Source organism: Colwellia sp. SU-HH01217 (genome assembly GCF_057543495.1).
In genome coordinates this window covers 230,686-461,371 of record NZ_BAAJLX010000001.1, presented here as the reverse complement: position 1 = coordinate 461,371, position 230,686 = coordinate 230,686, and the positions used below count along the sequence as shown (strand labels likewise).

217 protein-coding genes, 1 tRNA gene and 1 pseudogene (1 of these 219 cut by a window edge) are annotated in these 230,686 nt (G+C 37.5%); 130 read left to right on the top strand and 89 right to left on the bottom strand.

Annotation, left to right across the window (positions count from 1 at the left end):
- Positions 1–1,046 carry the 3' end of an alkaline phosphatase D family protein gene (locus AC27G3_RS02020; protein ID WP_487118291.1) on the top strand. It extends 1,312 nt beyond the left edge of the window, so 1,046 of the gene's 2,358 nt are visible here — the last part of the coding sequence; its start codon lies beyond the left edge, outside the window; its stop codon occupies positions 1,044–1,046.
- A gap of 292 nt (positions 1,047–1,338) precedes the next feature.
- Here AC27G3_RS02020 and AC27G3_RS02015 read toward each other — a convergent pair whose 3' ends face one another.
- Positions 1,339–1,953, bottom strand: a complete 615-nt coding sequence (locus AC27G3_RS02015; protein WP_487118289.1) for a LysE family translocator — start codon at positions 1,951–1,953, stop codon at positions 1,339–1,341.
- An 18-nt stretch (positions 1,954–1,971) separates the two neighbouring features.
- Positions 1,972–2,859, bottom strand: coding sequence for a DNA ligase (locus AC27G3_RS02010; protein WP_487118287.1), 888 nt, complete (start codon positions 2,857–2,859; stop codon positions 1,972–1,974).
- A gap of 50 nt (positions 2,860–2,909) precedes the next feature.
- On the opposite strand from AC27G3_RS02010, the gene AC27G3_RS02005 reads away from it, so the two are divergent.
- Both AC27G3_RS02005 and AC27G3_RS02000 read left to right on the top strand, forming a co-directional pair.
- Entirely contained in the window at positions 2,910–3,467 is a 558-nt protein-coding gene (locus AC27G3_RS02005; protein WP_487118285.1) for a hypothetical protein, read from the top strand.
- Positions 3,468–3,619: 152 nt separating this feature from the next.
- A complete protein-coding gene (locus AC27G3_RS02000) occupies positions 3,620–3,862 on the top strand; it encodes a PGPGW domain-containing protein (protein WP_487118284.1) in 243 nt (80 codons plus the stop codon).
- A 48-nt stretch (positions 3,863–3,910) separates the two neighbouring features.
- Here AC27G3_RS02000 and AC27G3_RS01995 read toward each other — a convergent pair whose 3' ends face one another.
- On the bottom strand, positions 3,911–4,618 hold the full coding sequence (locus AC27G3_RS01995; RefSeq protein ID WP_487118282.1) for a DUF3581 family protein: 708 nt from the start codon (positions 4,616–4,618) through the stop codon (positions 3,911–3,913).
- A 148-nt stretch (positions 4,619–4,766) separates the two neighbouring features.
- Entirely contained in the window at positions 4,767–5,033 is a 267-nt protein-coding gene (locus AC27G3_RS01990) for a GIY-YIG nuclease family protein (protein ID WP_487118280.1), read from the bottom strand.
- A gap of 159 nt (positions 5,034–5,192) precedes the next feature.
- Here AC27G3_RS01990 and arfB point away from each other — a divergent pair, with 159 nt between their 5' ends.
- The 5 genes from arfB to AC27G3_RS01965 all read left to right on the top strand — a co-directional run bounded on the left by arfB (position 5,193) and on the right by AC27G3_RS01965 (position 9,333).
- A complete protein-coding gene (gene arfB / locus AC27G3_RS01985) occupies positions 5,193–5,603 on the top strand; it encodes an alternative ribosome rescue aminoacyl-tRNA hydrolase ArfB (protein WP_487118278.1) in 411 nt (136 codons plus the stop codon).
- A gap of 125 nt (positions 5,604–5,728) precedes the next feature.
- Entirely contained in the window at positions 5,729–6,556 is an 828-nt protein-coding gene (locus tag AC27G3_RS01980; RefSeq protein WP_487118276.1) for a DUF2797 domain-containing protein, read from the top strand.
- A gap of 76 nt (positions 6,557–6,632) precedes the next feature.
- Positions 6,633–7,490: an HDOD domain-containing protein gene (locus AC27G3_RS01975; RefSeq protein WP_487118678.1), complete on the top strand. Its 858-nt coding sequence runs from the start codon at positions 6,633–6,635 to the stop codon at positions 7,488–7,490.
- Positions 7,491–7,719: 229 nt separating this feature from the next.
- Complete coding sequence (gene glnK / locus AC27G3_RS01970) at positions 7,720–8,058, top strand: P-II family nitrogen regulator (RefSeq protein WP_487118274.1); 339 nt, start codon at positions 7,720–7,722, stop codon at positions 8,056–8,058.
- Between the two features lie 9 nt (positions 8,059–8,067).
- Positions 8,068–9,333, top strand: coding sequence for an ammonium transporter (locus AC27G3_RS01965; protein WP_487118273.1), 1,266 nt, complete (start codon positions 8,068–8,070; stop codon positions 9,331–9,333).
- Between the two features lie 179 nt (positions 9,334–9,512).
- Here the strand turns inward: AC27G3_RS01965 and AC27G3_RS01960 are convergent, their stop codons facing one another.
- Positions 9,513–11,807: a S9 family peptidase gene (locus AC27G3_RS01960; RefSeq protein ID WP_487118271.1), complete on the bottom strand. Its 2,295-nt coding sequence runs from the start codon at positions 11,805–11,807 to the stop codon at positions 9,513–9,515.
- Between the two features lie 299 nt (positions 11,808–12,106).
- Between AC27G3_RS01960 and AC27G3_RS01955 the strand changes: the two genes are divergently transcribed.
- The 4 genes from AC27G3_RS01955 to panP all read left to right on the top strand — a co-directional run bounded on the left by AC27G3_RS01955 (position 12,107) and on the right by panP (position 16,292).
- Positions 12,107–13,063, top strand: coding sequence for an ABC transporter ATP-binding protein (locus AC27G3_RS01955; protein WP_487118270.1), 957 nt, complete (start codon positions 12,107–12,109; stop codon positions 13,061–13,063).
- A 1-nt stretch (position 13,064) separates the two neighbouring features.
- Entirely contained in the window at positions 13,065–13,838 is a 774-nt protein-coding gene (locus AC27G3_RS01950) for an ABC transporter permease (protein WP_487118268.1), read from the top strand.
- Complete coding sequence (gene trmB, locus AC27G3_RS01945) at positions 13,838–14,560, top strand: tRNA (guanine(46)-N(7))-methyltransferase TrmB (protein ID WP_487118267.1); 723 nt, start codon at positions 13,838–13,840, stop codon at positions 14,558–14,560. The genes AC27G3_RS01950 and trmB overlap by 1 nt, the downstream gene beginning before the upstream one ends.
- A 106-nt stretch (positions 14,561–14,666) precedes the next feature.
- The gene (gene panP / locus AC27G3_RS01940) at positions 14,667–16,292 is read left to right on the top strand and encodes a pyridoxal-dependent aspartate 1-decarboxylase PanP (RefSeq protein WP_487118265.1); all 1,626 of its coding nucleotides are present in this window, start codon (positions 14,667–14,669) and stop codon (positions 16,290–16,292) included.
- Here panP and panC read toward each other — a convergent pair.
- From panC to sfsA, 8 genes are all read right to left on the bottom strand, one after another.
- Positions 16,287–17,132 (bottom strand): pantoate--beta-alanine ligase, encoded by an 846-nt coding sequence (gene panC, locus AC27G3_RS01935; RefSeq protein ID WP_487118263.1) that lies wholly within the window; start codon positions 17,130–17,132, stop codon positions 16,287–16,289. The two genes, panP and panC, sit on opposite strands and share 6 nt — an antisense overlap.
- Before the next feature lie 36 nt (positions 17,133–17,168).
- Positions 17,169–17,963 (bottom strand): 3-methyl-2-oxobutanoate hydroxymethyltransferase, encoded by a 795-nt coding sequence (gene panB, locus AC27G3_RS01930; protein WP_487118262.1) that lies wholly within the window; start codon positions 17,961–17,963, stop codon positions 17,169–17,171.
- 105 nt (positions 17,964–18,068) lie between these two features.
- Positions 18,069–18,575, bottom strand: coding sequence for a 2-amino-4-hydroxy-6-hydroxymethyldihydropteridine diphosphokinase (gene folK, locus AC27G3_RS01925; RefSeq protein WP_487118260.1), 507 nt, complete (start codon positions 18,573–18,575; stop codon positions 18,069–18,071).
- Between the two features lie 17 nt (positions 18,576–18,592).
- On the bottom strand, positions 18,593–20,011 hold the full coding sequence (gene pcnB / locus AC27G3_RS01920) for a polynucleotide adenylyltransferase PcnB (RefSeq protein WP_487118677.1): 1,419 nt from the start codon (positions 20,009–20,011) through the stop codon (positions 18,593–18,595).
- Between the two features lie 151 nt (positions 20,012–20,162).
- On the bottom strand, positions 20,163–21,074 hold the full coding sequence (gluQRS, locus tag AC27G3_RS01915) for a tRNA glutamyl-Q(34) synthetase GluQRS (protein WP_487118258.1): 912 nt from the start codon (positions 21,072–21,074) through the stop codon (positions 20,163–20,165).
- 21 nt (positions 21,075–21,095) lie between these two features.
- Positions 21,096–21,542 (bottom strand): RNA polymerase-binding protein DksA, encoded by a 447-nt coding sequence (gene dksA / locus AC27G3_RS01910; RefSeq protein WP_487118256.1) that lies wholly within the window; start codon positions 21,540–21,542, stop codon positions 21,096–21,098.
- Between the two features lie 423 nt (positions 21,543–21,965).
- A complete protein-coding gene (locus tag AC27G3_RS01905) occupies positions 21,966–22,223 on the bottom strand; it encodes a hypothetical protein (RefSeq protein ID WP_487118255.1) in 258 nt (85 codons plus the stop codon).
- Between the two features lie 140 nt (positions 22,224–22,363).
- The gene (sfsA, locus tag AC27G3_RS01900; RefSeq protein WP_487118253.1) at positions 22,364–23,074 is read right to left on the bottom strand and encodes a DNA/RNA nuclease SfsA; all 711 of its coding nucleotides are present in this window, start codon (positions 23,072–23,074) and stop codon (positions 22,364–22,366) included.
- Between the two features lie 113 nt (positions 23,075–23,187).
- Here sfsA and pepB point away from each other — a divergent pair, with 113 nt between their 5' ends.
- Positions 23,188–24,501: an aminopeptidase PepB gene (gene pepB, locus AC27G3_RS01895; RefSeq protein ID WP_487118251.1), complete on the top strand. Its 1,314-nt coding sequence runs from the start codon at positions 23,188–23,190 to the stop codon at positions 24,499–24,501.
- A 150-nt stretch (positions 24,502–24,651) separates the two neighbouring features.
- Here the strand turns inward: pepB and AC27G3_RS01890 are convergent, their stop codons facing one another.
- Complete coding sequence (locus tag AC27G3_RS01890; protein ID WP_487118249.1) at positions 24,652–25,104, bottom strand: hypothetical protein; 453 nt, start codon at positions 25,102–25,104, stop codon at positions 24,652–24,654.
- Positions 25,105–25,382: 278 nt separating this feature from the next.
- Between AC27G3_RS01890 and hrpB the strand changes: the two genes are divergently transcribed.
- A complete protein-coding gene (gene hrpB / locus AC27G3_RS01885) occupies positions 25,383–27,956 on the top strand; it encodes an ATP-dependent helicase HrpB (protein WP_487118248.1) in 2,574 nt (857 codons plus the stop codon).
- Positions 27,957–28,018: 62 nt separating this feature from the next.
- The gene (locus AC27G3_RS01880; protein ID WP_487118246.1) at positions 28,019–29,296 is read left to right on the top strand and encodes a hypothetical protein; all 1,278 of its coding nucleotides are present in this window, start codon (positions 28,019–28,021) and stop codon (positions 29,294–29,296) included.
- Between the two features lie 76 nt (positions 29,297–29,372).
- On the opposite strand, the gene AC27G3_RS01875 is transcribed toward AC27G3_RS01880, so the two are convergent.
- Genes AC27G3_RS01875 through AC27G3_RS01855 form a run of 5 tightly spaced genes read right to left on the bottom strand, consistent with a single transcriptional unit; the run spans position 29,373 to position 34,533 of the window.
- On the bottom strand, positions 29,373–30,608 hold the full coding sequence (locus AC27G3_RS01875) for an ABC transporter permease (protein ID WP_487118244.1): 1,236 nt from the start codon (positions 30,606–30,608) through the stop codon (positions 29,373–29,375).
- The gene (locus AC27G3_RS01870; RefSeq protein ID WP_487118242.1) at positions 30,608–31,822 is read right to left on the bottom strand and encodes an efflux RND transporter periplasmic adaptor subunit; all 1,215 of its coding nucleotides are present in this window, start codon (positions 31,820–31,822) and stop codon (positions 30,608–30,610) included. Before AC27G3_RS01870 ends, AC27G3_RS01875 begins: the two co-directional genes overlap by 1 nt.
- On the bottom strand, positions 31,819–32,901 hold the full coding sequence (locus tag AC27G3_RS01865) for an HlyD family secretion protein (RefSeq protein ID WP_487118240.1): 1,083 nt from the start codon (positions 32,899–32,901) through the stop codon (positions 31,819–31,821). Before AC27G3_RS01865 ends, AC27G3_RS01870 begins: the two co-directional genes overlap by 4 nt.
- Positions 32,891–33,865 carry an HlyD family secretion protein gene (locus AC27G3_RS01860; protein ID WP_487118238.1) on the bottom strand — a complete coding sequence of 325 codons (975 nt, stop codon included), beginning with the start codon at positions 33,863–33,865 and terminating at the stop codon, positions 32,891–32,893. The genes AC27G3_RS01865 and AC27G3_RS01860 overlap by 11 nt, the downstream gene beginning before the upstream one ends.
- Positions 33,850–34,533 carry an ABC transporter ATP-binding protein gene (locus AC27G3_RS01855; RefSeq protein ID WP_487118237.1) on the bottom strand — a complete coding sequence of 228 codons (684 nt, stop codon included), beginning with the start codon at positions 34,531–34,533 and terminating at the stop codon, positions 33,850–33,852. Before AC27G3_RS01855 ends, AC27G3_RS01860 begins: the two co-directional genes overlap by 16 nt.
- 170 nt (positions 34,534–34,703) lie before the next feature.
- Here AC27G3_RS01855 and mrcB point away from each other — a divergent pair, with 170 nt between their 5' ends.
- From mrcB to AC27G3_RS01840, 3 genes are all read left to right on the top strand, one after another.
- The gene (mrcB, locus tag AC27G3_RS01850) at positions 34,704–37,046 is read left to right on the top strand and encodes a penicillin-binding protein 1B (RefSeq protein ID WP_487118235.1); all 2,343 of its coding nucleotides are present in this window, start codon (positions 34,704–34,706) and stop codon (positions 37,044–37,046) included.
- 25 nt (positions 37,047–37,071) lie between these two features.
- Complete coding sequence (locus AC27G3_RS01845; RefSeq protein WP_487118233.1) at positions 37,072–37,947, top strand: ATP-grasp domain-containing protein; 876 nt, start codon at positions 37,072–37,074, stop codon at positions 37,945–37,947.
- Positions 37,948–38,105: 158 nt separating this feature from the next.
- A complete protein-coding gene (locus AC27G3_RS01840; protein WP_487118231.1) occupies positions 38,106–38,354 on the top strand; it encodes a DUF4282 domain-containing protein in 249 nt (82 codons plus the stop codon).
- Positions 38,355–38,450: 96 nt separating this feature from the next.
- Here AC27G3_RS01840 and AC27G3_RS01835 read toward each other — a convergent pair whose 3' ends face one another.
- Both AC27G3_RS01835 and AC27G3_RS01830 read right to left on the bottom strand, forming a co-directional pair.
- A complete protein-coding gene (locus AC27G3_RS01835) occupies positions 38,451–39,284 on the bottom strand; it encodes a CvfB family protein (protein WP_487118229.1) in 834 nt (277 codons plus the stop codon).
- Positions 39,285–39,490: 206 nt separating this feature from the next.
- Entirely contained in the window at positions 39,491–39,934 is a 444-nt protein-coding gene (locus AC27G3_RS01830; protein ID WP_487118227.1) for a tellurite resistance TerB family protein, read from the bottom strand.
- Positions 39,935–40,276: 342 nt separating this feature from the next.
- On the opposite strand from AC27G3_RS01830, the gene AC27G3_RS01825 reads away from it, so the two are divergent.
- Positions 40,277–41,002: a substrate-binding periplasmic protein gene (locus AC27G3_RS01825; protein WP_487118225.1), complete on the top strand. Its 726-nt coding sequence runs from the start codon at positions 40,277–40,279 to the stop codon at positions 41,000–41,002.
- A gap of 49 nt (positions 41,003–41,051) precedes the next feature.
- On the opposite strand, the gene AC27G3_RS01820 is transcribed toward AC27G3_RS01825, so the two are convergent.
- Positions 41,052–41,456 (bottom strand): hypothetical protein, encoded by a 405-nt coding sequence (locus AC27G3_RS01820; protein ID WP_487118224.1) that lies wholly within the window; start codon positions 41,454–41,456, stop codon positions 41,052–41,054.
- Between the two features lie 135 nt (positions 41,457–41,591).
- Here AC27G3_RS01820 and rnr point away from each other — a divergent pair, with 135 nt between their 5' ends.
- From rnr to rplI, 8 genes and pseudogenes are all read left to right on the top strand, one after another.
- Positions 41,592–44,057: a ribonuclease R gene (gene rnr / locus AC27G3_RS01815; RefSeq protein ID WP_487118222.1), complete on the top strand. Its 2,466-nt coding sequence runs from the start codon at positions 41,592–41,594 to the stop codon at positions 44,055–44,057.
- Positions 44,058–44,119: 62 nt separating this feature from the next.
- Entirely contained in the window at positions 44,120–44,875 is a 756-nt protein-coding gene (gene rlmB / locus AC27G3_RS01810) for a 23S rRNA (guanosine(2251)-2'-O)-methyltransferase RlmB (RefSeq protein WP_487118220.1), read from the top strand.
- 155 nt (positions 44,876–45,030) lie between these two features.
- Positions 45,031–46,317, top strand: coding sequence for a DUF945 family protein (locus AC27G3_RS01805; RefSeq protein WP_487118219.1), 1,287 nt, complete (start codon positions 45,031–45,033; stop codon positions 46,315–46,317).
- Between the two features lie 54 nt (positions 46,318–46,371).
- Positions 46,372–46,656 (top strand): annotated as a pseudogene (locus tag AC27G3_RS01800) (efflux RND transporter permease subunit); the annotation flags it as partial.
- A gap of 273 nt (positions 46,657–46,929) precedes the next feature.
- Positions 46,930–47,367, top strand: coding sequence for a 30S ribosomal protein S6 (gene rpsF / locus AC27G3_RS01795; RefSeq protein WP_487118217.1), 438 nt, complete (start codon positions 46,930–46,932; stop codon positions 47,365–47,367).
- A gap of 6 nt (positions 47,368–47,373) precedes the next feature.
- Positions 47,374–47,682: a primosomal replication protein N gene (gene priB, locus AC27G3_RS01790; protein ID WP_487118216.1), complete on the top strand. Its 309-nt coding sequence runs from the start codon at positions 47,374–47,376 to the stop codon at positions 47,680–47,682.
- Positions 47,683–47,723: 41 nt separating this feature from the next.
- On the top strand, positions 47,724–47,951 hold the full coding sequence (gene rpsR, locus AC27G3_RS01785; RefSeq protein WP_487118214.1) for a 30S ribosomal protein S18: 228 nt from the start codon (positions 47,724–47,726) through the stop codon (positions 47,949–47,951).
- A gap of 18 nt (positions 47,952–47,969) precedes the next feature.
- A complete protein-coding gene (rplI, locus tag AC27G3_RS01780) occupies positions 47,970–48,422 on the top strand; it encodes a 50S ribosomal protein L9 (protein WP_487118212.1) in 453 nt (150 codons plus the stop codon).
- An 80-nt stretch (positions 48,423–48,502) separates the two neighbouring features.
- Here the strand turns inward: rplI and AC27G3_RS01775 are convergent, their stop codons facing one another.
- Positions 48,503–49,495, bottom strand: a complete 993-nt coding sequence (locus AC27G3_RS01775) for a 1-aminocyclopropane-1-carboxylate deaminase/D-cysteine desulfhydrase (protein ID WP_487118210.1) — start codon at positions 49,493–49,495, stop codon at positions 48,503–48,505.
- Between the two features lie 134 nt (positions 49,496–49,629).
- On the opposite strand from AC27G3_RS01775, the gene AC27G3_RS01770 reads away from it, so the two are divergent.
- From AC27G3_RS01770 to tldD, 25 genes are all read left to right on the top strand, one after another.
- Entirely contained in the window at positions 49,630–50,586 is a 957-nt protein-coding gene (locus AC27G3_RS01770; protein ID WP_487118208.1) for an MSHA biogenesis protein MshI, read from the top strand.
- Entirely contained in the window at positions 50,576–51,178 is a 603-nt protein-coding gene (locus AC27G3_RS01765; RefSeq protein WP_487118206.1) for a PilN domain-containing protein, read from the top strand. Before AC27G3_RS01770 ends, AC27G3_RS01765 begins: the two co-directional genes overlap by 11 nt.
- Positions 51,178–51,888: a hypothetical protein gene (locus AC27G3_RS01760; protein ID WP_487118204.1), complete on the top strand. Its 711-nt coding sequence runs from the start codon at positions 51,178–51,180 to the stop codon at positions 51,886–51,888. The genes AC27G3_RS01765 and AC27G3_RS01760 overlap by 1 nt, the downstream gene beginning before the upstream one ends.
- 46 nt (positions 51,889–51,934) lie before the next feature.
- Entirely contained in the window at positions 51,935–52,312 is a 378-nt protein-coding gene (locus tag AC27G3_RS01755; RefSeq protein ID WP_487118202.1) for a hypothetical protein, read from the top strand.
- 42 nt (positions 52,313–52,354) lie between these two features.
- Positions 52,355–54,088: a pilus (MSHA type) biogenesis protein MshL gene (gene mshL, locus AC27G3_RS01750; protein ID WP_487118200.1), complete on the top strand. Its 1,734-nt coding sequence runs from the start codon at positions 52,355–52,357 to the stop codon at positions 54,086–54,088.
- 35 nt (positions 54,089–54,123) lie between these two features.
- Complete coding sequence (locus AC27G3_RS01745; RefSeq protein WP_487118199.1) at positions 54,124–55,050, top strand: ExeA family protein; 927 nt, start codon at positions 54,124–54,126, stop codon at positions 55,048–55,050.
- Positions 55,037–56,254, top strand: coding sequence for a tetratricopeptide repeat protein (locus AC27G3_RS01740; RefSeq protein ID WP_487118197.1), 1,218 nt, complete (start codon positions 55,037–55,039; stop codon positions 56,252–56,254). The genes AC27G3_RS01745 and AC27G3_RS01740 overlap by 14 nt, the downstream gene beginning before the upstream one ends.
- A 2-nt stretch (positions 56,255–56,256) precedes the next feature.
- Entirely contained in the window at positions 56,257–57,987 is a 1,731-nt protein-coding gene (locus AC27G3_RS01735; protein ID WP_487118195.1) for a GspE/PulE family protein, read from the top strand.
- Between the two features lie 4 nt (positions 57,988–57,991).
- The gene (locus AC27G3_RS01730; protein ID WP_487118194.1) at positions 57,992–59,233 is read left to right on the top strand and encodes a type II secretion system F family protein; all 1,242 of its coding nucleotides are present in this window, start codon (positions 57,992–57,994) and stop codon (positions 59,231–59,233) included.
- Between the two features lie 69 nt (positions 59,234–59,302).
- Complete coding sequence (locus AC27G3_RS01725; protein ID WP_487118192.1) at positions 59,303–59,788, top strand: hypothetical protein; 486 nt, start codon at positions 59,303–59,305, stop codon at positions 59,786–59,788.
- Positions 59,789–59,955: 167 nt separating this feature from the next.
- Positions 59,956–60,546, top strand: coding sequence for a pilus assembly FimT family protein (locus AC27G3_RS01720; protein ID WP_487118191.1), 591 nt, complete (start codon positions 59,956–59,958; stop codon positions 60,544–60,546).
- A 52-nt stretch (positions 60,547–60,598) separates the two neighbouring features.
- On the top strand, positions 60,599–61,096 hold the full coding sequence (locus AC27G3_RS01715) for a type II secretion system protein (protein WP_487118189.1): 498 nt from the start codon (positions 60,599–60,601) through the stop codon (positions 61,094–61,096).
- A gap of 92 nt (positions 61,097–61,188) precedes the next feature.
- Entirely contained in the window at positions 61,189–61,716 is a 528-nt protein-coding gene (locus AC27G3_RS01710) for a prepilin-type N-terminal cleavage/methylation domain-containing protein (protein ID WP_487118187.1), read from the top strand.
- Entirely contained in the window at positions 61,706–62,230 is a 525-nt protein-coding gene (locus AC27G3_RS01705; RefSeq protein WP_487118186.1) for a type IV pilus modification PilV family protein, read from the top strand. Before AC27G3_RS01710 ends, AC27G3_RS01705 begins: the two co-directional genes overlap by 11 nt.
- Positions 62,230–63,021 carry a PilW family protein gene (locus tag AC27G3_RS01700; protein WP_487118184.1) on the top strand — a complete coding sequence of 264 codons (792 nt, stop codon included), beginning with the start codon at positions 62,230–62,232 and terminating at the stop codon, positions 63,019–63,021. Before AC27G3_RS01705 ends, AC27G3_RS01700 begins: the two co-directional genes overlap by 1 nt.
- Complete coding sequence (locus AC27G3_RS01695; protein ID WP_487118182.1) at positions 63,011–63,424, top strand: pilus assembly PilX N-terminal domain-containing protein; 414 nt, start codon at positions 63,011–63,013, stop codon at positions 63,422–63,424. The genes AC27G3_RS01700 and AC27G3_RS01695 overlap by 11 nt, the downstream gene beginning before the upstream one ends.
- Positions 63,424–67,404, top strand: coding sequence for a DUF6701 domain-containing protein (locus tag AC27G3_RS01690; protein ID WP_487118180.1), 3,981 nt, complete (start codon positions 63,424–63,426; stop codon positions 67,402–67,404). The genes AC27G3_RS01695 and AC27G3_RS01690 overlap by 1 nt, the downstream gene beginning before the upstream one ends.
- A 208-nt stretch (positions 67,405–67,612) precedes the next feature.
- The gene (locus AC27G3_RS01685) at positions 67,613–68,656 is read left to right on the top strand and encodes a rod shape-determining protein (RefSeq protein ID WP_487118178.1); all 1,044 of its coding nucleotides are present in this window, start codon (positions 67,613–67,615) and stop codon (positions 68,654–68,656) included.
- A 26-nt stretch (positions 68,657–68,682) separates the two neighbouring features.
- A complete protein-coding gene (mreC, locus tag AC27G3_RS01680; RefSeq protein WP_487118176.1) occupies positions 68,683–69,573 on the top strand; it encodes a rod shape-determining protein MreC in 891 nt (296 codons plus the stop codon).
- Positions 69,560–70,039: a rod shape-determining protein MreD gene (gene mreD, locus AC27G3_RS01675; protein WP_487118174.1), complete on the top strand. Its 480-nt coding sequence runs from the start codon at positions 69,560–69,562 to the stop codon at positions 70,037–70,039. The genes mreC and mreD overlap by 14 nt, the downstream gene beginning before the upstream one ends.
- A 47-nt stretch (positions 70,040–70,086) precedes the next feature.
- On the top strand, positions 70,087–70,692 hold the full coding sequence (locus tag AC27G3_RS01670) for a Maf family protein (protein WP_487118172.1): 606 nt from the start codon (positions 70,087–70,089) through the stop codon (positions 70,690–70,692).
- Positions 70,693–70,702: 10 nt separating this feature from the next.
- Positions 70,703–72,199, top strand: coding sequence for a ribonuclease G (gene rng / locus AC27G3_RS01665; protein ID WP_487118170.1), 1,497 nt, complete (start codon positions 70,703–70,705; stop codon positions 72,197–72,199).
- 107 nt (positions 72,200–72,306) lie between these two features.
- A complete protein-coding gene (locus AC27G3_RS01660) occupies positions 72,307–76,440 on the top strand; it encodes a YhdP family protein (RefSeq protein WP_487118168.1) in 4,134 nt (1,377 codons plus the stop codon).
- Positions 76,433–77,275 (top strand): carbon-nitrogen hydrolase family protein, encoded by an 843-nt coding sequence (locus tag AC27G3_RS01655; RefSeq protein WP_487118166.1) that lies wholly within the window; start codon positions 76,433–76,435, stop codon positions 77,273–77,275. Before AC27G3_RS01660 ends, AC27G3_RS01655 begins: the two co-directional genes overlap by 8 nt.
- A 1-nt stretch (position 77,276) precedes the next feature.
- Positions 77,277–78,731 (top strand): metalloprotease TldD, encoded by a 1,455-nt coding sequence (tldD, locus tag AC27G3_RS01650; RefSeq protein ID WP_487118164.1) that lies wholly within the window; start codon positions 77,277–77,279, stop codon positions 78,729–78,731.
- A gap of 144 nt (positions 78,732–78,875) precedes the next feature.
- Here the strand turns inward: tldD and AC27G3_RS01645 are convergent, their stop codons facing one another.
- Both AC27G3_RS01645 and yjgA read right to left on the bottom strand, forming a co-directional pair.
- Entirely contained in the window at positions 78,876–79,226 is a 351-nt protein-coding gene (locus AC27G3_RS01645; protein ID WP_487118162.1) for a hypothetical protein, read from the bottom strand.
- Positions 79,227–79,300: 74 nt separating this feature from the next.
- Positions 79,301–79,822 (bottom strand): ribosome biogenesis factor YjgA, encoded by a 522-nt coding sequence (gene yjgA / locus AC27G3_RS01640; RefSeq protein ID WP_487118160.1) that lies wholly within the window; start codon positions 79,820–79,822, stop codon positions 79,301–79,303.
- 131 nt (positions 79,823–79,953) lie between these two features.
- On the opposite strand from yjgA, the gene pmbA reads away from it, so the two are divergent.
- Entirely contained in the window at positions 79,954–81,303 is a 1,350-nt protein-coding gene (pmbA, locus tag AC27G3_RS01635; protein ID WP_487118676.1) for a metalloprotease PmbA, read from the top strand.
- A gap of 202 nt (positions 81,304–81,505) precedes the next feature.
- Here pmbA and mgtE read toward each other — a convergent pair whose 3' ends face one another.
- The 12 genes from mgtE to AC27G3_RS01575 form a co-directional block, all read right to left on the bottom strand.
- Positions 81,506–82,861: a magnesium transporter gene (gene mgtE, locus AC27G3_RS01630; protein ID WP_487118158.1), complete on the bottom strand. Its 1,356-nt coding sequence runs from the start codon at positions 82,859–82,861 to the stop codon at positions 81,506–81,508.
- A gap of 306 nt (positions 82,862–83,167) precedes the next feature.
- The gene (locus AC27G3_RS01625) at positions 83,168–83,443 is read right to left on the bottom strand and encodes an HPr family phosphocarrier protein (protein WP_487118156.1); all 276 of its coding nucleotides are present in this window, start codon (positions 83,441–83,443) and stop codon (positions 83,168–83,170) included.
- A gap of 67 nt (positions 83,444–83,510) precedes the next feature.
- Entirely contained in the window at positions 83,511–84,365 is an 855-nt protein-coding gene (gene rapZ, locus AC27G3_RS01620) for an RNase adapter RapZ (protein ID WP_487118155.1), read from the bottom strand.
- Positions 84,366–84,405: 40 nt separating this feature from the next.
- Complete coding sequence (gene ptsN, locus AC27G3_RS01615) at positions 84,406–84,888, bottom strand: PTS IIA-like nitrogen regulatory protein PtsN (RefSeq protein WP_487118153.1); 483 nt, start codon at positions 84,886–84,888, stop codon at positions 84,406–84,408.
- A 72-nt stretch (positions 84,889–84,960) separates the two neighbouring features.
- Entirely contained in the window at positions 84,961–85,248 is a 288-nt protein-coding gene (gene hpf / locus AC27G3_RS01610) for a ribosome hibernation-promoting factor, HPF/YfiA family (protein ID WP_487118151.1), read from the bottom strand.
- Between the two features lie 37 nt (positions 85,249–85,285).
- Entirely contained in the window at positions 85,286–86,797 is a 1,512-nt protein-coding gene (locus tag AC27G3_RS01605; protein WP_487118149.1) for an RNA polymerase factor sigma-54, read from the bottom strand.
- A gap of 102 nt (positions 86,798–86,899) precedes the next feature.
- Entirely contained in the window at positions 86,900–87,628 is a 729-nt protein-coding gene (gene lptB, locus AC27G3_RS01600) for an LPS export ABC transporter ATP-binding protein (protein WP_487118147.1), read from the bottom strand.
- Between the two features lie 3 nt (positions 87,629–87,631).
- Entirely contained in the window at positions 87,632–88,090 is a 459-nt protein-coding gene (gene lptA, locus AC27G3_RS01595; protein WP_487118145.1) for a lipopolysaccharide transport periplasmic protein LptA, read from the bottom strand.
- A 22-nt stretch (positions 88,091–88,112) separates the two neighbouring features.
- Entirely contained in the window at positions 88,113–88,679 is a 567-nt protein-coding gene (gene lptC / locus AC27G3_RS01590) for an LPS export ABC transporter periplasmic protein LptC (RefSeq protein ID WP_487118143.1), read from the bottom strand.
- The gene (gene kdsC, locus AC27G3_RS01585; RefSeq protein WP_487118141.1) at positions 88,676–89,239 is read right to left on the bottom strand and encodes a 3-deoxy-manno-octulosonate-8-phosphatase KdsC; all 564 of its coding nucleotides are present in this window, start codon (positions 89,237–89,239) and stop codon (positions 88,676–88,678) included. The genes lptC and kdsC overlap by 4 nt, the downstream gene beginning before the upstream one ends.
- Complete coding sequence (locus AC27G3_RS01580; protein WP_487118139.1) at positions 89,239–90,204, bottom strand: KpsF/GutQ family sugar-phosphate isomerase; 966 nt, start codon at positions 90,202–90,204, stop codon at positions 89,239–89,241. Before AC27G3_RS01580 ends, kdsC begins: the two co-directional genes overlap by 1 nt.
- A gap of 25 nt (positions 90,205–90,229) precedes the next feature.
- A complete protein-coding gene (locus AC27G3_RS01575) occupies positions 90,230–91,201 on the bottom strand; it encodes a calcium/sodium antiporter (protein ID WP_487118137.1) in 972 nt (323 codons plus the stop codon).
- A gap of 423 nt (positions 91,202–91,624) precedes the next feature.
- On the opposite strand from AC27G3_RS01575, the gene mlaF reads away from it, so the two are divergent.
- From mlaF to murA, 7 genes are read left to right on the top strand one after another with little or no spacing between them, the layout of a single operon-like run.
- Positions 91,625–92,440 (top strand): phospholipid ABC transporter ATP-binding protein MlaF, encoded by an 816-nt coding sequence (gene mlaF, locus AC27G3_RS01570; protein WP_487118136.1) that lies wholly within the window; start codon positions 91,625–91,627, stop codon positions 92,438–92,440.
- Positions 92,440–93,228, top strand: a complete 789-nt coding sequence (gene mlaE, locus AC27G3_RS01565) for a lipid asymmetry maintenance ABC transporter permease subunit MlaE (protein WP_487118135.1) — start codon at positions 92,440–92,442, stop codon at positions 93,226–93,228. The genes mlaF and mlaE overlap by 1 nt, the downstream gene beginning before the upstream one ends.
- 22 nt (positions 93,229–93,250) lie before the next feature.
- Positions 93,251–93,721: an outer membrane lipid asymmetry maintenance protein MlaD gene (gene mlaD / locus AC27G3_RS01560; protein ID WP_487118133.1), complete on the top strand. Its 471-nt coding sequence runs from the start codon at positions 93,251–93,253 to the stop codon at positions 93,719–93,721.
- The gene (locus AC27G3_RS01555; RefSeq protein WP_487118131.1) at positions 93,721–94,431 is read left to right on the top strand and encodes an ABC transporter substrate-binding protein; all 711 of its coding nucleotides are present in this window, start codon (positions 93,721–93,723) and stop codon (positions 94,429–94,431) included. The genes mlaD and AC27G3_RS01555 overlap by 1 nt, the downstream gene beginning before the upstream one ends.
- A 3-nt stretch (positions 94,432–94,434) precedes the next feature.
- Positions 94,435–94,740 carry an STAS domain-containing protein gene (locus AC27G3_RS01550; protein ID WP_487118130.1) on the top strand — a complete coding sequence of 102 codons (306 nt, stop codon included), beginning with the start codon at positions 94,435–94,437 and terminating at the stop codon, positions 94,738–94,740.
- Positions 94,741–94,749: 9 nt separating this feature from the next.
- The gene (locus tag AC27G3_RS01545; RefSeq protein WP_487118128.1) at positions 94,750–95,007 is read left to right on the top strand and encodes a BolA family protein; all 258 of its coding nucleotides are present in this window, start codon (positions 94,750–94,752) and stop codon (positions 95,005–95,007) included.
- A 45-nt stretch (positions 95,008–95,052) separates the two neighbouring features.
- Positions 95,053–96,312 (top strand): UDP-N-acetylglucosamine 1-carboxyvinyltransferase, encoded by a 1,260-nt coding sequence (gene murA / locus AC27G3_RS01540; protein WP_487118126.1) that lies wholly within the window; start codon positions 95,053–95,055, stop codon positions 96,310–96,312.
- Positions 96,313–96,485: 173 nt separating this feature from the next.
- Here murA and AC27G3_RS01535 read toward each other — a convergent pair whose 3' ends face one another.
- The 3 genes from AC27G3_RS01535 to AC27G3_RS01525 all read right to left on the bottom strand — a co-directional run bounded on the left by AC27G3_RS01535 (position 96,486) and on the right by AC27G3_RS01525 (position 99,699).
- Positions 96,486–97,697, bottom strand: coding sequence for a trypsin-like peptidase domain-containing protein (locus tag AC27G3_RS01535; RefSeq protein ID WP_487118125.1), 1,212 nt, complete (start codon positions 97,695–97,697; stop codon positions 96,486–96,488).
- A gap of 121 nt (positions 97,698–97,818) precedes the next feature.
- Entirely contained in the window at positions 97,819–99,174 is a 1,356-nt protein-coding gene (locus tag AC27G3_RS01530; protein WP_487118123.1) for a Do family serine endopeptidase, read from the bottom strand.
- A gap of 72 nt (positions 99,175–99,246) precedes the next feature.
- Positions 99,247–99,699, bottom strand: coding sequence for a Z-ring associated ZapG family protein (locus AC27G3_RS01525; RefSeq protein ID WP_487118121.1), 453 nt, complete (start codon positions 99,697–99,699; stop codon positions 99,247–99,249).
- A gap of 200 nt (positions 99,700–99,899) precedes the next feature.
- Here AC27G3_RS01525 and zapE point away from each other — a divergent pair, with 200 nt between their 5' ends.
- The 8 genes from zapE (at position 99,900) to AC27G3_RS01485 (ending at position 106,590) form a co-directional block, all read left to right on the top strand.
- Positions 99,900–101,015 (top strand): cell division protein ZapE, encoded by a 1,116-nt coding sequence (gene zapE / locus AC27G3_RS01520; protein ID WP_487118119.1) that lies wholly within the window; start codon positions 99,900–99,902, stop codon positions 101,013–101,015.
- 280 nt (positions 101,016–101,295) lie between these two features.
- Positions 101,296–101,724 (top strand): 50S ribosomal protein L13, encoded by a 429-nt coding sequence (rplM, locus tag AC27G3_RS01515; protein WP_487118117.1) that lies wholly within the window; start codon positions 101,296–101,298, stop codon positions 101,722–101,724.
- A 3-nt stretch (positions 101,725–101,727) separates the two neighbouring features.
- A complete protein-coding gene (rpsI, locus tag AC27G3_RS01510; RefSeq protein WP_487118115.1) occupies positions 101,728–102,120 on the top strand; it encodes a 30S ribosomal protein S9 in 393 nt (130 codons plus the stop codon).
- Positions 102,121–102,746: 626 nt separating this feature from the next.
- Positions 102,747–103,337: a ubiquinol-cytochrome c reductase iron-sulfur subunit gene (gene petA / locus AC27G3_RS01505; protein WP_487118113.1), complete on the top strand. Its 591-nt coding sequence runs from the start codon at positions 102,747–102,749 to the stop codon at positions 103,335–103,337.
- Positions 103,337–104,614 carry a cytochrome b gene (locus tag AC27G3_RS01500; RefSeq protein ID WP_487118111.1) on the top strand — a complete coding sequence of 426 codons (1,278 nt, stop codon included), beginning with the start codon at positions 103,337–103,339 and terminating at the stop codon, positions 104,612–104,614. The genes petA and AC27G3_RS01500 overlap by 1 nt, the downstream gene beginning before the upstream one ends.
- Positions 104,614–105,315 carry a cytochrome c1 gene (locus AC27G3_RS01495; protein ID WP_487118109.1) on the top strand — a complete coding sequence of 234 codons (702 nt, stop codon included), beginning with the start codon at positions 104,614–104,616 and terminating at the stop codon, positions 105,313–105,315. The genes AC27G3_RS01500 and AC27G3_RS01495 overlap by 1 nt, the downstream gene beginning before the upstream one ends.
- A 145-nt stretch (positions 105,316–105,460) precedes the next feature.
- A complete protein-coding gene (gene sspA / locus AC27G3_RS01490) occupies positions 105,461–106,102 on the top strand; it encodes a stringent starvation protein SspA (protein ID WP_487118107.1) in 642 nt (213 codons plus the stop codon).
- An 11-nt stretch (positions 106,103–106,113) separates the two neighbouring features.
- A complete protein-coding gene (locus AC27G3_RS01485; RefSeq protein WP_487118105.1) occupies positions 106,114–106,590 on the top strand; it encodes a ClpXP protease specificity-enhancing factor in 477 nt (158 codons plus the stop codon).
- Between the two features lie 107 nt (positions 106,591–106,697).
- Here AC27G3_RS01485 and AC27G3_RS01480 read toward each other — a convergent pair whose 3' ends face one another.
- The 4 genes from AC27G3_RS01480 to AC27G3_RS01465 form a co-directional block, all read right to left on the bottom strand.
- Positions 106,698–107,276 carry a BON domain-containing protein gene (locus AC27G3_RS01480; protein ID WP_487118103.1) on the bottom strand — a complete coding sequence of 193 codons (579 nt, stop codon included), beginning with the start codon at positions 107,274–107,276 and terminating at the stop codon, positions 106,698–106,700.
- Between the two features lie 41 nt (positions 107,277–107,317).
- Complete coding sequence (locus AC27G3_RS01475) at positions 107,318–107,905, bottom strand: phosphoheptose isomerase (protein WP_487118101.1); 588 nt, start codon at positions 107,903–107,905, stop codon at positions 107,318–107,320.
- Positions 107,906–107,921: 16 nt separating this feature from the next.
- Positions 107,922–108,311: a YraN family protein gene (locus AC27G3_RS01470; RefSeq protein ID WP_487118099.1), complete on the bottom strand. Its 390-nt coding sequence runs from the start codon at positions 108,309–108,311 to the stop codon at positions 107,922–107,924.
- Between the two features lie 73 nt (positions 108,312–108,384).
- Positions 108,385–110,292, bottom strand: a complete 1,908-nt coding sequence (locus AC27G3_RS01465) for a penicillin-binding protein activator (RefSeq protein ID WP_487118097.1) — start codon at positions 110,290–110,292, stop codon at positions 108,385–108,387.
- Positions 110,293–110,378: 86 nt separating this feature from the next.
- Here AC27G3_RS01465 and rsmI point away from each other — a divergent pair, with 86 nt between their 5' ends.
- From rsmI to AC27G3_RS01435, 6 genes are all read left to right on the top strand, one after another.
- Positions 110,379–111,233 carry a 16S rRNA (cytidine(1402)-2'-O)-methyltransferase gene (rsmI, locus tag AC27G3_RS01460; protein WP_487118095.1) on the top strand — a complete coding sequence of 285 codons (855 nt, stop codon included), beginning with the start codon at positions 110,379–110,381 and terminating at the stop codon, positions 111,231–111,233.
- Positions 111,234–111,532: 299 nt separating this feature from the next.
- Positions 111,533–112,582 carry a 3-oxoacyl-ACP synthase III gene (locus AC27G3_RS01455; RefSeq protein WP_487118093.1) on the top strand — a complete coding sequence of 350 codons (1,050 nt, stop codon included), beginning with the start codon at positions 111,533–111,535 and terminating at the stop codon, positions 112,580–112,582.
- Positions 112,583–112,648: 66 nt separating this feature from the next.
- On the top strand, positions 112,649–113,551 hold the full coding sequence (locus AC27G3_RS01450; RefSeq protein ID WP_487118091.1) for an alpha/beta fold hydrolase: 903 nt from the start codon (positions 112,649–112,651) through the stop codon (positions 113,549–113,551).
- A gap of 2 nt (positions 113,552–113,553) precedes the next feature.
- On the top strand, positions 113,554–115,359 hold the full coding sequence (oleC, locus tag AC27G3_RS01445) for an olefin beta-lactone synthetase (protein ID WP_487118089.1): 1,806 nt from the start codon (positions 113,554–113,556) through the stop codon (positions 115,357–115,359).
- A gap of 11 nt (positions 115,360–115,370) precedes the next feature.
- Positions 115,371–116,435, top strand: a complete 1,065-nt coding sequence (gene oleD / locus AC27G3_RS01440) for a 2-alkyl-3-oxoalkanoate reductase (RefSeq protein WP_487118674.1) — start codon at positions 115,371–115,373, stop codon at positions 116,433–116,435.
- Positions 116,428–116,829 (top strand): thioesterase family protein, encoded by a 402-nt coding sequence (locus AC27G3_RS01435; RefSeq protein WP_487118087.1) that lies wholly within the window; start codon positions 116,428–116,430, stop codon positions 116,827–116,829. The genes oleD and AC27G3_RS01435 overlap by 8 nt, the downstream gene beginning before the upstream one ends.
- 61 nt (positions 116,830–116,890) lie before the next feature.
- On the opposite strand, the gene AC27G3_RS01430 is transcribed toward AC27G3_RS01435, so the two are convergent.
- Complete coding sequence (locus AC27G3_RS01430) at positions 116,891–117,430, bottom strand: hypothetical protein (RefSeq protein WP_487118085.1); 540 nt, start codon at positions 117,428–117,430, stop codon at positions 116,891–116,893.
- A 372-nt stretch (positions 117,431–117,802) separates the two neighbouring features.
- Between AC27G3_RS01430 and AC27G3_RS01425 the strand changes: the two genes are divergently transcribed.
- From AC27G3_RS01425 to AC27G3_RS01415, 3 genes are all read left to right on the top strand, one after another.
- Positions 117,803–118,546 carry a 1-acylglycerol-3-phosphate O-acyltransferase gene (locus AC27G3_RS01425; RefSeq protein WP_487118083.1) on the top strand — a complete coding sequence of 248 codons (744 nt, stop codon included), beginning with the start codon at positions 117,803–117,805 and terminating at the stop codon, positions 118,544–118,546.
- A 10-nt stretch (positions 118,547–118,556) separates the two neighbouring features.
- Complete coding sequence (gene rraB / locus AC27G3_RS01420) at positions 118,557–118,910, top strand: ribonuclease E inhibitor RraB (RefSeq protein WP_487118081.1); 354 nt, start codon at positions 118,557–118,559, stop codon at positions 118,908–118,910.
- 66 nt (positions 118,911–118,976) lie between these two features.
- The gene (locus AC27G3_RS01415; protein WP_487118079.1) at positions 118,977–119,135 is read left to right on the top strand and encodes a hypothetical protein; all 159 of its coding nucleotides are present in this window, start codon (positions 118,977–118,979) and stop codon (positions 119,133–119,135) included.
- Positions 119,136–119,213: 78 nt separating this feature from the next.
- On the opposite strand, the gene AC27G3_RS01410 is transcribed toward AC27G3_RS01415, so the two are convergent.
- Entirely contained in the window at positions 119,214–120,227 is a 1,014-nt protein-coding gene (locus tag AC27G3_RS01410) for a LacI family DNA-binding transcriptional regulator (protein ID WP_487118672.1), read from the bottom strand.
- Between the two features lie 260 nt (positions 120,228–120,487).
- Here AC27G3_RS01410 and pgi point away from each other — a divergent pair, with 260 nt between their 5' ends.
- Positions 120,488–122,149: a glucose-6-phosphate isomerase gene (gene pgi, locus AC27G3_RS01405; RefSeq protein ID WP_487118077.1), complete on the top strand. Its 1,662-nt coding sequence runs from the start codon at positions 120,488–120,490 to the stop codon at positions 122,147–122,149.
- A 498-nt stretch (positions 122,150–122,647) separates the two neighbouring features.
- On the top strand, positions 122,648–125,266 hold the full coding sequence (locus AC27G3_RS01400; RefSeq protein ID WP_487118075.1) for a TonB-dependent receptor: 2,619 nt from the start codon (positions 122,648–122,650) through the stop codon (positions 125,264–125,266).
- A gap of 158 nt (positions 125,267–125,424) precedes the next feature.
- Here the strand turns inward: AC27G3_RS01400 and AC27G3_RS01395 are convergent, their stop codons facing one another.
- Together AC27G3_RS01395 and AC27G3_RS01390 are read right to left on the bottom strand one after the other, a co-directional pair.
- Entirely contained in the window at positions 125,425–126,144 is a 720-nt protein-coding gene (locus AC27G3_RS01395) for a DUF6445 family protein (protein ID WP_487118073.1), read from the bottom strand.
- A gap of 53 nt (positions 126,145–126,197) precedes the next feature.
- Positions 126,198–126,917 carry a SapC family protein gene (locus tag AC27G3_RS01390; RefSeq protein WP_487118071.1) on the bottom strand — a complete coding sequence of 240 codons (720 nt, stop codon included), beginning with the start codon at positions 126,915–126,917 and terminating at the stop codon, positions 126,198–126,200.
- Positions 126,918–127,073: 156 nt separating this feature from the next.
- Here AC27G3_RS01390 and AC27G3_RS01385 point away from each other — a divergent pair, with 156 nt between their 5' ends.
- The 4 genes from AC27G3_RS01385 (at position 127,074) to nagP (ending at position 133,514) form a co-directional block, all read left to right on the top strand.
- Entirely contained in the window at positions 127,074–129,788 is a 2,715-nt protein-coding gene (locus tag AC27G3_RS01385; RefSeq protein WP_487118069.1) for a family 20 glycosylhydrolase, read from the top strand.
- 285 nt (positions 129,789–130,073) lie between these two features.
- On the top strand, positions 130,074–130,964 hold the full coding sequence (gene nagK / locus AC27G3_RS01380) for an N-acetylglucosamine kinase (RefSeq protein WP_487118067.1): 891 nt from the start codon (positions 130,074–130,076) through the stop codon (positions 130,962–130,964).
- Positions 130,965–130,998: 34 nt separating this feature from the next.
- On the top strand, positions 130,999–132,150 hold the full coding sequence (nagA, locus tag AC27G3_RS01375) for an N-acetylglucosamine-6-phosphate deacetylase (protein ID WP_487118065.1): 1,152 nt from the start codon (positions 130,999–131,001) through the stop codon (positions 132,148–132,150).
- Positions 132,151–132,209: 59 nt separating this feature from the next.
- Entirely contained in the window at positions 132,210–133,514 is a 1,305-nt protein-coding gene (gene nagP, locus AC27G3_RS01370; protein ID WP_487118063.1) for an N-acetylglucosamine MFS transporter NagP, read from the top strand.
- A 527-nt stretch (positions 133,515–134,041) separates the two neighbouring features.
- Here the strand turns inward: nagP and AC27G3_RS01365 are convergent.
- The 6 genes from AC27G3_RS01365 to ccmA form a co-directional block, all read right to left on the bottom strand.
- A complete protein-coding gene (locus AC27G3_RS01365; RefSeq protein WP_487118061.1) occupies positions 134,042–134,908 on the bottom strand; it encodes a hypothetical protein in 867 nt (288 codons plus the stop codon).
- A gap of 357 nt (positions 134,909–135,265) precedes the next feature.
- Positions 135,266–135,760 (bottom strand): cytochrome c maturation protein CcmE, encoded by a 495-nt coding sequence (gene ccmE, locus AC27G3_RS01360; RefSeq protein WP_487118059.1) that lies wholly within the window; start codon positions 135,758–135,760, stop codon positions 135,266–135,268.
- On the bottom strand, positions 135,757–136,026 hold the full coding sequence (gene ccmD, locus AC27G3_RS01355; protein ID WP_487118057.1) for a heme exporter protein CcmD: 270 nt from the start codon (positions 136,024–136,026) through the stop codon (positions 135,757–135,759). Before ccmD ends, ccmE begins: the two co-directional genes overlap by 4 nt.
- Positions 136,016–136,798 (bottom strand): heme ABC transporter permease, encoded by a 783-nt coding sequence (locus AC27G3_RS01350; RefSeq protein ID WP_487118055.1) that lies wholly within the window; start codon positions 136,796–136,798, stop codon positions 136,016–136,018. Before AC27G3_RS01350 ends, ccmD begins: the two co-directional genes overlap by 11 nt.
- Positions 136,799–136,800: 2 nt before the next feature.
- The gene (gene ccmB / locus AC27G3_RS01345; protein WP_487118053.1) at positions 136,801–137,493 is read right to left on the bottom strand and encodes a heme exporter protein CcmB; all 693 of its coding nucleotides are present in this window, start codon (positions 137,491–137,493) and stop codon (positions 136,801–136,803) included.
- 8 nt (positions 137,494–137,501) lie between these two features.
- Positions 137,502–138,149, bottom strand: a complete 648-nt coding sequence (gene ccmA / locus AC27G3_RS01340) for a cytochrome c biogenesis heme-transporting ATPase CcmA (protein ID WP_487118051.1) — start codon at positions 138,147–138,149, stop codon at positions 137,502–137,504.
- A gap of 288 nt (positions 138,150–138,437) precedes the next feature.
- Between ccmA and AC27G3_RS01335 the strand changes: the two genes are divergently transcribed.
- The 6 genes from AC27G3_RS01335 to AC27G3_RS01310 all read left to right on the top strand — a co-directional run bounded on the left by AC27G3_RS01335 (position 138,438) and on the right by AC27G3_RS01310 (position 146,022).
- Positions 138,438–140,414, top strand: a complete 1,977-nt coding sequence (locus AC27G3_RS01335; protein WP_487118049.1) for a heme lyase CcmF/NrfE family subunit — start codon at positions 138,438–138,440, stop codon at positions 140,412–140,414.
- Positions 140,415–140,432: 18 nt separating this feature from the next.
- Complete coding sequence (locus AC27G3_RS01330; RefSeq protein ID WP_487118047.1) at positions 140,433–141,020, top strand: DsbE family thiol:disulfide interchange protein; 588 nt, start codon at positions 140,433–140,435, stop codon at positions 141,018–141,020.
- A complete protein-coding gene (locus tag AC27G3_RS01325; protein ID WP_487118045.1) occupies positions 141,013–141,501 on the top strand; it encodes a cytochrome c-type biogenesis protein in 489 nt (162 codons plus the stop codon). Before AC27G3_RS01330 ends, AC27G3_RS01325 begins: the two co-directional genes overlap by 8 nt.
- 72 nt (positions 141,502–141,573) lie before the next feature.
- A complete protein-coding gene (ccmI, locus tag AC27G3_RS01320; RefSeq protein WP_487118043.1) occupies positions 141,574–142,857 on the top strand; it encodes a c-type cytochrome biogenesis protein CcmI in 1,284 nt (427 codons plus the stop codon).
- Positions 142,858–142,927: 70 nt separating this feature from the next.
- Positions 142,928–143,956: a ferrochelatase gene (gene hemH / locus AC27G3_RS01315; protein WP_487118041.1), complete on the top strand. Its 1,029-nt coding sequence runs from the start codon at positions 142,928–142,930 to the stop codon at positions 143,954–143,956.
- 89 nt (positions 143,957–144,045) lie between these two features.
- Positions 144,046–146,022, top strand: coding sequence for a GAF domain-containing sensor histidine kinase (locus tag AC27G3_RS01310; protein ID WP_487118039.1), 1,977 nt, complete (start codon positions 144,046–144,048; stop codon positions 146,020–146,022).
- Positions 146,023–146,071: 49 nt separating this feature from the next.
- Here AC27G3_RS01310 and AC27G3_RS01305 read toward each other — a convergent pair whose 3' ends face one another.
- From AC27G3_RS01305 to pepA, 5 genes are all read right to left on the bottom strand, one after another.
- The gene (locus AC27G3_RS01305) at positions 146,072–147,610 is read right to left on the bottom strand and encodes a DUF3369 domain-containing protein (protein WP_487118037.1); all 1,539 of its coding nucleotides are present in this window, start codon (positions 147,608–147,610) and stop codon (positions 146,072–146,074) included.
- A 300-nt stretch (positions 147,611–147,910) separates the two neighbouring features.
- Positions 147,911–148,120 carry a cold-shock protein gene (locus AC27G3_RS01300; RefSeq protein ID WP_487118035.1) on the bottom strand — a complete coding sequence of 70 codons (210 nt, stop codon included), beginning with the start codon at positions 148,118–148,120 and terminating at the stop codon, positions 147,911–147,913.
- Between the two features lie 328 nt (positions 148,121–148,448).
- Positions 148,449–151,334 (bottom strand): valine--tRNA ligase, encoded by a 2,886-nt coding sequence (locus AC27G3_RS01295; RefSeq protein ID WP_487118033.1) that lies wholly within the window; start codon positions 151,332–151,334, stop codon positions 148,449–148,451.
- A gap of 70 nt (positions 151,335–151,404) precedes the next feature.
- A complete protein-coding gene (locus tag AC27G3_RS01290) occupies positions 151,405–151,875 on the bottom strand; it encodes a DNA polymerase III subunit chi (RefSeq protein WP_487118032.1) in 471 nt (156 codons plus the stop codon).
- A gap of 63 nt (positions 151,876–151,938) precedes the next feature.
- Positions 151,939–153,447 (bottom strand): leucyl aminopeptidase, encoded by a 1,509-nt coding sequence (gene pepA / locus AC27G3_RS01285; RefSeq protein ID WP_487118030.1) that lies wholly within the window; start codon positions 153,445–153,447, stop codon positions 151,939–151,941.
- A 377-nt stretch (positions 153,448–153,824) separates the two neighbouring features.
- Between pepA and lptF the strand changes: the two genes are divergently transcribed.
- Positions 153,825–154,973: an LPS export ABC transporter permease LptF gene (gene lptF / locus AC27G3_RS01280; RefSeq protein ID WP_487118028.1), complete on the top strand. Its 1,149-nt coding sequence runs from the start codon at positions 153,825–153,827 to the stop codon at positions 154,971–154,973.
- Entirely contained in the window at positions 154,973–156,037 is a 1,065-nt protein-coding gene (lptG, locus tag AC27G3_RS01275) for an LPS export ABC transporter permease LptG (protein WP_487118026.1), read from the top strand. Before lptF ends, lptG begins: the two co-directional genes overlap by 1 nt.
- Positions 156,038–156,100: 63 nt before the next feature.
- On the opposite strand, the gene AC27G3_RS01270 is transcribed toward lptG, so the two are convergent.
- Positions 156,101–156,601 carry an RDD family protein gene (locus AC27G3_RS01270; RefSeq protein ID WP_487118024.1) on the bottom strand — a complete coding sequence of 167 codons (501 nt, stop codon included), beginning with the start codon at positions 156,599–156,601 and terminating at the stop codon, positions 156,101–156,103.
- A 318-nt stretch (positions 156,602–156,919) separates the two neighbouring features.
- Between AC27G3_RS01270 and AC27G3_RS01265 the strand changes: the two genes are divergently transcribed.
- From AC27G3_RS01265 to AC27G3_RS01250, 4 genes are all read left to right on the top strand, one after another.
- Positions 156,920–157,004: transfer RNA gene (locus AC27G3_RS01265), tRNA-Leu, on the top strand.
- Between the two features lie 185 nt (positions 157,005–157,189).
- Positions 157,190–157,588: a disulfide bond formation protein B gene (locus tag AC27G3_RS01260; protein WP_487118022.1), complete on the top strand. Its 399-nt coding sequence runs from the start codon at positions 157,190–157,192 to the stop codon at positions 157,586–157,588.
- A 109-nt stretch (positions 157,589–157,697) separates the two neighbouring features.
- Positions 157,698–158,429: a hypothetical protein gene (locus AC27G3_RS01255; RefSeq protein WP_487118020.1), complete on the top strand. Its 732-nt coding sequence runs from the start codon at positions 157,698–157,700 to the stop codon at positions 158,427–158,429.
- Positions 158,430–158,661: 232 nt separating this feature from the next.
- On the top strand, positions 158,662–159,618 hold the full coding sequence (locus AC27G3_RS01250) for a GGDEF domain-containing protein (RefSeq protein ID WP_487118019.1): 957 nt from the start codon (positions 158,662–158,664) through the stop codon (positions 159,616–159,618).
- Between the two features lie 61 nt (positions 159,619–159,679).
- Here the strand turns inward: AC27G3_RS01250 and AC27G3_RS01245 are convergent, their stop codons facing one another.
- The 3 genes from AC27G3_RS01245 to AC27G3_RS01235 all read right to left on the bottom strand — a co-directional run bounded on the left by AC27G3_RS01245 (position 159,680) and on the right by AC27G3_RS01235 (position 163,075).
- Positions 159,680–160,909, bottom strand: coding sequence for a hypothetical protein (locus AC27G3_RS01245; RefSeq protein WP_487118017.1), 1,230 nt, complete (start codon positions 160,907–160,909; stop codon positions 159,680–159,682).
- Positions 160,909–162,051 carry an MbnH family di-heme enzyme gene (locus tag AC27G3_RS01240; RefSeq protein ID WP_487118015.1) on the bottom strand — a complete coding sequence of 381 codons (1,143 nt, stop codon included), beginning with the start codon at positions 162,049–162,051 and terminating at the stop codon, positions 160,909–160,911. The genes AC27G3_RS01245 and AC27G3_RS01240 overlap by 1 nt, the downstream gene beginning before the upstream one ends.
- Before the next feature lie 85 nt (positions 162,052–162,136).
- Positions 162,137–163,075 (bottom strand): MbnP family copper-binding protein, encoded by a 939-nt coding sequence (locus AC27G3_RS01235; RefSeq protein WP_487118014.1) that lies wholly within the window; start codon positions 163,073–163,075, stop codon positions 162,137–162,139.
- 515 nt (positions 163,076–163,590) lie between these two features.
- Here AC27G3_RS01235 and AC27G3_RS01230 point away from each other — a divergent pair.
- The 7 genes from AC27G3_RS01230 to AC27G3_RS01200 all read left to right on the top strand — a co-directional run bounded on the left by AC27G3_RS01230 (position 163,591) and on the right by AC27G3_RS01200 (position 173,236).
- Positions 163,591–164,847 (top strand): efflux RND transporter periplasmic adaptor subunit, encoded by a 1,257-nt coding sequence (locus tag AC27G3_RS01230; RefSeq protein ID WP_487118012.1) that lies wholly within the window; start codon positions 163,591–163,593, stop codon positions 164,845–164,847.
- A 59-nt stretch (positions 164,848–164,906) separates the two neighbouring features.
- Positions 164,907–165,638: an ABC transporter ATP-binding protein gene (locus AC27G3_RS01225; protein WP_487118010.1), complete on the top strand. Its 732-nt coding sequence runs from the start codon at positions 164,907–164,909 to the stop codon at positions 165,636–165,638.
- 1 nt (position 165,639) lies between these two features.
- Positions 165,640–166,953, top strand: coding sequence for an ABC transporter permease (locus tag AC27G3_RS01220; RefSeq protein WP_487118008.1), 1,314 nt, complete (start codon positions 165,640–165,642; stop codon positions 166,951–166,953).
- 8 nt (positions 166,954–166,961) lie between these two features.
- Positions 166,962–168,167, top strand: a complete 1,206-nt coding sequence (locus AC27G3_RS01215) for an ABC transporter permease (RefSeq protein WP_487118006.1) — start codon at positions 166,962–166,964, stop codon at positions 168,165–168,167.
- Between the two features lie 99 nt (positions 168,168–168,266).
- Positions 168,267–169,613: a sigma-54-dependent transcriptional regulator gene (locus AC27G3_RS01210; RefSeq protein WP_487118004.1), complete on the top strand. Its 1,347-nt coding sequence runs from the start codon at positions 168,267–168,269 to the stop codon at positions 169,611–169,613.
- On the top strand, positions 169,613–170,908 hold the full coding sequence (locus tag AC27G3_RS01205; RefSeq protein ID WP_487118002.1) for a sensor histidine kinase: 1,296 nt from the start codon (positions 169,613–169,615) through the stop codon (positions 170,906–170,908). Before AC27G3_RS01210 ends, AC27G3_RS01205 begins: the two co-directional genes overlap by 1 nt.
- A gap of 498 nt (positions 170,909–171,406) precedes the next feature.
- Positions 171,407–173,236 carry an SLC13 family permease gene (locus AC27G3_RS01200; protein WP_487118000.1) on the top strand — a complete coding sequence of 610 codons (1,830 nt, stop codon included), beginning with the start codon at positions 171,407–171,409 and terminating at the stop codon, positions 173,234–173,236.
- 121 nt (positions 173,237–173,357) lie between these two features.
- Here AC27G3_RS01200 and AC27G3_RS01195 read toward each other — a convergent pair whose 3' ends face one another.
- Complete coding sequence (locus tag AC27G3_RS01195; RefSeq protein WP_487117998.1) at positions 173,358–174,029, bottom strand: mechanosensitive ion channel family protein; 672 nt, start codon at positions 174,027–174,029, stop codon at positions 173,358–173,360.
- Between the two features lie 416 nt (positions 174,030–174,445).
- The gene (locus AC27G3_RS01190; RefSeq protein WP_487117996.1) at positions 174,446–174,556 is read right to left on the bottom strand and encodes a hypothetical protein; all 111 of its coding nucleotides are present in this window, start codon (positions 174,554–174,556) and stop codon (positions 174,446–174,448) included.
- 258 nt (positions 174,557–174,814) lie between these two features.
- On the opposite strand from AC27G3_RS01190, the gene AC27G3_RS01185 reads away from it, so the two are divergent.
- The 3 genes from AC27G3_RS01185 (at position 174,815) to AC27G3_RS01175 (ending at position 176,574) form a co-directional block, all read left to right on the top strand.
- The gene (locus AC27G3_RS01185) at positions 174,815–175,786 is read left to right on the top strand and encodes a magnesium transporter CorA family protein (RefSeq protein ID WP_487117994.1); all 972 of its coding nucleotides are present in this window, start codon (positions 174,815–174,817) and stop codon (positions 175,784–175,786) included.
- A gap of 284 nt (positions 175,787–176,070) precedes the next feature.
- Positions 176,071–176,289 (top strand): hypothetical protein, encoded by a 219-nt coding sequence (locus AC27G3_RS01180; RefSeq protein WP_487117993.1) that lies wholly within the window; start codon positions 176,071–176,073, stop codon positions 176,287–176,289.
- 21 nt (positions 176,290–176,310) lie between these two features.
- Positions 176,311–176,574: a hypothetical protein gene (locus AC27G3_RS01175; protein WP_487117992.1), complete on the top strand. Its 264-nt coding sequence runs from the start codon at positions 176,311–176,313 to the stop codon at positions 176,572–176,574.
- 123 nt (positions 176,575–176,697) lie between these two features.
- Here AC27G3_RS01175 and AC27G3_RS01170 read toward each other — a convergent pair whose 3' ends face one another.
- A complete protein-coding gene (locus AC27G3_RS01170; protein ID WP_487117991.1) occupies positions 176,698–177,546 on the bottom strand; it encodes a LysR family transcriptional regulator in 849 nt (282 codons plus the stop codon).
- Between the two features lie 157 nt (positions 177,547–177,703).
- Between AC27G3_RS01170 and rimK the strand changes: the two genes are divergently transcribed.
- Genes rimK through AC27G3_RS01150 form a run of 4 tightly spaced genes read left to right on the top strand, consistent with a single transcriptional unit; the run spans position 177,704 to position 181,017 of the window.
- A complete protein-coding gene (gene rimK / locus AC27G3_RS01165) occupies positions 177,704–178,609 on the top strand; it encodes a 30S ribosomal protein S6--L-glutamate ligase (protein WP_487117990.1) in 906 nt (301 codons plus the stop codon).
- A gap of 14 nt (positions 178,610–178,623) precedes the next feature.
- Positions 178,624–179,646, top strand: coding sequence for a succinylglutamate desuccinylase/aspartoacylase family protein (locus AC27G3_RS01160; protein WP_487117989.1), 1,023 nt, complete (start codon positions 178,624–178,626; stop codon positions 179,644–179,646).
- A gap of 8 nt (positions 179,647–179,654) precedes the next feature.
- Complete coding sequence (locus AC27G3_RS01155) at positions 179,655–180,107, top strand: ATP-dependent zinc protease family protein (RefSeq protein WP_487117988.1); 453 nt, start codon at positions 179,655–179,657, stop codon at positions 180,105–180,107.
- A gap of 43 nt (positions 180,108–180,150) precedes the next feature.
- Positions 180,151–181,017, top strand: coding sequence for a mechanosensitive ion channel family protein (locus tag AC27G3_RS01150; RefSeq protein ID WP_487117987.1), 867 nt, complete (start codon positions 180,151–180,153; stop codon positions 181,015–181,017).
- A 53-nt stretch (positions 181,018–181,070) separates the two neighbouring features.
- Here AC27G3_RS01150 and AC27G3_RS01145 read toward each other — a convergent pair whose 3' ends face one another.
- Positions 181,071–181,682 carry a LysE family translocator gene (locus AC27G3_RS01145; protein WP_487117986.1) on the bottom strand — a complete coding sequence of 204 codons (612 nt, stop codon included), beginning with the start codon at positions 181,680–181,682 and terminating at the stop codon, positions 181,071–181,073.
- Between the two features lie 125 nt (positions 181,683–181,807).
- Between AC27G3_RS01145 and AC27G3_RS01140 the strand changes: the two genes are divergently transcribed.
- Positions 181,808–182,323, top strand: coding sequence for a type II secretion system protein (locus tag AC27G3_RS01140; RefSeq protein ID WP_487117985.1), 516 nt, complete (start codon positions 181,808–181,810; stop codon positions 182,321–182,323).
- 250 nt (positions 182,324–182,573) lie between these two features.
- On the opposite strand, the gene AC27G3_RS01135 is transcribed toward AC27G3_RS01140, so the two are convergent.
- The 5 genes from AC27G3_RS01135 to AC27G3_RS01115 all read right to left on the bottom strand — a co-directional run bounded on the left by AC27G3_RS01135 (position 182,574) and on the right by AC27G3_RS01115 (position 187,993).
- Positions 182,574–183,212 (bottom strand): hypothetical protein, encoded by a 639-nt coding sequence (locus AC27G3_RS01135; protein ID WP_487117984.1) that lies wholly within the window; start codon positions 183,210–183,212, stop codon positions 182,574–182,576.
- Between the two features lie 498 nt (positions 183,213–183,710).
- On the bottom strand, positions 183,711–184,529 hold the full coding sequence (locus tag AC27G3_RS01130) for a DUF4198 domain-containing protein (protein WP_487117983.1): 819 nt from the start codon (positions 184,527–184,529) through the stop codon (positions 183,711–183,713).
- Between the two features lie 87 nt (positions 184,530–184,616).
- Positions 184,617–185,150, bottom strand: a complete 534-nt coding sequence (locus AC27G3_RS01125) for a DUF2271 domain-containing protein (RefSeq protein ID WP_487117982.1) — start codon at positions 185,148–185,150, stop codon at positions 184,617–184,619.
- Positions 185,151–185,228: 78 nt separating this feature from the next.
- Positions 185,229–185,819 carry a PepSY-associated TM helix domain-containing protein gene (locus tag AC27G3_RS01120; protein ID WP_487117981.1) on the bottom strand — a complete coding sequence of 197 codons (591 nt, stop codon included), beginning with the start codon at positions 185,817–185,819 and terminating at the stop codon, positions 185,229–185,231.
- Positions 185,820–185,893: 74 nt separating this feature from the next.
- A complete protein-coding gene (locus AC27G3_RS01115; protein WP_487117980.1) occupies positions 185,894–187,993 on the bottom strand; it encodes a TonB-dependent siderophore receptor in 2,100 nt (699 codons plus the stop codon).
- A gap of 296 nt (positions 187,994–188,289) precedes the next feature.
- Here AC27G3_RS01115 and AC27G3_RS01110 point away from each other — a divergent pair, with 296 nt between their 5' ends.
- Both AC27G3_RS01110 and fadD read left to right on the top strand, forming a co-directional pair.
- Positions 188,290–189,057, top strand: a complete 768-nt coding sequence (locus tag AC27G3_RS01110) for a substrate-binding periplasmic protein (RefSeq protein WP_487117979.1) — start codon at positions 188,290–188,292, stop codon at positions 189,055–189,057.
- Positions 189,058–189,269: 212 nt separating this feature from the next.
- The gene (fadD, locus tag AC27G3_RS01105) at positions 189,270–190,925 is read left to right on the top strand and encodes a long-chain-fatty-acid--CoA ligase FadD (RefSeq protein ID WP_487117978.1); all 1,656 of its coding nucleotides are present in this window, start codon (positions 189,270–189,272) and stop codon (positions 190,923–190,925) included.
- A gap of 342 nt (positions 190,926–191,267) precedes the next feature.
- On the opposite strand, the gene AC27G3_RS01100 is transcribed toward fadD, so the two are convergent.
- The 4 genes from AC27G3_RS01100 to AC27G3_RS01085 all read right to left on the bottom strand — a co-directional run bounded on the left by AC27G3_RS01100 (position 191,268) and on the right by AC27G3_RS01085 (position 195,090).
- A complete protein-coding gene (locus tag AC27G3_RS01100; protein WP_487117977.1) occupies positions 191,268–192,626 on the bottom strand; it encodes a DUF3300 domain-containing protein in 1,359 nt (452 codons plus the stop codon).
- Positions 192,627–192,720: 94 nt separating this feature from the next.
- Positions 192,721–194,013 (bottom strand): ATP-binding protein, encoded by a 1,293-nt coding sequence (locus AC27G3_RS01095; RefSeq protein WP_487117976.1) that lies wholly within the window; start codon positions 194,011–194,013, stop codon positions 192,721–192,723.
- A 91-nt stretch (positions 194,014–194,104) separates the two neighbouring features.
- Positions 194,105–194,782, bottom strand: coding sequence for a response regulator transcription factor (locus tag AC27G3_RS01090; protein WP_487117975.1), 678 nt, complete (start codon positions 194,780–194,782; stop codon positions 194,105–194,107).
- 2 nt (positions 194,783–194,784) lie between these two features.
- Positions 194,785–195,090 (bottom strand): PepSY domain-containing protein, encoded by a 306-nt coding sequence (locus tag AC27G3_RS01085; RefSeq protein WP_487117974.1) that lies wholly within the window; start codon positions 195,088–195,090, stop codon positions 194,785–194,787.
- 307 nt (positions 195,091–195,397) lie between these two features.
- Between AC27G3_RS01085 and AC27G3_RS01080 the strand changes: the two genes are divergently transcribed.
- Complete coding sequence (locus AC27G3_RS01080; protein WP_487117973.1) at positions 195,398–196,258, top strand: choice-of-anchor H family protein; 861 nt, start codon at positions 195,398–195,400, stop codon at positions 196,256–196,258.
- 21 nt (positions 196,259–196,279) lie between these two features.
- Here the strand turns inward: AC27G3_RS01080 and AC27G3_RS01075 are convergent, their stop codons facing one another.
- Positions 196,280–196,900 carry a LysE family translocator gene (locus AC27G3_RS01075; RefSeq protein WP_487117972.1) on the bottom strand — a complete coding sequence of 207 codons (621 nt, stop codon included), beginning with the start codon at positions 196,898–196,900 and terminating at the stop codon, positions 196,280–196,282.
- Positions 196,901–196,968: 68 nt separating this feature from the next.
- Positions 196,969–197,787 carry an MBL fold metallo-hydrolase gene (locus AC27G3_RS01070; protein ID WP_487117971.1) on the bottom strand — a complete coding sequence of 273 codons (819 nt, stop codon included), beginning with the start codon at positions 197,785–197,787 and terminating at the stop codon, positions 196,969–196,971.
- Between the two features lie 215 nt (positions 197,788–198,002).
- Here AC27G3_RS01070 and AC27G3_RS01065 point away from each other — a divergent pair, with 215 nt between their 5' ends.
- Both AC27G3_RS01065 and AC27G3_RS01060 read left to right on the top strand, forming a co-directional pair.
- Positions 198,003–200,858 carry a TolB-like translocation protein gene (locus tag AC27G3_RS01065; RefSeq protein WP_487117970.1) on the top strand — a complete coding sequence of 952 codons (2,856 nt, stop codon included), beginning with the start codon at positions 198,003–198,005 and terminating at the stop codon, positions 200,856–200,858.
- Positions 200,859–200,995: 137 nt separating this feature from the next.
- Entirely contained in the window at positions 200,996–201,823 is an 828-nt protein-coding gene (locus AC27G3_RS01060) for a hypothetical protein (RefSeq protein ID WP_487117969.1), read from the top strand.
- 50 nt (positions 201,824–201,873) lie between these two features.
- On the opposite strand, the gene AC27G3_RS01055 is transcribed toward AC27G3_RS01060, so the two are convergent.
- The 3 genes from AC27G3_RS01055 to AC27G3_RS01045 are packed head-to-tail and all read right to left on the bottom strand — an operon-like array spanning position 201,874 to position 205,344.
- Positions 201,874–203,265, bottom strand: a complete 1,392-nt coding sequence (locus AC27G3_RS01055; RefSeq protein WP_487117968.1) for a sigma 54-interacting transcriptional regulator — start codon at positions 203,263–203,265, stop codon at positions 201,874–201,876.
- On the bottom strand, positions 203,255–203,836 hold the full coding sequence (locus AC27G3_RS01050; RefSeq protein ID WP_487117967.1) for a hypothetical protein: 582 nt from the start codon (positions 203,834–203,836) through the stop codon (positions 203,255–203,257). The genes AC27G3_RS01055 and AC27G3_RS01050 overlap by 11 nt, the downstream gene beginning before the upstream one ends.
- Positions 203,833–205,344 carry a sensor histidine kinase gene (locus AC27G3_RS01045; RefSeq protein WP_487117966.1) on the bottom strand — a complete coding sequence of 504 codons (1,512 nt, stop codon included), beginning with the start codon at positions 205,342–205,344 and terminating at the stop codon, positions 203,833–203,835. Before AC27G3_RS01045 ends, AC27G3_RS01050 begins: the two co-directional genes overlap by 4 nt.
- Positions 205,345–205,715: 371 nt before the next feature.
- On the opposite strand from AC27G3_RS01045, the gene AC27G3_RS01040 reads away from it, so the two are divergent.
- The 9 genes from AC27G3_RS01040 to AC27G3_RS01000 all read left to right on the top strand — a co-directional run bounded on the left by AC27G3_RS01040 (position 205,716) and on the right by AC27G3_RS01000 (position 213,841).
- A complete protein-coding gene (locus AC27G3_RS01040) occupies positions 205,716–206,081 on the top strand; it encodes a hypothetical protein (RefSeq protein ID WP_487117965.1) in 366 nt (121 codons plus the stop codon).
- A gap of 219 nt (positions 206,082–206,300) precedes the next feature.
- Positions 206,301–206,609 carry a hypothetical protein gene (locus tag AC27G3_RS01035; protein WP_487117964.1) on the top strand — a complete coding sequence of 103 codons (309 nt, stop codon included), beginning with the start codon at positions 206,301–206,303 and terminating at the stop codon, positions 206,607–206,609.
- A 326-nt stretch (positions 206,610–206,935) separates the two neighbouring features.
- On the top strand, positions 206,936–207,928 hold the full coding sequence (paaA, locus tag AC27G3_RS01030) for a 1,2-phenylacetyl-CoA epoxidase subunit PaaA (RefSeq protein WP_487117963.1): 993 nt from the start codon (positions 206,936–206,938) through the stop codon (positions 207,926–207,928).
- 2 nt (positions 207,929–207,930) lie between these two features.
- Positions 207,931–208,218: a 1,2-phenylacetyl-CoA epoxidase subunit PaaB gene (gene paaB, locus AC27G3_RS01025; RefSeq protein WP_487117962.1), complete on the top strand. Its 288-nt coding sequence runs from the start codon at positions 207,931–207,933 to the stop codon at positions 208,216–208,218.
- A gap of 14 nt (positions 208,219–208,232) precedes the next feature.
- On the top strand, positions 208,233–209,045 hold the full coding sequence (gene paaC / locus AC27G3_RS01020) for a 1,2-phenylacetyl-CoA epoxidase subunit PaaC (RefSeq protein WP_487117961.1): 813 nt from the start codon (positions 208,233–208,235) through the stop codon (positions 209,043–209,045).
- A 4-nt stretch (positions 209,046–209,049) separates the two neighbouring features.
- A complete protein-coding gene (paaD, locus tag AC27G3_RS01015) occupies positions 209,050–209,583 on the top strand; it encodes a 1,2-phenylacetyl-CoA epoxidase subunit PaaD (protein WP_487117960.1) in 534 nt (177 codons plus the stop codon).
- A gap of 63 nt (positions 209,584–209,646) precedes the next feature.
- Positions 209,647–210,732, top strand: coding sequence for a 2Fe-2S iron-sulfur cluster-binding protein (locus AC27G3_RS01010; protein ID WP_487117959.1), 1,086 nt, complete (start codon positions 209,647–209,649; stop codon positions 210,730–210,732).
- 12 nt (positions 210,733–210,744) lie between these two features.
- The gene (locus AC27G3_RS01005; RefSeq protein WP_487117958.1) at positions 210,745–211,695 is read left to right on the top strand and encodes a PaaX family transcriptional regulator; all 951 of its coding nucleotides are present in this window, start codon (positions 210,745–210,747) and stop codon (positions 211,693–211,695) included.
- A gap of 34 nt (positions 211,696–211,729) precedes the next feature.
- On the top strand, positions 211,730–213,841 hold the full coding sequence (locus AC27G3_RS01000) for a 3-hydroxyacyl-CoA dehydrogenase NAD-binding domain-containing protein (protein ID WP_487117957.1): 2,112 nt from the start codon (positions 211,730–211,732) through the stop codon (positions 213,839–213,841).
- Positions 213,842–213,965: 124 nt separating this feature from the next.
- Here the strand turns inward: AC27G3_RS01000 and AC27G3_RS00995 are convergent, their stop codons facing one another.
- The 5 genes from AC27G3_RS00995 to msrA form a co-directional block, all read right to left on the bottom strand.
- Positions 213,966–214,853, bottom strand: a complete 888-nt coding sequence (locus tag AC27G3_RS00995; protein ID WP_487117956.1) for a hypothetical protein — start codon at positions 214,851–214,853, stop codon at positions 213,966–213,968.
- A 297-nt stretch (positions 214,854–215,150) separates the two neighbouring features.
- Positions 215,151–215,696 (bottom strand): PEP-CTERM sorting domain-containing protein, encoded by a 546-nt coding sequence (locus tag AC27G3_RS00990; RefSeq protein WP_487117955.1) that lies wholly within the window; start codon positions 215,694–215,696, stop codon positions 215,151–215,153.
- A 34-nt stretch (positions 215,697–215,730) separates the two neighbouring features.
- Positions 215,731–219,429, bottom strand: a complete 3,699-nt coding sequence (locus AC27G3_RS00985) for a PKD domain-containing protein (protein WP_487117954.1) — start codon at positions 219,427–219,429, stop codon at positions 215,731–215,733.
- A 314-nt stretch (positions 219,430–219,743) separates the two neighbouring features.
- Positions 219,744–220,367 (bottom strand): peroxiredoxin-like family protein, encoded by a 624-nt coding sequence (locus tag AC27G3_RS00980; protein WP_487117953.1) that lies wholly within the window; start codon positions 220,365–220,367, stop codon positions 219,744–219,746.
- 119 nt (positions 220,368–220,486) lie between these two features.
- Positions 220,487–221,026, bottom strand: a complete 540-nt coding sequence (gene msrA, locus AC27G3_RS00975; RefSeq protein WP_487117952.1) for a peptide-methionine (S)-S-oxide reductase MsrA — start codon at positions 221,024–221,026, stop codon at positions 220,487–220,489.
- Positions 221,027–221,234: 208 nt separating this feature from the next.
- On the opposite strand from msrA, the gene AC27G3_RS00970 reads away from it, so the two are divergent.
- On the top strand, positions 221,235–222,530 hold the full coding sequence (locus AC27G3_RS00970) for a sensor histidine kinase (protein ID WP_487117951.1): 1,296 nt from the start codon (positions 221,235–221,237) through the stop codon (positions 222,528–222,530).
- 9 nt (positions 222,531–222,539) lie between these two features.
- Positions 222,540–223,100, top strand: a complete 561-nt coding sequence (locus tag AC27G3_RS00965) for a response regulator transcription factor (RefSeq protein ID WP_487117950.1) — start codon at positions 222,540–222,542, stop codon at positions 223,098–223,100.
- Between the two features lie 61 nt (positions 223,101–223,161).
- Here AC27G3_RS00965 and AC27G3_RS00960 read toward each other — a convergent pair whose 3' ends face one another.
- Complete coding sequence (locus AC27G3_RS00960; protein ID WP_487117949.1) at positions 223,162–224,280, bottom strand: DUF3083 family protein; 1,119 nt, start codon at positions 224,278–224,280, stop codon at positions 223,162–223,164.
- A gap of 133 nt (positions 224,281–224,413) precedes the next feature.
- Between AC27G3_RS00960 and AC27G3_RS00955 the strand changes: the two genes are divergently transcribed.
- The 4 genes from AC27G3_RS00955 (at position 224,414) to AC27G3_RS00940 (ending at position 228,954) form a co-directional block, all read left to right on the top strand.
- A complete protein-coding gene (locus AC27G3_RS00955) occupies positions 224,414–224,629 on the top strand; it encodes a DUF3820 family protein (RefSeq protein ID WP_487117948.1) in 216 nt (71 codons plus the stop codon).
- A gap of 193 nt (positions 224,630–224,822) precedes the next feature.
- Positions 224,823–225,770: an extracellular catalytic domain type 1 short-chain-length polyhydroxyalkanoate depolymerase gene (locus AC27G3_RS00950; RefSeq protein ID WP_487117947.1), complete on the top strand. Its 948-nt coding sequence runs from the start codon at positions 224,823–224,825 to the stop codon at positions 225,768–225,770.
- 116 nt (positions 225,771–225,886) lie between these two features.
- Entirely contained in the window at positions 225,887–228,139 is a 2,253-nt protein-coding gene (locus tag AC27G3_RS00945; protein ID WP_487117946.1) for a TonB-dependent receptor, read from the top strand.
- 128 nt (positions 228,140–228,267) lie between these two features.
- On the top strand, positions 228,268–228,954 hold the full coding sequence (locus AC27G3_RS00940) for a response regulator transcription factor (RefSeq protein ID WP_487117945.1): 687 nt from the start codon (positions 228,268–228,270) through the stop codon (positions 228,952–228,954).
- A gap of 79 nt (positions 228,955–229,033) precedes the next feature.
- On the opposite strand, the gene AC27G3_RS00935 is transcribed toward AC27G3_RS00940, so the two are convergent.
- Both AC27G3_RS00935 and AC27G3_RS00930 read right to left on the bottom strand, forming a co-directional pair.
- Positions 229,034–229,537 (bottom strand): PEP-CTERM sorting domain-containing protein, encoded by a 504-nt coding sequence (locus AC27G3_RS00935; RefSeq protein WP_487117944.1) that lies wholly within the window; start codon positions 229,535–229,537, stop codon positions 229,034–229,036.
- A 195-nt stretch (positions 229,538–229,732) separates the two neighbouring features.
- A complete protein-coding gene (locus tag AC27G3_RS00930; RefSeq protein WP_487117943.1) occupies positions 229,733–230,617 on the bottom strand; it encodes an MYG1 family protein in 885 nt (294 codons plus the stop codon).
- Positions 230,618–230,686: the final 69 nt, after the last annotated feature.

The following is a 230,686-nucleotide window of genomic DNA, read 5'->3' as shown; positions in this document are numbered from 1 at the left end:
CACAAGAACAAGCATTAGCTAAAGGGCAGCAGCGAGCTTTATCTGCAATACAAGGTAACCTTGCTACCAGTTATTTAAATCAAGTGTTGATAGAAGCACAGTCGAATTTACCTGATACACATCCAATTCAAGCACTTCCGGTTCTACCTGAATCGGGAATTGCACAAGGACTTGCTTTTTATACTATGGGGAAAACATCCCTGTTTGATTATATTGGAAGTCGATATTTTGTTATTAAAGATACTTATGATTTATATGCTGGCTACAAAGAGTATGTTGCTCAGTTGCAAGGCAGCTCTGTTCAAGGTGGTTTTGATGAATCACAGACAAATTGGATAGCGCAAACCTATGCAACATCAACAAGTACTTGGAAGTTACTCGGTAGTTCTGTCTCATTTTCTCCTTTGATTTTTGACTTCTCATCAAGTCGTGAGTCTACAGGGATAGTACCACTAGAGTTTGTCTTAGGCTCCGCATTAATACCTGAGGCATTAAAGCAGCGCTTTTATCTTGAAGCTGATCAATGGGATGGGTTTCCACAATATAAGTCAAATTTTGTTGAAAATGTCCTTAGTCAATTTGGTGTAATTACACTTGGTGGAGATGTTCATAGTGCTTATGTAACTGAACATAAAGCAAGTAGTATTAGTGGATTGAAATCTTATAACTTTACAACTTCTTCAATTTCTTCTGGAACATTTGGTTCCTTTTTGGAAAATGGTATGAATGGGATTCTATCTCAACTAGGAGATATACCTCCAGAAGTTTCACAATTACCTGTATTCTTTGACAGCTTAGTGAAAACGGCAACTCAGCGTTCAGACATTGAAGGTGATTTAGTCTTTTCTCGTATGGCAGAACATGGGGTGGTTATTGTGGAATTAAATGCTGATGAAATGTTCGTTAACTTTCACAATGTGCCCGCAGTTGTTGGGGAAGTAAATACAGCAACGACCAGTTTTTATAATGATTCAGAGACATTTCTTAATTTGGTTCGTCAATACAACTTTAAAGTGAAGGATAATCAGTTAACACGGTTGGCTTAATGGGTTATCACTTTTAGTTAACCTGAACTCGGTTTAAGAGATGGTTAACAGTTTGAAAAATAGGTAAATAATTATTTTACTCCACTCTAGCTTGATAGTTTTTCTTAATTCAAGGCAAATTTCGCGTCAATAGCTGGCCTATTGCAAGAAATTTAACGAAGAAGTAAGGAAAAATAGCTGCTAGAGAAATATTTGTTAAGCCGAGCGCAGGTGAGTTAAAAAGGGTTCGTTAATGAACCCTTTTTAATGCCGTTTTTTCATCAAAATTGAAATTTATTAAAGTGTAATATTTTTAGTTTATGACAACGCGGGCAGCTAGTAAAATGAGAAAACTACCAGCAACTTTATCTACAATATGACTATTAGCGCGTAATTTATCGATAACAGAACCGCGAGAAATACCAAAAGTTACTAAACAGTACCAAGCGGCATCAATAACACCTACTGTTGCCGTCATGATTAGGTTTTGTTGCCAGCTTGCATTTTCGTCGACAAATTGGCTGAACAAGGCAATAAAGAATATTGCTAATTTAGGGTTTAAAAAAGCCACCAAGAAACCATCTCGCCAGCCATTTACTTTGGCATAATCGCTATGATGTTCGCCAGACTCCGATATAGTGCTTTTTTTAGCTAAAAGAGATTTTACTCCCAAGTACAGCAAAAATAGCGCGCCTGCATATTGTATCAAGGTATAGATAATAGGGGATTGCGCAATAATGATGCCGATCCCTGTTGCAGTAATTGCCGCATAAAGTGCGACACCAATACCATGGCTAAGCGCCGTTGCATAGCCTTGCTTTTGACCACCCGTTAAGGTGTTTTTAATAACCAAGGCTAAACTAGGCCCTGGTGATAAAGCGCCTAAAATGCAGATGACGACCAAGGATAACCATAAGTGTAACTCCAAGATTTTATCCTTTAATTTTTATTGAGCTTTCAGTGAATTTATGTGTCTAATTCGCATAAAACTGGCAAATTTAGGTACACCTTTTTGGCTTTTGCCAAAATATTTAAACGTGATAATACACCCTATAGGGGGAGGAGTCATGCGTTGTTGATCATTAAAGCCTGTACCTATTTTAAAACGAACACCTTCTTTGGTTTGAACTAATAACGCACCCATTTTACCTTTATATTTGCCTTTACCTGCGAGGTGGGCAAGCACGGTAGCTTCGCTGTCATAGTGCCTTTTTAGCTTTAATAACTTATTACTCCGACCAAATTGATAAAATGCAGCTTGGTGATGCAACATTAATCCTTCACCTTTAGCATTAACCACTTTATCTAAACGTGCTGCTAATACCGACAAGTTTGCTACTCTGGTTTGTTCAACCATTTGTAAATAAGGAGAATTAACTTTAGCTATTATTGACTGCATTGCAGTAACTCGTTCACTAAAATTACCTTGGTGCTCTGGTAAATCGAACACCATAAAGCGTATGCTTTGCCAATCCTCTATTGTAGGGATTTTGCGCCGAGCAATGCCTGACACTTGTTCAAACTTATTGCGCCCTAGCCAAATTTCTCCATCAAGGACCACATTCGGCCAATGTTTAGTAAAAGTTACTGGGGCGTTAATTCGGTGACCTTGCCGGGTAATTAACTTGCTACCTGTCCACCTCCCTCTTATACCGTCAAGCTTTTCACTTACCCAATATTCTTGAATATCAAGATTGTTTTCAGCGCTATTTATAGAGTAAGTTTTTGCCAACTGTAACAGGGGCTTGTTCTTCGTTAATGTCTCAAAAGAAATTAGTGAGAAAATAACCAATAAATAGGGGGTAAAACGATGAGGCTTCTTGAAAATTTCCAATGTGAACGTCCTTGTTCAATGTTTATTGATAATTTGATTATAGGCAAAAAATGCAATTTTCAATATTTTGCTATACTGAAAAGTATGGAGCTTTCTACTTATCAAGGATTGATATGCGTACTTTCATGCTATGGCTTATTCTGTCTACACTTTCATTATTATTTTTACCTGCTGACGCGTGGAGTAAAGCTGCATGTAAAAAACATTTAACTAAATTACATAATATACAAGCAAAACAACGACAAGGGCATTCATTTAAGCGCAGTATTACCTTAAAAGAGCAAGAGAGTCGGGCAAGAAAAAAATGGTGGCAATGTGAAAAATCGCCCAAAGCATCAAAAGTTAAGCGAAAAAAAAAGAATAACAAAAAAATAAAAGCGGCCTCTTATCAAGTGAAAGTAATTGAGAAAACGCCTGTGTTTTCAGGTGGTGCTGTTTATTCTGTAAAAGCCGTATATCAAGGCAAAAAAAAATCTGCGTGGTTAGCGTTTTATCAACAACCCACTCAGTGCAAACGACCTAAAAAGTTGTCTGTTTTTGCGCTATGTGCTGAAGATAGATTGGCCCAACAGGTAAAATTTGATCAAAATTACCAAGAAAGTCAATAGACCTAACTATTAGCATTTTTGACTAACTTGTGATGGCTTAACTAACTAAGTGTTTTTTAAGTTATTGTTTATTAATGTATTTAATTTTAGGTTTGATTATTGCTCTATGGAGTTTATTCAATTTACTTAGTTGTATTAATCAAAGGTTATTCATGGAAAAAGTTATTAAAAAAATACTAATTACAATTGCAGGAAGCTTCTGCCTTTTAATCGGCGTGGTTTTTATCGTATTACCCGGACCGGCTGTTATATTTTTACCGTTAGGTCTCGCCTTATTAAGTCTAGAATATTCGTGGGCTAAAGTATGGTTAAGAAAAGTACAACGGTGGTTGAGAAAAAGTGCTGTTAAGGCGGATGAAATGATGGCTTGTATGAAAAGACGCTTTGTTAAGTAACTGTTATTAGGAGGAAGGCCTTTTTAGACCTTCCATTATAGCGGGCGATTAAGCGACGTAGTTTGCCTTAAAACTATTGTAGCGCTCAGAAAGTTCACTCATAGCCTGTGAGCAGTGCTCTCTTAAACCGCTCAGCAACATGTGTTTTTTCCCATGACCAATAACTTTACCAGAGGCTAACAAATCAAATGTTAAACAGGCATTACCACGTTTACCATTCAAGGTTAATTCTGTTTTAGATAACGCTAAAGTAATGTCACTAACATTTAAGCAGTCTAACTCAAGTGACATGCTTTCATACATGATCATTGGGCGTGCAGGGTTAATCATCACATTTTTCTCAGCCATTAGTTGGCCTAATAAATGTGGGAAAGTGTGTCCTGAAAAACCAACATATGCCTCGATAAGTGAGTTAATTAGTGCTTTGCTATTCGTTTGTTCTCCTGCAACACTAACATCCAAATACTCTTTATCTTTATCATCTTTAATGGTGCAGTTATCGTTAATAGTCGTGGGAAAATCTAACTCAGTTTCATCTGAGACCATACCAGAGAAGGTGAAAGTCATTTTCTGATGTAAACCAGACTTTGATAAAGCCACAGCAAATAATAAATCACCAGGAACGCAAAAACGTTTAGCATCTATATCGTGGAGTGGATTAAAATCATCGGCCACTTGTTTGGCAAAGTTACTGGCTTGTTGACGAGAAAAACTCACTTTATCATTTGAAATACGACAAAAATTTTCAATATTCATGTTTATTACTACTTACATACATTAGCTGAAACCGCGCGCATTCTAGCAGTAGTATCAGTAAAAATCGAAGAAAATTGTACTTTGTTACTACTAAGCAGACCAGAGGAAATGCAAGCTTCAGCGTACATTTGTACCATTGTTAGGTTTTTTAACTTGTTTGCGTATTAATCACTAAACGCTCTTTTTGAGCTTTACTGAGTTTTTTTAATTGGCATTCTTTACGGGTAGCTTCACTTCTTGAGCAAAACTCTTCTGAGTAAACTAATCGAACAGGTCGGCGAACACGTGTATATTTTGCGCCGAGTTTATTAGAATGGTTATGCTCATTTAATCGTCTTGATAAGTCTGTTGTGATACCTGCGTATAAGCTATTATCACTACAACGAAGAAAATAGACATACCATGTCGATGACATTTAGTTAACTCTGCTAGAAAAAAGAAGTTAATAGTAACAAAGGCCAGAATAAAAAAACAAAATATATGACAATACTTTTAATCCTCACTCGCGAATATATTCCTGTAATTTCTCGGCTAAATACGACTTTTGGATCTTATTTAAGCGTTAAGTATTCTAATGCTTGAAATATCTAACGCTGTCACCCTTAAAGCATGGGAAATCGAACTAAGTGCTATTCGCTCACAAGGTAGTGGTGGCCAACGTGTAAATAAAGTGGCGACGGCTATTCACTTAAGGTTTGATATAAATAAATCCACATTACCTGTCGCTTATAAAGAAAGGTTGTTGAAAGTCAGCGATAGCCGTATTTCTGCTGACGGCATTATTGTTATTAAAGCGCAATCTTTTAGAACACAAGATCAAAATAAAGAGGATGCCCTTAAACGGTTAAAAGAGATAATTGTATCAGCCATGGTCGTGCAAAGAGCCAGACGAGCTACTAAACCAACAAGAAGTTCACAAAGAAAACGCGTGGATAATAAAAAACAAAGAGCGAGTGTCAAAGCTTTACGAGGTAAAGTTAGGTAGGTTTTGTTTGAATTTTGACCGTACCTTCTGATTTTTTGTATACAAATTGGATAAAACGTTAGGTTGTCATGGTGTTGAGGAGGCTTTTTCCCTATGATGGGGAAAATAAATATTCAGAGCCAAGTATGTATCAAAGCGATATCGGACCATTACAAAAATTAACTGCGCAATTATCAGCAAATGGACAAATACAATACCAACTGCCTATCGGTGAGCAGCGTATTGAGCTCAATCCGTTACTAGGAAAAACGCTTTCGTTACATTTTCATGGCAATATTGCTTGCAAACATTGTGGACGTAAAACGAAAAAAAGCTATTCTCAAGGCTTTTGTTTTCCTTGTATGCAGAAACTGGCCCAGTGTGATATGTGCATTATGAAGCCAGAAACCTGCCATCATCATTTAGGTACTTGTCGAGAGCCTGAGTGGGGTACAAAAAACTGTATGATCCCACATTACGTCTATTTAGCTAATACCTCTGGATTAAAGGTAGGTATAACCAGACAAATTCCCACACGATGGATTGATCAAGGTGCAACGCAAGCATTGCCCATTTTTAAGGTGAGCACACGCTTACAATCTGGTTTGGTTGAAATTGCCTTAGCAGAATTTATCGCAGATAAAACCAATTGGCGCGCTATGTTAAAAGGCAACGCTGAGCCGATGGATTTAATTAGCAAAGCGGCAGAGTTAAAGCCATTAATTAATGATAAATTAGCAGATATTCGCTTAAAATTTGGCGCAGATGCAGTTGAAGAGCTAGATGAAAATATTGTTGATTTAGATTTCCCTGTCACGGAATTTTTAACCAAGATTAGTTCTTTTAATTTCGATAAAACGCCAACAGTAAGTGGCACCTTATTGGGCATAAAAGGACAATATTTAATTTTGGATAGCGGCGTTATAAATATGCGAAAATTCAGTTCTTATCATATAAGCGCTGAATTTGAATAAAAATACCGACAAAAAACAAAAAATTTAATTATTAAGTCTATAATTTATATAGACTCCTAGAAGAGGATTACTTGTTATTAATGCCCTGGATTACGCTGAGCAGGCCAGTGAAGTTTTCGTTTTATCAGACTCTTTTATAAGGATAAAAGAGTTAATTGATGATGAAGCATCTACGATCGACGATATTGCCGAAGTCATTATTATTGATCCTGCATTAGCTGGGACTATTTTAAAGTTAGCCAATAGTTCGCTTTTTAATTACCCAGGTAAAATTGATACAATTTCAAAAGCAGTGTTAGTGCTGGGCATTACTGAAGTGTATAACCTGGTAATTTCCTATTTTACCACTGAAGCGTTTAAGTCTTTAACGGCAAAATCTCAAGAAGACTTGGATTTCTTAGAAGAGTTTTGGGAGCAAAGTGTTGATTGCGCTTTATTAGTGAAGTATATCGGCTCTTATTTGAACTTTCCTAATGCTGAACGACTCTTTATTTTAGGTCTTTTACATAATTTAGGGGAACTAATCGTTAAGCAATTAACTTCTGAACGTATTAGCGAATGTCAAAGTAAGAGTATTGATGAATTGCCTTGGCAAAAGCAACAACAGGTATTGGGTTTTACCTTTGGTGAGTGTAGTGCTGAACTCTTAAAAGTTTGGCAACTGCCTTATAGTTTAATTGGTCCTATTAGAAATCAAGACGAAGAAAATTTTGCACTGACCAACGAAGAAACCCAGTTATTATATGTGGCCAAACGAATCATGATAAAAAATAGTTTGTTTAACAATGAGCCTTATTCTACTTTCCTCAACTCAGAGCAGCTCAAGACATTAAAAGTGGATGAAAAGCTCATGCAAAAAGCAATAAATTATTGCGATATGGAGCGTTTGGGTATTTTGTCAGTTTTAAAACCGAGTGCAGCAATGGTTTATTAAAATCGTTGCGTTGAAATAGCTATAACGGTAAACCGCTTTATTAAAAAACCAACATTTATTGTTGGTTTTTTTATGCCCTTAATTTGAACAGCGACCATATAGACTGCACAGTATTGGTGCGACATTATTGTTATTTTCTTTGTTTAATTGATAAGTCTTTGTTTTTTAATAAATAAAAATATTGGCACAGCACTTGTACTTATTAAGATAAATGACAAAGGGGATAATAATGAAAATAGTAAACGCAATAATAAAACCATTTAAATTAGATGATGTGCGTGAAGCCATCTCAGAAATTGGTGTTGAAGGCTTGACCGTGAGTGAAGTTAAGGGCTTTGGTCGTCAAAAAGGGCATACAGAACTTTATCGTGGTGCTGAATATCAAGTTGACTTTTTACCAAAAGTTAAATTAGAAATCGCTGTAAATGATGATGTAGTTGAACGTTTAGTTGAAGTGATCGCTAAATCTGCCTACACCGGAAAAATTGGTGACGGTAAGATTTTTGTTTATAACCTTGAGCAAGCTATCCGTATTCGTACGGGTGAGCAAAACGTTGAAGCATTATAGGAGTTGATCATGGAACAAAATATTTTTCATTTACAATATGCGATGGACACCTTCTACTTTTTGATTTGTGGCGCGCTTGTCATGTGGATGGCAGCTGGCTTCTCAATGTTAGAAGCTGGTCTTGTTCGAGCTAAAAATACCGCAGAAATTTTAACGAAAAACGTGGCGTTATATGCGATTTCTTGCATTATGTATTTAGCTATTGGTTATAACATCATGTACGGCGGTGGGATTTTCTTATCAGGTATTGAAGTGGTTGATCCTGCGAGCGTATTGAAAGATTTTTCAGCGCGTGACGGTGGTTTTACTGGCGGTGCTATATACTCTGCGGCGTCTGACTTCTTCTTCCAAGTGGTCTTTGTAGCAACGGCTATGTCGATTGTCTCAGGAGCAGTTGCTGAACGTATGAAACTATGGGCATTTTTAGCGTTTGCTGTAGTGATGACTGCTGTTATTTATCCTATGGAAGGCGCTTGGACTTGGGGTGGTCAAGCCGTATTTGGCTTATACACTTTAAGTGATTTAGGATTCTCTGATTTTGCTGGCTCTGGTATTGTTCATATGGCTGGTGCTGCTGCGGCATTATCTGGTGTCCTTTTATTAGGTGCTCGTAAGGGGAAATATACAAGCGATGGCAAAGTAAATGCGATTCCAGGCGCAAACTTACCATTAGCGACTTTAGGTACGTTTATTTTATGGATGGGTTGGTTTGGTTTTAATGGCGGTTCAGTATTAAAACTAGGCGATATTGCTAGTGCAAATTCAGTTGCTATGGTCTTTTTAAATACTAATGCCGCTGCCGCTGGTGGTGCTGTTGCAGCGCTTGTTTTAGCGAAAGTGTTATTTAAAAAAGCGGATTTAACCATGGCCTTAAATGGTGCGTTAGCAGGTCTTGTTATTATTACAGCTGAACCTTCTACGCCAACACCTTTACTAGCAACACTTTTTGGCGCACTAGGCGGACTAGTTGTTGTGTTATCAATCATTGGTTTAGATAAACTTAAGATTGATGATCCAGTGGGGGCTATTTCGGTTCATGGTGTGGTTGGTTTCTTAGGCTTAATGCTGGTTCCTGTTACCAATACAGGCTCAAGCTTTAGTGGTCAGTTAATTGGCGCGGCAACTATCTTTGTTTGGGTATTTGCTACGAGTACACTGGTATGGTTTGTACTTAAGAAACTCGTTGGTATACGTGTTAGCGATGAAGAAGAGTATGAAGGTGCGGATATCTCAGATTGTGGTATGGATGCATACCCAGAGTTTACTCGCGGCTAACCTGAACATACTTTAAATCACTCAGTATTAGCGACAATTGACCGAGTGAATGACAATAAAAATCCGTAATTAGGCAACTAATTACGGATTTTTTTATGGGCATATAGTTGTTTTAAACTCTATCTTTTAGCCCTTAACTGATTATGTACGTGATACACATATGCTAATTATTCGTTAGGTTAATGTGCTAAATGCGCATTGAAATAATTAGTCATCATCGTTTTAAGATGCAAGGTAGTACCTGCACCTTCTCTTAAGCTATGACTGCGATTGGGATAAGACATAAAGTCAAACTGTAAGTTATGTTTGACTAACTCGTTAATTAAACGTTCAGAGCCTTGATAATGCACATTGTCATCACCTGTGCCGTGTATAAGTAAAAGTTTACCTTTTAAGTTTTTAGCGTGAGTTATTGGTGAGCCTTGTTTATAGCCTTCTTCAAAATCTGCTAACAAACCAGAATAACGTTCTTGATAAATACTATCGTATAAACGTTGATCAGGAACGGGCGCTAACGAAATCCCCACTTTGTATTGTTCTGGGTATCTAAATAGCATGTTAAGCGTCATTGAACCTCCACCAGAATGTCCCCAAATTGCAACATTATCAGTATCAATATAACGCCAGCGTTCACTCATTGCTTTTAACGCATCAGATTGATCTCTTGATGACAATACGCCTACTGCGCCGTAAATTGATTTACGCCAAGCTTTACCTTTAGGTGCGCGAGTACCTCTATTGTCAATAGAGGCAACAATATATCCTTGTTGCGTTAGCATTTGATCCCACAGGTATGCATTACCTCGCCATTTATCTTGAACTGTTTGCCCCCAAGCTTCACCGTAAACGTAAAAAATAATTGGATATTTTTTAGTAGAATCGAAGTTAGCAGGGCGCATAATATAACCATCTAGTACAACACCATCTTGTGCGCTGACTTGAAAAAACTCGGTTGTTGCTTTGTTGATTGTAGCTAACTTACTCGTGAGCTCAGCATTGTCCATTAGCAGGTGTTTTACTTGATGGCCTTCCACTTTAACTAAGCGTTTTTGTGTTGGCTGCTCCGTACTTGAAAAAGTATGAATTGCCCATTGCCCGTTATCAGACATTTGATAGCTGTTAAAGCCGCTAAATTCTTCACTGGTAACTCGTTGATTGAGTAAACTACCGTCTAACTTACTGCGATATAAATAACGTTGTGCTACATTTTTAGGCGAAGCGATGAAATATAACCAACCATTTTCCTCATCAATGGCTTTCATTGCCGTTATATCAAATTGGCCATCGGTTAAATTAATCACCGACTTGCCATCTCGAGAAATGCGATAAAGGTGACGCCATCCGCTACGTTCACTTGTCCAAATAAAGCTTTTACCGTTATCTAACCATTTTGCATCATCAAAAAAATCAAGAAAAGTCGCTTCTTGCTCGGTCATAATTTTGCTGACGTTGCCGTTATTCGCATTACTTAAATAAAGCATATTGGTATCTTGTTTACGGTTAACGTGTTGAATAAGGACTTGCTCCGAATTGCCAGACCAATTCATGCGAGGAATATACATTTGACGAGAGTTGTTAGGGATTTTAGTCCAGACCGTTTTTTGATTATTTAAATGAACTATGCCTATTTTTGCTAAAGCATTGGTTTCGCCTACTTTCGGGTAGGGAAATTTGGTGAGTGTTGGATAAAGCGCATCAGTATTATTGATCATTATAAAGTCTTTACTACCGCTGGTGTCTAGTTGCCAATAAGCAATTTTTTTACCATCAGGGCTCCAACGAAAACCATCTTTGATAATAAATTCTTCCTCGTAAACCCAGTCGAATAAACCATTTATTATGCCATTACCAGCATCAGAGGTAAGTTGAATGATTTTATTGTTGGCTAAACTTTCAACATAAATATTGTTATTAACTACATAAGCTACTTTGGTGGCATCAGGCGAAAATTTTGCAAACATTAAGCTGCTAGCTGCCACTTGTGTACCGCCTAACTGTGTTAATGAATTGCTATTAATATCTAATAACCAATAATCTCCACGGCTATTTGAACGCCATACTTTTTGGCTATTCGTGTAAATTAACAGTTTTTTCCGATCTGCTGACCAAATATAATTATCTATCGTTAGTGGTTTATCAGCGTTAGTGGGGGTGAGTTGCGCAGCACTAATTAACACTTCTCTGTGTAATGTTTCAGGGTCGTAAACAACAATATCTTTTCCAATACTGACTGATTTACCTGTTTCGTCAGTATGAGTGGCTGCAGAGTTTTCAATCGAGGTGTAGCCACTGCCATCGGCTAACCAGCGAATTTGACCAATATGATCAGAACTAAATTCATTTTCTTGATAAATTTGTTTTAAGGTTAGCGATGGCGAATCTGCGTTATTTACCTTGTCAGTGCTTTGACATGCGACGACCGTTGTTAAAAGCACAGTGGTAAGTAAGCAGTTTTTAAGTCGTTTTATATTCATATAAAATCCAATCGTTTAATAGTAAGCTTTGTTGAGCTTTGTTGAGCATTGTTGGGCATAGTCAGGTTAACAATAACCGTAGAATAAGGTGCTTCAAACTCGAGAGTAAGTACGCAACTATAAATTGTATAAAATCATTAAACAACTAAACCGAGAGATAACCATTTACGAAGTTTTAGTGCGCTTTTGTTTAAAAGGGATACTTTTGAGTGCCACGATGATAAAAAATAATTTACTCAAACATTGAAAAATCGCTTAATGCCCCTTATTTATATAGCTCACTTGCTAGAGGTTTAGTTATGCAATACGCATTAGAAATTTCCAATTTAGAAAAAATTTACAAAGGCGGTTTTCAGGCCTTAAAAGGTATTAACTTAACCGTAGAGCAAGGCGACTTTTTTGCTTTGCTTGGCCCTAATGGCGCAGGGAAGTCAACTACCATTGGCGTCATTACCTCTTTGGTAAATAAAACCAAAGGACAGGTGAGTGTTTTCGGGTGCGATATAGATACGCAACTTGAACAAGCAAAAACTTTTTTAGGTTTAGTGCCACAAGAGTTTAATTTCAATCAATTTGAATCCTTGCAGACTATTCTTATTAATCAGGCAGGTTATTATGGCGTCAACCGTAAACTCGCTTTAACACGTGCAGAAAAATACCTTAAACAATTAGAGTTGTGGGATAAACGAAATGATAGTGCCAGAATGCTGTCAGGTGGCATGAAACGCCGCTTAATGATTGCCAGAGCTTTAATGCACGAGCCTAAAGTACTAATTTTAGATGAACCCACTGCCGGTGTAGATATTGAGTTGCGTCGTTCAATGTGGGATTTTTTGCGAGAGTTAAACCAACAAGGCATCACCATTATTTTAACGACTCATTACTTAGAAGAAGCAGAAATGCTGTGTCGTAATATTGCCATTATTGATGATGGCGTTATTGTCGAAAATACCAGTATGAAGTCATTACTTGCTACGTTAGATATTGAAACTGTCATTTTAGATGTAAAAAAAGGCAATGATAAAGTAACGCTCGACGGCTTTGAAATTAGAGAACTTGATGATCATACCTTAGAGGTTGATATAAAAATTTGCCAACACCTTAATGAAGTCTTTAGCCAATTAACCGAACAAGGCATTCAAGTTAACAGTATGCGTAATAAGAGTAATCGTTTAGAAGAGTTGTTTGTTCGCTTAGTCAACAAAGGTGATGCTAGCGTAAAAGATTCTACCCACAATACAATTGGAGGTGCTTAATATGCAGTCTGCTGTTAATCGTATCGCATTAAAAAGTATCTTACATAAAGAAATACATCGCTTTATGCGTATTTGGGTGCAAACCTTAGTTCCACCAGCAATAACGATTAGTCTGTACTTTGTTATTTTTGGCTCGTTAATTGGTTCTCGCATTGGTGAAATGGGCGGCTTCGATTATATGTCGTTTATTGTTCCAGGCTTAATTATGATGAGTGTTATCACAAACTCATACTCAAATGTTGCCTCTTCGTTTTTTAGTGCCAAATGGCAGCGCAATGTCGAAGAAATGCTCGTTGCTCCAGTGCCTAACTGGGTAATTGTTGCAGGTTATGTTGGAGGAGGGATGACTAGAGGCATGTTGGTCGGTTTAATCGTTACCTTAATCTCCTTGCTATTTGTTGACCTACAGATTCATAACGTTTGGATAATTATAGTTACCGTTTGTTTAACTTCTGCTGTGTTTTCTTTAGGCGGTTTAATTAATGCTATTTTTGCTAATAGCTTTGATGATATTTCTATTATCCCCACTTTTATCTTAACGCCATTAACTTATTTAGGTGGTGTGTTCTATTCAATAAGTTTGTTGCCTGAGTTTTGGCAAGGTGTATCACAAGCCAATCCGATAGTTTACATGGTAAATGCTTTTCGCTATGGCTTTTTAGGCATTAGTGATGTCAGTTTAACTGCTGCTTTCTCTGTTTTAGCGGCATTTATTATTGTGTTATTTACTATTGCAATGACGCTTATTTCAAAGGGTGTAGGACTTCGTAGCTAATGAAAGTAGAGCCAAATAAAGTAAAAGGTGATTCAAAGGTTATTGTGACGAATCAAAAAGGCATCCATGAAAAATTGGCTGATATTGTTGAAAAACACCTTAATCACCCTTTTCAAAAGCCTTTTCAAGTGCATACACAACAAGCTTTCGATGAAGTTAACAAACACGTTGTTGACTTCTTAGCTCAAAATCCTGGCGCAAAAGTGATCCTCGATTCATGCTGTGGTGTTGGTCAAAGTACGCGTTTATTGGCCCAGCGTAATCCTGATGCGCTTATTATTGGTGTTGATAAATCGGCAAATCGTATTGAGCGTAATGTGGAAGGCTTTGATGCATCATCTGGATACTCTGCTAATAATTATCACCTTGTCAGAGCTGATCTTAATGATTTTTATCGGTTAGTTAAGACGGCTAACTGGCCGGTATCGAAGCATTACATTTTGTACCCCAATCCTTGGCCAAAATCGAAACATATTAAGCGTCGATGGCATGGTAGCGCTGTATTTCCTACATTAATTACTATTGGCGAACAACTCATTCTAAGAAGCAATTGGCGATTATATTTAGAAGAGTTTCAATTGTCGGCAGATATTGCTGGATTTGTCGGTGAGATCTCCCTTGTTAAGGATAAAGAGCCTTTGACTCCTTTTGAAGCAAAGTATCATGCGAGTGAGCAAAAGTGCTGGCAGCTAGTTGTACAAACGCCATGTTACTCATCTTAATAGCTAAATAAGGCAAAGGATAATAAAGCTAATGCTTTGGACATTCTTGCTTCTTTTCATTAAAATTTAATGACAATAATGAGTGACACTTAAGAATTGATTAGATATGACGTCAACTAAACGTACCGCCCAAGCAACCTCGAAAGCTCTACATCGTATTTTTACCGTTGCTGAAGCCCCAGACTCTACATTAGGGCGTATTGAAAGTGAGATCTCTCAAAATTTGGCGGGCTTTTTAAATACTCATATTGCCGTAAAAGAAAAGCCCTTATCCGAAATAGAGAAAGACTTTACTGGTGCGCTTATTCCAGAAGAGCCGACCTTTGTTTCTGAACATATCCATCATTTACTCGATAAATTGGTCGCTCAATCAGTTCATACAGCTAGCCCTAGCTTTATTGGTCATATGACCTCTGCACTGCCATCTTTTATTCTGCCACTAGCTAAGTTGATGACAGGGCTTAACCAAAACTTAGTAAAAATAGAAACATCCAAAGCTTTTACGCCCCTTGAGCGTCAAGTACTTGGCATGATGCACCAGCTGGTTTATCAAGACGATACTTACTTTTATCAACAGTGGATGCACAGCGCTAATCATTCACTTGGTGCATTTTGTTCAGGCGGAACAGTAGCAAACATTACAGCACTTTGGGTGGCTAGAAATCATTTATTAAAACCTGATGGCGACTTTAAAGGCGTTGCCAAAGAAGGGTTATTTAAAGCGTATCAACATTATGGTTATGACGGTTTAGCTATCTTAGTGTCCTCGAGAGGACATTACTCCCTTAAAAAGTCAGCTGATATCTTAGGGGTTGGTCAGGAAAATGTAATCGCAATCGAAACCGATGAGTTTAACCGTATTGATTGTGAAAAGTTACGTGAGAAATGCCAACAATTAACCGCCAAGAACATTAAAGTACTAAGTATTATTGGCATAGCAGGTACAACGGAAACAGGAAACATTGATCCATTAGATGCTATGGCAGATATAGCTCAAGAAGTAGGGTGTCATTTTCATGTTGATGCCGCGTGGGGAGGAGCGACTTTATTATCAAATAAGTATCGCCCTTTATTGAAAGGCATTGAACGAGCCGATTCAGTGACTATAGATGCACACAAGCAAATGTACGTGCCAATGGGCGCTGGGCTGGTTGTCTTTAAAAACCCAGCATTAGTTGCTTCCATTGAACACCATGCAGAGTATATCTTAAGAAAAGGCTCTAAAGACTTGGGAAGTCATACACTAGAAGGTTCTCGTTCAGGAATGGCAATGCTTGTTTATTCAAGTTTGCATATTATTAGTCGACCGGGATATGAATTATTAATTAACCAAAGTATTGAAAAGGCGAAATTCTTTGCTGAGCTGATCGATAACGATGACAAGTTTGAGTTAGTCACTCGACCAGAGCTTTGTTTATTAACCTATCGTTATGTGCCTCAGTTAACGCAGCAAGTATTAATTAAAGCAGTACCTTCAAGCCAGAACACTATTAACCGCTTATTAGATGAATTAACGAAATTTATTCAAAAAAGACAGCGAGAAAATGGCCAGTCTTTTGTATCGCGTACTAAAATTGAAGTGGCTAAATATCAAGGAGATAAAGTCTTGGTATTTCGTGTGGTATTAGCCAATCCACTAACAACACACGACATTTTAAAAGATATTCTCGAAGAGCAAAAAATGATTGCACAAGAGAGCCAAACAATACTACCAAAATTGTTAGCGTTATAAGTTCACTTGAATATTATCGATTAATCGAGCTTTGCCACAAAAAGCAGAAGCAAGAATGACTAAATTTTTATCGTCAGTTGTTGCCGGCGCTAAGGTATAAGCATGGCAAAAATCGATATAATCGGTGGTTAAGCCTGCTTGATTAATTTTGTCACTCGCTTGCTGGCAAAGTAGCGCATAATCTTTATTGCTTTTTACTTGCTCGCTTAACCATTGCAGTGTTTGATAGAGAATAGGTGCATCAGCTTTTTGCTCTGCGGTTAAATAACCATTACGAGAACTCATCGCTAAACCAGAGGCTTCACGAATAATTTCCACAGGAATAATCTCAACAGGCATAGACAAATCGTCGACCATGGTCTGAATAATTTGTAATTGTTGATAATCTTTAGAACCAAAGCAAGCAACATCTGGCTGCACTAAATTAAAGAGTTTGCAGACAACAGTTGCTACTCCTCTAAAGTGACCTGGTCGGCTTTTTCCGCAATATAAGTCTGAAATATTAGGAACTTCAACAAACGTATTATCGATATAACCTTTTGGATAAATAATCTCAGAGGTTGGGATAAATAATAAATCGGTATCTACATCAACTAATCGTGATTTATCCTGATCAAGCGTTTTTGGGTAATTATCAATGTCTTCACTTAAGCCAAATTGCATCGGATTAATAAAGATGCTCACAATAACTTTATCTGCATGTTGATGAGCGGCTTTAACTAAAGCTAAGTGTCCATCATGTAGATTGCCCATGGTTGGGACAAAAGCAATTTTTAAATCTTGTAAACGCCACTCTTTTACTTGTTGGCGAAGTGATTGAATATCATTAACTATTTTCATGTTTTTAAAGGCTATTTTATTATTGTATTAGTGATTTTATTTAAAAATATGATCTTCACCAGGGAAATGACCATTACTGACTTCGCTGATATAAAGCTCAATCGCTTTTTTAATATCACCAGTGTCTTGTAAAAAATTCCGAGAAAATTTAGGCATATAGCTACAAGAAATTCCTAAAGCATCGTGCATCACTAATATTTGACCATCGGTGTCTTTACCGGCACCTATACCAATTGTTGGAATATTCACAGCTTCGGTAATCGCTTTACCTAAAGAAGCGGGTACACATTCTAAAACCAATAATTGAATGCCTGCTTGCTCAAGCTTTTTGGCTTCTTCAATCATTTCTTGAGCTTGTTCTTGTTGGCGACCTTGAACTTTAAAGCCACCGAAAACATTGACTGACTGAGGCGTTAATCCTAAATGACCACAAACAGGAATGCCACGTTCAGTGAGGCCTTTTATTGTATCTACTAACCAACTACCGCCTTCCATTTTAACCATGCTTGCACCAGCTTGCATGAGTTTACTGGCATTGATATAAGTTTGCTCTTTGGTTGCATAACTCATAAAAGGCATATCACTGATAATAAGCGTCTCTTCTACACCTTGTTTAACACAACGTGTATGGTACGCCATATCATTAACAGAGACAGGTAAAGTGTCATTTTCACCTTGCAAAACCATGCCAAGCGAATCGCCAATTAAAATCGCATGAATGCCGGCTTGATCAAATAGTTTTGCAAAGCTTGCATCATAAGCTGTAATAGTTGAAATCTTTTCACCTTGCTGCTTCATTTTTAATAAAGTTGCTGTGGTTATTTTTGCCATAATCGTCTCAATGGTATTGAATATCTGTTAATGAAAAATTTGAGTAAATACTCAGTGGGCGTACCTTCTCATAAATTGAAATACATCGCAATTATACAAGAACAGTTATTTAATCGGTAACTGTAAACTATAGTCGAAAATTTTTAGACCGTTTTGATTAATTGTATGGACTATTTCACTCAGAGCTACACCATCGGGGAATACTAAAGTGGGTGCAATTTCATAAAGTGGCGTTAATACAAATTCGCGTGTTTTCATACCATAATGAGGAATGGTTAACCGCGGAGAATCGATAATTTGATTATCAAAAAGTAGGATATCTAAATCGAGAATTCGCGCGCCCCAGCGATTATCTTTTCTCACTCGGCCGGCGTTGTTCTCTAGGGTTTGTAAGGCATCTAATAGCGCAATAGGGTTGCTAGATGTTGACAAGGATAAAACAGCGTTCATGTAATCTGGCTGATCTTTTGGTCCCATTGGTCGGCTAAAATACAGGGCAGAAATACGTTCAATTTTACAATTTTCTAGCGAAGATATAGCCAATACCGCCTGCTTAATTTGCATGGCGGGATCGGATAAGTTACTACCTAAACCTATATAAACAAGTGACATTTAAAAGTCGCCAATAGTTAGTTTGATTGTGTATTTGAAGTACGTGCTGTTTTAGGCTTTCTGCGTTTTCTTGCGCTTCTACGAGGACCACCTTTACTGTTGGGCGCACTCTTAATCATTTGTATGCGAGTGTCTGCAGAAGCATTTTGAAAATCAGTCCACCAGGTTGCCAATGTTTGTGCATGACCACCTTCAATTTCGCCTCTGATCAATAAAAAGTCGTAACCCGCTCTAAATTTAGGATGTTCAAAAGCGATCATGGCGCGTTTACCATCTCTTCGCTCTAGCCTTTCTTGTAAAATCCAAATATCTTTCATAACCGCTTGGAAGCGCTTAGGTATGGAAATACTGCGTTGCTGCTCAGACATTATTTCATTGAGTGCAGAGAAGAAAGCATCTTGAGGTGTTAGTTGTGTCTCAGACTTTAATCGCGTTATTTTAATTTGCATGGGGTACCAAAGAAATGCGGCAATTAAAAACGCGGGTGTGACTCTTTGATTATTGTTAATTCTATTGTCGGTATTATTCATCGCAAGCGTGATAAAAGCATAAAGATGAGGGTGCGAATCTTGAGTCAGAAGCTGCTCTAATGCCGGGAAAAAATATTGAAACAGCTTATAATCGCGTAACAATAAAAAGTTAGCTGTCGCTTTACCTGAGATAAACATTTTTAAGAATTCTTCAAACATTCGAGCGGCAGGAATATTATCAAGTAATGATGCTAATTCATGAATAGGCGCTTCAGTTTCTTGGCTAATCGCCATATCTAGTTTTGTTGAAAAACGAATGGCACGCAACATACGCACAGGATCTTCACGATAGCGAGTTTCAGGATCACCAATTAAACGAATTTTTTTATCAAAAACATCTTGTACGCCATTTGCAAAGTCGTACACTTTAAAGTCGATAGCTGAATAATAAAGGGCGTTAATGGTAAAATCACGGCGCTCAGCATCTTCTTCAATGCTACCGTAAATATTGTCTCGCAATAACATGCCTTCATCGCTTTGCTTAGATGTGGCTTTAGCGTTGTTTTCTTTTTTAGGTGCATTATCGTGATGACCTCTAAAAGTTGCCACTTCAATAATGTCACGACCGAAAACAATATGCGCTAAACGAAAACGACGACCGATTAAACGGCAATTTCTAAATAAGGCTTTAATTTGTTCGGGAGTTGCATTGGTGGCAATATCAAAATCTTTTGGTTCAAGCCCTAATAAAATATCTCTAACGCCACCGCCTACTAGGTAAGCTTGGTATCCACCAGAGTTTAAGCGATACAGAACTTTTAGTGCGTTAGCGCTAATTTGTTTACGAGATACGCTATGTTGATCGCGCGTTAATACAGTAGGGCCTGCAACGGGTGCTGAAGCATTTTTATTTCTAGATTTTTTACCTAAAACTTTTTTACATAAGTTGATAACGCGTTTGATAATTACAGACCCCGAATTTTGGAATGTTAAACAGATTAAGTACAGACTTGCTATGAACGCGCAATGATATAACAGCCCTTATAAAAAGAGAATGAAAAAACAGCAATAATCCTGCATTTGTTCGATTAATGGGAATTGTTAAGGTTAGTAAGTGCTACGAAAAGCAGATTTGATGTTTTTTGGGGATGCTATCCAAAGACCAATGTTCAATAGCCCATGTGATAATTGCCTCCGGAGTTAAATGAAGTAATGCCTGTGGTGGTTGTTGACCGAGAAAATCAAGCGCAGCAACTAAAGCAGGTTGTGGCTTATTAACATCAATGGCAGGGGCTTTGTTTTGTTTACTTAGTTTATAGCCGTCGGCAGTAACCGCTAAAGGTACATGACCAAATTGTGGAGGTGTTTTATTGAGGAGGTTGTAAAAACTGAGTTGTCTGGCAGTAGGCTCTAGTAAATCACAACCTCGAATAACGTGGCTAATATTTTGATATATATCATCAACGACTACTGCTAATTGATAAGCAAATAACCCGTCTTTTCTGACCAAGGTAAAGTCTTCTTGAGCAAGGACTGTGTTACACGACACCTTACCTTGAATTAAATCGGTATAGTGTGTTATTCCGTGGTCGTTACGTACTTTTGTCGATGCATTTTGCTTAGGATGATTTAAAGAGCGGCAATGGCCTTGGTAAATCCCTCCTATTTTTTTAATTTCGGCGCGAGTGCATCGGCAGTAATAACTGAGTTGTTGGGTCGCGAGGTGTTCGAGTACATCACGATAGACTTCACTTTGCTGAGATTGATAAAGAACTGACTCGTCCCAGTGTAAGCCAAAGGCGTCTAATGTGTTTAATATATTTTGGCTAGCGCCTGCTTGCTCTCTTGGTGGGTCAATATCTTCAATACGAACTAACCATGTGCCCTGATTACTTTTAGCGTCAAGAAAACTCGCCAATGCAGCGATTAAAGAGCCAAAGTGTAATAATCCGGAAGGGGAGGGAGCGAAACGACCACGATAAGTATTATGTGGTCGTTCTAAATGCTGCGAAAAAAAAGCAGATGACATGGTATAACAGGGACGGTAAAACTAGCCTGCCATTTGTCGTTCTTTAATTTCCGCTAAAGTTTTACATTCAATACAAAGATCAGCTGTCGGACGAGCTTCTAAACGTCGAATGCCAATTTCAATACCACATGAATTACAGAAGCCAAAATCTTCGTCTTCAATTAACTGTAGCGTTTTTTCAATTTTCTTAATAAGTTTACGTTCACGATCTCGAGTACGTAACTCTAAACTGAATTCTTCTTCTTGAGCAGCACGATCTACAGGATCTGGGAAATTTGCTGCTTCGTCTTGCATATGTGTAACCGTGCGGTCAACCTCTTGACGTAACTGTACTCGCCAAGCATCGAGTATCTTTTTAAAATGCTCTTCTTGCGCAGGGTTCATGTACTCTTCGCCCGCTTTTTCTTGGTATGGTTCAACCTCTGCTAAGGCTAAAATCCCTAATGCTTTCTGTTTACTCTTTGGCATGCTAATTCTCCTAAATGCTACTTACATAGACCTCAGTGCGTTTACTTTATCGCTATTTGTAAAGTAATTGACAAAAATTCACTGGGTTGCAATTGCCAATATTAAATAGACCTATTATTGCAGGTCTATATTGTGTCGCAGGGTAAAAAAATCAAGGTTAAACACTAAAAAAGATTTTTTTATAATTAATTCAATATGTTAAATTAATTTAATGGACTTTTCTATTATTGCCTTTTCCTGCAAGGAAGCACTTTTATCAAGTTTACCTATAGTTAGTCAATATTTTTTAAGTATTTTTAAATTTATCTTGGCTGTATTCTAGTTAAAAATGAGTGTTTATTGCGTATTTATGATTTGAAAATTGAATTCAGTTACCTCATTATTTTTTGGATAATAAAAGGTAAGCGTCTGATGTTAATTAGATTATCTAATGGCAATGGAGGGATTAGTGTCAACATCGCCTTCGACAGAGACGGTTGCGATACTTGAGCCGCATAGTAAAATGGCAGAGCTTCCTTTAACACCTTGGCGAATAAAGGCTAAATCGTAACCGAATTGATTTAAACTACTGGTTGAAAACTTTTGTGATAACGATAAGCGATCCCATAGTTCAGACTGTGCTATCGTGTTTTGTCTTCTTTCAAGTAATGTGTCGTTTTCTGCTGTCGATAAAGTTTGCATGTTATCTCCCTACTTACGATTGCAGTAATTAATTGCTCTATAAGTTGCGGCAAGTTGCGGCGAAGCAACGACTGTTATAGTAGTATATTTTTTAGACGATTACTATCACTGGTTGAACAGTTTTATCATTTTGATATGAATTACGGTAAAAAATTTATAGCGTGAGTGAGTTTTATTTCTTTTTCATTGAGATCGGCTCGGTAAACAAGCACTTCTACACCTGCTTGCTGCGCCTCTTTTAATAATGCGGCATAATTAGGATCTATGTGCTGAGCAACTTTAACTGAGTCGATGCCTGTGTGTAAAACAGCAAAAAATAAAACCGCTCGCTGGCCCGAATTAGCAATTGCGATAAGTTCGCGTAAATGCTTTTGTCCTCGGGTTGTTACTGCATCTGGGAAATAGCCTTGTTTATCGGTTAATAAGGTGACACTTTTAACTTCGACATAAGCATTAGGTAAGCCATTATGATGACCACTTAGGTGAATATCAATCCGACTATTTTCATCGCCATACTTCACTTCACGCTTTAACTTTGCGTATCCATTAAGTTCTGGAATAATAAGATTATTAATTGCTTCTTCTACTAAATTATTTGCTTTTATTGTATTAACGCAAATAAAGTGATTATTTTGGGTTTGAGTTAACTCCCAACTAAGAGGATATTTGCGTTTTGTATTGGTTGATGTGCTGTACCAAACACTATCGTTAGGTTCGGCACAGCCAGTCATAGCACCAGTATTAGCTACGTGTATCGTTGTCTCGCTGCCATCTGCTAAAATAATATCAGCAAGAAAGCGCTTATAGCGTTTAATTAGTGTGGCTTTTTCAAGTGGTTGGGTAAATTTCATTTAGGAGATCAGATTATTTGGCTTACACAGTTGCTTATATTTGAGCATATCAACATACTAATTGGTATAGAATACCTCTTATTATTCATTCAAATTACTTTATAGGAAAACACATGACACACACTGTTAAAATTTTGTTGGTTAATTCCCCTGAAAACGTACCTAGCAGTAATTGGCAAAGTAATAATTTAGTCCAATTTGTTGGTGATGAAATTCATATTTGCTTTAACAGTAGTGTAGATACTGACGAAGTTGGCTTGAGAAAAATTCAACAAGCAGCTCGTAAAATTGAAAGAGCAGGAGTGCATCAAGCGCAGTTATCAGGAAATGAATGGGCTGAAAACCAGCAATGGGCATTCGCTTTAGGTTTTACCTGTGTAGGTAAATTAACCCATGTAGAGTTTACCGGTCAGCCAGAATTAGTGAACCGTTTAACGACAAAGCTTAAGGTGTATGCGTGGAGTCGCGACTTAACTAATCAAACTCCCAGTCAACTGGTTCCTGAAAAATTAGGGCAACTTGCTAGTGATTATATTACTGCTCAAGCTCCTGATAGTGTCAGTGTTGAAGTGATTAAAGGTGAGGCTTTAAATGACGCTGGTTGGGTAGGTATTTACAATGTTGGTAAAGGCAGCTGTAACCCGCCCTGTTTAGTGACCATAGATTATAATCCAAGCCAAGATGTAAACGCGCCTGTTGCTGCTAGTTTAGTGGGGAAAGGTATTACCTTTGACAGTGGTGGCTATAGCATAAAATCGAGCGAAGGCATGTTTAGCATGAAGTGCGACATGGGAGGAGCAGCGGTTGTTTCTGGCGCTTTAGCGTTGGCTATTCAACAAGGTTTGGATAAGCGTGTTAAATTATTTTTGTGCTGTGCAGAAAACATGGTTAGCAGCAAAGCATTTAAATTAGGCGATATACTGACCTATAAAAACGGTGTTACGGTTGAAATTGCCAATACTGATGCTGAAGGGCGCTTAGTCTTAGCTGATGGCTTAATGGCGGCGGCAGAAACTGGTGCAGAAATGATTATTGATGCGGCAACGTTAACTGGTGCATCGGTTATGGCGACAGGTGCTGATTACACGGCATTATTTGGCTTAGATGCTAATATTGTAGAGCTAGCTAAACGTGCAGCTTCTGAGACGTGTGAGCCTGTTTGGCAATTACCTCTTGCGACTTGGCATCAAGATAAATGTACATCGGAATTTGCCGATACAGCAAATAGCCGAACGCAAAAAGGGGGTGGTGCCGGTGGTGCGAGTAATGCCGCAGGTTTTTTAGCTAGGTTTGTTCCTAACGAAGGAGTGGGATGGTTACATATGGACTTAGCTGCGGCCTACCACGGTAGCTCAACCAGCTTATATGGAGCAGGTGCTACCGGACAAGGTATTGCGACTATTGCTAAGTTACTGACTAGTGCTTAAAAGTTAGGCTTATTCATAAATTTTCAGGAGTAAAACCTTGAGTAGCTACTTAGCCTGATGTGACTCGGTTTAAAACATAGTTACCATTTGAAAAATGAGTAAGGAAAAATAGCTACTAGAGAAATAGTTGTTAAGCCGAGCTTAGGTTACCTACAGTGAAAATTGACAACGTGCTGCATAAGGTTTTGAAATCATTGCAGTGCGTTGGTCATCTAAAAAGTCAACGAGCCAGTCTTTGGCGCGCTCAACATCACTAAACACATGAAACAACACTCCCGCACTTTGGTAAACTCTGGTTAATTGCATTTGTTGTAAGTCGGCATGGTTGGAATTAATGATCACTGAAGCATTGACTAACATACCGTGTTTGACTCTATACTTAGTCACATCTATCAAGCAGGCTTCTGCTTCTGGGGTGAAAATACTATTGCCGTAATATGTAACCAAGGAAGCCCAAGGTTGGCCTTGCATTTGCTGACAAACCTCTTTCATATCTAAATGATATTGCGCTAAAGTGACTTCATTAAACGGACCTTTTGCATCAACTAAGAGAATATTTCCTTGTTGTTCAATACTGTAACTTCCATGTGCAGATAAATTCATTTTTTATTCTCAAAATTAATTGGGTTGTTATTAATACCAAGATTTTTTAAAGCTGCCAAGTAAGTCTATTTTTTTAATTTTTCAAGTTTTTGTTTACCTGTTAAAACAGTGATTTATCAATTTATTTTTTAAGGTAATTGAATGACGTTATTGAAATAAGGCAGCAAACGATAGCTTGTATAAAAATGTTTATTAAAGATGAGTAGAAGCAATAGCTTAATATTAAGTATAATAGAGAAAGTAACGTTAATCGTTAATTTAACTACAGAAAGTGAGTTATGAGCCAAGTAGTATTACCCGTAGAAGCGATCAAAGAAGATTTTCTTCAAGCAATGGACAGCCATGATACTGTCATTTTATCTGCGCCTCCTGGGGCAGGAAAATCAACCTGCTTACCTTTGTGGCTTTTAACGATTAACGCCCTCGCGAATAAAAAAATCTACCTGTTGCAACCAAGACGTATAGCAGCTAAAAATATTGCCTGTTTCCTTGCTAAACAACTGGGTGAGCCTGTTGGTCAACGAGTAGGATATCGTTTACGTAATGATAGTAAAGTTTCTAATGAAACACAGTTAGAGGTCATTACAGAAGGTATTTTAACGCAAATTATTCAACATGATCCTGAATTAGAAAACTGCGGCTTAATTGTTATTGATGAATTTCATGAACGTTCATTACATGCTGATTTAGCATTTGCCTTATCAAGAGATGTACAACAAGGGTTACGAGACGATTTAAAAATCGTGTTAATGTCAGCCACTTTAGCCAGCGATCAACTCACTTCTCAACTACCCGATGCCATTGCGTTAAACAGTAAGGGACGAAGCTTTCCTGTTGAGGTTACTTATCGTGCTCCTGCAAATATCAAAATATGGCGAGAGCACGCATTAAGTGTTGTTAAAGAGCAAGGAACATCACATCAAGGCTCCATTTTAGTTTTTTTACCGGGTGTTTCTGATATTCATTTTTTTATGAAAGGTTTAGTTAATCAACTGCCTGCTAACATGCTATTAAGCCCTTTGTACGGTGATTTATCTGTTAAGTCGCAACAACAAGCGATTGCTCCTTGCCCGTCGGGTCGTTATAAATTGGTGCTAGCGACCAATATTGCTGAAACAAGTTTAACCATTGAGGGGGTCGACTTAGTCATTGATTGTGGCCTTGAGAAGGTTGCTCTGTATCAACAACAAACGCTCACAAACCGTTTACATCAACAAGCGATATCTAAAGCTTCAGCCATTCAACGAGCTGGACGAGCTGGTCGCTTAATGCCAGGCAAGTGTATTCGTTTATATAGCCTTGAAGATTTTAATCGTCGGTCTGAGCACAATATCACTGAAATTATGCAAGCCGACATTCTACCTTTATTAATTGAATCGGCACGCTGGGGCGTTAGTCAACTAAGCGAATTGCCTTTATTAGAACTACCTCCAAACGTAAAAGAGAAGCTGGCATGGCAAGAGTTGCAATCACTTGAGATTGTTGATGATAAAAATCATTTAACTGCTCATGGCCATGAAGTGTCAAAAGTTGCGAGTCATCCGCGCTTTGCTCACATGATTGTTAAAGCTAAAAACTTGGAACAATCAACAGAGATACCACAGCTTGGTTTTTTAGCGTGCGTGTTAACGGCGTTATTAGAAGCAAAAGATATTATCAAAGGTGATCGTGCTCGCTATGACTGCGATATACGCCATAGAGTCAATGAATTATTAACATTATCGGATAAAAAAAATGTTCACCCTGCAATTAATCAAATTAAACAACAGGCCGTGCAACTAGCAAAACAAGTAAAAGTAAAAGGTTGTTCAAGTGATGATCTACCTGTGGCATTTTGTGGATCATTGCTAGCGCTAGCTTACCCAGAACGACTGGCAAAAAATAGAGGTCGTGTTGGTGATTTTATCGCAGGTAACGGGAAAGGCATTTCGGTAAATCATGAAGATGCACTAGCAGATGAACCTTATATTGTGGTAGCGAACTTGAGTCAATCTAATTATCAGTCAAATAATTTTCAATTGAAAAACCAACAGGTGTTACAAGTGCGGTTAGCTGCGCCTGTGGATTTGCATTGTTTAGTTAACTGGCAAGCTGTTCGCATACAATCAGTGGTTAACTTGGGGTATGATGCGAAAAATGATCGTCTGTTCGCGCACCAGCAAAATAAAGTAGGTGCAATTGTTATCGATGAAACTCCCAACCATGAACAGCTCACCCCTGAACAAGTTTCGCTGATGTGGTGTGATGTTATTAAAGCACAAGGCTTGGCTTTTATCCCTTTTACTGACAATAATTTAACCTTGCTAACCAGATGGCGGTGGCTTAATCAATATCAAGCACATTTAGGCTTACCTGAGGCAAGTGATGAAGCATTAGTTGACAAACTTTCAACTTGGTTTGTACCTTTTGTAGGGCAAATAAAGTCAAAAAGTCAGTTTAAGAAACTCGATATAAATGCCATGTTGTTAAGCTTGCTTGATTATCGTCAACAGCAACTACTCGCTCAATGCGCGCCAACCCATTTTATTGGCCCTACAGGGAGGCATTGCAAAATTCGCTATTCCACCGAGAAATCGCCAATGGTGTCCTTACCAATGCAAGAGCTGTATGGCGTGAATGAAACTCCGAGTGTTGGGGAGTTAGGTAACAAAAGTATTCCGCTAATTTTAGAAATATTGTCGCCAGCAAATAGGCCGATTCAAGTGACACAAGATTTAGTGATATTCTGGCAAGGCAGTTATAAAGCGGTACAAAAAGACATGAAAAGCCAATATCCGAAACATTACTGGCCAGATGATCCTGCTAATGCGCAAGCAACTAATAAAGTGAAGCGCTTGATAAAGAATACTTAATCTTTATTTTTTTATCTGTATAGTAGACTGATTAGTACAAACATTAAAAGAATAAATATTCAATGAAATCATCACTGTTACTTAAAGTTTGCGGCTTACTATTACTGATAACGTTAAGCTTTTATTTTTTTATACAATGGAAGTTTAAAGCCAATATTGATCAAGCAATTGCCAACAGCGGCGATAGTATTGATATAAGCTACGACAGTGCCAAGTTGAGTTTAAACGGCAATGCGCTTATTCAGGGAGGACGGCTTTATGTTCCTGCTTTGAATATTCAAATGACTTTCGATGAAGTTGAATATGGTGTTGGCAGTTTGTTTGAGCTTTTATTTCCTAAAGCTACAGACAATGACTTCGCACTTCCTGATCATCTCTATTTCAAATTAACCAATTTCAACTTACCGTTAACGACTTCATTAGTCAGTATGATCAAACAAACTGAGCAGCCTGATAATTTAAGTGCGCTACAAGCTTCTGGTTGTGGACAAAAAATGCAGTTAGGTATTGATGAGTATCTTGCTATGGGATACAGCAATATTAATTTTTCAGGCAGTTTTTCGTTAAACAAAGAGTCAGTTGTTGGCGATGTCATTAGTAAACTATCGGGTGAGTCGGACTTCGATGTCGATAATATGACCCGCTTCTCTTCGAGTTTTGAGCTGTCAAACATTGTTAGCGACTTAACTCAATATAGTGATTTAGCATTAGTACCAACGATCGATTCGGTTTCAATGGATATTACCGATTTGGGATATAATCAGCGAAAAAATGCTTATTGTGCAGCCCAAGAAGGCGTCAGTATTGATGATTATATCGATAATCATATTTTGCTTGTTGGTGATGCATTAAAAACAGCTAAGCTAAACATGACCGACGACATTAAGCGAACATATCGAGAGTTATTACAACCTGGTAGTACAGTGCATCTCTCGATGGATCCGCCACTGGGTTATAGTTTTGATAATATTGGTCATTACAATGAGAAAGATTTAAGAGAAGCGTTAGGGCTTAAAATTCAAGTGAATAATTTTGACCTGCCAACGATATTTGATGGCTGGCAGTTGAAAAAGTTCGATAAAGTGGTGGTGTTAACTCCTAAGCAAATCGAAAAGAAAAACCAAGTTAAAGTCTTTAAATATTATGCAAAACCTTTAGTAAATGCCAAAAGGTATATTAATAAAAAAGTAAAAGTTGTCACGACAGATAACGTGACCTTTGAAGGTGTACTTAAATCGGTTGATAAAAAAAGCTTAAGAGTGTCGGTATTACGCGACAGAGGAAGTTCTGAAGGCGCTATTTCGAAAAAGCGCATTAAAAGTTTTTATGCCTATTTATAATTAATCAATGCCCCAGTATAGAGTTTTTCGCCTAATAAAGGTAAATATTAGGCGAAAGTGATGCATCTTTGGTTAATTAGTCGCTTTGTAAAGCATCTATAGGGTTTAGTTTAGAGGCTTTTATCGCTGGATAGACACCAAAAATTAATCCAACTAATGCACAAATGCTAAAGGATAATAAAATCGCGTTAATCGACCATGATACTGACCATTGTGAGTACAGGGCGATAAGTTCAGATAAAACTAATCCAAATATAACACCTAAGATCCCACCCATAATAGAAATGGTAAAACTCTCTGAAATAAACTGTAGTTGAATATCTTTTTGTGTTGCGCCAATAGCGCGTAATAAACCAATTTCTTTGGTTCTTTCTAATACAGTGGCAAGCATGATGTTCATAATACCAATACCGCCGACAAGCAGTGAAATACCTGCGACGCATGACATAACAATATTAAATATTTGTTGGGTTTGCTTTTGTTGGGCTAACAAGGCAGCGGGAACAATTAAGTTATAATCATCAACATCATTGTGTCGACGATCTAATAAATGACTCACTGCTTTTGCTGCTGCAATAGGGTTAATATCATCACCTAGCTTCAATTTAATACTGCTGACTTCACTGCTTAAATGTTTACTTGGAAATTTATGGATAGCGGTTTTAAGTGGGACAAAAACTTGGTGTTGTTCACCGCCCAGTTTAATGCCTTGAAAGGCTTCTTTTTTTAAAAATGGCGCTTGTAATACGCCCACCACTTTAAACCATAAATGATTAATTTTTATATTTTGACCAACAGCATTACCTTGAGGAAATAATTGTTTTGCGGTTGAAGCTCCTAATAAGGTGACTTGTGAAAAATTTTTATCATCGCGTTCATTCAACGTTCGCCCTGTAGCTAAGTTAAATTGCGATAAATTAAAAAAACTCGGACTTACACCAACGGCTTCGCCATCACTCTTACCGTGTGCGCTGAAAATAATATAAGTTTCAATGAGTTTTTGCGCACTAAATGATTCCACAAAAGGCAGTGAACGTTCGCTTATTTCACCGTCTCTAATACTTAAACCTGAAGAGTGTTTTCGTTGTTCTTTTAACTCTTGTTCTTCAAAGGTTTTTGCTTCAATAATTAAATTATGTAAGCCCATAGTACTGATCATTTTCATGGCTTCTTTTTCAGCACCTTCGCCAATATTTAACATGGCTATAACGGCACCAACACCGAAAATCATTCCGAGTAAAGTTAATAGCGTACGAAGTTTGTGTTGAGCAAGCTCGCTAAAAGCATCAATAAAAAGCGCGATAATCTTCATTAGCTATGCCCCATGTCTGTTAATGCGATTTGTTGACCCGCTTTTAAACCAGCACTGACAGTGACATGACTTAAACTTACTTCACCGAGTTTTACAGGCGTTTGTGTATATGCACCGTTTTCATATAAATAAACAAACGATTGTTGTTCATTGGTGAATACACTCTGCAGTGGAATAATAATTTGCTTTTTTTGATGGGAAATCTTTATGGTTGCTTGTAGTTTTCTGCCGGGGACAAAAAGTTTAGCTTGTTGTTTTTCAAGGGTAACAATGACTTCGAAATATTTTTGAGGATCACCACGTTTTATCGATTGAGGAAATTGTGCAATCGATTCAATTTTACCGTTAAAAGTTAAATCTGAATAGGCGTTAAGATAAAAATTCACGTTCTTATCTACACTTAGGTTGATTGCTTCGTTTTCAAAAACAAATAATTTTGCTTTCATTTCGCTAGTATCGGGAAGTTCAGCTATTTTACTTCCTGGCCAAATTGATTGACCTGCGCGGGGCTTTTCTCCTCGCCAATTAGCTTGATAAGTCAGCAGACCATCATGAGGTGCTTTTACTTCAAGTTGAGACAAACTGTCGTTGAGTTGTTGCAATTTCTCTTGGCTTTGCTGTTTTTTCATGGTCAACAAGCCCATTTCGCCTTCTGAGCTTTTATTAAATTGTTCGCTTTGCCAGTTAAGATATTCCTCTTTAGCGAGTAAGAATTCAGTATTTTGTAGTTCATCTAAAATTTCAATTTTGGCGCGAATGCGTACATCGTCAATGGTAAAGTTTTTAGCGAACTGTGTTTCTTGTGAAATTAGGCCTATGTCTTTATTAATTTCTTCGAGTTGTAAGTTTAACATACCGTCTTTTTCAATTATTTCTTGTAAATTAATCTCTAAATCGAGTTGTTTTTCGTACTGTTCTTTAGACATTGCTTCCCCGTCAAAGCGTGCAATAACGTCGCCTTTTTTTACCAAAGAAAATTCAGGTGCTAACCAAGCAATATTTTGCATGCCTCGTCTGGACATTGGGGCGCTAATTACGGTCGCTTTTGATGAAAATAATTCACCTTTTGCTGGTACGCTAACCACAAAATCGAGCTCTTCTACTTGGTATAGTAAGGGCATTTCTTTTTCAGAAGAGCAAGCGTTTAGCAATAACAAACAGGTGCTTAATGTTACTGGAAAATATAAAAGAGATGTTAATCGTTGTTTGTTCATAGTGATGCCTGACTTCCTTGTATGGGGCTAGTATTGCTTGAGCTTTTTGCGAGTTCAGCGACTTTATCAATGGTAATTTCAATTCTTGCCGTCATTCCTGGACGCATAATGTTGTTATCGGGCTCATCAAACTCAATAATTACATCGATAATACGTTTTTTATCTTGTGCTGAGTTGTCTCTAAATACTCTCCCTAATGATACAATTGTCCCTTGTACAACAAGTTCCTGTGTGCTGTCTAAACTCACTTTTACTTTTTGGCCTATTGCTATTTTTCCACTATCTGGTTCTGCAATTTGTGCTTTTAACTGCATTTCTTCAATAACGGCTAACTCGATTATAGGCTGACCAAAGTTAATACTTTCTCCTACTGCTGGTTTTTCACCGTCATACTTTTCTTTGTAGATCACCATGCCGTCAATAGGAGCAATGACGGTTAATTTTTTTATATCATTTTGAATACCATTAACCTTATTAGTAATTCGGTTAACTTTTGCTTGTGCTAATTTCAAATTTAATTGCGTATTGTCGTAATGAAATGCCAACTTTTTTTGCGCTAAAAATAAATCGTTTTCAGCAATGGTATGGTCTATCTCAGCTTTTCTGCGATCATTCTCAGAACGAGATTGATCAACAATTTCAAATTTTCGTTTAGCTTTTTCAAACTCCATTTGCTTTTCAGCCACAGCTAAAATGAGGCTTTGCTCATTTTGAATCTCTTTTAGTCTTTTGTTTTCTAATTCTTTTTTTGCGGTATTAAGATCAGCTTTTTTATCTACTAACCGATCAGATACTTTTTTACTGTCGAAAGCGGCAATAACATCACCTTTTTTTACTTTGGTGTTTTCAGGTATTAATTGCTTAATTTGATATTGCCACATACGAGAAACTGAAGGAGGGCCAATTATTGCGGTAGTTTTAGATTCTAATTCGCCACTTGCGGTAATAGTGTTGCTTGCGGTGGTCGAAGGTATGACTTGGCTGTTATTTTTTTCAACAGAAGCTTGGCTACATGCCTGTGAGAGTAAGGCAAGGCTCGTCATTAAAGCGGCGATTGTTAATGGTGTGTTATTGTTCATTAATAGCCCCTGGTTGAGTCGTTGAAAATTCTAATTGTGCACTCATGCCCGGTAATAAGGTTAAGTTTTCATTATTAATAAAATCAAATTGAGTACGAAAATAAACATCATTACCCCATTCTTTACGCTCTTCAGGTTGTGTGGATATTTTTGACAGTTTGGCCGTTAGTGGCTGTTGTGAAAATGCATCGAAGGTGAGTTTAGCGGTATCGCCTAAGGTTAATCGCTTATAATCAACTTCATGTACCCATGCTTCAATGTACATGCCATTAAGTGAAGGTATTTCTACTATTTTCCAACCGGGTTGTGCAGTGACACCGACATAGATTTTTTCACCTGTCCAAGGATGGTTAGCATAAAGTACGGGGCCTGTACGTTGAGCACGTAAGCTCATTTTTTCGAGCACTTTTTGGTTGTATTTAAGCTTGTCTTGATGCTTTTTTAAGGTGATTTCTTGCTTTTTTACCGCCACTTTATTCGCTAAAATAGTTTGTTTTAATGTTTCTTTATTTTTAGCATTGTCGATAACGGCTTTTTCATAGTCTAATTGGTACTTTTCATGATCATAACGACTAATGTGCGCTAAGCCTATGCTGGCATCAATTTTTGTCTTTTCTAACACTAATGCACTGCGCTTTTCTGCGTACAGTGCTTCTAATAGGCCTTGTTCGTTAGCCGTTTTTATACGATGTAATTCTTCCTGTGCACTGATGAGTGAGACTTCTTCTTGCTCTATGTTGCTTTGAATAGAGCCACTGTCGAAAACAACCACTAAATCGCCTTTTTGAGCAATGTCTCCTTCGGGCAATATCCACTGAACCTGTACTTGCCAGGAATCGCTTTTGGGTGAAAAAAAGCTTTGATTATCGCTCGCTTTAATTTGTCCTGAAAGTAAAAATGTTTCTAACGCTAATGCTGGAAAATTTATAATAAATAGCAGGAGTAAAACTATTGCTTGGTACATGTTTTATCCTCAATCACTAGTCCATCTTGCATGCGTATTGTTCTTAAAGCATAAGCGGCAATATCTTCTTCGTGTGTGACCATCACGATAGTTTGTCCTTGGTTATGTAATTGAGTTAACAAGTTCATAATATCGATAGAAGTTTTACTGTCTAAGTTACCGGTCGGTTCATCAGCAAAAATAACTTTAGGGTAATTAACCAGAGCGCGTGCAATAGCTACTCTTTGGCGTTGACCTCCAGACATTTCATTAGGTTTGTGATGAGAGCGACTTGCTAAGCCAACCTTTTCTAGCATTTCCATACCGCGTTGTTCAGCTTCTTCTTGAAAAATATCTGTGTAGCGCAGAGGTAGTATGACATTTTGTAAAGCAGTAAGTCGGGGGAGTAAATGAAAGCTTTGAAAAATAAAGCCGATTTTTGTATTTCTAATTTTAGATAAGGCAATATCGTCAATGTCTTTAACGGATTCGCCAGATAATAAATAATCGCCAGAAGTTGGAGTATCTAAACAACCTAAAATACTCATTAAGGTTGACTTACCTGAGCCAGAAGTCCCCATTACTGCTACAAATTCATTTTCTTTTATGGAAAGGGTAATGTTGGATAAGGCATTCACTTTTGTTTCGCCATTGCCATAAGTGCGGCAAATATTATCAATCCTGATCATAGTTATGTCGTCCATTTTTCTTTGTGTATGCAATATACGAAACAAATCATGTTAGAACAATGGCAATTAATTTTTTGTTACAAATAAACTAGGCTAATCATGCTTACTATTGTCTATATATACAGTTGTGGTAAGCTTTATGGGCTAATTTTTACCACCTATCAAGTTTTATGTCCGATAAAAAAAATGTGAAAAAAAATCCTACTAAAAAGACCAATTCAGCCAAAAAGCAACCTGCAAAAAATGATGCTGTTGTGAAGTCTCGCATGCTGTGGGTTATTACTACGCTAGTTAAACTTTTCGTGATATGCCTTTTTGCCTTGAGTTTATATGTGATTTATCTAGATGGAAAAGTGCGCGAAACCTTTGAAGGGCAACGTTGGCAAGTACCTGTTCAGGTGTTCGGTGAAATAAAAATGCTTTCTGTCTCGGAGCATTATTCATTAGCCATGTTAGCGAAATCGCTTAAATTAAGTGGTTATCAAAAGGTCGCGAAAGTAAGGCAACCAGGGCAGTTTGAACAATCGAGTCAAAAAATAATTTTTTATCGTCGATCATTCAATTTTGGCCACGGGCTTGTTCCTGCTCAAAAAATAACAGTAGCAATGGATGATGATAAAATCGCGTCACTGCTAGTAGAACATACACCTGTTAGGCATATTCAGCTTGAGCCCATTTTAGTGGACCGTATTTTACCTGACAATAAAGAAGACAGGGTGCTGGTGGCGTTAGAAACAGTCCCTGAGAAATTGTTAGATACCTTATTATTAGTTGAAGATCGCGATTTTTATTTTCATCATGGGGTTTCTCCATTAGGTATATTAAGGGCATTAATTAATAATGTTCGGGCAGGGAGAACGGTGCAAGGAGGAAGTACTCTAACCCAGCAGCTCGTTAAAAATATGTACCTTACTCGAGAGCGCACTATCACCAGAAAAGTAAAAGAAGCGTTAATGGCGCTAATTCTTGAGTACCGTTATAGCAAAGATCAATTGCTTGAAGCCTATATCAATGAAGTATATCTAGGGCAGCATTATGCTAACGGTATTTATGGGTTTGGTCTTGCGAGTAAATTTTACTTTGGTAAAAACATTGCCCAACTGAACGTGCAGCAAATGGCGCTCTTAATTGGCCAAGTAAAGGGGCCGAGTTATTACGATCCTTGGCGTCATCCAGAGCGAGCCAAGCAGCGACGAGATTTAGTATTGCGATTAATGTTTGAGCAACACTTTTTATCGAGAAATGATTTTGAGCAAGCCGTAGAGTCAGGGCTGGGTATTAGAAAGTCTCGTCGGGTTGCTAAAAACAAATACCCTGCTTATTTGCAGCTAGTAACGAGTGAGGTGTCTCAATATATTTCAGATGTTGCTCAACAATCTGGAATTCGTGTTTTTACTGGGTTTTCACATCAAATACAGCAAAATCTTGAACAAACCGTGGCAGAACAAATTCCGCTGTTAGAAAAAACGCATCAACAAAGCCAGTTACAAGCGGCAATGATAGTAACAGATATTAAAAGTGGTGAAATTCGTGCCTTAGTGGGGGGCAAAGAAAAAGGGTATGCTGGATTCAACCGCGCATTATATGCACAACGACCTATTGGTTCGCTAATTAAACCGGCTATTTACTTGGCCGCTTTAGAGCGTTTTGAGCAATATAATTTCGCCACAGTTCTAGAAGATAAAGCGATCACTTTAACCAGTGACGCAGGTAAAAAATGGCAACCTAAAAATTATAATGGGCAATACCAAGGTCAGGTGCCATTAATCGATGGCTTAGTTTATTCGTTAAATGTTCCGACCGTTAACTTAGGAATGAAGTTAGGGTTAGATAATATTGCTAAAGCTATGCACTTACTAGGGTTTGATGAAGATATTACTACGCGTCCGTCAATGTTATTGGGGGCTGTTGATATGTCGCCTTTGCAAGTCAATCAACTGTATTTACCTATTGCAGCACAAGGTAACTATCAGCAACAACATGCTATTACAAGAGTGTTATCAGGGAGTGGTGAAGTACTATGGCAAAATAATAATATTGCAGAACAACGCCTTTCAACTAACGGGGCTTACTTACTTGATTATGCATTAACACAAGTGACTCAAACAGGAACAGCGCGTTCATTATCTTGGCGTTTATCAGACTCTCAAATAGCAGGTAAAACAGGAACAAGTAATGATTTACGCGATAGTTGGTTTGTTGGCTATGACAAACAACATTTAGTCACTACTTGGTTAGGCAGAGATGATAATAAGCCGACAAAGTTAACAGGAAGTAGCGGCGCACTGGTAATGTTTGCCGATTTTATGAAACGACAAGGGGTCACAAATAAAGAGGTAAACATGCCCAATGCGGTTGCGCTTACCTTATTTGAAAAAGAAAGTGGTAATGCGGTAACCGACAATTGCAGTCATACAATTGAGTATCCGGCAATTATCGCAGGTATAAAAGTGAGCGATGTTTGTTTGAAGCAACGAGAACGTTCATGGTTAGAACGACTGTTTGGTGGTTAACACAATCTACTATGAGGAAAGCATTATGAAAAAATGCGTTATATTGTCGATGGATGATTGCTCTGAATATGAAGTAAGTGATAACTTACTTATAGAGCCTTTAAATAATGCGGGTTGGCATTGCGATACGCTTTCATGGCGAGCTAAAGGAATATGTTGGGATGATTATCAATTAGTGATGGTGCGCTCTCCATGGGATTATCAACTTGATTGCCAAGCATTTTTACGCGTTCTAGAAAAAATTGACGACTCAAGTGCTCATTTAGACAACCCCTTAAATATTATTCAATGGAATATTGATAAAAAATACCTTCGTGCTTTACATAACGACGGTATTGAAATTGTACCAACCCTTTGGTGTAATGATATTAAGCAGGACGATATTACGGCTTATTTTTCTCAACTTAGTAGCCATGAAATTGTCATTAAGCCGTGTGTTAGTGCTGGCGCGTTTGACACATATCGATTGACGTTAGAGCAAGCGATTGAGCAAGAACAACTGCTATTGGCTAAGTTTCATCAACGAGATTTTATGGTACAACCTTTTATACCTGAAATTATCGAAGAAGGTGAATTTTCATTGTTTTATTTTGATGATCAATTCAGTCACGCTATTTTAAAAACACCTCAACAAAATGATTATCGTGTTCAAGAAGAATTCGGCGGTTTCATCCGAAAAGTAATGCCAGAGCCGGCATTAAAGTTACATGCCGAAAAAGTACTTAAAGTGATTAACACTTCATTACTGTACGCCCGTTTAGACTTTGTTCGTACCTGCAGTGGTTTTGCGTTAATGGAAGCTGAACTAATAGAGCCTTCGTTATATTTTAACCTTGATGAACAATCGCCCCAACGATTTGTTGATGCTATGGTACGCAGGATGAAGCGATTGAAGCTATAAAAACAGCTAACTTGTTAATTGTCTTAAGGAAAGGTATCTTAATATAGCAATTGTTTCATATCAGTAGTAACAATTGCTTAATTTTAGCCGTTAGCTTTTTTAAACTCCGAAAGCTTAATGCTACCCCTCAATGGAGTTATAATTAAAAGGAAGTACTCATGAAAGATATTTTTTTCTTTGATTCAATGCTAACCCCGAAAATAATCACTTTTGTTTATTGGCTCTTATTGATTGCCTCTCTAATTTCAGGGCTCAGTTCTATTTTTACTCAATACGGTGGTGGTATATTTGCTGGCTTAGGCATTATGATAGGTGGTGCTATTTTTGCGAGAATTTGGTGCGAATTATTAATCGTTTTATTTAAAATTCATGAAAATTTACAAAAAATAGCGAATAAATCTGAATAGTCTCAATTGAGGTTACTGTATGTATTTGAATATTTTATTTAGTCTTTTGTACAGTAACCTTTGTCTCGTTAATATGATTTAGCAAATCGAAATCGTTTATTTAACTAAACGAAGACCATCTTTTTCAATAGTAATTAAGCCCTTTTTCTTTAAATTACCTGCTGTAGACTTAAACGTTTTCTTACTAACGCCTAACATACGCTGAATTAATTCTGGGGCACTCTTGTCATTAAGCGGGCTGTGGCCATTGTTTTCGCTAATATGAGCAAGTAATTTTTCACTAAAATCCATTACTTTACGCTCGCCTGTGCGGGTTAATGATAGGTCAATACGTTCATCTTCGCGTATTTGCTTAATATATCCAGTCACCTTTTTACCGATCCGTAAGGGTTGAAATATCTCGTTATCGTATAACAATCCCCAGTGCTGATTATTAATAATCGCTTTAAAGCCTAAATCGGTTTTACTACCAATAATTAACTCTACTTTATCGCCTTTGTTATATTGTGCTGGCCAAATATCGATAAATTTATCTAGCTTACTCGAAGCGACTAAACGTTCAGTTTTTAAGTCTAGAAAAATACGAACAAGGTAATATTTTCCTTCTTCCATCGCACTATGTTGTTGATTAAAAGGGACTAATAAATCTTTTGGTAAACCCCAATCTAAAAAAGCACCCATTTTATTGGTTTGCACTACTTTAAGGGACACAAATTCATCCACTTGACCTAAAGGAGTTTGAGTAGTGGCAATAACACGATCAGCATTATCGACATATAAAAACACCTTAAGTACGTCTTTTACTTTACAGTTTTCAGGGATAAGTCGATTAGGCAGTAAAACTTCACCTAAGTCACCTGCATCTAAATAAGCGCCTGTGTCGGTAATTGCGATAACTTCAAGGGGGTTAAATTTGCCAAGTTTTGCCATGGAATGAATGCCGTAATAAATAAAATAACTAATGCGTTATTGTAACACCAAAAGAATACATAAGTATGATGATTTTATGCAATGTCAGTTTATACCAATCTCACTTACTATGTGCTTATTCCTATGGGGTAAAATAATACAGTTGTTGGTCATTTTTCTTGGATATAAGTCGTCATCTAATTAATGAAATTGGAATTGCGCCTATGTTAAGGGGTTGAATTTATCTTAACTTGTATATATTCACCATGATTAAGGTGTAATAGGTCGGAAATTCTGCGAATAATATGTTCTTCAATACTCGCCAGGTTGCCATCTGCGTAGGCTATTTCCCACAAAAGAGAGACCATTTCTTTGCGTTGTTCAAGATTATAATGTTGGTTAATATTGTTGGTGAATTGATAAAAGTCGGTAGAATTCTCACTCAAACTAGTTGCTGTATTTAGCACTTCAACGGCTTCGTTTTGAGACAAATGAAACTTGGTTTGCATAATGGTATTTAGCGTATTTTTTTCTTCTTGGGTGTATTCACCATCTGCACGAATCACTTCACATAAAAGTACAGCACAGGCCAACTCTAACGATAGTTCGTTATCCTCATCGGGTTGCTCTCCTGCTAGCGATTTTAGAAATAAAGAGATTTTAGATAACATAGAGTAGCCTCGCTTTTATTGATGTTTTTATTGATAATAATCAGTGGCATCAGATTTTTCACATTTAGCTGCTTATAAACGTTATTGCCGTGATAATTGTTAAGCGAATTAGCATAAGATTCAAGCAATTATATGTTACTAAATACAACAAATATTGGGAGTATGGTTGTTTTTTCTTAATTTTATCGGTTAAATGTGCTATTAAATTAGGCATCTGATTACAAAATAGTTACAAATCAACTGAAAACAAATGTGTCTTCTAATAAGGCTTATAGTGCTATGAAGTGTGTGGGCAAGTTTAATAAGAAGTTTATAAGTGGTTTTTTGCTACTTGGCACTCTTATGCTTTGTCGAAATGCGTTGGCTGCTAAATTGGCAATAGTCACAGAGCATTTAGCCCCTTTTCAGATTGTGAATGACGATAGTGTAGGGGGCCTTTCAACTGAAATTGTAGAAGCCGTACTAAAAGCTGCAGGTTACGAATACGTTATTGAGGCACACCCTTGGTCTTTATCTTTTAACCGAGCTAAACAGGAACCTAACACCTGTATATACTCACTTGCGTACATTCCTTCTCGCCAAAAAATGTTTCAATGGGTTGGTCATATTACCAAAAGTTCTATTTCTCTCTATAGTCTTGCGAGCAATCCATTAGTGATTAATAAACTCGATGATGCTAAACAATATAGTACTGCGGTTATTAGAGACGATGTTACTCATCATTTTTTATTGAACAATGGTTTTGTAGAAAATGAAAACATGTATGTGGTGAATAACTATGATTCATTATTAAAATTGCTTGATATACCGAGTCGCAATATAGATTTAGTGGTACTCAATAGTGATTTACTAAATAGCAGGTTAGCGAGTAGTAAGGCTGATGAAGATAAATATAAAAATGTGTTTGAACTTAAAGAGTTAACCCTTGATTTCAACTTTGCTTGTAGTCTACAAACTGATCCGGAAATAGTGGAAGTACTTAAAGACTCAATGGACAAGTTAGAACAACAAGGAGAGTTATTAAAAATTAGAGCAAAGTGGCAAAAAAACATGAAAAATTTACTGTAATTCAATGTAATTTACCACTGGGTTTATTTGGGCAAAACTATTTCTTTATTTAAAAACGATAACGAACACCAATGCCAGCATCAAGATTGAAATGCGTATCGCTATGTGCCCCATGATCAAAATCTAATTGTGGGTGAACTTGTAAATAAGCATCCCACTTAGAGTTAAATGCCATAGATACACCTAAAGGCAATCTTACGCCAGCTCCATGGTCCCAACCTAAAAATGCGCCACCGGCAACATACCAATTAAGTGGTACGTCATCACCAAAATTTCCGCGCTTGAAAACATAATCGACTGCAGCACCATCGTTACCAATAAACGCATTAATATTATTAAATTGTGCGGTAACACCAAAACCTTGATCGAAACCTAAACCTACTTTAACGGCAGAATAAGCAGGTGCTGTGGTTAATGCGGCAATCGCAGTAAGTGTTAAAATGTACTTTCTCATTATTTACAACCATAAAAAGATAAATTTGGTTGCGATAATACACGGATTACATTTTTTTTTGCGAACTTTTTTTAACTAATTGGGTGAAATTTGTAACAAGTGATATACTCCATAAAAAATCAATGACCTTTTACTGTGACCCAAAAAGATCCCCACGCTAAACGCGAAGCACAAAAATATGAAAAGCCTGTTGCCAGTCGAGAGTATTTATTAGAAATACTGCAAAAGTCTGACATGCCTTTAACGTTTAAAGCTTTCTGCAAAGCACTAAAATACGATGAAGAATACCAATTAATTGGTTTAAAACGTCGATTACGTGCCATGGAAAATAGCGGGCAACTTATTTTCAATAAGTTTAAACAATATGCAATCCCCCCGCAAAACAGCAAACTTACAGGTCGAGTCATTGGTCATCGTGATGGTTTTGGTTTTTTTGCACCAGATACGCCAGAAAATACTGGTGAGCCTGCCTCATCTCTTAAAAAAGGGAAAGATTATTATATTTCTTCTCATGAAATGCAGCGCGTATTTCATGGTGATATAGTTGAAGCTATTTTAGTTGACCGCACTGATCGTAAAGGTCGTAAAGAAATAAAAATATTAGACGTTATTGAACCTAGAAAAGCAGGAATTGTAGGGCGATATTATGTCGATCATCATATTTGTATGGTAATGCCTGACGACGCTCGTATTAAACAAGAAATACTCATAGATCCGGAGCAACGTTTAGGCGCCCGCCATGGGCAAATGGTCGTGGTAGATATTATTAAACGTCCAACTAAACGCACAAATGCGGTTGCTAGAATAGTTGAGGTTTTGGGTGACCATATGGCGCCGGGTATGGAAATTGAAATCGCGCTGCGAGAGCACGATTTACCACATCAATTTTCGCCAGAAGTCATCGCTGAAGTTGCAACAATTCCTGACGAAGTCGAAGAAGAAGCTAAAAAAGATAGAGTAGACTTACGTAATTTGCCGCTTGTGACAATTGATGGCGAAGATGCACGAGATTTTGATGACGCGGTTTATTGTCAACCGAAAAAGAGTGGCGGTTGGCGCTTATGGGTAGCAATAGCTGATGTTAGTTATTATGTACGCGGCTCTACCGCATTAGATGAAGAGGCGATTGCAAGAGGCAATTCAGTTTACTTCCCCAGCCAAGTCATACCCATGTTACCCGAAAAGCTCTCTAATGGCTTATGTTCACTAAACCCTGATGTTGAGCGTTTATGCATGGTTTGCGAAATGACAATTAGCGCGGCAGGGAAGTTATCAGGATCTACTTTTTATTCGGCGACGATGCGCTCACATGCACGCTTTACTTACACGAAAGTGGCAGCTATTTTAGATGGTGACGAAACCCTTCGCCAAGAATATCAACCCTTAGTCCCTGATCTAGAAAACCTCAATCAAATGTATCTTGCCTTATCTGCAGCAAGACAAAAACGTGGAGCGATCGCATTTGAAACAGAAGAATCTCGTTTTATTTTTAACGAAGATCGTAAAATTGAAACTATTGAACCCTTAATTCGCAATGATGCTCATAAAATTATTGAAGAATGTATGATTTTAGCCAATGTGGCGACGGCTAAATTTATTGAAAAGCATAAAAAACCTGGTTTGTTTAGAGTTCATGACAAACCGAGTGAAGACAAGTACAAAAATTTTGTCAGTTATTTAACTGAGTTAGGTATACATTTACCTTTCACGGGTAAAGAAAAAGAAGAGCCAGAGCCTTGTGATTACGGTTACATTCTAGAGGCTGTAGCAAATCGCCCCGATCAAGAGTTAATCCAAACCATGTTACTGCGCTCAATGCGCCAAGCAGTATATCAAAGTGATAATTTAGGGCACTTTGGTTTAGCTTTAGAATCGTACGCGCACTTTACATCGCCGATTAGGCGCTATCCAGATTTAGTGGTTCACCGCGTTATCAAAGAAATTCTCTACCAGCAAGCGCTTAAAGTGAATGACACCAATGTCGGTAATGCTAATGATGGTCATTTTGACTATACGCCTGAAGCCGTTATTGAATTAGGTGAACATTGTTCTTTAACAGAGCGTCGTGCTGATGATGCTACTCGAGATGTCGCGGACTGGCTCAAGTGTGAGTTTATGCAAGATCACGTTGGTAATACATTTGAAGGGGTCATTTCAACGGTGACTAACTTTGGCTTGTTTGTGCGTTTATCTAAACTACACATTGAAGGGTTAGTTCATATTACATCGCTTGGGCGAGACTATTATCACTATGACGATGTTCGTATGTGTTTAACAGGTGAAAATACTGGCGCTAAGTTTCGAGTTGGTGATGTTGTTGAAGTGCAAGTGGCAGCGGTAAATTTAGATGATAAAAAAATAGATCTATCTTTGTCTGGTCAAGAGGCGGTAGTGAAACACGCTAAAGAACTAAAGCCAAACAAATCGAGCAAAGGCCGAAGAAAAAATAAGTCGGGTTCATCAGAGCCAACATCGGGCAAAAAAAAACCGTCGTCTCAATCCAAAGGTAAAGGGACTAAGGCTGATAAACCCAAAGCAGAAAAAAGAAAAGCACGTAAAAAACGTCCTGGAAAAAATGCTCGCAAATCTAAAAAAGCATAGGAACTGTTGATCTTTTAAAAAGATTTAATTGAAAATAAATTGTAATAAGTAACGAGTAAAAAATGGCAAAAAATGATGAAGTAGTGTTTGGGATTCATGCAGTTAATGCATTAATTGAAAGTGCTCCAGAACGTTTTATTGAGTTATGGCTCCTAAAAGGGCGTGATGATGAACGTTTACAACCTGTAATTAACTTATCTAAAAAACATGGTATTTCAGTACAACTAGTTCAACGCAAAGTGCTTGATGAAAAAAGTGACAATGAGCAACATCAAGGTGTTGTGGCTCGGGTTCAGGCAGGCAAAACGTTTAATGAAAATGATTTAGACGATATTATTACTCGTTCTTTGGACAAGGAAGAATCACCGTTTTTTCTTATTCTCGATGGTGTAACTGATCCACATAATCTAGGGGCGTGTTTACGTAACGCTGATGCAGCGGGAGTTCAGGCAATCATTGTGCCTAAAGATAATGCAGCCCGTTTAACTGGTACTGTGAGAAAAGTAGCGGTAGGCGCTGCTGAATCGGTGCCTTTAATTCAAGTGACCAATTTGTCGCGAACCATGAAGTCGCTGCAAGAACAAGGTGTGTGGATTATTGGTACGGCTGGAGAAACCGATACCTGCCTTTATGATGTAAAATTACCAGGTCCTATGGCGCTAGTTATGGGCGCTGAAGGTAAAGGTATGCGCCGTTTAACTCGAGAAAACTGCGACCAATTAGTCAAGCTTCCGATGCAAGGTAGTGTTTCTAGCTTAAATGTATCGGTGGCAACAGGTATTTGTTTATTTGAAATAGTACGCCAACGTTTATCGTAATATTTTACAGGCGTATCAGTAATTAACAGAGGCAATGATCGACAATATCACCAAAAAACGTTATATTTCTGATCGTTAAATTTACCTTTTTAAAATATTAGTTGGTTTAGCACCTACGTGATCATCAATGGAAAAATAATAAGGATAGGAACCCCATGAAAAAAATCGTTACCGCTCTTGGCATTGTTGTTGGAGCTGCATTAGTTTTACCTAAGTTTATTGGTTCAGTTGTCGAAACTGAGCATCAAGCGATGCTGGCAGAAATGAATAACAATGAGTCGTTCACTGTTAGCGCTAAAAGTTTTGAAGCTAACTGGTTTAATGGTAGTGCAACTACCGAAATGACTGTGCATTTACAAGAAGCAGAGCTAGAAGATATCACCTTTTCAATTGAAGAAAAACTGTTGTTTGGTCCAATAATATTTGCTGATGATGGCGTTCATTTCGCTTTAAGCCACTCAACGGCAACCTTTAATCTGAATGAATTAGGTGTTGATGAAGAAGTAGTTGATTTTATTCAAGATAAAATAAAAATCACTGGCTTACTTACTTTTTCAAAAGATGTTGTTTCACGTATTAATGTTGAAGAAATGTCTAAAGAAATTGATGGTAATAGCATGGTGTTTCATGCGGCATCAGGTGAAATTAGTATTGCTAACAAACGCCATTTAATTGGAGACTTCCAATGGGGAGGCATGGAAGTTAATAGTAGCGATGCTAATGTGGTTATTGGCCCGGTAACTATGGATATCGACCAAGAAGTGATTCGCGGCGATTATTACGCAGGTGATGCTATTTCGGTAGGTGATGCCAATTTTAAAATGACATCCGTTAAAGTTAACGATGAAACAGGTAATGAAGTTGTTAATGTTAATAACGTTTTAATGACAGCCGTAAGTTCTGTTGATAACGACCTAATGAATATTAACTTTGTATATCACATAGATGATATTCAATCGATGGGACAAAAATTTGAACATGCTAACCTTGAGTTTGTCTTTGAAAATCTAGATGTTAATGTAATGACTGAGTTAAACACAGTGTTTACAGAGTTATCATCATCAAACCCTGAAGAAGCGTTATCAGAAGAAAATATTCAAAAACTTAGTGCAATTGGTGCCAAGTTATTAGAAAAAGATCCTGTTATTAAAATTACAGACTTAAGTGTTGAAACACCTGAAGGAAAGGTTATCTCCGACTTACAAGTTAGCATGGATAAAAATAAATTTGATGCGGCAAACTTTATGACCGCTATGATGGCCTTACAAGCTAACGCTAAAGGAAATGCACCAGAGGCTTTATTTGCCAAGTTTGGTTTAACCCCAATGATCAATATGTATGTTGATCAAGGGCTACTAGTAAGAGAAGATAATAAATTATCATTTGCTGTTAGCTTTGTTCAAGGGCAACTACAAGTTAACGGACAAGTTATTCCAATGTAATTTTGTCAGCTTAAAGTAAGTTAAAACAAAACCGTTTTTCGTAAGAAAAACGGTTTTTTTATGGTTGTTGACCGTTACAAAAAACGTTTAGAAACAGGTGATTTAATGAATGCGATATTAATTGCAGGCGCTTCTCGTTTTAGACCGGTAATGTTAACAAGTTTAACAACCTTTATCGGATTAATGCCGTTATTGTTTGAAAAATCAACACAAGCTCAATTTTTAATCCCCATGGCTGTGTCGTTAGGTTTTGGCATTTTATTTGCGACCTTTATTACTTTATTATTAATTCCTGTTAACTATATGTTAGTTGAAGGAGTTAAAGAAAAGCTTAGGTAATAGTAGCTTATAGCGCTTTGCTTACTTTTGTATCGTTAAAAGCAGCAAAGTAACATTAGTTAAGCTAAGTGATTTAGCGCCATTTGAAGGGGGTTTTCGGTAAGAACAATTGCTGAAAAAACCCTTCGTTATCCTCGATAAAATTTCTTGCATTAACTGATTAATTTCCCTACAATACGCGTCCTTAATTCAGCCTGAACATATTTTTGTTCCTTGTCTCAACTGGTGTTGGGCTGAGCCAGTCTATGAGGCTACAACCGTAAGGAGCTCGTAATGCGTCATTACGAAATCGTATTTATGGTTCACCCTGATCAGAGTGAACAAGTAACTGGTATGATTCAGCGTTATACTGATATCATCACCGCTGCTGAAGGCAAAATCCACCGTCTAGAAGACTGGGGACGTCGTCAATTAGCATACCCAATCAATAAATTGCACAAAGCACATTATGTTCTTATGAACATTGAAGCGCCTCAAGCTGCTATTGATGAACTAGAAACGTCTTTCCGTTATAACGAAGTAATTATTCGTAATATGATTATGCGTACTAAAACTGCGGTAACTGAAGCATCGCCAATGGCTGCTGCTAAAGATGACCGTCGTGAAGAACGCCGCGAAGTGAAGAAAGATGTAGCCGAGCAAACAGAAGAAGTTGCAACTGAAGAAGCGTCAGCTGAAACAGTTAGCGAAGAAACTGCTAGCGAAGAATAGGCCATCTTGTTAGAGAATTGTTTGGTATTAGTTGGTGAGGTCGTTAAAACACCAAAAATTTCAACTAGCCCCGCAGGTATTGTTCATTGTCAGTTTTCTATGGATCATAAGTCCATACAAAATGAAGCTGGCATGAATCGACAAGCTTTTGTCAGAATACAAGTGGTGTCTACCGGCAAGCTTTCACAAAACTTAACTCGTGATTTAATTGCGGGCTGTAAAATTAAAGTGACTGGTTTTATTAACCGTCATGAATCTAGAAACGGAAATCCGTTACTAGTGTTGCATGCTCAGACGATTGAATTAATTAATTAAGGCGGTTACTGATTTAGTAATCACCTACTTTGGAGAAATTTATGTCTCGTTTTTTTAGACGTCGTAAGTTCTGCCGCTTCACAGCGGAAGGTGCTACCTCTATCGATTATAAAGATATTGCTACACTTAAAAACTACATCACTGAAAGTGGTAAAATCGTTCCTAGCCGTATCACTGGTACTGCTGCTAAATATCAACGCCAATTAGGTCGTGCTATCAAGCGCGCTCGCTACATGGCATTGTTACCATATACTGACTTACATAAGTAAGCTAATAAGGGGTTTCAAATGGAAGTAATTCTTCTAGATAAAATCGCCAAATTAGGCGGCCTTGGTGACAAGGTATCAGTTAAATCTGGTTATGCTCGTAACTACTTATTACCACAAGGTAAAGCAGTATTTGCATCAGATGCTAATGTTGAACACTTTGAAGCACGTCGTGCTGACATTGAGAAAAACTTAGCTGAAGTATTAAAAGTTGCTGAAGCTCGTGCAGCTAAAGTAGTTGAATTGGCTGAAGTTACAATCGCATCAAAAGCTGGTGACGAAGGTAAATTATTCGGTTCAATTGGTACTCGTGATATCGCTGACGCGATCACTGAAGCTGGCGTTGAAATTGCGAAAGCTGAAGTACGTTTACCATTAGGTACTATCCGCGAAACAGGTGAATTTGATATTGCTATTCATTTACATCACGATGTTGATACTAGCATCAAAGTGGTTGTTATCGCTGAAGCATAAGTAATGACTTAAAGTTGACTTGTTAACAAGCACTTTATCCATTATTCAATAAAACCGTAACTTTTAACGAAGTTGCGGTTTTATTTTTTTGGCACTTGTCTCGGATATCGCCAATGAATATTACTGAGCACATTTCGCTCTAATAGCCCTCCTAACCCTTGTAACCCTCCTGTGTGCAGCATAACAATACGATGGTTTTCAGGAAAATATCCAGCCTCGATTAAATCCAATAAAGCTAATACCATTTTTCCAGAATACACTGGCTCAAAATCAATTCCACAGTGTTGGCTAAAAGTTAATATTCGTTGACAGTCATGGTCATTAAATTTTGCATAACCGCCTCTGTGATAGTCAGAAAGTACTTGCCAATTGTTATACTTTCTAGCACAAGCAGGTAGTAAAGACGTCACTTCGTTGGTTAAGTAACCTGTTGTTGTATCAGATTCTTCTCTTTTAGGACTACTTTGCTTTAAAACCGCAATACCTAACAATTCATGCTGTCCTTTATCGCCATTGATAAGCCCTGCTAATGTACCGCCACTGCCTACTGGAGTCAGTAATGTGTCAAATTGAGTTTGTTGATTCAGTTCATCTATCACTTCGCCAACGCCTTCAATAGCAAAGTGATTACTGCCGCCTTCAGGAATAATTAAATACTCAGGGTATTGTTGTTGTAATTGCTCAAGGTATGTTTTGTTCGATCTTTGCCGATAGGTTGCCCTGTTGACAAATGTTAAACGCATTTGCCAATGTTGTGCCCAGCTTAAGGTAAAGTTGTTCGCATAGTGAGCTTCTCCTCGAATAATGCCAATGCAAGGTAAACCGGCTTGATAACAAGCAAAGGCTAGTGCATGAATATGGTTAGAGTAAGCGCCACCAAAGCTAATGATGCCTTTTTTACCGGTTTGTTTGGCATGTGTTATATTGTATTTTAGTTTACGCCATTTATTACCTGAAATAATGGGATGAATCGTATCATCGCGTTTGATCATAACGTTAACTTTGTGACGCTTAAAAAGCTCATGTTCAATACTTTGTAGCTGTGATGTTAATTGCGATGTATGTGACGACATAAATAAGCATTTTACTTGGTTAGGCAATGGATTAACTGAAAAAAGGCTTGCGCCTAGACGTTAATTCGGGATAATGGTTTTAAGGGCTTTTTTAATAGCGACTTTAACCTAATAATAACGAAATATACTGATAAATGTCATTAATTACTGCACTATCACAGCTATTTTCTAAATCAGAATCTAAACATCTATCAGGTGTTTCTATCGGTCAAACAGCAATTTCTCTTTGTGTAATGCCAGATAAGGCTGATAGTGAAAAAGTGAATTTCTTAAATAAACCGCTGTCGGTTAATTTAAGCCAAAACGGCCAACCAGATGTTGCAATAAATGCAGTAGCCGACACACTTAATCACTTAATCACTTCACAAGAAATAACTGGGCAATGCCAGGTTATAATTCCTTCGTCTCATTATCAAATTGTTCAAATAGATAAACCTAATGTACCAGATGCAGAAATCGTTGCGGCATTAAAGTGGCAAGTTAAAGATTTAGTGTCGATAAATGTAGATGACATGATTGTCGACTATTTTGATGGGCCAACCCTTGCTGGTGGCGCAACTAAACTGAATGTGGTTTGTGCTTCAAAATCTTTTCTAGCAGGCCTAGTAAATACAGCAGCCAAAAACGATTTACAGATTAAAATGATCAGCACCGAAGAATTTGCTTTTGCCAGTTTAGTAACCGTGCAAGATGAAGCTGTGTTATTAGTTTGTCAGCAACCTAATGAAGAAATAGTTTTGATGATTGTCAAACAAGGCAAATTGTATTTTCATCGTCGTTTAAGAGGGTTTGCTCAAATCGCCCAGCAAAGTGAACAACAATTAGCTTTAGGCACTGTCGATAGCTTAAGTTTAGAGATTCAGCGCTCCACTGATTACTTTGAGCGCCAATTAAAGCAGTCGCCTATTAAAGATATTCAAGTGATTGTTCCCATGGATAATGAGTTACTATTAGTCGAAAAATTAGCGGCTAATACTCATATTCCAGTACATTTAATGTCATTGCCTGTGGACAATGTGCAACAAAGGCAATATGCGGCTGCATTTGGGGCAACTCAATTAAGCAAAATGGAGAAATGCTATGATGAATAAAAATAGCATTAATTTATTACAAGCTGATTTATTTCCTAAAGAGGCATTGCTGACGCTAAAAAGAGTGGTAATAATTTGGCTGACAACGCTCGCTATTTTATTGTTAGTTGCTTTTGTTAGTCAATACTACGCGACATCGCAAGCTTCAACAGTGCAACTTTTGCAAGGTAACCAGGCAATAAAAAATAGTGAATTAGCAGAGTTAGAGGTAAAGGTTCGTCAAAATCAAGCGGATAGTCAATTAGTCGCTCAGCTAAGTACACTGAAATTACTGATAAAAAATAAACAAGCGCTGCATCAAGAGTTAACTAATTCTAATAGCACCTACGTAGCGGGTTTTGCCAAGGCGATGAATGACTTGTCTAATATGCATAGCGCTAACATTAGTTTAACTAAGGTGATGATTGAACATAACGATATGACACTCTCAGGAATGGCAAGAACCCCCGAAGCAGTGCCAGCTTGGCTTGCACTATTTGAGTCTTCAACGGTATTGTCAGGCAAAGTCTTTAGTCACTTTAAAATGAGTGAAAATGACAGTAATTTTACTGACTTTGTAGTAAGTACAACTACAAGCGAGGTGAATAAGTAATGAAGCAACAATGGCAAAGCTATGCTCAAAAATATGTCGCACTGTCTCCCCGCGAACAATATTTGATTTTAATCTCGGGACTTGTTGTTTTTATTATGGTTGTTTATACCTTTTTTATAGAGGGAAACCTTAATTTAATTGAAAAACAAAATCAGCAAGTTGCGCAATTAACTTCAGAAAATCAAACGTCAGACGCTTCTATCGCTATACTCAAAGAAGCGTTGAAAAAAGATCCTAATTTAGTGATAGCCAAACAAATTTCGCAGTATGAAAAAAAATTAGTCGGTGTTGATGCCGCACTATTAAAATTAACGTCTGGTTTAATTGATCCTATTCAAATGCGGTACGCATTGCTTGAGTTATTAAATTTACAAAAAGGCGTTACCTTAGTTTCATTTGAGGTAATGCCAGTTGTCCCACTATTAATGAACAATAAAGGCACTAAGGAAAGTGATAAAAGTGAGCCTTTGTTAAACAATAATGCTAAAGCTGACGAAAACACAGTTTCATTAGGTTTATATCGTCATAGCATTAAGTTAAAGCTGACAGGGCAATACTTTCACTTACGTGATTATTTAGCGCAGTTAGAAAATTTATCTTGGACATTTTTCTGGCAAAATTTTCAATATCAATTAGTGGATTACCCATTAAGTGAATTAGAAGTTGAAATTTATAGCTTAAGTACTGAACCAGAGTTTATCGGTATTTAGTACTGTTGGCAGTTTAATTGTTTTTATTAGAGTAAGGCGTAACCTAGTGTTTAAAAGTTTAGTAAAAAAGCTATGGAACAATAAAAGTAGCCAGTGCTTGCTAGTGCTAAGCAGCTGTTTGTTATTTAATAGCTTTAACGCTACTGCAAGTAATAACGGGGTAGATCCCACTAAGCCTTTATCAGGCTCAAAGCAATCTAAAGCAGTAAATTTAGGAAAAAAATTAGTATTAGAAAGTATTTTTCATGGCAGTAATGGTGGGAGCATGCATACTGCCATAATTAATGGTAAGCCACTTAAAGTTAATGACACGATTGGCGAATACACCTTAGTTGCAGTAAACGATAACAGTGTCGTGTTACGTTCATCAGAAAAACGCGTAAAGTTGTCTATTTTTGCCGATGTGGTTAAAAGCCAACAGTAATATTAATAAAATAAATAAAGCATAAAATTTGGTATCTATTTAATGAAAAAAATAAAAATTAGCCTTGTACTTAGCTCTTGTTTGGTAATGTTTGCTGGTTGTCAAACAGCGCCTAAATCTCCTGATAATATGAAAAAATCATTAGATGAAGCTATTGTGGATACCCAAGCGTTAAGTTCGCCTAAAGCTTTATCTTATGTGCCAGATGATATTCAGCAAGAATTGAGGCAGCAAAGTTTTTCTGAAGCAAAACAAGGCTTGTTAGCTGAAAAAAGACTAGAGATAGCGGCTAACAATGTTGCAGCTAAAGACTTTTTTGCTGCAATAGTTGAAGATTCACCTTACAGCATTGCTGTACATCCTGAAGTGGATGGCTTGATAACGCTAAACTTAAAAGAAGTGACTATTGATGAAGCGTTAAGTGTGGTTGAAGAGCTTTATGGTTATCAAATCAATAGACAAAACAAAGTTATTCAAGTGTACCCAGCGGGTATGCGTACAGAAACTATCGCATTAAATTATTTATTTATTAAACGTTTTGGTAACTCTACCACCAGTATTAATTCTGGTGGTGTTTCTGATAACGATCCAAATAATAACAATGGCAACAATTCGAACAACAATAATTTTAATAATGGTAATTATAACAACAACAGTAATAACAATAACAATAACGGTAACAACCAGAATAACCAAAATAATCAAAACAACAGTAATGGCATTAATATTCAAACCAACAATGAGTCTGATTTTTGGAAAGAATTAAAAGAGACGCTCGAAGCATTAGTTGGTAAAGATAAAGGGCGCCGAGTAATAGTTTCGCCACAAGCCGGTTTAGTTACCGTTCGTGCGCTACCACAAGAGATAAAGGCCGTTAAAAAGTTTATTCATGACACTCAGTCACATTTAAGACGTCAGGTGATTATTGAAGCAAAAATAATGGAAGTTACCCTTAACGATGATTATCAACAAGGGGTTAAGTGGGACAAAGTGTTAGGTCATGTTGGCAGTACCGATATTTCTTTCTCTACAGCAGGACAAATTGCAGGAAATGCTGTTTCATCATTATTAGGTGGCACCACAGCAATATCTTTTGCAAATAAAGATTTTAGCGGGGTTATTAATCTATTAGAAACCCAAGGTAATGTTCAGGTATTATCAAGCCCAAGAATTACTGTAACGAATAACCAAAAGGCGGTCATTAAAGTTGGGGAAGATGAATACTTTGTTACCGATGTTGCAAGTACAACCACCACAGGTACATCAACAACCACAACACCAGAGATTCAATTAACTCCATTTTTCTCGGGTATTGCGTTAGATGTTACGCCGCAAATAGATCCAAACGGGGCCGTTATTTTACATGTACACCCTTCAGTTACCGTTACCGACGAGCAAAATAAAACCATTCAACTAGGCAGTGACACCATCATCTTGCCTCTTGCGCAAAGTAGTGTGCGTGAGTCAGATACCATTATTAAAGCAAAATCAGGAGAAATTGTTGTTATTGGTGGTTTAATTGAAACTCGCAACATTGATCTTGATTCAAAAACTCCATTACTTGGCGATATTCCATTTCTTGGTGAGCTATTTAGAAGTAAAAGCCAGACAATGCGGAAAACTGAGTTAGTGATCATGTTAAAGCCTGTTGTTGTCGGGCAAGATACATGGAAGAGTCAATTACATGATGCTCGCCAATTACTTAAAGATTGGTTCCCAGAAGATGACAGCTTTGGTGAGCCCTCTAACGATAATGCGGTAAATAATGGTCATTAACCACTGTATTTAACATGGTATTGGGTAATTAAGTTATGTATTTGTATCATTTCGGTTTAAGGGAGCTACCATTTACCTTAACGCCAAATACAAACTTTTATTTAGGACTAGAGTCGCATAACGAAGCTTTAGCTGTATTACTTACTGCTCTTAAAACCGGTGAGGGGTTTATCAAAGTAATTGGTGAGGTTGGTACAGGAAAAACCTTATTATGCCGTAAATTGCTTAATGAGATCCCTGAACATTTTGTGACCGCCTATATCCCTAACCCTTACTTAAAACCTGATGAACTAAGGCGAGCGGTTGCTGTAGAGTTAGGGGTTAAACAAGCACAAAGAATGTCTACTCAATTATTAACGCAACGTATTCAAGAACGGTTATTAGCATTACATAGTAAAGGGCATTCAGTTGTATTGATTTTAGATGAAGCTCAGGCGTTACCTGAGGAAAGCCTAGAAGCGTTAAGGTTGTTTACTAATTTAGAAACAGAAACCAGAAAATTATTACAAGTGGTACTATTTTCTCAGCCTGAGCTCGATCAACGTTTAGCTGAGAAACAATTCAGACAATTAAGGCAGCGTATTACTTTTTCTTATCAGTTAAGACCGCTAACTGCCATTGAAGTGCATCATTATATTCAGCACAGATTGCAAGTGGCTGGTTATAAAGGCGCCACACTATTTTCTCCTACAATTACCCGAAAATTGACTAAAGTGAGTAAAGGTATTCCAAGATTGATTAATGTGTTATGTCATAAAATGATGATGCTTGCTTATGGTCAAGGGCACTTTGAGATAACACATAAGCATTTAAAAACTGCCATTGAAGATACTGAGGATACTAAAGAGTCTTATGGTAGCAGTATGCCTTTAACGTTTGCTTTTTTTAGTATGATATTCATTGCATTAGCTATTTACTTTGGTTTTGATCTTTCTTTGGAGCAGTGGTTTGAGCGTTATTAATCAAATGTTAAAAGATTTAGAGAAGCGTCAAGATGAGCACTCTTTGCCAAACGATAAGGTTATTGTACCTGTTAACACGAACAACGCTTCTTATAAAAATATTACCTTGATTGTTATCACCATTGTATTGACTTTATTGGCGGTGTATTTGTGGCAATTACAAGGTGAAAATCAGCGTCTTAAAAATCAAAAAATAGCACTTTCTAGTCAAGCTACGCCGGCATCTATATCAAAAACGCCTACACAAGAGAAAGTGACTATTAGTCAAAATAATGAAAATATTCGTAGTGAAAACTTAGCACCGACAACTAATTTTTCACAAGAGAAGCCGCCTAAGCCTAGTGTTGATGACGAACCCAGAGAACGTATAATTCAAGCTGAAAAAGTTGTTCAACATAGTTATGTGGAAGAAAGCTCTCTGCCAACATCTGCTGTTGAAATAAAAGGTGAGACTACTGCTAACATTAAAGAAACGCCGCAGAATGGTACTAAGCATAATGCTTCGGTGAAAGTTACTGCTTTAACGAAGAGTAAACCAATAAACGATTCAATATCAGATTTACCAACAGCGAATAAATCCAATCAAAACACTTCTTCAAGTATGGTTATTTCTCGGAAACAATTAACCCCCGAAGTTTTAGCAGCACAAAAAATGCGCCGGGCAAAAGAAGCGGTTGCAAATAATGATATTGGCAAAGCAGAAAAGTTATTTGAAGATGTTTTATTAGTATTACCCAGTGAAAAAGATGCACGTAAACAATTGGCTGCTTTGTGGTTTGGTCGTCAATCCTATCAAAGCGCAATTAATTTATTGGCTCAAGGGATCCGGCTCGACCCTTCAGATAAAGAACTACGTATATTACAAGCGCAAATATTTATTAAACAAAACCTGCATTTACCTGCATTTCAAGTGTTGCAATCATTACCGAATATAGCGACATTAAAAGATAATCGGTATCAGTCTATGTTGGCGACACAGGCGCAAGCCAGTAAACAATTTGCCTATGCGATTAGTGCTTATCAAAGGCTTACCGTTGCACAGCCAGAAATAGGGCGAGGGTGGTTAGGTTTGGCAATTGCTTACGACAGTAATAGCCAATTTCAACTGGCAAGTACAAACTATACCGCGGCATTAAGTAAAAGCGATTTATCAAGTAGTGCACGCGCTTTTGCAATAAATCGCTTACAAGAATTGGGAGAATAATAATGGCAGCACCAAAGTTAAAAATGCGCCTTGGTGATTTATTGGTTCACGAACATATTATTAGTAATGATCAATTAATGCAGGCGTTAAACAGCCAAAAAGTTTCGGGTCGAAAGCTTGGTGATGCCCTAATCGAGCTAGGTTATATTAGCGAAAGGCAATTACTTGAATTTTTAGCGCAACAACTCGACGTGCCTTTTTTAGATCTTGGGCAAGTGAGAATTCCTACCGAAATTGCAAGTTTGTTACCTGAAGTTCATGCGCGTCGATTAAGAGCTTTAGTGATTGAAGATCAAGGACAAAGTGTTTTAATTGGCATGAGCGATCCTGCTGATTTAAGCGGCTTAGATCAACTCGAAGTTATGTTGTCACCTAAAAAAGTGAAACTCGCCATAGTCATGGAGTCTCAACTTTACGAAGCATTTGACGGTTTGTATCGACGAACCGCAGATATTGAATCTTTTGCCAGCCAGTTAGAAGAAGAATATTCAGAAAGTAGTGATTTTAATTTAAGCGCAACTTTTATGGACGAAGGTGGCGATGCTACCGTTGGTAAACTATTGCAATCGGTGTTTGAAGATGCCGTGCAAATGCGAGCGTCTGATATTCATATAGAACCAGATGAAAATCAATTACGTATTCGTCAACGTATTGATGGCGTTCTACAAGAGAGTATTTTAAAAGAAAACAAAATTTCATCGGCCATGGCCTTGCGTTTAAAGTTAATGGCTGGTTTAGATATTTCTGAAAAGCGTTTACCTCAAGACGGGCGTTTTAATTTACAAATTAAAGGCCATAGTATTGATGTGCGTATGTCGACTATGCCAGTACAGTACGGTGAGTCGGTGGTTATGCGGTTACTCGACCAGTCTGCCGGTATTTTATCATTTGATGAAACCGGGATGCCCGAAGATATTATTAAGCGATTACGTCACCAAATTACTAGGCCTCATGGCATGGTATTGGTTACCGGACCTACAGGTAGTGGTAAAACAACCACATTGTATGCCGCACTTAGTGAGTTAAATAAATCCAGTAAAAAAATAATCACGGTTGAAGACCCGGTTGAATACCGTTTACCGCGCATTAACCAAGTACAAGTTAATAGCAAAATAAATTTAACTTTTTCAAGTGTTTTACGTACAGCTTTACGTCAAGATCCTGATATTTTAATGGTGGGTGAGATGCGTGATCACGAAACCGTTGAAATAGGTTTACGAGGCGCATTAACGGGGCATTTAGTGTTATCCACACTCCATACTAATGATGCAATAACCAGTGCCTTACGTTTACTTGATATGGGCGCTGCTGGCTTTTTAGTTGGTAGTTCTTTAAGAGCGATAGTAGCGCAGCGTTTAGTGAGACGTATTTGTGAACATTGCGATACTGATTATCAACCTAACGAACAAGAAAAATTATGGTTATCCCACCTTATTGGTAGCAATGTTGATGCTATTGCATTTAAACACGGTAAAGGCTGTCAATCTTGTCAATATACAGGTTATCGGGGACGAATTGGTGTATTTGAGTTGTTAGAAATGAATGAACCTATGATGGCCGCTTTAAAAAGAGACGACACAGAAGCCTTTACCCAACAGGCTAAAGCGCATCCTCAATTTAAACCGTTAGCACGAGCTGCTTTTGATTATGCTGCTAACGGCACGACGACTGTTGAGGAAGTTTTACGCTTAGTTGAAACCGTTGATGTTGACGGTAATAGTGAGCTAGGTTAACCCTATGGCAAAATTTAATTATCAAGGCAGAAACTCAAGTGGCGCTCAAGTCAATGGCTCGTTGGACAGTGCGAACATTAATTTAGCGGCAGAACAGTTAGCCCAACAGCAAATTATTGTCATCAAACTAGAAGCTGTTAGTGATAACGAGCAAAGTGGTTTTGATGCTAATAATATCAATATTGCCGATTTACTGGGATTTGATGCAGTTAAGCTTGATGATTTAATTATTCTATGTCGCCAGATGTATGCATTAATGCGCGCAGGTGTGCCAATTTTACGAGCGATTAATGGTTTGGCGGAGTCGAGTTCAGGAGAAAAGCTCAAGCAAGCGTTAGCTGAAGTTGGTACGCAATTAGAAGGAGGACATGCGCTTTCTTCTGCCCTTAATCAACACCCTAAAATATTTTCGCCATTATTTGTCTCCATTGTCCATGTAGGAGAAAATACTGGGCAACTCGATGGTTCTTTTCTTAAACTCGCAACATACTTTGAGCGTGAACAAGAAACCAGAAAAAGAATAAAAGCGGCCATGCGCTATCCTAGTTTTGTGATTGCAGCCATTATTGTTGCTATGGTTATTTTGAATATATTTGTTATTCCTACGTTTGCCAATATGTTTGCCAAATTAGGCTCAGATTTACCCTTTGCAACAAGAGTATTGATTGGTAGCTCTGATTTTTTCCTTAATTATTGGCCCCACCTCTTATTAGGCAGTTTATTTGTCTTTTTTGGTTTACGTTCGTATTTAAAAACAGAACCTGGGAAGTATCGTTGGGACAAGCGCAAATTAAAATTACCCATTGTGGGAAGTATTATTGAACGTTCAATATTATCCCGTTTTACGCATAGTTTCGCTATTGTGCTACGTGCAGGGGTGCCGATGACTTCTGGTTTGAGTTTAGTTGCCGACGCGGTGGATAACTTATATATGCGTGAAAAAATATTAACCATGAGAACAGGAATTGAAAGTGGAGAAAGTCTTCTTAGAACTTCGCTAAATAGTCAATTATTTACACCGCTTGTTTTACAAATGGTTGCTGTAGGTGAAGAATCAGGGAAAGTTGATGAGCTACTAGAAGAAGTAGGCGATTATTACGAACGTGAAGTTGATTATGACTTATCAACATTAACCGCAAAAATTGAGCCTTTATTATTAATGGTTGTCGCCGGTATGGTGCTAATTTTAGCGTTAGGTATATTTACGCCAATGTGGGACATGGCATCTGCTATGCAGGGAAAATAGTTAAATAAATACATAAAAGCGCATGCAAACACAGGTTAAAAAAGTGAGTACACAAGTGGTTAATTGGTTATGTCTGTAACAGCAAGAGTAAAGAAACGAGAACGCTCAATGGCAGAATTAATTGTTGTTATTGTGTTATTTTCTTTATTAATCACTATTTTTATTCAGCACTTTATCAGCCAGCAAAATCATATCAGTCAAGCTGGTTTTGAGCGCTTGGCTGATAACTTTTTAAGTAAAGCCAATGTTGTTCGTAGCCAATGGTTAATGGAAAAAAAACCTAAAACTGTTCTATTATCAATAATGGGGAGTTCAGAAAAAGAATCTGTTACAGTTAATCGTAATGGCTGGCTTGATATAAACGAAGACTCTGAGCGTTTAGCTTGTCAAAAAATATGGCAGCTAGCGCTTGATATACCGATGGAGTTTATGAAATCGCCTGTTTCAGCAGTTGAAATAAATTTAAATGAACAGCAAGGGCGCGTGTGTCGTTACAGCATTGATAGCGGACAATATTTTGAATACTACCGTTTAACTGGCAAAGTAGTGAAATAAAATTTAAGAAAGAAGTGCTCGATATTTGTGTAAAAATTAGTAATCGGTTGATGCTAGTGCTAGCTTGTCTGCTAAACTGTTGTTAGAATTAAATTAATAGAAAAATATAAGTAATGTACATTGGCAGCATGGTAGCTACTTATTGTTTAAGTGAAAATGGGGTAGATATGAGAAAACAATCTGGCTTTACACTAATCGAGATGGTTATTGTTGTCGTTATTATTGGTATTTTAGCGGTGACAGCAATCCCTAAATTTCTTGATTTAACGGAACAAGCTGAACAAGCAAATATTGAAGGGATGGCTGGTGGGTTTGCCACTGCAATTTCTTTAGCGCGGGCTCAATGGGAAGCTGAAGCAAGGCCTCGCGATGCTGCTAATAATAATTTTGTTAATTACGATGGCACTAATCTATCATTAACTAGTGAAGATGCGGCTAATGGCATTAGACCTGGTTATGCTTTAGGGTTAACTACCATTGCTTCAATTAATAATGTTAATTGCGCTGAAGTTTGGACAAATATTTTACAACAGCCGCCAACTATTAGCACAGTGATAACTGATGATAGTGATTACTTTGTTAGCACTGAAGCAGTAGCGAATGATCCTGTTTGTCATTATTATTTAAAATCTACACTGCCTAAAGATAATAATGGTGATTATGTGTCACCAGGTGTAGCAGAAAATACACCCGCAGCTGGTAATAACTTTACCTATCAACCGGCAAGTAGTTCAGTAATTGTTTATATTAATAATTAATCGTTTACGTTTTAACAGAAATATCAATTTCAATAAAAGTAGGTAGTAAAATATGAAAAAACTAAATATAAATAACGCCCAAAAAGGCTTTACCTTAATCGAACTCGTTGTAGTTATCGTTATTCTAGGTATTTTAGCGGCAACAGCTGCGCCTAAGTTTATCAATTTACAAGATGATGCACGTTCAGCGACGTTACAAGCAGTTAAAGCGTCGATGCAAAGCGCCTCAGCATTAACGCACAGTAAATCGCTAATTGATAGTACTGAGAATAATGCAACAGGCACAATTAACATTTCTACTGGTGTAGCAGCAAATATTGTTTATGGTTACCCTGAAGCTACTGTAGCTAACTTTGACATACTTTTAGATCTTGATGAAGATGCTTTTGACACAGTTGTTATAGCTAAATCTTACGTTGTTTATCAAAAAGGAGCTACTACACCTACAGCAATTACTGATGATTGTATCGCTTATTATACGGAAGCATCAGCAGCAGGAACTCCATTAGTGATAACTTTACCTGAAATCAAATCTAATGAATGTAAATAATAATACTGTTTTATTTTGGTAGACAATACAAACTAGAGTCGTAATAGTTTTAGGGCTATTACGATTTTTGTCTTATTAAATGGCGAGCTTTCATGGCAAACTTTATCTCTAAAGGGCTATTTAAAAAAAATACAGGCTTTACCCTCTTAGAAATGGTGATTGTTATCATCATTATCGGCATTATTTCTGTTACTGTACTTCCTAAGTTTTTTAATTCCTCTGGTTTTGAAGAGCACACTTACCGCGCTGAAGTTATTTCTGTTTTACGCGCAATTCAGCTAAGAGCGATGCAAAATACTGATGGCAGTTGCTATCAAGTGTTAATCAAAGCGAAGCAATTAGGCCGCCCAGATATCGGCGTATGTAACGGTAATTCACCACCTTCGCCACCAAGCTTTAGTAGCAGTTGGAATAGTAATAGCGACAGCAATACTTCTGTTGTCGTGAGTCATAATGATGTCTCGTTCCTCGTTGGTGGCTTCGGCTTATATTTTGAATTTGATGATCTAGGGCGATTTACCAACTGTAATTGCTCTGGCCCGTATATTGATATTGTTATTAAAGGCGAATCTAACCTAAAGGTTCGTATTGAACAAGAGGGCTATATTCATGCAATTTAAAAATGATGCGTCGTCTTCGGGTTTTACATTAATTGAAGTGATTGTTGGCATCGTTGCTTTGACGCTTTCATTGTCAATTATTACTAGTTTATTATTGCCATCAGCTGATCAAAGTGCCCAACAAATTCATCAAATAAGGGCGGCCGAATTAGGTCAGTCTTTAATGAATGAAATAACGGCTAAAGCCTTTGATGAAAATTCAGATATGGCCGGTGGCAAGGACAGGTGTGGTGAGTTTGACAGTCCCCAGCCAAGCTGTAGCAATATTGGCAATGATGGCGAAGGAAATGTCGCAGCGTTTAATGATGTTGATGACTATAACGGTATTACCGAAGCTGATTTATCCTTAAGTAATATCTATAAAAATTTCAAAGTTAATATTAGCGTATGTAACGATAGTAACTTTGATGGCAGCTGCACAGGAGATAATAAAACCGCTAAATTGATTACCATCACCATCAAAGACTCCTCAGAAAACCCGATAACGTTTGCCACGTATAAGGCAAATTACTAATGAGAACATGTAAATTAAAAGCAAGAGGTTTTACTTTAGTTGAACTAGTAACCGTTATCATGTTGCTTGGTATTGTTGCAGCAGGTGTCGGCAGTATTATTAAATTTTCTAGTCAAATTTATGTGGATGTAACCAGCCGAGATGAATTAATTGCCAGTGCTCGGTTTTCTGTTGAACGGCTAAACCGGGAAATTCGCTCAGCAGTACCAAATAGTGTACAGACATTAACTGTTGGCAGTGCAACGTGCCTTGAATATATGCCTATTGCCGTAAGTACCGTTTATACCGATATTCCTGTTTCTCCTGAGCCTGATGCCAATACAATCACCGTAGTAAAATTCGATGAAAGTTTATTTAATGCATCGCAGCATATTGTCGTATACCCGCTAAATAGTAATGAGATTTATGGAAATGCGAGCAGTAAACGTTATGCACTTGCTTCCCCTCAAACACTGAATACCGCTGGAAATGAATGGACGCTAAATTTAGCAAGCGCTAATACCTTTGCAGATGACTCTCCTACGCAACGTTTATTTTTAGTTAATCAACCCGTTGCTTATTGTGTTGAAGGAAGTGAATTATATCGTTATTCTAATTACGGTTATCAAAGTGATATCCTAGCAGGTAGCCAATCCTTAATGGCGCAAGGTATTGATCCTACTGGCACTTCATTTATAGTTAATCCTGCTACATTAGTTAGAAATTCTTTAGTAACGATTGAGCTGCAGTTTTTTCAAAATCAGGAAACCGTTCATTTTTTTAATGAAGTGCAGGTGAGAAATGTTCCCTAAACAAAACGGCAGTGCCTTAGTGATGGCAATATTTATTATCATTGTTGTTTTGCTACTAGCAACAGCGGTTAGTAGAGTGTTAAGTTCAAGTGCTACCACTATTGCTTATCAAGTAGTCGGTACGCGCGCATTTGCCGCAGCTAATTCAGGAGCCGAGTATCAACTGAGACAAATATTCCCTTTAAAAACATCAGCAACAGAGCCTCCCAATGTGTGCAATGATGTTATCGATAAAGTGTTGCTTAGCGATGGTTTAAAAAACTGTCGGTTTAGTGTTGTTTGCGAACCGTCATTCAGTTTTGACGGTGTTAACTATCTTCGATTTAAAAGCACGGGCACTTGTGAATTAGATAATGGTAACTACACCTCTAGAACAGTTGAAATACAGGCGAGGAGTTTATAATGCAACTTCTTCGTATGATGTTAGTTTTCTTGGGCTTATCTTTACAGAGTGTGTATGCAGCAGAGTGTTTATCGGTGTTTCCTGCAGGCAGGACGGTTCCCCCTATTACAGATCAGTTAATCAATTTTCCTACTAATAATGCTAATTCAATATTACCAGGTAATATTAACTTACCTCGTGGTAATAATTTCTATGGTTATTCAAATATAGATGGTCAAAGTATTGCTATAGGCCCTGTAACCCCCTCTGAAAAAACAGCAAGATTGTATATCAAAGGAAACGTAGATTGGCGAAACGTAAAGATTAATGAATTTGGTAACCCTGAAGATTTAATCATTGTTATTGATAGTAATCTTAGGATTTTGGGTAATAATACGGTAATTAATGCAATTATTTATGTGAAAGGTGCAACGGCTGTATATGATACTCCTGATTTAACTGGCGCTATTACCACACTTGGCAGTGCGACCAACTTTAATGTTAATTATGATGAAGATTACATTAGAAACGCTGATTTTAATGGCATGTGTGAGCCGCCTCTACCTCCTGCTACAATTTTAGCTGATTATCATTTTGATGAATGTGAATATATCGGCAATACGTTTGAAGTTATTGATGAAACAGGTAACTATCCAGCATCAAGCTTTGGTAATCTCGATACGACTGATTTAGGTCAAATCGAACGAGCGGCTGAGTTAAGCGATCCTAATCATCATATCGAAACGAGCATCCCACTTCCTACTACTTTTAGTGTATCTACTTGGTTTAAAAAACCAACTGCAACCAGTGGTAATCGTTATTTCATCTTAGGCTCTATGGCTTCAGGTGGTGATCTAATGTATATCGACCGTAATAATGGTTGGCGGTGGGGGGTATATAGTGTTTCCCCAGCAGCCTCTATTAATGGAAGCTACTCTTTTAATTCGTTAGATAATAATTGGCATCATTTAGTCTTAGTTTACAGTAATGGTCAAACGAAACTTTTTATCGATGGTCAATTAAAAGACACCATTAATTTATTACCCTCTGGAACACTTAAATATATCGGCACTTCTTATGATGGTGTTTCAGGGAGTAATGCTCAAAGCTTTAGATCACCATTAGATGAATTTATGGTCTTTGATGGTGCACTTACCAATACTGAAATTATTGATATATACAATAATCAACAGTCTAAAAATAATTATGATGGCAGTAGTAGAGTTGCACCAATTTGTGAGGGGGTTGTTCACTATTCGATGGACGAGCCATCTTGGTCAGGTACTCCAGGGGAGGTTATTGATCTTGAAGGGAATTTGAATGGCCGAGCGTTTAATGGAGCCAATACATCGTCTCTTAATTCTGCAATTCCAGGCACTCCTGGTACTTGCGCGTATGGCACCTTTGATGGGGTCGACGATTATGTGCAAATTGCTGACAATCCATTATTAGATCTTGAAAAAGAATTAACAATTGCCATTTGGATTAATATTGATAGTTTGCCAAACTCTGGTTTGAAATCAATAATGTCTAAAGATGAAAACTATGAATTTCATGTGAATTCTTCAGGCGGAATATTTTGGTGGTTCAGTAGTAATTCATTTGCAACACCCGGAGGAGTAATTACACCAGGTCAGTGGCATCATGTTGCTGTTACTTATAGAAGCGGCAGACAGGTCATTTATGTTGATGGTGTAGAAAGGGTATCGCGTAGTTTTACGGGCAATTTAATTTTAAATAATGACCCTTTGCAAATAGGTCAGGATCAAGGATTTGCAGGAAGGTATTTTAATGGAAAATTAGATGAATTAAAGATATATAAAAAAGAGTTGAATGCGGCTCAGGTTCTTAATGTCTATAACGAAACTAGACCTTGTACTGTAATGCTTGATCATTTTGAAATTGATACGCTCGATCAACAAGGCCTAACTTGCCAACCTGACAATATTGTTATTAAAGCTTGCGCCGACAATACATGTAGTAGGTTAGCAATGAATAACTTTAATGTTAACCTATTAATTAATGGTAATTTAAACCAAAATGTTGCGGTAACTAACGGCAGTGTGAATATTAATTACTCGTATACCAATGCTGGAATTGCCACTCTTAGCTTAGATCAAGCTTATGAATGTACCCAAACAGCCGGAAAACCATGTAATGTGGATTTTAGTGATACCGGGTTTGTTTTTGGCACGATACCCACGCAAATATCTGGTAAACCTTCTGATCAAGGCTTCAATCAAACTAATTTATTTTTACAAGCGGTCAAGAAAAGCGACTTATCGAATGCTTGTGTTGGTGCGTTCCCTGCAAACACTGATGTTGATGTTGATCTTTCGTACGATTGCGAAATAGGAATATGCAGCCAACCTATAGTATTAACGAACAATAATGTTGCCCATAATATTAACCAAACTAATAGCGCAACTAATTTAAGGTTTAGTGCAAATTCAATCGCAAACTTCTCTATTAACTACCCTAATGCTGGTCGATTAAGGTTAAATGCTAAAAAAATAATTGATGTAACAGACGATCAAGGCAATGTTTCTCAACTTAATTTTACTGGTCAGTCTAATGCTTTTGTCGAAAGGCCTTTCGCTTTTAAATTAGATTTTGATGCTAATACTTATCAGCCAAGTGAGGGCTATTCTGCTGCTAATCATTTAGGTACAAAATTTAGAAAAGCAGGTGAAAACTTTGTTATGACGGCAACGGCTATGCAGTGGAAATCAGGTTTAGATACTGACAACGATGGAGTACCGAACGATGCTGATTTCAACGTAATTAATTCACTAAATAACTCACCAAGTAATAAGGCTGAAAATTTGGCTAGCGAGAAACTTATAGTCTCGCCTAGTATGGTTTTGCCTAACTCCGCTACATTGGGCTTATTAACTCAAACATATAATAGTTTTAGTAATAGCAGTGTAAACAATACTTATACTTTTTCAGAAGTCGGCATTATTGCGCTTAGTGCTGGCTTACAAGACAGTGATTACTTAACGGCAGGCAATATCCTAGGAAAAATAACCAATGTCGGTCGATTCTACCCAGATCATTTTACCCTCGAAATGTCGACTGTCGAAAATGCGTGCAACAGCTTCACTTATATGGACGAGCCTAAATTAAAATTAACGTATAAAATAGAGGCGCGAAATAGCAGTCATGCGATAACTCAAAATTATGATACAGATTTTATTTTTTCAACCGTAAGTTTAGTGGCTGAAAATAACAATTCAGTAGACTTGTCATCAAGATTAATCGATTTTGACGGTGCTTGGACTCATGGTGTTTATGTGAGTGAGGAAGACATATTTCCAGATGAAGATTTAGGTATGTTTACCAAAGATACCACCGCAGACGGGCCTTATAATAACCTTTTTATTGGTATTAAAGTGGTTGATCCTGATTTATCTACATTATTAGATTTAGATATGAATGCACAAACACAAAATGATTGTATTGGGACAGCCGATTGCGATGCTAAAAAGCTAAGTCTAACAGAAAGTCAAATACGCTTTGGCCGTTGGGTAATGAGTAATGCTTACGGCCCTGAAACTCATGAAGTGAAAATGAATCATTTTATTGAGCAATTTAATGGCAGTGATTTTGAAATAAACCCTGATGAAAGTTGTATTATTCCATCAATAACCGCTAAAAAAATAATAGGTAATGTTCGCAGTGGGGGATTAGCTACCTTTAATTACAGACTCTTTGATTTAGACAATTTGGATAATTTAGAGAAGGTCGATACAGATGCTAGTACCGAAGTCAGTAGTTTTATTCATGGCCGATATAATGAGTTTGTTTTTTCAGCGCCAGGTATAACCAAACAAGGTGCTTTAGCCGTCGAATATGAAGTTCCACCGTGGCTAAAGTTTGATTGGAGTAATACCAACGGTTTGTTATTAGAAGGCCCGTTTACTGAAAATCCGTCATCGGTTGTTACCTTTGGCCGATACCGCGGCAACGATCGGATTATTTATTGGCGAGAAAAATAGTTTTTAAAGAGGATTTTTTCCTGTGAATAAGGCAAATTCCCCCCGACTTTACGTCAAATTCACTTCAAACAATAATTTTGCCAATTTTTTTACTATTAATTTAAAAAGAAGCAACACAATTCCCTTACTCTGGGGTATGATTGTTCGATCTAACAAAAATAATTTGTTTCTTTTGTGAACCTGCGACTTTTAAGGACGTTTCATCCTCATGTTTAAAAAAATACGCGGCATGTTTTCCAATGATTTATCAATCGATTTGGGCACAGCTAACACCCTGATTTATGTAAAAGACCAAGGTATTGTACTTAACGAACCTTCAGTTGTAGCCATTCGTCAAGATAGAGCCGGAGGTTCTAAAAGTGTGGCTGCCGTTGGTGTTGCTGCTAAAGCGATGTTAGGCCGTACACCAGGGAATATTGAAGCTATCCGCCCGATGAAAGATGGTGTAATTGCTAACTTCTTTGTTACAGAAAAAATGTTGCAGCATTTTATTAAGCAAGTACACAGTAATAATTTCTTACGCCCAAGCCCTCGTGTTTTAGTTTGTGTACCTTGTGGTTCTACTCAAGTTGAGCGACGTGCTATACGTGAATCAGCGATGGGGGCAGGTTCGCGTGAAGTTTATTTAATTGACGAACCTATGGCTGCAGCAATTGGTGCTGGAATGCCGGTATCTGAAGCTACAGGCTCTATGGTTGTTGATATTGGTGGCGGTACTACAGAAGTCGGTATTATTTCTTTAAATGGTGTGGTTTATTCCTCGTCAGTTCGTATTGGTGGCGACAAATTCGATGAAGCGATTATTAATTACGTACGCCGTAATTTTGGTAGTTTAATTGGCGAAGCCACAGCAGAACGTATTAAACACGAAATTGGTTCGGCATACCCAGGTGAAGAGTTAATAGAAATTGAAGTGCGCGGTCGTAATTTAGCGGAAGGTGTTCCTCGTAGTTTCACGCTTAATAGCAATGAGATTTTAGAAGCGTTACAAGAGCCATTAACGGGAATTGTTAGTGCAATTATGGTCGCTTTAGAGCAATCACCTCCAGAGCTTGCTTCAGATATTTCTGAGCGAGGCATGGTATTAACCGGTGGTGGTGCATTATTAAAAGATCTTGATCGTTTATTAATGGAAGAAACTGGTATTCCTGTTGTAGTCGCTGATGATCCTTTAACTTGTGTTGCTCGTGGTGGTGGTAAAGCCCTTGAAATGATTGATATGCACGGTGGCGACTTATTCTCTTACGAATAATGCTGTTGATTTAAGCGTAATTCATCATGAATCCTATCTTTAAAGAAGGCCCGTCTTCAGAACATCGACTTATCTTGGTGTTGATATTTTCTGGGGCCTTAATTTTCTTCGATCATAAAGTGGGCAGCTTTGAAGGCATTCGAGGTTCGTTGCAGTCATTAGTTAGCCCCTTGCAATATATGGCCAATACGCCTAAACAGTTAATGACCTGGGCGTCAGAAAATATTGTTACTAGGCGGCATCTTATGGATGAAAATGAAGCCTATAAAGTGAATGAACTAAGATTGCATGAACAGCTAATGCAATTAAATATTTTGAAACTTGAAAACGAACGTTTACGTTTATTACTTGCCTCGCCATTACGTTCTGAAGTGAAGAAAATGGTTGCCGAAATTTTATCAGTTGATAGCGATCCCTATACTCATCAAATTGTGATTAACAGAGGTGCTAATGATGGTGTTTATGAAGGACAACCAGTGCTTGATGAACAAGGTATTGTTGGTCAAATACTGCATGTAGGCACTACCACCAGCAGAGTTATTTTAATTACCGATGTCACCCATGCCGTGCCAGTACGAGTGGTACGCAATGGTATTCGATTGGTGGCCAATGGTGCAGGGCAAATAGACAGACTTAACCATAACCATGTTCCTCATAGTGCAGATATACGCAGTGGTGATTTACTGGTTACTTCTGGATTAGGAGGGAAATATCCAGAAGGTTATCCTGTCTCTAACGTCACGATAGTCTCAAAAGATTTATCTCGACCTTTTGCGCAAGTTTATAGTCACCCTGTCGCAAAAATTGATCGTTTACGCTATTTATTATTATTATGGCCAGAAAAAACCACAGAAGTGTTTGCACCTAAAAAGAAAGATGATTCAGCGCCTAAGGAAAAATTAAGTGCTAGCGAATAACGGTATTATTATTTTATTGACTTTATTGGTTGCTTTGCTAGCGACCATAATGCCTATGCCTATTAGTTTAGATGCATTTAGACCCGATTGGGTATTAGTCGTCTTGTTGTATTGGAGCTTGGCACTACCTACTAAAATTAATGTGATAACAGCATGGGTTATGGGGTTTATTTTAGATGTTTTGTTAGGTTCAACCTTAGGTATTCATGCGGCGGCAATGGCGCTTTCTGTTTATATTATTGTGGTTAACTTTCAGAAAGTGCGAAATTTTTCATTGTGGCAACAAGCTATGATTATCGGTGTGTCGGCAGCTTTATACCATTTAATTATTTTTTGGTTACAACACTTTTTATCTGATGTCGTTTTTTTGCCTAGCTATTTATACCCAGTATTTACCACGATTATTTTGTGGCCTTGGGCATTTTTATTATTGCGCAGAGTAAGAAGACACTTTCGCATTAAGTAACAGTCAATTTGTTATTTCCATTTTTATTTAATTATTTCTGAGCCGTTATGCAAAAAAAATTGATATTAGCTTCACAATCGCCACGTCGTAAAGAGCTGTTAACTCAATTAGGCTACCAATTTACCTGTCAAAGCGCTGATATAGATGAGTCTGTTTTTAGCGACGAATTGCCTTTAGTTTATGTTGAGCGAATGGCAAAGGAAAAAGCTCAAGTTATTGCTAATACGTTAGATAATTCGGCTGAAAATGTTGTTTTAGGTGCTGATACTTGTGTGGTTATAGACGGTAATATATTAGCAAAACCGACAGATTTAGCGGATTGCCACGTTATACTTACCCGCTTATCCGATAAACAACATCAAGTACATACAGCAATCGCTTTATCTTATCAGGGATGTGTTGTCAGTGAAGTAATTACAACTGATGTTTATTTTAAAGCACTAACGCCAAATGAAATAACCGCCTATTGGCAAACGGGCGAGCCCCAAGACAAAGCAGGCGCTTATGGAATTCAAGGCATTGGTGGACAATTTGTCAGTAGAATAGAGGGCAGTTATTACGCTGTTGTTGGACTTCCCTTATTTGAAACGGCTCAATTACTTGCTCGTTTTGGGCTTTATACAGCAATTCAACAATGCGATAACGTTAAGTAGGTCTATTAAAATGAAAGGCGAATTATTAATTAATGTCACCCCCAGTGAGACACGAGTTGCTTTAATAGAAAATGGGTTGCTACAAGAAGTACATATTGAACGCGAAGCTAAACGAGGTTTAGTCGGTAACATATATCTTGGAAAAGTGATTCGAGTGCTACCGGGCATGCAAGCTGCATTTGTTGACATAAATTTAGACAAGGCTGCTTTTTTACATGCCTCGGATATTAATTCTGAACTAATTATTGGTGACGATAAAAAAGCGAGTAAAGACGCATCAAGTAAAAATAATTCAACCGATGCTGTGCCTGACATCCGAACTTTAGTGCATGAAGGTCAGTATTTAATGGTGCAAGTGGTTAAAGATCCATTAGGTACAAAAGGCGCTAGATTAACTACAGATATAACTATTGCTGCCAGGTATTTAGTCTTAATGCCGTTTACCAGTCGCGCAGGTATTTCGCAACGTATAGAAGACGTTAAAGAAAAAAAACGATTAAAAAGTATTATTAGTCCATTTTGTGATGATGAACATGGCTTTATAGTGCGTACTGCTGCAGAAGGAGCTTGTGAAGTAGAGCTCAAGCATGACGCTGAATTTTTGCGTAAAGTCTGGCGTAAAGTCGTGGAGCGCAAAAAGAGGAAACAAACCAAAATCCCTCTTTACCAAGATTTATCACTTGCTTTGAGAATTATAAGAGACTCTGTTGGCGGATCACTCGAAGGAGTTAGAATTGATTCTAAGCTTAGTTACGACTTAGTTATGGAATTTGTTCAAGAGTTTATGCCTGAGCTTAGCGATAAAGTTGAGTACTACCCAGGTGAGCGGCCGATCTTTGATTCCTTTGATACTGAAGCGGAAATCCAACGCTCACTTCATCGTAAAATTGATCTAAAATCAGGCGGTTATTTGATTTTTGACCAAACAGAAGCAATGACAACTATCGATATTAATACAGGAGCTTTTGTTGGACATCGCAATTTAGAAGACACAATTTTTAGTACTAATATTGAAGCTACACAAGCGATAGCAAGACAATTACGGTTACGTAATTTAGGCGGGATTATAATTGTCGACTTTATTGATATGCACGATGCTGATCATAAACGTAGAGTCTTAAGTAGTCTTGATATGGCAATGTCTAAAGATAACGTAAAATATAGTATTCATGGATTTTCAGCGCTAGGTTTAGTTGAAATGACGCGAAAACGCACCAGAGAATCTCTTGAGCATGTATTGTGTAGTGAATGTCCTATGTGTACTGGTCGAGGGTATTTGAAAACTGTAGACACTATTTGCTTTGAAATACTAAGGGAAATTGTGCGGGTTAATCGGGCATATGATGCTGATAAGTTTATTGTTTATGCTTCTACTGCTGTGAGTGAGTTTTTAGTTAATGATGAATACCATAGCCTTGCGGAGGTGGAAGTTTTTATAGGTAAGTCAATTAAAGTGCAAACAGAGCCTATGTATAATCAAGAACAGTTTGATGTCGTGATGATGTAATCGCTGTTAACCTTTAAATAGCGCAACATGCTATTTAAGTGCAAACGTAGTAAAATAAGTTAATTGCCAAAAGTACAAAGCAGTCAATCAAGTAAGGTCAATAAATTTTGACGGTATCTAAGATCTCAAATCGCTGGTTAAACAGAGTCTATAAAAGCCTTGCGGTGTTTTTGGTACTTTTTGCTGTGTTAATTAGCGCATTACGCTTGCTGCTACCGTATGCACAAAACTATCGCCAAGATGTTGAAAACTATATTAATGAAACTTACGACAGCAACCTCTCAATTGGTACGCTATCAATGGGTTGGCACAAAATAGGCCCAGTTCTAATTGCCAATAATGTCCAAATGAAGGATGAAAACCCAGTCGATTTTCAAATTGAAAGCATCGAGGTAAGACTGGATTTTTGGCGCAGTTTACTCGCGCAACAACTAATAACTGACGAATTTATTCTCACGGGTGCATTACTAACTTTTGAGCGACATTTTTTATTAGGCAAAACTTCAGCGCAGCCCATCGCTCCCCAGATAACTGCCAATAATCAATCCAGTAACGATTTGGCCGCTTTATCGGAACTCGCCGATTTTTTCTATGAACAAATTGCCAAGTTTTCACTAATCGACAGTAAAGTCGTCATTAATAATGGCAGCCGTCAACGCACCTTTTTAATCAATGAGTTGAATTGGTTAAACATGGATAGCCACCATCTGGCTGAAGCTGATGTTATTGTTGATGGTTTAACGTCGAATAACTTAAAGTTACAGCTCGATGTAAAAGGGAATAATAGCCAAGACATTTCAGGCACCTTATTTTTACAGGGTAATAATTTAAACATTACCCCTTGGCTAGATAAAGTGTTTGTTATCGAAAATGAAAAAACGCATTCATCGATTAATTTTTCAGCATGGTTAACTGTTGAAAATGGGCTGGCTGAACAGCTTCAAGTAGCGTTTGATGACAGTGAAGTTAATTGGCAACATAACAATAAAAAACACAGCTTTGCGTTAAACAATGGCCAAGTGCTTTTTGCTAACCTTAACGATTGGAATCATTTTACTATTAATTCATCAGCGATTGAGTTTAGCGCTAATAACCAAGAATGGCAGCCATTATCAATTGAAGTTAATCGTGATCAAGAGCAAGTTTTTGCTTATTTATCGTATGTTGACTTATTTAGTTTAACCTGTTTATTTCCTTTGTTTTCTGCCGACGATAACATGAGAGCTATGGTAGAAGCGTTATCTCTAGAAGGAAGTATTAATGAATTATATTTTCAAAAAGTTAACGATAACTATCAAGTTGCAGCAGAATTTAATGATTTTTCGAATAAATTTTATCAAGGTATTCCTGGGCTTATAAATAGCTCTGGTGATCTTTTATTTGCTAATCAGCAGTTACAACTTAGTTTAACTGCTCAACAAGGCGCGTTGGATTTTCAGCATCATTTTGTTAAACCTATTCCATATCAACATCTAGAGACTAATTTAACGGTTAATTTTAGCGATCAAGGCTGGCATCTTAAGACACAAAAATTAGCGCTAGATTCTAAAGAACTAAACTTATCTGCACAGCTAGGTGTTGATGTGCCAACAGAAGGTTTGGCTACTATGTCTTTGTTAGCGAGTGTGACTAATGGACATGTTGAATTTGCACATCACTATTTTCCATTAACGTCGATGAGTGAAAGCTTGGTCAGATATTTGAAAAACGGTTTAGTCTCTGGTGATATCGATCAAGCATTAGTGATGTATAACGGCGCGTTTTCTCATTTCCCATTTGAGGATAAAAGCGGTATTTTCACCGTAGATGCAGAGCTAACTAACAGTCAGTTTAATTTTGATGATGACTGGGCAAACATCACTCAGTTAGACGCGAATTTAAATTTTACTAACAACAGCATGATGATTACTGCCCGAGGTGGTGAATTATCTGGTCTTGATATTAATACCGTGGAAGTAGGAATTGCCGATTTGTCAGGCGATCCGGTACTTACCGTTGATATTGCCTTAAAAGAAGTTAACCCTGCTAATGTTACTCAATTAATGAACCATAGCTCACTGGCCGACTCAGTTGGCAAAACGTTAGAACAACTGGTCATAAGTAAAAATATTAGTGGGCATTTTAACTTGTCATTACCGCTTAACAGAACTGATGAAGTTATTGCAGAAGGGATCATTAACTTTTCTGATAATTTATTAGCGCTTCAATCACCAAAGATGGATTTTAGCGCACTAAACGGTCAGTTAACCTTTAAAAACGATGTAATTAAAACCAACAAATTATCGGTGGTATGGCAAGGTATGCCATTAACACTGTCTGTTGATGCAAGTGATAAGCAAGGTTATTTTAAAACACAAATTGATATCAATGGCTATTGGCAACAAAAAGAGTGGTTAGCACATGTGCCTTCTGCTTTAAAACGTTATGCACAAGGAGATGTAAACTGGCAAGGAAATTTAGTGCTGAATTCACATCACGATGGCGGTTTTTCATATAATTTTGATGTGCAATCAAACTTTCAGGGATTAAATTTAGCTATACCTGCACCTTATCAAAAAGTTGCTGATGATAAAGTTGCTTTTAATGCCCATATTTCTGGTGCGTTAGATAGTTCAACTATTGAAGTGGCAATGGGAGAGCAATTAAGTTTTTACGGATTATTAAACCACCAAGCAACAACAGAACAAGCACAGTATGATCAAGCAACAGCGAGTGTTGAAAAAGGTAACAGCTCGCCAATTTATTTCTCTCGAGCACATTTGATTTTAGGTAATGAAAAAATGTTATTACCTATGGATGGTTTCCATATTACTTCTGCATTAGAAGAAGCAGATTTTGCCAGTTGGCAACCCTTTGTAATGGATATACTCGACAGTATTGATGAGAGCCAAGAAGATAATGACGTAGTGCAAACTGCTCAAACCGGTCAACAAACACTTAATCGGCCATCATTGGTTAAGCCGCTAATTGCTAAACCTGAACGTATTCGTGGCTCAATCAATAAATTGAATGTGTTAGGGCAAACGCTAACCGATGTATCGTTTAATGTGTTAGATAAAAACAATTGGTGGTTGTTACAACTTAATGCTAAAGAAGCGAGAACGGAAGTTAAATTTTACCCTTCGTGGTTAGCAGACGGTATAGCGGTAAATGCAGATTTTCTGCATCTTGCACACGATATGTCTGAAACAGCACAGTCAAGTGAAGTGTTAGGATTGAATGAGGCATTGGCTGAAAATAAAGCATTGTTTTCCAGTATTCCACCTATGTTGTTTATCTGTGGCAGTTGTCAATTTGGCAAGGTTGATTTTGGTCAATTAAGTTTTGAATTAAGTCGGCCTGAACCGACAAAAATAGTGTTAGATAAGTTTACTGCTAGTCGTGATAAAAGCCAATTATCCCTTAATGGTCAATGGCTATTTAATGAGAGTGTTGACGTTAATAAAACTGAAAAATGGTTGTCTAAAACCCAAATATCTGGACAGTTAGCAGTTAATGATATTGAGTTTGAAATGGAAAAACTTGGCTTTGCTTCTAGTGTTAAAGAAAGTGGTGCGGAGATTGATTTCTCGTTAAATTGGCAAGGTGGGCCACAAGACTTTCAGTTAAGCCAACTCAATGGCAAATTAAATACTGAATTGGATGATGGCGTATTATCTGATGTTGATGATAAAGGCGTTCGGGTTGCCTCTATTTTAAGCTTAGGATCGTTGGCGCGTAAGCTTAAATTAGATTTTCGAGATATTTTCAGTGATGGCATGTTTTATAGCAGCATTTCTGGTGATTTTGATATAAAAAATGGTGTTATGTATACCAAAAATACCGCGATGAAAGGTGCCGCAGGTGATTTAGCTGTTAAAGGTAATACTAATTTAGCTACGGGATTGCTTGATTATCGTATGAATTACAAGCCGAACTTAACCTCAAGTTTACCCACCATAGCTTGGATTGCGACATTAAATCCTGTGGTGTTTTTAACAGGGCTTGCTATTAATGAAATTATTACTGCAACGGTCATTTATGAAGTTGTCTTTGAAGTTACAGGAGATCTTGATAGTCCTGTAGTTCGTGAAGTTAACCGTAAGAACCAAGACGTTAGTGTTGGCAGCTCTCAGCCTCCAAAGTTAATTAATGATGTAACGCCGGCAGAAAAAAAGGTGCCACAAAATAAATTCAAAGAAAATAAAACTAGCGATCACTCTAAAGTGTTAGCTGCTCACAAGGATGAAATAGATGGTTAAGCTTTCTGCTATTCAATTATGCTCAGTGCCGAATGTTGAAGAGAACATCAAAGTTATTACTGAGCAGTTAAGCTTGTTGTGCGATCCAGACATAACACAAGATAATGAGCATATTGTAGTATTACCTGAGTGTTGTTTGTTTTTTGGTGGTAAAGATTCAGAGCAGTTAACGTTAGCAAAACAGACGCAACAGTCAAATCAACTCGTTAAGGCATTAGCCCAATTAGCCCAACAGTTTGGGATTACCTTAATTGCCGGCACAATTCCTTTATTGTCATCAAGTGGTGATAAATTTACTAATGCTAGTTGTGTTTTTTCACCGCAAGGCGAATTAATCGGGCAATATAATAAAATTCATTTGTTCGATGTTAATGTTAACGATAATGAAAAAAATTACCTTGAATCTAAGTATACGCAGGCGGGTACCTCCGTCGAAAATGTAAAATGTGGACCAGTAAATATTGGCTTGTCGGTTTGTTACGACGTGCGTTTTGCACAGTTATATCGACAGTTAAGCGTGCAAGGTGCAACTATTATTGTAGTTCCTAGTGCTTTTACCCGCGTCACCGGTAAAGCACACTGGCAAGCTTTGTTGCAAGCTAGAGCTATTGAAAACCAAGTCTATATCGTAGCTGCTGCTCAAGAAGGCGTACATTTAAACGGTCGGGAAACTTGGGGGCATAGTATGATAATCAGCCCTTGGGGAGAAATATTAGCTTGTAAGCCCTCAGGTGAAGGCTTTATTAGTAGTGAATACCGACAAGAAGAAATCAATCAAGTTCGTGCAGCAATTCCTGTGCATGAACATAACAAGTTTACAGTTGAGTTAAATTAATATGAGTAGTGGTATTGATCGCAGTGTTGAACAAGAGCTGATTAATGATAGTGGTTTAGACAGAGATTTTTTAAACCAAACCTTGAGTAGTATCTATCAAAATAAGATTGACTTAGCGGATTTATATTTTCAGTCGAGTCAACACGAATCTTGGATGCTTGAAGACGGTATCGTAAAAGAAGGCTCGTACAATATCGAGCGTGGTGTTGGCGTTAGAGCGATTTCTGGTGAAAAAACAGGTTTTTCCTACTCTGATGATATTTCTAATTTCTCGTTAACGAAAGCTGCTGAGGCTGCCAAGAGTATTGCTGATAGTGGTAATAGCGATCGAGTGCAAATTTTTGCACCGAAAAAAGGTATCAGTGCTTATCAATCAGTTGAGCCAATATCGAGCTTAACGCAAGAGCAAAAAATTACCTTAATGCATGAAGTGGAAGCCCATGCACGTGCTACCGATAAACGTGTACAACAAGTCATTGTAAGTTTAACAGGCGTATTTGAAAAAATTCTTGTGGCGGCGAGTGATGGCACTTACGCAACAGATATACGACCACTTATTCGATTAAATTGTTCTGTACTAGTAGAAGAAAACGGTAAACGTGAACGAGGCGGTTCAGGTGGTGGTGCACGTACTGATTACAGTTACTTTTTTGAAGTAGAAGGTGGTAAACCTCGTTATCAACATTACGCTGAAGAAGCTGTTCGCTTAGCCTTAGTGAACTTGGCGGCGATTGAATCTCCCGCTGGCGTTTTGCCGGTAGTATTAGGCGCAGGCTGGCCTGGTGTATTATTACATGAAGCGGTTGGTCACGGCTTAGAAGGCGATTTTAATCGTAAAGGTTCATCGGCATTCTCTGGAAAAGTTGGTCAGCAAGTGACATCTGAGCTTTGTACTATTGTTGATGATGGCACTATGGCTAATCGTCGAGGCTCGTTAAATATTGATGACGAAGGAACGCCAGGGCAGTACAACGTGTTAATTGAAAAAGGGATCTTGAAAGGGTATATGCAAGATAAACATAATGCCTCATTAATGGGAGTAAACCCGACAGGCAATGGTCGACGTGAATCGTATGCACATTTACCGATGCCGAGAATGACTAATACTTATATGTTAGCAGGTGAGAGTGATCCGCAAGATATTATAAAGTCAGTGAAAAAAGGTATTTATGCACCTAATTTTGCCGGTGGACAGGTAGATATTACTTCTGGAAAATTCGTTTTTACTTCATCAGAAGCGTATTTAATCGAAAATGGCGAAATAACTTCTCCTGTTAAAGGGGCGACTTTAATAGGCAGTGGCCCAGAGGCGATGAAGAATGTCTCTATGGTAGGTAACGATCTTAAGTTAGATGCAGGTGTAGGTGTGTGCGGAAAAGATGGTCAAAGTGTGCCTGTAGGAGTTGGTCAGCCGACATTAAAAGTTGATGAAATGACTATTGGTGGAACGCAATAACTCTTAAAGTTGTCGATAACATGAGCCGAAATTAGATTGAGGCTCATGAGTCAAGTAAGTACGGTGCTTTTTAATATGAACTCGGTTTGATATATGGTTAATACATTGAAAAATAGCTGCTAGAGAAATATTTGTGAGCTCAGCTTAGTTAAGCTTTAAACCCGCCCAAGCGCGTGTCAGCGCCCATATCGCGATGATAATAAAGGTGGTATGAACAAAGGTGAAGTAGGTAATCACATAAACCCAAGTCCATGCCGAATGAAAGCCACCCATTATCACCATTGCTATAGATACAATCCCTAATACGACAAAGGCAACAAGGTTAAGTTTAATACCTAGCATAATATGATAATGGGCGAGGCTTGAAGAAACCGATTGTTTTTTTACCAAAAGCAGCCAAATAAAAGCAAAACCGGGTAAAAAGGTCAGGTTAAGCAGTGAAGCTAATGCCGCGTTGGAGGCTAACTTATTTTGTGCTTTATCTGGGCTGCTCATTTTATGTTTTTTCGTCTAATAACAAAGATAGTTAAAGCAATAGCAAAGAGATTAAAATAAAGCCAATAAAAGTCTTAATGATTTTCTACATTGGTTTTAAGGTAGTTAAATAACTCAAGTGTGTGCTTACCTATTTTTTCAGCTTTCTTTTCTTTTTTCGCTTGTCGAATGATCTGCTTGAACTTTTGACGTTCCATTTTATCGTTTTGTGCTAAAACGTCTTCAGCGGTTTGATTATCACCTTCAATTAATGCATCTCTTAAACCTTCTAAACGAACAAACTTAGCTGTTTCTTGCTGATGTTTGTTGTTCATCACATCTATTGCCTGATAAATAGGCTCAAGATCTGTTTCCATTAATACTTTTGCTATATGTCTTACATGGCGGCGAACAGCTTCATGTTTACCTTTGATTTTATCCGCTAATATCATGTCAGCGAGTAACTCGTCGGTTAATGGAATTTTGCTGCGTTGATGCTTAGACATATCGACTAACGACTGAGCAAAGTCCTGCATTTTATGCATTTCTCTTTTTATTTCTGATTTACTTTTTAATTCTTCTTCTAATTCGTCGATATCGGGTGCAGACTGGGGCATAATGTTGATCATCAATAGCAATATATAAATTATTGTCCTTAGTATAACTCAAACTAGCAAAGGCAATATAGCCATATTAGATCTCAAACCAGAAAATATGTAAAAAACTGGTAATTAACGCAGAGAAAATAATCAAAATGACAGAAAAAAACAGCCTTATTAACCAATTCGAACAAGTCAAAGAGCGTGTAACTAAAGTACTTGAATTAGCCGATTCTCTTGGGGCTGATGGTGCTGAAGTTGCCATGAGCCGTACGCAAGGACTTAGTGTTGGAACTCGTTTAGGTGAAGTTGAAAATGTTGAATTTACTAATGATGGCGCGTTAGGGATTACAGTTTATCAAGGCGGTAGAAAAGGTAGTGCCTCTACCGCTGATTTATCAGAAAGCGCATTAAAGAAAACCGTACAAGCAGCGGTTAATATTGCTAAATATACCTCTGTTGATGATTGTTCAGGATTAGCCGATAAACAGTTATTAGCGATGGATCCGCCTGATCTTGATTTATATCACCCTAAAGACCTTAGTACTCAAGAAGCGATTGAACTCGCTAAAGCTTGTGAAAATGAAGCGCTAGCTTTTGATAAGCGTATTACTAACTCTGACGGAGCCTCGTTAGATAGCTTCGAAGGTTTTAAGGTTTATGGGAACAGTCATGGTCAATTAGTTGGTTATCCTAGTTCACGTCATAGTTTAAGTTGTGTATCTATTGCCTCAGACGGCGATGAAATGCAGCGAGATTATGCTTATAGTGTCAATCGTGATTTTGATTTGCTCGACAGTGGTGCAAGCATTGGCCGTAAGGCAGCGAAAGAAGTTATTTCTCGATTAAATGCTCAAAAGTTACCGACTGGTAAAGTGCCTGTTATGTTTCGCTCTGACATCGCCAATACAATTTTTGGTCACTTAATTGCTGCTATCAGTGGTGGAAACCTTTATCGAAAATCTTCATTTCTAATGGACTCTCTTGGTCAACAAATTTTTCCATCGTTTTTATCTATCGAAGAAAAACCACATTTGAAAAAGGCACTAGCCAGTAGTGCTTTTGATAGTGAAGGGGTACAAACCCAAGATCGTAGTATTATTACAAGTGGTGAGTTAGATACCTATTTGTTAACAAGTTATTCAGCTCGTAAGTTAGGACTAACGACTACAGGTCATGCTGGCGGTATACACAATTGGTTGGTGTCTGCTAATGGTGGTGATTTTGAGGCGATGTTAAAAAAGCTAGGTACTGGTTTATTAGTCACTGAATTAATGGGACAAGGCGTAAATGTGTTAACAGGCGATTATTCGCGAGGAGCAGCAGGTTTTTGGGTTGAAAATGGCGAGATTGCCTACCCAGTTTCAGAGATCACAATCTCAGGTACTTTACAAAATATATTTAAAGGATTAGTTGCTGTGGGCAGTGATGTTGATATGCATGGAAGTATTAGAACTGGCTCGATAATTATTGAAGAAATGCAGGTTGCCGGCAATTAATGATGCGTTAAATACCATCACATCAGGTTAATTAGGTGAGCTACTTTATACGAAGAATAAATAACGAAGTACTGCATTATTTTAACCAGTAGAAATGACCACCTAGTTAGTGAGATTGGTATAATTATGGGGAAGCGTTGAAGCTTCCCCATTTTTTTGTGATTTTTCAGTTTTGATATTTAAGTTCAAAGACACAAGGTCGTTAGGTAAGCAGTAAAGTAGCGGTACCTAAAAAGGCAAATATACCAACCACATCGGTTATTGTGGTCAGTAATACAGTACCTGCAAGCGCTGGATCTATGTTCATACGCTTTAAGCCCAAGGGGATTAGTACGCCCGCGAGTCCTGCGGCGGTCATATTCATCAACATAGCAAAGGCAATGACTCCACCTAACATCATATCTTGCTTCCACAGTGCAACAACACTAGCAATTAATAAAGCCCAAATAACACCATTTAAAATGCCGATGGCGAGCTCTTTAGTTAATAAGGCGCGAGAGTTACTATCGCCAATATGGCCTAATGCCATTCCTCGGATAACTAAGGTTAAGGTTTGGTTGCCTGCCACCCCGCCCATGCTTGGCACAAGGGAGTTAAGTACGGCAAGAATGGCAAGTTGCTCAAATACCCCTTCAAATAAGCTGGTAACAGCAACGGCGAGTAACGCGGTAACTAAATTAATCCCCAGCCAAACGGATCGTTGTTGAGTACTTTTTACAACAGGAGCAAAGGTATCCGCCTCATCATCTAAACCTGCCATACTCATCATGGTATGTTCAGCGTCTTCACGGATTATATCGATAACATCATCAATTGTAATACGGCCTAATAATCGACCTTCATCATCAATGACAGGTGCTGATAACCAGTCGTAACGCTCAAAGAGTTGGGCAACGGCAGCTTCTTCCATATCCGCGGATACGGCTTGTATTTCTTTATCAATTAACGACGATATGCTGGTTTCAGGTTTTGCTGTGACTAATGAAGATAATGATACCGCGCCTTTAAAGACATCATCGCGATTAACCACATAAAAAGAGTCGGTTGCATCAGGTAGCTTACCTTTTAACCTTAAATACCTTAAAACAACATCAACAGACACATCAGGACGAAGCGTGATGGTGTCTGTATTCATAATACCACCAGCAGTGTCTTCACCAAAAGAAAGCGCGGCTTCAACCCTTGCTCTATCTTGACTGTCCATGCTGTTGAGCACTTCACGGTAAACTGCGTCAGGCAGGGTTCTTAAAACTTCGGCTAAATCATCAACGTCCATGCCTTCGGCAACAGCTGCCAGTTTTTCAGGCCGCATGCTTTTGAGGATGCCTTTACGAACCGATTCATTGAGCTCTTCGAGTACTTCACCATGATTGTCTGGATCGATTAACTGCCATAATACTGAGCGTGTTTTACCTGGGGAGGATTCAAGGATGAGTGCTATATCGTACGCAGGCATATTTTGAAGAAGTTTACGTACGGAAACAAACATACCGCTGCCGAGTGCTTCATTAACTTCTTGCAAGCGCTGTTGATTGATTTCTTCTGATATTTCTGGCATATATCAGCCTTAATTCATCTAAATTCTGGAAAGTAATGCTAAGTGAAAGGCTTACTCAATTTAACACAATAGATATAAGTTAATGGTTTAGGATGGTTGATTTAGTGTACTTGTAAGATTGCAATCAACGCTAATATTAACTTTTTACCCTGTTGGATAGTTAACGGTTTAAGTTTCACTTGATTTAGTAGGATAATGATAACGCTTGTTATTATTTATCGCCTTATAAGAGGTAAAGTTTATCGCAACTTTGTGTTTTTAGCAGCTTTTTTCTTATCATTGGCTCGATAAAAATAACAGATAGGATTATTCAGACTCGTCAAATTTGTTGGTAAATAATTGTGTGATACTGCTAAGGGCTGCTTGCGCATCTTCGCCTTGAGTAATTATTTTAACACTTTTTCCTTTTGCGCCAGCCAATAACATTAACGCCATTATACTACTGGCGTCTGCTTGTTTATTTTCTAATACTAGAGTTATTTTTGCTTGAAACTGCATACTCAATTGAGCAAGTTTTGTTGCTGCACGAGCATGTAGACCTAATTTATTGGTAATGATAACGTCACGTTCGAAGGTTTCCATAGTCTACGCTCTTTTTAAAGTCATAAGGTAATGTGAGCTGAATGCTCGAACTTATGGTAAATAATAATTAGCTACTCATCACTTCAATATCTCGATGGTGCGTCTGAATATCTTTACGCTCTTTTCTAAAGTTACTGGCTAACAACTCTGAAATGTAAACTGAACGATGTTTGCCACCTGTACAGCCAATGGCAATAGTTACATAGCTACGGTTATTGCGCTCTAAGTGAGGTAGCCAAGTCATCATAAAGCTGTTTATTTGCCAAATAAACTTAGTAATTATAGGCTGGCTAGCTAAAAAATCTTTTACAGGTTGATCTAACCCGGTCATGCCTTTGAGCTCTTTTTCCCAAAATGGATTAGGTAAAAAACGGGCATCAAAGACAAAATCTGCATCGATAGGGATGCCGTGTTTATAGCCAAATGACTCAAAAACTAAGACCATAGAACCTGACTTTTTACCTAACACACGCTCTCTTACTAAATCGGCAAGTTGATGCGGGCTTAATTCGCTGGTGTTGATGTATAAATCAGCGCGTGTTGATATGGGTTCTAATAATTTTTTTTCTAATGAAATGGCTTGATCAAGCGCGACATTTTGTTTAATTAACGGATGCAAGCGGCGTGTTTCACTAAAGCGCTTAATTAAATCATTATTATTGGCATCAAGATAAAGAATATTGAGCTCTACGGCATTGGGAAGATAATCAATGATTTCGGAAATATCATCAGGATCTTTTGGTAAATTCCGCACATCTAGACTGACGGCAACCGTTTCATAATCGTTAATAACCGTGTGAATAAGCGCAGGAAGTAAATTAACAGGAATATTATCAACGCAGTAATATCCTAAGTCTTCCAACACTCTAAGAGCCACTGACTTTCCTGAACCAGAGCGACCACTGACGATGATAAGTTTCATATTGTTACCTACAATTAAAAAGGGCGTAAAGGTTTATTAACTAACTGATTGTTTGGATAAAGTCGAAGAGTTGCTCGTTATCGCGGCATTTTCTTAATTGCTTACAGTTATTTTTATCACTAAAGAGTTGAGCGATGCTTTGCAGGGTACTTAAGTGTTCTTCACAACAATCCTCGGGAACAAAGAGTGCGATAAAAATATCGACTGGGCGATTATCTATGGCATCAAATTCAATAGGTTGTTCAGTGGTTATTAATACGGCCACTACTTTTTGGTCGCTTTGAATACGCCCGTGAGGGATCGCGATTCCATTACCAATGCCTGTGCTACCCATTCTTTCCCTGGTCATTAGGCTTTCAAGTAACTGGTGCTGATCTAAGCCGGAAATTTTATTAACCGCAATGGAGCAAACTTCTTCAAGAATACGTTTTTTACTATGGATACTCACTAAACAGTGGGTACAGTCTTTGGTTAGGATATCTTGCAACTTCATCATATATTTCTGCGGTTTATCAATATTCATTGGTACACCTTTTTAGTTACTGTCACTGGGTAGGATCAGCAAATAAAAAAGTGATTGTGAGCTTGTGCCAATCTAATGGTGATTGACTTTGCCTTTGTATTTTAAAATTTGTTTATCAAGTTTATCTATTAACAAGTCTATCGATTTATACATGTCTTCATTCGCTGATGAAGCAAAAACTTCACTACCTTTAAGGTGCAAGGTTGCCTCGGCACTTTGCTTGAGTTTTTCTACAGTGAGCACAATGTGGGCGTTATTGATTTGATCAAAATGACGCTCTAATTTAGAAAATTTGTTATTGACATACTCTCGTAGAGAACTCGTGATTTCAACATGGTGGCCAGTAAGATTAATTTGCATAAACGAGATCCTTATTAATTAAAAATTTCAAATAGTATTAAAGTAAACTTTTTCGTTGATTCGAAGGCGGAATAGTTAAAGATTCACGGTACTTAGCAATAGTTCTTCTAGCTACGTTGATCCCTTGATCTGCTAAAAGCTCTGCTATTTTGCTATCACTTAATGGTTTAGACGGTATTTCTGCGGCAATCAGCTTTTTAATTAAGGCTCTGATGGCCGTTGATGAACATTCGCCGCCATTTTCAGTGCTAACATGGCTAGAAAAGAAATATTTGAGTTCAAAAATTCCTCTAGGGGTATGCATATATTTTTGTGTGGTAACACGCGATATGGTTGATTCGTGCATATCAACAGCTTCGGCAATATCATTTAACACCATAGGGCGCATTGCTTCTGGCCCATGCTCAAAAAACCCTTGTTGCCGCTGCACGATACAGTTTGAGACTTTCAATAAGGTATCGTTGCGTTGCTCAAGTGACTTAATGAACCATTTAGCTTCTTGTAAGTTAGAACGAATAAATTGATTATCACTGGAAGATTTCATCGTCCGAGTTAATGCCGCATACTGCTGATTGATAGATAATTTAGGTGCGGTATCAGGATTGAGTTCAACCATCCAACGACCATTTTTCTTTTCTACAGAAACATCAGGAATGACATACTGATCATCACTTTTAATGACCGCATCGCCAGGACGAGGGTTAAGCGTTTGAATAAGACGAATAACTTCCCGAAGTTGATCTTCTTTTAACTTGGTTTTGCGCATTAGTTGGCGGTAATCACGGCTGCCAAGTAAGTCAATATGTTCACTGATAACTAATTTACACTCAGCTATCCAAGGTGTCGACGGTTCAAATTGGTTCAATTGAATCAATAAACAATCGGCAATTGAACGAGCAGCAACACCGATTGGGTCAAACATATTGATACGTTTCAATACCGCTTCAACTTCATCTAATTCGACATCCTCTTTGGCAATACTCTCAAGAATGTCTTCACAGCTTACGGTGAGGTATCCTGCATCATCAACAGCGTCAATTATTGCAGTTGCAATAGCTCTATCAGTGTCGCTAAAAGGAGTTAATTGCATTTGCCAATGTAAATGGTCTTGAATAGAGTCTTGAGTTTCACCTTGGTAGGTGTAATCTTCTGATGGTGCTGAGTTACTGACACCTGAGCTAGCTGTTCCTGCGCTATATGAATCATCCCAAGTTGTGTCCATATTTAACTCATCTGGAATGTCATTCTTTTCCATAGCTTCTGTTGTACTAATTTCATCGATAGTTGGGGTGGAGTCTTCACTACCGTCACTCGTTTTACTTTCATTAGCACTTGCAGAAGGGTTATGACCTTCTTCTATATGATCCGCTTTATTTTCGTTTGAAGCCGGTCCACTTTCATCCACTTCTAATAGTGGATTGCTTTCAAGCGCTTCTTGAATTTCTTGTTGGAGATCTAACGTTGATAACTGCAACAGCTTTATTGCTTGTTGCAGTTGTGGTGTCATGGTTAAATGTTGTCCAATACGGAGTTGTAATGTAGGGCGCATTTACCTTTATAAATTTCCTAGTTAGTTTAAATAAAGCATAGTTTACGTTATTGAGAAAAGGTGTCTTTTCTTAAAATAAATTTACTTATTTGTATTCCATCACTATAACGTGAATTGTTCACCTAGGTATACATCTCTTACGTGTTGATTCGCAAGTATTTGTTCTGCATTACCTTCGGCAATTAATTCACCATGACTTACAATATAAGCGTGTTCACAAACATCGAGAGTTTCTCTGACATTATGATCGGTAATAAGTATGCCAATACCACGCTCTTTTAAATGGATAATAATCTTTTTTATATCGCCTACTGAAATAGGATCAACACCTGCAAAAGGCTCATCTAGTAAGATAAACTTGGGATCGGCAGCTAATGCTCTTGCTATTTCTACCCGTCGGCGTTCACCACCAGATAAACTCATACCTAAATTATCTTTGATATGGCTGATATGAAACTCTTCTAATAAATGTGCGAGTTTTTCATCACGCTCAACCTCTGTTAGTTCTTTTCTAATTTGAAGTATCGCCATGATATTTTCGGTGACGGATAGTTTTCGAAAAATAGATGCTTCCTGAGGTAGATAGCCAATACCTTTGCGTGCTCTTTCATGCATCGGCGATAGAGTAACATCTTCATCGTTCAAGACAATGCTGCCACTGTCATTGGGAACTAAACCGACAATCATATAAAAAGACGTGGTTTTTCCTGCACCGTTTGGCCCTAATAACCCGACAATTTGGCCTGCTGCCACTTTTAAGCTGACATCCTTAACCACTAAACGTTTTTTGTAAGATTTAGCCAAACCATTGGCGATAAGTGTCGCAGTCATATACTAAGGAGTTACCTTTTTTTGAGGTTGTAATACGGTTGAGGTTTTCTCGTTTTGATTGCCAATGGCATCAAGTTTCTCGGTAAGAGTGTTATAAGTAATTTGGCTACCTTTAACTTCACTACCCGCTTGTTGAAGCAGGGCATTCCCCGAGATAACTAATGAATGTATTGCCGGTTCATAGGTAATCTCGTCTGCTTGGAGTGATATTTTACTACCATCAGCTAGGGTTTGCTCGAACCTTGCTGGGTTTCCTTTGGCAACATAAACTTCTTCATCAACTTTTGCTTGATAAATTTTAACTGAATCGGCTTTAATCGTTAAAGTACCTTGCTGAATAACAACGTCGCCAATATAGCTGGCAATTTTATTTTTCAAGTCACCAGCCTGACGATCCGCAGAAATCATAATTTCTTGTTCAAAATCTGGCTTTTCATTTGCCGAAATTACGAAAGTTGTCATCGCCGAGCTAAGCAAAAGTATACTAGCTGTTATCTTTTTTAAAAGTAGTTTTGTCATGTTCAGTTAGTGTCATCTGGGTTGTGTTTATATCAATAATTAGTCCGGTGCCATACATAGTAAAATTTTTGCCATAGACAATCACTTTTTGGTTGGAGCTAATAATATTAGTTGTTAAGTCGAGCTCTAAAGTTTTACCATGAACTTCTTGTATTAAAAAGTCTTTCTCTGTGCTGGTAATTCTTATGGTATTTTTTAAGACTACTCTATTGTTATTATATAGTGTCGCTTCTTTTGCACTAACTTGCCATGGTGAACCTGATTTTTTTGGATATAAGGTATAGTTAGGTAGTTCAAAATGGGTAAACTCTAATTCAGTATAGTGCTCCATGCGATCTGCTTCAATTTCGTGGGACAAGGTGCCCTCGGGATTATAAATCGCACTTTTTAACGACTCAGCAATAAAGTCTGGTGCTAAATCGCTGTCGATAGCATCTGTTGGTTTTTTATTGGCATTACGCCATTCAGTTAACCCGTAAAGGCACGCACCTAATAAAAATATGACTATAGCCCATCTGGACAGTAGACTCATACACTTGCACCTTTAGCGTCGGCTAATGTGCCTTGGGCAAGCATTATCATGTCACAAACTTCTCTAACTGCACCGAAACCGCCACGAATAAAGGTGATGTGATCAGCGTGTTTTAACACACTTGGGTGAGCGTCCATAACGGCAATTCCTAAACCTACGGCTTGTATACAAGCGAGATCTGGTACATCATCACCAATATAAGCAATTTCATTTAATTGGATATTTTGTTGTATGGCTAGAGCTTTAAGTGCAGGGAGTTTATCCTCTTCACCTTGAATAATATGATGGACATTAAGTGCTTGCATACGATTAGAGACAATTTTTGATTTTCTACCGGTAATAATCGCGATATCAACACCACTTGCGCCTAATGCTTTTATGCCAAAGCCATCTTTGGTATGAAAGGCCTTAAGTTCTTCACCGTCATTACCTAAGTAAATACGACCATCGGAGAATACGCCATCGACATCACACACGAGTAACTTTATTTGTTGGGATTTTTTTAAAATCTCAGGGTTAACAAAACCGTAAAGGGTATTACTACTTGATGAAGGGGCCATTATAAAACTCCTGATTTTAATAAGTCGTGCATATTCATCGCTCCGACAGGAATATTGTGTTCATCAACAATAATTAAGCCGTTAATTTTTTTATCTTCCATAATCTTTAAGGCTTGTGCAGCTAACATATCAGAATTTGCAGTCGTTGGGGAAGTTGTCATAACTGAAGTAATTAAGTCTTGATGAATATCGACTTTAGCATCGAGTATTCTTCGCAAATCACCGTCAGTAAACAGGCCGAGTAATTGATTGTTATCGTCAATAATGCCTGTCATACCTAAACCTTTTAACGACATTTCAACTAAAGCATCTTTAATGAGCGCGTTTTTAGAGACGAGCGGTAAGCGTTCTCCAACATGCATAATGTCATTTAATCGTAATAATAACTGTTGACCTAAACTGCCGCCGGGGTGAGAAAGAGCAAAGTCATTTGCAGTGAAGCCTCGGGCATTAAGTAAAGCTACAGCTAACGCATCACCCATAACTAAAGTGGCTGTAGTGCTTGACGTAGGAGCTAATCCTAAAGGACAAGCTTCTTGAGATACTTTTATACAAATATGAGTATCAGCAAGTTTAGCGAGTGTCGAAGCAGAATTTCCTGTCATAGATATAAGTTTAGCACCGATACGCTTAATAACAGGAATGATTGCTAGTACTTCACCTGTTTCGCCTGAGTTTGATATGGTTAATACAACATCGTCGCTGGTGATCATACCTAAATCTCCATGACTAGCTTCGCCCGGGTGTACAAAAAAAGCAGGTGTACCTGTGCTGGCTAAAGTGGCGGCAATTTTTCCACCAATATGTCCAGATTTACCCATACCAATAACAATTACGCGGCCTTTACAGTTAAACATTAACTGACAGGCGAGCTCAAAGTTATCGTCAATATACTGTAATAACTCGTTAATTGATTGCTGCTCAATTTCAATGACTTGAGTGGCGAGAGCTTTAAAATTTTTCATAGGGGTACTTATTGATATCAATTATTTAACTAAACAAAAGTGCTTGGTAGCCAAAGAAGCTTAAAAATAACAGCCCACCTTTGACACGTGTCATCCTAAAAGCGCCTGATTTACGACTAAAACATAATATAAAAAGTAATAAGGTCAGTGCAATCATAACCGGGACGTCTCGAGTTATGGCTTCAGGATTTACCGGACCAGGAGCGATTAACCCGGCAAAAGGTAATACTGCAAGAATATTAAAAATATTAGACCCAACTACATTACCTAATGCTAAATCATCTTCTTTTTTCAATACACTCGCCACACTTGCTGCTAGCTCTGGTAAGCTAGTACCCAATGCAACAATTGTTAAACCAATGACTAAGTCACTAATACCAAAATTTCTAGCAATAAACACCGCAGATTCTACTAAATAATGCGAACTCAATATTAACAATCCCATGCCAACGACCAGCCAAAAGATAGATTTTATTGTCGTAGTTCCTTCAGGTAACTCTTGTTCAGCCTCTAAAACCATAGGATCTTGTGGGCCATTATTTTTTCTTTGAATAATTGATTTAATTAACAGTGTCGCGATAAAAGCAAAGAAACCTATCATTAAAATTAAGCCTTCGCCAAAGGTAAAGATATTGTCGGATAACATCCAATAAGTCACTATGGTTAATAATAGTACGAAAGGCAATTCTTGTTTGATAATAGATGAAGAGACAACGATAGGTTTAATCAGCACTGTTAAGCCTAGTACTAAAGCAATATTGGTAATATTAGAGCCGATAGCATTACCAATTGCGGTATCAGGACTGCCTTGTAAAGAAGCGGAAGCTGCAACCATCATTTCTGGTGCAGAAGACCCCATTGCGACTATGGTCAAGCCAATAATCATAGGAGAAACACCAATGTTTCTTGCTAAAGATGAAGCCCCAATAACAAATTTGTCCGCACTCCAGACTAATACGACAAGAGCAATTAATAAAATTAAAACCTGAATAACCATTCATCCTCCATTATTTATATCTAAGCTGAATTGATTGAGGTAATACAACCGACAAAGATATCATGGCTAAATTGTCCCTTGTTGTAAGGCAAAACAAAAGTAATATTCGTCAATGAAGGCAAAAAAAACGCACCTTTTTATTTTTGAGCCAGTTTTTAGATAAAAGGATGCTAAAAATGGTCAGATTTTCAACAGTAGATCTCTTAAAAATAAGTAAAAGTGGGGGCTGTTATCGTGACATAGCTTAATGTAAAATAGGAATTCACAATTTTTTTACATTCTCTTACAATACTTTATCCATATTAGCGTTATATTATCGCTATTCGACATTATTTTTAATGAACAATTTCGTCTGCTAGGTTACTATTCGCGGACTTAAATAATTACATTGAGTTTGTCGTTTTACTTATTTATTAGGAAATCATGTCTGAAACTTTAGTTGAGATTAAAAACATCACGTTTAAAAGGGAAGAACGTGTTATTTATGATGACATTAGTTTGTCGATCCCTAAAGGTAAAGTCACGGCAATTATGGGGCCAAGCGGCATAGGTAAGACGACCTTACTTCGATTAATTGGCGGACAGCTAAAACCAGAGCAGGGCCAAATTCTGTTTGATGGTCAAGACATACCACAACTTTCTCGAAAATCTCTTTATCAAACGCGCAAGCGTATGAGTATGCTCTTTCAAAGTGGTGCACTGTTTTCTGAAATGTCTGTTTTTGACAACATTGCTTTTCCAATACGTGAGCATAGCCAACTTGATGAGAAAATTATTGAAAAAATTGTCTTAATGAAACTCGAAGCCGTAGGTTTACGTGGCGCTCGAGATTTATTCCCAAGTGAACTTTCCGGAGGTATGGCGCGAAGGGTTGCACTTGCTCGTGCAATAGCACTTGATCCAGAACTTATACTTTATGACGAACCTTTTGCGGGGCAAGATCCAATTTCGATGGGAGTTATTGTTCGATTAATTCGCTCATTAAGCGATGCGTTAGGTTTAACGTCGTTAGTTGTATCTCATGATGTCCCAGAAGTCATGAGTATTGCTGATTATATTTATATTATCGCAGAGCAAAAAATTATTGGTCATGGCACTCCAGAACAAATTTTACAAGCTTCATCGCCGCTCGTTCAACAGTTCGTAAAAGGTGAGGCTGATGGCCCCGTACCATTTCATTTTAATGCGCCTGATTATCAAAAAGAGCTACTTAATACTACGAATAAAGGGATCAGGTAATGGACGCAATTATTTCCCGATTGGAAGGATTAGGAAGAAAAACCCTTGCACTAATTAGTGGTCTAGGGCGAGCTGTCATTTTATTAACGTCAGCAATTTTTCACCTTCCTAATCCTAAAAAAGGTTTTCCTTTATTAATTCAGCAGCTTTATGCGGTTGGTTGGCTCTCATTAGTTATTATCGTTGTTTCGGGGACTTTTATTGGTATGGTGTTGGCCTTACAAGGCTACACTATCCTTGTCGGGTATGGCGCTGAAGCAAGTTTAGGTCCTATGGTTGCTCTGTCTTTATTAAGAGAGCTGGGGCCTGTAGTTGCAGCATTGCTGTTTGCTGGTCGAGCAGGATCTGCACTTACTGCTGAGATTGGATTAATGAAAGCCACTGAGCAGTTATCTAGTTTAGAAATGATGGCCATTGATCCTTTGCGTAGAGTAATAGCACCTCGTTTTTGGGCTGGGTTTATCAGTTTGCCTTTGTTAGCCGCTATTTTTTCAATGGTAGGAATATTAGGCGCACACCTTGTAGGTGTTGATTGGCTTGGTGTTGATAGCGGAACCTTTTGGTCGGTAATGCAAGACCAAGTAGATTTTCAGAAAGATATTTTAAATGGTATTATCAAAAGCGTGGTATTTGCTTTTGTTATTACTTGGATTGCTGTTTATAAAGGCTATGACTGTAACCCGACCTCTGAGGGGATTAGTCGGGCGACTACTTCAACAGTAGTGCAGTCGTCATTGTTAGTTTTAGGTTTAGATTTTATCCTAACTGCGTTAATGTTTGCGCGGTAATTTTAAAGGTTTGGTGAAAGACATGATGTCTAAAAAAGTAGAGTTATTGGTAGGAGTATTTGTGGCATTCGGTATTGCCGCATTATTAATGTTGTCATTAAAAGTGGCCAATAGCGGTATTTCAGGGAATAGTGATACTTACGTATTAAAAGCTAAATTTGACAATATTGGTGGCTTAAAAGTACGTTCACCGATTAAAGTCGGGGGAGTAGTTGTTGGTAGAGTTAGTGATATTTCACTGGATGAAGATGACTATACTCCCGTAGTGACACTCGATATTAACGTTAAGTACAACCGGTTTTCTGAGGCGACTTCTGTTGCTATTTTAACGGCAGGTTTACTAGGTGAACAATATATTGGCTTGCAGCCTGGCTTTATTGATGACTCTCTAGAGATGTTAGTTCCTGGCGACTTTATAGAAGATACAAAACCTGCTCTAGTATTAGAAGAATTAATTGGTCAATTTTTATTTGGTCAAGGAAGTGATGAATAATGATAATTAAATGGAAGAATAACTTGTTTCAGAATAAAAAAATATTACTGGCTTTTTTATGTGGGCTAAGCCTACACGGTATGGCAGAGGAGGCAAACTCATCGCCTCAATCGAGCCTTAGTTCAGCAAGTCAAAAAGTGGATAAGAAAAATCCTTATGAAATGATTGAACAAGTTTCACAAATCACCTTTAAACGCTTTGCCAATGAAAGCAGTGAAATTAAAAATAACCCTAATATTTTAAAAACAATAGTCCGTGAAGAGTTGATGCCTTATATCAACTATAAATACTCAGCGTTTAAAGTAATTGGTAGTCAGCTTAAAAAAACGACGAATGAAGAGCGTAATGCATTTGTTCCTGTTTTTCGTGAGTATTTAATTACTTCATATGCGCAAGTGTTTACATTGTACGATAACCAAGAGGTACAATTTTTCCCTGGCCAAGATCTAGAAGGTAAGACTATTGTCGCTGTTAATACTCGCGTGATTATGGAAGGTCGAGATAATATCGATATTGCCTTTAAAGTGCGGAAAAATAGAAAAACAGGTGACTGGAAAGCGTTTGATATGATAGCTGAGGGGGTGAGCTTACTTGATAGTAAACAAGCCGAATTAGGTAGTATTATCAGGCAAAAAGGTCTACCGTATGTGACTGAGCTTTTAAGAGAAAAAAGTCAACGTGATATAGTTTTCAAAGCATCGAAAGGCTAACGAGTGAGTAAAATTGTACTAACTAAAGTTGAGCAAACTTTAAGGCTTTCTGGTGAGTTAATTCGCCAAACGGTGCCATTAATCCCTAATAATGAAAGTAGGCAACTATTAAAAGAAAACAACGCTAATATTGACTTAGCTGAAGTCACTAAAGTCGATACCGCTGGTTTAGCTTGGTTACTTACTCAAGTTGAATATGCACAAGCAAACGATTGTCATTTATCATTGCTGCATATACCTTCAAATCTTATAAAATTAGCAGAGCTAAGCTCTGTACTAAGTTTTTTACCAATAAATACAAATTCGTAGGAGATAATTTTGGACGTTTCTGAAATTGAAAAATTAATTAATGATGCTATTTCACTAGATGAATTGCATGTCGCATTTGACGGCTCACAATGTAAAGTTATCGCAGTAGCCGATATTTTTGGAGAATTAAGTAGAGTGAAGAAGCATCAAGCTATTTCTGTACCTTTGGCAGATGTGATTAAAGCTGGCACTATTCATGCGCTTACAGTAAAAACATTTACTACAGAGCAATGGAAGCGTGACAAAATGTTTAACTTACCTCTTTAGCAAATCACATTTATCTTTTCAATTATTATCAATAAGTAGCAAATTTTGGACGCATTTAAAATTATTGGTGGGAATCCACTACGCGGTGAAGTGACTATATCCGGAGCTAAAAATGCGGCTTTGCCGATTTTGATGTCGGCACTTCTTTCTGAAACCCCTGTTGTATTTAATAACGTTCCTAAGTTAAATGATATTTTAACTACCGTGAAGTTATTATCACAATTAGGCGCAAAAATTCAGTGGTTATCAGAAGACAGTTTAGAAATTGATGCAAGTGTGATCGACCATTGCAAAGCTTCTTACGATTTAGTAAAAACAATGCGGGCTTCTATTTTAGTCTTAGGGCCTTTATTAGCTCGTTTTGGTCATGCTGAAGTGTCATTACCTGGCGGTTGCGCTATTGGCGCAAGACCTGTAAACCTTCATATACATGGGCTTAAATTGATGGGCGCTGAGGTTGATGTTGAAAATGGTTACATCAACGCTAAAAACAATGGCCGTTTGTCTGGCGCAACTATTTTTATGGATACCGTTAGTGTTACAGGCACAGAAAATCTATTAATGGCAGCAGCACTTGCTGATGGTATAACCGTCATTGAAAATGCAGCTCGAGAGCCTGAAATTGTTGATCTTGCTAATTGCTTGATTTCAATGGGCGCAAAAATTACTGGTGCAGGTACTGATACCTTAACCATTGAAGGTGTTGAGCGCTTACAGGGAAGCACATACAGTGTGATGCCTGATCGTATTGAAACTGGTACATTTTTAGTGGCAGCAGCAGTCACTCAAGGCAAAGTTAAATGTCTTAATACTGATCCTAAAGCACTTGATGCGGTATTAAACAAATTACAAGAAGCTGGAGCAGAAATAGCAACAGGCGATGATTGGATTGAACTAACCATGAACCAAGCTGCTAAGGCTGTTAATATTAGAACCGCACCGCATCCCGCTTTTCCTACCGATATGCAAGCGCAATTTGTTACCTTAAATGTTTTAGCACAAGGTACTGCAACAGTAACAGAAACTATATTTGAAAATCGCTTTATGCATGTGCCTGAGTTACAACGAATGGGCGCAGATATTTCATTAGAAGGAAACACAGCGATTGTAAAAGGGGTGAGTAGTTTAAACGGAGCACAGGTAATGGCTACTGATTTACGCGCCTCTGCTAGCTTAGTAATTGCTGGTTTAGTGGCAACAACCCAGACCCAAGTTGACCGCATATATCACATTGATCGTGGTTATTTACATATTGAAGATAAACTTAAAGCGCTTGGCGGCAATATCACACGTGTGAAAATGTAACCCTTAGGGTTTTGAAACACTAAAGCTAGCTATAACGAGTTATCGTTTTATATAATTTTAAAAGGATTAAAGTCACTTTAATCCTTTTTTTGTGTCTTGAGTTTAGGCGGTTTAATTTATTTAACCTGAACTCGGTTTAAGAGATGGTTAACAGTTTGAAAAATAGAAAATAATTATTGAGTTTGCTCTAGGATAGTCACAGGGATTTCCATAGGAGTGTTCTTTCTAAGTACTTTAAAAGTGATAGTTGTATTGGGTGAGGTTTCAGCGACAATATCTAATGCTTGAGTGACGCTTGTGATTTGGTGTTCACCAATTTGATAAATTAGATCTCCGGGTAGAATTCCTGCGATTTGTGCAGGGCTATTCGGAGCAATAGCATCAACAACAAACCCTTTATCTCCTCGGTACTCGGTATTCGTGATAATACCAAGCCAGCCGCGAACAACCCGTCCATTAGCAATAATTTTTTGCATCACTTTTGCGGCTAACTGATAAGGTACAGCTAAAAATATGCCTTGAATATTTATTTTATCATCTGTTACTTGTCGAGAGTTAATACCGACTAATTCGCCATGAGTATTAATTAACGCGCCTCCAGAATTTCCTTCGTTAATTGCCGCATCCATTTGTAAAAAGTCTAAATAACTTGTACTACTCATACCAACACGGCCAGTAGCACTGATAATGCCTTGAGTAACTGTTTGACCTAAGTTTAAAGGGTTTCCTATAGCAAGTACGACATCACCGGGCAGCGACGTTATATCGGCACGTTGGGGGATAACAGGAAGTTTAATTGCAGCATCAACTTTAAGCACTGCTAAATCTGTATAGCGATCAAAGCCAATAAGTTCGGCGGGATAAATTTGACCACTTTGTAAAACAACTTCAATTAAGTTGGTATTATGAACAACATGGAAATTCGTTAAAATATAGCCTAACGAATCCATGATAACGCCTGAGCCTAATCGAGAAGATTTTACTGTGTTGCGACCATATCTGGGATTACGTTGAATTTCAGAAGAATAAATATTAACAACCGCAGGCCCTGCAATACTTACTGCTTTGGCATATGAAACCGGGGGTTGTTGTTGTTGGTTAGGCTGAAAAAGTGCCAATATAGAATCATTATTTTGATAAGCAGGCACGATAAGTAAAACAGCGATGGCAAAAATAACGCCATAACTTGCAGCGGTAAAAATGTATTTAGCAATAGCGAAAATTGAATGAAATACTGTAGTAGCAGGGCGTGATGACAAAGTTGTTGTTATCCAGTTATTATTATAATTGATTAAGGCATGCTGATCTTTGGTTTGCACACTGCAGGTACGATTTGTTTTTTGCGGTGTATAAAGATTAACAACAAACAAATTTAAATTAACCATTTGTTAGGCTTAGTTTAGCGCAAGATAATCAAGAAGTGTGTAATAAAATAAAATTTTTAAAGTGGTTGCGAAAAAAAAGGGCTATTAATAGCCCTTTTTAGTTTATTTTTGTGGTCGTTTATTAGCGCACCATTAGATATAAATTTTGGTTGCCTCTGACTATTTTTAAAGCAAAAACCCCTTGCTGTTCTTTAAGTGATTTTCTTAACTCGGCAAGATTATTAATGCGTAAACGATTAATCCCGACAATGATATCATTGGGCTCTAGTCCAATCAGTAGTGCCGGACTGTTAGGAGCAACACTGGTTACCGTTACCCCAATACCTTGGGGGTTATTGACTAATTCACTGCCTTCAAGCATAGGGTGAATAGTCGAAGCGGCAACATTACTGCTGTCAGCGCGCTTGAGTTTTACCTTGAACACTTTCGGTCTATCATCGCCACGGACAATTGTTAATTTGATGCTTTTTCCTGCTCCTATTGAACCAATTTTTCCTCGTAGTTCACTAAAAGAGCGAATGTTTTTACCATTAATTTGTGTAATCACATCGCCGGCTTTTATACCTGCTTCGCTGGCGGCAGAGTTAGGGATAACTTGTTCAATAAAGCCACCTTGGGTAGCACTTAGTTCCATCGCTTTGGCAATTTCGCTATTAACACTTCTGCCAGAAACACCAAGTACGCCTCGGCGAATTTCACCAAACTCAATAATTTGATTAATTAAGTTTTTAACCATATTACTTGGAATAGCGAAACCGATGCCGACATTGCCACCACTGGGGCCTAAAATGGCAGTGTTTATGCCAATAAGTTCGCCTCTTAAATTAACTAAAGCACCACCTGAGTTGCCGCTATTAATGGCTGCATCGGTTTGAATAAAATCTTCATAATTCTCAATGTTTAATCCACTACGCCCAAGGGCACTGACAATACCAGATGTAACCGTTTGGCCTAAACCAAAAGGACTACCAATAGCGACAGAAAAGTCACCTACACGTAAGCTATCCGAGTCGGCAAATTTAATTTCTTTAAGATTATCAGCATCTATTTGTAAAAGTGCGATATCACTATCTTCGTCAGAACCAATTTTTTTAGCGGTATGTTGACGACCATCTTTTAAAGTAATTAAGATCTCGTCAGCTTCAGCAATAACATGGTTGTTTGTTACTATATAGCCTTCATCAGCATTAATAATTACCCCTGAGCCCAGCCCTCTAAATTGTCTTTCTTGAGAGGGATCTTGACGAGGGTTGCCAAAGAAAAATTTAAAGGCGTCAGGTATTTGTTGTTTAACTTCATGAGTACCTTTAACAGATATTAACACAACGGCTGGTGTCGCACTTTCTAGCATTGGTGCTAAGCTAGGCATTGCTTGGCCATTAAGTGATAAAGGGATAGCCCCGTGGCTTGGTAAACTGGTTAATGTAACGCTACCTGTAATTAATGCAGCACTGATTAAAAAAGATAATTTTTTCATACTTAAAAAGACTCCTTAAAAATAAGCATACTCAGTAACAGACCATCCTTATTTCTGTTAGTTCATCCAATCTTAGTTCGTAGTTGTAACACTTTGTTTCGAATCATCAAATAGACCACTAGGGTTGTTTGAATAATCAAGTGGCGGCTCTGTGACATCTTCACCTTCGTTGTCGATGCGCTTCTCATGACGAAGATTAACTGTTTGCGCTAGTTGCTCTTGTGTTTCCTTAGAAAAAAATGGCATAGCTTCGCCAGAAGGTGTCGCTTGTTGCAATAACTTAGTACTTTTTTCCATTTGTTTCATCGCAGACTGACAAGTACTGTTCATTTGATCTAACAGTTTCGTTGAGCTATCTAAGTGCTCTGCAACATCAATTTTATATTGCACTAATGCAGCTTCACTTTCGCTGACTTTTTTGGCTAGTTTTTGTTGCTCTTGACTCGATGCTGATAAGAAACGGTTAGCAAAAAATCCAGTTAAACTACCCACAATAAAAATAATTAATCCAGTGATAACATCCATACTTCAGTACCTCTAATTTGCCTATCAAAAATGGGAAACCTAAAAATCGAATATTTACGAGTTTTTTAACTTAACTACACATAAATGTGATTCGATAGGTATAATATAACGCGCCTTGGTAACTTTATACAAAGCTAACCTTAGTATATTTTAAAAAAATAATTGTTTCTCTATAGATTGTAAAAAAGAATGGTTCTTCAATGATTAAACTTTCTCCACTTGAGCAATACCAAAAAGATTTAACTCGCGATGATTTTCAATACGACGCTGCTCAAGAAAATGCAGTAAAGCACCTGCAGCGTTTATATGAAGATTTACAAAGTAAACCTGTAGCTGTTTCTGGCTTTAAAAAAGTCCTTAATCGTTGGAAAAAAGTCTATTCAAAACCTGAAGTAAGTCCAATTAAAGGACTTTATTTTTGGGGAGGCGTTGGACGGGGTAAAACTTATTTAGTTGACACTTTTTTCGACTGCTTGCCGTTTGAAAACAAAACACGCGTGCATTTTCACCGCTTTATGCATCGTGTTCATCAAGAATTGAAAACTCTAACTGGTCAGTCTGATCCCCTAAAAATCATTGCTAAACGATTTGCACAAGAAACCTGTATTATTTGTTTTGATGAGTTTTTTGTTTCAGATATAACAGATGCGATGATTTTAGGTACGTTATTTGAGGAGCTTTTTTCGCATAATGTCACGTTAGTGGCGACATCTAATATCATACCGGACGAATTATATCGAAACGGTTTACAGCGCGAACGTTTTTTACCTGCGATTAAATTAATTAACCAGCATACAGACATTGTTAATGTTGATAGCGGTGTTGATTACCGATTAAGAACATTACAGCAAGCTGAAATTTTTCATTATCCTTTAGATCAACAAGCGGATGATAACCTGCAAGATTACTTCGCTCGTCTTTCTACAGAGAAAGGTCAGCAAGGTGCCATTATTAAAGTTAACAATCGTGACTTACAAACCGTTGCAGTTGCCGATGGCATAGTGCATTTTGACTTTAGTATTTTGTGTGAAACCGCTCGTAGCCAAGGTGATTATATGGAATTAAGCCGTTTATATCACACCGTCTTACTTGCAAATGTGACGCAAATGGGCAGCGAAACAGATGACTCAACTAGACGCTTTATCGCCTTAGTTGATGAGTTTTATGAGCGCAATGTTAAATTAATTATCTCTGCAGAAGTTGCCTTAGAGGACTTATACAGTGGTGGGCGTTTAGCTTTTGAATTTAAACGTTGTTTATCTCGCTTGCAAGAAATGCAGTCTCATGACTATTTAGCGTCAGAGCATTTGCCATAATCATTTGCCATAATAAAGCGTAATACTGTGAAGTGCGGCAAGTAATTGCGAAATAAAAACACTTTGATTGAAAAATAGACGTGATCTTTAGCTTTAACTTCTGTACAATGCGCGTCCCTACGTTACTAACGTCTGATGTTTTTTCCAGAGCACAGACAGGGACTCGATACTCGAAGGGGTAATTGCGTAGTCTTTTTTAACCGATAGGTTGTTTTCTTTAATTTTAATTGGGTAAACAGTTTGTCAACTAGGTGTAACAATATTTAATTTGGGTTTTAAAATGAAAACTTTTGTAGCTAAACCAGAAAGCGTTGAACGCGAATGGTTCTTAGTGGACGCCGAAGATAAAACTTTAGGTCGTATCGCTACTGAAATTGCAACCCGTTTACGCGGTAAGCATAAACCAGAATACACTCCTCATGTTGATACAGGCGATTATATCGTTGTTGTTAATGCTGAGAAAGTAAAAGTAACTGGTAACAAAGCGAAGGGTAAAATTTACTATTCGCATACTGAATTCCCTGGTGGACTTAAGCAAATTAGCTTTGAAAAGTTAATTGAAAAAGCACCAGAGCGCGTACTTGAATTTGCAGTAAAAGGCATGTTACCTAAAGGTCCTTTAGGTCGTGATATGTTCCGCAAACTTAAAGTATTTGCCGGTCCTGAGCATGCTCATACCGCTCAACAACCACAACCTTTGGAGTTATAGACAATGGCTGATAATCAATATTACGGTACTGGTCGTCGCAAGAGCTCTACAGCTCGTGTGTTTTTAAAGGCTGGTAATGGCGCTATTACAATTAACAAACGTGACATTTCTGTGTACTTCGGTCGCGAAACAGCACGTATGGTTGTTCGTCAACCATTAGAGTTAGTTGAAATGTTAGAAAAATTTGACTTAAATATCTCTGTTGTAGGTGGTGGTATTTCAGGTCAAGCTGGCGCAATTCGTCACGGTATCACTCGTGCATTAATGGAGTTCGATGAAACTTTACGTAGCGATTTACGTAAAGCTGGTTTCGTAACTCGTGATGCTCGTAAAGTTGAACGTAAGAAAGTTGGCTTACACAAAGCGCGTAAGAAACCACAATTCTCGAAACGTTAAGATTTATTCTTATATCGAATCAAAAAACCGGCTTCTGCCGGTTTTTTTATATTCAGGGATGAATCATATGCCGTGGTGCCATGGATGGCAAAGAAAGGCGATGCCCAAGGATGGGCGTATGTCGTGATCACATGGATGTGAAAGAACGACGATGTAGAATAACTCAAGTACCAAGTTCGCTGTGAAAGAGCGACGATGTAGAATAACTCAAGTATCGAGTTAATTGTGAAAGAGCGACGATACAAACCAAGCACTAAAAACTTTTATCTGAATAATTCTTTACGAAAGTGAAAGTAGATTAATCATGCATGATTAAAGGCTCTTCTAAAACAAAGTAACACCAGCTACACACTCAAAATCAGTCAATTACCCGCTAAAATCACCAGTAAATGATAACTATTATCATTAAAAAATCATTCACTGTATTTTTTAACCTATATTTAGATATTCATCGCACTGAAACAGCAATTTACCTTGTAAAAAATAGGGCATTTCTTTATGATCATAAAAATTTTTTGTCGCTAGTTTAACTAAACACTAATAAAGTCATAAATCCCATTAATTAAAAACGGGATCATTGATACTAAATAGCAGGTTTGGTTTTAATTTTTAATTGGAGATTATGAATGAGCAATGCGCCCGTGATTAATGGCCGTCGACGCTTTTTAACAGCTGCTACTGCAGTTGTTGGTGGTGTTGGTGTTGCCGGAGTGGCTGTGCCTTTCATTGGTTCCTGGAATCCAAGTGCCCGTGCGAAAGCAGCAGGTGCTCCAGTAGAACTCAATGTAAGTAAAATAGAGCCAGGTCAACTTGTCCGTGCTGAATGGCGTGGTAAACCAGTTTATGTTGTACGTCGTACAGATAAAACGGTGAGTGATTTAGCTAAACATGACAGTAAGCTAAAAGATCCAAAGTCGGAAGAGCCTCAACAGCCAAGTTATGCGACGAATGAATTTCGTTCAATATCTCCTGAGTTCTTAGTTGCATTAGGTGTTTGTACTCATTTAGGGTGTGCACCAACTTATCACAAGGGTGACTTTGAAGAGCAAGTAGAAGGAGTTACCGATGGTTTCTTCTGCCCATGTCATGGTTCTAAATTTGATATGGCCGGTCGTGTTTTTCAAAGCGTTCCTGCGCCATTGAACCTTGTTATTCCTGAACACTCATTTCCAAAAGAAGGTACCTTGTTAATAGGTGTCGGACCAGGAGAAGCATAATGTTGATGAATTTATTTAATTCAGTAATGGGATGGATAGATCAACGTCTTCCAGTTACTGATGCTTACAATAAGCATGCTGCGCAATATCCAGCACCGAAGAACTTTAACTTTTGGTATGTATTTGGCATTTTAGCCAGTGTTGTTTTAGTTAACCAACTGCTTACGGGTATTTGGTTAACGATGAACTATGAGCCATCAGGTGCAGGTGCTTTTGCTTCAGTTGAATACATTATGCGTGATGTCGACTTTGGTTGGTTGCTACGTTACATGCATTCTACAGGGGCTTCTGCATTTTTCGTTGTGGTCTATTTACATATGATGCGTGGTCTTATCTACGGTTCATATCAAAAACCTCGTGAATTACTATGGATTTTCGGTATGTTAATCTTCTTAGTATTAATGGCTGAAGCTTTTATGGGCTACTTATTACCTTGGGGTAATATGTCGTATTGGGGCGCACAAGTTATTATTTCCCTCTTTGGTGCTATTCCAATTATTGGTGATGACTTAACCCTTTGGATCCGTGGTGATTATGTTATTTCAGGCGCAACATTAAACCGTTTCTTTGCTTTACATGTTGTTGCACTACCATTGGTATTAGTAGTTTTAGTCTTCCTACATATTTTAGCTTTGCACGAAGTTGGCTCTAATAACCCTGACGGCACGAATATTAAAAAGCCAAAGGGCAGTGTTAAACCTGAAGAATTAAGTAAGTTTACTTTCCACAAACAGTACTCAGAAAAATACGATATTGTTGACGCTATCCCTTTCCATCCTTATTACACTGTGAAGGATTTAGTCGCTGTTGTTATTTTCTTAATTCTATTTTCTTGGGTGATGTTTTTTGCACCTGAGGGGGGCGGTTACTTTATGGAAGCGCCTAACTTTGAACCTGCTAATGGTCTGAAAACACCTGAGCATATAGCACCCGTTTGGTATTTTGGTCCGTTCTATACCATTTTACGTGTGGTTCCTGATAAGTTATTAGGTGCAGTAGCGATGTTCGGTGCAATTGTTGCCTTGTTCCTATTACCTTGGTTCGATCGCGGTGTAGTGAAATCAGTAAGATATCGTAGCAAGTGGCACTTAGTTAACTTAATTCAGTTCGCGATTTGTTTTATTGTTTTAGGTGCTTTAGGTACATTACCAGCTACTCCTACAGCTAATATGATTGGTATTATTGCAAGCTTTGGTTATTTTGGTTTCTTTGTAGCACTTTGGTTCTATAGTAAGAATGAAAATTGCAAACCTGTTCCAGAGAGGGTGACAGACTAATGAAAAGATTATTAATTGCTTTAATTTCTCTTATTCCTGCTTTGGCATTAGCTGCGAGCGGTAACCTAAAACTTGATCATGCTAATAATGATTTAGCTGATAAAGAATCATTAAAACGTGGTTTTGACTCTTATGTTAATTACTGTTTAGGTTGTCACCAACTTCAGTATCAACGTTATAATCGTACGTTTACAGATTTAGGCATTAGTCCAGAAGAAGGTGCAGCTAAATACTTACTTAACGGACAAAAAGCCGGTGATCATATTAAAAATGCCATGCCTGCAAAAGAAGCAGCGAAATGGTTTGGTAGTGCGCCACCAGATTTAACATTGATTGCCCGTTTAAAGCCAGGTCCTGATTATATCTATACTTACTTACGTTCATTTTATGTTGATGAATCTCGTCCGTTTGGCGTAAATAACAAGGTATTTAAAGATGTGGGTATGCCGCATGTTCTACAAACATTACAAGGTGTGCGTACATTAGATGAACAGGGTAATTTGACCCCAGCAACTGGTGGTACAATGACGACTGAAGAGTATGATGACTTCGCTCGTGATTTAGCAAATTTCTTTGAATATGTAGGTGAGCCAAATAAATTAGAGCGTGAGAACTTAGGTTACTGGGTAATCGGCTTCTTATTTATTCTCTTATTTGTTTCTTATTTACTTAAGAAAGAATATTGGAGAGATGTTCATTAAGAACACTCTACATTAATCGTAAATTTGGGGTTGCCTACTTTTAATCAATTAGTGTAAGTGATTAAAAGTAGGCAACCCCTTTATTAGTTTTTGAGATATCACTTTTTGATATCAAAATTTGACGTTTTTATTGGAGGCATTATTTATGGCCGTAGCAGCAAACAAACGCTCTGTAATGAATTTATACTCGCATGCCGATGACATGTATAGTCATCAAACACGCATCGTTTTAGCAGAAAAAGGCGTTGGTGTAGATATACATCTAGTTGACTTGGCAAACTTGCCGGAAGACTTATTAGATTTAAACCCATATGGCACTATTCCAACGTTAATCGATAGAGAATTAGCGTTATATGAAGCTAGTATCATAATTGAATATTTAGATGAGCGTTTCCCTCACCCACCATTGATGCCAGTGTATCCGGTTTCACGTGGCCGTAGTCGTTTAATGATGTTTCGTATTGAAAATGATTGGTATAGCTTAGCTAAAACAATTTTAACTGGAAATGCTACGGATGCTGAAAAAGCACGTCAAGAGCTAAAAGAAAGCTTGTTAAGTGTTGCGCCTATCTTAAATGAAGCACCATACTTTATGAGTGAAGAATTTAGCTTAGTTGATTGTTACCTTGCTCCATTATTATGGCGATTGCCTGCTTTCGGTATTGAATTAGAAGGTCAAGGTTCTAAAGAACTGAAAACTTATATGCTTCGTTTATTTGAACGTGAATCATTCCAAGCTTCATTAACGGAAGAAGAACGTGAATTGCGCATGAGCTATACAGGCTAATGACCATTAAAATGACATCAAATAAGCCTTATCTTATTGGGGCTTTTTATGATTGGATATCTGATAACGAATTAAGTCCTTACATTGTTGTTGATGTAAGTGTTTATGGTGTTTTGGTTCCCATGTCTTATGTGAATGATGGTCAAATTACCTTAAATATCTCTTCGTCGGCACTAGGCAGTTTTGCTATGGGTGAACAGGCACTTGAGTTTAGTGCGAGATTTGGTGGTAAGCTTGAGAATATGGTTGTGCCTTATGGCGCAATAGCTGCCATTTACGCTAAAGAAAATGGCGCAGGTACTTCTTTTCCTATTGAACACCCAGAAGTAACAGAAGAAGAGACTAATAACACTGCAAGTACAGTTAAACCAACTAAAGCAGCCAAACTTACCAGTATTACTTCTGTACAATCTTCAGAGCGACCAAAAGACGCGACTAAAGAAAGTACCAAGAAAAAAAGTAAAGCAAGTTTGAAAGTTATTAAATAATGTAATGAGACAATTATTTATTAAAGCGATATAAGCCTTCTTATATCGCTTTTTTTATACGGTTATTATAACCAGTAGAAATGATCACATAGTTATTGAAATTGGTCTTATAGGTACTCGAACGCCATAAACACCTTATTCACCCCACTTAGGTTACGTGTTATATCAACAGCTTCATCTGCTTCTTCTTTCGATACTAAACCCATTAGAAATACTTCACTGTTTTCTGTAATCACTTTAATATTGGTAGGGTTAAGCTTGTCACTGCTAAATAAGGCAGTTTTAACTTTAGAGGTAAGCCATACATCATGGCTACGGGTGGTTAAGGAAGTGACATTACTGATTCTAATTTGATCGTGTACTTTAGCCACGCCTTCTACATTGGAAACTTCTTTAATTGCCAAGTCTCTTAAATAGGTATTGGGCGCTTGTCCAATAACTAATACCGCACCATTAATACAGACTAAATGCAGGTTAGTTTGTTTCTCTAATATGACATTATCTGAAAGTGCGGTATTAGCATTAAATTCAACGGTTTGGTCGTCAATTTGCTTGCTTATTGTACGATGGTCAGTGGCAATACTAGCGCCACTAACAACAGCAACAGTTGCAACACCAACACAACCTTGAAGTGAGGCTAAAGCAATAATTAATGAAATTGTACGAATATTTGTGGAAATGGCCATGGTTGAATAAGTCTCTATATATTGATAAGCAGATTGCTGGTTTAGCTATCTTGAGGAAACAAGGTAGTATCGATAATTTCACACAAGGTATGAGCGACTAACAAGTGCACTTCATGGATTCTTGCCGTACGGGAGGAGGGGACACGTATTTCTACGTCGTTCTCTCCTAATAAGCCTGCTACATCACCACCATCACAACCCGTTAGAGCAATAATAGGGATGTCACGAGAAACCGCTGTTTCAATCGCCTTTATTACGTTTCTGGAGTTACCACTAGTTGATATTGCTAATAGCACATCGTTATTATTACCCAAAGCACGTAATTGTTTCGAAAATATTTCATCAAATTGATAATCGTTGGCAATTGCTGAAAGGGTCGATGTGTCAGTTGTTAATGCTACTGCGGGTAAACTTGGGCGCTCGGTTTCATAACGGTTTAATAACAAAGAAGCAAAATGCTGGGCATTACTAGCTGAACCACCATTGCCACAAGAGAGGATTTTATTACCTGATAATAAACATTGAACAATGACCATGCCAGCATGTTCAATTGATGCTGCTAGTAAATCACTTGCAGCAATTTGGGTTTGAATACTTTCGGTAAAATTACTTTTTATCCTTTCTAACATAAATTATTAGGCTCCATTAAAAGGCATTTTTTAGCCAGGTGACTTTAGGGTTAAATTGAACATTGTTGTTTAAGCTACCTTCTACAGCAACTACATCAAATCGACAAGGAGTATTATATTCATTTAAACCATGTTGTTGCAGATAATATGTTGCGCACTGCCTTATTTTTTGTTGTTTTTTGTAAGGAATTGCAGCAATAGCGCCACCAAAGTTATTGTTCTTACGGTACTTTACTTCAATAAAAACATAGGTGCTATTATCTCGCATAATCAGGTCTATCTCACCTTGGCGATTATGAAAATTTTTACCGATTAAGCATAAACCATTATTTAGCAGATATTGGCCAGCATAAGCCTCGGCTATTTCACCCACTTTTTTTGTTGTAAATTTTTCATTTGATAGCATTTTAAAACATCCTTGTTTTATCATTATTTGAGTTAGAACGCATCAATGCGCCATGGGGGTGGCTCTTAAAAGCCTAATCAATAGTCACTTCTTTAACTTTATTATTTCGGTAGCGGCCCCAGATCAAGCTACGGGTGAGAATATTATCTTGACCGAGTTTTAATACCCCTGTTTGACCATAATGGCGAATATAATTAGCTTTTTGCATTGCCGGTATTTTATTGACTAAAAATAAACTGTCGTATCCCATAGCAAAGATGCGTTGTAAACTATCGGTACGTTGTGGCCAAAGTGTTTGGCTTAACACGGCCAACTCTCTATTTTGTTGTGTTGAGTTTAATAACCAAGGAATTTCAGTAAACACTAAACCGGTTAAATCTCTATTATCACTTTTGTCATCGTTAATACTGTGACTTAAGGAACTAGCATAAACAGGAATAATAGAAGAAAAAGGGCTAGTATTCACATCAATGTAAGGTTTAAGTAGTTTAGTTTGTTGAGGGTTAGCGACTAGGTAAATCATATCTATATCTCGCCTGTTGCGTAACTCAACTTTTAACTTTTGCTTAAATTGTCTCTTTACGTCATTCACACGTTGCTGACTGTCTTTAATACCCAAGCTTGCTTTAAGATCGCCTTGCATAGCTTTACCACTATCAAAATAGACTATTTCAGGCGCTTGACCTCGAAGTTGTTGCCATTGCTTTGAAAAAGTTTCTGCGACTCTTTTGCTAATATTGGTTTTTGAGGAGAGTATCAATGGCTGCTGATAACTTTTTTGACTTAAACTCGAAGCTGCTTGTTTTGCTTCATCTTCACGTCTCATTGACAAGGCGACTTGATGAGGCTGTAATTCTGTATCGTCAGGTAAGTTCAATAAAAGTGTAGGGAGCGTTAGATCTTCTTGTGCAAGATATGTTTTTACCGTGTCTTTGAGCAATGGGCCGATGACAAAATTTATTTCTTTTTCAGTAAACAGTAAGTTTAATGAAGCAATATCAACCGTGTTTTCATCAATGAAGTGAATTTTAAGATCGGTGTTATTTTCATATGCGGCCAAAATGCCTTGTTGAGCGACTATGCCAGCAGCACTCTGTTTGCCTGACAAAGGTAGCAAAACAGCAATGTTTGTTAACTCAGAAATTTCATTTGTGTTTTGATCCAATAAGCTAGGGATAATAATGTTGCCAGCGTGGTTGGGGTACCTTTCTTGCCACTGATTAAGCGCTTGGTTAAATTTAACTGGCTGGTCTCCCCATTTGTTAGCAGCGGTTAACAATTGATGCCATGCTTTAAAATTTGGCGGTGTCATTCTTGATAATTGCTTAATTTGCCATGGCGATAATTGACTTAACGATTGCCACAATAAAAAAATCTCATCATCGATAATCGATTCGTGTAAATCAATTATTCTTAATTGGGCGTCGACCGAATTTAACGTTAAAGATTGGTGCTCTGCCATGACTTTAGCTTGTTTAAAATAAGCTAAATGCTGGGCGAATTGATAGTGTTCTTGAATGTCAGTAGCTATATCAAGTTGATTTTGAGCCAACGAGTAGTAACCCAAGAGGGATAAACTCTGAGATTTAACCAATGTTAAGCGATACCAAAGTGTAGCATTTACTTTTTGTTTATCAGTGCTTTCTGACGCTGCTACTTGTTGAAAATCTAACATCGGGGGGAGTAAAGCAGAGGTTTGATTCGCTAACCAAAGTGCTTGATGATTTTCGTTCTCTTGTAATAACTGTTCGCTGGCACTAACAAGCATCGGGATAGATTGTTCAACGGGTAAAGACTTTGCTTGTGAAAGGTAATATTGAGAACTGTGTAAGTTTTTTTCTTCTTGATTGATTACTTGAGTTTCTGTGTCTGTTTTGGCCTTAGTTTTATCTATTTTTGGCGCAGCACAGCTAGTGATTAAGCAGGTAATAAATACAGCAGAAAATAAAAGTTTAGATGAATTTTGAAAATTAGTTAGCATATCCTGCAAAATATCCGTGCATGTTAAGTTGAGTATCGGTTTATAATAAACGTCATTAACACAGGTCACAACAAAAGTAAGTTAAAATGACAGAAACTCAGGTGAATTCAGGCACTTTATATATCGTTGCCACGCCAATTGGCAATTTAGGCGATATTAGCCAGCGAGCGATTGATGTATTAACGCAGGTGGATGTTATTGCATGTGAAGATACCCGGCATACTCAGCGGCTTCTTTCTGCTTTTTCTATTAAAAATAAAACCATGTCAATGCATGATCATAATGAGCGTCAACGACAAGAACAAATTGCGGCTATGCTGCAAGAAGGGAAAAGTATAGCCTTAGTGTCGGATGCCGGTACGCCGCTAATTAGTGACCCAGGGTTTCATCTTGTACGTCATTGTCGTCAACTCGGTTTAATTGTCAGCCCTGTTCCTGGTGCTTGTGCAGCAATTGCTGCTTTATCGTGCGCTGGTTTACCTACCGATAGGTTTACTTTCGAAGGCTTTTTGCCTTCAAAATCAGGCGCAAGACAAGCAAAGCTAAACGAGCTTAGTGAAGAAACTCGCACTATGGTGTTTTATGATGCGCCTCGCCGAGCAATTGATACAGTAACAGATATTGTTAAAACCCTAGGTGGCCAGCGTTATATCGTTTTGGCACGAGAGTTGACTAAAACTTTTGAAACCATTCATTCAGACAGTGCAGAAAATTTACTTGAATGGTTATCTACTGATCCAAATCAGCTCAAAGGTGAAATGGTGTTAATTATTGAAGGTCATAAAGCTGTTGCAGACGAAATTCCCTCTCAAGTTATTGACACATTGACCCTGCTAGTGAAAGAACTTCCACCTAAGAAAGCTTGTGCAATTACCGCCAGTATTTATGGGGTGAAGAAAAATGCACTGTATGAAATAGCATTAAGTTTAAAAGACGCATAGTATGCGAAGTACAATCACCGATTATGCAAGCTGGCATGATAAGCCAAATAAATTGGCTGAAATTGACTTAGGCTGAATTTTTTGACTATGTTTATCATGTAGATATTACCGCTAAAGACAAAAAAGTTTCATCGATGGGGAAAATTATCCCAAGACTAAATTGTCATTTAAGTTGAATGATGCAGCTTTTCTTGGTCAAATGACGCCCTAAAAGCTAAATAGTAATTTAAAGTAGGCCATTTCTCAGTAAAATAAACTGAATTTAGATGAGCTGTAAACGAGAAAGTTAACCCCGATCCATGAAATATACCCGTGTTTATATAAATAGCCTAGCTTATGAGTTAGCTCCTGAAGTTGTCACTAGTAGTGCATTAGAGTCTCGTTTGGCTCCCTTGTACCAAAAGTACCGCATACCTATGGGGCAGCTTGCTGCACTAACAGGTATTGAAGAACGTCGTTGGTGGCCAAAAGGGCATATGCTGTCTGATGGTGCTTTAACCGCAGCAGAAAAAGCAATTAATGAAACGGGCATAAGCGTTGGTGATTTGGGTGCTGTTATTTATACTGGTGTTTGTCGTGATCAACACGAGCCAGCTACTGCTTGTCGCATTGCTGCCAAATTAGGGGTATCAACCGATACCGCAATTTACGATATTTCTAATGCGTGTTTAGGTGCTTTGTCTGGAATTTTAGATATTGCTAACCGCATTGAATTGGGTCAAATAAAAGCTGGGTTAGTCGTTTCTTGTGAGTCTGCCCGCCATATCGTTGATGTGACAATAGACGACATGTTAGCCGATCCGAGTATGCAAAATTACGCACAATCATTAGCAACACTAACTGGTGGTAGCGGTGCAGTTGCTATTTTGTTAACTGATGGTAGTTTAAACTTATCAACAGACCGTAATCATCAATTATTAGGTGCCAGTCACTTATCAGCACCAGAGCATAATAATTTGTGTCAATGGGGGCTAAAAGAAGTTGGGCCGCAATTGTTTAGAGAGTTTATGCGCACCGACGCTGTGACGTTACTCAAAGAAGGCGTGTCGTTAGCAAAAGATACATGGCAGCATTTTTTAGAGCAACGTGAATGGGTTATCGAGCAAGTAGATAAGGTGATCTGTCATCAAGTTGGTGCAGCCAATCAAAAACAAGTACTTACTGCATTGGAAATTCCTGCTGAAAAAGAATACCCCACCTTTAAATTGTTAGGCAATATGGGGACGGTTTCTTTACCGGTTACTGCTGCTATGGCGCATGATCAAGGCTTTTTAAAAACAGGCGATAACGTTAGTTTTTTAGGGATAGGTAGTGGTCTAAATTGTATGATGTTAGGACTTAAATGGTAAGTTGGTACTTACACTTTTATTGTAGCTTTCATCAATTATCGTATTTATTCATCACAAGGTAACTCCATGTCCGATAAAAATTTAGCGTCGCTATTTCCATTTAAACGTAACTTTATTGAAAGAAGCGGCCAGCAATATCATTACGTGAACGAAGGGCAAGGCGAACCTGTGGTTATGGTTCATGGTAATCCCAGTTGGTCATTCTACTATCGTAACTTAGTAAAAACCTTAAGTAGCAGTCATCAATGTATTGTGCCCGACCATATTGGCTGTGGCTTTTCAGATAAACCTGATGACGAAGATTACGATTACACGTTAAGCCAACGTATTGATGATCTCGAAGCGTTACTTGAGCATTTAGCAGTAGATAAAAATATTACTTTAGTTGTACACGATTGGGGCGGAATGATTGGTATGGGGTATGCTGCTCGATACCCTGAACGCATTAAAAAATTGGTAATATTAAATACCGCAGCATTTCATTTACCACAGAGTAAAAAATTCCCATTACCATTGGCTGTTGGTAGAAATACAACACTAGGAACAATTTTAGTTCGTGGTTTTAATGCTTTTTCAAGTATTGCCTCTTATATTGGTGTTAAACGCAAACCAATGAGTAAAGAAGTCCGCGAAGCTTATGTCGCGCCTTTTAATTCATGGAAAAACCGTATTTCTACTTTACGTTTTATTCAAGATATTCCGTTGAAACCTCACGATCGAAACTATCAATTGGTTACTGATATAGAAAATAGCTTGGCGCAATTTAAACAATTGCCTATGCTCATTTGCTGGGGATTGAAAGATTTTGTCTTTGATCGTCATTTTTTAACCGTTTGGCAAGATAAATTCCCACAAGCGGCAGTGCATTCGTTTGATGATTGTGGTCATTATATTTTAGAAGATGCGAGTGATGAAGTTGTACCATTGATCACTGAGTTTATTAACGCTGATTCACCAAGTGAAAAGTAGACATGATTAAGAGTAATGGCCAAACAAGTCGTAGTGAAAATACCGCTAATTTGTCTCGCCATTTACAACAAGCCGCCATTAATACACCCGATTTATTAGCGGTTGCCGTACAAAAATCTCACCGAAAATTATTGTCTTTATCCCCCAAGCGATTGAAAACTGATTCATTATTTCAATCGTTATTTCCGCTAACCCTGAGTTATCAAGAAATAAGCTTTAGTGAATTAGACAAAAGAAGTGACAAGCTCGCCTTTGCTCTTAATCAATTTGGTATTAAAGCAGGTATGAAGGCAGTATTAATGGTAACGCCAAGTCTCGATTTTTTTGCGTTAACTTTTGCACTTTTTAAAGCTGGTATCGTGCCTATTTTGGTTGATCCAGGAATGGGCGTGAAAAACCTTAAACAATGTTTTGCTGAATCCTCCCCTGACGCCTTTATTGGTATTGCAAAAGCGCATCTTGCTAGAAAATTATTTGGTTGGGGCAAAGAAAGCATTAAATTTTCAATCTCTGTTGGTGCGGCTAGTATCTTTGGCGCAACTAATTTAACTAAATTAGTAAAAAAATACCCTGTAAATAAATCAGTATACCCTATGGTAAGACTCGCAGAAGACGATATGGCGGCAATATTGTTTACTAGCGGCAGCACTGGTGTTCCCAAGGGCGTGGTTTATAGTCATAAAATGTTTGAAGCTCAGATTAGTGCTTTAAAAAATGATTATCAAATAACGTCTGGCGAACGAGATTTAGCTACCTTCCCTTTGTTTTCTTTATTTGGTCCAGCGCTAGGAATGGCTTCAATTGTTCCTGAAATGGATGCGAGTAAACCTATTACAGCAAATCCTGCATTTATTTTTGCAGCTATTGAAAAATATCAATGTAGTAACTTGTTTGCTAATCCTGCTTTAATTGAAGTGTTAGGACAAGCAGGAATAAATACAGCACATGCAACAACAATAAAATTACCGAGCTTAAAGCGAGTTATTTCAGCAGGAGCTCCAGCCACTTTGTCTTCAATTGAGCGTTTTAGTCAACTGCTTAATGAGGGTGTTGAGGTGCTAAATTCTTATGGCGCAACAGAGTCATTACCTTTGACTAAAATAGGCAGTACAGCCTTATTAACGACTAGTGAAATTACCGATAATGGTGGTGGTATTTGTGTCGGTAAACCGATAAACGGTGTTGACGTTAGAATAATCGCCATCACAGAGGAAAGTATTAGCCAATGGCACAACAACTTGTGCCTGCCAAACGGTACTATCGGAGAGATTGTTGTTAAAGGTGATATGGTCAGCCAAGCTTATTACCAGAGACCAAGTGCTACAGCACAAGCTAAGATTGCTGATTACACTAAAAGTAACAATGACATTGTTGTTCGACATCGAATGGGTGACTTAGGTTATCTTGATGATAGTGGAAATTTATGGATGTGTGGTCGTAAAGCTCATCGTGTTGAAACTGAAGGTCAAACATTGTTTTCAATTCCCTGTGAGCGTATTTTTAATACACACAAAGCGATTAAACGCAGTGCGTTAGTTGCTGTTACACACAATGGCATTGTTAAACCATTACTTTGTATTGAGCTTAATGATGCGATACAAGTAAATAATAAAACTGCGCGCTTACAATTATTTAAAGAGCTAGCATCGATAGGTGAGCAACACCAACAAACGAAATTGATTACAAACTTTTTAATCCATCCTCATTTCCCTGTAGATATTCGTCATAATGCCAAGATATTTAGAGAAAAATTAGCTGTATGGGCACAGCAACAAGTCGCAAGCCAAGCAACAAAAGGTAGTGAATAACCGTGTTAACTATTAACCATCCGCAACTTACTGATGCATTATCTATATTGTCAGAGAAGGTCGAACACGTATTTGTGACTGGCGCAGGAGGTTTTTTAGGCAAAACTATTTGCCGCATGCTGCGTGCTGCTGATATTAAAGTTACGGGTTTTGCCCGTAGCGAATACCCAGAGCTTAAGCAAATGGGTGTAAATATGATCCAGGGCGATATCACTGATAAAGCGATGCTAACAAAAGCAATGCAATCGTGCGATTTAGTTTTTCATGTTGCATCTAAGGCTGGCGTTTGGGGGAGTAAAACCGATTATTTTCAACCGAATGTTGATGGAGCGGCTAATATCATTGAAGTTTGTCAAACGTTAGGCATTAACTTTTTGATTTATACGAGTACCCCCAGTGTGACATTTGCAGGTGTTGATGAGTCCGGTATTGATGAGTCACAACCTTATGCTCACTCTTTTCTTAATTATTATGCTCATTCTAAAGCGATTGCAGAGCAAATGATGTTAGCAGCCAATAATGCGGCATTAAAAACAGTAGCACTTCGACCTCATTTAATTTGGGGGCCGGGAGATCCGCACTTAGTGCCTCGCGTTATTAACAGAGCTAAAGCAGGGCGTTTAAAGTTGTTGGGGCGAAAAGATAAACTTGTTGATACCATTTATGTAGACAACGCTGCTTACGCACATATCTTAGCGGCAGTAAAATTGATTGAGCCAGCATCAGTGTGCGCAGGAAAAAGTTATTTTATTAGTAATGATCAACCGATAACCATGGCTAATATGTTGAATAAAATATTAGCCTGTGCTGATTTGCCACCCGTAACTAAGCGTATCCCTACCGCGCTAGCTTATGGCGTGGGAACTGTACTGGAAAATATATATCGAATATTAGGTAAGCAACAAGAGCCAATGATGACACGTTTTGTTGCTCGCCAATTATCGACCAGCCATTATTTTAATATTGCTGCGGCTAAACGTGACCTTGGTTACCGACCGATAGTCACTATTGAACAAGGTATGAAAGCATTGCAAGAGTCGTTATTAACTCCATTAAGTAGACAAAAACATGAGTAAGATTTATCACCATCCTGTTCAGATTTATTATGAAGATACCGATCACTCTGGTGTAGTGTATCATCCTAATTTTCTTAAATATTTTGAGCGCGCAAGAGAGCATGTTATTGACAGTGATCGGCTAGCCACACTTTGGAATGAAAAAGGATTAGGCTTTGCTGTCTATAAAGCCAATATGACATTTCAAGATGGTGTAGAGTTTGCTGAAATTTGCGATATTCGTACTAGCTATCAACTCGATGGAAAGTATAAAACATTGTGGCGACAAGAAGTCTGGCGTCCTAACGCGAAAAAACCTGCGGTGATTGGAGACATTGAAATGGTGTGTTTAGATAAAGAAAAGCGACTCCAGCCTATTCCAGAAGAAATATTAGCGCCGATGCTTAAAGGTTAGCACTTTTAATCTTTTATGTTAAAGCAGTGTTCACTTGGTCACACTGCTTATGTTTTTATTATTATTTAGGGTGTCGTTCACTTCCGACGTAATAATAAACTGTCCATTCAGATTTAAATAATCCCGCAGTTGGCACCATATGGGCAGCAATCGCAATATCACTATCTTTATTGGTAAATTCGACTTTCATTCCATCGTTATTTTTTCGCGCTTGTTCATTCATATTCCAGCTATCAGCCAAACAGCCTTGTGTGACATTTTTAGCTTTGTCGAAGTAATTTTGTGCCGTTTCTTTATTAGGCGCCGTTAAACTGCAAGCATAAGTTGTACTATTAGTGCCCCATGCCCAGACTTGACAGCTATTACCAACTAAGTGGTATTTAGCTTGCCATATTTTGCTAATTCTATTATTAAGTGATTTAAGCTTAATACGCTCAAAGCTATTATCGTATTCTTTGATAAGTGCCTCAATTTTTTCACACGGTTGAGTCACCTTAGGTGGACTTATTTGTTGTGCGTAGCCTTGAGATTGATTTTGAGCTACACAAGAAGCAAGCGAGGATAAGCTAAGTAAAATACATGCTTTATAAAAGTTATTCATATTTAGGACCAGTTATATGCCAAATAAAATCTTAATAAATAATAATACAATGGCATTTATAATCAAAGCTTTACTCAATAAGTTGTCATTTGGTTTGGGTCTCTTGAACTTTTTCGGTTGATTTTTTATCTGAATTCTTCGGGCAGCGTTTGCTGGGTATTTTTCTCCGTTATCGCCTTTTCATGTGGAAAAACCACATGTCAAAGGCTCTGTCTTGTATAAATACCTGCAAAAATAATCTCGAAAGATCAACAGCCCCTATTAATTAGTATTTTATTAATTATCATTAAATAAGGAAAACAAAACTCATTAGTTAATTTTTAATTACTTTAGGGGTATACTTTCGCCTTAGAAATTTATTAGGGTTTTCTGTTGTTAGCTATTATTCGTATTATTTGTGTGACTCTTGCACTTGTTGTTATTTGTATTTTTTCTTGTACCTATAGCTTATTGCAGCCCTTTAGCCGTAATCGAGTCTATTACACCTCAAAATATTTAAGTTGGGTGGCTAAGTTATTAGGACTAACGGTTGAGGTTAGGCTTGATGAAGCAGCAAAAGATATTGGTCCTGTGGTTTATGTTGCTAATCATCAAAGTGGACTTGATATGTTTACTATCAGTGGTGCCGTTCAGAAAAATACGGTAACGGTGGGGAAAAAAAGTTTAAAATGGATCCCATTTTTTGGTCAAATGTATTGGTTAGCAGGCAATATTTTAATTGATAGGGCCAATACTAATAAAGCTATGGGGACAATTGCTCAAACTGTTACCAAAATTAAAGAAAAAAGCTTATCTGTTTGGTTATTTCCTGAGGGGACTCGTAGTAATGGTCGAGGCTTATTACGTTTTAAAACGGGCGCTTTTCGCACTGCTATTGAAGCGGGAGTTCCTATAGTGCCAGTATGTTCGAGTAACTTGCACAATGCGATTAAATGGAATAAATGGAATAATGGTAAAGTGATTATTGAAATTTTACCGCCTATTTACTTCACTGATGAAAGTAAAGACAACATTAGAGCCATTGCTAACGAAGTGCATGGATTAATGGCTGAAAAAATTGAACAGTTAAGTGTCGAAACAGGTACAGCACTTAATAACACAACAGCGAATAAATAGGATATAGATAATGACCAAAGATGAACAGTTAGCACATTGGTTAGCACATACCCAAAGCCTTATTAATGAATTAATTGAAGACGGCACAAATGAAGAGGTTCACCATACGATTGAACATCATTTTGCCAGTACTGATTTTGATTTATTAGAGCAAGCGGCTATCACAGCTTTTAAAATGGGTTATGAAGTCGAAGAGCCAGAAGAAGCTGAACTTGAAACAGGTGAAAAAGTATTTGCTTTTGATATTAGTACAGAGCAAGCACTTGATATCGATATTATTTTTGAAGAAACAAAAAAAATGTTAGCACTAGCAGAATCAACGAAAGTCGATTATGATGGCTGGGGTACATATTTTGAAGAGTAGTTATTAATTAATCATAGTTGTTAGCGAGTCATTCAATTTACTCGCTAATTTAAAAGGAAACTTACCATGGAATGGTTCAATCAATTACTTCGTCCAGAAGTCTTGTCCGTTATAATTCCTATTATTGTTATTATAGCTGTTTTTGCTATTACGGTAGTTAAAGCCAATAGAAAACATCAAAAACGTTTAGACAAAATTAGAAATGGTTTTAATCCTGATTTATAACAGTTCAACGATTACGAATACACAAAAAAGTGTATTCGATAGCTCAACCATCGCACACGTTTACTATAACCATCAACATTACAACTGATCTGTAGAGTCTCTAACCACTAATTCAGGCGTATACTGCGTCATAATGTTTTTAATCGATTGGTTTCTGGTTTGTCCAATTAATAAACTTGCAGCATCTTCAGCTATTTTTCTATTAGGTTGGTGAGCTGTTGTCAATTTTGGCCAAGTTTGACGAGAAAACGGACTATTCTCAAAACCTGCAATAGATAGGTCTTCAGGAATTGAAATACCCATTAACCTCGCTGAAAATAATGCACCAGCGGCTATTTCATCGTTACAGGAAAAAATAGCCGTAGGTCTAACATCTTCAGCCATTAACTGTTTAGCGCCATGTACCCCTGACTCAAATGAGTACTCACCTTCAATAATAAGGTTTTCATTAACGGTCATATTATTATTAGACAAGGCTTGTTTATAGCCTTGTAAACGTTCGATACTCGATTTATGCTCTGCACCACCAGCAATAAACCCAATGTTTTTATGCCCAAGATCGATCAAATGTTGAGTTATGCTTAATGCGGCATCATGATCGTTTATCATTATGCAGGGACTGAGATTATCTGGAGCTACATCACCCGACATAATTCGAACAACCTTGACGTCTAAATCTGTAATGCGTTTAACAAACTCTGGCATTTCAGAGAAGGGGGGAGTTAATACTAACCCCGCAATACGAGATTGCTTTACCATACTGATAATTTCTTCGGTAATATTTTCGCCTTTTGAATTACAAGGATGAATTAATAATTCAAACCCTTGTTTTTTACAGGCAGCTAAAATACCTTCTTGCATATCAATAACATAATAAGCGTTGGGGTTATCATACACATAAGCGATACTATATGACTTTGTACCGGCAAGGTTTCGGGCAGCTAAATTTGGTTGATAATTTAACTCAATAACAGCAGCCTGTACTTTTTCTCGAGTTGCTTGGCGCACTGAGGTTTCATTGTTCATAACTCGAGAAACAGTCTTAATTGAAACACCGGCATGTTTTGCAACATCATTTATTGTAGCTTTTATCACTGCTTTTAACCTTGTGTAGTTTTATTAGAAAATGTCAACATTTACGTTATTTTACTAACTTTATACTCGTTGCGAAACAAGAGTATTGCTTCTTATGCTTTGCGGCAATAGTTAATATGATAATTGACATAATTAATTAATAAACCTTGTGGTATTATTGATTGCTATTCTATTAAACAATAACGATTGACAGCGCTGTCATTTTTTAATATTGTTATTTAAAATTTAGACTTTCCATACGCATTATAGGAATAATTATGTCGGCTCGCCAAGAATTACCGAGTTGGAAAAAACTTAACCAACTTGCAAAAGATAAAAAATCTCAACACATGAATACCTTGTTTGCTGAGGATAGTCAACGATTTGATAAATTCTCTATTGAACTCCCTAGGCTACTTTTAGATTACTCAAAAAATTTAATCGACACTGAAACCATGGAAAGTTTATTAGCACTAGCTGATGAAACTGAAGTGGCACAATGGCGTAGTAAAATGTTCAGTGGTGAAAAAATTAATACTACAGAAAACAGAGCTGTACTGCATACCGCTTTGCGTCGTCAAGGCGGAGAAGACTTAATTGTTGATGGCGAAAACTTAACTGAACAAGTTAAGGGGCAGTTAGCCGATATGGAAGTGTTTGTTAACAAAGTACGTCAAGGTCATTGGTTAGGGTATTCAGGTAAACGGATCACCGACATTGTTAATATTGGTGTTGGCGGCTCTAATTTAGGGCCACAAATGGTGACAGAAGCATTAAAACATTACAGCGATAATAGCGTTAATGTTCACTATGTTTCGAATGTCGATGGCTCTCAAATTGTTGAAATTTTACGCCCACTTAATCCTGAAAAAGTATTGTTTATTGTTTCGTCAAAAACCTTTACAACCGCAGAAACAATGACCAACGCTAAAACAGCGATTAATTGGTTAAAATCTTCTTCTTTCGATTCTAAGTCGGTTGCGAAGCACTTTGTTGCAGTTACTGCTAATAAAGAAAATGCGATGAGTTTTGGTATTGCTGAAGAAAATATATTTGATATGTGGGACTGGGTTGGCGGCCGCTTTTCTCTTTGGTCAGGTATTGGCCTTCCTATTGCCCTAGATTTAGGGTTTGAGCAGTTTACCGCTTTACTTGAAGGCGCTAATGAAATGGACGAACATTTTCTTAATGCACCTTTAAAAGATAATATGCCTGTAATTATGGCGTTAATCAGTGTTTGGAATACAACATTTTTAGGTTCGCAGTCACAAGCTATTCTTCCGTACGATCAAACACTGCATATGCTGAGTGCTTATTTACAGCAAGCTGAAATGGAAAGTAATGGTAAGTCAGTTACTTGGGATGGGATAGAGGTTGATTACGCCACCGTACCAACCATTTGGGGAGAGGTTGGTATAAACGGTCAACATGCTTTTTATCAATACCTTCATCAAAGTAATAATGTTGTTCCTGCCGATTTTATTGGTTCGATTGCAAGTGTAACGCCAGTCGAAGGGCATCATGAAATATTAATGGCGAACTTTTTTGCTCAAACCCAAGCACTAATGTCGGGGGTTGACGAAGCACAAGTACGAGCTGATTTAAAAGCTAAAGGCAGAACGGACGCTTATATTGATACCGTTGCCCCGCATAAAGTTCATAAAGGTAATAGACCTACTAATACGATTTTATTAAAGCGTATTGATCCTGCAACACTTGGTTGTTTAATTGCAGCTTACGAACATAAAATCTTTGTCCAAGGGATCCTTCTACAAATCTGTTCATTTGATCAATGGGGCGTTGAGTTAGGAAAAGGCTTAGCCTCTAAAATTCAGTATGAAATGGAAAGCGGTGCGAATCTTGATAAACACGACTGCTCAACCAGTAACTTAATGCACTATTATAAAAGGGAAAGTAGTAATTATTCGTCGTCAAGTTAAGCTTTTCAACTACTTTAGCAATAGAACAACTACTGGCTTCTATCCATGCCTTGCCTCTATAGCTCTGAATTTCGCGGTTAAGGAATAAAGTATTGGAATTATTAATAAATTACTGAGAATACAAAAAAAGGAAGCTTAGCTTCCTTTTTTTTTGACATGAAGCTGGTAGGGCAAGGTGTTAATTAAAGGGCTTTTTTGAGCATTCTAAGTTTAATTAAATGAAGTTAATTGTCGAATTTCAGCACAACCTTTTAATAAATACTGAACAATTTAGCGTTACATTAATATTGTAAGGTAAAATTAACTCTTTTATATTTAAAGAGTTACAAAAAATATTAAGTTAATTTGTTATTTAATGTAGCCAAAACGAATTTTTATGTGTATGGTTTTAGTTAACTTAATGACAACGCTGTCATAGATTAAAGACAGCGCTGTCATAAATTAAGTAAAAAAGATAACAAATTATATTTTTATAAAAACGTGTGTAAGGGAAAGTCAATGTCATCTAAAACATTTAAAAAAGGTATGTTAGCAAGTTCAATTGCTATGATCCTCGCAGGCAGTGCATCATCAATGGCTATGGCCGCTGAAACAGCAACCGCTGAAAAAGAAACTGAAGTAATTGAAGTAACAGGTATTCGTGGCTCATTAAAAGCATCATTAAACGGTAAACGTTTTTCGGATGCGGTAGTTGATGTTGTATCAGCTGAAGATGTAGGTAAATTTCCTGATGGCGATGTTGGTGAATCACTAGCGCGTATTCCAGGTGTAAGTGTTTCTCGTCAGTTTGGTCAAGGTCAACAAGTATCTATTCGTGGTGCTTCTGCACAATTAACACGTACTCTACTAGACGGCCATTCAGTTGCTTCAACTTCTTGGTTTGATCAACAAGCAGTAGACCGTAGCTTTAACTACTCTTTATTACCTTCAGAATTAGTTGGTGGTTTAGAAGTGTATAAATCTTCACAAGCAGACCTTGTAGAAGGTGGTATTGGTGGTACGGTTATCGTGAAAACTCGTAAGCCATTAGATTTAGATTCAAACACTGTTTTTGCAAGTGTAAAAGGTGATTACGGTACTGTTTCTGAAAAAACAGATCCTGAATTTTCTGGATTATATAGCTGGAAAAATGAAGAGGAAACATTTGGTGTTTTAGTTTCAGGTGCAGTATCAGAAATTGAATATCAACGTAACGGTATTGAATCATCAGGTGGTTGGAGCGGTGGTATGGCACCAACGACTTTCCAACAAGAGCGTGATCGCACGGCAATTAATGTTGCAATGCAATATCGTCCAACAGATTCTTTAGAATTTGGTTTAAGCTTAATGTCTTTAGACCTAGGCGCTAATAACGCTAACTCTCAAGTTATTATTTTCCCTGGTGACGGTTCTTGTGAAGCGACTAATGCCTCTGGTAACTGTATCTCTCGTGATATAAATGGAACAGGTACGGGTTTCTTCCAAACATGGGCGCGTAAAGCAAGCATGGATTCGAAAACTGTTGATTTCGATTGGGAATATGAAGCAGACAGCTTCACCTTTACAGGTCGTGTTGGTAACACTAAAGCAGAAAGTGATGTAACAACAGCTAACTACGGTCAGTGGGTTACTAATAATGCTGATTTCAACGGTACTGTAGATATGACAGGCGACGAAACGGTTTATAACTTAGCTAACCAGTCGTATGATTCAAGTATTTTACCTGCATCATTTGGTCCTGAGACTTGGGCGCCAGAGTATAACCCTGATTCAGATGAAGAAACTTACTTAAACTTTGATTTTGAAATTCCAGTAGATATTGGTGTAATTACCAGTATTAAAACTGGTTTCCGCTATGCCGACCATAAAGTTGTGCAAGACGGTAACGGTGCAAATGTTAACGCTGCTTTACGTCCAATTAGAAGTGCTGCTGAATACTACCCTGGTACAATGACCGCTGGTGGTGGATTTACATTACCAGAGCCAGATATGGATCTATTAATCGCAGATTCACTTGCAATGACCGAAGGCTACACTCAACGACCTCAAGCATACGGTACTGTTGAAGAAGAAAATACAGCATTATATGTAATGGCTGGTTTCGATAATGATGGTATTCGCGGTAACGTGGGTTTACGCTATGTTTCTACAGATATCTCTTCAGATTATTATGACCTAAGTGACTCTGGTGTATACGACACAACATTAACAACAGATAGTGCTGATTATAGTGAAATATTACCAAGCATTAACATTGTAATGGATTTAGCTGATGATGTAATTTTACGTACTTCAGCAGCACAAGTTATTTCACGTCCTAACTATGCAGATTTATTTGCAACACGTAGTTTAGCGGGTTATACCGATAACAGACCAAATAACGAAGTACTTCAAACAGGTAACGTAGGCTTAAGTCCATTTAAAGCGTTCCAAGCCGATATCGGTGTTGAATGGTATTTCAGTGATGATGCTATGGTGAGCTTAACTTACTACACGAAAGATGTAAGTTCGTTTATCTCTACACAGCAAACAACTAATCAACAAATAGGTATAGATATTCCTGTTTATGACACTAACCCTGATGCAGGTGATTCACCTTGTGGTGCTGGTGTAAACGATTGTTGGACAGTAAGTTCTTCTACTAATGGTAGTGGTGGATCAATTGAAGGTATCGAAATTCAAATTCAAGATGCTTTTGATAATGGCTTCGGTTACTCAGCAAACTACACTTATGCTGATGCTGATGCTCCAGGATCAAACTACCCTGATAGAGTTGACGTATTCTCTGATTCATCAAAGCATACTTATAACTTAGTAGGTTTCTATGAAAACGAAGATTTCTCAGCCCGTTTAGCTTATAACTGGCGTTCAGAGTTTGTAATTCGTGAAGCACCAGGTTGGTATGGTAACCGTGAACACAAAGCATACGGTTCACTTGACTTCAGTGCAACATACTCGGTAACAGACTACTTAGATGTTACTGTTGAAGGGATTAACCTGACAAAATCAGATAGTATTCAACTTGGTAATAACGATGAATCAACAACATTACCAAACCCTGATTTGTTAAATAACTTCCCTGTATGGAGTTTCGAAGGTGAAGCACGTTATAAAGTAGGTTTCGCGGTTCGTTTCTAAACAACACAGCGTTTAATTATTGAAATAAAAACCCAGCATTTGCTGGGTTTTTTGTTGTTACGTTTGAAATTTTGTATTGATAAACTTTAAAAGGCTGCTATAAATCTAGTCGACAGGAAGGAAAATAAAAATGAAATAATGTCTAAAGTAATATGTTTTTACTTCTCAGCAAAACACATAAATGACGCAATAGATAAACGCCCTAAAGTAGCGCTGTCGGCTTGTTGGCTAAGCTTGGGAATATCGGCAGAGTGTAATAAATTACTTTTATATAAAATCAGTCGATTAATTTTAGCGGGGACTTGTCCTACTCGTTCAAATAAACTGGTATCACCATTTAGATAACCTTGATGATCTTCAGGTGAGCTTTTAGCTGCAGCAGTCATCTCGTTCATCGCCGCTATATAATTTTCTGTAATCTCAACATTTCCACTGGGCTTATAGCGATAAAGACTAGTACCACCAAAGCTTTCATCACACAAGTAATGGACCATGGCATAAACATTAGCATCGTTTGAGTCAACATGTGGAATCCGTTGCATTTCGTTAAGCTGTTCTGATGTTAAGGTTACCTTAGATAACTTGCAAACTGGCTCCATCGCAAATAGTTCTTTATTTGAGTAGTATTCTCTAGAGACAATTTTTTGTATTTCAGCTAACAAAGCTCGGCTATAGGGAGCAGGCATTAAGTCTCTAACACCTGGATAAAAAGAACCATCAGTACCAACAGCACTAAAATAGGCTCTATGCTGCGAATAATGTAGTAATTCTTGAGGGTTTATAAATAAGTCATCGATGACTATAATAAAATTACTGTCATCGAGGAGCTTAACCTTTTTAATGGAGTAATTAGGGTTAATGATAAATTGATAGTTCATAAGTTATTACTCCACATATATTTACAGGGCTTTATCGCTAGTAATTTACCGCATTATTGATTACGAACAAAGTGATTATGTTTTGCTGTTAAGCGAGATAATTGATGAACAGATGTTAAATGTGCATAAATAATAGTGAGTAATCCTTTTGAACGTAGCTCTTCAAAGTCTTGTGCTGAAAGTTTATTGAGTGCTTGCTCATCGATGAGAAAGATTCCTTCCATGGTAACAGGATTTTTTTCATCGTTTAAATTCACGGTTAATTGGCGGGATTTAAATAACTTTTTTTCGGCAAAATAATCTACAATTGCTTGAGTTTGTCGGCTATATTCAGCCACTTTTAAAAGAGAGTCACAACGATTTTTTAAGTATTGCGACTGTTCTCCAGAAGGGCTAAATAAGGCACTTCCTTCGCTATTGCTCAATAAATTGCTATTTTCATCAATACATACCACTAATTCATCTGTATCACTGTTTTTTCTTGCTAAAGAAAAAGGAGCATTAGTAAAGTTTAGTGGTGTAACTAATGGCTCCCAATCTGCTTGTTGGCAATATAAATTTAAGCCTTGTTTCAATCCCATCATTGCGACGGCAACAAATGATCCTGTTTCGGCGTTTTTCACAAATACAATGGGAAACTCCGTTGCTAATAAAGCAAAGTCTTGTACGACAACAGGAATAAGATTTTGAGATTTATATTGTAAGTAACCTTTTGGTTCTATTACGTTAAGTTTATTATGCTGTGTATCATTGAGTGGAATAAATTTAGTCATATCACTACCTAGGCTTACGCTAATCAAAATTAAATATGACTTAAGCATATTTAATTTTGACAGCGCTGTCAAAATTATGGATAGTATTAGCTGAGATTAAAAATCAACCCAGTTTTAAATAGTGAAAGCTAAAGTGAAATCACATGAGAAATTCAAATGAAAAATAAAATAGTTGTATCAATATTTATAGCTACTTGCTTATTAACCGCATGCGAAAAAGCTAACTTAAATGCTGAAAGCTCCGAAAAAATAGAGCAATTACAAACAGCACCTTTAACGAGCGTTACTCAGCAAGATATCGATAATATCGCTAACAAACTTGATATTAAATATCGCTTGATCACAAATGTGCCTTCTAAAGCTTGTGACGAAAATAAAACCGATGGTGCATGTTTTACTGTTGAATTAGCGCTTACGGCAAAAACAGCAATTAACGCTAACCAATGGACAATATATTTCAGCCATATTTTGCCGATTCAATCTTCAGAGCCTGGTGAGTTCAAGGTTGAGCATATCAATGGCGATTTACACCGTATTTCACTCAATGATAATTTTACTGGGTTTAAAGCAGGGGAAACGAAGAAGATAGTTTTTCGGGCAAACTTTTGGATGTTATCTGAAACAGATGCACTACCCAATTATATTGTCTCTGCTGAAAATAATAATAGCGAAATGCAAGCGAGAGTGATTGAGAGTACAAAAAGCTTTATTGATGAATCTTCTCGCTTAGAAGTATTACCTTTTGTTGTACCCTTTACTGATGAAGTTAATCAATTTAAACGTACTAGTACAGACAAAACTCAATGGTTAACAACGCAAAGTTTATTCGAAAGAAACCAATCACTTGTCACTAACATTGATGTTAGCCAAACGATTATCCCAACACCGAAATCTGTTATCTATGATGCAAACAAAGCGGTTGTTAGTATTGCTTCAGGCGTAAATGTAAAACTTAACAATGTCAATGTCGCAGACGTTCAAAGTGCTTTAGATCGAATTAAAACACTGGGTGTTACGACAAATGATAACGGTGTAGCACTTAACTTATCGGTAAGTGAAAATAGCAACAAAGCCATCGGTAGTTACCAGCTTGATGTAGCTAGTAATGGCATTACTATTGTAGGTGTTGATACTAACGGTGTGTTCAACGGATTACAGTCTCTAGCAAGCTTAATAACTGTTGGCTCGGACACGCTTCCTTTATTACAGGTGATTGACGAACCTCATTATGCTTTTCGTGGCATGTTAGTGGATGTAGCACGAAATTTTCATTCTAAAGCTTTTATTTTGAAATTGCTTGATCAAATGGCTGCGTATAAATTGAATAAATTGCACCTACATTTAGGAGATGATGAAGGCTGGCGTTTAGAAATTCCAAGTTTACCTGAATTAACTGACGTTGGAGCTCAACGCTGTTTTGATCCTCAAGAAGAAACGTGTCTTATCCCGCAACTTGGTGCCGGTGTTGACAGCGGTTCTAATGTTAATGGTTTTTATTCAGTTGCTGACTACCAAGAGATTTTGGCGGCAGCAACGGCGCGTCATATACAAGTTATTCCTTCTTTGGATATGCCGGGGCATTCAAGATCGTCAATCAAAGCAATGACAGCTCGTTATAAAAAGTACAAAGCTCTTGAAGATGATGAAAAAGCGACAGAATTCCTTTTACATGATATTGACGATACCACTGAATATTCATCGGTACAGTACTATAACGACAATACTATTAATGTTTGTATGGAGTCTGCTTACGCCTTTGTTGGTGAAGTAATGAAGCAGGTGAAAAAGATACATAGCGATGGTGGACAGCCACTGACCCGTTACCACATAGGAGCAGATGAAACCGCAGGCGCTTGGATTGAATCACCCGTATGTAAAGCCTTTGTTGAAAACAACGATTACGGTGTAACCGATATTAGTCAAGTAGGTGCTTACTTTATCGAGCGAGTGTCAAATATTCTTTCTGAACTTGATATAGAAACTGCTGGTTGGAGCGATGGCTTAAGTCATACTAATAAAGATAATATGCCTGCCATAGTACAAGCTAATGTTTGGGATGTTTTATCGTGGGCAGGACATACCAAAGTAAATGAGTTGGCAAATCGCGATTGGCAGATAGTCATCTCGACTCCAGACGCACTTTATTTCGATTTCCCTTATGAAGCAGATCCTAAAGAGCATGGTTATTATTGGGCTTCTCGACATACCAATACAGAAAAAATCTTTCAATTTATGCCTGATAACCTGCCTATTCATGCAGAGTTTTGGTTAGATAGAGAGGACAAGACTTTTACTGCCGACGATACATTGCAAAAAGATAAGGAAGGTAACGTTACTTCTGCTCCTATGGCAAAAGGTAAAAAATATTTAGGTATCCAAGGACAATTGTGGAGTGAAAACACCCGTACAGATGATCTTGTAGAGCATAAAATTTTTCCTCGTTTGTTAGCGTTAGCTGAACGTGCCTGGTATTTACCTCAATGGGCTGTACCATATAACTATCAAGGGTTTAAATATAGTCGAGATAGTCAGGTGTTTACTGAAGAAGCTCAGCAAGAACGCGATCGTCAATGGCAACTATTTGCTAATACTATTGGCAAGAAAGAATTAACTAAATTAGATCTCGCTGATGTTGATTATCGACTACCAACGGTTGGAGCAAAAATAGTAGATGGAAAGTTATTAGCTAACATTGCTTTTCCTGGTTTACTTATCGAGTACCAAATGCCTGGCCAACAGTGGAAAGTTTATCAACAGCCAGTTCCATTGAAAATTGAAACTGATAATAAAGAAAAAGCCGTTATTCACCTACGCTCTCGCAATGCTGGTAGTGCTAGAGTTAGCCGTGTAACGTCTATTAAGCTCAATTAAATAGAAAAATAATTGTTTATTTTAAAACTAGACCTACTGATTTTATAATGATTTATTTATTTAAATTCAGTAGGTTATCTTTTAATATAAGCACGAGTGTAAAAAAAGGTTTCAAATTGTACAAAAAACAAATGACAACGCTGTCATTTTTGATTAAGATAAAATTAACTTATCGTTTAAATCGCCTCTAGCATTAATAAAACAACGGATAAGTTGATAAATAAATGCAATATAAAGAGTCATGTATAAAGCAGCTTATAACTAATAAGCGTATGCGGGGAAGGAATGTCAAAAAGTAATACACAGCAATATTTTTTAGGTATCGATGGCGGCGGCAGCAAATGCAAAGCAGTTGTGGTATCAGAAGATAATACCATATTAGGTACTGGAATTGCAGGACCTGGAAACCCGTTACATGGTTTTGAACAAGCAACAAACTCAATCGCAACGTCAGCTATTTTAGCGTTAGAAGATGCTGGGTTAAGTGATGTTCCATTAAGTGATGTTGTTGCTGGTGTAGGTTTAGCAGGGGTAAACCTTCCTGTATTATTTGATCAAATGTCAGAATGGAATCATCCCTTTAAAGAAATGTTTCTAGCGACAGATTTACTCATTGCTTGTTTAGGTGCACACCAAGGAAGTGATGGTGCGGTAATGATTACCGGCACAGGATCATGTGGCTTTTCTTATATTGATGGTCATCCATTTATGATTGGTGCTCATGGCTTTCCTCATGGCGATAAAGGCAGTGGCGCATGGTTTGGTTTACAAGCCGCTAAACAAGTATTGCTCTCAATTGATGGTATAGTGCCGCACTCCATTATGACCGATGTATTGTTGAAAAAGTTAAACTGTAAAGATGATACGGCACTTGTTGAAGCTATTGCAGGCAAACCTGCAACTTATTATGCCCAATTGGCTAATTTGGTTTTTGATGCCGCAGAGCAGGGCGACACCGTTGCTCAATCTATTGTTGCCGAAGGTGCAGACTATATTGATAGTATTGCCAAAACGCTTTGGAGCAAAAACCCACCAAGAATGTCAATGATTGGCGGACTAACACCAAGACTTAAACCTTGGCTAAGCGAAGAAACTCGTAGCAAGCTTTCCGAGCCATTAAGCCCTCCAGAAATGGGCTCAGTATTATTTGCCAAAGAGCAATTAGCCCTTCAGTAAATTTTAACAATTAGTATAAAGGTAGCCCAGTTAAATGAGTCATTTTCGTTTACATGCACAACGACTATTTGATGGTCAAAACTATAGTGATAATCAAGTACTTACAATTAGCGATGGTAAAATTATCTCGATAGACCAAACACTAAAGAACATAGACCATTATGCAAAAGGTTTAGTTGCTCCAGGGTTTGTTGATTTACAAGTTAATGGTGGCGGTGGTGCATTATTAAACGATGCACCATCTGTAGCGAAGATCAAAACGATTATGGCGGCACACGCTAAGTTTGGCACTACAGGAATGATGCCAACGTTGATCACTGATAAAGTTGAAGTGATGTCACAAGCCGCAGAAGCAATCTCACAAGCGATAAAAGAAAATGTGTTAGGTATTTTGGGGATACACTTTGAGGGGCCTCATTTAAGTGTCGCTAAAAAAGGTGCTCATAGTGAAGAATTTATTCGTCCAATAACCGATGAAGAATGGCAAGTACTCGAACGCAAAGATATTGGTAAAATTATTGTTACCTTAGCTCCTGAAACAATTTCAACTGATGATATCGAGCGCATGATTTCTCTTGGAATTAAGGTGTGTTTGGGGCATACCAATGCTGACTATTTAACTGCACAAAATGCTATAGACAGTGGTGCAACAGGCTTTACTCATTTGTTTAATGCCATGTCGCCCCTCCAAGGTAGAGAACCTGGTGTTGTTGGCGCAGCATTATTAAATGATAAAACAAGTTGTGGGCTCATAGTTGATGGTCATCATGTTAATTATGCAACTTGTCAATTAGCAATAAAAACCAAGCCACAAGGCAAAATATTTTTAGTAACCGATGCTATGCCTCCTGTTGGCACCAATGATGATGAATTTGCATTTTTCAATCGCACAGTACATTTAGCTAATGGCAAGCTAACGTCTACCACAGGGGAGTTGGCTGGTTCGGTATTAGATATGGCCACCGCTGTAAGAAATTGTCATCAATGCTTAAACATGCCCTTAGATGAAGCAATAAGAATGGCCAGTAAATACCCATTAAACTATCTGCACGGTAATGAAAATAAAACAACCGAAAGCGAAATGCTAATGGCAGGCGCTAACGCTGATTTTGTTGTTATCGACGATAATATCCAAGTGCAAGAAACGTGGATAGCAGGACAACAAGTATTTAAACAAAGTAAATAAAAAAAACGTAAAAATAATAATAAAATAAACCCAGTAGTGAGGAAAGTATGGAGAGCACCATGAACAACGAAGACTCGAAAAACTCATCGCAAAGTAATGCATTGCCGATGATCATAGTAGCAGGCTTATTTTTTATCTTAGGCTTTGCTACTTGGCTAAATGGCTCTTTAATGCCTTACCTACAACAAGTGTTGCAGTTAAGCCCATTCGAAGCCTCTTTAATATTATTCTCTTTTTATATCGCAGTAACCTTTACTGCGCTTCCTTCTGCGGCTGTTATTCGTAAAGTAGGTTATAAAAATGGTATGGCATTAGGCATGGCCGCAATGATGGTGGCTGGTTTATTATTTATTCCTGCGGCCAAAACTCAAATTTTTGCTTTATTTTTATTTGCGCAACTAGTAATGGGATCTGGGATCACCTTATTACAAACTGCGGTAAATCCTTATGTTGTTCGCATTGGCCCTGAGGAGTCTGCAGCTGCGCGTATCAGTGTTATGGGCATATTAAATAAAGGGGCTGGTGTTGTTGCACCAATTGTATTTACTGCTTTAATTTTAAGTGGTTTTAAAGAAGTGACCGGTGAGTTAACGCCAGCACAAATAAACGATATGGCTGATTCTTTAGTAATGCCTTATTTAGGAATGGCTTTGTTTATTGGCTTACTCGCTATTGCTGTTAAAAAGTCGCCATTACCAGAACTTGCCAGTGAAGAAGATAGTGAAGAAATCAGTGCTAAGGGCCATACAAAAGAAGCTTTATCGCACCCTAATTTAGCTTTAGGTGTTTTAGCTTTATTCTTTTACGTTGCTGTAGAAGTAATCGCTGGCGATACTATTGGGACTTTTGCTTTATCATTAGGTGTTGAAGATTATAGCGTGATGACTTCGTACACTATGATTTTTATGGTTGTTGGTTATATTTTAGGTATCGCATTAATCCCTAAGTTTATCTCTCAAGAAAAAGCCTTAATGGTGTCAGCAATTCTCGGTTTATTATTAACTTTTGGCATAGTAACAGGTGATAACAATTCATTTGTCATTGCTAATGCGGTGTTCGTTCCTTTTGGAGGCGCACAACTACCAGATACCTTATTGATGATCGCATTTTTAGGTTTAGCAAATGCTATTGTTTGGCCTGCTGTTTTCCCACTAGCTTTGTCTGGCATGGGTAAGCTAACCAGTACAGGATCTGCATTATTGGTCATGGGAATTTCAGGTGGGGCATTCGGTCCATTATTTTGGGGCTTAGCAAGCTCAGGAGAGAGCTTAGGTCTGCAAGGCGGTTACTTAGTCATGTTCCCATGTTATTTATTTATTCTTTTCTATGCCGTAAAAGGGCACAAAATGAGAAGTTGGAAGTAGAATTTATCTATTGATTCTAAGGTGAGTGACTTTAGTTTCAAGGTATAAGGTCTCCATTGGTTTGTTGTTCTTCCCCTGGGAGAAAACAACAAACAGTTGAGGGTGCGTTGGACTATCATATTGGTCTACCTCGGGTTTCTTTATTAATTACGATTACGTGATTAAATAAAGGAGTTACCCGAGGTTTTTTTATGGTTAAAAATTAATTTAAGTGGTATTAGCTCAAAGTTTTGTAAACATGAGGAGTCACGAGAAACGAACCTAATAATATAAAATGACCAATATTTGGAAATATTACTTCTGAAATAGTTGTGCCAATGAAGGGGATCGTTAATAAACTAAATACAAACACCAATAGATATGATGTAAATATAGTTGCAACAATAAACTTAATATTCCACGCTAAATTTTTTTTAAAATACTTCATAATAAAACACCTTATTAAAATACAGTTTAAACATAGTTCTTAATAATTATTATCTAAAGATTTAAGTAATATCTACCTTAACTAAATTGATTAGGTAAGGCTAATTAGTGCCTTGGTGACCAATTTGATTACACTTATCTTTTCTGCAATCTATAATGGTCGTTTCAGTTAATACAGTATTATCTCCATAAGTTCCTAAATTCATTTGTAAACGTTGCAACTGACCAATAAAGTTCTCTAATGTCGTAACTCCTTGTGGTGTAGCGGTATTAAAGTAGTATTCCTTATTCTCAGCATCTGATTTTTTCTCAGGTATTTTGTTGCCATTTCTATCTTTTGCAGAATTTGGAATTAATTCCCATACAATCAAGCCACTAGAGTCTATTCCTGCAAACCTCATAGCAATGGTTGCACCATCAGAAAACTCAATGCTAATAGCAGAATTATAACCAACAATTTTTCCTGCAATTGCAATAGGTAATAATGAGTAAACACCTATTCGAGAAGCTATAGCGTCCCATTTTTGGACGGTAGAGACATAATCAGAGATAATTCCTTCAGAACGAGTATCGACTAAAGTATCAAACACTGAATCTTCAACGGCAACAGGTAACTGGACATAAGGGGCAGCTGTTATAAGTAAACTCTTTAAATCATTAATTTCAGCAATTAAGTTAGTATTCACTACACCCATTCTACTGCTTACATTATTTCTTTGATCTTCAGGTTCATAGACATGAGTGACGTATACTGATTTAACTAAAGTTAATTCAGGATTCACTATTTGATATATATCATGTTTCCGATTTAAATTTGAATAGTTGCTTAAATGGTATGATATTGCTTTTGCTCTAAATTGAGTGTCGGATATGCAACTTGTACAGCTAATTATTTCATCTGCTACAGTTGAGTTGCTAAATATTGTCGTGATGAAAATAAATAAACCCAAACTACTTCGATTAAACATTCTATATTCCTTTACATATTGAAAATTACATCAGACTTCCATAGTCTATATTTTATTAAGTATACTGTATATCATTTATGGTATCAATTAACATTAAATAGCCTTATTAATATTACCTTTACAGTAGCTTATGCTAATTAAGTGATACTGTCATATATTATAAAAATTTTTCTATTGATTTGGTTACACATCACTTTGAAAGTAGTTTAGAGTGATTTTTGTAACTCAATGACTATTTCTTAGTTATGTTAATTCTTGGTATAATTCCTAAGAAAAGCACAAAAAAATACGCAGTGTTGAGCTGCGTATTTTTTTGTGCTTACTCTCTTTAACCTTGGTTTAGTTTTGCTATTTTAACTAATAGCCACCGTGTTTTTCTTTCGCTGATTCTGCTAATTCTTTTGGCATATAGTTTTCATCATGTTTAGCTAACACTTCACTGGCATCAATAAGAAAACCGCTAGTCGAGTTATCTTTCACTAGCACGCCGTTAGCAACGATGCCTTGGCCTTCACGAAATAAGTCAGGGAGAATACCGTCATACTTAACGGTTATCATTAGATCATCGTCACTAAACTCTATAGGCATACGCATATCAGCAAGTTTAAAACTCACTTTAAGGCTATTTTCGTCGCGGTAAACACTACCAGGAACCACTAAGCCACCAATACGAATTCTTTGTCCTTCAATTGCTTTTACGCCAGAATCTTTTTTACCGTGGTGAATTTCAGTCGGTGTATAAAATAAATCAATGTTTTGACTTAACGCATATAGAACTAAACCAACAACAAAGCCTAAACCAATAACTACGGCAGCGACTATCGTTAGTCTTTTTTTACGGCGTGGATTCATGATAATACCTCGTTTGAATCGTTATCATTATTTGTGGGGGAAATAGATTGTGCGGATGCTTGTTGTTGTTTTTGCATAGCCGCAGCTTGACGTAATTTGTTTTCACGCTTTTGGCGGGTAATTATTTTATTGACCACCGACTTGTGTTGGCTTTTACTGAGCCAAATTAGCATCACTAATAAAAATGCTGTTACGCCGTAAGAGAGCCATACATAAAAGGCGTATCCACCCATATCGAGAAAAGCTTGTAGGCTATTAAATTGCATGGCTGTTATCTCCTTCAGGCTCAGAATTTTTAATATGAGCGGGCAATAATAAATCTTTCACCCAAGGACGCATCGAGTTACGAGCTAAAATTTCTGTTCTAAAACGTATACAAATAATAACAGTAATCAAACAAGCAAAACCGATAAAACAAGTTAGAAATGGCCAAAACATATCTGCAGACATTGACGGTTTGCCTAATTTACTCACTGTGGCGCCTTGGTGAAGCGTGTTCCACCACTCAACTGAGTATTTAATTATGGGTAAATTAATTACGCCAACCAGTGTTAATATACCTGCCGCTTTACCTGCTAAATTTTTATCTTCAAAAGCATTGTGCAGCGCCATAACACCTAAATATAAAAATAATAAAATAAGCTCAGAAGTTAAACGTGCATCCCAAACCCACCATGTACCCCACATTGGTTTTCCCCATGCGGCACCTGTAAATAATGCGATTGCGGTAAATGTTGCGCCGACAGGAGCCATGGCTGAAGCAGCGGCATCTGAAAGTTTAAATTGCCAAACAAGCGAACAAAAAGCGGCAATAGCCATTGCAAAATAAATGCTCATTGAAAAGATCGCAGCAGGAACATGTAAATAGAAAATTCGAAAACTTTCACCTTGTTGGTAGTCGGCTGGAGCAAAAAGTAATGCCCAAACCAAGCCAATTGCCAATAATAGTGCTGTAAAGGCACTAAACCAAGGAATGAGCTTCCCGGTGAAATGAAATGTCACTTCAGGGTTAGCGTAAGGGTGTAGCCATTTCCACATAATTAGTTAGTACTCACTTTTAATGCTGCGCTAACAGCGAATGGGGCTAAGGTTAAAGAACCAAAAAATAGCGCGGCAATTATAGCAAGTTGCCCGCTGTAAGGTAAGTTCATTGCCGCAGTATCAATGGCGCTTGTCGCAAAAATAAGCACAGGAATATATAAAGGTAAAACTAAAAGGCTTAATAAAACACCGCCTTTTTTGATGCCAACGGTTAAAGCAACGCCAATAGAGCCTAGTAAGCTAAGTACTGGTGTGCCTAGTAACAGGGTTAACATCAATGCGCCATAACTGTTCTCGTTTAAGTGCAGTAATACTGCAAGTATCGGGGCAATTAAAATGAGAGGCAAACCAGTGAGTAACCAATGAGCTATAATTTTACCTAGCACTAAGATAAATATAGGTTGAGGGCTAAGTAACATTTGTTCGAGAGAGCCATCACTATGATCTGATTTAAATAAACGATCTAAAGATAACAGTGTTGATAACAAAGCTGCTACCCAAATAATACCAGGAGCAATACGCGATAACGTAGTCGACTCTGGTCCAATTCCTAAAGGAAACAAAGTGACGACGATAACAAAAAATAATAACGGATTCAAAATGTCGTCGCGATGTCTAAAAGCGATAGTTAAATCACGCTTTATCACTAAAAAGAAAGCGGCTTTATATGAAAGCGATTGAGTGTTTATCATTATGCTCATTAATAAAATTGATACGATAAGGTGATCTTTTTGACGCGAGACGTATCAAAAGACAAATCTTGATGAGTTGTTAAAATAACACAACCACCATTGTTGGCATGGTTAATAAATAATTGTTCTAATTTTTGTACCCCCAGTTTATCTATTGCGGTAAATGGCTCATCTAAAATCCAAATGGGCGCTCGAGTTTGCCATAGCTTGGCCAGTGCAATACGGCGATGTTGTCCTGCACTTAAATGCGACGCTAATGCATCTTCAAACCCTAATAAATTTACCTCGCTCAAGGTTTGTTCGCTAAGGCTGTCATCAATACCATGTAAAGCTAAATTAAACGCGAGGTTTTCTTGTGCGGTCATTTCCCCTTTCACGCCAGGTAAATGACCAAGAAAAAACAAGTTTTGATGAAATAACTCTCTAACTTGTGTAATTTTTTTATTTTGAAAAAATACAGTCCCTTCAAAGGGTAAAGACAAGCCCGCTAAAATACGTAGTAAGCTGGTTTTTCCGCTGCCATTAGCTCCTTCAATTTGTACAATGTCACCTGAAGAAACATCAAGATTTAAGTGATCGAATAAGATACGTTCTTCTCGAATACAGGTTAGATTTTCAGCACTAAGTAATGAGGACGACACGGGCAATGAGTTCACTTAACATCAGTTTTTAAATTAGGATAATTTCAACGATGATAATAGTTGAAAAATGTTTGGTAATAGTTGATTCAGATCTAATTATTCAATTATTTGATATCATAATATATCAGCACATAAAGGCTAGTAAATTTTGTAACAATTTAATAAAGCTAACTCAATTTCTAGGATGTGATTTCGCCAATTATGATGCTAGAATCCTTGTGTTTTTGTAATTATCGTTAAACATTACCACGCCACTACCTAACTTTCATTTACTTGTATTGCAATAAATGACTGGAGATAAAAATGATACCAGAACTTGGCCATTTTGCACTTATCGTTGCAATGGCATTTGCCTTATGTTTGAGCATTGTCCCTATGGTAGGGGTTTTTACCAAGCAATATAACCTATTTACTTATGCTAAACCGCTTACCTGGGGTATGTTTGTCTTCACTACTATTAGTCTTATTATACTGGCTTATAGTTTTGTCATGGACGATTTTTCAGTCTTGTATATTGCTGGTCATTCAAATAGCCATTTGCCTTATTATTTTAAAATAAGTGCGGTGTGGGGTGGTCATGAAGGCTCGTTACTTTTATGGGTTTTTTCATTAACAGCTTGGACAATGGCCGTCGCTATTTTTAGTAAAGGCATTGATGATGCCTTTATGGCGAGAGTGCTAGCAGTTATGGGAATGGTAGCAGTCGGTTTTATGGCATTTACCTTATTAACTTCTAACCCGTTTGAACGTATATTTCCTAGCCCGCTGGAAGGGCGTGATTTAAACCCATTGCTGCAAGATATTGGCTTAATTATTCATCCTCCTATGCTTTACTTAGGCTATGTTGGCTTTGCTGTTGCCTTTGCTTTTGCTGTTGCGGCACTTATGTGTGGCAAGTTAGATGCAGCGTGGGCACGTTGGGCAAGACCTTGGGTGGTTGCTGCTTGGATATTTTTAACCGCAGGTATTGCACTCGGAAGTTGGTGGGCGTATTACGAACTCGGCTGGGGTGGTTGGTGGTTTTGGGACCCTGTTGAAAATGCTTCATTTATGCCATGGCTTGTAGGTACGGCACTTATTCATTCGTTAGCAGTAACAGAAAAACGCGGCACCTTTAAAAATTGGACAGTACTACTTTCAATATTCGCCTTTAGTTTAAGTTTATTAGGCACTTTTATTGTGCGTTCGGGGGTTTTAACTTCTGTTCACTCTTTTGCTGCCGATCCAACACGTGGCTCATTTATCTTATTTTTATTAGCGATCACGGTAGGCGGTTCATTAACCTTATATGCGTTTAGAGCAAACACAGTTGCCACTTTTAGTCGTTTTGCCTTTTACTCTCGTGAAACAGCGCTGCTTATTTGTAATATTATTTTGGTGATTGCCGCAACTACAGTATTACTAGGAACATTATACCCGTTATTAATTGATGCTATGGGATTAGGTAAAATTTCAGTAGGGCCTCCTTATTTTAATGCGGTGTTTGTACCTATTATGAGCTTATTATTTTTAGCTATGGGTGTTGGTCCTATGATCCGCTGGAAAAAAGCTAAAAAAGGTGAGTTGCGTAAATTTATTCCACAAACATCAGTCATTAGCATAATCGCTGGTATTGCGTTTCCATTTATCTACCATGGCGAATTTAATCTAATGGTTATGATGGGTATTGCTCTAGCACTTTGGGTGTTCTTAGTCGTCAGTAAGGATTTACTTAACCAAGCTAGACAAGCCAATGGTCAATGGTCTTTGAAAAAACTTAGCTTTAGCCAATTAGGTATGACGTTAGCACATACCGGTATTGCTGTTACAATCGTTGGTGTTACTTTAGTTTCAGCGTATGAAACAGAAAACAACGTTAAAATGTTTAAGGGCGATCGCATTAGTACCGCTGGCTATGAAATTGAATTTAATGGCACTAAACATGTTGAAGGCCCTAACTACAGTGCAGAGCAAGGACAGCTAGCACTTTATAAAAATAATGAATTCGTAAGTTTATTACAACCTGAACGTCGAACTTATAGAGTACAAACTATGGGGATGACAGAAGCGGCTATCGATCCAGGGTTATTTAGAGATGTTTATGTTGCACTTGGCGACCCTCTCGAAGATGGTGCTTGGGCGATTCGTGTACATTATAAACCTTTCGTTCGTTGGATCTGGTTAGGAGCGATATTTATGTCGTTAGGGGGATTATTAGCCATTTTTGATAAACGTTATCGTCGTCGAAAGGCAATAAAAGACAAACAAAACTCCGATATTGACTCTTTTGCAAACGCATAACTAAGTGATGATATAAAAATGAATAAATTGATCCGATTTTTACCTTTGATTTTAGTGGTTGCTTTAGGTGTTGTGCTTTATCGTGGCCTTTCTTTAAACCCACAATATATTCCGTCAGCATTGGTGGGTAAAGCTATGCCTGATTTTAGTTTAACCAAGCTGACAAACGAGTTACAAACGGTGACTAAGAGCGACTTAAAAGGCAAGGTTGTTTTATTAAATGTTTGGGGAACTTGGTGTGTGTATTGTAAATACGAACACCCTTATCTTGTTGATATCGCAAAAAGTGGTCGTGTTGCACTTTACGGGCTTAATTACAAAGATGATCGTGTGGCTGCAAATCAGTGGTTAAAAGACTATGAAGACCCTTATGTTTTTTCTATTTTTGATCCTTCAGGCCGTTTAGGTGTCGATTTAGGTGTAACAGCAGCTCCTGAAACTTTTGTTATCGATAGTAATGGCATGATCCGCATGAAGCACGTTGGTCCAATTGATGCGAACATTTGGAAAGATAAATTTCTTCCTATGATCACAACATTAGAAAACGAAACACTCGCGAATCAATCAACCGAAAGTACGTCAGTAAAAGGAAGTAACAATGGTTAATATAATAGCAAAAAGCATTGTCGTTTTTATTTTTTGCGCTTTAGTATCATCAACGAACACTTTTGCTAGTGCGATTGATACTTATGTTTTTCAAAACCCGGTCACAGAAAAACGCTTTAATGAATTAAATAAAGAATTACGTTGCCCTAAATGTCAAAACCAAAACCTTGCAGACTCTAATTCTCCTATTGCAGCGGACTTACGACGTGAAGTTTACGAATTACTAATGCAAGGCAAAGCAGATATTGAAATAATGAATTACATGGTTGAGCGATATGGTGATTTTGTTTTATATCGCCCGAAAGTAAATAGCTTAACGTATATTTTGTGGTTTGGCCCTGCCGTACTTATTTTGTTGGGGGTTATGGTCGTTGTTTATATACTTCGTCGAAAACCTATTGAGCGTAAAGAAATTGATTTATCAAAAGAACAACAAGACAAGTTACAAGCCTTGTTAAATAAAGATAAGCCTAAAAATTAAAGAACGAGTTAGTATATTTTGGTGATCAAACGCTAATCTCCTTCACCCATTTTATAGAAAATAAGAAGACTTATGATCGAATTATTAATTACTGTTGTTGTTTTTTTACTGCTAATTCTCATTGTTATTTGGGGGCATTATCTTAGAACGAATCAAACTAAAAGCGCGCCAGTAGAAAACTTACGTGACGAAACCAATGTTCGTCTTTATCACGAACACAAAGCAGAAATAGAAAAAGATTATCAAGAAGGTGGTATTGACGAAGAAAACTACCGCTATCTGTTAAGTGAACTTGAAAATGCTTTACTGCAAGACATTGAACAAAACAGTGAAGAAGAATTGCAATTTCAAAAAAATAAAAGTGCGCTTAAAAAACCTTTATCTATATTTTGGCCTATCTTCATCAGTTTATTTGTCTTCGCCTTTAGTTTTGGTTTTTATATAAAATCGGGTGGATACCAACAAATTACCAATAATGAAACGGCTAAAACTGAAGCTGCACACCAAAGTATGACCCAAGAGCAAGAGCTTAAAGTGAAAATCCAACAGCTGAAAGGGAAAATAGAGCAAAACCCAGCAGACGCAAATACTTGGTATGAACTTGGGCAGTTATTAGTAGGAGCTGGCGATTTTGATAACGCGATTAAAGCGTTCGATCGCGTAATAGAGATAGAAGGAGAACATGCAGATATATTAGGTGCCAAAGCTCAGGCGAATTACTATCGAAATGACCAACAAATAGATGACAATGTTCAGCAATTAATAGATCGAGCGTTAGCGTTAGATCCAGCAGATCCGTCAACTAATATTTTGCTAGGTATGCATAATTTCATCAATCAAAATTATCAGCATGCGATTGACTACTGGCAACGCGTGGTCGACTCGGGTCGAAAAACCGTTAATGTAACTGCACTTAAAGAAGCCATTGCAGAAGCGAAGAATCGATTGTCGCTTACAGGGACAGCTCCCATTGAAAGTTCAGTAGATGATAATACTCATGAAGGCCCGCAACTCGAGCTGCACGTGTCGTTAAGTGATGAAATTAACGAGAAGTTAAGCCAAGGTGAAGATAAAGTCGTGTTTGTTTACGCCGTACCTGCTGATGGTTCGCGTATGCCAGTTGCTGCGGTTAAAATTAAAGCCAGTGATTTACCAACCACAATTGTTTTAAACAACGCAAGAGCGATGAGTCCACAAGCGAATTTAAGCTCTGTGGACGCAGTAAATATTTATGCGGTTGTTTCTAAAACCGGTGGTGTGGGTATTAAAAGTGGCGACTTTAAAGCTGAAGTAAATCGTATTAATGTCGATACCACAACGCCGATTACATTAACTGTTGATACTATTGTTCCTTAACAACTGTGTACAATTGTTAAGGTGTTTTTGTTTAATGTTTGTTTGAATGTCTATTTAAAAAGGGAATAAAATGTCGCGGTATATAGGTCAAAAAGATCCTATTATTAATAATAAAACAACGGGTGTATTACTGACTAATTTAGGTACACCAGATGCGCCGACAGCAGCAGCTCTTCGCCCTTATTTAAAAGAGTTTTTATCTGATCCTCGTGTTGTTGAAATACCTAGATTGATCTGGTTGATAATCTTACACGTGATAATTTTACGCATCAGACCTGCTAAATCGGCTAAATTGTATCAACAAATTTGGACTAAAGAAGGCTCACCGTTAAGAGTAATAGCAGAGAAACAAAAGCAAAAAGTAGCCTTACAGCTCGCACAAAAATATGGTGATAATATCCATGTCTCACTGGCGATGCGTTATGGAAAACCAGAAATATCTAAAGCGTTGCAAGCGTTTAAAGATCAAGGTATTAATAATATTATAGTGCTGCCACTCTATCCTCAATATGCAGGCCCTACAACCGCTTCAACCTTTGATGCTGTCGTTAAAGAAGTTCAGCAATGGCGTTGGGTACCCAGTCTTACATTTATTAATGGTTATCACGATAACTCTCTTTATATTTCAGCACTTGCCAATAGTGTTAACGAGCATATTCAAGCCAATGGCGTGCCTGATAAATTAGTATTGTCTTATCATGGTATGCCTAAGTTATTTCACGACTGGGGTGATCCTTATTACGATTTTTGTAAAGAAACCACACAATTATTAGTAAAGAAACTTAATGAGCTTAATATAAACTTGCTTGAAAGCGATTGTTTAATGACCTTTCAATCTCGGTTTGGTAAGGCTGAATGGTTAATGCCATACACTGATAAAACCTTGGAAGAGTTGCCTAGTAAAGGCGATAAGCATATTGCAATTATTAGCCCTGCTTTTAGTGCCGATTGTTTAGAGACACTAGAAGAATTAGCGGTAGAAAACAAAGAAACATTTATCAATGCTGGCGGCGAGCATTACCACTATATCGCTGCTTTAAATGATCGAAAAGATCACATTGACGCTATCGTTGATGTTATTGACAAAGCTCTGCCATAAACGGGTTAAGAATAAGGCTTTATTTAATCAGGCAAAAACCTCAAGGTTGACTAAAATAATTAATATGTTGATTAATTATTAGGTGAATCTTGAGCCAGCACAAACAACGGAATGATAAATTAGAAGGCATTCTTCAAGCTTTCATTGCTCTTGATAAGTATTTCAATAAAGCAGATTCATTTGCAGACTACCTCTGTTTTGTTCATAAAACCTTAGCCAAGTTAATGTATGCTAAAAACTTATATTTAGCTTTATATGATCCTCTCGACGATACCATTAAATTTGCTTATGACGTAGACGAGCGTGATGATAAGGCCGATCCTAATAGAAAATTTCCGCTTGCCTCACCTGAGCAATCCCCTACCGCTTGGGTAATTAAACAGCAAAAAAAGCTATTTATGACGGCTAAAGATGATGATGAAAAGTGTGCTGAAAATCAGGATTGGGGAGCAGGAAATAGAGCAGAATATTGGTTAGGAGTTCCTTTAATCTCACAACAAGGTAAATGCTTAGGGGCATTTGTTATCCAAAGTTATGATGAGCACCAAACATACAGTGAAGAAGACCAAGAGATATTCCAAGTTATTTCTTCAGTGGTCAGTAACGCACTGGAAAAACATGAACAAACTAAACAGTTAGAAAGTACCATTTTAGAAAGAAACGATAACCTTGAAAGAAGATTATTAGAAAAAGAACGTGCAGAAAAGCTGCAACACGCACTATTTGAAATTGCTTCTGTTAAACATGGTGAAATGAAGCTTTCTGAGCTTTATAAAAAAATCCATCAAATTATTGATAAGTTACTTTACGCTAAGAATTTTTTAATAATGTTATTTGATGAGGATCACAGTGAGTTAACTTGTACCTATGCTGTAGATGAAAAAGATGGCGATAGCTTCCTTAATAAGATCATTCCTTCTGGCAGTAGCCTTAGCTCCTATGTATTACATACTCGAAAACCACAACGACTTACGCCTGATTTAATTAATGAGTTAATTGCTCAAGGCGAGCCTATTGCAACTTTCGGGGCAGATAACTTTACCTCTTGGTTAGGTGCTCCGATGATTTCTACTCATATGCTACATGGGTTAATTGTTGTTCAAAGTTATAATCCTAAAATTATTTATACCGACGACGATCTCAATATTCTTAACTTTTTTGCGCAACATGTCGCAGGTGCTATTGAAGGGACCATTAATACAGAGCAAAGAAGGGAGTCGCAAATAAAGCTTGCGAAAAATCATCGGCTTTTAGAGCAGCAAAATACTAAGCTTACTGATGCTTATAAAAATTTAAAATCAACTCAAAATGAGCTAATTCAAAAGGAGAAAATGGCTTCATTAGGTGGGTTAGTGGCCGGTATTGCTCATGAAATTAATACGCCTTTGGGGATCTGTGTCACAGGGGTTAGTCATCTACTGGAAGAAACCAAATTTTTTAAATGCTCAGTAGAAGATCAAACATTAACACAAAAAAAATTGCAAAACTTTATTGAAGAAGTGGAAGAAATTGGCCAGATATTAACGAGTAATACTCAAAGGGCTGCTAATTTAATTCATAGCTTTAAGCAAATTGCAGTTGATCAATCTTCTAATGAAATTAGGCGGTTTAATGTTAAAAGCTACTTAGACGAAATTGTATTATCGCTTAGGCCGACTTTAAAGCGGACGGATCACACTATAACGATTGAATGTAATGAAAGTTTATCTATCACTAATAATGCAGGTGCTTTAGCACAAATTATTAGCAACTTAATTTTAAACTCAGTAAAGCATGGTTTTGAAAAAATTGACGCTGGCATAATTAATATTGAGGTTTGGGAAAAGGGTCAAAGTGCCTACCTTAAGTTTAGTGATAATGGGTGTGGTTTAAATGAACAAGATATGAAAAAGCTTTTTGACCCATTTTTTACCACTAAAAGGGGAGCAGGAGGGAGTGGGTTAGGCACACATTTAGTATTTAATTTAGTCACAAGCTCTCTTAATGGCAAGTTAAAAGCAAACAGTGAGGTCGGCAGTGGCTTAACTTATCTTTTAGAATTTCCTAAAAAAGTAAATATTAAGTAACAGCATTAAAGTAGCAACTTTGAACGAGTAAATAAGCAAAGCTGTCGAGTTAACTGTCTTGATATTTGTTGTTAATTTTAACTGCTTCATCAACATTGTCTAATAACGCTTTCACCACGTCAGGATCTAAATGAGTCCCCGAAGCAGAAGATAAAAACTCTAGTACTTCTGATAAAGGCCAAGCTTTTTTATAACAGCGTTTATGAGTAAGGGCATCAAATACATCGGCAACAGCGGCAATTCTCGCAAAGATATGAATATCTTCACCAGAGGTACCATTTGGGTAGCCTGTACCGTCATATTTCTCATGATGCTGCTGCGATATTATTGCTGCTGCTTTAAGGATGGGTCGTTTAGAGCCTTCTAAAATACTATACCCGACGGTTGGGTGTTGTTTCATTATCTCCATTTCATCATCGAGAAGTTTTCCTGGCTTAAGCAGTACGGCGTCAGGTGTCGCTATTTTTCCTATGTCATGCATTGGTGCGGCTTGTCTTAGTAGTATTGCATCATCTTTACTCAAACCTAGTTTAAGCGCTAATAGATAGCAGACTTCAGCCATTCGCCTAACATGATTGCCAGCTTCATTAGAGCGTGATTCAACCACATCGCCTAACCGATAAATAAGCTCTTCTTGAGTGTCTATTATATCTTTATTGAGTAATAGATTATCAAACGCTAAGCTGACATTACCGGTGAAAATTTCGAGTAACTTTGTGTCTATAGAGTTCATGCGTTCAAGCCCATCAAGGTAGAGCAAGCTAACACTGTCTGTTTGACTGGGGAAATACCCAATGAAAGTACCGTTTTCAAATATGGATGATTGTTGAGTTCTGGCTTTATTAAAGTATTGGATAAGTTTGTCATCTATCGACTCACTAACTCCATTAGTTAATTGCTCATTGTTATTAATTTGCGCGATGATTTCATAATCGTTTTCTGAATAAACTGCACCAATAGCTTTTACTTTCACTAACATGCTTGAATGATCTAACTGTAGCAATGACATCACTTGTTGTAATAAGCCGGTAAAAAATTGCTTTAATGTACGCTTTTCTAAAACATTGCTGGTGGCGGTAATTACTCGCTCTAATCCGCTACGATATATCGCTTGATATTTTCGAGCTTCTTCTACTTCTATAATATCTCGATAAGCCCTAAGCGCAGTAAATACAGTGGTGAATAGTTTAGTGCGGTTTAATTCAGTTTTTTCTTTGTAGTCATTTATATCGTACTCAACAATGACTCTTTCTTCTGGTGCTTGTCCGGGTTGTCCTGTACGCAGCACAATACGAGAGAACTTATTTTTTAATTCTTGCCTAAGCCAACGTGCAAGCTCTAGACCTGCATCATCTGTTTCCATTACAACATCTAAAAAGATTAATGCGATATCCGATTCTTGTTGTAATACTTCTTTGGCTTCTTTAGCTGAATAGGCATGTAAAAAACTGAGTTTTTTATCATTTAATTCAAAGCGTTTTAAAGCCATTTTAGTGACAACATGGATATCCTCTTCATCATCAACAATAAGGACCTTCCATGGTGGTAAATCAGGCTCTACTGATTCGTTAAATAAAGAAAGAGGCATAAGTGGCTCATATAATGTGTAGATATACAATTTATAGTAAATAAATAGCAAAATAACAAAGCAGTGGGCACAGATATTTTAAGCAAAAAAAAATTTAGGGCGATAAATCATAAATTAATTTTTATAGCTTAAGAGTTTCGCTAAGCAAAACTTATGTAGAGCAGATTTAATTCAGTTGCTTATTGTTAAAGAGAGAAGCAGAAAATAGCAGTGAAAGAAGGGGAGAATAAAAAGTAACCAATAAAAAAGCGAAGAATAGTAAACTATCTCTTCGCTTTTATCAGAACAGTAAAATTGCTATTAAGAAGCAACAACGTTCTCAGCTTCAGGGCCTTTTTGACCTTGCTTAACGGTAAAAGATACTGCTTGACCGTCAGTTAGTGTACGGAAACCGTCACCTGTGATTGCGCTGAAGTGTACAAACACGTCAGGACCATTTTCTTGTTCGATGAAACCGAAACCTTTAGCTTCGTTAAAAAATTTTACTTTACCAGTTACTGTATCAGACATACTAACATTTTCCCGTAGTCATAAATTAATAAATATCGGTCAAAACGACCATTTCACGGAGTAAATGCCCCCCAACTGTTTCTTATATAAAGAAAAAAGTAGAGGAAGGAACCAATAACAATAACGGTTTTTACAGAGGTAATTCATCTATAAAGTCCGATATAAAAACTTTTCCGCAACACAAAAACTCAACGCAAGCGTAGTCTAGCACAGTTATTTTTAAGATTCTTCAAAAAGTTCAATTTAGATCTGTACTTTTTTTATTCGTTTAAAAATAAAAAGCCAACAATTACGTTGGCTTATATTTTTACTGATTTACAACGCGATATTACATGGCTGCTATTTCAGCTTTTTGAGTAACTAATTTAGCTAAAGAAGATTCTGCTTCAGCTAATTTAGCTTTTTCTTTATTAATAACCGCTTCTGGAGCTTTACTGACGAACTTCTCATTGCCTAACTTTCCACGCGTTCTTGCTATATCTTGGTTGAGCTTATCAATTGATTTAGTTAAGCGCGCAATTTCTGCCGCTTTATCAATTAAACCCGCCATAGGAATTAACACGGTTAAGTCGCCAATAATTGCCGATGCAGATAAAGGTGCTTCTTCATCTTTTGCTAGCACCGTAATGGTTTCTAATTTAGCTAAAGCGCTTAAGAACTGCTGGTTTTCATTTAAACGACGTTGGTCATTCTCATTAATGTTTCTCAATAAAACGGGTAGTGCTTTTGCCGGTGAAATATCCATTTCGCCGCGAATATTACGAATAGCAACAATGAATTGCTTAACCCACTCTAAATCATCTATGGCCTGTTGGTCGTATTGGCTTTCATTAAACGTTGGAAAGCTTTGAACCATAATGCTATCGCCATGCTTGCTGCCATTTTCTTGCATAAAGTTGGTTAAAGGCACCACACGTTGCCAAATAGTTTCTGTAATATAAGGCATAATTGGGTGCATTAAACGTAGCAAGCCTTCTAAAACATTAACTAAGGTGTGGCGAGTAGCACGTTGTTGATTTTCTGTACCTTTAAAAAATACCGGCTTGGTCAATTCTAAATACCAATCGCAGAATTGGTTCCATGTAAATTCATATAAAGCTTGTGAAGCGAGATCGAAACGGAAGGTGTCAAAGGCATCGTGAACAGTTTTAACTGTTTGTTGAAATTGCCCTAAAATCCAACGATCGGCTAAAGAAAACTCAAGTTGGCTAGCGTCTTCATTTGATAAAGATGCGCCGCAGTCGTGTTCTTCGGTATTCATTAATACGTAACGACTGGCGTTCCATAATTTATTGGTGAAATTACGGTAACCTTCTAGACGTTTCATGTCCCAGCTAATATCACGACCCGTAGTTGCAACCGAAGTTAAGGTAAAACGCAATGCATCGGTGCCATGAGACTCAATGCCATTAGGAAATTCTTTTTTAGTGAGCTTAGCAATTTTAGCTGCCAGTTTAGGCTGCATCATATTACCAGTACGTTTTTCTAATAAATCTTCTAATGAAATACCATCGATCATGTCTAACGGATCAATAACATTACCTTTAGATTTACTCATCTTATCGCCATTTTCATCACGAATAAGACCTGTCATATAGATTTTTTTGAACGGTATTTGTGCTTTGCCATTTTCATCTTTATTAAAGTGCATCGTCATCATGATCATGCGAGCAACCCAGAAAAATATAATGTCAAAACCTGTGACTAAAACATCTGTTGGGTGGAAGTTTTTCAAGTCTTCGGTGTTGTTTGGCCAGCCCAAAGTTGAGAATGTCCAAAGGGCAGAGGAGAACCAAGTATCCAGCACATCATCATCTTGTTGTAGTGTCATGTCGTCGGCGATATTATTATTCGCACGAACTTCTGCTTCGGTACGACCAACATACACTTTGTTGTTTTCATCATACCAAGCTGGAATACGATGTCCCCACCATAGTTGGCGAGAAATACACCAATCTTGTATGTCTTTCATCCAAGAAAAATAAAGGTTTTCGTATTGTTTAGGAACAAATTCAATTTGCCCATCTTTAACTGCGTCAACGGCTGGTCCAGCAAGCTTTTCAACACGCACATACCACTGATCGGTTAACAATGGCTCAATAATAACCCCTGAACGATCGCCGTATGGTGCGACTAAATCATGCTCTTTAACTTCAACTAATAAGTCGAGTTCGTCAAATTTAGCCACAATAGCTTTACGGGCAACAAAACGATCCATACCGGAAAATTCACTAGGTAACTCGGTACTGTAGGCAGTAGATGCTTCACCTTTGTTATCATAAACTTCAGCAGCAGATAAAATAGCTGCGTCTTTATTAAAAATATTGATAAGGGGTAGGTTATGACGTTTACCTACTTCATTATCGTTAAAATCATGTGCTGGTGTTATTTTTACACAACCCGTGCCCTTTTCCATATCGGCATGATCATCACCAACAATCGGAATTAATCGATTAACTAAAGGTAACTGTACATGTTGGCCAATAAGGTGCTTGTAGCGATCATCATCAGGGTTAACTGCGATGCCGGTATCACCTAACATGGTTTCTGGACGAGTTGTAGCAACTACAATGTAATCAAGCCCTTCAGCGGTGGTTGCGCCATTTGCTAACGGATAACGCAAATGCCACATATGACCTTTTTTATCTTTGTTTTCTACTTCTAAATCAGAAATTGCGGTATGAAACTTTGGATCCCAATTAACCAGACGTTTGCCACGGTAAATTAAGTCGTCTTCGAATAAGCGAACGAAAACTTCCTGAACGGCTTCTGACATGCCGTCGTCCATGGTAAAGCGTTCACGCGACCAATCGATAGAATTACCTAATCGGCGCATTTGTTTACCAATCGTGCCACCAGACTCTTCTTTCCATTGCCACACTTTATCGATAAATGCTTCACGGCCATAATCATGGCGCGTTTTGTCTTCTTCGGCGGCAATTTTACGTTCAACGACCATTTGCGTTGCAATGCCCGCATGATCACAGCCTGTTTGCCATAAGGTGTTTTTACCTTGCATACGTTGATAACGAATTAAGGTATCCATAATGGTTTGCTGAAAAGCATGTCCCATATGAAGGCTACCGGTTACGTTTGGTGGCGGAATGGCAATACAGTAACCTTCACCTTCACCTGTTGGGCTAAAGTAACCTTTATCTTCCCAAGTTTGGTAAAGGGACTGTTCAATGTTAGTGGGGTTAAACGTTTTTTCCATCAGAGTTTCCGTAACTTTTCTTTATGTTAAATAGGATAATTAGAGCAAATACAATGATTTACTCTTTTATTTATGCGCTTTCAGACGCTGGAAAGGGTTGATTACCAACCTCGAAACCTAATTGTCGATAAGCTTTAAAGCGCTCTCTTGCTGACTGTTTGAGTACTTCATCACTTGGCACAAAATCTATAACTCGAGAGAACTGCCCCGAAAAATCAGGTGCAGTGTCTGTTAAGTTAATTAACACAGGGCGTCGCCCCGTTGGATTTTGCCAGCTAATTTCAACAGCAGAACCATAACTAGGTCCTTCGCCTTGAAGGTTATGAGGTACAAAACTGTTAGCATTAAACGTCCACAACATTTCATCAATGTCGTGCGCTTTGTCTTGATCTTTGGTGTAAATAAACACTTTTTGTTTTTGACGATAGAAATAGGCCGCTTGTAAACACGCACAATGAAATAACGAACCAATATCGTTAGCCGTTGCTAGATTTTCATCTTCAAGTAGGTAAAACATTACTTGAGTGTTTCTTGATTGCATTTATTTGTGCTCTACTTCTATCGTAATGACATAAGTCATTTAACTTATCATAAGTTCAGCAGGTTATTCACCTTGCTCTTGACCTGAGCGGTTTAATAAAAACTGCGTTAACATGCTAACAGGTCGACCGGTAGAGCCTTTATCTTTACCACCACTACGCCATGCTGTACCAGCAATATCAAGGTGTGCCCAATGATACTTCTTAGTAAAACGGGCTAAGAAACAGGCTGCTGTTATTGTGCCTGCACCCTTACCACCTAAATTAGTAAAGTCAGCAAAAGGACTCTCTAATTGTTCTTGGTATTCATCCCATAAAGGCAGACGCCATGCGCGGTCACCACTTTGATCTGAAGCATTGAGTAATTCATGCGCTAGTGGATTATGTGTACTTAATAAACCTGAAGCGTGCTTACCTAAAGCGACGATACAAGCTCCGGTTAAGGTAGCTACATCAATAACTAATTCAGGATCAAAGCGCTCAACATAAGTTAGAGCGTCGCATAATACTAAGCGTCCTTCAGCATCGGTGTTGAGTACTTCAACTGTTTGCCCAGACATGGTTGTTAAAATATCGCCAGGACGATAAGCATTGCTACCAGGCATATTCTCACAACCGGCTAAAACGCCAATAACATTTATAGGTAAATTAAGCTCAGCGATAGCATGCATAGTACCTAATACACTTGCGGCTCCACCCATATCATATTTCATTTCATCCATTGCTTCGCCAGGTTTAATGGAAATACCACCGGAGTCGAATGTGACGCCTTTACCGACTAAAACAATAGGTGCAGAATCATCGTTAGCGCCATTATAATTAATCACGCTCATCATAGATTCATTAGCCGAACCTCTACCTACTGCAAGATAAGAGCCCATGCCTAGTTCTTCCATTTCACTTTCACCCACAATGTGTGTGCTAACATTGTCGTAGTCGTTCTCAAGAATTTTGGCTTGCTCAGCTAAATAGGCAGGGTTACAAATGTTGGGGGGCATATTGCCAACATTTTTACAGGTACTGATACCTTCAGCTACCCCTAAACCATGAGCAATTGCTCGCTCACCAATAGGTAATTCGCGGCGAGTAGGTACATTAAAAATAATTTTACGAAGTGGGCGACGAGGCTCAGCGATACGCGTTTTTAAACTGTTAAAACTATATAAACAGTCTTGCGTTGCTTCAATTGCTTGACGAACTTTCCAATAAGTATCACGGCCTTTAACGTGTAGCTCTGATAGAAAGCAAACCGCTTCCATAGAGCCTGTTTCATTTAATGTATTAATCGTTTTACTGATAATCTGGCGGTACTGGCGTTCATCTAGTTCGCGCTCTTTACCACAGCCAACAAGTAGCACTCGTTCGCTTAAAATATTAGGTACTTGATGCAACAACAACATTTGACCAGACTTACCTTCTAAGTCGCCACGGCGAAGTAAATTACTAATGTAACCATCACTAATTTCATCAAGTTGTTCGGCAACGGCTGATAAACGACGAGGTTCAAATACGCCGACAACAATACATGCACTGCGTTGTTTTTCTGGGCTACCGCTTTTTACACTGAACTCCATGGAGTCTCCTTTTGCACTAAATGCACATCAATATGTTAAATTATCCAAGATAAATAAGAAAAAACTGCTGTAAATTGGCAACTTATTTCATTGGTAAAAAAGGCTAGAAACTATAATTATAGCCATATACACCGATTTTTTTGGAAATTTGATAAATATTTTACTTATAAAAACGACCAGTCTACTTAAAAATGGACAAAATGTCAGGGAAAAACTAAGTTTTCACCTTGGTTATTGACAATAAAGTGGTAGTTTTATCATAAAAGTAATTCATTTCTAACTTGTTGGGCTATCACATTGAAAATATGGTGGATCTGGGTCAAAATAGTAATAATGTATTTTTCCCTGAATCAATATACTTTGTCTTTGAGGCTCAATTGATTATTTTCCGATATTTGTTAAAAGAAGTGGCTAAAACGCAAGCTGCTGTTTTTATTGTGCTAATGACTATTTTTATTAGTCAGAAATTTGTTCGGGTACTCGATGACGCCTCCGAAGGGGGAATTCCTGGACAAATGGTGATGACGTTTATTGCCCTTAAAATACCTGATTTAGCCGGAATGCTTTTACCGCTAAGTTTATTTTTGGGCATTTTATTAGCGTATGGGCGAATTTATGCTGATAACGAAATGACTGTTTTGCACGCTTGCGGTGTAAGCGAATGGTACGTGGTGCGTGTTACTCTTATTTTGAGTTTAGTTACCGCGGTAGCTACAGGGGTATTCACCTTATATTTGGCGCCAATGGCCGCAGAATACGAAGAACAAGTAAAAGAGCAAATAGCTTCAGACTCTGGTTTGTCAGCATTAGTTGCTGGGCGTTTTCAAACTACAGGCAATGAAGATGCAGTGGTTTTTATTCATGACAAAAATAGAAAAGATAAAACCTTAGAGAAAGTGTTCGTTGCACAATTACCCGATCATAATAACAGTGAAGAAAGCGTGATTAATTCTAGCTTAGTTTATGCAAAAAAAGGCTGGGTAATCGAAGAAGACTCAGGTTCGCAAAAATTAGTGTTAGAAGATGGCATTCGTTATCAAAGCGATATTCAAAGCGAAGAATTTAGAACCGTTGAGTTTTCTAAGTATTATGTGCAAATCGAAGATCAAAAAATTGAGCAACGCCGAAGAAAACTTGGCGCAATACCTACCCAACAATTATTTGAAGAACAATTACCAGAATATAAAGCAGCGATCCAATGGCGTATTGCTTTCCCACTTGCGTGTATGATTTTAACTTTAGTGGCAGTACCGTTAAGTGTGGTAAATCCAAGACAAGGAAAGTTTGCCAAAATGCTACCAGCCTTACTCTTATTTTTAGGTTACTTTTTAGTATTAATTGCCATGCGCTCAGCGCTAGAGTCAGGTGTTTTTCCAAGTGTAGTCGGTTTATGGCCTATTCATATTGGGGCTTTATTAATGGGGGCTAGCTTGTTAATTAAAAGCCGAAGTAGCGGTTTAAAAATTAAAGCTAAAATCCCTAAAAGAAACCGTAAAAAAATTAGCCACAAGCAAGGAAACAACTAATGCGTATTCTTGATGCTTACATTGGCAGAATTTTAGCGTCTACCACTTTTATTACCTTAGTGGTCTTTGTCAGTGTGGGCGGTATCATTAAGTTTGTTGAACAAATGAAAGCCGTTGGCAGAGGAGATTACGACGTAGCTCATGCTGCTTTGTATGTTTTGTATGCTGTCCCTAGAGACATAGAAATATTTTTCCCGATGGCGACCTTAATTGGTGGCTTAATTGGTATTGGCATGTTGGCGAGTAATAGTGAATTAGTGGTAATGCAAGCTGCTGGTTTGTCTCGACTCGACATTATTAAATCAGTTATGAAAACGGCAGGCATTTTAATACTTATTAGTATGGCTATTGGCGAATGGCTTGCACCGCAAGGGGAGGTTGCTGCTAGACAAGTAAGAGCACAGGCGATTTCTGGTGGTAGTTTAATATCAGCGAAAAATGGTGTTTGGGCTAAAGACGGAGATAACTTTCTTCATATTGGTGAAGTGGAAGATCAAGGGACATTGAAAAATGTTCAGGTATATCGTTTTAATGATAATTTGCGATTAGACAGCTGGCTGTCGGCAGAATCAGCGTTATACATAGACGAGTCTTGGCAGCTTAATCAAGTGAAAGAAACCACCATTAATAATGACCAAATAACCACTGAAAAAATGGCTAAGAAAAACATTGTCTCTAGCTTAACCCCCGAAAAACTTGGGGTGGTTACCGTAAAGCCTGAATCATTATCTATTCGTGGATTACTCAATTATCTTGATTACTTAAGCGCTAATAACCAAGATGAAAGTCGTTATTTACTTGCGTTGTGGCGCAAAATAATTCAACCGCTTACCGTGGGGGTAATGCTACTAGTTGCTTTGTCTTTTATTTTTGGCCCATTAAGAACAGTATCAATGGGCGCACGAATTATGATGGGAGTATTTACCGGTATATTGTTTTATATCAGTAATCAGGTATTAGGATCTTTAAGTTTGGTTTATCAATTTCCTCCTTTTTTAGGGGCAATTTTACCAAGTGCTATTTTTGTGAGTATTGCGCTCTATTTGATGAAGAAAACAGATTAAGGTAAACGAATACCAAGTCACTTACGTTGTAGTCATTAGCGACTTGGTCATTGAGAGTTACTGCTAAAGTCGACCTCTATTTTCTTCTAAAGTTAACACCACGACTTCAGTATTAGTCGCTCTGTCTTGTAAACTTAATTTATTGTTTCTATCAAACAACACAGTTAAATTACCCAAACCTAATAGAGTTGGAAATAAACGTGCAATAGCTGTTGTTTTTGAAATACGCGTCCCATCTTGATTTTGCACACGTAAACGCCAAGCTTTCATCCCCAAAGTTTGTCCACTTCGTGACCAAAACCAGACAAAGAAAAATGCCACCCAAAAAATACTAAAGCCATCAACCAATAAACTGTAGAAAAGCGAGGATCTTTTTAAGTCAATCGCATGCTCAAACCCTGCCATTGAAATAATGCCTAGTTTAATCATTAAGTTAAATAATAAAAATGCTATTGCGCCTGCTACCATATAAACAGCAGCAGCAATTAAAACATCATAAACCCAAGAGCCAAAACGTCGTATAAAGCCAGCACGCGGAAAGTGATTAATAGAATGCGTAGTCATAAGTCTTACTCTGAAAAATTTTCGCTAGTCTAGCAAATAGAAATTAAAGTATATAGCGCTAAGCTATTTGAGATAAAAGAATTTAAAGCGTGATAATTAACAGGTCGCTCATTTTATTTTTAGTAACATGAGAGGTTTTGAATATTTAACAGACACTTAATACCAATAAGCTAAAAAAACGGTTGCCAATAACACTGGCTTTTGTATAATGCGTGCCTCTAACAGAGCTTGCGAAGCTCTTGGATAGCTAACAAAGAAATAAATTTTTTCATAATAAAATAGATTTCTTTGCAAGTTTGAAACTTGTAACACCTCTTTGCCGGAGTGGTGGAATTGGTAGACACGACGGATTCAAAATCCGTTGCTTTCGAGCGTGACGGTTCAAGTCCGTCCTCCGGTACCATTGATATTAAAGCCCTAATTCGAAAGAGTTGGGGCTTTTTTTTTCTTGTATCATTTATAATGTAATGGTTGATTTTAAAACAGAACTGACCCAATTTTATGTTTTGACACTGCTTACTTTACATATAAAGTAAGTATTTTAAATGAAACCTTTATAAAATAAACTAAATCTGTAAAGAGAATATTATGAACATATTAACGTTAGAACAACTGACGAAGTATCGCCGATTTATTGCCGTGCTTGCTATCGCGATATCTGCCTTGGCTTGGATGACAGAATTTACAGGCTTAGTCTATATCTGCCCTTATTGCCGTGTTCAGCGAACAGTTATTGGTATACTTGGCGTTATGTTACTTTTATTTATAAAACCCAATTGGTTAGTAAAGTATTTTGCCATTGTTGTAGGATTTTTAGGGGCCGTTGTTGCCGCTATGCAACACTTTAATGGTTGGAAAAAAATATCCTCAGGAGAATTCACATTTAATGAGAACATCTTTATTGATTCATTCTTATTATCAGGTGGTGCACTCTTTATTATTATTGGTCTAGTATGCTTGCTGCTCAATAATACTAATAAAAAATAGCATTGCAGCGGTTATTTTAATTGAAAGTTAATGATTAAATCACAACTATCATTGAGATTATTTTATGCTATATTGTCAAATAAAATACTAACAGAAAGAAATAAAGCAGATGAATAAAGTATTGTTAATTATAATGTTTTTTTATTCAACAATTGTACATTCAAACAATGTAATCGATATTACTTATTTTATTTCGGATAAGTCTTCTGCTCCTATTCAAATCCCTTCTGAAAACAGCGGTATAGTAACAGACGTTTTAAAAAAAATAGATATCCCTAATGTAAATCTAGTGTATAAAACATTGCCATTTAAGCGACTGCTTTTAACACTGGAGAAATCAACAACACCTTGGATTACTTACGGCTCTGCTAAATGGGATGATCCTCGAAAACTTAATTTGTCTGCCACCCCATTCATGACAGTTGAACATGTATTAATGACAACGCCAGAAACTCCTTATAAATCAGTAGCAAGTATCCTTGATAAAGGGTTAGTTTTAATTCGAGGGTTTCATTACCCTGGTTTAATAGAGTTTGTAAACAAAATGCCGGAAAAGGTTTTTTATGTTAAAACGCATGAGGCAGCTATAAAAATGGTACTCAAAGGTCGGGTAGCCGGATTCGTCGGAATGAAATCTAGACTTAACTATCAATTAAAAAAATTGAAAATTGACAGAGAAAGCATAGTTTTCCACCATTTTTCAGATATTATCCCTAATTACGATGTTAATTTAAGCTTTTCAAGCAACTTCCCAAAAACGCAAAGGGATTCAATTGAAAATCAGCTATATCAGCTAAAGCAAACAGGTCAACTTGAGGTTATATTACAAAAGTATAAATAAATGCTTTATTAATAATGTCCTATATTACGTTCAATTTAGCTTTAAACAGAATACTTACTTCGTCATTCATACCATTTAATTTAATTATCCTTTTATAGATATACAATAGCCGTAAACCTGAAAGGCTAATTTGTAAACAGGCCAGTAAGGCTCGCCTTAAAATAATTACAATTTATCGTTTAAATGCTGTACTTGTTCTATAGTTTCATAAAAGGGAATATTGTGAGTGGATATGTTAAAGAAAATTTTTGATGGTAGTTTTATGCCTCATGGCCATTGTCTATTATGGCGAGAAGATTTACTTTTTTTGACTTTAGTTGGTGACGGATTAACGGTAATTACCTACAGTATAATCCCGATAGCTCTTATCTATTTTATTAAAAAAAGAAAAGACTTAGAATTTGATAAAATATTTATATTATTTGCTGCATTTATTGCTTTTTGTGGAATGACTCACTTTATTTCCATGATTAATATTTGGCACGGATATTACTATATCCAAGGCATATTAAAATTCTCTACAGGATTAGTATCTATCACTACAGCGATAGTGCTTTGGCGTTTGATGCCAAAGATATTGGCTATTCCAAGTATGAAAATATTAAGTGATAAAAATGAAAAGTTACTGATTGCACAAGAAGAACTTGAACAAGCTAACCGTACCCTTGAAGACAAGGTGAAAGAACGCACGCAATTACTTCAAGAATTAGCAGATACCGACCAATTAACTCTCGTAAAAAGTCGACGAGCCATATTAACCGATTTAGAAAATGAGTTTCACCGGGTTAAACGTCACCCAGCCTCGCTTTCGTTATTGATGTTAGATGTCGACTACTTTAAAGCAATAAACGACGATTTTGGTCATTTAGAAGGTGATAAAGTATTAACGGCAATTGCAAAAGCTATTAATGACTCATGCCGTCAAACAGACTCTGTTGGTCGTTATGGCGGTGAAGAGTTTTTAATTATACTACCTGAAACGAATATTGATGCAGCAAAGGGATTAGCTGAAAGAATACGAGCAGCTGTAGCTGATTTAAAAGTAAGAGACGATGTAAAAGTCACTTGTAGTATTGGCATTGCCACTTTAAAAGAAGAAGAGTCAATTTTTGAGCTTATTCAAAAGTCTGACGAGCACGTATATCAAGCTAAAGAGCAGGGGCGAAATCAAGTCTATTTTGAAAGCTAAATTGTGTAATATACACAATTGGTGTCTCAGACAAACATTATGCACTTTAAGCATGTTTTACTTATAAAATATTATAGCGCCACTGTATTCCTAAACTAATAATGTTATTGACTTGCGAAGGTTGATTACTTTCATCTCTCATCCATTCGGTACGTAATATAAAATCGGGGTGTAATGCATTGTGCCAACTTACACTTAATCTGTTGGGTTCAAATCCGTTATTGTTTAATCCCACTTGTTCGATAAATGTTTGTGTTGTTTGATGAAATTGGTTTTGAGCACTTAATATTTCATATGCTAGATGTAGACTATGCTTTTTTCTTTCTAGAGACGTTGTAAAACGATAGGAGTTTTGAACAGAGTCCATTAACGCACTTTGTGTTGTTGTAAACACTTGACCATCTATTTGCGCTTGCATCCATTCAAATTCGTTATGCCACCGCCAGAGTCCGTATATCCACGTGGTATTTAAATACACGCCCGTACTGAGAGTGTCACCAGTAAAATACGACTCTGCATTATTATTAATGGTTACACCGTGACTATGTCCTTGACTGTAACGTAAATCTTTTCTTTGGTCTGCTTCACTGTACATTACCCAAAACTTACTCATTGTTTGAAAGTTTTGATATTGAAATTTTAAATGGGTGAAAGCTGAAACACTCCCTTCTCCAGAGGTCGCAGGGAAATTATCACCATTGAATAATTCAATGCCTAATTTATAGTCAAAATTATTTTTATGCTTTGCATTCGTTTTATTTAATGAATTAGTAAAAGCCAGTCTAGCGCCAATGTCGTTAAAATGACGACCAAATAATATATCTGCTGATAATGGTGCTTGGCTGAATGTATCTGTTGAGGAATGATAGTTGAGTGTATCTGTTACCTCTGTTGTCATTTTACCCGCTTCAAATTGAAGTTGTTGTTGGGCGATATGAAATTCGGTTCCAAACCACAAGTTTTCTAACTCAATGGTATTTTCGCCGCCGTGACTATGTCCACTAATTTTTGCTGCAACATAATAATCGTTATTTACGTTTAGGTAACCTTGGAGCTGTATATCATCTAAACTAGCTCCTTCTTCGTTCGGTACAGCCTCACCACCAACTAAGAAGCCTTGAGGTTGCCATACTTCGCCATTTTCAACTATTTGATTATTACGATACGTTGCAGCAGCTAATACTTTAATGGAATTTTTATCAAATAATGAGGCATTTTGATGCGCTATCGCCGGTTTGGCAGTCACTGTGAATAAAGTTAGTAACCAAATACATTTAAGAGATTTAGACATTAATTGCCCTTATGAGGATTAGAGAATTTTTCATCATTAATAAAGTCATAATCGGAAAGCGATTCCAAAAATGCTACAACAGCGTCAATTTCTTCATCAGTGGCAGTGAAGCCAGTAATTAACGCAGATTTATAAGGATTATTTCGACCATCGCCAGCATTACTGCCTGATGTAGTTAAGCTGCCGCCTCTGGCGTAATGTTTTACTACATCTCTTAATGTATCGATACTACCATCGTGCATATAGGGCGCGGTAAACTCTATATTGCGTAATGAAGGAGGTCTAAACTTTCCTTTATCGGCAGGATCTGACGAGAGATCATATATGCCCTGATCTTCTTGTGGATAACTACCGTCATTGCCAATGTTGTATAAGCCGTTATTAAAAAATGGAAAAAGTATTGAATCACTTATTGAGTTTGAGTCTTTATACGATACAGTAAAATTAATGCCTGTATGACAGTGAAAGCACTCAAATTTTTCACCATTAAATAAACTGAATCCTTGTTTTTGCTGTTCTGTTAACGCAGATTTATCGCCGTTTGTATACTGATCATAAGGACTGTTGGCACTGATCATCGTTCGTACAAAGCTCGCAAGTGCAAAAATAATTTTATTCATGGTTGCTTCAGAGGTGCTTTGTGGGAAAGCTGCTTTGAACATTTTTTGATAATTTTCATCATCATTAAATCGACTTAACACGGTATCAATTTCTGCGTCTGTTACTCCTAATTCAATTGGATCATCAGCACGAATAGGTACATTGAGTTGGTCTTCTAATTCGAAAAAAGTGTCATTACTCCAAGTAAATGTAGCATTATAAGCAACATTACTAAGCCCCTGGCTATTACGTACTAATTGATGCCCCGTTGATCCTGTTGGAGTAACAATACCATCTGCAAAGGCATTTATTTGAAAATGGCATGAGCCGCAAGACTGTGTTTGATTAGCGGACAATTGTGTGTCGTAAAATAGAAAACGCCCTAAAGTGATTTTTTCCTGGGTTAACGGGTTGAATTCAGGAATAGCGGGTAATGGCATATGCTCTGGTAATGCTAATAAGCTACGTAAATCTTGTTCACTTTCAGTTGAAACAACCGTTGTTGTGGAAGATACGTTACAAGCTGAAATAGAAAGTAGCATAACTAGCACCATTGCGTTTGGGGAGCGTTGGGTTCCACTGAGACACTTTAGTGCTAATAGTAAGATAATATTGCTCTGCATGTATTTATTCTTTAATAAATACAAGGTTTGCTTCTGCATCCGCACTACCTAATGCTAGGTCAAGACCAAAGTTTTCAAAAATAGCAGGGCAATCTGCTTGCATAGGGCTTGAATGACATGAAACGGTAGGCGTTGCTTCATCGCCTGTTGCCATAAAAGTGACATTTCGCAAAAGTGCATCTAAGTCAACAACAATGGTGTTATTGGCAGGATCAAAGTTACTTAGAGTAACTTTCGGTGTATTCACTGAATCACAAGTATCTTTTTCTTCTAGTGCAAGTAAACCATCACCACCACAATTTCTACTGCCTAAATGTACTAAACCTTTACCTGAAACTTCTGCGGTATTTTCAATAGTGAAGTTCATAACAAAGTGACGATAGCCACTTGCCCAAGACCAATACATTTCATTCAAAGGTGTCGGTGCATCTTCTTGCGCATTGGTCGCAATGACATCTTTCATAACCGACTGTGGTACGCCAACATCAAAGCTAACACTGGTAACTTTCTCACCTAACAATGTACCGCTAATACTGCTGTTGACTCTTTCTGTACCACCTAAGGCTTCATCTGAACAAGCGCCTGAGGTATTACTTGTTAAATCAATTAAACCGACAAAACCTTGTTCACTTTGGCGCTGGAAATCATTGGAAGCTAATTCAATACTAACTTCTTCATTGTTTTCGTTATAAAATTTAATGTTACTGACATAAAAGCGTAAATCGCTGATAGCAATAGCATGTAGTTCGTCAGTACCAAATTGATTATGGGAGTTATCACAAGTCACCGTTTCTCCTGCACTTTTCGCGATAAAGTTAAGTGAGAATGGCGTATTTTCTTGAACGCTACTTTCACTGTCAGAGCCACAACCCGCTAATAAAACCATTGATACTATCGTTATTGAAAAAGTATGTTTAAGAGAAAAATTTAAGTGTGTAAACATTAATGTATATCCCATCGAATTTTAATTAGCTTCCATTATATCGATGGAGGAGAGAATGCAGGTGTGACTAATTGTCGCGATTTTAATATAAATTACTGTTATTTAATTAATATTTACTGATTATTGGATAAGGCATTGTACGAATAGGTGTTTTAGAGCACACAGTACGTTATTAGCTCTACACCTTATAGAAAACTAAAAATACGAACACTCCTTCACTAAGTCTGTAATAAAGTGTCCGGCTCGGACACTTTATCTGTCCGCGGACGCTTTAAGAACGAATGAAAAATAATAATATTGATAATTATCAATAGGTTATTTTGTGGCATGATCTTAGCTTTAATAAGTTCATATTACTATTTTTAAGGTGTATGAATACAACTTTTCATCACCAGGAGAGTGTCACTTGTTAGCCATATATTTGTTATTATATCCGGTTTTCGTGTTAGCCATTGCTGGTATTGTGAGCCTAGTTGAAGCCCGAATTGGTGAGAAAAATCACTGGAGTTTGGATCATGATTAAGGATACCAGTGCTCAAGATACAGCGCTTGAATCAAAGCCCAATAGAATAAAGCTTACTTTCAGCGTTATCGTATTTTTCATTGTCATTGCTTTTATCGTTAAAGCGATTATGGGGAGTTCTTCAGTAACTCGTTCGTTTGATCGCGCCTCGGTACAAGTTGCTAGTGTTGAGTTGGGCGATCTTGTTCGTGATATCGTGTCCAATGGTCGTATTGTTGCGGCAAATGCACCAAAAATTTATAGCTCTGAACAAGGTTTTGTTTCGCTTAGAGTAAAAGCCGGTGATGAAGTCTCAATAGGCCAAATCGTTGCAACAGTGGACAGCCCTGAACTTGCCAATCAGCTTAAGCAACAAGTGTCAGAAATGGATCGGCTTAAAGGTGAACTGGCACGCCAAGAGTTAGATGCCCGCAGTCAAACATTACAGTTAACCAAACAACTGGATATTGCACATGTTGATTTAGAAGCTGCACTGCGTGAAAACCGACGTGCAAATGCCTCCATGAAGAATCACCTCATCAGTCAAATAGACTTTGAGAAAGCCGTTGATGATCTTGCCAGAGCAACCCTTACACAAAAGCATGCCAAAGAAGAAGTCGCCATTGCGAAAGATCGACTAGCCTTTGAACTGGAAAGCGCGAGAAGCACCGTATCTCGTCAAGCATTGGTACTTGAGGAACTAGAGCGCAAAATAAGTGAGTTAAATATACTTGCCACAGTGAATGGGGTGGTCGGTAATTTAATTGTACAACCTCGTGCATTAGTGAATAAAAATGATGTCCTAATGACGCTAGTAGATTTAAGTGCATATGAAGTTGAACTCAACGTAGCAGAAAGTTATGCCAACGATTTAGCCATTGGTATGCTAACCGAAATCACGATTGCTGGCACAACACTCATGGGGAAGTTATCTGCTATATCGCCTGAAGTGAAAGATCGTCAAGTAACCACACGTGTGCGTTTCGATCAACAACAACTCAGCGGCATCCGTCAGAACCAGCAAGTTTCAGCAAGAGTGTTACTTGAAAATAAATCCAATGTTATGAAAGTGCGCCGTGGAAGTTTTATGCAGTCAGGTGGTTTTTATGCTTTCAAACTTGAAGGTGATATCGCCACCAAAGTTAACATTCAAATAGGCGCAACAAGTATGCGCGAAGTAGAAATACTTTCAGGCCTAAAGCCAAACGATCAAATTATTATTTCCAACTATGACGAATACAGTAATACTGACACTTTCTTATTGAATTAGAGAGTTTACATATCAGTTCATAGCATAAGCCCAATAGATAACAAGCAAGGAAAACAACCATGTTAAGTATGAAGAATATTAGTAAAGTATATCAAACGGAAAAGGTACAAACCCATGCACTTCGGGACTTTAATCTAGAGGTTGAAGAAGGTGAATTCATCGCGGTTACCGGTCCTTCAGGCTCAGGTAAAACAACATTTTTGAATATTGCAGGCATGCTTGAACCTTTTTCTAGCGGTGATTATATGCTGGATGATGTGAACGTAGGCTCCTTAAGTGATAACAAACGAGCTGATTTGAGAAATCAAAAAATTGGTTTTATTTTTCAGGGGTTTAATCTTATTCCAGATTTGAATTTATACGAAAATATTGAAGTACCGCTACGCTACCGTGGTATTCAATCTTCAGAGCGTAAACGCCGGATCGAAGAGTGCTTAGAGAAAGTCGGTTTAGCCAGTAGAGCTAAACATTTACCGCAACAGTTATCCGGTGGGCAACAACAAAGGGTTGCTATTGCCAGAGCACTTGCAGGTAAACCACGTTTTTTACTGGCTGATGAGCCGACAGGCAACTTAGATAGTTTAATGGCGCGGCAAGTGATGGAGTTATTAGAAGATATTAACCATGAAGGCTCAACGATCATTATGGTTACTCATGATCAAGAGTTGGCTCGTCGTGCACCACGTAATATTCAAGTTGTTGATGGTCAATTAGCAGACTTCACCTTGTATCAAAACAAAACTATGGATGCATTTGCAGCACAAGCAGCCCAACCTGCAGTTGAGGTGTAAAATGTTTTTACATTATATAGATTTGAGTTGGCGTAGTTTGAAACGTACGCCATTAGTATCAACGCTAATGATACTGGCCATTGCAATTGGTATCGGCATAACTATGACAAGTTTGTCGGTTTATCACATGATGTCTATGGATCCCATTCCAAATAAAAGTGATCAATTATTTGCGGTTCAATTAAACACAACCGACGATGGCAACAGCTGGTGGACGCCAGATAACGTGCCACTGCAACTGACCTATAAAGACGCTATGTATTTACATAACGCTGAAACACCTGTGCGAAAAACGGCGTCAATTCGAACAGCCTTTACTGTGCATATGAACAACCAAACACTTAAACCGTCATTATCAGACGTTCGAGCTACGGGTAAGGACTTCTTTGCTATGTTCGATCTGGATTTCATCTACGGCTCAGCTTGGACTGTTGAACAAGAGAAAGCAGCCGAAGCAGTACTGGTTATTGATGAAACGCTTAATGACAAGCTTTTTGGTGGGGGAAATTCCGTTGGCAAACAAATTTACCTCGACGACACTATTTTTACTGTGGTTGGTGTTATTAAGAAATGGAAAATTCATACCAAGTATTACGATCTTAATAATGGTTCGTTTAATTCGCCTGAACCTATCTTTATTCCCATTACTTTGTGGGAGCCGATGCAGTTAGTAAGTCATGGCAATACGAACGGTTGGAAACATGAAGGAGTGACAACTTTTGAAGGTCAACTGCAATCTGAAATGTTTTGGGTGCAATTTTGGGCTGAGTTACCAACGACTAACGATGTACAAAAATATCACGCCTTTCTTTTTGCTTATTTAACAGAACAAGGAACTAAAGGTCGATATACGCGTGAAAATCCTGAATACAATTTAAAAGATGTGAACGAATGGATGGTTTACAACAAGGTTGTCTCAGAAGACAACAAAATACTTGTCGGTTTAAGTTTCATGTTTTTAGCTGTTTGCCTAGCTAATATCTTAGGGCTATTACTTGGAAAATTCCTGCGAAGGGCACCAGAAATAGGGGTTCGTAGAGCTTTAGGCGCAAGTAAACGTCAGATATTCCTACAACATATTGTTGAAGTATCAGTACTTGGTTTGCTTGGAGGACTTATCGGTATTGCTATAGCGCAGTTGGGATTATGGGGAGTGCGTGTCACTAGTAGCGAATTTACCGAGCTTGCAGATATGGACTTAAGTATGCTTTTAGCCGCTCCCACCATTGCCATTGGTGCTTGTATTCTCGCTGGTATTTACCCTGCTTGGTTAGTGTGTAAAACACAACCTGCTATCTACTTAAAAACGCAATAGGAGCTATTATGTTTGAAATTAAGCCAATATTTAATTCGTTGCTTCGCTCAAAAGCGGGGGCGATTATGTTACTTATTCAAATTGCTATAACAACCGCTATTGTGAGCAATGCTGCCTTTATTGCCAAGGACCGCATTGATTTTCTTTCGCAAGAAACGGGTTACCCTGAAGATGAAATATTTAGCTTCGTTACTATGACTTTTGACAAGGAGCTCGATATCATTCAGAAGTTTGAAGAAACGGAAACCATGATAAGAAACTTACCCGGCGTAAAAAATGCTAGTTTGTTCAATGCGGTACCCTTGTCTGGTAGTGGTTCGGCGAGCGGGTTAAGGTTAAAGCCAGCGACAGATATAGGACCAGATGTTCGAACCGCTTACTTTTCAGCGGATGAAAATGGGTTAGACACGTTAGGCATAAACCTCATTGAAGGAAGAAATTTCCGTGCAGATGAAGTTATTGTGTCAGCTAGCCGAGACATTTTTCCGAAAGTTATCATTATTACACAAGCTCTAGGTTTAGAGCTCTTCCCCAATGGAGATGCATTGGATAAGATCGTTTACTTTGGTGTTGCACCAATGAAAATTATCGGAATAACTGAGCCAATGAAGGGCCCTTGGCTTAAAGATAGTCGTCCGGATAATGTGTCAATTATGCCCTTTGTTAGCGCGTCTATGTTTCAAAAAATTATTGTGCGAACTGAGCCTGGTCAGCGTGCCGCAATTATGCGCCAAATAGAAGATTTAATGATTCAAGACCATAACAAACGAGTTATCATTCGCTTGCAAGGTATGGATGAAGCTAAACAAGAGCAAAACTCCCCAGACATATTAATGTTACGTATGCTCATTGTCTTGATCATAGTACTCGTTTTGATTACTGCGCTTGGCATCTTTGGCCTTACCGTGTTTAATATTAATAAACGCACTAAACAAATAGGTACACGACGTGCATTAGGGGCTAGAAAATCAGCCATAGTGCGGTACTTTTTAGTTGAAAATGGCATTATTTGCTTATTTGGTATTGCTTTAGGTTCCATTGCTGCGTTATTAATGGGTCAAGTATTATTGGAGAACTATTCTATGCCGGCCCTCGATCCAGTATATATTGTAATAACAACCGTATGTGTTTTTAGTGCAAGCTTGTTGTCGGTAGTTATGCCGGCATATAAAGCGGCAAACATCTCGCCTAGCATTGCTACTCGAAGTATTTAATCGATATAATTGGTAGGCTAATGCACTTGTTCTTGCAAGCAAAATACCGTAAGAACAAGTCAGTAAGCTGCAAAGGAATATACAAATAATGAGTGGACAATGGATAAGATATTAATCGTTGATGACACACCCGCAGTATTGCAAGCCTTGTCGTTGCTGCTTGAAATTCACGGTTATGAGGTTATCACTACCACGTCGCCTAGGCAGGCTTTGCAGTATGCGAATCAGCTACGCGTATCCCTTGTTATTCAAGATATGAACTTCACCAGGGATACAACTTCTGGTGAAGAAGGTAAAGAGCTATTTTACCAACTGCGCACCTTAGATCCGCATTTACCGATTATTCTGATCACAGCCTGGACTGATTTAGAGCAAGCAATTGAATTGGTAAAGGCCGGTGCTGTGGATTATATCGCCAAACCTTGGGATGACCAAAAATTAATCAACACTGTTGTTAACTTAGTTGCCTTAGGTAAAGCTAATCAAGCCAGTGATAAGTTACAACGACAACAAGCGGCCAGTGAAAGCACTAAGTCAGTTGCTAATAATGTTGGTCTTGTTTATGCCAGTGCAGCAATGCAACGTGTTGTCGATTTAGCTGTTCAGGTCGCAAAATCTGATATTTCAGTATTAATTACCGGTGCCAACGGTAGCGGTAAAGAAAAAATAGCAGAGGTCGTACAAGCTAACTCTCAATTAGCTGACGCGCCTTTCATCAAAGTCAATTGTGGGGCTTTGCCTGCTGATTTAATCGAAGCAGAATTATTTGGTGCTGAAGCTGGAGCCTATACAGGTGCAAACAAAAAGCGAATTGGCTTGTTCGAAGCTGCTGATGGCGGCACCCTGTTTTTAGATGAAATAGGTAACCTTCCATATTCTGGACAAACAAAATTATTGCGTGTTATCCAAACAGGCGAGTTTCAACGCCTCGGCTGTGTAAACACCATCAAAACAAAAGTCAGAGTTATTTCGGCGACAAATAGTAATCTTACTGATGCCATATCTAGCGGTGAATTCAGAGAAGATTTGTACTACAGACTCAATGTGATCGAACTGCAAGTGCCTGACATGGCAGATAGATTAGATGATATTATGCCTTTAGTTCACTACTTTCTACCCAACAGAGAGTTAAGCTTGTCTGCGGAAAATAAGCTTAAAAGCCATCATTGGCAAGGCAATGTAAGAGAGCTTGAAAACACCTGTAAAAGAGTTGCGGTATTAAAACCAAACGGTGTGATTGAAGCGGATGATTTCGCCTTTAGCGAGCGAGTAGATACAGTGTCTCAAGCGTTCATATCAAAGCCAGTAAATGTTGAACCCACCAAAGAAGAATTGGAAATTGCCATGCGAGAACAGCAAGGTGTTATTGCCCGCATCGCCCGTCATTTTGGTTTAAGTAGGCAAGCTTTATATCGACGTTTAGATAAATTTGAGATCCCATACTGATGCTTTCCAATGTACTACCTAGAATTATTGTCGTCGTTGCAGTTGTTAGCATTATATGCACAACTCCACTGTTTTATATGGACGGTTTGTCCTTAAACATAAAGCTGTTAAGTGCATTGAGTCTAGTCATTTTTACTATTTTATTCACTCGCTTTTTGTTACGGGATATTCGAGCAGGGTTATCTGCGCTGGAGCTTGGATTATTGAATTTAAAAGACGGTGAGTATTCCACAACCTTGGCTTATCAAAATGAAGATGAGCTTGGTAAGTTGTGTACTCTTTATAACACTACTGCGCTGCAACTACGTGAAGAGAAGCATTGGCTGTTTCAACGAGAGCTTCTGTTAGATAAAATTACGCAAAGCTCGCCTGAAGTTTTATTTCTTATCAATGATCAGCAACAAGTTATCTTTAGCAATATTGCGGCTAGGCGCTTCTTTAATTGCCCTAAAGGACTTGATGGTAAAAGGCTTTCCAGCTTATTAAAGTCGGCTCCCGAAGGAGCTGAAGTTGCTATTGAAGAAAAAAAAGAAGGTCTTTTCTCAATGGTTGTTGGTGCTGATGAGCCGCAAACATGGCATATGTCTACCGGTAATTTTTCATTAAATAATCAACCTCATACACTTTTCATTTTAAAACAAATGACACGAGAACTAAGTCGGCAAGAAGTCGCGGTTTGGAAAAAGGTTATTAGAGTCATTAGTCACGAGTTAAACAATTCATTAGGACCAATTTCATCCATGTTGCATAGTGGTAAAATACTTAGTGAAAATTTTAACGAAGCCCGTTTAGCGCGAGTTTTTTCTACCATTGATGAGCGCATCAAACATTTGAGTGATTTTGTACAGGGCTACGGAAAATTTGCAAAGCTGCCAGAGCCAAAAATTCAAGCAATTGATTGGAGTCAATTACTCACAACGCTTCAAGCGCAATGGCAGTTTGTTAATATGTCTGAATCTGGCCAAGTAGTCTATGCCGATCCAGTGCAGCTAGAGCAACTACTGATCAACTTATTAAAAAATGCGCACGAGTCTGGTTCAAAACCAGATGATGTGAGTATTACGCTAGAGCAACGTACAACTGAGTCTTGTATCTTGGTTATGGACAAAGGAAAGGGCATTTCCGATGTCGTCATGGCAAGCGCTTTAATTCCCTTTTACTCTACAAAAGCCAGTGGTAGCGGACTCGGTCTTGCATTGTGCCGAGAAATCACAGACGCACATCATGGTCAAATCGGTTTATTTAACCGAGATGAAGGCGGTTTAGCCGTAAGAGTAGTGTTACCTTTTCGCTAATCTAGTGTCTAATTTGAATATTGGCCTTCCCAATTAAGTGTTATTTTTTTCAAAATACCTAACAGTTAACTCCATCAATAAAAAATGAATAATAATAGGTAACACAATCCAATAGGAATATATCGCAAAAATCTCTTGAAAAAAGGTCAAAAAACTGGGAAACATAAAAGCGCAGGCAAATACAATACTGGGCAAAATATAGAGATTATCGATTTTTGAAGCCAGATAACCAAACGCTATACCTGAAATTGCGATGATTAGCATTCCTAGCATAATTTTTATTCCTTAAATTTATTCCTTAAATAAAGTATCAGATATCGATAGATTGAGTATCCAAAAAACGAATTTTGAGTATATACTGGATTAAATGTGAATTACAGTTGTGGATTATTCTTAATAATAGTGAGGTTTTTCAAGCATATTATGCTTAATTATTAAGAACAATTTAACAGTGTAAATAACGGTGTCATTACACCCATTTAATTAATTGGTATTCATTTGACTATTCCTGATCTCCCTAATTATCACGCCTTGGCCGTTTTATTAATTACCGCGTTTGCGCTTTATCTTTTCCGCCGTGAAGACACGCCTCTAGAAACCTCTTCTTTAGCTGTTATCGCTATACTGTGTTTAATGTTTGCTTTATTCCCTTTTTATATTGATGGCGAACATTTTGAGGCAAGTTCATTGTTTTCTGGTTTTGGGCATGAGGCTTTGGTCACTGTTTGTGCATTAATGATTATTGGGCAAGGTATTGTTCGAACAGGCGCTTTAGAGCCCATAGGACGCTACTTGGCAAAACTGTGGAAAATAAGTCCAACCTTGTCTTTATTATTAACGCTGATTCTTGCGGGCACATTAAGTGCCTTTATTAATAATACGCCAGTTGTCGTTTTATTATTGCCTATTTTAATCAGTGTTTCTTTGCGCAATAAAACTGACTCATCACCTTTGCTTTTACCAATGGGCTTAGCGACTTTAGTCGGCGGAATGACCACGACAATAGGCACTTCTACCAACCTTTTAGTTGTTAGTATTGCTAAAAATATGGGAGTGGCTGAGTTTGAAATGTTTGATTTTATCAAACCTGCGTTAATTGCTGCTGTAGTTGCCATCTTTTACTTATGGTTGATAGCGCCCAAGTTACTTCCTAGGCGCACTCCATCTATGCCTGACACTTCTCCACGTTTATTTAGCGCATATCTTAATATTAATGAAGAGAGTGACATAAACGAGAAAACAATTGCTGAAATAATCGCGTTAACCGATGGGCAGTTGAAAATAGACAGTATTCAGCGAGGCCCCGATAATCGAAATATTATGACGTTACCTGATACCGTATTGATTGCAGGTGACCGATTAAAAGTTCACGATTACCCTGATAGACTTGTGGAATATGCCACTATTTTAGGCGCGACTTTATTTTCAGGCTTACATAAAGTCGATGATGAACACCCATTAAAAGCTGAAAAACAAACCTTAGCTGAAATTGTCATAATTTCTGGCTCAGGTGTAGAAGGAAAAACTTTACAACAAGCTAATTTTATTCAAAAACATGCAATGACCGTAGTCGCTTTGCATCGTGCAGGTAAAGCCATGGAAATAGGGCGTCAAAGTATAGGCAATATTCGTTTGAGAATAGGCGATGTATTATTAGTACAAGGTGAAACAGAGCAATTTGCTTCATTAAAATCGAGAAAAGGCTTGTTAATTATCGATGGTGCAGAAGCGCTACCTCAAACCAGTAAAGCGCCTATTGCTTTGGGGACATTACTCGCTGTTGTTGTAACGTCAGCACTGGGTATTTTACCTATTGAAATTAGTACGATATGTGGCGTACTGGTATTGTTGTTTACTAACTGCTTAAATTGGCGCGAAGTTTCATCGGCGCTCAGTACACAGGTTATTTTAATTGTTGCCGCTTCTTTAGCATTAGGATCGGCAATGATGGTAACTGGCGGGGCTGAATACATTGCCCAAGTATTTGTCGCGTTCTCTCATGGATTACCACCGGGTGGTGTATTGTCAGCATTAATGTTGCTATTAGCTATTTTAACGAATATTGTTTCTAACAATGCCGCTGCTGTTATCGGAACACCTATCGCTATTTCTGTGGCGCATCAACTTAACCTGTCACCTGAACCTTTTATCCTAGCGGTATTATTTGGTGCTAATTTAAGTTATGCCACGCCGATGGCGTATAAAACTAATTTATTGGTGATGAACGCTGGGGGATATCATTTTTCTGACTTTATGAGAATTGGTATTCCACTTATTTTGCTGATGTGGATAACATTATCATTTGTTCTTAATTGGATGTATTTGTAGCTTAGTGGTCTGTGTGCTCTACATAACGAAACCGGAAAACTTTTCATTAACGATAAAAAAGCCGTAATGACATTCATAGTGTCATTACGGCTTCTTGAGTAATTACTGGGTATTTTTATCGTTATACAGATTTTTGCGCAAACCATAAACGCATAAAATCTGCCGTAAGTTTTTGCTCAATCTCCATTGCATTTTCTGTTGGACAAAAAATAGTAAAAAAGACCTGTGTTTCACCAATATCTGATGTAGCCACTTGAATATGCGGCTCTGGACCGGCGATGTTGATATCTAATCGATTTTCAATTAAATGATTATATCGAATCGCTACATCTTTAAAATCTTCACAATAAGAGTTTGCTTTTTCATGAAGCTCATCAAGAAACTCAAACGGGTTTACTGTGTTATCGCGCACAATAGTAAAATGATGCATTGCATAACGTTTTAAAAAGTTTAAGTTTTTAATCACAGAAGTAATCATTTGGCTGTTAGGCAAATATAACGTTTTCCCTGTGTATTGATAATCATCTTTATCAACTTCTAAAAGTGTGAGCTTAGCCCAATCTGTAGAATGTACTTCTCCCATATAGTTACCTACTTGAATCCAGTCACCGACACGAAAAGGCCTGCTTGATAATAGATATAAAAAGCCAATAAAGCACTGAATAAACTCGCGGGTTGCTAATACTATGGCGACAATAAAGGCAGCAATTGAAAAAGCAAATTTTTGAATTTCTACCGACCAAACATTAAAAATCATGATAATAATTAACATAGTAAAAATATTATTTACCATGTTAATTTGAATTCTTTTATCTTGCTTAGATTTACGCTTTATAATTTTTATAATTAAATGCTTGAACATAAAAAAGGCGAAAATGAGCAATAAAGTTACTACAATTTTATGCTCAAAAAGTAATTCACTTAAGCTAGATGAATTTAAATTAGTACTTAACCATTCCATGATAACGTTGTTGCCTATTGTTTGAGTGCAGACTCGTAAGTCTTAATGTATTTGCGTTGTATTCGCTTTGTTGTAACGTAGAGTGTTTTAAACGTTGCAGTAACGAATATTTTGGCAATTGTAAGTTAATCAAAGAAACTATCAAGTGCTAAAAACTACTTGGTTTAATCGAATAAAGTGATTAAACCAAGTATTTATATTCAATGAATACTATCGCAGAAGTTATATGATCTCAGGGAGCATGCCTTTTAGCCTGTTAGTACCGAATCAGAAAGCATAGTGAGTAATACATTAATAGCAACATTACCCCATAAAATTATTGCCAATAAGAAATTTGAGTCATCCCTAAGTTGTAGCACTTTTTTTGCTGCTTTATTCCCCTTTTTTACTCAACTTCTAAATGTAATCGACTAATAGAAAAAAGGCTAAATTTAATCCTGAAATATAGCAGATTGTGTAATATACAAAAGGCAATGGAACACCAAATAATGATGTCTGTAGACATGTAATACTCGCTAATAAGGCAACTAATGATTGATGTTTATTAATAAATATTACTTAATAGATAAACTTACTAATCAGCGAATTCACTTTTGTAACCGATGGGATAACTGTTCATGATAAAATGTATGTTAGTTTCACCTTCAAGCCCTGTAAAAATAGGCGGTGAAGAGCTGAAAAACGAATGGGAGCAAGATCAGAGTTCATTACTGTGGATTGATCTTGATAATACCGATAAAGCTGTAGAAAAAGAGGTCTTAACCCAGTTTGGTTGTCACCCGCTTGCTATTTTAGATGCGCAAAGAGACAGACACCCTCCTAAAGTAGAGTTATTTGATGATTATATTTTTCTGCTTTACCGAGGTTTTAGTGCTAAAGATGATAGTTTAGCTTTTGCACATTTACAAATTAGTATGTTTATTGGTAAACGCGTCTTAATTACCTGTCACAACGAAAGTTCTCTGGCTATTAATGCTTTATTTAACGAAAGCAATAGTAAACATTTATTAAAAAGCCCGATACATTTAGCATTGAAAATATTTCACAGTAGCTGCGGCTACTATCTTCAACAACTCTTTACCTTTGAATCAAAGCTTGAGCAGGTTGAAGATGAATTTCAACGCAGTGGCAATGATAATATGATGAGAGAAATTACGACTTATCGCTCGCAACTGGTTAAAATTAAACGTACTTTTAATTACCATGTCACTATTGGTAATGCGTTAAATATGTACCTTGAAGATGAAGAAACGTCGTTAATAACTGATAAAGAAATACATACGATTAATGATCTCATGGACCGATTAGATCGCTTACATAGCCTTTCTCAAATGTACTATGATATTTGTGGAGATTTAATTAATGGTTATATGTCTGTTACTTCGCATCAATTAAATTCAACTATGCGGATACTCACTGTAATTACTGCTTTATTTGTCCCATTAACCTTTTTAGCAGGAATCTACGGAATGAATTTTGAACATATTCCAGAGCTTAAATTCAAGTATGGTTATTTTACTTTGCTCGGTGTTATGTGTGTGATTTCAGTTGTGTTGATTGTGTTATTCAAAAGAAAACGCTGGTTGTAGAAAATAATATTGCTCTAATCAATCGTGAAGCAGCGCATACCTCATTAGAGGTATGCGCTGCTCTTACAGGTTTTTCTCTCTAATAGTAAGTACGTATAAATCTTAATAATTCCTTCCGTCAATCGACTGTTTATTATACTTTTTTGCTAAAATATAGTGTTACATACCTTTGTCTGATAAAAAAAAGTGATTAATAATGCGAAAATTTTTTGCTTTTCTCCTAATAAAAAACAACTCATTATCTAGCTGAAAACACAACATTGATTTTTCATAAGGTAAAAGAGATGGATATTGATACATACGACGATATAGATATTGATGACGATGATGAATTCGATACGGGCATTGCAGGTTTCGAAATTGCTTATGGCACAGGTAACAAAAAAGCCATTAGACGAACAGCAAAATACAGATATCATATTAAACAAAAACTTGATTCGCTTCACGAAAAGCGATTTATTAACAGACAAATTGACACATTGAGTGATTTTTGGGACAGATAATCCCCTTTAAAGAGAATAACGATGAAAAAAATAATTTTAGTTTTAACAATGTTAACGTTAACAACCGCTTTTGCAAGTAATGACGACAGCGAAGTCGAAATTATGATCGCGTCTGAAGACTATGTTATGAGTCTTGTTCAAGTATGCAAAGAATACGCTACTGAAGATGAAACTAGTCAAGATGAATTAAAGCGGTATTTGCTTGTTTGTATTAACGATGAACTAGAGTCTAGCTTTTATGCGCCAATAAAAACGTTACCGAAAATGGTAACGTTAGACGACTAAGTTTATTGTTAAATTTATAAGTAACTCAAATTAGTAAGAAAATATATTTGTTAATGTGATCTTATTTAGTTTGAGTTTACTTCACTTCACTTCACTTCACTTCACTTCACTTTAGTTATGCCATTAAACTGTCACATAAGGGAATAGGTGCAGTACATTTTCAATTAATTCTTTTTTTTGACTCTTTGCTAAATAAGCAGCAAAAATTTCTCGGGAATAAACGGGCGCTTCTTCAACAACAAAGAGTTGATTGTTTTTAATGTACTCGAATGTCATTTGTCTGGGCAAATAAGCACAACCCCCAGCATCTAATAAAAAGTTTAGCGCGATACGCGGCTGACTCATATAATGCCTAGCTGGCGGCGAATGCTGAAACTCTCGTAAGTGTTGTGCATTAACCGCCTCGCCATAATCCACCATAATATAATTTGTTAACGAACGCTCGCCGGTAATATCTTCAGGATCTGTTGTTACTAGATGTAAGGGCACACTCGCCACTTTTTCTGTAATTAAATCTTCAACAAAAGGGGGCTCGAATAAAAAAGCCAAATCAATTACTCGACTAAGTACGCTTTTCCTTAATTCTGTTTGTGAGTAATTACTGGTGAACAGGCTAACGTCTTCAAGGTTTCGATGAATTTTTGTTAACCAATCCTGTAACACTATGTCCCAAATCGACATCATAGAGCCAATCACTAACTGATGGGCATCACTGTCGGCTATACCTACATCTTGCTTGGTTTTCTGCCACATAAATAGTAATTCATTCGCATGCTTTATTAGTCTGTTGCCTTCAGGCGTTAGCTTTAAATGCTTTTGACTTCGGTCAAATAATAATACCCCTAAGTCATCTTCTAGTAATTTAATTCGAGCGCTTACAGCAGATTGCGTAATAAATAAGTTTTCAGAGGCTATTCTAAAGTGCAAAGTACGGCTCACCTCAAGAAAGGTCTTTAGTAACTCAATTTTCATATAATCAAAACCTCATCTAATCAATTTTTTTGATTGAACCTATCAAAATATAGCGTTTTATTGTTATGTGCTATAACTATACACTCAGTTTCAATTATTTCATCACTATTTATTACGTACTTATTTAGTACCAGTGAAAAACAAAAAAGGCTTTATTATGAAAATAGCTATTTTATCTAGAAACGAAAATCTTTATTCCACTCGCCGTTTAAAAGAAGCGGGTGAGGCCATGGGGCATCAAGTGGATATTATTGACACGCTACATTGCTACATGGATATTACCAGTACCCGATCAACAGTTCGTTATCACGGTAAAGAACTGCCAATGTACGATGCGATTATTCCACGTATTGGCGCATCTATTACATTTTATGGTACGGCAGTAGCAAGGCAATTTGAGATGATGGGAACATTTAATATTAACGAGTCGGTTGCTATCAGCCGCTCTCGCGATAAATTACGTTCTTTACAGTTACTATCTCGAAAAGGTATTGGTTTGCCACGTACCGGTTTTGCTTGCAAACCTGACAATATTAAAGATTTGATTAAAAATGTCGGCGGTGCTCCAGTGGTCATTAAATTGCTAGAAGGCACGCAAGGCATAGGTGTGGTATTGGCTGATACAGCAAAAGCGGCAGAATCTATTATTGAAGCCTTTATGGGCTTAAAGGCCAATATTTTGGTACAAGAATTTGTCAAAGAAGCAGGTGGTGCCGATATTCGTTGTTTAGTGATTGGCGGTAAAGTGGTTGCGGCTATGAAACGTCAAGGCGCTGAGGGTGAATTTCGTTCTAACTTGCATCGTGGTGGGTCTGCTGAGGTTGTAAAACTTTCAAAAGCAGAGCGCGAAACAGCGGTAAATGCAGCAAAAGCAATGGGCTTGAATATGTGCGGAGTCGATTTATTACGCTCACAAAATGGTCCTATGGTGATGGAAGTTAACTCATCGCCAGGTTTAGAAGGTATAGAGAAAGCAACAGGTAAAAATGTTGCTGGTATGGTGTTTGAATTTTTAGAGAAAAATGCAAAACCTAATAGCACAAAAACCCGTGGCAAAGGCTAAGTAGAGAAAATATTATGGAAGTATTACGTATAGGTGAATTCACCATTCTGCCGGGTGAACAACAAAAAATAGAATTACCTGTTGCTAAGTTATATACCGATGCAAATGTTTCTTTACCTGTTCATATTATTCGTGCCAAAAAGCCGGGCCCTACTATTTTTGTTAGTGCTGCGGTACATGGCGATGAATTAAATGGCATTGAAATAATACGTCGATTAATTAACCAAAATAAATTTAAAATTACCAAAGGAACGGTTATCGCCGTTCCTATGGTAAATGTTTATGGTGTTGTTAATCAAAGTCGTTATATGCCAGACAGAAGGGATTTAAATCGCTGCTTTCCGGGATCAGCTAAAGGATCTTTAGCTGGGCGCGTGGCACATATATTTTTGAATGAGATCGTTAAACATTGCGATTATGGCATTGATTTGCACACAGGAGCGATTCATCGATCGAATTTGCCACAAATTAGGGCCGATATGTCCGATGATGAAACTAAAGAATTGGCAGAAGTTTTTGGTGTACCTGTCGTGTTAAATTCAAATTTAGTCGATGGATCTTTAAGAGAATCTGCGGTAAAAAATGAAACCAAAATATTGCTCTATGAGGCAGGTGAGGCGCTTCGTTTTGATGAGTTTTCAATAAGAGCTGGTATGAAAGGGATTTTAAATGTACTTCAGCACCTTGGTATGACGCGTAAAGTTACGCGAGCGAAGAAAAAGCGAGTACCTTTTATTGCTAACGGCAGCCAATGGGTTAGAGCAAATGCCAGTGGTATTGTTCATAATCTTGTGGATTTAGGCGATCAAATTACTAAAGGGCAAGTGCTTGCTGAAATTGGTAGTCCTTACGGAGAAATTATTGATTATGTGAAAGCAAATCGCTCAGGAATTTTAATAGGTAAGCAAAATATTCCTTTAGTACAAGAAGGTGAAGCGATGTTTCATGTTGCATATTTTACCGAAAGTGATGAAGAAATCGCCGAGCAAATTGAAAATGTGCAAGAACAATTGTTACCAGAAAATACTGAAAATTAAGGATTATAATGAGTAAAAAAAATAAAACCCTTATTGGCCGTTTAGAGTCGATTGATCTCCCAGAGCTGGCTATAAAAGATTTACAGGTACGGGTAGACACCGGAGCAAAAACATCTTCATTACACGTTGATAATATCAAGAAAAAAGTTATTGATGGAGTACATAGTGTTGTATTTGATATTCACCCTGATGTCCATAATGTAGATACTATTGCGCAATGTAGTGCGCCAATAAGCGATATGCGAAAGGTTAAATCATCTAATGGCACATCTGAGCAACGTTATGTTATTCAAACGCTTGCTATACTCGGTGGTGAAACGTGGCCAATTGAAATAACATTAACCGACCGTTCTGATATGAATTATTTAATGTTATTTGGCCGAGAAGCGATTGGGACAAAATTTCTTGTTGATCCTTCTCGTGTGTTTTTAGGCGTAAAAGATATAAAAGTTAATTTATAAACATGAAGTTATAAAAGTAAGTTATAAAAATTAAGGTGTAAAAATGGATTTAGAGCAAATTAAAGCTATTTTATCGTTGAAGTTATTTACGTTTTCAGAACAAGCGATAACGTTAGGGGATATCTTGTTAATTCCTGTGATTATTGTTATTGGCTTGCTGTTAACCAAGTGGTTAGTAAAGTTTATCAGTAATCGCTTAACAACGACCAACACAGATCCAAACATTATTCATTTATTGCAACGTGTGCTTTATGTTATTGCAATAGCAATACTATTGGTTACAACGCTTGATTTGATTAATATACCTATTACCGCTTTTGCCTTTTTATCTGGTGCCATTGCAATTGGTTTTGGTTTTGGTGCCCAAAATATTATCAATAACTTTATTAGTGGCTGGATTTTAATGTGGGAACGTCCTATTAGAATTAGCGACTTTTTAGAAGTAGAAGGGGTAAAGGGTACTGTTGAACAAATCAATACACGCTCAACAAGGATAAGGCGCGTAGACGGTGTTCATTTATTAATCCCTAACAGTAAACTGATAGAAAACACTGTGGTAAATTGGACATTACGCGACAGCCTTGTCAGAACCAATGTGCGTGTTGGTGTTGCTTATGGTACACCCGCTAAAAAAGTGGCTGATCTCATATTAGAGGCGACTAAGGCACAAAAAGAAGTCTTAAGCGACCCTAAACCCATCGTTAGCTTTGAGGACTTTGGCGATAATGCGTTGATATTTGAAGTTAACTTTTGGATAAATTCAAATGTTGAAGGTGGTTTACGGATTACTCGAAGCAATATTCGCTTTACTTTGGATGAGTTATTTGAAGAGAATAATATTGTTGTTGCTTTTCCACAGCGAGATGTTCATCTTGATGGGTCGATTAACATCATTAACGAAAAATCTTAGTTTAGGTCTAAGTTTTTCCTGTAAAGCAACTTATGTAAAATAAGCATAAGTCGCTAAAAGTACTCAATAAATATTTCATTGATCACAGGAATAACAGACGCTACCAGTAATAAAGCCATAGCCCAATTAAATAATCGTTGGGAACTTGGCTTTTTTAATACCTTTTTTAAGGTTACTCCAAAAATTAGCCACATAGAAACACAAGGAAATGCAACGGCTAAAAAAGCAAAAGCGATAAACAAAACTTGTAGTACTATATCTGAAGTGTTTGTGGTGTATGCAGCAACAGCTCCCGTTGCCATTACCCATGCTTTAGGGTTTATCCATTGAAATAAAGCGGCTTTAAAAAAAGTGAAAGGCTTTATATTATCACCTGACAACGAAGTGGGCGCAGATCGCGCAATACACCACGACAAATAAAGCAAGTATAATACGCCAAGAATCTTAATCGCCTGATGAAAAATAGGGTAGCGCTCAAACACCACGCCAAAACCAAGCCCAACCAAAACAACCATGGCCGGAAAGCCAAAACATACACCCATTAAATGAGGAATACTTCTTTTGATACCAAAATTTAAACCTGAGGTGAGTATCATTATATTATTGGGGCCAGGTGTAATTGTGGCTGCTGTCGCAAATAAGAAAATAGCTAGATACAACTCCATTTAATAGATCTTATAGAAAGTGATAAAAATAAATATTACCACGCTTATTAGTACCTGTTAATATACTAGAGTCGATATAAATAGGGATGTTGGTACTAACTTTACGTAATATAAAAGCATTCACTATGACTATTTTGAAAAATCACTCAGGCTTCACTCTCATAGAATTAATTGTTGTTATTGTTATTTTAGGGATCTTAGCTACTACAGCTTTGCCTAAATTTATTAATTTACAAGATGATGCTCATGCATCAGTGGTGGCAACTACAGGAGGCGCATTTTCCTCAGCAGTTTCAATGGCACACAGTAAATGGATAGCTGGTGGTTATAGCGGCCCAGTAGATAATTTAGACTTATACGGCACAGGCACAAGTTTGATGGATATGAATTCAGAAGGGTGGCCAGCACAAAGTTGGCCACCTTTTGAATCGGCCCCCAAATTGAATAACACTAACGATTGTATGTCGGTTTGGAGAGCAATACTTGATGGAAATTCACCTACGGTTGCAACTAACAATTCTGAAGACTTTAAAGTAACTTATACAAATAACACCTGTACTTATACTTTTGTCACTTTACCGAGTTTATCAATATATTACGATTCTAAAAATGGTCAGGTTGAAGTCGACTCCACATTGTAAAATCCGATTAATTAAGTTGCTTATAAAGGGAAATATAATTTTCTAACAGACTCAGAGAAAACTGTTTTTATAATTAATAATTATTTTTCACACACTAATAGTCACTGCAAATCAATTCTTTACTTTAGATCTTAGCTTGGAATAAAGGTACAAACTTGCGTGATAGATTTCTGTTAAATAAGCGCTTAAGTGATTTATAGTTAAGCGCTTAAATTATTAAAACAATTGATAACAACTAGAAGTAATTTGTTTAATTTAGCTCAATAGTTTCATTTTGATACCCTGAAAAATGTACTGATTGGCAAACACCGTCAGTGTTAGTAACTACCCATTTATTGCCCGGATACCCTGTCAATGAAGCCGATTCGTTTTGAGCAAGGCTAGCATAGTGAATGCGTTCAGCGTCAGTGTATCTCAACCAATAAACGTTTACTGTATCAGTTCCATTATTGACAAAATTCAGTGCATAATATTCATTGTATGTTTCGGCAATAGATGCTGACTCTTCACTACAATTAGTTTCCTCATTTGCGATTTCAAGTAGGAGTGTATCAGAATATGGTTGTAGGTGAGGGATAGCTGCGACTGCTGTTATTGTGTGGGTACCTTGTGATAACTGCGTATTAATTTGGCTTCCATTACCCAAAGCACCATCTATATCAGAGTGCCACGAAAAATAGTTTGAAATATCATCCCCCATACGAATAGCAGAAACTTCTAACTCAACATTGTTACCATTTTGTTCATTGATATTGATATCGACACAAGTTGCAGGACCTGATGGTCCTCCATTATTTGATGGTTCGTTAAAACAGCTTTGTGCAAACCCTTGCTGACTCATTAAACATGCAGAAGCTACTATAAGTGAATTTAATAATTTATTTGACATAATCCATAACGCCTTAAGTTAATTATTTGAAAAAGTAATAAAATGTGTGTACTGAATATTGAGTACAACTTAATTTTCTACTTTAACTTATTAATAAACAATATAATTTCGCTTGAAAAAAAATAATAATAGAAAATAGATTTTCTAATGTATATTTTATACTTTAGTAATATTTAGTTCATATAAATGAGTTAAGACAAATTTTACATTCCTAAATAGGCTTAATACATAAGCTAAAAGTTATATGTTCGATATTTAATATGAGAATGTAAAAAGCGGGGTAAAACGAACAGCCATAATCGATAACTTTTCTATTTTTGAGCAATCAATTGATATGTTTAATTCGTTAACACGGTGCTAATAAGTCGTAGTTTTAACCCAGGAATATTTTGCAGGGGAGGAGTAGTGTTTTAAGGGAGATAACAAAATGAATGACTTTAATTATGCATGGTAAAGTCATTCATTGCAGTTTTATTTGTACCGGTTAGAGTAAACCGATTAGTTAAGTTGTGCTTCAAAAGTCAAAAATACACTGCCCATTTCTTTATCGGAAATAGAGGTGTTTGTCGACTTTTCTGCATGCTCTGCTACTAATAAGTATCTTCCTGCAGCTTTAGGTGTGAAGTTGATTTCACCTTTGGTATTAGAGGTTAGTTTAATCGTTTGTGGATCATTTCGGTAACGTACGCCATCAGCGGTTATTTCCACTTCAACCCCTTGTTGTACTTTGCCATTAAAAAGAAACTTAAAAGTCACTTGTTCATTTTCTGCTATATCAGAAGGGTGGGTAACAGGAACAAGTTCTAATAATTTACCGTCTGTTGCAAAGTTACTACTAGGTGAGTTCATGGTAATGTAGCTTTCTACTCTTGCAAAACGATAAGCGGTTTTAATGTCTTTCGCTTGCTTAGGAAGTAGATTTTCTAGTTCGGTTTTGTTTGCACGTACTCGTTTCTTTTTCCCATCAAGCGTATATGTGGTCATATAGCTAGCTTCACTGTTATTCGTTATTTTATAAGTACCTGAGTCTTTTATAAAATAATCGGCAACGCTTTTACGATGGCCTTTATAAGTTGAAGAAGGTCGCGTTTTTTTCCCTTTAGGTGTGATAATTTGGACTAAATCAGCTCCCATAGGTTTATCAACATTAAAAGTTTCGTTTGATGCCGTTACATCAATCATTACCCATTCGCCTTTTTCAGCGGATAAACTAAAGTGAGTAGGTAATACCCAACGAGAATGTGCCAATGCTTGTGTACTCATTACACAAGTTAGCGCGCCGGTGAGTGATAATGCGATAATGCTTTTCATATTCATTTGAGAAACTCCCTAATTATTTATATTGTCGTTGTCTACGTTAAAATTAATTGACCTTGGTTATTAACTGTTCATTAACTATGTTGATTACTGAGGGGTTACCGAGAAAATGATCTCATCAGTTTCATTGGTAGCAGCTAAAGTAAATGTTTCTTTCTTGCTGCCTAAATTAAAGGCTTGTCGAATCATGGCTCGACCACCATCTTCTCTGACCACTTCAATAAATAGCGTGTATTCACCGGTAGATAATGGTTTTTTGTTATCGTCAAGCGCGTTAAAAGTAAGTGGGTATTTTCCTGCCGCTCGGGTAGCAGAAGTCATCGCATCAACTAATTGCGCATCTCTTCTGCCAATTTTTCGCCACCACCTTCGAATATCCTTTAACCATTTAGCTTGCTCGCGCCAAAGTAACAGGGTGCGAACCGATTTTCCTTGTGAGTTTTCAATCCAGCTAGCAACATACGGGGGATGATATGTACCTTGTTGTTGTTTTAATGCTAACTCAATGTTTAATTCTGTAGGTTCAGCCGCAGTAGCAATTGAACTGCCAAGAATAATACCAAGTAGCACAATGCGCACTTTGGTAAAACCTAAACGATTAACTTTCATAAAATATCTCATGTAAATTCCTTTAAACTCGAAGCATATCCAAGTGAGTAAACTGTTAATTTGAGTGTTGTTTTAATAGGGTAAAAATCATTACGCCCATAGTGCTGATATAAAAATAATGGCAACAGTAACCCCTAAACTAAGGGATAACGTACGGTTAAATCGACGTTGTGGCATCGCTAAAATAAAGCCACTAATAGCAAACACGATACAAAGCACACTGGTGATATCAATAACCCAACTCCATAAAGTGCTGGTATTTCTTCCTTTGTGTAAATCGTTTACTAGCGCCCACCAGCCATAATCTGTGTGTTCTAAAAATAGTTCGCCGTTGGTTAAATCAAGCGTTATTGCTATGTTTTCGCCTGCTTTTTTAATACTGAAAAATAGTTCGTCACTCATGCTTTCAATGGCAGCATTGTTGAGTGATAGAGATAACTTTTGTTCAATCTCTTCCGTTACCTTAACAAGTTGTTTTGGTGACAGCGGAGGATTCTCGAGCATAGCTAACTCAATATCATACGTCGCTTCTTTAATATCAGCATGGTTATCACTGAACCATTCTGGATGATTAAGTGTGATACCTGTTACTGAAAAAAATAATAATAAGGTCAGTAGTGCCATCGACACATAAACATGAAGTAAACGGGCAAAACTGAGGGTGTTTTTATTGACTTGCATAATTTATAAGTACTGGAAAGCGCAAGCCGTTATAGTTATCTATTTTTGATAACAATAACGGCTACCTTAATGATTTAGAAGCTGATTTGTGCAGCTAAACGATAGTTAATACCGTCACCAGCTGTAGCGTTTGAAACACCGCCACCTGCGAGGTATTTAGTATCTAAAAGGTTTTCAACATTAAACCTAAGGTTAATATCTTGATTGTCTAACTCAATTTTATACGTTGCACCCACATCAACACGAGTATAAGCATCTTTAGTGATGGTGTTACCGCTATCAGCAAAGCGTTCACCTTCATAAAAAGCACCGGCATTAATAGCAAGTTGTTCGTTAAATTCATAACGTGACCAAAGAGAAGCAGACCATTTTGGTGCATCTACTGGCGTTTTTCCTTGGTAGTTTTCATCTTTTTCATATTTTGCATCAAGATTCATAACAGAAGCCATAACAAATAATTTATCCGTAACAGCACCTTGTGCGGCAACTTCAAAACCTTTATGGCGTTGTTCGCCTGCTTGGGTTGTTATTGTGTCAATGTTTGGAATGTTGAAGATGTCTTCTGAGATTAACTTGCCTGTTTTTGAGATGTCAAAAACAGCTGCTGTTAACAATAAACGTTCGTCCATTAATTGCCATTTTGTCCCTACTTCATATTGTGTAGAGGTCATGGCATCTAGTTCCATTCCATCATTTACGTCACGGTCATTATCCAGCGTGTCGCTGCCTTGTGGTTCAAAACCTTCTGTGTAGCTAGCGTAAAAAGTGGCTTGGCTATTCGGGTGAAATAAAAGCCCAGCTTTTGGTAAAAATGATTCGTTATTTGCACCTTCTTTATTTTGCTTGTCGTAACGACCACCAAGAGATAGCTGCCATTTTTCATTAACAGTGATTAAATCCTGTAAATAAACACCATAGTAATCGTATTCACTTTCATATAACGAATCATCAGTTTTGTAGCTAATGTCAGGACGAATAGGCTCTGGATTGCCAGCAGCATAATTAATTGTTGAGCCATTGGTTTTAAGTTGTCCATAGTAATAATCTAAAGCATTCATCCCAACTAATAATTGATGATTAATACCCGCTAATGAAAACTCACCTGTGAAATCAATAAAGGCGGTTTTAAATTGCCAGTCGTCGAAGCGATCATAAGGCTTAGAGCTATACTCTTCTCCTTCGTTAAATGACGAGGGCTTTTTAGGTGACGATTCAAAACGCTGGCGTTCAAAGTTTTGCTCGTTATAACCTACTTTAACTTGCCAATCACTGTTAAAGGCGTAATGGAAATCCACCCCGATATTTTCAACGGTAATATCAGTGAATGCCCACGACATATCACGAATAGTTTTACGATCGCCAATAATATCGCCATTGTCGTCTAACCAAGCACCCGTATCTAAGCCAGCTTTATCGTCTGTTCTATCGTAATGTACACGCACCATAGCATCTTCAGAAATATCGTAATCAAGCACTAAGGCGCCTAAAAAACGGTCACGCTCACGTTGGTCACCATTTAGCGTTTCGTTTTGATATTCGCGTTGGTAGGTAACATCTTGCTTAACAAGTACACCACGATAACGCAGGCTTTCGTCATCAGTTAGTGCACCACCTGCATCAAGTGTAAAGCGAGTAGATCCTTCTTGGTCTAGGTCTGCGCCCAATGAGAAAAGCGTTCTTGCCGTAGGTTTTTTCGTCACCATATTTACTAAGCCACCAGGCCCTGACTGACCATATAAAATGCTTGATGGACCCTTAATTACCTCAACACTTTCAAGTATTTCAATCGGTTGTTGATAATGAGACCAATGTTGGTGGCCATCTCTTAAGTAACCTGTAGATGAACTTAATTCAAAACCACGTAAGTTAAATACTTCACGGTTACGTTGTTTAGAACCAGCCGTTAAACTCGCGTCATTAGTTAGTACTTCACCAAGTGTAGTCGCAAGCTGTTCTGTAATGATAGTGTTAGGAATTACTGTTACCGATTGCGATGTTTCAAGTAATGAAACATCCGCGCGCATTGCGCCGTTGGCCTCATCCACTTTATAGTCATTAAAATAACTGCCTGTAACTTGAATAACTTCAACAGGAGAGGTGTTTGTTTCATCAGCGGTTGTTGATAAAGAGGTAAAACTAGCAAGAACAGCTAGGCATAACGGTGAAAACTTCATGGTACTTCCAAAGTAAATAAATTAGGGGGGTAAATATCTTAAAAGCAATGTTAATGATAATCGTTGTTATTTGCAAGATTATTATTATGTTGGTTTGACCTAAATCAACCAAACGCTATTAACTTGAAATTATTACCGTGAGAGTTTTATAGCAATTTCAAATAATACAGAGGGATATTGTAAGTTTTTCAATATACGCTTTTATTCATGAATATCTAAGGTATATTAAGATTGTATAAATAAGTGTAATAATCTATACAATAATGATTAAGCGATAGCGGTAGTTAAACCAAAGTATGAAGAATTTTTACTGGTTAGTATTGTTAGGAGGTCTTGCTTTCAGCGTTATTTTCTCAGCAGCTTCGAGTAGTGATGAAAAAATGACGATAACGTTAGCGACAACTGATTGGTGCCCTTATACCTGTATAGAACGTGGCGATGGGAGTAATATCATTGGTCAATATATTACCGACATTTTAGCCGATCATAATATTATCCTAGAAATAAGGAGCTTTCCTTGGTCAAGAGCTGTGAAATTAGCCGAGCAAGGTTTAGTGGATGGTTTACTTACCGCTACTCGAGTTGAAGCACCGACCTTATCTTTTACACAAACTCCCATTACCAATTTTAGTCTCTGCTTTTATACTTTAAACAATGAAAAGTGGCGTTACCACTCACCACTAGCTTTAGGTAATCTTTCTTTAGGTGTAATTAAAGGATATGGCTACAATGATGAAATTGATCAATACATTCAAAATAATCCAGCTAACTTGGTTGCGCTTACAGGAGATGAAGGTGTTTCAAGGCTATTAGCAATGTTAAAACGGCAACGGGTAGATGTTATTGTTGAAGACAAGAGAGTACTTAATTGGGAAATTAACCAAAATGGTTTAGATGTATCTAGTGTTAACAATGCAGGATGTACTACGCCTCAACCATTTTACTTGGCGATGAATCAATATAATCAGCAAAACTCTGCTGTTTTAACGTTATTAAATCAAGCGTTAGCCGAAAAAGTAAATCTTCAAAAATTGAGAGCGCTCTTTAAGAAATATGCACTATAATGAACGTTTTAATAGTTAACATTTTATTAATAAACGTTTAGCGTTGGTAAATATTAAGCGAATAAGTAGGGTGTTTACCTCAAATATTAGTGGCTTCATCCTAATTTCAAACAAGTGTTTAAAAAGTACTGTTCATACTTGATGAATTTTGATAACTTAGGCGATTATAATATTATATCTATAAAAGCAACTATAAACGTGAGGAAAAAGCTGTGGAAAAAGTTTGGTTAGAGAAAAGTTATCCCCCTGGTGTTCCTTACGAAATTGATGCAGATAAATATGCATCACTCACTGAAATGTTTAACAAGTATACGAAGAATTACAGTGATAAAACGGCTTTCATTAATATGGGCGCTGAAATTACTTATACTGAGTTAGCTGAACAGGCTCAAGCATTTGCTGCTTATTGTCAGCAAACCTTAGGCTTAGTCAAAGGTGATAAACTTGCAATCATGGTGCCTAATACCTTGCAATATCCTATTGCGTTATTTGGTGCATTACTTGCTGGTTTAACTGTGGTTAATGTTAATCCTTTATATACTTCTCGTGAATTAGAGCATCAGTTAAAAGATTCGGGCACTAAAGCCATTCTTATTATCGAAAACTTTGCCCATACTTTAGAAAGTGTGATCGATAATACACCTGTAGAGCATGTCATTATGACTTCGCTAGGTGATCGTTTAGGTTTTATTAAAGGTGCAATTGTTAACTCTGTTGTTAAGTATATTAAAAAAATGGTACCGGCGTTTCATCTAGAAAACACAGTTAGATTCAACACCGTATTATCAAAAGGCCAACAGTTAACTTTTTCTCCTGTTGCCATTAATGGTGATGATCTTGCCTTCTTGCAATATACTGGCGGCACAACAGGTGTCTCTAAAGGCGCTATGCTTTCTCACCGTAATATGGTGGGTAATTTAGAACAAGCTAAAGCGTCTATTAAGCCATTATTAAGAGATGGAGAAGAGTTAATTGTTACCGCACTACCCCTTTATCATATCTTCGCTTTAACAGCTAATTGCTTAACCTTTATGACACTGGGCGGCACTAATTTATTAATTACCAACCCACGTGATATGCCTGCATTTATTAAAGAGTTAGCTAAATATCCATTTACTGCGATTACTGGTGTTAACACGTTATTTAATGGCTTACTGAACACTCCTGGCTTTAAAGACTTAGACTTTAGTAAGTTAAGAATGGCACTTGGTGGCGGCATGGCAGTACAGCGCCCTGTAGCAGAGCGTTGGCAGCAAGTCACTAATACCCGATTGCTTGAGGGCTACGGCTTAACCGAATGTTCACCTATGGTGTCATTAAGCCCATACAACCAAGAAAGTTACAATGGTACTATCGGCTTGCCTGCTCCTTCTACAGATATTCGTATTGTAAAAGATGATGGTTCTGAAGCTGAAGTTGGTGAAGCAGGCGAAATGTGGGTAAAAGGCCCACAGGTGATGGTTGGCTATTACAATCGCCAAGATGCTACAGATGAAATACTCAAAGATGGTTGGCTAGCCACTGGTGATGTCGCAACCATGGACGAAAATGGTTACTTTAAAATTGTTGATCGTAAAAAAGACATGATTATCGTTTCAGGCTTTAATGTATTCCCTAATGAAATTGAAGAAGTGATCATGATGCATGAAGGTGTACTTGAAGCCGCTGCTATTGGTGTTCCCGATGAAGTTTGTGGTGAAATGGTTAAAATCTTTATTGTACGAAAAGATGAAAACTTAGATGAAAAATCAATCATTGATCATTGTCGTGATAATTTAACTAATTATAAAGTACCAAAAATTGTTGAGTTTAAAGACGAATTACCCAAAACGAATGTTGGTAAAATTTTACGTAGAGAACTACGTTAACATTTAATCACTTGCGATTGAAAAAGGCTGTAAAGTGAATAACTTTACAGCCTTTTTTTGTATTAATTTTACGTCCTAATATTCAATCAACAAGGTGATAACTCAAACTCTGTAGAAATCAGTTAAACCTTACGGCACTGCCTAGTTAACCTGAGATCGCCTTAATAAACATTTCTCTAGCCGCTATTTCTCCTTACTTCTTCGTTAAATTTCTTGCAATAGGCCAGCTATTGACGCGAAATTTGCCTTGAATTAAGAAAAACTATCGAGCTAGAGTGGAGTAAAATGATTATTTACTATTTTTCAAACTGTTAACCATCTCTTAAACCAAGTTTAGGTTAGTTAATCTTTGCTTCTTCTTGAGTAATTTTTATAGCTCGATTTTTTCGGGCTATTTCGCTGTTTAGTTTGTGTTCTGTGTAACGATTTATGGCTCGTTTTATGTTGGCTATGTTGTTTGGGCTGTGTTTTTGTTCTTATCGTTTTCTGATGAGCATTAAACGATGCGCCTGCCTTATGAGCCGATTGATGTTGAGCAAGCTTATGGCTTTTTTTGGGCGCTAAATTGACATACCTATCTTTAGTATGTTTCGTTTGATTAGGCTTATTATGACCTGGTACTTTGTTACTATGACTACTTCGCTTAGCGGTGCGATTAACCTGTTTGATATCGCGATAATCGCGCTTTTTATTTTGCTTTATATAGCTGCTCTTAGCTAAATGCTCACGTGTTTTTTGGTGTTTAGCACTAGCAATTGCTTGATGCGATTTATATCCTTTTCTTCTCGTTTGCTGAACCATTTTTTTGTGTTGCAATTGACGGTTTTTTTTAGCTTGCGAGGTACTAATTCGATTGCTTTTGAATCTATTTTTAACGTGGTTATTACTGTACGCCACACCTTTGCGATGATGCGGCTTGTGATGCCATCGCTTTGAGCCAACGCTACTTGCTATGCGATGTCTATTTTTATAGCGATGTGAGTTATGGTGATTAATAACTACTAAACGACGGCTTTGCCACTGAAATGCATTGAAAAAATAATTAAATGAAATGTGCACTCCAGAATGCCAATAATAAGGCTTATAACTAATGTAATGATGTGGTTGAACCCAGTAAACAGGCGGATAATATCCCCAAGACCAACTACCATAAATTGTTCGAGTATCATAATAAGGGACATATACAACTTCAGGTTGTCGTGGTTGAATAACGATATTGTTATCGTCATAACTAATGGCCACATTGTCCATTTTTTCTAAATTACCGGCTTCATCGGCTTGCAGTCTCAATTGTTGAATACTTGACAACACTTGTGCTTCATCATTTAAAAAAGCGTCGCCTAATTGATTAGTCCATGACAAGTCGTCATTTAAGCGTTTTAAAATATTAGGGAATGGCATCAATGCTTTCACACTAGGATCCCAATCTTTATTGACAATCCTGTTGGCGATTTCATCGTTAGATAGTTGGTCATGGCTGTCTAACCAGCGATGAGCTTCTATTACTTCAATCGGGTAAGTTGACGCTATTAAAATATGTGTTAATAAGGTATCAGGATATAAAGCAATCGGAGCGAGTAATTGTGCAAGTTCACCTTCACTTATCGAAGTTATTGGGTCTGTATTTGAATTTTTGGCTATAACAGGCGTTGATGACAGAATAAAAACGGCTAATAGTAAGCTCAATATATTAGGTTTCATCGATGGTCCAGACACTAAACAGTGAATTATTAGAGGATAAAATAAGTATAAGCGCTGGTAACTGAATGTAAGCTGAACAGGAAAAAATGATAAGTTAAACGTTAAAAGTGAGGGTAAATTCGGCACCACCTAATAACGCTGACTTCCTAATACTTAGCTCTCCTTGATAACTTTCCACCAAGTCCCGAACGATCGCTAAGCCAATCCCATGGCCTTGTTGATAAGTATCGCTGCGAACTCCTCGGTTTAAAATGCTAGCCTTCATTGTCTCTGTTATACCTACACCATCATCAGCAATGGTTATAGTTAACGCGTTGTCAGTTTGGCTCGCATTTATCTCTACTTGTTGTTTCGCTGCTTTGCAGGCGTTATCAATAAGGTTACCAAGTATTTCTAATAAATCTGCTTCATCGCCTTTAAAAATTAAATGCTCATTAACATTATTAACGAGAGAAAGTGAGCTGCTGTGATGTATTTTTTCCATACTCTTTAGAAGCTTATCAATAACCTTTTTGATACTAACACCAATATGCCATGATGATTCACCCGCACTTTGCGCCCGTTTCAATTGATGTTCAATAATTTGGTTGATAATAGTTAATTGCTCATGAGGATCATGATTAGTATTCGTTTGATTTTGATTTTGGCTTTGAAGTACTGCTAGTGGAGTTTTTAAGCTATGTGCTAAGTCTGACAAAGCATTTCTGTAACGCTTTCGTTGCTGTCTTTCCGTACGCAACAGTAAATTAAGTTGCTGGGTAACTTGTGTTAACTCTAATGGGTAGTTTGTTTTAATTTCCGTTAATTTACCTTGTTCTACCAACATCATTTCTGACTTTAAGGTTTTTAATGGCCTTAATGTCCAAATTAACCATAAACTTTGAATTAAAAATAATAGCCCCATTAAAATCAGCAACCATGTTGATAATTGTTGCTGAAATTGCTCAACCTGCGTATCAAAGTCATCGTAATTTTTAATTACATGAACCGTTAATGGAAAAGCATTTTTGTTCGATGTAAAACTTACGGTGAAGCTAAAAATAAAATGCGTACTATTATCAAGTTCTACACTAATAAAACGGGTACTACCAACAGAAGGGCTCGGTAAAATGTCAGGCGGTGTAATGCCTAGCATTGAATGTGAATGCCAAAGTACATTATTGCTATCGTTTTTAGCCGTTATAATGCCGTACAAACCTGATTGAATAATATTGAATTGATTTTCTAATAGCTGCTCTGGCATATAAAGAGCATTGCTTTCTACTTCTGCCACTGCTAATAAAGAGTAACTGTAGGCGGTTAATTCATTTTTTACCGATGTTTTAATATGTTGTTCGAATGCATCGCTTAAGGTAAAACCAATAATGGGGAGAATAATTAGCGTCATCAAAAGTGCACTAATAATAAAGCGAAACTTTAGTGAATGCAGCTGAGGATGTTTTAGAAAAAATGACGCCATATAATCAGTTAGCTCTTAATTATTCAGGCATGATCTTGAGTTGATAACCTAAACCTCGATGAGTTTCGATAAAGTCATATTGACCATCTGGATCAAGTTTTTTCCGTAACCGCCGAATAAATACCTCAATAACATTGGAATCTAAATCAAAGTCTTGATCATAAATATGTTCAGTTAGCACGGTTTTAGATTTAACTTCCCCTATGTGCATCATTAAAAATGCGAGTAGCTTATATTCAGAGCTGCTTAAATTAATCACATTACCATTGACACACACTTGAAAGTTGGTGGTATTTACGGTTAAAACTCCATTGGTAATTACAGGGTTGGTTTTCCCTGCAGAGCGCCTGATAAGTGCATTTAAGCGGGCAATTAGTTCTTCATTTTGAAAGGGTTTGGTTAAGTAGTCGTCTGCGCCTGCATCAAGGCCTGCCACTTTATCTTGCCAACTATCGCGAGCTGTTAATACTAAAATAGGGTAGTTTATGTTTTGTTTTCTTAAGGCTTTAATAACCGTTATGCCATCAACAATAGGTAAACCAATATCAATAATTGCTGCATCGTAGTTATATTCTTCGCCTTGGTAAAGTGCGTCTTGTCCGTCACTGGCAATATCAACGCTGTATTGTGCTTTAATCAAACATTCTTTGAGGTTTGTTTGTAATGATAAGTCGTCTTCAACCAGTAATAAACGCATAGTTACCGCCCTAATATTTGGCCACTATAAGCATCAACAAGTACGGAAATTACTTGTCCATTTCCTTTAAGTAACTTAACTCTATAGCCAGTGTTTCCGTTAACATTTTGCCTGACGACTTTTAATACTTTGCCACCATAACGGTTTTTAACAAGTTGTGCTGCTTGTTGCGAGCTGCGTATTTTCATCGAAACATTTTTGTTCGAATTACTGCCAACGAATACAGGGGCAAAACCTGAAGCATGAGCGCTGTAATTGGGCAGCCATGCTAGTGTTAACACAATCAATACGAATGAAAAAACTTTCACTTATAAATACCTATTATAACGATACAATTAACTACTTAGTGTAAACCCAAGTGGGTAGTAAATATATAGGGTCTGTTGAACTTTCGAACTTGATTTTAACATACCACTTGAAAGCTTAATTTATCTAAGCTGAATACTGGCTGAATGCGAAAATAAAATCAGTTTACCACTCGCTCAAGCAACCTTTAGTTAAAGGTTGAACATTGTTAAGTATATGTTCAGCCAGTGTTCAGTTTTACTCAGTTTAAATAGAGCCACTTATCATAGGTAAAGTTAGATAAAGCTAATTTTAATAGAGGAATGCATTATGTTTACTCAGCTCTTGAAATATTTCAGCCGAAAATCGCTTGTTAAAGCGTTAAGGTTAATCACATCTAGTTTTGTATTGCTCACCTCATGTTTTGCCTTGAGTGATGAAATTCGTCTGGCAAATAACAAGCAATTTCTATCTGTTTCTATCGGTTTAACTTCCTCTGATGGACAATCAGTAAATAGCTCACAAGATGAGCGTCGCCGACATAGTGCTTTAATGACACAAAATACAGCTCTGATACCTTTAGCGACGAGTTCTTCTGAAAATGCTAAGACGAAAACTCAACAACCAGCAAGCAGAATACGCCCACCAAAAAGCAATTACTCGCATCATAGTTTTAGTATTTATGATGCTTTTAGCTATTTATTAGAAGATATCGACTTAGATGGTTATTATCAGACCTTTAGTGTGATTTTTGATGCAGATCTACACAGTGGCTCTTCACTCGACTCGGCGGCAGTTTATGCGCAACTGTATTTAAGTCAAAATGGAGGGCCTTGGGTGCATTATTACACTACAGACAACTTTATGATTTATGGTGAGTCAGACAGTGATGAATTTGAGGTGATAACTACTCTTCATCAAGGATATAGTCCAGACAACTATGATGTGTTGATAGATCTTTATCAAGTGGGCTTTAATGAATTGGTTGCAACCTATAGCTCTGATGATAATAATGCTTTATACGCACTACCGCTTGAAAGTGTTGATTATGATCTTGAGTATGTCGTAGAGGTTAACGATGGTTACGTAACTCATGGCGGCAGCTCGTCAGCAATTTTTGTCTTTATATTATTAGTGTTGGTGTTTTTTAGAGAATTCGGGAAAGGCGTATGTAAAATCTGTTATCGATAATTTCTGACAAACGAGCTCAGGTTAACTACAGGCCAACCAAATTGCTACACCTATCATTAACGTGCCTGAGATTTTATTCAGACGTTTTACGTTATCGCTTTGGGTGAGTAATTTACCCAAAGTTTTTCCGCCTGTTGCGTATAACAGCATACAAATAAACTCTGACAATAAAATAACCACGATTAATACTGAAAGCTGCAAAGTAAATGGTAAGTTTGGATTAATAAAAGGCGGTAATAATGACACCATAAACGCCCAACCTTTTGGGTTAGCAATTGCAGTTACAAAACCTTGGTTAAATAATTGTTTTTTATTTACTACTATTGTTTGCACTGTATTGGAAATAGCGAGTTTCCCTTTAGAGCGCCACATATTGATACCCACATATAATAAATACGCCGCACCAATGAGTTTGAGGACATTAAAAACTTGAGGGAAACTGAGCATAATAGACGAAACACCCACTGCTGCTGAAATTGCGACAACAGCAACACCTAACATTTCTCCCCACATCATCCATAGTGTGTTACGTACGCCAATAGACATCCCTAGCGTCATTGCTAGTGTCATACACATACCTGGGGTAATGCTAACCAAGAAAAATGTCGGAATAAAAAGAGCAATTAAGGTGGTATCAATCAAAGTGTTTTGCTTATTTCGAAGTAAATCAAGCTAGCAATAATACTGAGTGCTTTGCTGACACACAATCATTATTGTATTAATTTATCGGGCAATTTTAAACAGGCTTCAACTAACCCTTTTTTACTAAAATGAAACTGAGAAACATAGGAGAACATATCCTCTTTGCCTAATAATTGGGTGCGAATTTGCTTCACAGGTAAGCCTTGATTCGCAAGAGTTTTTACTTTAGAAGCGAGTTCAATAATGAAGTCTCGCTTATTGGCTATATCCTCTTTACCACTTTTCATAATGCCGCGATGCGGACAAAACGCGGTATCAAAATCTAAAGCTAGCACCTTATCTAAACTATTTATTTGCTGAGTTAGGTTTTCGTCTTTATGAAGGTAACGGACTTTAGACGCAATATATAAATCGCCCGTAAAAAGAAATCCATTTGCTTTGTCATAAAAGCAGCTCATGTCGTCGGTATGTCCAGGTGTAAGTATAATATCTAATTCAAGGCCATTATTAGAAACAAACTTATCTGTTAATAGCTCAGTATCTACGGCTTTTGCCGTGCCCCAAATGAGTTTTTGAATAAACGGTAAAGTGTGAGTTTCTTGCAAGCTTTTTTGGCACAATGCATTGCTGTGAACCGATAATTGGCTATTGTTTTTAAGGTAAAAAGCATTTCCGCTATGATCTTCATGGTGATGTGTAATCAGTACATGATTAACCTTATGTTGTTTGATAAATGATTCAACAAATTGCCATTGGTTAATAGGTCCAGTATCAATGAGCACGTCTTGGTATTGATAAACGACAAATGTGGTATTAATACCTTTATTAAAACGCCCAACACGTACACCTGAAACAGGCCCTAATTTTACAGTTTCAATAACAGCCATTCATCACTCTTTAACCCTTAATTGTGGTAGGACCAGTTTAACGTGTTAGGTGTTAATTTGTAAACAAGGGCATCTAAAGGCAGTTGCTGCAATCTTTGCGATCAATTGCTTACAATTTTAGTGGCAATATTATGCTAAATAGATGCCATTTCAATGTTGATTTTGTGTAAAATTCAACATTAAAGTACAGGCTTATGTTTCCAAGGAAAAAATCAATGATTCGAATGCTTATTTTGCTGTTTTTGATACTGCCACTTGCAGTAACGGCAAAAGATAATATACAAACAATCAATACAGAATATGCACGTATTCATTTTCATAAAGATTATCAAAAATTTGCTGAGCAAGTTGCTGATAAACTTGATGACATTTACCTTGATGTCAGCAAAAGGGTTGGCTTTAAACAAAATGATAAAATTGATTTCTTAATCGCAGACGACATCCATCAAGCTAACGGGTATGCCGTACCTTTAGCGGCGGGTAAAATTGTTAAAATTTATACCAGCGCACCGAGTTCGGAACAAGCCTTAGGCTCATACGAAGACTGGCTAGATTTAGTGATTAGCCATGAATTAACCCATAAAATTCACATCTCTGAACCGAGTAGAAGTTGGCGTTCTTTGTTTGATAAAGCATTACTAAATGCCGATACCATTAATTTTACTCGATATCCGCGCTGGGTATCTGAAGGGTATGCTACGCTGATTGAAACAGAACATACTAAACAGGGGCGTTTAAATAGCGATTTTGTTAAAGCACTATTGCAACAATGGGCGGTAGAAGGACAATTGCCTAGTTACGAGACAATAAATGGTAATGACAGCTATGTTGGTAATCGCATGGCGTACTATCAAGGGGGAGCTTTTTTGTTTTGGTTACAAACCCATTATGGCAAAGATAAACTTTCTCAACTTTGGCATAGAAGTAGTGCAGCAAAGTATCGCGATTTTGATGAAGCTTTTACCGGCTTATTTTTAGAGTCACCTCAACGCCTTTATAAACAATTTGTTGCTGAACAAATTTATCTAGCAAAAAAACATGAATTAAAGCAAGAGCCTACGGGTAATATTTGGCAAGATAATAATTACCAAGTACTTAGTAGCGAACCTTCGATAGCGCAAAATAAAATATTACAACTGGAAAAAGATAAAAACGGTTTTATCACGCTTAATGTTTATGGCTTAAGTGCTAATGACAAAGCAAGGGATAAATTCGTAAAAGCGAATCAAAAATTACTGGTTAATGACGCTTTAGATGTGCCTGACACTCAGCCTGCTGTTTTTAATCGTAAAGCGGAATGGGTGGTAAAACCTAATCGTAAACATCAATGGCAACAAGCCCGCTGGTTAGATAACAATCATGCTTTGGTTTTACAGTACCTTATTGAAGACAATCATGAACTAGGGTTTGAGTTAGCTAAAGTTAATTTAAAGACAGGTTCGGTTGAAAAAATTACTGAAAAACTTCGTTTACATAGTTATTCGGTAATGCCTGACAAGCAATCAGTTATTGCTGTGTCACACTTTGCAGGGTTTAATCAACTCATTCAGTTGTCACTCAAAGATGGCAGTTATACAACTATTACTGATAAAAAGTTAAATGTTCAAATGGATAATTTAACCCTTTCTCCCGACGGGAAAAGTTTAGCTTTAATGGCGAATAACGATAAACACTGGAAAATTCACCTATTGAACCTTGAAAATAAAACATGGCAAATTGCTAAATTGTTTGCTGTTGATTATATGTTTGCTAGTGAAGAAGCGAGTCGTACTTTACTAGCCGGCAATTATTTATCTTATTTGCGTTGGCAAGATGACGGACTTTATTTTAGTCGCAGCACAGCAGAAAAAACGGGGCGTTCAGTCAATGTTTTTAAATTAAATTTTAAAACTTTTATGTGGCAGCAGCTTAGCGAAGGTTATCAGTTAACAACGCAAGCATTTACGATAAAACCCACTGAAGAAAATAAATTGTTATCTGAGCAATTGTTTTATTTAATGACTACCAGTCAAGGGCAAGACACTTATATTCAAAGTCGCGCTCATGAAAAAGGTAAAAATAGACCGCCAATAGTGACGCAAGGTCGTTTCGAGTTACACCCTATTGAAAAAAGCCAAGCCAAACCATTGGTGCATCAAGTTAAAGAAAGTCATGATTATGGGATCGGGCCACAAGCTTATACTATTGCATTAGGCGGTTATACGAGTAGCGATGAAGACAGTATTGAATTAGTTGCCAGAGGCGGCGATCCGTTAGGGAGATTAAGATGGCAAGGTGCCTATAACAATGGCGACATACAGCAAGAGGCGGCGTTAAACATAAAAAGCAACTGGTTTAATATGGCTTGGTATGGTGAGCTTGTTAACGCTCAAGGACAAGACAGTGATTATCGTTCTACGGCGGTGAATGGCGAATTAGCTTATAGCGCGCCACTTTCTTTTTATAGCTCATTGAAAATTGCTCTAGGTTTAGGCAGCGAAGATACTGAAAACGCAGCGCTAGACGATAAAATTAATCATTATCGACTACAGGGGCAATACCAGTTTGAAGATGCTATAGGCAAATTTAGCTATGGCTACGCACTAAAAGGTTTACTGATTGACTACAGCGGCGATTATCAAGATTGGCAACGTGTTGATTATGGAATAGACCTTGTTGTTGGTTATAACAATGCGCGTTTGAGCTATCAATACGTTAATAATGAACTTGATGATAACGCCCCTCTTTATCAGTTATTGACTTTGGGAGGGCAGATCAGCTCAGCAAATAGCCAAGTGGCGAATCATAAAATGTTAGATGCGAAACTACCGTTTGCTTGGCAAACCGGCTATGAGTTTGAGCAACATAACATAAATGTGAATGTGTCAGGTGTTGATTTATTTTATCTTAAGCATCAAGCTGACAATAACGAGGCATTGGCGGCCTATGGCGTACAAGTATCTTCCTCCACCTTAGATATATCACCTCTATTAGACGGTATTACTATTCAAGCTGGTTTTACTTGGTATGAAACTGCTATAAATAATAATAATCAACAATATCATTTATCAGCGACCTACCAATTTAAATAAAATTTGACCGTTTGAGCTAGGAATTGACTTTAATTGCTAGACAGTTAAGGTCAAATCACTTTAATATGAGTTTTCCGCAAAATTACCCCCCAACTTTTTGCTGACTTTTATTCACCTTTTTGGACGACTATCAGTTAATGTATATTTTAATCTCTGTATGTTTAATTGCTTTGTTTCTTTTTGGCGTATTTGTTGAGTACGTGTCGACAATGCGAGAACGTAGAAGTAACGATAAAAATCGAAAAATTCTTAAATTACAGCACGTGCTTGCTAGAAGCCAAAACCTGCTTAATGGCCGTACAATATTACCGTTAACGGTAACAAGCTCTATTGTTTGTTTAGAACGTTCGCATGCAGCTATCACTGGACTTATTGAAATAGAAAGCACCGAAAAACGCATAGAAGCCTTACAAGAAACCAATAAAAAATTACAAAACTTTAAAACCCTTGAACCTACGTTACCGTTTTTTTATGCCCGTCAACCAATGCCAGCCACATCGCCAGAGCAATCTCAGTTGTTAAAGCAAAGTATGATGTTAGTTATTTTACTTAAAGTGGAGCATGGAAAAGGGCGATTAAGTGTTGAAGAGTTAAATGGTGAAGTCACCCAATTAGAAATTTTAATCACGCGATTAAAGTCAGCGCTATATAGCGCGCAAGCCATGGAGCAGTTTGAATTAAAAGATTACCCTAAAGCACAAGCGCTCAGCGATAAAGCTATGGAATTATTACAAAAAGTTTTGTGTGAAGATCCTGAAGTTATTCAATTACTCGATAATGAAATGGCTAATATCAGCCTATTAAATGATGGCGTTTCTGGTGTTATAGATGAAAAAAGTCATACCTTTTACGACAAGTTTAAAGGTAATGAAAAAGTGAATGAGCCACCTAAAAAGAAAAGTGCATTATTTAAAGACGACAATGATGGTTTAGATAACGTGTTTGGTAAAAAGCGCAAATATTAAATCGACGACTGTGTCACTACTTTATTTAAACTGAGCACAAACACGTTATTTTACTCTTCCCGAAATGCCTCTGCGGTTAAGTGATGACGATTTAGCAGTTTGTAAAATTCAGTGCGGTTTCGTTGTGCTATTTTGGCTGCCTGAGAAACATTGCCTGCAGTGAGTTTAAGTAACTTAGCTAAGTAATTGCGTTCAAACTCATCTTTAGCTTGTGCGAAAGAAGGCAGTGGGCTGTTTTCGCCTCGTAGGGCATTTTTAACCAAATTAGCAACAATAATACTCTCTGTTGATAAGGCTACGCTTTGCTCAACAACGTTTTGTAACTGTCTAATATTTCCTGGCCAAGGTGCTGCAATTAGCACTTCCATGGCTTCTTGAGAAAACCCGTTAATCTCAAGCGAGGTTTGTTGGTTACTATTATTTAAGAAGTGTTGAGCAAGAAGTGGAATATCTTCACGGCGCTCGGCCAAAGGCGGCAACTCTAACTCCACTACATTTAAACGATAATAAAGATCTTCTCGAAAGGTTTTTTCTTTAATGGCACGTTGTAAATTTTTATGGGTGGCCGATATTATTCTAACGTCCACTTTCACCGGTTGAGTGCTACCGACAGGACGTACTTCTTTCTCTTGCAAAGCCCTTAATAGCTTTACTTGAAAACTCATTGGCATATCGCCAATTTCATCTAAAAATAATGTGCCACCGTTACTGGCTTGGAATAAGCCTTGATAGTTATTTTCTGCGCCAGTAAATGCACCTTTAACATGACCAAAAAGTTCAGACTCTAATAACTGTTCAGGGATTGCTGCACAATTAATTGCGGTAAATGGTTTTTTGGCTCTGTGACTGGCTTGGTGAATCGCCTGAGCCAATAACTCTTTACCTGTACCACTTTCACTATGAATTAATAAACTAAAGTCGCTCTGAGCAACTTGTTTGGTTTGTTGAAGTAGCGACTCCATTACCGCACTACGGCTGATTATTTTAGCGCGCCATAAATCTTGTTGGGCATTATTTTTAGCATGGGCGGGTTGCAGGCGAATAGCTTGTTCAACGGTTTCAAGTAACTGTTGGCTTTCAAAGGGTTTGGTTAAAAAGCTAAACACTCCTTGCTTAGTCGCACTAATCGCATCGGGTATGGTGCCGTGCGCGGTCATGATAATCACAGGTAAATTGGGTGATTGTTGACGAATTTGTTCAAACAATGCCATACCGTCCATACCATCCATCCGTAAATCACTGATCACTAACTGCGGGTGAAAACTTTTAAGCAAGCCAAGGGCTATTTTTGCATTGGCTGCCGATTGCACGCAGTAACCTGCCGCTGATAAACGAATTGCTAATAAACGTAATAAACTGGGATCATCATCCACGATTAGAATATTTTCTTGAAGAGGGTTAGCGCTTGCCTGTTTTGCTGATGTCATTGTTTTATTGTCCATGGCCACTAATCGCCTTTTCAATTGTTTTAAGTTGCGTAATTTGTTTGCTCAATTGAGTTACGGTGAGTTTGAGCGCAGCAATTTCATTTTGACGTTTTTTATTTTCAACACGGTTTTTAGCTGACAGAGCATCATTGGCAAGCTCTTGATTAATTACTTGTTGAAATAGGTAAAGCTGTTGATTAAGTTGATCTTTAAGTAAGGTAATAAAAGCCAAATCAGCGGGATTAAACTGATAATTTTTATGTGTTTTTAATTGTTCATTTAATTGCGACTTTGCTGAGTAGGCATTGTGAATTGGTGAATTAGGTAGGCTATGAAGTAACAACAAGTTAATTTCGGCTTCGATACTTCCTTGAGATTTTTTTAATTGTTGCTGAGCGATTTCAGTTTTAAGCTCATCAGATGATAGATTTTTTAAAGACAAATAATATTGGCCAAAATTTACTGTGTTCGTGGCGATTAACGCATTGCTAGGTTGTTGGTTATTGAGCTGACATGCAGACAATAATAGGGCAATTAGTAACATACTCAATGGTTTAATTGCGCTGTATGGTGTGTAGTTAGTCATTTGTCTTCTCTAATAAAAACATGATTTAAAGTCACAAGTAGTTGTGTTCCGCTAGGGGATTGCGTTTGGCTAATAAGGCGAATGCTTCCGTTTAATCGCATTAGTAATTCTTTAACTATTGTTAAGCCAAGCCCACTACTTTTAATATTATAATCTTTTGGTGGCGCACCTTGATAAAAAGCGTCAAACACTTTGTCTTGTTGCTCGTTGGCTATGCCATCACCTTGATCGCTAATCGAAAAATTAAGTTGATGATCAAGCAACTGTGCCTCTAAGCTAATAACGCCTTTATTGGGCGAATATTTAATAGCATTGGAAAGTAAATTATCAATTATAACCGTTAATTGTTTGGTATTACTTTGAATCATAATATCGGAATATTGCTTTTCAATAATGAGATTCTTTCGTTTTATTTCTAACGTTCGATCAAGAAGGACCTGTTCAATTAACTGAGATAAATCAATTGTTTCTTTATCTTGTAAACTTGTTGAGTCTAAAACGATATTGAAATCGAGCAACTCTTCAATTAATCGTTGTAAGCGCGTAGTACTGCTTCTAATAATTTTAGTAATCTCTTGTTGTTCGGTATTTAACAAGCCAACACTGTTATCGTAAATAAGCTCGGTACCTTCTCTAATGGCAGCCAGTGGTGTTTTTAATTCGTGGGAAATATGTCGGATAAAACTCGACTTTTGTAGCTCTAGTGCATGTAATCGAGCGCGCATTGTATCAAGGGCTTCGTTAATTTCAGTAATCTCGATAAAACCAGCAACAGGTCGTTGTTTATATGTAGGGGCTTGTTGAAAATTACCTTGTTGAAGCAGCTGAATTTTAACAATTAGCCGCTTTAATGGGTTAGCAATAAGCCTGCTAAAAAATATCGCAATTAAGAATGATAGAGGAATGATCAATAAACTTTTTAACAAGGTAAAACTTATTTGGTCAGTAGCACTTCTAATGGTTTCTGCTTGGTGATTTATTAATTCTCGGCTGCGTGCATCAATTTGTTCATTAATATAACTGAGTTGCTTAAAGTGCTTTTGCAATTTAGTTAACGAAATAGTCTCTGCTTGGCTATTACTTGTAATGATAATTCTTTGATGTGTTTGGTTAATGGCCTTAGAAAGCTTGGTAGTTAATTGGGCAATTTGAGTATCTTTATGTTGTGACAAGTCATTTACGGCTTCAATTAATATCTGCTGTTGTAAAAGGTAGTTTTCAATTAACTCTTTATCTTGTAAAACTAAATATTGGCTTGCATAGCGTTCCATTTTTTTTAAAGTGGCGTTGATATTTTGATTCGTGTTAATGAATTCTGCGACGGTAAATATTGCATTTGCCCCCTGTTTTGACAGTTGGTTTACTTGATAAGCACTGTACAAAAGCGCACAAATTAAAGGCAGAGCAACTAAAGAAAAGCCTAATAAGGTTAATCGTTTAATCGACATTGGCTTTAATAGGTTGAACTTACTATTTATCGTATGGGTGACTCTTTGTATCGCTGACACTTTATAGATCCTAGAATGAACTCACCGCCTTTTTAGGCCATTTTCCAAATTATTTCAATGATGTCTCAATTTAGAGACAAGGCGTTAAATATTTATTGATGTTGCTAGTTGTTGATTTATAACAAGTATTTTTAATATTTGTTTTTCTGTTGGTTCTTAAGTTTATCTAAATAAATAACTTGTTGCCATATGGCGACAGATCAAAGGGGGTGAAAGTTAATAAACACTTTAAAAACAACAGGTTAAAAAATTGGTATGGTGTGTGCTTTACTGGTTTGCGCACATAACATTGCCAGTAATTAAGGTTCAGTGATTATGTAATTAATAACATTCGCGAGCATTGCTCGAATAAGTATAAAAAAGGATCTCAAATGAAAAACATCAGTTTATTGAAAGTTACTGCTTTTGTCGTAACAGCAGCATTCGGTTCAAACTTTGTAAATGCAGATGACAAAGTTAATCAAGCAATTGAACAAGCTAACGCTGAAGCGCCAAAAGTTGAAGCGCCTGCCGTTGCTGAGCAACTACAATTTTCATCGTTATTAGAAAAGTTAGACAACGATAAAAATGACACGCTTAGTGTTTCTGAAGTATCAGCTAACCAAAGTAAACTGTTGCTTGAAGAGTTTACTAAAATGGATGTTAATCAAGATAAAGAAATAGATGAAACTGAATACAATAATTACCTAGCTATGGTATCAGATAAAGTGTCAACAGTCGTAAAAAGCACAATTTAACAAGTAATAAAGACCAGATTTATTGATATAGCTTTACCCCTTTTACCGACTGTCTCCCAACTAGCAGTCGGTTTTTTTTAATATGGCAATAAAGTCTTCTGTGACTAGTCGATTTTTTATTGTTGCATTTGTGTAAAAACTGTTATTTACTAAACTTTCTGCTAGCGCATGGATGTGCCCTAATTTGATTTACTAATCAATTAAATAAATGAGACCTCCATGAGCAAAACGATAGATCGTCATATACAAATCGATAACTGGATTTTTGAAGTTAAAATGGTAAGAGCGCTACGCGTTCAGAACTATGGTGAGCCCTATAGTGCTATTGCAAACATTACCTTAAATGGTGATAGCGCACATATTGATGGCCTTATGAACAAAGATGCTTCAGAGTTTGATCCGCAAGACATTAACACGCTCAAAGAATTTTGCCGCATGATGGACAGTAAACATGTTCAAGTAGAGCATTTAAATACTATAACTTCACCGTCTCGAACAGCAGATGTTAAACAATTAAAACAAGCTTAGTTAGCCCATGAGCAGCTACTTAATTAATACAGAAACTCCCAGTATATTGCTCTTGATAAACCATCTGCCGTTTTTAACTTAAAGCCTTGATGTCCGCAACTGGCTAATTAAAGTCAAAAATAAAGACATAAAAATTTATTAATGGTTATGTTTGTGTAACTGCACGCCTTGCTAATTCCAATTGCTCTTATCATCTGTATCAACAAATTTACACTTTCTGAAAAAATCATTGTGATACACTTATTGATGGTTTTTATTTCTCTGAGTATCATAAATTTAAGTTGCTTAGATTTAAGCACGTCAAAATTTTTAGGGAAGTCGCATTTATGCAAGCCATCAAAACTCATGACAGATTAACGCAAGAGCAGGAATTAGCTAAGTTTGAGCAAAAAATTGCTGATGAACAAAAGATAGAGCCTAGTGATTGGATGCCTGAAGCGTATCGTAAAAACGTAATTCGCCAAATGTCACAACACGCTCATTCAGAAGTTATTGGTATGCAGCCAGAAGGAAACTGGATCACGCGAGCCCCTACTTTACGTCGTAAAGCTATTTTGTTATCGAAAGTTCAGGACGAAGCCGGACATGGTTTATATCTTTATAGCGCGACAGAATCCCTTGGTATAACGCGTTCAGAAATGATTGCTGCCTTGCAATCAGGCGAAGCAAAATATGCTCAAATTTTCAATTATCCAACACTTTCATGGGCTGATATTGGTGCGATTGGTTGGTTAGTTGATGGCGCGGCAATTGTTAATCAAATAACTTTGCAGCGCACGTCTTACGGACCCTACGCACGAGCTATGGTAAGAATTTGCAAAGAAGAGAGCTTCCATCAGCGCCAAGGGTACGAAATTATGTATGAGCTTGCCCAAGGAACACCTGTGCAAAAGCAAATGGCGCAAGATGCATTAAATAGGGTGTGGTGGCCATCTTTGATGATGTTTGGTCCACACGATGCTGAATCTGCTCATTCTAGTCAATCTATGGCTTGGAAAATTAAACGTATGTCTAATGATGATCTTAGGCAGAAGTTTATTGATCAAACCGTTCCACAAATTGAAATACTAGGTTTAGAGATGCCCGATCCTGAGATTAAGTGGAATGAATCTCGCGGCCACTACGATAGTGGCGAAATTAATTGGCAAGAATTTAAAGAAGTGGTCAATGGCTCAGGCCCTTGTAACTACCAACGCATAAAACACCACAAAGCAGCGCACCATGAAGGTGAGTGGGTGAGAGAAGCGGTTCGCTCATATCGCTTAAAGCAAAAAAATAAAAAGCAAGTCGTTAATACATCAACAAAAACAGGAGAGTAATCATGGAACAAGAAAAATTAGCCGTTTATGAAGTGTTTATTCGCTCGAACCGTGGTTTGGATCATAAGCATGTAGGTAGCCTTCATGCTGAAAGCCCTGAACATGCTTTGATGTATGCAAGAGATTGTTATATTCGCCGCTCTGAAGGCGTTAGCATTTGGGTGGTCGAGTCTACCGATATTACTGCCTCTGAAGAAAGTGATATTGAAAGCTTTGTTGAGCCTATGGATGACAAGCCTTACCGCCATGCAACACATTATGTGTTACCTGATCAAGTGAGTAATATGTAATGGAGACTTTAGTTATGGATAGCTTGCAGGAAAAAAGCTCACCTAATCCAGAAACATTAAGTTTTGATATTGAGCAGCAGTCAGCACTTTCTCGCTTTGTACTTGGCTTAGCTGATGATGCTTTAGTGCTAAGTCATCGATTATCGCAATGGTGTTCAAATGCCCCCTATTTAGAAGAAGACATTGCACTTTCTAATGTTGCTTTAGATTATATCGGCCGCGCAAGAATGTTCTATCAATATGCTGCAGAGCTTGAAGGTAAAGGAAGATCAGAAGACGATTTTGCCTACCTAAGAAATGAGCGAGAGTATACTAATTTATTGATTCACGAACTGCCCAAAGGTGATTTTGCTTTTACTATGGTTCGCCAATATTTTATTGATGTCTTTAATTATTTATATTTAACGCAATTAATTCATTCTAAAGATGAAAGAATCGCTGCAGTGGCGGCCAAGTCGGTCAAAGAAAGTCGTTATCATTTAAAGCGAAGTGAACCTTGGATAACACAATTAGCACAGGGGAGTGATGAAAGTCGTCAACGAATATTACGCGCCCTTGATGAGTTAAAAGACTTTACTGGTGAATTGTTTGATATGCCTGAATGGGAGAAAACTTTAGTTGAAGCAGGTATCGCTGTTGAGCGCTCTATTTTGCAAGCTGAGTGGGACAAACAAGTTCAGCAACTGTTAAGCGAGTCGTCGATTGAATATTTAGACAGTCAATTACAAATACGTGGTGGCAGAAATGGCATTCACACTGAACATTTAGGGCATATGTTGTGCGAAATGCAATATTTGCAGCGCAGCTATCCTCAAATGGACTGGTAAATATATGCACCCAGACTCATTAAATTCTGTAGAAGTTATCCCGACACTTCATCCTATGTTTGCAGAGCGTGTTCGTGCACGTAAGAATTCACCATGTGGTGAGATTTGGCAGATTTTAGATTCGGTTTACGATCCTGAATTACCCGGATTAACACTTTGGGATTTAGGTGTTTTACAAGATGTGAAACACACGAACGATATTGTTAATGTTGTTATTACGCCAACGTACAGTGGTTGTCCTGCGGTAGATGCGATGAGCGAAGACGCGAAAAAAGCGCTTAACAGTGCAGGGTATCAGCAAGTAGAAGTAGAAGTGGTGTTAACCCCTGCATGGAATACCGACATGATATCTCCGGCAGGCAGACAACAATTAAAAGCTTTGCACATCGCACCACCTAGTAACAATGACACAATTAACTGTCCGGTTTGCCACAGTAATAAGACGCAAGTGCTCAGTGAATTTGGTTCAACCGCATGTAAAGCTATGTATCGCTGCGATCAATGCATGGAAGTATTCGATTATTTCAAGCCTTTGTAGCCATCATTTAAAAGCCGTCCCCCTTTAATCACAAGTTATTAATAAGTTGTAGCAGAGAATATTATGAGCACAGAATTTTTTCCTTTAACTATTTCAGCCATCGAGCAATTAACAAAAGATTCGGTAGCGATAAGTTTCGATTTGCCGCAATCACTGGCGTCAAAGTTCACTTATCGACAAGGCCAACATTTAACCCTAAAAGCTGATATTAACGGTGAAGATGTTCGTCGCTCGTATTCTATTTGTCAGTCTGTACTCGAGCAAAAACTACAAGTGGCAATAAAAAAAATAGACCAAGGGTTATTTTCCAATTTTGCTAACGAGCAATTAAAAGTGGGTATGACACTTGAAGTCATGCCGCCTCAAGGGCATTTTTATACCGAGCTAAATCCAGACAATAGTAACCATTATTTATTTTTAGCCGTTGGCAGCGGCATTACCCCTATTTTGTCACATATTCGCTCAATTTTAGCTGTAGAGCCTAAAGCAAAGGTAACCTTGGTGTATGGCAATAAATCCACGCCGTTAATGATGTTTAAAGAAAAAATTGCTTTCATTAAAAACGAATATCTTACCCGATTTGACTGGGTAAATTTATTTACTCGTGAAGAACACGAAGCTCCTTTGTTTAATGGCCGAATAAGCGCGCAAAAATTAATTGACTTAGATAAAGCAAATGTCATTCAAATTAGCGCCTTTAGTGATGTGTTTCTTTGTGGGCCTGAAGAAATGATAACAGATGTAGTTAACGCATTTAAATTTTGGCAGTTTAGTGATCATAATATTCATTATGAACTGTTTTATTCTGGTGCAGCGAATAATGAAGCAGCGAATAAAAAAGCCAAACGGGCAGCGCAATACGGTGAAGCGAAAAGCCAAGTTTCAGTGAAGGTTGCAGGTAGAAAAACCTTTATAGATTTAGCGATGGACGGTGACAACATATTAGACGCCGCGATGGAAAGTGGTGTCGACTTACCCTTTTCTTGTAAAGGTGGGGTGTGTGCAACTTGTAAAGCTAAAGTCGTTAAAGGAAAAGTGGAAATGGACATTAATCATTCGTTAACCGAACAAGAAGTTGCAGACGGTATGATTTTAACTTGCCAGGCGCATCCGGTAAGTAGCGATGTTGAAATAGACTTTGACGTATAACAAGAAAGAATTATGACCATATCACAATCGACAAGTCACATTTTAAATCCCTTAACAGACTTTACTCGCCAGCGATGTGAACAAGCTAACTTTAGCTGTAAATCCTATATAGTAACTATTTTTGGTGATGTACTGACGCAACATAACGATTGGCTTTGGTTGGGGTCATTAATTGAAGCCTTAGAGCCCCTTGGATATTCAGAGCGCTTGATCCGAACGTCTGTTTTTCGTTTGGTACAAGAAGATTGGCTACAAACTAAAAAAGTAGGGCGGCGCAGTTTTTATGCCTTTACCGACTCAGCAAAACGACATTATGAAAAAGCGGCGCGTCGAATTTATGCCGACAAACAAGAGCAGTGGCATGGTCATTGGCTAATTGTGTTACCTACCTTTGTGCCAGAAAATGCGCTAACTAATTTTAAAAAACAACTCAATTGGTTAGGATTTAGTAGTATTTCATCAGGGGTTTTCGCACATCCCTCTTTAAATCAATCGTCGCTGGAAGATACGTTAACTGAATTAAACCTGACCGATTCAGTGGTGGTATTTCAGAGTAAAACCATTGACGACTCATCTGCTAATGTACTTAAAAATTTGGTAGAAAAGCGTTGGAAATTGGCAGAATTAGGCGAGCAATACCAACAGTTTATTAATCGTTATCAGGCGTTTAATTCTCCAGAGCTATTGAAAAAAATCACCGATAAACAAAGCTTTGTACTGCGCACTTTGTTAATTCATGAATACCGACGGATCTTATTGAAAGATCATGAGCTACCTGAACAAATGTTACCTAAAAAGTGGCAAGGGTTTTTAGCGCACCAGTTGGTTAAATCGCTATATCTTGCGCTAGCAAAATCATCGCTAAAATATATTAATCATGCGCTAGAAAGTTCACATGGTCATTTACCAACTGAGCAAGCGAGCTTCTGGCAGCGTTTTAGTGGTTCTAATAATAGTATTTAAATAATTGCAAAAAAATAAATTAAATGAGAGTCAAATGACAACTAACCAGACAGCTCAAGTGGTCACCGTAGCGTTAAATGCAGGAATAGCCATTATTACCATCGATTATCCGCCAGTGAATGCATTATCTCAGCAAGTAAGAGTCGGTTTGATTAATGCTATTAATGAGTTGGAAAATAATCATGCCGTGAGCGTTATTATTCTTCGATGCCAAGGGAAAACCTTCATCGCAGGCGCCGACATTAAAGAATTTGGTAAACCAGCCACAGAACCCTATTTACCTGATGTAGTTAACCGTATAGAAAATTGTAGCAAACCTGTTATCGCTGCCATGTTTGGCACCTCTTTGGGAGGCGGCTTTGAAGTCGCGCTAAGTTGCCATTATCGCATTGCTTTAGCTAGTGCTAAAGTAGGTTTGCCCGAAGTAAATCTAGGATTAATTCCAGGCGCGGGAGGTACGCAGCGATTAATGCGCCTTGTTGGCCCTGAAAAAGCGTTAGAGATGATTACCTCTGGTCGTCACTATCAAGTTAATAGTTTTGTGAATACGCCTTTAATCGATGGTGTTGTTGATGATTTAACATTGAATAAACATCCAGATACTGAATCAGTGCTAGACAAATATACTGTTAACTTTGCTGAACAACTGATTAATGCCAATAAGCTATTACCACCGCGTGTCGGTGAAATAAAAGTAAATAGTGAGGACTTCGATTACTCGCTTGCCAAAAAACAAGTGATGAAAAAAGCGCGAGGACAAGCTGCGCCATTAATCGCATTTGACGTTTTAGACAAAACAAAAGCCATGTCCATTACCGATGGTATGGCATATGAGCGAGAACAATTTTTAGCACTAAGATCCTCAGCACAATCGGCTGCGTTAATTTATGCGTTTAGCGCAGAAAAAAAAGCGAATAAAATTAATTATTCAGCATCGCCACTTAAAGTGCAGCAGGTGGGAATTATTGGCGGCGGTAATATGGGATCAGGCATTGCGACCAGTTTTCTATCAGCTAACTTTTCAGTTCAACTCATTGAGCAATCTAGCCAAGCACTAGAGGCAGGCTTAGCACGCATAAAAAGTAATTTTGCACATAATGTTAGGCGCGGAGGTATTTCTCAGTTGGCTGCCGATAAATGTTTAGCAAAGCTATCAGGGAGTGTCGAATATCAAACATTAGCCGATTGTGATCTTGTGGTGGAAGCCGTTTTTGAAGATATTGAAGTTAAAAAACAATTATTTAAAAAGTTAACAACAATTTGTAAGCCTACGGCAATTTTGGCTACTAATACTTCTTATTTAGATATTAACGCCATTGCAGCAGCGACTCTTCGCCCAGAGCAAGTGGTTGGTATGCACTTTTTTAGCCCTGCTAATATTATGAAGCTACTTGAGGTTGTGCAAGCAGATAAAACCAGTGAACAAGTGATTGTCAGTGCGATGCATGTGGCTAAACAGCTAAAAAAAGTAGCGGTGCTAGTGAATGTTTGTTTCGGCTTTGCAGGTAATCGTATGTACACTCGATATGGTCGTGAAGTACAGCAAATGTTACTTGAAGGGGCGGAGATAGAGCAGATTGACAAGGCATTAACCCAATGGGGGTTTGCCATGGGCCCTCTTGCGGTGCAAGATTTATCTGGTATTGATATTGGCCATAATGCCCGTAGCGCAAGAGAATTCCCAAGCCATGATAAGGGATACTTTAGAGCAGCCGCCACTTTGGTTGGCGCTGATCGTTTAGGACGAAAAACTAGTGCAGGTTTTTACGATTATAATGAGCAAGGCAAACCAGAGCATTCAGCTAAAGCCGCCACATTGATTAAAGAAAAAGGTATGACTTTAGGCTTCGAACAACGATCATTCACTGATGAAGAAATTGTAACGCGCGCCTTATTGGCCTTAATTTCAGAAGGTTGTGCGTTAATGGCAGAAGGGATTGTGCAACGAATGTCGGATATTGATGTCATTTGGTTGCATGGTTATGGTTTTCCTCGATTTAAAGGAGGCCCTATGTTTCAAGCACAAATATTAGGCTATGCCAAAATTAAACAACAACTGACAGAAGTTAGAGCGGGATTAACAAAGGAAAATGCAGAACAGATTTGGCCGACTATTGATCTTAACTTTCTTAAGCTGAAGAGTTAATTGAGTTAATTGAGCTAATTTTTAATTAAATTATCGAATGTTTTTAATATCGAAGGTAAGAGTCAGCTAAGTTAATTACCAACAAGTGTAACCACACTTGTTGGTTTAGCTGTGAAGTTGCGTATTAATAATAGGTTTTATAAACCTCTCGGCCCCATGCAAGTAGTACATCATTAAGCTTAGCGGCTATTTTATCATCACATTTTTTTGAAAATACGATGGCGTCATTAGCGATATCGTAATTAACAAAACTTAAGCCTTCATCACTATTAACATTAGTTAATGCAAGGTTTAATCTAAGCTTATCCTGATCCGGCTTTACGATATGGGTCACGATAAAGGAAGCTGGCTTTTTACTGCAATGACCAACAATTCGTTTATTTTTAATCGTTAAACTACTGTTTTCTTCATCTAAAACAATTTGTGTGGGAGCTGTGACTCTTTTCGTTGTCGTTTTAGGTTTTGATTCTGTTTTTGATTTAGGTGTTGATTCGGTTTTGACTGCAGCTTTAGGCTTGGTCTCCTTTTTAGCTTTAACTTTAGCTTTAACTTCAACTTTAGGTGCAGTTTCTACTTCGGAGGCTGACTCCATTTTAGATTCTGGGGCTGGCTGTATTTTAATTTCTTTAGCGGGTTTGGCTTTAGGTTTGGTTTGGCTTTTAGTCTCTGGTACTAGAGCCTTTTCTACTTTAGGTTCTATTGTTGCAGGTTCAACTGTTGCTGGCTTCTCTATAATAGGAGATTTCTCTTCAACTTGAGCTGTTACTGCTACTTTCGCTTCTTCAGCGTTGTCTCGTTCTTCTTGGATATGTTTATTTTTTTCGATTTCATGAATAAGATCATGTGTAACCGTGTTGGCGTTTTCTACTTCATCAAGCATCGGATTGATAGGGGTGGGAGGTAAGTTACGTTTTACGGGGTCTGGTGCCTTTTCTACAGACTCAGCAGCTTTATTTTTACCAAAACCTAAACGTTTAAAAAAATTAATGATAAAAGACATATTTAACTGCATTTGATCCTCACCTACAAAAATAAACAAATCGTTTGAATAATGAACAAGTCTTTACATTACCAGTAAATTGTCTTGCGTAAAAGAGTGTAGTTTAAGTTTTTTCGTTTTTCGCTCAATTAAAAATTTCAAATAAAACAGAATGTTAATTTGAGCTTTTCTATCGACAATTGTCTATTTCAGATTTACATGCAGGTGCGCTTTAACGTTGTAGCTTGCGAGTAATTTATGAAGGAGGTGGGTAGGGCTAAAATAAAAATAAGGGCGCAATACCCTTATTTTTAGTAAGTTAACGATTTATTACTTTACCTTTCGGCGAGTACTTATTAATGCACAGCCTGCTAACATAAGTAAAGCAATAGACGTTGGCTCAGGGATCGCACTAACGTTAATCGAGTCGGTACCCGAAAAAGCAATATTATAATCACTAAATGCAGCAGGGTTCCAAAAGTCTGTTAATGAAAAACTAGTCAGCCCTTCAGAGTTGGCGATTAAGTTAAAACTGGCCAAAACGAAGTCACCTGCTGCAAAAGGTGATGCATCAGTAAAGAAGTCGAATGATGCACCAAAATCTTGTTCTAAAACCTCTAGGCCATTAAATTCACCTAAACTTGCATCAAATAAGACTAAGTCGCTATTTAACGATGTTTCATCATAGGACATGACTGTGCTATTAAAGTTTAAATCAAAATAAAACATATCGGTTTCATCAAAGTTTTCTGCGTTTATGGTAACAAGAACCGAGTCGCCAACAGAAACTTGCTCTGCTGAAAAATCGATAGTAAGTAGTCCCGCATTAGCGTTCATTGCGAAAACTAGTGTGAGTAAAGTGATAAATTTTTTCATTGTTTTTCCTTTTATTTTTAATTGTATGTGAGTTTTATTGAGCCACTGGGCGACAGCTTTGGGTGTCAAAATCAACAACGAGTGTTGCGTTTGTTGAGCCAACTACTTGTATGTAACTCCAGTAATTAAGACCCTCATCGATTTCAAGATAAATACATGCTTGATTATTTGCTTCAGTTGATGAAGCATCAAAAAGACCTGTCCCAATTTGAGGCCAGCCGGCATTTCGGTAATACAAGGCAACATCATTTTTACTGTGGGCGATGGTAATCGCGATACTGCTATGGTTGTTAACGTTGGGGATAGCAAAATTGCGACTTGATTGTTCACCTAAACAAATCACATTTCCTGCTTCAATGGTACCATCAGCAAATTCAACTTCATTTGCACAATGATCCGTTAATGCGCCATAGTTTACGTTAATAATAATAGTGTCTGAGGCTGTCATACCGTCGTTATCCGTTACGGTTAATACAACAGAGTATTGCCCAACAGTTTGATATGTATGGCTTGGATTTGCTTGATTACTACTTGTTCCATCACCAAAGTCCCAAGCGTAACTAACTATGCGGCCATAATTATCGTTTGAACCAGCACTACTAAATACAGCGGCGTTAAATTGTTCAACATTACTATCGCCTGAAGCTATTGCCGTTGGTGGTTCTGGTGGCGGTGCAATTGTGCTACAACGATCAAACGAACAAAGATTTCTCATTAACCGAACATCGCGTGAATTAATTCTACCATCGTCATTTAAATCAAATGATGGGTGTAGATTTTCACCGTGACGTATTGCGAGTGAAAAACTGCGAATATCATTACTGTCAACATCGCCATCGCCATCTACATCGCCAACAGGGTTTACAATAACTGTCGCATTTGCTGATGCAGTTGCTCCTTCGTTGTCGGTTACCGTTAAACTAATATTGTATTGTCCCGCTTGTACATATTGATGAATAGGTGTTGCTAAATTGCTGCTATTACCGTCTCCTAAATCCCAAAGGTAATGAACAATAGAGCCATCTTGATCAAATGAAGCTGAACTGTTCAAAGTTAATGGGCTATTTGTATAAGCGGTATAATTTCCGCCTGCATCTGCAATAGGTAGTTCATTAGGTAGAGAGTGATCGGCATCATCTCTGATATCGTAATAGGCTTTAAAAGTAACGTCGCTGTAATCTAAGAAGGGATCAATCATGACATTAAATATGCCACCTTCAGTAAATTGACAACTTTCTGCTGCACCAGGACCTTCCCAAGGACGACAACTGAATGATTCCATCGATACAGCCATATTTTGACTCACGTGTAGATCAGGGTCACCACTTGAACCTGCGACAATTTCAATAACTACTAAAGAAGCAGCATCAGGGACACTAAATTTATAAGTGCGCGGCTCACTGCCTTTTGTTGCCGATAAACCAATTTCTTCGGCGAGGTAGTAACGACTACAGTCTTGACAAAGGTCAGCATCGTTGGGGTTATAAAGTGTAATATCGACTGTGGTTGTCGTTGTACTGCTTTGACCCTGATTGTCAGTTACGGTTAAGCTAGCATTATATTGCCCAAGCTGGTTATAAACATAAACTGGGTTTATTTCTGAACTGGTATCACCTGTGCCAAATTCCCAAAAATAGCTAACAATTTCTCCATCAACGTCGATAGACGAATCACCTTTAAAATGTACTTGATGGTCAACCATCGCTTGATAAGTTGGTTGCGTAACCGCAAATGGTGGCTGATTACTATCGTCTTTTGTTTCATAGTAGACATGAAGTTCAGCGTCCCAGTATTCAGCAAATGGGTCGATAAGAATATTAAACTCTCCGCCTTGGGCGAACTCACAGTACTCAGCTAATTTAGCCGCACTAAATGGTTTACAATCGGCTGTTTCTAAATCAACAGCTTTATTCTGACTAACGTACATATCAGGATCACCGCCATAAGCTCCCGCTAGGACGATTACAACTTTTTCTGCACTGTCAGGAATGGTAAATTGAAAGCTTTTCGGTTGAGCACCTGCAGGAGACCACAAGCCAGCTTGCTTAACGACGTGATAACGTTTACTGCCGTCAGTCAACAAAGGATCTTCTACAGATAAAATTTGCAAATTTGCATTATCATAAGCGCTAAATGCATGTATGGCTGCGTGATAACTAGTATTAGTTTTAGGACCTAAAATGCCAACAAATTCTGGTGTACCTGCGGCTTGAAAAGAGGTGAAGTCTGTTTGCCAGCTGCCGTCAGCAAATAATTGTGGTGCTTGGTTTGCTGCTACATACATATCGGGATCTTGGCTATAACCTGATAAGTAAAAAGCAACAGCTTCTGTGTTACTGGGTATATCAACAACAAAATTATCAATCTCGTCTTTTTGTGCAGATAAACCATCATAACTTGCTAAAATATCACCGGTAGGAAGCGTATCCACTCCAGAAACACCATCCCAAGGGTGATCAGCATTACTGGTAAACTCGCCTAAACCTGTGGCGATTAAATTCTCATTTGTCCAAAGAGATGCACGAGCGCTACCATGTAATGCTGCTGTCATGCGTGCCACCTGATCTTGAGTGAACATTGCATAGTTACTGGTATAGTGCATAAAGTTTTCAGTATTTGTAGGCTGGCCAAGACAGTTTAAAGCGTTGTCATAAAGGTCTGTCGATAAAGACATTTGAGGCGTATCACAGCTTCTATCTCCTGTTAAACCACAAAAAGTTTCATTTTCTAATGAACAAGTTTCATCAGAAAAAGTATGAGGTAAGTTTAACCAGTGACCAAATTCATGAGTTAACACAGATCTAAAATTTTCATCGGTGTTATCACCAACATACCAACCGTTGTAAACAACACGAGAAGTATTGGCTTGTGTCATAGTTAAATCTGGGTACCAAGCAACGCCTGAGTTGTTTGTTGAACCATCGTCATACAAGTCGTTCATAATATAAACGTTCATGTATTTAAAGTTATCCCAAGCATCTGCGGCAATTAATTCATCGGCGCCACTGCCATTACCATAACCTGCTTGATCACGTGCGTAGCGCACAATACCGTTGGTTGCTTCGCCACTTGGTGCTATTTTCGCTAAAACAAATTCAATATTTAAATTTTCACGAATTGCTTGGAATTGTGCGGCAATAGGACCATCTTGTGTATTAGTACCAAGGAAATCTTCATTTAACCGCTCAAGAGCATCAATGATTTTCTCATCAGTTAAACAACTTTCTTCTGGGTTATCACAAGTAAATTGTTCGCCATAGACATGAAAAACAACAGGGATGTAGTAACGACCATCAACGCCATTTAGTTCGCCTAGATCATTTTGCATCATAGCTGAGGCTAACGTTCGGTTACTTTTTGCTAATCGAGAAGGCTTCTTTTTTGCTCTTTCTTGGAGTTCACGGCTTAGTTTTTTTTGTAATGTCTTCCAGTTTTGGCCGTTTTCTTCAATGGCACACACTTGATTCACATTATCGATATTTAAAGGATTTATTGGCTTTTGGTGAGCAGAGTGCTTACTTACCTTTTTGCCTGATGTACTTTTATTGAGCTTATATTTACTCGATTTGGCTTTATTTTTTTCAGTAATTGACTTTGTTTTAGTAACTTTAATGGTTTTTTGTTGATTTAAGCCATTAGTGGGTGTTTGCTCACCTGCTTGCGATATTAATGGTGTAGTTAACAGTATTAACATCGACAGACTCATTATTTTTTTAGTGATGTGAGTCATCATGATTCCTATTTGATGTAAATTTTAGACAGTCATGCTTTCTTATTTCAAGTACTGCAATTCGAGGGAATAACTTAAATTTCAAGGCATAGCGTTGTTTTATAATGCAAAATTTTAGTGTTTTATAGCTGCTTAAAATTTGCACGTAAGAATGGTATTATAAATATTATCTATTGTATACACTTGTGGTGGTGTTAAATGTTTTTCAGTAATGATTGCTAAGAAAGGCGGAGTAAAAGGAAGGTATAAATTTAATGAATTAATCAGCGATAGCAATGTCTATCGCTGATTCAGGTTTTCTATAGCTAATTTTGTCGTTATTTAACTAATTTAGCAGCAAGCAATAATAATTGCTCATCTAAACGGACTTTATAGTTAGCATTTACATAGCTAAATTGCACTAAGCCTTTATCGTCAATCACATAAACAGCAGGTGCTGGCAATACTAATCGTTTTTCACCGGCTTGATTTTTTTGTAATGGGTTTGTCAGTTTCATCTTTTCTAGATATCGATCGGTGACTTTTTGTGAAGAGAAAAAAGCTAAACCAAATGCTTGGCTAACAGCAGAGTTATAATCTGAAAGTAACTGGTAAGGTAGTTTTTTATCTTTAATGCTAGCGTTTAAATCGTCAACAGAATCAGTAGAAATGCCAATAAGTTGAAATCCTAACTGGCTTAATTCGCCTTCAATCGCTTTTAGTTGTCCCATTTGTGTATTACAAAATGGACACCATCCACCACGGTAGAAAAAGAGGATTGTTTTTTTGTTATCCATTACTGAGAGTAAATCAACTTGTTCATTGTTAGCTGTTGTTGTGAGTACCGATGGCACTTGCTGACCATTAAGCAATGGCGTTACCTGATCGGCTGTTTCAGCTATTTGTTTAGCTTGTATTGTTAAAGACAGAAGTAAAGCTAAGGTAAAAGTAATTATCCGCATAAAATTTCCTAAGTTGTAAAATTGCATTTCGCTTATAAGACCGCAATTAAGGGATTTATATTCATTTATATTCAATTGTATAGTCAATAGCGAAAAATAATTAGAAGTGAGGTAAATATTTACTTCAACTTACTAGCAAAAGTTTGCTTAAACTTTTTTAATTTAGGTGATACAACCGCTTGGCAATATGGATTTTCAGGGTTTTGATTAAAGTAATCTTGATGAGAGCTTTCTCCTGAATAAAATTGGCTTTGCGCTTTGACTTCAGTAACAACAGGGTCTGGCCAAATTTCATCTTGGTTAATTTCGTCAATTATTGCTAAGGCTTGCTCATGTTGGCTTTCATTATGAAAAAATATTGCTGAACGATATTGGGTACCAACATCATTGCCTTGACGGTTAAGTTGCGTAGGATTGTGTAAGGAGAAAAATATTTCAAAAATCTCACGTGTATTAATGAGTGATTGATCATAAGTGAGTTGCACAACTTCAGCGTGTCCTGTCGTACCAGTACAAACTTCTTCATAAGTTGGCTCGTCAGTGCCCCCTCCCATATAACCTGAAACGGCACTAGTGATGCCTTTAACACTATTAAAAGCACTTTCAATGCACCAAAAGCAACCGCCAGCGAGGGTAATTTTTTGAATATTTGTTGTCATTGTTTAATGTCCAATGTTATTTAAGAGTGATAATAAGCGCACAATAAATTATAGACGTTTAGATGTCTATATGTTTTTTTGATTTTCATCAAAATTTTATCTGATACGACTAAATTTATGTCAGCAATACTATTAAAGTAGAGATATTCAAAATAAGATAGTTGAAATAAGATAGCTATTAGCATTATTACTTAAAAGTGAAGCCTTCATGCAACTGTTGTTAAAAAGAGTCAATCAAGTTTACTTAGTACTTATTCTTCGCAGCGTGGCTATTGCCATACAGTTAATCTTGATTTTGTTTGTTAATTTAATATTGGCTTATCAACTGCCGTGGACACCACTTTTTTCAATTATTATTGTTGAATTACTGTTTACTATAGCGAGCTACTTCTATTATCGTCGATCTGGCTTTTTAGTGAAAAACGTTGCCAGCCAAGTCTCAACTCATAACGAAAGAGTTGCGCCAGATAAAATTGCACTACTTTTGCAAATATGTGCTGATATTTTATTTCTTTCCTTGTTACTTTATTTTAGTGGTGGTGCCACCAATGCTTTTGTTTCGCTGTTATTAATTCCTATTGCGATTGCTGCAGTTACTTTAACCCCCGTATTTTTAGCGCTTGTTGCTGGCTTAGCTATTGCCGCTTACTCTGTTTTGTTATGGCTCATGCCAATGAGCGTAATGCATGGCAATATGGAAGGGCACTTTATTGGTATGTGGATTAATTTTTTGTTTTCTACCAGTGTAGTGGCCTTTGTAGTGGGTAAAATGGCGCGCACGATTAATCAACGGGAATTGGCTATCGCCTCTTACCGTGAAAACTTATTAAAACAAGAGCAAGTCATCGCGATTGGCGTGGCATCTGCTCAGGTTACTCATCAATTAGCAACGCCTATTGCGACAGTTCAATTATTGGCAGATGAGTTATCAGAAGATTTTCCTACTAATGCAGCGATAATCGATATGCAATCAGAACTAAAACGCTGTAAAGAAAGTTTGCAATCGTTTCGACAAATGACCTTTAACATTAAGGAACAAGTCATTGAGCAGGTTTCTTGTTCAACCGTTATGCAAGAAATAAGTGATCATATGGCGCTCAATTACCCTGATATAACGCTAAATACCATAATTAAAAACAATGAAAACAATCTAATTACCATTGACGACGCTCAGGTGTTAGCTGATGCATCTTTGTTGCCAGCGATATTAAATTTGTTGAATAATGCTGTTAGGGCTACAAAAGCAAATGCTAGTATGACTATTGAATTAACCAGCCAAATAATTGAAAATTCTTGGCAAATGGTCATTCGTGATTTTGGTACAGGGTTTACTTTATCGACACTTGCAGAGTTAGGAGTGAAGCCGGTTAACAGTGAACAAGGATTAGGTATGGCAGTATTTTTAAGTCATGCGAGTTTAGAAAGACTAGGTGGAAAGTTAGCACTAACTAATCATCAAGAAGGTGGCGCATTGGTTACTTTAAGCTTACCTTTAAAAAAATAAGAGATGAACATGAAATTATTATTAGTGGAAGATGATCTACCTTTTGCCAATACACTGAGCAGGCGATTAGAAAAAAGCGGATATCAATGTGTTCATATTGATAATGTAAACGATGCATTATTAGCGTGTCATCGCCATCAGCCTAGTTTTATATTACTTGATATGAAGCTTAATAAAGACAGTAGTTTGCCGTTAATAACACCAATTCGTCAGATATTGCCGTCGGCTAGAATTATTTTGTTAACGGGGTACGCGAGTATTTCTACTGCCGTTGATGCAATAAAGCTTGGTGCGGATGATTATTTGAGTAAACCTGTAGATACTCAAACATTACTCGCGGCGCTCAATAACTGCCATGTTAATGAAGTAAACAAATTAAATACGTTAAATAAAAATACCCAAAATCATGAGATACTGCCAGAAGTCACGTTATCTGCTGAACAAGTTGAATGGCAGCACATTCAACAGGTTTTAAAATATAACGACGGTAATATATCGGCAACAGCAAGACAGCTATCAATGCACAGAAGAACCTTGCAACGTAAATTACAAAAACGCCCAGCGCAGTAATAACAATAAACTCTGTTTAGAACGCTAGGCGGTATTGTAACCTAAAATGTTTAAGTAAAACTTACGATAAAACGTCATATGCGACATGTTGATGAAAACGTACAGTGACTTGATCTTTTTCTGGAGATAACTCTAGCTCAGTCGCCATTAAACGCATTGCTTGTTCAATATGGTTAAGAAAGCGTGCGTAATTGGTATCACCGTTTTCATTTTGATGGGCAACGAATATCACTTGTACTTGTTCTGCTAACTCATTGGCGTCCCATTTACTGATCATACCGCATTGAACATGATTGGGGTTATACCCTAGCATTTGTAGCTCACCGTCTTTTACTATGTTTTCATCTGCACGGTAACGCACAATCGGCACTAAGCCATTAGCGATTAATGTGCCATTATTTAAATTATAATGTTTACTTGCTAGTGCATAAGCGTCAGTAATCATGGTGTATAACGGGTTATAAGGATCGCTTGATTGGGGATCTATTTCAGCTAAATTTAGTAAAGCATTAGTTACCGGAATAGTGACAATGGCATACGTCATTTCATTATGGCTGCTAGGTAATGTTACTTGTTGGCTAGCATAGCGATTTTTTACTTGGCGTAGTTTATGGGCAACAGTTTGTGTCGAGCCTTTTTGTTTGGCAAATAAATCATAAGTTAAATGTTGATGATCGCGCAAACGTATCGCTAGGGAATCAAGCTCAATGGCACTTGAAAATTCCACTAGAAGTTGGTCAATTTTAGCGTGTAATCTTGCCGAATTTAATCGAATATCACTGCCTGATGCTAAAAAGAGTAAGTTTATCTTTTTTGCTCTGACATCACCGTCAAAGAAAGATTTAGTGAGTTGATGTACGCAAGGATTGTAATAAAATAGTATCTGCTGGTTGGTTTGCCATTGGTGCATTTCATTGCTGTATCGCACGCGAGGTAATTTATCGTTGGCAATGAATAAACCATTTTCTATTTCAAATTTGTGACACAGTTGAAAAAACATTTGAGATAACTGTTGATAACAAGCTAAATACTTTAGTGAACTTTGTTGCGTCCATTGAGGAGATATTTTATTAAGCAATTCGTCGCTTAGGTTAAATTGCGCGATAAGGTATTGATTATCTCTTGCATTGGCTGGGATATAAGATTTTTGTGCTGCACTTCGTTTTCTAATGATCGACATTGTGACTTCCTGTTTATTAAATCCATTTAAATTCGCTATTTGTTGAGAGTATAAGGTTTTTACATGACATTTTTATGTCATTAATGCAGCTGAATCAGTATGATAAAGAAAAATGTAGTCGAGGAAAAATTTCATGCTAGATGACCAACGTATGCTGGTTGAAGCCATTAATCAGACAATGCCTTTTGGTAAATATGCAGGGCGTAAGTTATTACAATTGCCTGAGCCTTACTTAGTTTGGTTTCACTCTAAGGGCTTTCCAGAAGGAAAGCTGGGCCAACAACTTGCTTTAATGTATGAAGTAAAATTAAATGGTTTAGAAAAAATATTACAGCCGCTGTTAAAATAGCATTGAGGTTATATCTTTGCATATAAGGTCAATGAAATTACTCTGTTATCGCATATTTTGCCTTTATAGAAAAATAGCCAGAATTAGGTGCGTAAGATTAGGCGGGTAAGATGGTAGGGTACTAAAGTAGCATTGCCTATTTATTAGGGTTTCAGTCAATATCAGCATACCATCCACTGATTGTATATCCACTATGTCATTAAAAATTAATACGACTCTTTATACTTTTCTTGCCAGTTTTATATGTTTTTCTGCCAGTGCTAATTTTCAGCCGTTAACGCAATTTGGTGACAACCCCGGCGAACTATCGGCCAGTTATTTTCAGTCAAGTAATACTAGCAATTCACTTATCGTGTTATTGCACGGTTGTGTGCAAAACGGTGAAGCGCTTGCGCTGCAAAGTGGTTTGATGGGCTTGGCTAAACAAAATAATCTCGCATTGTTAGTCCCACAGCAAAGTGGGAATAATAATGTAAAATCTTGTTTTAATTGGTTTTCTGAACAAGACAATCAAAAAGATCAAGGTGAGGTCTTATCGATCAAAAACATGATCTTGGCATTAAAAGAAAAAAAACAATTCAAGGATGTTTATATCGCAGGTCTTTCAGCCGGTGGTGCAATAACTAGCGCTTTGTTGGTTCATTACCCTGAATTATTTACCGCTGGTGCAGTTATCGCAGGTTTACCTTTTCCGTGTGCAAATGATTTAGCCAAAGCGATTTCTTGCATGAGAAACGGTCCTTCCCAATCAATAGATGAACTAGTCGCTAGCGCGAAAGTAGGCAATGAAAAGATTATTAAATGGCCTAATTTGCTGGTTATTACTGGTAACGATGATGCCATTGTAAACCCAAAAAACTCGAGAAGTTTAGCTTTGCAGTGGGCAACCTTGACAAAGAGCGGTGCTAACGAGGTTAAAAATTCCTTACCGAGTTATCAAAAAAGCCAATGGATAAATAACAATAAACAGGTAAAAGTTCAGTTAATCACCATTGATAATATTGGTCATGGTATTGCGGTAAACCCTGCGCTTAATCATGGCGGAACTAACTCAACCTTTTTACCAAAATCTAGCTTTGATTCAGTGACTACGATGTTAGATTTCTGGAATGTAAATGGTAAAGTTGTTAAAAATCAATAGTTAATATGTATACTACTATAGTACAAATTATTTTTTTAATTTTTTGTTATAGAGTTTTAACATCAGTAAAAAACATCAAGCAAGCTGATTAAATATAATTACAATAAGGCATCAATATGAAACGCTATAACAAAAAATTAAGCTATTTAACTTTAGCTATCGCTAGCGCATTAACCTCTCAAACTGTTTTGGCGGCTGAAGCTGAACAAGACAGCCAAGCTGAAAAAAACTCAGGACTTGAGCGCATAGAAGTTACTGCTCGTAAATCGTTAGAAACATTACAAAATGTTCCAGTAGCCATGACGTCTTTAGGCGCTGAAGATTTATCACAACACGGTATTAGCGTAGTAACCGAAATTCAACAGTTTTCTCCTAATACTACTTTACAAGCGAGTCGTGGCACAAACTCAACGTTAACGGCTTTTATTCGTGGCGTAGGCCAAGAAGATCCGTTGTGGGGATATGAGCAAGGCGTTGGTATTTATGTTGATGATGTTTATTTAGCACGTCCACAAGGTGCGGTACTTGATATCTTAGATGTTGAACGTATTGAAGTTTTGCGTGGCCCACAAGGGAGTTTGTACGGTAAAAATACTATCGGTGGTGCTATAAAATACGTCACTAAGAAAATGGCTGGCGATATGGAGTTTGATCTAGAAGGTACTTGGGGAAACTACGCCAGACAAGATTATAAAGTGGCGGGTAAAATCCCAGTGATTGATGACAAGCTTTATGTTGGTTTTGCCCTTGCAAGCTTAACGCGTGATGGCTACGGTACCTTTCTTGAAACGTCTTTACCGAATCAAGATTTAGAAAACTATAATAAAGATGTATTTGCTGGCCGAGTTACGGTTGAATTTACGCCTACAGATGATTGGTTTTTCCGTTTTAACTACGATAAAACACAAGATGATTCAAATGCTAAAGGTGGCTATCGTTTACTACCAAGTATATTAACGAATGCGCCAGTACCAGACAGTGTTTATGACTCATATACCAGCTTACCAACAGAGAACTCTGTTGAGAATGAAGGTTGGAGTTTAACCGCTGAATATTATATTAACGATTTTTGGTCAATTAAATCGGTAACAGCAGCCCGCGAAAACTACTCGCCAACCAACATCGATTTTGATAATACCCCATTACAAATCTTTGATGTTCCTGCGATTTATGACGATACCCAATTTTCACAAGAATTTCAGTTAAACTATTCAGGCGATAACTTAACGTTTGTTTCTGGTTTATATTATTTTGAAACGGAATCATGCGGTAAATATGATGCAATTATATTTCAAGCGTTAACCGCAGAAAAAAGTGGTTGTAATGATAGCGAAAGCTATTCTATTTATGGGCAAGGCTCATACAATGTTACAGAAAAGCTGTCTTTCACTTTAGGTGGACGTTATACCGAAGAAGAAAAGAAAGCCAATGTGAATAGTCAAACATATACTTCTATCGAATACCCTGACTCTGGTTGGATCCCAGGTTATGTACGCGGTGATTTACCCGAAACAGAAGTTTTAAATGGTACTGAAAGCTGGTCAACATTTAATCCTAAAGTTGGTGTTGAATATCAAATTAATTACGACATGATGGTGTACGCAAGTTATGCGCAAGGATTTAAATCTGGTGCATTTAATCCGCGTGCATCATCGAATGAACCTGCCGCCAACCCTGAAACTGTTGATTCTTTCGAAGTAGGGTTAAAAAGTGAGTGGTTTGATAAATTACGTGTTAACGCTACTGTATTTGCACTTGAACACAAAGATCGTCAATACACGAGCGTCGTAGCTAATCCAGATCCAACGATATTAGACACACGCTTAGGTAATATTGGTCAGTCATCTGGAACAGGTGTTGAGCTGGAAGTAGAGTTTGCAGCAACAGACTCATTAAGATTTAACTTTTCTTTGGGTTACATTGATACAGACTTTGATGAAGTTTTAACGTGGAATGGTACGGGGTATGATGATATTACCGACCTTTATACAATATCAAATACCCCTGATACTACCGCTAACTTTGGCGTAACTTATGATCTTGAAACGTCTGTTGGTTCATTTGTTGTTAATGGTAATTATTACTATCGTGGTGACTACGCATTAACTGAGTATAATAACTCTATTAATCAGGAAGCTTATGGTTTAGTTAACTTTGGCGTAAATTGGTATAGTAATGATGGTGACTGGACAGCAGCACTGCATTGGAAAAATATTACCGATGAGGAATATAAAGTGGGTGCTTATGACTTTACAGGCGGCCAAGACGCTAACGGAAATTGGTTGCCAGGTTTTGGTGGTGACACTACGCTAATCGCTTATTATGGTGACCCATCAACAGTCGCATTAACTGTTGGTTATAGTTTCTAATTAGTCAATTAGCTTGATAAAGAGCTGGCTTAGTCAGCTCTTTTTTTCATTATTTAACTGTTCATAAAACCAAAGTGATAAGATAACCCAAGTGATAAAAATTACATTTAAAATAGAGGTAGTATCAAATGGAGAGTTTACTAACGAGCCAAGCTAAAGTAGTGATTGCCGATGATCATCCTTTATTTAGAGCGGCCTTAAAACAAGCCGTTGTTGAAAGTTTTACTGCTACACAAATTCTAGAAACCGATAATTTTACCAGTTTGTTAATTGTTGTTGAGCAAACGCCTTCTTTAGAAATCATTTTTTTAGATCTTCATATGCCAGGTAATAATGGCTTTACAGGACTGAGTCAATTAAGAAATCATTATCCTGATTTAGTGGTGATTATGGTTTCTTCAGACGATAGCCCTGAAATTATGCGTAAGGCGATTGATTTAGGGGCTGCGGCTTTTATCCCTAAATCTGCTGATTTAGTTACTATATCAAGTGCGATTTCGTGTGTATTAGAAGGGGAGGAGTGGTTACCTGAAAATATGTCAGTTCAGAGCCATTCAATACAAGAAAACGATTACCAACGACTAGCCAAACAATTAGAGCAATTAACGCCACAGCAATTTATAGTGCTAACTTATATTGCTGACGGACAATTAAATAAGCAAATTGCTTACGACTTGGATATTAAAGAAACAACAGTCAAAAAACACGTATCTGCAATTTTAGCTAAATTAGAAGTTAATAACCGAACATTGGCAGGGTTAGCTTACCAACAACTACATTTAACCAGTGCTGAAAATACAACGGTCGTAGTTTAGTTCTCAGATTTAGTTATCAATAGCGATAAAAAAAGCACCTTATTTAAGGTGCTTTAATCATGAAACGAGCGGTTAACAATTATTTACTTGTTTTACGAGACGCTAATCCGAGCATAGCTAGAGCAAATATTGCTAAAGTCGTAGGCTCTGGAATTTCGTTTACTGCTAAATTTGTATTACTTACATTTAATCTATGACCACCACCGCCACCGACAACATAACCAAATTTTAAGATTGTAGGCTGGTCAAAAAAAGCTAATTCATTACGAGTAATCGATACTAGTTGATCAGTAAAACTATGCTCAGCTAGTAAACCAAAATCAATCCAGTTTTCGCCAGAAATACTATAATATAAACGTCCTTTTCTGTTACCCCAACCTTGATCGCCCCAGTTAAAAGATAAGTCAAAAGATTCAAATTGATTTGAAATTTCTACGTCAAACCAGTCTTGAACACTATTAGATGCATAAGATGAATTAATATCAGTTGGGTTGTAGCTAGTAATCAGGCTGGCTTGTGCGCTTGCCATAAAACCGAAACATAGAGTAAGTGGTAATAAAACCTTTAAAAAATTAAATTTCATGTAGAAGTCCTGTAATTATAAAACTTGATTAATGTACATTAATATTTATAAAGCATTAATTGGGCCAGTTATTTTATATTGTTATTATTCAATCGTTTAAGTTTTTAATAAACGTAAAATATTACCCTGTGTAAAGTAAACTGACATTTACATTCGTTATTGAACAAGTTTGTATTGCGTTGAACAATCGGACTTTTATGAGCTGCTAACTGCCATTTTTGCCATTTTCATTGTACTTTCAAATGACTTGGCACCGGCGATAAATAATCCATTATGACAAAACATTGCATCGCTTAACCCTGTGACTTCTTGAAGGGCGTCATCCGATAGACCTGCCCATTGTTCAGGTAAAGGCTTTCTGTCATCGAATGATCCAGGTTCAACCGGAACTGTTTGAACACGCCATTGACCTGTAGGTGAAGGGTAAAGTATGTATAAAGCTTCTTGTGATAAAGCATGAACTGTTCTTTTCCAAGGCGTATATTGTTCTAATACGATTATTCTTGGATCTGTAGCATCGTTAATGGCCTGTTCGACAATTGCTTTAGCGTTAATTCCACCAGTTGCGGTGGCGATAAAACGCTTTAGTACACGCGAAGCAAAATTTACTGCTTCTTCAAAGCAAGTATCAAAGTGGCTGTCTTCTTGCCATGTTGGGTTAAACATTGAGATTGTTTGGCTAAGGCTGATCCCTTGGTTTAAGTCTTTGGTTGTCCCTTGAACATACCCACAATCAATAGCATCAATGGTCGATACCAAATCTGCATCAAGCGAGTTGGCGACTTCTTGATTGCCTTGACATATTTGTAAGCCATATTTTTGCCAAATTAAGCCAAACGATGAAAACGGAATACCATTTTCTCGCGCGCCAGCCCCACCGCGTTGGTGATGATCAAAACGGCCATTATCAGGGTTATACTCACCGCCTACATCAAGAACGATATCTGCTTGATTGATAATATCTTTATCTCGGGTACGTATAAGCTTAGACGTTGGAAAAATGCTTTTAAGTGCTGCAACGCTGAAAACATCATCAGCATGAAAATTACCATTGTGCGTTACTATTGTTATATCAGTCATTTATTGAGTGTCGCTTTTGAAAGGAGGTGAATTGGCTATCAGTAAAATTTAAAGGTGGATTCTATAGCA

Excerpts from the sequence above, each read along its gene's own strand:
- paaB (WP_487117962.1), top strand. The coding sequence starts at position 207,931 with ATGGAACAAGAAAAATTAGCCGTTTATGAAGTGTTTATTCGCTCGAAC.
- rplI (WP_487118212.1), top strand. The coding sequence starts at position 47,970 with ATGGAAGTAATTCTTCTAGATAAAATCGCCAAATTAGGCGGCCTTGGT.
- AC27G3_RS01185 (WP_487117994.1), top strand. The coding sequence starts at position 174,815 with ATGATAAAATGTATGTTAGTTTCACCTTCAAGCCCTGTAAAAATAGGC.
- hemH (WP_487118041.1), top strand. The coding sequence starts at position 142,928 with ATGTCGCGGTATATAGGTCAAAAAGATCCTATTATTAATAATAAAACA.
- rpsI (WP_487118115.1), top strand. The coding sequence starts at position 101,728 with ATGGCTGATAATCAATATTACGGTACTGGTCGTCGCAAGAGCTCTACA.
- paaD (WP_487117960.1), top strand. The coding sequence starts at position 209,050 with ATGCACCCAGACTCATTAAATTCTGTAGAAGTTATCCCGACACTTCAT.
- AC27G3_RS00945 (WP_487117946.1), top strand. The coding sequence starts at position 225,887 with ATGAAACGCTATAACAAAAAATTAAGCTATTTAACTTTAGCTATCGCT.
- AC27G3_RS01875 (WP_487118244.1), bottom strand. The coding sequence starts at position 30,608 with ATGAAGATTATCGCGCTTTTTATTGATGCTTTTAGCGAGCTTGCTCAA.
- AC27G3_RS01555 (WP_487118131.1), top strand. The coding sequence starts at position 93,721 with ATGATAATTAAATGGAAGAATAACTTGTTTCAGAATAAAAAAATATTA.
- panP (WP_487118265.1), top strand. The coding sequence starts at position 14,667 with ATGACGTCAACTAAACGTACCGCCCAAGCAACCTCGAAAGCTCTACAT.
- AC27G3_RS00995 (WP_487117956.1), bottom strand. The coding sequence starts at position 214,853 with ATGCAGTTAAATATGTCTTTTATCATTAATTTTTTTAAACGTTTAGGT.
- AC27G3_RS01005 (WP_487117958.1), top strand. The coding sequence starts at position 210,745 with ATGACCATATCACAATCGACAAGTCACATTTTAAATCCCTTAACAGAC.
- AC27G3_RS01535 (WP_487118125.1), bottom strand. The coding sequence starts at position 97,697 with ATGGTTAATTTAAATTTGTTTGTTGTTAATCTTTATACACCGCAAAAA.
- mlaF (WP_487118136.1), top strand. The coding sequence starts at position 91,625 with ATGTCTGAAACTTTAGTTGAGATTAAAAACATCACGTTTAAAAGGGAA.
- AC27G3_RS01890 (WP_487118249.1), bottom strand. The coding sequence starts at position 25,104 with ATGAATTTATCTGCACATGGAAGTTACAGTATTGAACAACAAGGAAAT.
- nagK (WP_487118067.1), top strand. The coding sequence starts at position 130,074 with ATGTCAAAAAGTAATACACAGCAATATTTTTTAGGTATCGATGGCGGC.
- AC27G3_RS01765 (WP_487118206.1), top strand. The coding sequence starts at position 50,576 with ATGATGAATAAAAATAGCATTAATTTATTACAAGCTGATTTATTTCCT.
- AC27G3_RS02000 (WP_487118284.1), top strand. The coding sequence starts at position 3,620 with ATGGAAAAAGTTATTAAAAAAATACTAATTACAATTGCAGGAAGCTTC.
- AC27G3_RS01485 (WP_487118105.1), top strand. The coding sequence starts at position 106,114 with ATGACATCAAATAAGCCTTATCTTATTGGGGCTTTTTATGATTGGATA.
- lptC (WP_487118143.1), bottom strand. The coding sequence starts at position 88,679 with ATGAGTCTACTGTCCAGATGGGCTATAGTCATATTTTTATTAGGTGCG.
- paaC (WP_487117961.1), top strand. The coding sequence starts at position 208,233 with ATGGATAGCTTGCAGGAAAAAAGCTCACCTAATCCAGAAACATTAAGT.
- AC27G3_RS01995 (WP_487118282.1), bottom strand. The coding sequence starts at position 4,618 with ATGAATATTGAAAATTTTTGTCGTATTTCAAATGATAAAGTGAGTTTT.
- AC27G3_RS01605 (WP_487118149.1), bottom strand. The coding sequence starts at position 86,797 with ATGCGCCCTACATTACAACTCCGTATTGGACAACATTTAACCATGACA.
- AC27G3_RS01130 (WP_487117983.1), bottom strand. The coding sequence starts at position 184,529 with ATGAATATGAAAAGCATTATCGCATTATCACTCACCGGCGCGCTAACT.
- AC27G3_RS01215 (WP_487118006.1), top strand. The coding sequence starts at position 166,962 with ATGTTTGAAATTAAGCCAATATTTAATTCGTTGCTTCGCTCAAAAGCG.
- pepB (WP_487118251.1), top strand. The coding sequence starts at position 23,188 with ATGACACACACTGTTAAAATTTTGTTGGTTAATTCCCCTGAAAACGTA.
- yjgA (WP_487118160.1), bottom strand. The coding sequence starts at position 79,822 with ATGCCCCAGTCTGCACCCGATATCGACGAATTAGAAGAAGAATTAAAA.
- rlmB (WP_487118220.1), top strand. The coding sequence starts at position 44,120 with ATGGCAAAAAATGATGAAGTAGTGTTTGGGATTCATGCAGTTAATGCA.
- AC27G3_RS01845 (WP_487118233.1), top strand. The coding sequence starts at position 37,072 with ATGAAAAAATGCGTTATATTGTCGATGGATGATTGCTCTGAATATGAA.
- AC27G3_RS01010 (WP_487117959.1), top strand. The coding sequence starts at position 209,647 with ATGAGCACAGAATTTTTTCCTTTAACTATTTCAGCCATCGAGCAATTA.
- AC27G3_RS01095 (WP_487117976.1), bottom strand. The coding sequence starts at position 194,013 with ATGACGCTAATTATTCTCCCCATTATTGGTTTTACCTTAAGCGATGCA.
- AC27G3_RS01825 (WP_487118225.1), top strand. The coding sequence starts at position 40,277 with ATGCTTTGTCGAAATGCGTTGGCTGCTAAATTGGCAATAGTCACAGAG.
- AC27G3_RS01820 (WP_487118224.1), bottom strand. The coding sequence starts at position 41,456 with ATGAGAAAGTACATTTTAACACTTACTGCGATTGCCGCATTAACCACA.
- AC27G3_RS01735 (WP_487118195.1), top strand. The coding sequence starts at position 56,257 with ATGGCAGCACCAAAGTTAAAAATGCGCCTTGGTGATTTATTGGTTCAC.
- AC27G3_RS01080 (WP_487117973.1), top strand. The coding sequence starts at position 195,398 with ATGTTTACTCAGCTCTTGAAATATTTCAGCCGAAAATCGCTTGTTAAA.
- AC27G3_RS00960 (WP_487117949.1), bottom strand. The coding sequence starts at position 224,280 with ATGTCGATCATTAGAAAACGAAGTGCAGCACAAAAATCTTATATCCCA.
- AC27G3_RS01450 (WP_487118091.1), top strand. The coding sequence starts at position 112,649 with ATGTCCGATAAAAATTTAGCGTCGCTATTTCCATTTAAACGTAACTTT.
- glnK (WP_487118274.1), top strand. The coding sequence starts at position 7,720 with ATGAAAATAGTAAACGCAATAATAAAACCATTTAAATTAGATGATGTG.
- AC27G3_RS01240 (WP_487118015.1), bottom strand. The coding sequence starts at position 162,051 with ATGCTACTTTCTATTTCAGCTTGTAACGTATCTTCCACAACAACGGTT.
- oleC (WP_487118089.1), top strand. The coding sequence starts at position 113,554 with ATGATTAAGAGTAATGGCCAAACAAGTCGTAGTGAAAATACCGCTAAT.
- AC27G3_RS01290 (WP_487118032.1), bottom strand. The coding sequence starts at position 151,875 with ATGCAATCAAGAAACACTCAAGTAATGTTTTACCTACTTGAAGATGAA.
- rapZ (WP_487118155.1), bottom strand. The coding sequence starts at position 84,365 with ATGAAACTTATCATCGTCAGTGGTCGCTCTGGTTCAGGAAAGTCAGTG.
- AC27G3_RS01430 (WP_487118085.1), bottom strand. The coding sequence starts at position 117,430 with ATGAATAACTTTTATAAAGCATGTATTTTACTTAGCTTATCCTCGCTT.
- AC27G3_RS01710 (WP_487118187.1), top strand. The coding sequence starts at position 61,189 with ATGGCAAACTTTATCTCTAAAGGGCTATTTAAAAAAAATACAGGCTTT.
- AC27G3_RS00955 (WP_487117948.1), top strand. The coding sequence starts at position 224,414 with ATGCTAGATGACCAACGTATGCTGGTTGAAGCCATTAATCAGACAATG.
- AC27G3_RS01145 (WP_487117986.1), bottom strand. The coding sequence starts at position 181,682 with ATGGAGTTGTATCTAGCTATTTTCTTATTTGCGACAGCAGCCACAATT.
- AC27G3_RS01065 (WP_487117970.1), top strand. The coding sequence starts at position 198,003 with ATGATTCGAATGCTTATTTTGCTGTTTTTGATACTGCCACTTGCAGTA.
- AC27G3_RS01090 (WP_487117975.1), bottom strand. The coding sequence starts at position 194,782 with ATGCGTTTATTACTGGTTGAAGACGACTTATCATTACAAACAAACCTC.
- AC27G3_RS01120 (WP_487117981.1), bottom strand. The coding sequence starts at position 185,819 with ATGCAAGTCAATAAAAACACCCTCAGTTTTGCCCGTTTACTTCATGTT.
- AC27G3_RS01775 (WP_487118210.1), bottom strand. The coding sequence starts at position 49,495 with ATGTCGTCACATACATCGCAATTAACATCACAGCTACAAAGTATTGAA.
- panC (WP_487118263.1), bottom strand. The coding sequence starts at position 17,132 with ATGAAAATAGTTAATGATATTCAATCACTTCGCCAACAAGTAAAAGAG.
- AC27G3_RS01235 (WP_487118014.1), bottom strand. The coding sequence starts at position 163,075 with ATGTTTACACACTTAAATTTTTCTCTTAAACATACTTTTTCAATAACG.
- paaA (WP_487117963.1), top strand. The coding sequence starts at position 206,936 with ATGCAAGCCATCAAAACTCATGACAGATTAACGCAAGAGCAGGAATTA.
- AC27G3_RS01260 (WP_487118022.1), top strand. The coding sequence starts at position 157,190 with ATGAACATATTAACGTTAGAACAACTGACGAAGTATCGCCGATTTATT.
- AC27G3_RS01695 (WP_487118182.1), top strand. The coding sequence starts at position 63,011 with ATGTTCCCTAAACAAAACGGCAGTGCCTTAGTGATGGCAATATTTATT.
- AC27G3_RS01725 (WP_487118192.1), top strand. The coding sequence starts at position 59,303 with ATGTCTGTAACAGCAAGAGTAAAGAAACGAGAACGCTCAATGGCAGAA.
- AC27G3_RS01195 (WP_487117998.1), bottom strand. The coding sequence starts at position 174,029 with ATGGTAAATAATATTTTTACTATGTTAATTATTATCATGATTTTTAAT.
- mshL (WP_487118200.1), top strand. The coding sequence starts at position 52,355 with ATGAAAAAAATAAAAATTAGCCTTGTACTTAGCTCTTGTTTGGTAATG.
- AC27G3_RS01335 (WP_487118049.1), top strand. The coding sequence starts at position 138,438 with ATGATACCAGAACTTGGCCATTTTGCACTTATCGTTGCAATGGCATTT.
- AC27G3_RS01830 (WP_487118227.1), bottom strand. The coding sequence starts at position 39,934 with ATGTTATCTAAAATCTCTTTATTTCTAAAATCGCTAGCAGGAGAGCAA.
- AC27G3_RS01835 (WP_487118229.1), bottom strand. The coding sequence starts at position 39,284 with ATGGCAAAACTTGGCAAATTTAACCCCCTTGAAGTTATCGCAATTACC.
- AC27G3_RS01135 (WP_487117984.1), bottom strand. The coding sequence starts at position 183,212 with ATGTCAAATAAATTATTAAATTCACTTATAGTAGCTTCTGCATGTTTA.
- AC27G3_RS01035 (WP_487117964.1), top strand. The coding sequence starts at position 206,301 with ATGAGCAAAACGATAGATCGTCATATACAAATCGATAACTGGATTTTT.
- AC27G3_RS01495 (WP_487118109.1), top strand. The coding sequence starts at position 104,614 with ATGAAAAGATTATTAATTGCTTTAATTTCTCTTATTCCTGCTTTGGCA.
- AC27G3_RS01575 (WP_487118137.1), bottom strand. The coding sequence starts at position 91,201 with ATGGTTATTCAGGTTTTAATTTTATTAATTGCTCTTGTCGTATTAGTC.
- AC27G3_RS01415 (WP_487118079.1), top strand. The coding sequence starts at position 118,977 with ATGGAATGGTTCAATCAATTACTTCGTCCAGAAGTCTTGTCCGTTATA.
- AC27G3_RS01990 (WP_487118280.1), bottom strand. The coding sequence starts at position 5,033 with ATGTCATCGACATGGTATGTCTATTTTCTTCGTTGTAGTGATAATAGC.
- AC27G3_RS00940 (WP_487117945.1), top strand. The coding sequence starts at position 228,268 with ATGGAGAGTTTACTAACGAGCCAAGCTAAAGTAGTGATTGCCGATGAT.
- AC27G3_RS01905 (WP_487118255.1), bottom strand. The coding sequence starts at position 22,223 with ATGCAAACTTTATCGACAGCAGAAAACGACACATTACTTGAAAGAAGA.
- sfsA (WP_487118253.1), bottom strand. The coding sequence starts at position 23,074 with ATGAAATTTACCCAACCACTTGAAAAAGCCACACTAATTAAACGCTAT.
- AC27G3_RS00990 (WP_487117955.1), bottom strand. The coding sequence starts at position 215,696 with ATGAAAAAATTTATCACTTTACTCACACTAGTTTTCGCAATGAACGCT.
- AC27G3_RS01525 (WP_487118121.1), bottom strand. The coding sequence starts at position 99,699 with ATGGATGTTATCACTGGATTAATTATTTTTATTGTGGGTAGTTTAACT.
- zapE (WP_487118119.1), top strand. The coding sequence starts at position 99,900 with ATGATTAAACTTTCTCCACTTGAGCAATACCAAAAAGATTTAACTCGC.
- AC27G3_RS01305 (WP_487118037.1), bottom strand. The coding sequence starts at position 147,610 with ATGCCTCTTTCTTTATTTAACGAATCAGTAGAGCCTGATTTACCACCA.
- AC27G3_RS01100 (WP_487117977.1), bottom strand. The coding sequence starts at position 192,626 with ATGAAACCTAATATATTGAGCTTACTATTAGCCGTTTTTATTCTGTCA.
- AC27G3_RS01745 (WP_487118199.1), top strand. The coding sequence starts at position 54,124 with ATGTATTTGTATCATTTCGGTTTAAGGGAGCTACCATTTACCTTAACG.
- gluQRS (WP_487118258.1), bottom strand. The coding sequence starts at position 21,074 with ATGTCATCTGCTTTTTTTTCGCAGCATTTAGAACGACCACATAATACT.
- AC27G3_RS01860 (WP_487118238.1), bottom strand. The coding sequence starts at position 33,865 with ATGTACCAAGCAATAGTTTTACTCCTGCTATTTATTATAAATTTTCCA.
- trmB (WP_487118267.1), top strand. The coding sequence starts at position 13,838 with ATGAAAGTAGAGCCAAATAAAGTAAAAGGTGATTCAAAGGTTATTGTG.
- mreC (WP_487118176.1), top strand. The coding sequence starts at position 68,683 with ATGAATCCTATCTTTAAAGAAGGCCCGTCTTCAGAACATCGACTTATC.
- mlaE (WP_487118135.1), top strand. The coding sequence starts at position 92,440 with ATGGACGCAATTATTTCCCGATTGGAAGGATTAGGAAGAAAAACCCTT.
- AC27G3_RS01330 (WP_487118047.1), top strand. The coding sequence starts at position 140,433 with ATGAATAAATTGATCCGATTTTTACCTTTGATTTTAGTGGTTGCTTTA.
- petA (WP_487118113.1), top strand. The coding sequence starts at position 102,747 with ATGAGCAATGCGCCCGTGATTAATGGCCGTCGACGCTTTTTAACAGCT.
- rraB (WP_487118081.1), top strand. The coding sequence starts at position 118,557 with ATGACCAAAGATGAACAGTTAGCACATTGGTTAGCACATACCCAAAGC.
- rsmI (WP_487118095.1), top strand. The coding sequence starts at position 110,379 with ATGACAGAAACTCAGGTGAATTCAGGCACTTTATATATCGTTGCCACG.
- AC27G3_RS01690 (WP_487118180.1), top strand. The coding sequence starts at position 63,424 with ATGCAACTTCTTCGTATGATGTTAGTTTTCTTGGGCTTATCTTTACAG.
- AC27G3_RS01705 (WP_487118186.1), top strand. The coding sequence starts at position 61,706 with ATGCAATTTAAAAATGATGCGTCGTCTTCGGGTTTTACATTAATTGAA.
- AC27G3_RS01435 (WP_487118087.1), top strand. The coding sequence starts at position 116,428 with ATGAGTAAGATTTATCACCATCCTGTTCAGATTTATTATGAAGATACC.
- AC27G3_RS00980 (WP_487117953.1), bottom strand. The coding sequence starts at position 220,367 with ATGCGGATAATTACTTTTACCTTAGCTTTACTTCTGTCTTTAACAATA.
- lptB (WP_487118147.1), bottom strand. The coding sequence starts at position 87,628 with ATGACTGCGACACTTATCGCCAATGGTTTGGCTAAATCTTACAAAAAA.
- AC27G3_RS00970 (WP_487117951.1), top strand. The coding sequence starts at position 221,235 with ATGCAACTGTTGTTAAAAAGAGTCAATCAAGTTTACTTAGTACTTATT.
- AC27G3_RS02005 (WP_487118285.1), top strand. The coding sequence starts at position 2,910 with ATGCAATTTTCAATATTTTGCTATACTGAAAAGTATGGAGCTTTCTAC.
- AC27G3_RS01980 (WP_487118276.1), top strand. The coding sequence starts at position 5,729 with ATGTATCAAAGCGATATCGGACCATTACAAAAATTAACTGCGCAATTA.
- AC27G3_RS01125 (WP_487117982.1), bottom strand. The coding sequence starts at position 185,150 with ATGAGATATTTTATGAAAGTTAATCGTTTAGGTTTTACCAAAGTGCGC.
- AC27G3_RS01880 (WP_487118246.1), top strand. The coding sequence starts at position 28,019 with ATGAAATCATCACTGTTACTTAAAGTTTGCGGCTTACTATTACTGATA.
- AC27G3_RS01400 (WP_487118075.1), top strand. The coding sequence starts at position 122,648 with ATGTCATCTAAAACATTTAAAAAAGGTATGTTAGCAAGTTCAATTGCT.
- arfB (WP_487118278.1), top strand. The coding sequence starts at position 5,193 with ATGCTTGAAATATCTAACGCTGTCACCCTTAAAGCATGGGAAATCGAA.
- AC27G3_RS01295 (WP_487118033.1), bottom strand. The coding sequence starts at position 151,334 with ATGGAAAAAACGTTTAACCCCACTAACATTGAACAGTCCCTTTACCAA.
- pgi (WP_487118077.1), top strand. The coding sequence starts at position 120,488 with ATGTCGGCTCGCCAAGAATTACCGAGTTGGAAAAAACTTAACCAACTT.
- AC27G3_RS01395 (WP_487118073.1), bottom strand. The coding sequence starts at position 126,144 with ATGAACTATCAATTTATCATTAACCCTAATTACTCCATTAAAAAGGTT.
- dksA (WP_487118256.1), bottom strand. The coding sequence starts at position 21,542 with ATGCCAAAGAGTAAACAGAAAGCATTAGGGATTTTAGCCTTAGCAGAG.
- rplM (WP_487118117.1), top strand. The coding sequence starts at position 101,296 with ATGAAAACTTTTGTAGCTAAACCAGAAAGCGTTGAACGCGAATGGTTC.
- AC27G3_RS01670 (WP_487118172.1), top strand. The coding sequence starts at position 70,087 with ATGCAAAAAAAATTGATATTAGCTTCACAATCGCCACGTCGTAAAGAG.
- mgtE (WP_487118158.1), bottom strand. The coding sequence starts at position 82,861 with ATGCCAGAAATATCAGAAGAAATCAATCAACAGCGCTTGCAAGAAGTT.
- AC27G3_RS01210 (WP_487118004.1), top strand. The coding sequence starts at position 168,267 with ATGGATAAGATATTAATCGTTGATGACACACCCGCAGTATTGCAAGCC.
- ccmI (WP_487118043.1), top strand. The coding sequence starts at position 141,574 with ATGATCGAATTATTAATTACTGTTGTTGTTTTTTTACTGCTAATTCTC.
- folK (WP_487118260.1), bottom strand. The coding sequence starts at position 18,575 with ATGTCACTTGTTTATATAGGTTTAGGTAGTAACTTATCCGATCCCGCC.
- ccmB (WP_487118053.1), bottom strand. The coding sequence starts at position 137,493 with ATGATAAACACTCAATCGCTTTCATATAAAGCCGCTTTCTTTTTAGTG.
- AC27G3_RS01455 (WP_487118093.1), top strand. The coding sequence starts at position 111,533 with ATGAAATATACCCGTGTTTATATAAATAGCCTAGCTTATGAGTTAGCT.
- rpsF (WP_487118217.1), top strand. The coding sequence starts at position 46,930 with ATGCGTCATTACGAAATCGTATTTATGGTTCACCCTGATCAGAGTGAA.
- tldD (WP_487118164.1), top strand. The coding sequence starts at position 77,277 with ATGAGTAGTGGTATTGATCGCAGTGTTGAACAAGAGCTGATTAATGAT.
- AC27G3_RS01220 (WP_487118008.1), top strand. The coding sequence starts at position 165,640 with ATGTTTTTACATTATATAGATTTGAGTTGGCGTAGTTTGAAACGTACG.
- rng (WP_487118170.1), top strand. The coding sequence starts at position 70,703 with ATGAAAGGCGAATTATTAATTAATGTCACCCCCAGTGAGACACGAGTT.
- AC27G3_RS01655 (WP_487118166.1), top strand. The coding sequence starts at position 76,433 with ATGGTTAAGCTTTCTGCTATTCAATTATGCTCAGTGCCGAATGTTGAA.
- AC27G3_RS01160 (WP_487117989.1), top strand. The coding sequence starts at position 178,624 with ATGGAAGTATTACGTATAGGTGAATTCACCATTCTGCCGGGTGAACAA.
- AC27G3_RS01625 (WP_487118156.1), bottom strand. The coding sequence starts at position 83,443 with ATGGAAACCTTCGAACGTGACGTTATCATTACCAATAAATTAGGTCTA.
- AC27G3_RS01805 (WP_487118219.1), top strand. The coding sequence starts at position 45,031 with ATGAAAAAAATCGTTACCGCTCTTGGCATTGTTGTTGGAGCTGCATTA.
- ccmD (WP_487118057.1), bottom strand. The coding sequence starts at position 136,026 with ATGCAATTTAATAGCCTACAAGCTTTTCTCGATATGGGTGGATACGCC.
- AC27G3_RS01955 (WP_487118270.1), top strand. The coding sequence starts at position 12,107 with ATGCAATACGCATTAGAAATTTCCAATTTAGAAAAAATTTACAAAGGC.
- lptA (WP_487118145.1), bottom strand. The coding sequence starts at position 88,090 with ATGACAACTTTCGTAATTTCGGCAAATGAAAAGCCAGATTTTGAACAA.
- AC27G3_RS01050 (WP_487117967.1), bottom strand. The coding sequence starts at position 203,836 with ATGACTAACTACACACCATACAGCGCAATTAAACCATTGAGTATGTTA.
- lptG (WP_487118026.1), top strand. The coding sequence starts at position 154,973 with ATGCGTATTCTTGATGCTTACATTGGCAGAATTTTAGCGTCTACCACT.
- AC27G3_RS01870 (WP_487118242.1), bottom strand. The coding sequence starts at position 31,822 with ATGAACAAACAACGATTAACATCTCTTTTATATTTTCCAGTAACATTA.
- AC27G3_RS01480 (WP_487118103.1), bottom strand. The coding sequence starts at position 107,276 with ATGGCCATTTCCACAAATATTCGTACAATTTCATTAATTATTGCTTTA.
- AC27G3_RS01365 (WP_487118061.1), bottom strand. The coding sequence starts at position 134,908 with ATGTTTAATCGAAGTAGTTTGGGTTTATTTATTTTCATCACGACAATA.
- AC27G3_RS01055 (WP_487117968.1), bottom strand. The coding sequence starts at position 203,265 with ATGGACAATAAAACAATGACATCAGCAAAACAGGCAAGCGCTAACCCT.
- msrA (WP_487117952.1), bottom strand. The coding sequence starts at position 221,026 with ATGACAACAAATATTCAAAAAATTACCCTCGCTGGCGGTTGCTTTTGG.
- AC27G3_RS01645 (WP_487118162.1), bottom strand. The coding sequence starts at position 79,226 with ATGAGCAGCCCAGATAAAGCACAAAATAAGTTAGCCTCCAACGCGGCA.
- AC27G3_RS01475 (WP_487118101.1), bottom strand. The coding sequence starts at position 107,905 with ATGTTAGAAAGGATAAAAAGTAATTTTACCGAAAGTATTCAAACCCAA.
- AC27G3_RS01175 (WP_487117992.1), top strand. The coding sequence starts at position 176,311 with ATGAAAAAAATAATTTTAGTTTTAACAATGTTAACGTTAACAACCGCT.
- AC27G3_RS01685 (WP_487118178.1), top strand. The coding sequence starts at position 67,613 with ATGTTTAAAAAAATACGCGGCATGTTTTCCAATGATTTATCAATCGAT.
- AC27G3_RS00935 (WP_487117944.1), bottom strand. The coding sequence starts at position 229,537 with ATGAAATTTAATTTTTTAAAGGTTTTATTACCACTTACTCTATGTTTC.
- AC27G3_RS00930 (WP_487117943.1), bottom strand. The coding sequence starts at position 230,617 with ATGACTGATATAACAATAGTAACGCACAATGGTAATTTTCATGCTGAT.
- AC27G3_RS01300 (WP_487118035.1), bottom strand. The coding sequence starts at position 148,120 with ATGTCTGATACAGTAACTGGTAAAGTAAAATTTTTTAACGAAGCTAAA.
- AC27G3_RS01205 (WP_487118002.1), top strand. The coding sequence starts at position 169,613 with ATGCTTTCCAATGTACTACCTAGAATTATTGTCGTCGTTGCAGTTGTT.
- AC27G3_RS00985 (WP_487117954.1), bottom strand. The coding sequence starts at position 219,429 with ATGATGACTCACATCACTAAAAAAATAATGAGTCTGTCGATGTTAATA.
- AC27G3_RS01110 (WP_487117979.1), top strand. The coding sequence starts at position 188,290 with ATGAAGAATTTTTACTGGTTAGTATTGTTAGGAGGTCTTGCTTTCAGC.
- AC27G3_RS01855 (WP_487118237.1), bottom strand. The coding sequence starts at position 34,533 with ATGATCAGGATTGATAATATTTGCCGCACTTATGGCAATGGCGAAACA.
- AC27G3_RS01865 (WP_487118240.1), bottom strand. The coding sequence starts at position 32,901 with ATGAACAATAACACACCATTAACAATCGCCGCTTTAATGACGAGCCTT.
- mrcB (WP_487118235.1), top strand. The coding sequence starts at position 34,704 with ATGTCCGATAAAAAAAATGTGAAAAAAAATCCTACTAAAAAGACCAAT.
- AC27G3_RS01070 (WP_487117971.1), bottom strand. The coding sequence starts at position 197,787 with ATGGCTGTTATTGAAACTGTAAAATTAGGGCCTGTTTCAGGTGTACGT.
- AC27G3_RS01960 (WP_487118271.1), bottom strand. The coding sequence starts at position 11,807 with ATGAATATAAAACGACTTAAAAACTGCTTACTTACCACTGTGCTTTTA.
- AC27G3_RS01180 (WP_487117993.1), top strand. The coding sequence starts at position 176,071 with ATGGATATTGATACATACGACGATATAGATATTGATGACGATGATGAA.
- AC27G3_RS01580 (WP_487118139.1), bottom strand. The coding sequence starts at position 90,204 with ATGAAAAATTTTAAAGCTCTCGCCACTCAAGTCATTGAAATTGAGCAG.
- AC27G3_RS01255 (WP_487118020.1), top strand. The coding sequence starts at position 157,698 with ATGAATAAAGTATTGTTAATTATAATGTTTTTTTATTCAACAATTGTA.
- nagP (WP_487118063.1), top strand. The coding sequence starts at position 132,210 with ATGAACAACGAAGACTCGAAAAACTCATCGCAAAGTAATGCATTGCCG.
- panB (WP_487118262.1), bottom strand. The coding sequence starts at position 17,963 with ATGGCAAAAATAACCACAGCAACTTTATTAAAAATGAAGCAGCAAGGT.
- AC27G3_RS01325 (WP_487118045.1), top strand. The coding sequence starts at position 141,013 with ATGGTTAATATAATAGCAAAAAGCATTGTCGTTTTTATTTTTTGCGCT.
- AC27G3_RS01500 (WP_487118111.1), top strand. The coding sequence starts at position 103,337 with ATGTTGATGAATTTATTTAATTCAGTAATGGGATGGATAGATCAACGT.
- AC27G3_RS01720 (WP_487118191.1), top strand. The coding sequence starts at position 59,956 with ATGAGAAAACAATCTGGCTTTACACTAATCGAGATGGTTATTGTTGTC.
- AC27G3_RS01270 (WP_487118024.1), bottom strand. The coding sequence starts at position 156,601 with ATGACTACGCATTCTATTAATCACTTTCCGCGTGCTGGCTTTATACGA.
- AC27G3_RS01530 (WP_487118123.1), bottom strand. The coding sequence starts at position 99,174 with ATGAAAAAATTATCTTTTTTAATCAGTGCTGCATTAATTACAGGTAGC.
- AC27G3_RS01965 (WP_487118273.1), top strand. The coding sequence starts at position 8,068 with ATGGAACAAAATATTTTTCATTTACAATATGCGATGGACACCTTCTAC.
- AC27G3_RS01140 (WP_487117985.1), top strand. The coding sequence starts at position 181,808 with ATGACTATTTTGAAAAATCACTCAGGCTTCACTCTCATAGAATTAATT.
- hpf (WP_487118151.1), bottom strand. The coding sequence starts at position 85,248 with ATGCAAATTAATCTTACTGGCCACCATGTTGAAATCACGAGTTCTCTA.
- AC27G3_RS00950 (WP_487117947.1), top strand. The coding sequence starts at position 224,823 with ATGTCATTAAAAATTAATACGACTCTTTATACTTTTCTTGCCAGTTTT.
- AC27G3_RS01225 (WP_487118010.1), top strand. The coding sequence starts at position 164,907 with ATGTTAAGTATGAAGAATATTAGTAAAGTATATCAAACGGAAAAGGTA.
- AC27G3_RS01250 (WP_487118019.1), top strand. The coding sequence starts at position 158,662 with ATGTTAAAGAAAATTTTTGATGGTAGTTTTATGCCTCATGGCCATTGT.
- AC27G3_RS01115 (WP_487117980.1), bottom strand. The coding sequence starts at position 187,993 with ATGAAGTTTTCACCGTTATGCCTAGCTGTTCTTGCTAGTTTTACCTCT.
- kdsC (WP_487118141.1), bottom strand. The coding sequence starts at position 89,239 with ATGGCCCCTTCATCAAGTAGTAATACCCTTTACGGTTTTGTTAACCCT.
- AC27G3_RS01715 (WP_487118189.1), top strand. The coding sequence starts at position 60,599 with ATGAAAAAACTAAATATAAATAACGCCCAAAAAGGCTTTACCTTAATC.
- rpsR (WP_487118214.1), top strand. The coding sequence starts at position 47,724 with ATGTCTCGTTTTTTTAGACGTCGTAAGTTCTGCCGCTTCACAGCGGAA.
- sspA (WP_487118107.1), top strand. The coding sequence starts at position 105,461 with ATGGCCGTAGCAGCAAACAAACGCTCTGTAATGAATTTATACTCGCAT.
- ptsN (WP_487118153.1), bottom strand. The coding sequence starts at position 84,888 with ATGAATATTGATAAACCGCAGAAATATATGATGAAGTTGCAAGATATC.
- rimK (WP_487117990.1), top strand. The coding sequence starts at position 177,704 with ATGAAAATAGCTATTTTATCTAGAAACGAAAATCTTTATTCCACTCGC.
- AC27G3_RS01245 (WP_487118017.1), bottom strand. The coding sequence starts at position 160,909 with ATGTCTAAATCTCTTAAATGTATTTGGTTACTAACTTTATTCACAGTG.
- AC27G3_RS01155 (WP_487117988.1), top strand. The coding sequence starts at position 179,655 with ATGAGTAAAAAAAATAAAACCCTTATTGGCCGTTTAGAGTCGATTGAT.
- AC27G3_RS01150 (WP_487117987.1), top strand. The coding sequence starts at position 180,151 with ATGGATTTAGAGCAAATTAAAGCTATTTTATCGTTGAAGTTATTTACG.
- AC27G3_RS01470 (WP_487118099.1), bottom strand. The coding sequence starts at position 108,311 with ATGCTATCAAATGAAAAATTTACAACAAAAAAAGTGGGTGAAATAGCC.
- pepA (WP_487118030.1), bottom strand. The coding sequence starts at position 153,447 with ATGGAGTTCAGTGTAAAAAGCGGTAGCCCAGAAAAACAACGCAGTGCA.
- AC27G3_RS01000 (WP_487117957.1), top strand. The coding sequence starts at position 211,730 with ATGACAACTAACCAGACAGCTCAAGTGGTCACCGTAGCGTTAAATGCA.
- AC27G3_RS01730 (WP_487118194.1), top strand. The coding sequence starts at position 57,992 with ATGGCAAAATTTAATTATCAAGGCAGAAACTCAAGTGGCGCTCAAGTC.
- AC27G3_RS01840 (WP_487118231.1), top strand. The coding sequence starts at position 38,106 with ATGAAAGATATTTTTTTCTTTGATTCAATGCTAACCCCGAAAATAATC.
- AC27G3_RS01950 (WP_487118268.1), top strand. The coding sequence starts at position 13,065 with ATGCAGTCTGCTGTTAATCGTATCGCATTAAAAAGTATCTTACATAAA.
- ccmE (WP_487118059.1), bottom strand. The coding sequence starts at position 135,760 with ATGAATCCACGCCGTAAAAAAAGACTAACGATAGTCGCTGCCGTAGTT.
- AC27G3_RS01385 (WP_487118069.1), top strand. The coding sequence starts at position 127,074 with ATGAAAAATAAAATAGTTGTATCAATATTTATAGCTACTTGCTTATTA.
- mlaD (WP_487118133.1), top strand. The coding sequence starts at position 93,251 with ATGATGTCTAAAAAAGTAGAGTTATTGGTAGGAGTATTTGTGGCATTC.
- AC27G3_RS01040 (WP_487117965.1), top strand. The coding sequence starts at position 205,716 with ATGAAAAACATCAGTTTATTGAAAGTTACTGCTTTTGTCGTAACAGCA.
- AC27G3_RS01230 (WP_487118012.1), top strand. The coding sequence starts at position 163,591 with ATGATTAAGGATACCAGTGCTCAAGATACAGCGCTTGAATCAAAGCCC.
- AC27G3_RS00965 (WP_487117950.1), top strand. The coding sequence starts at position 222,540 with ATGAAATTATTATTAGTGGAAGATGATCTACCTTTTGCCAATACACTG.
- AC27G3_RS01350 (WP_487118055.1), bottom strand. The coding sequence starts at position 136,798 with ATGTGGAAATGGCTACACCCTTACGCTAACCCTGAAGTGACATTTCAT.
- nagA (WP_487118065.1), top strand. The coding sequence starts at position 130,999 with ATGAGTCATTTTCGTTTACATGCACAACGACTATTTGATGGTCAAAAC.
- AC27G3_RS01760 (WP_487118204.1), top strand. The coding sequence starts at position 51,178 with ATGAAGCAACAATGGCAAAGCTATGCTCAAAAATATGTCGCACTGTCT.
- AC27G3_RS01700 (WP_487118184.1), top strand. The coding sequence starts at position 62,230 with ATGAGAACATGTAAATTAAAAGCAAGAGGTTTTACTTTAGTTGAACTA.
- AC27G3_RS01060 (WP_487117969.1), top strand. The coding sequence starts at position 200,996 with ATGTATATTTTAATCTCTGTATGTTTAATTGCTTTGTTTCTTTTTGGC.
- hrpB (WP_487118248.1), top strand. The coding sequence starts at position 25,383 with ATGAGCCAAGTAGTATTACCCGTAGAAGCGATCAAAGAAGATTTTCTT.
- AC27G3_RS01770 (WP_487118208.1), top strand. The coding sequence starts at position 49,630 with ATGTCATTAATTACTGCACTATCACAGCTATTTTCTAAATCAGAATCT.
- AC27G3_RS01390 (WP_487118071.1), bottom strand. The coding sequence starts at position 126,917 with ATGACTAAATTTATTCCACTCAATGATACACAGCATAATAAACTTAAC.
- AC27G3_RS01465 (WP_487118097.1), bottom strand. The coding sequence starts at position 110,292 with ATGCTAACTAATTTTCAAAATTCATCTAAACTTTTATTTTCTGCTGTA.
- AC27G3_RS01170 (WP_487117991.1), bottom strand. The coding sequence starts at position 177,546 with ATGAAAATTGAGTTACTAAAGACCTTTCTTGAGGTGAGCCGTACTTTG.